Raw genomic sequence first — 229712 nt, forward strand, 5'->3', positions numbered from 1 at the left:
GCCGGCGATCAGATTGCGCTCGATCTGGCCGATCTGCTCCGGTGTCAGCGCCTTCAGGCGCTCCTCGGCCTGGGCAATACGTGACGGCGTATAGCTTGCCGCGCCGTTCTTGCGCTGCAAGACAAAGAGATCATAGGCAGCGAAGTCGATGGCGTCGAAGCGCAAGGCATAACCGGTCGTCGGCAGCCGGTAGGCCAGGTCGGTGCGAGTCCAGTCGACCACAGGCATGAAATTATAGCAGATCGTCTGGATTCCGGCCTTCGCGAGCGCGCGGATGCTGTCGCGATAATAGCCGGCATAGCGCTCGCGCTCCGGCGCGCCGATCTTGAAGGAATTGTGAACCGGAATGCTCTCGACGACCGACCAGGTCAACCCAGCCGCCTCGATGATGCGCTTGCGTTCGAGCACATCGGCCTCAGGCCAGGCCCTGCCATCATAGATATGGTGAAGCGCTGAAACCACGCCGGTGGCGCCAGCCTGTTTGACATGTTCAAGCGTCACCGGATCATCGGGACCGTACCAACGCCAACACTGTTCCATTGCCACTTCCTTTCTGCGAGAGACCGGCAACCTATTGTTTGACCACGATGAGTGTCAAACTAAGAGCCGGTTTCGATAGCAATGAAGGAGCTTCCGCAATGAAGGATTTTGACGGCAAGGTGGCATTGGTGACAGGAACGACCGGTATCGGCCTGGCAGCCGCCAAACGCCTGGCGGCTGGGGGCGCCGCGATCGTCGCCTGCGGGATCGACAGCGCGGCCAACGCCGCCATGCAGGAAAGCCTCGCCAAGTCCGGAGCCGATGCGCTGGTGCAAACGGTTGACGTCTCCGTTTCCGAGCAGGTTCGCGACGCGGTCGTGGCCGGCGTGGCGAAATTCGGCGGCATAGACGTCATCGTCAATTCGGCGGCGGTGCATCCCTACGGAACGGCGACGACAACCGACTGGGAAACGTGGAACCGCGCTATGACGGTCAATGTCGGCTCGATCTATCTGACCGCCCATTTCGGCATCCCGGAAATGATCAAGCGTGGCGGCGGCGCCATCGTCAACGTCGCTTCGGTGCAGGGCTTCGCCTGTCAGCAGAACGTTGCCGCCTATGCCACGACCAAGGGCGCCATTCATACGCTGACGCGTTCGCTGGCACTCGACTATGCCGCGTCCGGCATAAGGGTCAATTCGGTCAGCCCGGGCTCGATCCGCACACCGATCCTCGAAAAGGCCGCGCGTGGCGACGGCGGCAGCGATGCCGACGTGGAAGAGGCCTACAGGCGCTTCGGCGCGGCCCATCCGCTCGGCCGCATCGGGGAACCGGAGGAAGTGGCGGAACTCATCGCTTTCCTGTGCTCGTCGAAGGCCGGCTTCTGCACAGGCGCCGACTACAAGATAGATGGCGGCCTCACCGCCGGCATCGGCGTGAAGTAAGACCGTGAAGATCGATCTCGAGACCCAATCGGGAGTGGTGCATTAACGCAGCCAGTTCGGAACAATCTTTTTTGGCCGAAGTTTTACCCCTTGAAGGGACGAACTCTCCGAAGGAGATTTCCTATGAAACATGTTCTCATTACCAGCATGCTGGCGATCGGGCTAGGCTGCGGGACGGCGATGGCTCAGACGCAGCAGCCCGCCGATAGCCAATCAGGAGCGGACACAAATTGCGCTTCCGGCACGACCAACTGCCAGAAGGGCTCGAAGATGAAGGAGCAGGCACAGGGCACCAAGTCCCAGACTGATCAGCAGGTTCAGGACAAGACCAAGGCCAAGACAGAGGAGCAGGCCCAGGGCAAGGCCGGCACCACCACGGACCAGCAGGCCCAGGGCAAGACGAAGATCCAGACGGACCAGCAGGCGCAGGGCAAGGCTGGCACCAAGACCGACCAGCAGGCCCAGGACAAAACCAAGGTCCAGACCGACCAGCAGGCACAGGGTAAGTCTGGCACCAAGACCGACCAGCAGGCCCAGGACAAAACCAAGGTCCAGACCGACCAGCAGGCACAGGGTAAGGCCGGCACCACAACGGATCAGCAGGCTCAGGACAAGACAAAGGTCCAGACCGATCAGCAGGCACAGGGCAAGGCCGGCACCACCACCGATCAGCAGGCTCAGGACAAGACAAAGGTCCAGACCGATCAGCAGGCCCAAGGCAAGGCCTCCACGCAGGACAAGACCTCGACCGCTTCCATCAACAATGTGACGGTTGAACAGAAGACCCAGATCACTCATGTGATCAGGGAAACCAAGGTCGAGCCGGTCACGAACGTCGACTTCGACGTCTCCGTCGGCATCGAAGTTCCGCGGCACAAGGTCAGGCTGCATCGCTTGCCGGCTCGCATCGTGAAGATCGTTCCGGCCTACGAGGCGTACGAGTATTTCGTTCTCGCCGACGGCCGGATCGTGATCGTCGATCCGGATACATACAAAATCGTGCTGGTGCTGACCTAGGGCAATTCCAGGGAAAAGTGCGTAGCGGTTTTCCGTTCGGAATTGCGTAAAAACAAAGAGTTAGAGCACAGGATCGTTCAACCCGCCCCGCTGCACGCGGGTCGGGTTGAGCACTATGGCGAGATGATGCGGAACTTCCCGTGCAAACCTCTGCGCATGCTCAGGGATTGCGAGGCCGCAATGTCCTCAAGGTAATCGAGTAGCGGTGCTCGGCAAGCGGCGGGATGCTGTGCTCCCATTGCGACCGCGACGGCCCCGTCATGAGATAGGCCGATCTCGGCTCGACAGTGATGGTCCGACGCTCCCATTTAGACCCATTCTTGCGCCGAAGGCGAAAATCGCAGGGCGCCAGCAGCGAAACGCCCGCGACATCCTCGAAATGCGGCTTGTCGCGGTGCCAGCCGATACCGGCGCCGGGCCGGTACTCGTTGATCAAGACCTGCGCGAAGGTTTCGGCCGGCCGGCGCGCAAAAGCCGCGACCTTTTCGCGCAAGGGCAGCAGAAAATCAGGTATCGGCGGTGCCTCGACCACCTCGCGCCGGTCATAATCGTAGCGAAGGCCAAAACCGACGACACGCCGGTTTGCCAGATGGCCATGGAAGTCGAAGGCCTTGAAGGGCAGTGCCTCTAGATGATGGACGAGTTCGATTTCGTCCTGTGGCGTGATCAGTCCGGTCTGGTAGGCGAAACCCTCCGGCAGATCATCCTGAGCGGCACCGAAGAGATCGTGCTGGGCCACACGGCCGGCTGTTTTCGGTTTGAGCGGCGACATTTTGCCTAGATGGTGAAGGCCGGACCACAAGGCAATATGGGAACCGCGCTTGCCCGCCCTGGATACGTCCCAAAACCGGCGCAACGGAACCGCGGGAGGAGCGTGAAAGTTTAGCAACGGCGGTTCCGTCGGGGGCCGCCGGGCACGTTCTAGCCTTGGAGTGCCGGATGCCGCGCGTTGAAACCGGGGCCTGCTTTTGCGGGGCGATCGCCGCCACCATGGACGGTGAGCCTTTCTGGATATGCTACGATCACGATGACGATTGCCGACGGGCCATCGGCAGTCCACTCACCGTCTGGGTCGGGTATCGGCCGAGCCAATTCAATCTTTTGAGGGGGGCGCCAAAGGCCTTTTCCAAGACGCCGGGTGTTATCCGCACTTTCTGTCCCGACTGCGGGAGTGCGATAGGCTATAGCGACGAAGGGCTGCCGGACGAGCTTTATCTGACGATCGGATTCTTCGACAAACCCGAAGGGCTGCGGCCACAGGCCCATGCCTATTGGGATCTCAGGCTGCCTTGGGTCGACTTTGCCGACAAGCTGCCGCGCATCGATCGATATTCGAGGAAACGCGATGCGAAGTTCGGCAACCCAAGCGCCAGGTAGCAATGTCGGGTTGCGGCACGGAACCGCACCACGCCTGGCGGGTTATTTTGCTGAGCCGTCAGGTGCCAGCATGCCGTCGACCGTCATTCGAAACACGCAATACGATCCCGCGACCAGGATCCTCTCGGTCTGGTTCGTGCCGCACGGCAACCGCTATGACTATGAGAACGTCGCTCCGGCTACCTATGCGGCGTTCATGCGCGCTCCTTCGAAAGGCCGCTTCTTCAATAAATTCATCAAGGACCACCACAGGTACCGTCGCGTGGCGTGATGCCCGGCCCGTCACGCCTTCCTGTTCTCGTCGGCGCTCAACTCATCCGGCGCCGGTTCCCAACCAAAGACACTGCGGCCGCCAAGCAGATGCGACTGGTCGAATTCGCCGGCGACAATTTCCTTGAGGCTGGGACCCGTGACGTATCGCTCGACCTGCCGCGACTGATGGTCGAGCCGCCTCAGGGCGCCGATTTCCTCTTCGCGACCGAGCCTGGCCTTTTGCACGGCGGACTTCAGCACGCCGATCGTCTCGTCATAGACCTTGAGCGGTACAGGGAACGGATGCCTGTCCTTGCCGCCATGCGCCAGCGAAAAACGACCCGGGTCCGAAAATCGGCAAGGCGCGCCATGCACCACTTCGGCAACGAGAGCGAGTGCCCTCACCGTGCGGGCGCCTACGCCCGGAACCAGGAGAAGCTCGGCAAAATCGGCTGGACCTCGCTCGGCGGCGGCGGCCATGTTGCCATGAAGGCGATGCATCACGACGTCGCTTTCGCGGACGTCGTGATGAGCCGGCATGATCAAATGCGGCAGCAGGGGCTGCACCGGAGCCGGTGCCGTACCGGGCTCCAGCGCGGCGAACTCCCGAAGGATGCGGTCCGGCCCAAGATCCTGGAGGAGATCAAGCTGTCCCTGGCGCGAGGCTTCGGCGCGGCGGTCGGTCAGGTTGACGATCTCGCCCTGGTTGGCGCCTTCGATGGCAGCATGCGGCTGGTCGACAAAGCTCTTCAAACCTTCGGACAGCCAATGGTAGCGGCGCGCCACCTTGCTGTCGCCGTTCATGCCCTGCTGCACCACCACCCAGTCGCCGTCGTCGGTGACGATGAAGCCATGCAGATAGAGGTCGAACCCGTCCTGAACGGCGGCGCTGTCCACCTTGGCGACAAGCCGGCTGGCGGTCGCAAGGCGGGCTCCGTCGAAGCCGATGCGCTCACCAATGGCGGCAAGCTCGTGGGGGGTTTTGCGCGAATGCGCGCCACGGCCGCCGCAGACGTGGATGCCGAGTTCGCCCGACAGCGGCGTGAGGCCGCGTTTCAAGGCGCCGACGACGCTGGTGGTGATGCCGGACGAATGCCAATCCATGCCCATGACGGCGCCGAAGGACTGGAACCAGAACGGATGCGCCAGACGCCGCAGCAATTCGTTGCGGCCATAGTGATGGATGATCGCCTCGCACATGACGGCACCGAGACGCGTCATGCGGTCGCCCAGCCATTTCGGCACGCGTCCACCGTGAAGGGGAAGATCAGCACTGCCCGATCGTTGCGCCACGTTTGCCTGCTCCAATGTCCGCGATTGGGACAGATAAGCACTACAGACCCCGCAGGGAAGGCTGACGCTACACTGGCGTCAAGTCCAGTTCGAGAGAACCGTTTCCATCTCGACTGTCTCGACCTGCTGCGCGAAGCGCTGGTGATAGACGGTAAGCAGTGCGTCATGCGTTGCGTCGGAAGAGCTGCACAATGCGTCGGTGACGAGCACCACGCGATAGCCGAAATCGATGGCGCCGAGCACGGTGGCTAGGACGCATACATCGGTTTCGCCTCCCGTGACGACCAGCGTGTCGATCTCGCGTTCCATCAGAAAGGCCCTGAGGCGCCCTTCGAACCAGGGGGAATAGATGTGCTTGTCGATGACTGCCGCCGGCGGACAGTAAGCGGCGAGCGCCGGCAACAGTTCGATCATCTCCGGCCCGATATTGTCGATCGCCATCGAGGCCCAGCGCTCATAATAGCGCTTCCATGTACCAGCGCCTTGTCCCGGCCTTTGCGCAGGCAGGAAGCGCGTGAAAACCGTCTGTTCCGCACGCCTTTCGACCAACCTCTCAATTTGAGGCAAGACACGGGTTATCCAGGGTGTCGCCCAAGGCGACGGTTCGGCAAACAGCTTCTGCATATCCACACAGACATGCATGCACCGGTCGCCCAATGGGCCATAAGCCAAGCCTGGCATCGACATCAACGCATCTCCGACCGGCGGTGCGTTCTCATGACTTCCGGCACTGCCATCCGGATACGCAACGCCGCATGCGGGAACTCGTTCCTGAGCCGCCGGCAGGAACCGACGCGGGTGGCCGGCGTCTCCGCCGCGGTGAACGGAGGCGCTCGCATGAGACTGTCGGAGCTATGGGGCGGTCCTTTTCCAAGGCTGTGCCGAGAGCGGCACCGCGGCTCACCGGACCTTCCCGCTATCTCACCACACGCTTCTCGAGCTTGCGGGCCAGGGTGCGCCGATGCAGGCCAAGCCGGCGCGCCGTTTCGGAGATGTTGAAGCCGGTTTCGACCAGCGTTTCGTGGATGCGCTCCCACTCCAGGTTCTTGATCGAGGTGGGCCGGCTGGAAAGCGGTACGGAAACGTCACCATCGGCACGGCCGAAGGCGGCTTCGATGTCATCGGTGTTGGCGGGTTTGGCCAGGTAGTGGCTGGCGCCGAGCTTGATCGCCTCGACTGCCGTGGCGATGCTGGCAAACCCTGTCAGCACGACGATCCTGATCGACGCATCGCGGGCGCTGAGCAGCTTGACGCACTCCAGCCCGGAACCGCCGGCCCCAAGCTTGAGATCGACCACGGCATAAGCCGGAACGGATTTTTCGAGGGCGTCGAGCAAGGCTTCCCTGTCGTGGCAGACCATGACGTCGTAGTCGCGCTTTTCGAAGGAGCGCTTCAGCGTCTTGGCGAAGGTCGTGTCGTCCTCGACGATAAAGAGGGATCTATCAGGCCTCATGATCATCTCCGTCGGTCAACGCCGCGAGCGGCAGCGAAAGCGTAACACAGGCGCCCTGCTCCATGTTGCGCGCGGAAAAATCGCCTCCCAGTTTCCGGACCACATTCATGACAAGGAAAAGACCAAGACCGCCCCCTGGCCGTCCCTTGCTCGACATATAGGGCTGGCCAAGCGCTGCCAGAATAGTCTCGTCGAAACCCGGCCCGCGATCGCGCACGGCGATCACCAGCTTGTCGCCCTGCCGCTCGGCAGTGACGCCGACCCAAGCCTGCGACGCTTCCTGGGCGTTGTCGAATACGTTGAAGATGACCTGCTTCAGCGCCGTGTCGGACACGATCTGCTCGTCCGGGTCGAAATCGTTCGTGTATTCCAGCTTGAATGGCTGGCGACTGATGCGCCATTCCTCGACCAGATCGTCGAGGAAACCGCGAATGGTGGTGCGTATCGTTCCCTCGCCTCTGGCCTGGCCGGAAGACATCAGAATGCCGGACACGATGCGCTTGCAGCGCTCGATCTGCGCCCGCATTTCGGCCATGTCGGCCGCCAGTTCGCGGTTGCGTGCAAGGGTGCGCATCTGGCGCCAGTCGGACAGGATGACGGATATCGTGGCAAGCGGCGTACCCAGTTCGTGCGCGGCGCCGGAGGCCAGCAGGCCCATGCGCACGATGTGGTCCTCCTCGGCCGAGCGCTGGCGCAGGTCGGCGAGATAGGCATCACGTTCGCGCAGGTTGCGGTCGATGCGCGTCATGAAGATCACGATCAGGCCGGCGGCCAGCACGAAGCAGATGAACATGCCCCTGATATGCAGGGACAGGAGATCGCTGCCGCCATGATGCGGGATGGCGATCGGCTGGAAAAGGAAGATGAGGAAGACGAAGCAGGCCGACGCGGCTGCAACCAGGATCCAGGTAAACCTTGGGGTCAGCAGTGCCGCGCCGAGCGTGATCTGCAGAAGGTAGAGCGATACGAACGGATTGGACGCGCCGCCGCTCAGGTAAAGCTGCGTCGTCAGTGCCGCCATGTCGAAGATGAGCGCGACGAAGAGCTGGGTGTTGGTGATCGGCCTGATACCGCGCAGGACCAGCAGGCTGAAGATGTTGAGGCCAACCAGGAAAAGCACCACGCCGGCCATCTTCGCCAGCGGCAGCGGGATCTCGAACCAGTATTGCGTCGCCAGAATGGTGAGCACCTGACCCGCCACCGCCAGCCAACGCAGTTGTATGAGCAGGAACAGGTTCTTCCTGTTCGTTGCTTCGGGATTTGGTACCGCGCCATTGTTGGCGGCAAGGGACGCCGTCACCAGCGATTTGTCGCGGCGGAGCGCTTGCGTGGGAACGCTCATCTTGCTGGTCCTTGCCGCTGGGGGCGGCCGGTCATCGGCTTGGCCAGGGCGAGGGCAAGCATCGCAGCGAGCGTGAACCAGGTCAAAGCATAGATGAGGTGGCTGTTGCGGAAAGTCACGACGGTCAGCCCGCCGCGTGGCCAGCCGTCGATGCCGGATGCCTCAGCATCAACAAAATAGGGTGCGACTTCCGTCAGGCCGCGCGCGGTTGCGATGGCAGCGACATCCCGCGAATACCAGCGATTGCCCGTGGTGTCATTCTTGCGCAGGAAGCCACCGCCTGGCTCGCTCATGCGCAACAGTCCATCGATGATGACCGGCGCGGTTGAGCCGCCGCTCTCTTGTCCGAACTCGGCCTTGCGCTCCGGGGGAATGAAGCCGCGATTGACCAGCACGACGAAGCCACTGTCGGTTCGCATCGGCGTCAGCACCCAATAGCCGCCGCCAAGCTCCGTCACCGCCTGGACCAGCGTGTTGGCGCCGCCCAGGAAGCGTCCGGCCAATCGCACATGGCTGTATTCGTAGCGGGCCGCGGTGATGCCGTTCCAGCTCTCCGGGCTAGGCGCTTCGAAAACCGGGGCATGAATGCGTTGGTCGACACGGGCGATCAGGTCGAGCTTCCAGGCCCGCCTCTCCAACTGCCATATGCCGAGCCCGACAAACACCAGCACGCCGAGGAGCCCGAGCAGCACAAGGACAAGGCGCGATGCGGACGACCGGCCGGCGCCTTCTTGCGACGCGGGCCGCGGACCGATGCCCGTCGCCTCGGTGTCGGTTCTCCCAGAGCCCGCAACCGGGCTCATGGCATCTCGCGCATGTCGTGCAGCCCCGGCATCATGTTGGCGTTGAGATGATACATCACCCAGAGCGAGCCGGTCAGTACGATCACGACCAGGATCAGCGTGAAGATCAGCGCCAGCATCGACCATCCGCCTTCCGAGGTGGTGTTCATATGCAGGAAGAAGACCATGTGGACGACGATCTGCGCGACCGCGAAGGCCATGATGACGATGGCCATCGCCTGCTTGTCGTCGATGGCGCCGCTCATGACCAGCCAGAACGGGATGGCGGTCAGGATCACCGACAGGACGAAGCCGGTCAGATAGCTCCGGAACGATCCGTGTGCTGCTCCACCATGGGCGTGGCCGTGACCCTCGGCATGATCATGAGCGCTCATCGCAACATTCCCATCAAATAGACGAAGGTGAAGACGCCGATCCAGACGACGTCGAGGAAGTGCCAGAACATCGAGAGGCACATCAGCCGGCGGCGGTTCGCCTCGACGAGGCCAAATCTCGCGACCTGGGTCATCAGTGTCACCAGCCAGACGATGCCGAAGGTGACATGCAGGCCGTGCGTACCGACCAGGGTGAAGAAAGACGACAGGAAGGCGCTGCGCTGCGGTGTCGCGCCTTCATGGATCATGTGCGAGAATTCGTAGAGCTCGATCGACAGGAACGCCAGGCCGAACAGGCCGGTGACGGCGAGCCAGGCTTGCGTCGCCCCCACGCGACCCCTGTCCATGGTCAGCATGGCGAAGCCATAGGTGATCGAGGAGAAGAGCAGCATGGCGGTGTTGACCGCCACCAGATCGAGGTCGAACAGGTCCTTGGGTGCCGGCCCGGCCGCGTAGTTGCCGCCAAGCACGCCATAGGCGGCGAACAGCATCGCGAAGATCAGGCAGTCGCTCATGAGATAGAGCCAGAAACCGAGCATGGTGGAGCCGCCTTCGGCGTGCGCATGCTCCTCTTCCAGGTGAAACACCGGTTCGGTGCCGGCCGTGATTGCTGTCGATGCCATGCTCAAACCCCAGCCCCGAGGAGCGTCGTCCTCGCCTCTTCCGTCCGAGTGACTTCGGCTGCCGGAATGTGGAAGTCGCGGTGATAGTTGAAGGTGTGGCCGATCGCGGTGGCGATGAGGCAAACGAAGCTCAGCGCCGCCAGCCACCAGATGTACCAGATCAGGGCGAAGCCGAGCGCGACGCTGAAGGCGGCCAGGATGACACCGGTGCCGGTATTGCTGGGCATGTGGATCGGCTTGAAGCCGGCGAGCGGCCTGACGTAGCCGGCCTGCTTCATGTCAAACCAGGCATCGTTGTCGCGAATGACAGGTGTGAAGGCGAAATTGTAGGCAGGTGGCGGCGAGGAGGTCGACCATTCGAGCGTGCGGCCGTCCCATGGATCGCCGGTCGGATCGGCAAGCGCCTCGCGCCTGCGGATGGAGACGAAGATCTGGATCAGGAAGGCGGCGATGCCGCAGGCGATCAGCACCGCGCCGAAGGCGGCGATGACGAACCATATCTGCAGGGAGGGATCATCGAACACGCGCATGCGGCGTGTCACGCCCATCAGCCCGAGCACGTAGAGCGGCATGAAGGCGAACCAGAAGCCGACCACCCAGCACCAGAACGAGACCTTGCCCCAGAACGGGTCGAGCTTGAACCCGAAGGCCTTGGGCCACCAGTAGGCAATGCCGGCGAACAGCCCGAACAGCACGCCGCCGATGATGACGTTATGGAAGTGCGCGATCAGGAACAGGCTGTTGTGCAGCACGAAATCCGCCGGCGGCACGGCAAGCAGCACGCCGGTCATGCCGCCGACGGTGAAGGTGAGCATGAAGGCCACCGTCCACATCATCGGCAGTTCGAAGCGGATGCGGCCCCGGTACATTGTGAACAGCCAGTTGAAGATCTTCGCTCCCGTCGGGATCGAGATGATCATCGTCGTAATGCCGAAGAAGGAATTGACGCTGGCGCCGGAGCCCATGGTGAAGAAGTGGTGCAGCCAGACGAGATAGGACAGGATGGTGATGACCACTGTGGCATAGACCATCGAGGTGTAGCCGAACAGGCGCTTGCCGGAGAAGGTCGAGGTGACCTCGGAGAAGACGCCGAACAGCGGCAGGATGAGGATGTAGACTTCCGGGTGACCCCATATCCAGATGAGGTTGACATACATCATCGGATTGCCGCCGAAGTCATTGGTGAAGAAGTTGGTGCCGACATAGCGGTCGAGCGCCAGCAGCGAGAGCACCGCCGTCAGCACCGGGAAGGAGGCGACGATCAGCACGTTGGTGCAGAGCGACGTCCAGGTGAAGACGGGCATGCGCATCATCGTCATTCCGGGCGCTCGCATCTTGATGATGGTGCAGATCAGGTTGATGCCCGACAGCGTCGTGCCGACACCCGCCACCTGCAGCGCCCAGATATAATAGTCGACGCCGACGTCGGGACTGTAGCCGATGCCGGAAAGCGGCGGATAGGCGAGCCAGCCGGTGCGGGCGAATTCGCCGACGAACAGCGACGCCATGACGAGGATGGCGCCGCCGACCGTCATCCAGAAGGAGAAATTGTTGAGGAACGGAAAGGAGACGTCGCGGGCGCCGATCTGCAGCGGCACGACGAAATTCATCAACCCGGTTACGAAGGGCATCGCCACGAAGAAGATCATGATGACGCCATGGGCGGTGAAGATCTGGTCGTAGTGATGTGAGTTCAGGTAGCCCTCGGAGCCATTGAAGGCGATGGCCTGCTGGAGGCGCATCATGATGGCGTCCGAGAAGCCGCGCAGCAGCATGACCAGCCCCAGCACCATGTACATGATGCCAATCTTCTTGTGGTCGACGCTGGTGAACCATTCACGCCACAGGTAGCCCCACAGCTTGAAATAGGTGATGACGCCGAGAAGCGCGATGCCGCCGAGTGCCACCGCGGCGAAGGTGGCGACAACGATCGGCTCATGCAGCGGCAGCGAGTCCCAGTTGAGGCGGCCGAAAATGAATTTGGTCAGTGTATCGGGCATCGCAAGTCTCTCACAGTTCGCGCCGCAGCAGGCCGAGGGCCGGGGTATCGGCCTCCGCGCTGCGGCTGTCTGTCCCTGGCCGGAGCAGTCCCGCCCCGCGCAGCGGGGACAGGTTCTTCGCCGGCCAATAGGTCGGCCGGGCATCGCGCGACGCGCGCGAGACGGCAGCGGCCTCCTCCGCCGTGCAGATGCTGGCGACATAGGAGGGGTCGTTTCCGAACACCGCGCCGCGCCGCGCGAGCTTGTCATATTGCAGCGGCAAGGTGTTGCGCACACCCGCAAGGCCGAGACCGCCCTTGGCGTCGATCGACATCATCTCGTTCATGCACATCTTGCCGCGCTCGACGCACAGATTGAGGATGGCGCCATAGAGATCGGGATCGACGGAGGCGTAGTGGCGGACGGGTTCGTTCTCGCTCGGCTTTTCGAGTTCGAGATAACTGTCGCGGTTGAGAGCCGCGGATGCGGTCCTGGCCTGTGCCACCCACTGGCTGAAGGCATCATCGGATAGGCCGTGGAAGGCAAAGCGCATGCCCGAAAAGCCGGCGCCGCTATAATTGGCGGAGAAACCGCTATAGGTGCCTGGCCGGTTAATGACGGCGTGCAGCTTCGTCTCCATGCCCGGCATGGCATAGATCTGCCCGGCGAGGGCTGGAATGTAGAAGGAATTCATCACCGCCGAGGAGGTGATGCGGAAGTCGATCGGCTGGTTGACCGGCGCCGCCAGCTCGTTGACGGCAGCGATGCCGTAATCGGGATAGATGAACAGCCATTTCCAGTCGAGCGCCACGACCTCGACCCTGAGCGGCTTGTGCAACTGGGTGACGGGCTGGCCGGGTTCGATCCTGTCGATCCGGCGGTACGGGTCGAGCAAATGCGTGCCGAGCCAGGTCAGCGCGCCAAGGCATATAATGATGAGAAGCGGTGCTGCCCAGATCACCAGTTCGAGTTTCGTCGAATGATCCCAATCCGGCGCATAGGTCGCCGAGGCATTGGAGTGCCGGTAGCGCCAGGCGAAAAAGACAGTCAGCGCCATGACCGGAACGATGATGATCAGCATCAGCAAGGTCGAGACCACCAGCAGGTCGCGCTGCTGGGCCGCGACATCGCCTGCCGGCGCGAGCACGACCATATCGCAGCCGCTCAACAGCCCGGTCAGGGGAAACAGAAGCAAGGCCCCAAATCGTTTCATCAGATGCTGCCCTCGATGGACCGCCGCACGCGGAGGGATGTTGCGGTGCGGTATCAACAAAGGGCTACTGCCGGCAGCGGCGCGCTGACATTGGACAATTTGTCCAATGCCCAGCCGGGGTGGGTCTGGCACAGTGTGCCGCGCACAATGGAATCCCTGTGATTGGGTCCCAGATATTTCATTCCACGCGGTGGCGACGGACAAGATGGCTCAGACTTCGACTGCCGAAACAAACAGCGGGCTGATCGGCTCGGACCACGGCCAGGTCAGCGCGGGCGATATCGCGGTCGGCGTGATCGTGGGCAGGACGTCGGAATTCTTCGACTTCTTCGTCTATGCGATCGCGTCCGTCATCGTGTTCCCAAAGCTGGTGTTTCCGACGCACGACCCGCTCGTCGGAACGCTCTACTCCTTCGCCATTTTCGCACTGGCCTTCATCGCCCGTCCGTTCGGCTCCGTTCTGTTCATGGCCGTCGATCGCGCCTATGGCCGCGGGGCGAAATTGACGATCGCGCTGTTCCTGCTCGGCACCTCGACCGTCGCCATCGCGTTCCTTCCCGCCTATGGCGATATCGGCGCGCTTGCGATCTGGCTTCTGGCGCTGGCCCGCATCGGGCAAGGCGTGGCGCTCGGCGGAACCTGGGACGGACTTCCCTCGCTGCTGGCGCTGAACGCGCCTCAGAACCGGCGCGGCTTCTACGCCATGATCCCGCAACTCGGCGCGCCGATCGGCCTCATCGTGGCGAGTTCCCTCTTCGCTTTCTTCGTCGCCAACCTGTCGGCCGACGACTTCCTTGCCTGGGGCTGGCGCTATCCTTTCTTCGTCGCCTTCGCCATCAATGTCGTGGCCCTGTTTGCCAGGCTGCGCATTGTGGTGACGCCCGAATTTTCAAGATTGTACGAGAGCGGCGACCTGCAGCCGACGCGCATCAGGGATACGATCAGGGCCGAAGGCCGCAACGTCGTCATCGGCGCCTTCGCGCCGCTGGCGAGTTTCGCCCTGTTCCACATGGTGACGGTGTTTCCGCTCTCCTGGGTGTTCCTGTTCACCAATGAGGGGCCGGCGCGCTTCCTGACGATCGAGGCGGTGAGCGCGCTGTTCGGCATCGCGGCCATCGTCGCGTCGGGGCCACTGGCCGATCGTGTCGGACGCCGTGCGCTGCTCGGCGGTTCGGCGATCGCCATCGCGACGTTCAGCGGCTTTGCCCCGCAGCTCCTGGATGGCGGCACCGTCGGGGAGGCCCTGTTCATGGTGTTGGGCTTCATCCTGCTGGGGCTGAGTTTCGGGCAATCGTCGGGCGTCGTAGCATCGAGCTTTTCGCGACACTATCGCTATACCGGCTCGGCGATAACCTCGGATCTCGCATGGATGTTCGGCGCCGGCTTCGCGCCGCTCGCAGCCCTGCTTTTGGCCGGCAATTTCGGCCTCATCGCGGCGGGCGCCTACCTGCTCTCGGGCGCGGCCTGCACCTTGCTTGCCTTGTGGATCGACGGGCGGCGTTCGGTCGCGGATCGTCCGACCGACTGAACTCTATAAATGGCGGGAAGGGTCAGCGAGCGTCGCCGGAGCCGCTGCCCTCCCGGTCAGCGGAACATCGAGCCGCCATCCACGTCGAGCGCGGCGCCGTAGACGAAGCTCGCGGCGTCGGAGCAGAGGAACAGGATCGCTGCGCGGCAAGGTAAGGCTCGCCGAATACACCGGCGCCGTCACGCTCCTCCATGTCGAGCTGGACAGTGGTCAGACCTGCCTCGTCATCCACAATCAAGGACCGGCCACAATCAAGGACCGGCGCCCGAAACCGGCGCCGAGGTCGGCCTGTGGGCCGAACCCGGGCATCTGCACTTCTTCGGCCAGGAAGGGCGGGCGATCTGATCTGCCGCGCCCCGGCGTTCTATTCCGCCGCCAGTGCGGCGACTTCCCGCCGAAATGGCAATGCGTCGCCGATGTCAGGTTCGTCCAGCTCCCGGGCGAAGCGATGGCCGGCATAGGTTGCCCAGGCGATCGGCCCCGGTGCTTCGGCGTCGCCAATGACCTTGACCGAACGGATGCCGTTGTCGGCCCACTCGTTTTCCCGCGCCTTGAGCTCGCGCCAAACGGCGTCGTCCTGATTGCGTGACGTGACCAGGACGACGGCATCGGCCGCCAGATCCTGTTTAGCGCCGGTGTAGACGCAGGCCGTCACGACGCCACCTGAAGCGACACTCGTGACGGTCCTGTTGAGGACGATATCGACGCCGAGTTCAGCCAGGCGGCGGTGAATGGCCCCTTGCTCCAGCGTGTTGCGGGTCCAGTCCGAGACATAAGCCGATGGCGTCACCAGGGTCACCTTCGTTCCCCGAAGCGCCATCAGCTCGGCGAGAACGCCGCCCATGTAATAGTGGTCGTCGTCGAACAGCACGACCTTGCCGGCCGGAACCTTGCCGGCCATCAGATCGTCGGGTGAGTAGACCGGCATCGCGGCGTCGATCGGCATCGGCACGACATGGGCACGCGCGACGCCGTCGCGGCGCCAGGTCGATCCGGTGGCAATGGCGACGTTCTGGAAGCCGAACGAGAGGATGTCACCGGCCGACAGCCGGCTTTCGAAATAGATGTCGACATTGGGCATCTGGCTGAGCTGATACTGCCGATAGTCGCGCACCCTGCCCCAGGCCGACAGGCCTGGAAGTTTGCTTTCGCGCGCCACGCGTCCGCCAAGCTCGGTGCCCGCTTCCGCGATGGCCACTTTATAGCCGCGCAGGCCGAGCGCACGCGCGGCCTCCAGTCCGGCGGGCCCGGCGCCGACGATCAGCACGCTGTCGCTGTCGCCTTTCGCCTGCATGCGCTCAGGATGCCAGCCTTTGCGCCATTCCTCCATGAAGGTCGGGTTCTGCGTGCAGCGCGAGATCGACATGGTCATGTCGCCGGTGATGCAGATGTTGCAGCCAATGCATTCGCGGATGTCCTCGATACGCCCCTCCTCGACCTTCCTCGGCAGGAAGGGATCGGCGATCGACGGGCGCGCGCAGCCGATGAAATCGAGCGTGCCCGACCTGATCATCCTGACCATCACGTCGGGCGAAGTGAAGCGGCCGACGCCGACGACCGGCTTCGAGGTCAGCTTCTTGATGCCCGATACCAGGCTTTCCTGCGCCGCCTCGTCCTTGAAGCGTGACGGACCCGAGCAATCCTCCCAGGCGCCGTGCGCGAGATCCCAAAGATCGGGCAGTTCGGCATGCATCTCGATCATGTCGCGGACCTCCGAATTGGCGAAGCCGTGTTCACCGATCATCTCGTCCAGCGACAGCCTGAGCGTCAGGCCGCACGTGTCGCCGATCGCGTCGCGCCCTTCCCCGATCAGCTCGCGCATCAGCCGCGAACGGTTTTCCAGCGAGCCGCCATATTCGTCGCCGCGCTGGTTGGTGGCCGTCGACAGGAAATGCTGGATGATGCCGAAGCCATGCGCGCCATAGAGGCAGACAAGGTCGAAACCCGCCTGCTTGGCGCGTTTGAAGGCATTGCGGTGCCAGCGGCGCAAGTCGCGTATGTCCTCTCTGTCCATGGCGCGCGCCTGCACCGGATCATTGGTGAAGGTGCGGATCGGCAGGGCCGACGGCCCGCGCGGCACCTCCTTGGTGTAGAGGTTGGGACCGTTGATCCCGGAATAGGCGAGCTGGATGCCAGCCAGCGCGCCGTGCTCGTGCATGGCCTCGGCCATCTTGGCCAAAGCCGGAATGTCGGCATCGTCCCATAGCCGCAGTTCGATGAAGGGCGTGATCTCGGAGGTATGGTGCATCTCCGTCTGCTCGGTGAAGATCACGCCCCAGCCGCCTTCCGACTTGATGCGGCGCATCTCTGCCGCCGCCGATGGATCGCGATAGCCACCGCCATTGCAGTGCGGAACCTGATAGAAGCGGTTCTTGGCCGTCACCGGACCTATCTTCATCGGCTCGAACAGGATGTCGTAGCGTGGGTCGCGCATGTAGCTTCCTCCCTGCCGGCTCGGCACCGACGGTGCTGCCGAGACTACTCATAAGTTCGAGCCGGCGCGGGAAAACTACGGATTTCTTCTGTGCCGATTAGGACGCGCCTAATCGCGCGCGCCGGCGCAATTAGTCTGCGTTGAACCGGGGCTGAGCGAAATGCGACTTCAGAGCATCGGCGGCATGATGCTAGACAGCCAGAACCCGACCGAGAGACAGAAAATGGACAGCATCAGGATTCTCGAACGGCTGATCGCATTCCCCACGGTGAGCCGCGACTCGAACCTCGACCTGATCGGCTATGCGGCCGACTTGCTCGAAGCGAGCGGCGTTGCCTGCCAGATCGTCCACGGCGCGGACAGGCACAAGGCCAACCTCTTTGCCACCATTGGCCCGGCAGGCAGACCCGGTGTCATGCTGTCCGGCCACACCGACGTCGTTCCCGTGGACGGCCAGAACTGGACGCTGCCCCCATTCGAAATGACCGAGCGCGACGGCAAGCTCTATGGGCGCGGCGCGGCGGACATGAAGGGTTTTGTGGCCTCTGCGCTCGCCACCTGCATCAAGGCCTCCAGGATCGCGCTTCGGACGCCGTTGCATCTGGCGCTCTCCTGTGACGAGGAAGTCGGCTGCCTTGGCGTGCGCGACCTGATCGAAATGCTGAGTGCGGCGCCGCAGCGCCCGCTGCTGTGCATCGTCGGGGAGCCGACCAACATGCAGGTGGCGACCGGGCACAAGGGCAAGCTTGCCGCTCGCGCCGTCTGCAGGGGACGCGAAGGCCATTCGGCGCTCGCCCCGCTGGCGCTCAACGCGATCCACCTCGGGTGCGATTTCGTGCGCGCCTTGCGTGACGAACAGGAACGGCTGGCCCGCGACGGCGCCCGCGACGGCGACTACGACATTCCCTACACGACGGTTCATGTCGGCAAGATCGATGCCGGCGTCGCGCTCAATATCGTGCCCAACCTCTGCCACGTCGATTTCGAGATCCGCAACATTGCCGCCGACGACGCCGCCAGCATTCTCGACAGGCTGCGCGCCGCCGCGGTGCGCATTGCCGGGGACGCCGCTTCGATCGCGGCAGAGGCAGCGATCGACATCGAGATCACCAACACCTATCCGGGCCTCGACACGCCGGCCGCATCGGAGGCGGTGGCTTTCGTCAAGTCGCTGACCGGTGCCAACGACACGATGAAAGTCGCCTTCGGCACGGAGGGCGGATTGTTCAGCCGCGATCTCGGCACACCTGCCGTCGTCTGCGGGCCGGGCTCCATGGCGCAGGGCCACAAGCCCGACGAATTTGTCAGCGTCGAACAGCTGCGTCGTTGCGACGCGATGCTGGACAGATTGCTGGAACGGCTCACGGACGGCTGGCCGTGAGCCGCATGGCAGGCCTCACTTCACGATGCGCTCGGTACCGAAGACGCCCTGCTCGACGACGAAGCGGCGACAGTGGTCGATGAAGGCCTGCACCGTCAGCGTGCGATGCTCGGCGTTCGGCAGGGCAATTCCTATAGTCAGCGGCCGGAGGTCGCCCAACAAAGGCACAAAGACCAGCAATTTGCCGTCCGGCGACATGGTGTTGAGCGGCCGCATATTGGCGATGCCGTAGCCGAAGCCGTTGGCGACCATCGAGCGCATCACGGCGATGTCGCCGGTGCGCTCGACGATCTTGGGCCGCAGGCCCCTGGGCTGGAAAGCCGACAGGAAATATTCCCTGCTGTAGGGCAGGTCAAGCAGCACCATCGGCTCATCGACCAGTTCCTCGGGCGTGATACCTGCCTTCGCCGCCAGGCGATGCGCGGCCGGCAGCATGACATAGGCCGGCAACTGCATCAGCGGCTCGAAAGTCATGTCTTGCGACAGCTCCAGATCGTAGGTCAGCGCGGCGTCTATTTCGCCACGTTGGAGCATCTCGAACAATTGCCCCTGGTTGCGCTCGAATTGCCTGACGCGCACATCGGGATAGGCGTCCTCGAATTTCTTGCGCAGTGCCGGCAGCACGATCTGGGCGAAAGTGAGCAGGCAGCCGATCGCCAGCGGTCCGCGCACCTTTTCGGCGATATCCCCGGCAATGTCGTGCAGCGCATCCGCGTCGTTAAGCAGACGCGCTGCTTCCTTGAGGAACAGGCGCCCGCCCGCCGTCAGCGCCAGCGCGTGCGAATGCTTGCGCACGAAAAGCTGCACGCCGAACTCGGCTTCGAGCTGAGCGATCGACGCCGAGATCGATGGCGGCGAGACATTCACCTGCTCGGCCGCCTTGGCGATCGAACCCGCTTCGCCAACGGCGACGAAATATTCGAGTTGTCTCAGCGTGAAGCGAAGCGGCATGGCGGCTATGTTGCCGGTTTGCAGCCGGCGATCAAGTCGCGGCCGCTTCTCAATATTTTATCCAGGTAGTCTTCAGCGCGGTGTACTTGTCGAGCGCGTGCAGCGACAGGTCGCGCCCGAAGCCGGACTGCTTGAAACCGCCGAAGGGAGTCATCGGGCTCAGCGCATCGACGGTGTTCACGGAAACCGTGCCGACGCGCAGCCCTTCCGCGAGACGATGCGCCCGCGACAGGCTGTCGGTCCACAGAGATGCGGCCAGGCCGTAGACGCTGTCGTTGGCGATGCGAAGCGCCTCGTCTTCGGTGTCGAAGGCGATCACCGACAGGACCGGACCGAATATCTCGTCGCGCGCAAGCGGGTCGTCGGGCGAGACGTCGTCGAAGATCGTGGGCTGCACAAAACTGCCGCGCCCGTCGACGGTAACCCGGTCGCCGCCGGTCACCAGCCGTGCCGACTTCTTGCCGCCATCGACGAAACGCATGACGGTCGCCGCGTGGCGCGCGTCCACCATCGCACCCATCCTGGATGCAGGGTCGAGCGGATCGCCGGGCTGGGTCGCCGTCGCGCGCTGCGCCAGTTTCTCGACGAGCGTATCCTTGATGCCGCGCTCCACCAGAAGCCGGGAGTTGGCCGAGCATACCTGTCCCTGGTTGAAGAAGATGCTGAAGGCGGCCATGTCGGCTGCCGCGTCCAGATCACCGCAATCGGCGAACACCAGATTGGGGCTCTTGCCACCGGTCTCCAGCCAGACCTGCTTCATGTTCGACTGGCCGGAATATTGCAGGAACATCTTGCCGACAGCGGTCGATCCGGTGAAGGCAAGGCAATCGACGTCCATATGACGGCCAAGAGCCTGGCCGGCCGTCTCGCCGAGGCCGGGCACCACATTGAGCACGCCGGCGGGCAGCCCTGCCTCCATGGCAAGCTCGGCCAGCCTGAGCGCCGAGAAAGGCGACTGCTCGGCGGGTTTGAGCACCACCGAATTGCCCGCAGCCAGCGCGGGCGCGCATTTCCAGGTCGCCATGTCGAGCGGAAAGTTCCACGGCACGACGGCGCCCACGACCCCGAGCGGCTCGCGCCGTACCAAAGCAAGGTCGCCTCGGGCCGTCGGCGCCACCTCGTCATAGACCTTGTCTATCGCTTCGCCATACCACTGGAAGATCGCCGCCGACCCCGGCACGTCGACGGTCGCTGCGTCCTTGACCAGCTTGCCCATATCAAGAGATTCCAGCAGCGCGAGCTCCTGCAGGTTCTCGCGCAGCAATTCCGCCAGCCGCAGCAGCACCCGTTTGCGATGCTGAGGGGTCGCTCTCGACCAGACGCCGGCCTCAAAACTGCGACGTGCCGCGGCGACGGCAAGGTCGATGTCCTCTTCGCCGCAGGAAGCCACCTCAGCGAGCGTTGCTCCGGTGGCCGGATTGATGCTGGTAAATGTTCTGCCGGAACGCGCGGGCATTGCCTTGCCGTCGATGAACGCCCTGTCGCGAAAACGGATAGCCGAGGCTTTGCTGATCCAATCCTTATGACTGAGTTCGCTCATGCTGGCTCCAGATTGTCGAACTACTCATCACCGGGAACGCCGTAGCTTGGCGCACCGGACGGGTTGAGGGCGCGCGTGACATAAGCATCGAGCTGGGGCTTATAGATGTCCCACAGCATTGCCAGCTGCTCGACCGGACACCCTTCGGTCCAGTCGCAACGCAGGTCGGCGACCGGCCATGACACATCGCGTACCAGTTTCATACCGGCGGAGCGGACAGGCCCCGCCTCGCCGCCGGCCTCGAGCGCGGCTCGCATGGTGGCAATCAGCCGGTCTCCGAGATCGCCCTCGGAGGCGAGAAAGGCGTCCACCATGGCTTTCGGAACCCTATCGCTGGCAAGCAGGTTGCCGCCGCAGGCGACGTCCTCGCCGCGTGCCTCGCTCCAGATGCCAAGCGCTTTCGGTCCCGAATGGATCGCGCTGCCGCCGGCCTTGTCGACCGCCAGGACCTGCCGGTATTCGCTGAAAGCACCCGTGCGCTTCAGGATCGCGACGGCTTCGGCGGCGGAGGCGCCTCGCGCCATCAGCTCCAGCGCCCGTGGCCCGAGCGTCGGGTCCGTGACATTCTGGCTGGCAACGGCGCCGACGCCGGCCTGTGCATAGGCGCAGCGGGCCGCGACCGCGGGGGATGACGAGGATACCGCCACTCCGAACATGCCGGTGCGCCGGCACCGTGCGACGATGGAGAAGGTCATGGCGCTCAGTCCGGAATTACGGCCGTGCCGTCGATCTCGACCAGCCATTCCGGCCTTGCCAGGGCCGACACGACAAGGCCGGTCGAAACCGGATAGACGCCCTTGATGTATTCGCCCATCGTTCGGTAGACGGCTTCGCGATGGCGGACATCGGTGATGTAGACCACCACTTTCACCAGATGCTCCATGGTGCCGCCGCATTCCTCGATGAGCTGCTTGATATTCTGCATCACCTTGTGGGTCTGCTCGACCGGATCGTGGCTGGCGATATTCTTGGCGGTGTCGAGATCCTGCGGGCACTGCCCGCGCAGATAGATCGTCCGGCCACCCCGTGTGACGACCGCCTGGCACAGATCGTTGTCGAGCTTCTGCTCGGGATAAGTGTCCTTCGTATTGAAGGTGCGAATTCGGGTATGCTTCATCTTGATCTCCATCAGGTCGGGCTCGCGGCCGTCGCCAGCTTTGGTCAGGCGTCCACGGTCTCGCGCTTAGCGGCGTGATAAGCGAGATATTTGCGCTGCGTCGAAATACGGTCGGCCACGTGCTTGGCATCGTGCCATACGCCCCAGATGAAGCTCGATCCCCTGCGCGACTGCCAGGGGAGGCCCAGGAAATAGATCCCTGGCTCGGTCGAGACGCCGCGCTGGTGCCTCGGCCGGCCCTGCTCGTCAAAGGCATCGACCTTCAGCCAGCTGTAATCGACGGCAAAGCCCGTCGCCCAGATGATCGAACTTATCCCGGCTTCGGTCAGATCGAGCTCGAGGATCGGATTGGTCACGCAGTGCGGGTCAGGGCCGATCCGGCGGGCAGCGGGTTCTTCGGGAAGGTCGAGACCGTTGCGCGCGACATAGGCGTCGGCCTCGTCCAGCAATGCCATCAGATTGGCATCACCGCAGGCTATGTTTTTGGCAAGATCGGGCGCGAAGGTCATGGCACCGTCCTGGTACGCCCTCGTCATGCCGACGAGCGTAAGCCCCTGCGCCGCCAGACGGCGAAAATCGATCGTTTCTCCGCCCCGCGCGCCGCTCACCGCGATCGTGACATGCTCCGTGCCGGGTCCCGGAGTTTCGAGGTCCCATTTGCCGAGAACGCCCAGCCACCAGCAGAAGTCGCGGCCGCGATAGGCGCGCGGCGGGCGGTCGTGCGCGCCTACCGAGAGATAGACGCGTTTGCCAGCGCGCTGGAGTTCGTCCGCAATCTGGACGCCCGAGGATCCCGCGCCGACCACCAGCACCGCGCCTTTCGGCAACTGCGCGGGATTGCGGTAGGCGCTGGAGTGGATTTGCAGGATGCCGGCATCGGCAGGAACGACGGGCGGGATGACCGGGACCTGGAAAGGGCCGGTCGCCGCGACAACGCTGTTGGCCTCGATCACGCCATCGGACGTCTCGACACGGAATCCGGGCCGCCCTATGTTTCTTTGCACAAGCCTGACCTCGACGCCGCAGCGGACCGGCGCATTGATCTGCTTTGCGTAAGCGACAAAATAGTCGGCGACCTCTTCCTTGGAGGGAAAGCCATCGGGGCCTGTCACAGGAAATTCCATGCCCGGGAAGCGGTCGTGCCAGGCCGGGCCATTGGCAACCAGGGAGTCCCACCGCTGCGAGCGCCAGCGCTCGGCGATGCGGCCGCGTTCGAGAACGAGATGCGGCACCCCGCATTTGCCCAGGTGCTCGCTCATGGCCACCCCAGCCTGGCCGCCGCCAACGACAAGCGTGTCTATCGTCTCAACCGACATGCCCAGTCCTTTTCTGACCATCCGACAGCTCCCGCCGCACGCGATGAAACCGATTTCCGGCGGCCGGCAACGCAGCCCCGGGAGATCCATTTCTCCGTGTTCCGGACAGGCCGTGCGCCATCCGGTCGCCTCCCCATTGGCGCTCACAAGTAACAGCACGCGCCGGTGGGCGCCCATAACGAATCTCCGAAGTCACGCGTAACCATTTCCGAATTTCTCGTGCCGATGGACGCATCTACAGTTTCAGCGGCCGGATCCGCAGCGCCGCATGAGCTGGCCGCGAAGCCGGGCACGTGTCGGCACGGAATTGTTGCGGAACAGAACGCAGCCTCGCAGCGGTCCGTTCGGCAATGCCACGAGCCGGCATTCTCGAGGGGCTGGCATGAAGACTGAGAGCTATGATTACATTGTCGTCGGCGCCGGTTCGGCCGGATGCGTGGTGGCCAATCGGCTGAGCGCCGATCCGTCGGTCAGGGTGTGCCTGGTAGAGGCAGGCGGCAGCGACAACAGCCTGCGGGTAAGGATTCCGGCGGGCATTCTGTCGCTCTATGGCAACCCGAACTACGACTATTGTTTCGTCGGCGTGCCGCAGCCCCATCTCAACAACCGCCGCATTCCGGTCAATCGGGGCAAGGCGCTGGGCGGATCGAGTTCGATCAACTCGATGGTCTATATTCGCGGTGCCGCCCAGGACTATGACGCGTGGGCCGGGCTCGGCTGCACCGGCTGGGCTTACAGCGACGTGCTGCCGGTGTTCAGGAAGCTGGAGCGCAACCTGATCGCCCAGGACCCACGCTATCACGGCACGGAGGGCGAGCTCATGGTCGACAATCCGCGCGATCCGAACGTGCTTTCCGCCATGTTCGTCCTGGCCGGGAAAAATGCCGGCCTGCCCGCCAACGACGACTTCAACGCCGAGAGCCAGTTCGGTCTCGGCATCTACAACGTCACCCAGAACCGGGGCCAGCGCTTCAGCAGCTTTACCGCCTTCATGCGTCCGGTGCTCAATCGCGGGAACCTGACGCTGCTCAGTGCATGCGAGGTGGTCGACCTTGTCATCGCCGAAGGGCGCGCCACCGGCCTGCGGGTGCGCCACGACGGCGAGCAAAAAATACTCGCGGCTGGCCGCGAGATCGTGCTCTGTGCCGGGGCCATCAACTCGCCCAAGATCCTGATGGCATCCGGCATCGGCCCCGCGGACGAGCTGCGGCAGATCGGCATCACGCCGATTCTCGATCTGCCTGGTGTCGGCAAGAACCTGCAGGACCATGTCGACGGCATGATCACCGTGCGCTCCAGGAGCACCAGGACGCTCGGCCTGTCGTTTGCCAACCTGCCCCGCATTGCGGCAGCGCCTTTCCAGTATTTCGCGCGCCGCAAGGGAATCCTCACCACCAACTATGTCGAAGCCGGTGGCTTTGCCAAAACCAGGCACGCGAACGGCCTTCCCGATGTTCAGTTCCACTTCGTGCCGGGCTATCGCAGCCATCGCGGCAGGCTCATCGAATATGGCCACGGCTACGCCATTCACACCTGCGTTCTCAGGCCGAAAAGCGTTGGCGAGATCAGATTGTCACGGGACAGTTCTCGCCGTGACGTTCTCATCGACCACCGCTTCTTCGCCAACGAGGACGACGCCATGGTGCTTGTCGAAGGAATCAAGATCGCGCGCAGGATCCTGGCCGCATCCGAGTTCGATGCGGTGCGTGGCAAGGAAATGCTTCCGGGCAAGGATGTCAGCAGCGACGACGAGATCCTGGCCTATCTGCGCGCCGAAGCTCTGACCGTCTACCACCCCGTCGGGACCTGCAAGATGGGGACGGACGCTATGGCGGTCGCTGATCCGGCGACGCTGAAAGTGCGAGGCATGGACGGGCTCCGGGTCGCCGATGCGTCAGTCATGCCGAAGCTGATCGGCGGCAACACGAACGCGCCAAGCATGATGATCGGACAGAAGTGCTCGGAGATGATCCTGGGCTCGGCGTATCGCGGCGAAAGGTAACGATCCGCTCCGCCTTTCAACATCGTCGGCAGTTCAGCGTTGGCAACGCCGACCTGCCGACGACCGTTTGTGTTTCCTCGAGATTGCTCTCAATGATCCTCATCGATCTCGTCGTGCAAGAGGCCGAGGATGCGGCGCTTGAGGGCGATGAACTCGGGTTCGAGGATCACATCCATCGAACGCGGCCTTGGGATGTCGACCTTGATCTCGGCCTTGATCTTGCCGGGCCGGGCCGTCATCACCAAGACTCGATCGCCCAGGACCAGCGCCTCGTCTATATCGTGAGTAACGAACAGCACCGTCTTTTGCTGCCGCTCCCAGACGCGCAAAAGCAGTTTCTGCATGGTGCCGCGCGTCTGGCTGTCGAGGGCGCCGAAGGGCTCATCCATCAACAGAACGGCCGGATCGTTGGCAAGGGCGCGCGCGATCGCCACGCGCTGCTTCATGCCGCCGGAAAGCTGGGCGGGGTAGTGGTCGGCAAACGGCGCGAGGCCGACTTCGTCGAGATACTGGTCGACGATCTGCTTGCGCCGCCCCGCCGGCAGGCCTTTGCGCTTGGGTCCATACTCGATGTTGGCGCGCACGGTGAGCCAGGGAAACAAGGTGTAGCTCTGGAACACCATGCCTCTGTCTGGACCCGGTTCGATCACTTCCCTGCCATCGACCTTGATGCTGCCTGAAGTCGCGTCGTTGAGGCCGGCCGCAAGGTAGAGCAGGCTCGATTTGCCGCATCCCGAAGGGCCGACGATGACGCAGAATTCGTTCTTGGCCACCTTCAGCGACACATCGTCCAGCGCCAGCACGCCGTTGGCGTCGCCGTAACGCAATGTCACGTCCTCAACGGCCATCGTCGTGCCGGTCGAGCGCGGATCGCCGATCGTCGCGGCCGTGCCGGCCAGATCGTTCGCCTTGATGGTCTCGCTCATTGCTACCCTTGATCCGACTGCGGTTTGCGAGCTTGCGTTCAAAATCAGGATGCCCATGGCGCGACCCTGGCCCGGATGATGCGGAACGCCGTGTCGGTGATAAGGCCCAGAAGCCCGATCGCGGCGATTGCCATGAAGATCACATCGACCTGGAAGCCTCGCATCGCCTTCAGGCTGATATAGCCGAGGCCGCTCGACGCGGCGACGAGTTCGGCCACGACCAGATAGGTCCAGGCCCAGCCCATGGTGACGCGAAGCGTGTCGAGGATGGCTGGAAGCGCGGCCGGGAAAATGACGTGCCACACCGCTTCGCTGCGCTTGGTGCCCAAAGTGTAGGAGGCGTTGACCAGGTCCCTGGAGACGCTGCGCGCACAGTCGGAAATCATCACGAGCTGCTGGAAGAAGGTGCCGAAGAAGATGACCGCTATGCGCTGTTCGATACCGATGCCGATCCAAAGGATGAACAGGGGCACGAAGGAGGTCACAGGGAGGTAGCGGATGAAGTTGACCAAGGGCTCCAGCGGCGCCTGCACCACCCGATAGGTCCCCATCCACAGCCCCAGCGGCACCGAGATCAGCGAGGAGACGATGAAGCCCAGGATCACCACCTTGGCGCTGGTGAAAGTGTGGTAAAAAAGGCTGCCGTCCTGTGACATGCGATAGGTCGTCTGCAGCACGGTTCCGGGCGTCGGCAGGAACATGTTCGGCACGACGCGGCCATAGGACAGCAGCGCCCAGCCGCCGATCACGACCACCCACATCGCCAGCGCGAGTGCCGTTGCCGTGCTGGCGGGAATGTTGGCGAATGGGGTCGTCAGGCGTGTCCACGCCGTCCGCCTCTGTGCCATGGCATGGCCTCCGTTGATTTTCTGAAGCGAGAAGGCTCCGGCCTGTCGGTAAACCGGGGTCGGCCCAAGCGGACCGACCCCGGTTTCTCGAAGGCTCATTGTTCCCTGATGAAGTCGGTGTCGAGGATAGTTTTCGCGTCGATCGTCATCTTGAGCTTGCCAGCCTTGCCCCAGATGTCCTGCGCGAAATTCACCAACTCGGACGCCTCGCTCTTTTCCGGCGTACCGAAGAATTCCAGGTTGCGATCGCGATCGTAATAGCGCACGCCCTTGGCACCGGCGGCGAAATCCTCGGGTTTTTCGAGATAGCCGCCAATGCCCTTGGCCATGATCTCATAGGCCTTTTCCGGATTGGTCTTGATGTATTCAACCGCTTTGTAATAGCCCTTGACGAGGGCCTTTACGTCCTCGGGATGTTTTTCGATCAGATCGCATTTGAGGGCGATCACGTCCACGATCAAGCCAGGGGTGGTCGTGGAATCGATCAACACCTTTCCCTTGCCGCCCTTGCGGACCTCGGTGAGGTGCGGCTCCCACGTCACGGCGGCGGGAACCTGGCCGGCGATGAAGGCGGTCGCCGCGTCATCGGCGGTCATGTTGGTAATGGTAACGTCGTCCTCGGTCATGCCTTCCTTTTTCAGGAGCACGTTGAACCAGAATTCGGAAACGGAGCCCTCGTTCAAGGCCACCTGCTGGCCCTTCAGATCCTTGAGGGACTTGATGTCGGGCTGCGTGACGACGCCATCACCGCCGTGGCTGTCGTCGAGCGCAAGGACGTATTTGAAGCAGAGGTCGTCCGAGCGGTACTTCATCAGCTCGTCGACGGTGGAGGCGGCGCCATCGAGATCGCCGCCGGCGACCGCAGCCATGTAAAGCGCTGATTCTTCTATGACCTTCAGGTCGACGTCGACGCCGGCCTCCTTGAAGTAACCGAGGTCGCGGGCAAGAAACAGCGGCCCGTAACCTACCCAGGTCGTCATGCCGAGACGGATGGCGCCCGCATTGGCGGGAGCTGCAAGCCCCAGGCCCAGCAGGCCTGCGCCGACCGCGCCCATCAGGCAGTTTCGAAATGTCTTCATTGTCGTGGTTCCCCTATGGCTGTTGCCGGCATCGGCCTCATTCTCGCGGCCTATGCCGGTTGCGTTTCGGCAGCCGCTCTTGTTTGGGCGTCGCCTCCCAGCGAGCCTTGCGTGTTCTAAGGTTTGCAACAGAGCATCCGGGCCGGATCGCAAAAAGAAGTCTTTTTCTGCCCATTGCTTCGTCGAAACCGAAGCGGCTCGATAGCCGATCGGCGGCCTGGCTCTGGACCTGGCTGGCCATTTTCCGCAGGGTCGCCGACAGAAGCGGCCTCAATGCCGCAGCGCTGGAAAAGACAAGCGCCTCGTGCGCGAACCCGCTCCTGCGGAGGCACAGGAACCGACGAGAGCGGCCGACGTTTTCGCCAGATGAACGAAGCTGCCCGCACGGGATTGGAGAGCCCGCCGAAACGCAGGCTCATCGGACTGGAGCCAAGGTGGAACTGAACGGCGGATGTCTTTGCGGCCGGATTCGCTTCAACGTCACAAGCGAACCGAGAGTGCACTATTGCCATTGCGATATGTGCCGGCGCGCGACCGGCAGTGCATTTGCGGTCCTGGCGTGGGTGCCTTCGCCAGACCTGACCTGGGTCGACGCCACTCCCGCCTATCGCCGATCTTCGCCAATCGCCCAAAGGGGGTTCTGTCCTGCCTGCGGATCGCCGCTCAGCCTTGCCTATGACGTCTCGCCCGGGGAAATCGCGCTGCATGTCGGCACATTCGACGATCCAGCGCGGCTGGAGCCTCGCTACAATTACGGATCAGGGCAGCGGCTTGGCTGGGTCTGCTGCGGCGTGGACTTGCCGCACCGCGAAACCGAGGAACGCTGGTAGGCGCCTGAAAGCAACGCAGCTCGCTGGCGAAAAGGCGGAGATGGATGTGATGAGTATTTTCTATCGGGCGGCCAAGATTGCGGAGCAGGCGCATGCATCGCAGCATGACAAGACAGGAGGCCCCTATATCGACCATTGCCGTCGAGTGGTCGACGCCGTCGAAACGATAGATCAGAAAGTCGTCGCCTATCTGCACGACGTCCTGGAAAAAAGCGAAGGCTGGAGCCGGGCCAAGCTCGAAGAGGCGGGCTTTGGACCGACGATCGCCGCCGCGGTCGACGCCATGACACGCAGAGAAGGCGAGGACTATTTCGCATTCGTTCGCCGGGCCGCATCGAACCCATTGGCGCTGCCGGTAAAGCGGGCGGATCTGACCGACAATATCTGGCAATCACGGCAGATCGGAGCATCCACGGCCAAGTATGAAGAAGCATTGCGCATTCTTGACGACGAGTTCTCCAAGTGAATGCCGGGATGCTGGCGGCAATCGCGTCCTGGCATGCGACAGGCGCCACTGGACAATGCCTTTAGTCGCGCGATGCCAGAATACATGGATTACGGGAACCAACCCGTTTGGTAATTTTCGTACCAACGTTTTTAGTGACACGTTGGGTGGGTGGTTTTATGAATCCGACGATCGATCCCCGTCGGGCATGCCTTCCGGTGCGCAATGCCTGGCTGCCCTCGGATCGCTTCGAGACCAAGGTGACGCCCATGCGGGAATTGCCGAAAGACATCGACGCCGATGTGGTGATCGAAATCAGCAGATTGCTGGACGACAGCGCGCTTTTCGTGCCTGTCCGCGTTCATGAACTCACAGCAAGGGTAAGGCAGAAAGTGAAGACGGGGTTGCCGGATCGTTCGATCGAAGAGTTGATCGTGGAAATGGCTTCCTTGCGTCGATTGGCCATGGCCTTTGAACTGCCCGGATCGGAAAATGTGGTGCAAATTCCACAGCGACTCCCACGCTGACCGCATCAAGGTCACGCGCTCCACCCGGCGGTCAGAACAAGCGATGCCTCGAACACCTGGGCGCCCGCCTCATTGCGCACCTTGCCGGTATGTTGACCAGGTCGCGATCCGGCATTTCATCGCGAGCGACTTCCTGCGAAATGCGAATGGCTTCTGCCCTCACCTGTTCTCGCGATTCAAATGGCTGGCCGTCGTCGTTGGGTACGGGGCCATGGCCGTTATAGAGATCGAAATGACACCGTTTCATTTTCGGGGCAGCCTTGGACACTTCTAGCGTGCTAATACCCAGCGACACTGGTGGTTCCCGCTCCGGCGCTTGCGCCAGAATACGCGCAGGCTGCCGATGATAGGGTCCGCCATCTTCCGAAGGCCTAAGGTCCGGCTGCTATCCTTGCGTCCAGGACATCTGGCGATCGGCGTTTCAACCCCGATCGCCTTGAGGCCATGATGTTAGAGTCCCTCTATCTGCAACTCGGCCAGCACGACACTCTTTCGGACGTCGAGAAGGTCTTGCTGGCCGAAACGGTTGTTTTCGGACGCGAGTTCGAAAAGGGGCAAGATGTGGTCAAAGCGGGGTCCCGGCCAACCTATAGCACCATGCTGCTGGATGGCCTGGCGGCACGCTACAAGGTGCTCGAGGACGGCGGCCGGCAGTTCACGTCCTTGCAGGTGCCCGGCGACTTCGTCGATCTCCACGCCTTTTTGCTCAAGACCATGGATCACGGTATCGTCGCGCTGTCGCCTTGCCGGGTGATGTACGCGGACCACAACAAGCTGAAAGCCATTACGGAACAGGCCCCTCACCTGACCCGGCTGTTGTGGCTCGATACGCTGGTCGATGGGGCCATACATCGCGAATGGATCGTGGCAATGGGCCGCCGCTCCAGGACCTCGCATCTGGCCCATCTCATCTGCGAACTGTTCGTACGTCTGCAGGCGGTGAAACGCACCAGCGGCATGAGTTTCCATCTACCGTTGTCACAGACTGAAATGGCCGACGTGCTTGGGTTGTCGGTCGTGCACATGAACCGGGTGATCGGAGGCTTGAAGAAGATCAAGGTAATCACCTGGACGAACCATATGGTCACCATTTTGGACTGGGACCAGCTTGCCAGGCTTGCCGAGTTCGACCCTACCTATCTGAGCATCAACAACGAACCGAGATGAGCAGCCTTAAACTCAGTTATGAGGCGGATTGCTCCACCACAACTCAAGCGGCCCGCGTTACGAGCGGGCCTTGTCATTCCCTACGGGTGGATAGCGCCTGATTTGGCGGAAAGCCGGTCCAGCAGCTTGCGCGATTCCTCGATTACGCGCCGCGTGTCTTCAATATTCGAGCGAAGATCGGCAATCTGTGCCGCCGCCCTCCGTTGATATAGGCGCGCACTTTCATTGAGGAAGTAGTCAGGTTCCCACGGGTCCATCGCGATCAGGTCCGTTGCGCACCAGTTCGAACGTTACCTTCACCATAACGAGGGGTTTGCTAGCACCAGCACGGACATGCAGGGCAACCTCTCGGAAATTGCCTTCAGGCATCTGGTCCTTTGCTATTTCGAGCAACGCCTTTGCCGCCTCATCCTCAGCTGCCTCCAAGCTCGGAAGCTCGGTTCCTTCAGTGTCCGGGAAGGAGGTTCCGTTGTCGACTAGATCAAAATAATAGCGCGCCATCATCGCTAACAAGGCGGCGCGACCTTTGTTCCTCTCGACTTATCGCGAGTGCCGGGTAACGCATGCTTCGAATCCTCAGTATAGGTTACGCCGCCGATAACAGCGTGAGGATCAGTTTCACTACCGGGCTTCCTGCGCATACAATCCGATAACTACCGAGCTGCGGTCACGCGCCAGACCGTGTTTCCGACATCGTCCGCAATCAACAGCGCGCCCGCCTTGTCGACGGCAACGCCCACTGGCCGCCCATGTGCCTTGTTGTCATTGTCAAGGAAACCGGTGACGACGTCCTGAGGCTTACCGTCAGGATGACCTCCATTGAACGGTATGAAAACGACCTTATAGCCGTTGAAGCGCTTGCGGTTCCAACTGCCATGTTCGCCGACAAAGGCGCCATTCCGATAGAATTCGGGCAGGTTGGTGCCGGTGTAAAATGCCAGTCCCAGGGGCGCGACATGGGAACTCAGTGCATAGTCCGGAGGGATGGCCTTGGCGACCAGGTCCGGCCGCCGCGGCATCACCCGCGGATCGACATGCTGGCCATAGTAGCTGTAGGGCCAGCCATAAAACGCGCCGTCCTTGACCGAAGTCATGTAGTCGGGAACCAGATTGGGGCCGAGTTCGTCGCGCTCGTTGATGACGGCCCACAGCGCTCCGCTCTGCGGCTCCCAGCTCAAGCCGTTGGGATTGCGCAGCCCGCTTGCGAAAATGCGCGAACGGCCTGTCGCCCTGTCGACCTCCCAGATCGCGGCGCGATCCTTTTCCGCCTGGACGCCGTTCTCGGTGACGTTGCTGTTGGAGCCGACACCGACATAAAGCAGCGATCCGTCCGGACTGGCGACGAGAGACTTGGTCCAGTGATGATCGATCGGGCCGCCGGGCAGCGGCGTCAGCACGGTGCCTGGCGCGGTGATCTTGGTCTCGCCGGATGTGTAGGGATAACGCACGATCGCATCCGTGTTGGCGACGTAGAGATCGTTGCCGACCAGGGCTACGCCGAAGGGCGAATTGAGATGATCGAGGAAGACATCCTGCACGTCGGGCACGCCGTCGCCGTTCGTATCACGCAACAGCGTGATGCGGTTGCTTCCCTCGGTGCCGCCGCCCGACGTCGCCATGGACTCGATCCAGCCCATGATTAGGTCCTTCGGACGCTTGATCGCGGCGCCGGGCGGCGCCACGGACTCGACCACGAGAACGTCACCGTTCGGCAAGGTGTAGAGCGAGCGTGGATGCTTCAATCCCTTGGCGAATGCCTGGATCTGCAAACCCTTCGCGACCGTTGGTTTCTCGTCCTGCTTCCAGCCGACGACCGAAGCGACATGCATGGGCGGAACAAGATATTGCGTTGGTTCAGGCAGTGTCGGATTTGGCCCGACCTGGCCGCTTGGGTCCGGGTCGTCGTTGCTGCAGGCGGGCAATGCCAAAAGCGATCCGCACAACAGACCGAACCCAAGGGCACGCCGGATGTGAGTGTTCGAAACCTGCAGGGCGTTCATTCGAGCACCTCCACGCGGGTGCGGCCGGTGCTCCATTCCAGCAACCACACGAGAACCAAGACGATCACGGCCGCCGCGGAGAGGATGAGCCCTGTCGGCACGACCGACGTCCAGGCGTCACGGCTGTGCACCAGCGCGTTGAAGAACGACAGCACAAGCACCACCAGGCCGCCGAGCAGATAGGCTCCGTGCGTACGGAGAATTCGACGGGTGAAGAGATCGAAAAGCGCCGCAAGCACCGCAAGAGCGCCCATCACGAGGCCGGCAAACAGCAGCCATGCGGAAAAATCGGCCCACATCATCTCCGCCGTTCGCCAATAGGTGAGGTCGGTCAGCAGCGTGCCGATGAAACAGGCATTGGCGACCGCCATCGGTGTCCGATGGATCGGACGGCCGACGACCACCGGTATCGATCGCGAATTGGCCACGGATCTTCTCCGCCCCTGCTCCAGATGGCATCTGGGCTTCAAACAAACCTGAAGTTGAGATGTTCCGGGAACTGTTTGCGTTCAAGGACTTGTGATTGCCCTGACCAATGCCGATCGCTGTCGCCGGTGAATGGCGCGAAGCGCGGTGTGCTCCGGGAATTCAAGTTCGCAATGTCCGCAGCGCGAGTAACATTGCCGGGCAAGCGGTGGGACGCCAGTTCCATTCCGTGTGGGAGATGAGCAGGGCCCGTATCGCCTCCCGCCAGTGAGATTAGGTTCGGCTTCGTACGTTTCTTACCGAGCCTTGGCCCTTTATTGTCAGTCATTGGCAGATGACTAGATTAACCAGGCGGCATCCCCAAATCATGCCGCAGTGGCCGATGCGGGCTTAGGCAATGTGCCGTCACCGGCATCGTCGCGTCGGCCACTTCCGCGATCCTCGCCCAGCAATGTCGGCATGATGGCGGTCAGCTGGGCGGGCGGTCCTGCCTCGAAGGGTTCTTTGAACCGAGGTCCCCGACCAGCCGACGGTATTGCAGTTCGGGAGGGCCGTAAGATTCCCGTGCCAGCGCCACGAGACCTTTCCGATCCCGGATCGTGATTTCGCCGCGGCGGGCACGGATGTAGCCATGGCTCTCGATTGTCTGAAGCCCCACTGTAACCCCGGGGCGCCTGACGCCCAGCATGACGGAAAGGAATTCGTGGGTTATCATAAGCCTGTCGCCAACGGTCCGGTCGCTGCACATCAGAAGCCATCTCGCCAGCCTGACCTCCAGGCTGTGTCGCGCGTTGATCGATGCCGTGTAGCTGGTCTGGACGTGGAGATACTGGACGTAGCGCAACAGGAACGGCCGCAAGGTAGGGCTCTCTGCCAAGGCTTCGACGAACGGCGCGGCGCTCATCCGTATCGCTTCGCTCGTCGACTGGATGTAACAATCGAAGCTTGCCAGATCGTCGCCCATGATCAGCGCCGAACCGGTCATACCTTCGAAGCCGATTATTCCCACCTCCGATTCAGCCGTTCCCGCAGTCTTGGCGACGACCGATGCGATGCCACTCTCCAGGAAATAGACAGCTTCGATCTTTTGGCCTTCGATCTCCAACGGCGAGCGCAACTCTAGAAAAACACTTTCGAGATGCGGCCGCAGCCGCTCGAAATCGGCCACGCTCATTCGGCGCAACAACTCGCTCTTGGCCTGCAGAATCTTGGGATCCACGAGACGCTCTCCACTTGGGCAAGAGCACTGGGATCTCTCGGCCGGCCGCGCCCCTCGAACGAGGGGACGGTGGCAAAACATAAACTGTCCCACCCGGCCAGCACTAGGCAGGCGGCCGCGTCGGTATGAAACCGACAATAGCTGCTGTGGACAAATCGCAAGTTTTGTCGGCTATCCATCCTTCGCCAGAAGACGAGCTTCCCTGAGGATCGAAGAGCGGTCGAACCCTACCAGCAACACTATGTCACGGATCTGCTGTTCCGTAGCGCCCGATTCCCGGGCAAGTGTGCGCACGGCTTCGGCCGCCAGACCGGGGCGCTCAGGGTCTTTTGTCATGACATCCTAGCCTCGCGCTGGGGCAGGAGTGCGATGGTCGCTCCCAAGCGTCAACGCCCGGATCGTGCTGCTGACGACCTCTTTGTGTACGCCTTCGTACCGAACTTGGCGAATCAATTCGAAACACGCCGGCTCGGGTGATTCCGGCGCGCCTTGTTTTGTACTCGCCCAAAAGTCCTTGCAGATCATGGCTATGGCGCGTTCGGAACGCCGTGCCTGTTTGCCGCGTTTGAGCTTGGATCGCTTTCCATGCAGAGGTGAAACCCCATGTTCGATTGGCTGAAGCGCGGCGCGCCAGAACCGCGCAAGGGCATGCCCAGCCCCCGCCTCGACGAACAGGCTTTCAAGCGTCGCTATGGCGAACAGTTCAACGATCCGGCGTTCGAGCCCCTGGCTGCCGACATCGAGCGAATAACGGAGGTCGCCTGGCAGGCCTACAGGGATTCCAGGAAAAGCCCGCGGACCCGAAAGGCGGGCCGTGGCTTCGCCGATCCCGATTACGATCTGGCGGTCGATTGGCTCAAGGCCAGACAAGCAATCGAGCGCGCAAAGCGCATGAACGAGCTGGGCAAACGACGCCGGGTCCTGATCGTGAACGGATCGCCGCGCAGCGAGCACACCTGCCCCGGCGAGATGTCCAAATCCTATCGTTTTGTCGAAATCGCCCGGAAGATCTTCAAGGCCGGCGGCGCGGAAGTCGACATCCTGGATTTGTCCCGGCTGGCCGCCGAATACGGCCGCAAAATCTACCCTTGCAAGGCCTGCTTCTCCACCGCTGCCGCGCTTTGTCACTGGCCTTGCTCCTGCTATCCAAATCATTCGCTCGGCCAGACGCAGGACTGGATGAACGAGATCTATCCAATGTGGGTTGCCGCCCATGCGGTGATGATCATAACGCCTGTCCACTGGTATCAGGCCACCTCGCCGCTGAAGCTGATGATGGACCGTCTGGTATGCGCCGATGGCGGCAATCCCGATCCTAGTTCCACGCACGGCAAGGAGGCGCGGGAGGCGAAGGCGCTGGAACTCGAGGGATGGGACTATCCCCGGCACCTTGCCGGCCGGCTCTTCTCGGTAATCGTGCACGGCGATACCGAGGGAGCCGAAAACGTCCGGCGCTCTTTATCGGATTGGCTGAAATCGATCGAAATGGTCCCGGCGGGGCCGAAGGCCGAACTCGACCGCTACACCGGTTATTGGAAGCCATACGCTACCAGCCACAACGAGCTCGACGACGACATGGACCTGCAGGAAGAAGTCCGAAACGCGGCGCGTACGCTTCTGGCCGCTGCGGTCGCTCGGAAGGAGGGCACTTTCGTCGCCGCTGGACAGTCGCTGACCGATCCTCGGCAAAAATGATGTTCGACGGCTTTAGCCTGGAGATCGTCAAGCTTGCGGATGCGACATTGCGCGTGCGCCATGGTGGGGCTGGCCCACCAGTGTTGCTCCTGCATGGGCACCCGCGAACCCACACCACATGGCATCGCGTCGCGCCGATCCTGGCAAGACATCACACCGTCATTTGCCCGGACCTGCCGGGGTTCGGGCAATCGTCCGTCCCGGCCGATGCCTGGGAAAGCGCGGGATCTTCAAAGCGGGCAAAGGCCGGCATTTGCGTGGCTCTCATGCACAGGCTTGGTTTTGATCGTTTCGCCGTCGCCGGGCATGACCGTGGCGCCCTTACCGCGTTCAGGATGGCGATGGATCATCCTGCCAGTATTTCGCACCTTGTCGAAATCGATGGCATTCCGGTCCTTGAGCATCTGGAGCGTTGCGACAGCCACTTTGCGACAGAGTGGTGGCATTGGTTCTTCTTTGCCCAGCCAGACAAGCCCGAGCGCGCCATCAATGTCGATCCGCAGGCCTGGTATGGCGGATCGGCCGAGGCGATGGGCAGAGAAAACTTCGAGGACTATCAGGCGGCGATCAGCAGTCCGCATGTCGTGCATGGCATGCTGGAAGACTACCGGGCCGGGCTCACGATCGATCGCCGGCACGATGCGGAGGATCGCGCCCGAGGGCTCCGGGTCGAATGCCCAACGCTTGTCCTGTGGTCGCTGCGCGACGATCTTGAACGGCTCTATGGTGATGTGCTGGCGATCTGGCGCCCATGGGCCCGGCACCTGCAGGGCCGAGGCATCGACAGCGGCCACCATGTCGCCGAAGAAGCTCCGGAGCGGTTGGCAAAGGCGATTCTGGACTTCCTTGCTTGAACGGCTGGTTTGGTCTTGCGGGATGACACGCAGCGTTCATTCCCCCGGGAACAAATCTCGCTTTGGAAAATTGTGACGCCCAGGAGAATACCGGAAGCTCCGGGCCGGAAATATCGCCTTGTGACGGAGTTCTCATCGAGCAGGGGCTCGCCATACGGTTTGACAAGGCCGGCTAGACGGCGCCAGGGGCGATCGCGCCGGCAAGGATGTCGCTGCTTGCCGGGACAGGGGGCCACCATTGAACGCACCAAATAGGCTTGGGCCAAGGAGGTGTAAGATCGATCCCAATCTGTGGTTCGCCTTTCTCGGCACCGTGATCCTGTTGCAGATGCCGCCTGGGCCCGACAGCATGCTGGTCATGGCACGTGGCATCGGGCAAGGCCGTGGCGTGGCGTTGTTCACGGTCGTGGGAATGACATTGGGCGCAGGCATGGTGCAACTGCCGCTGATCGCCCTGGGTGTCTCCTCGCTCTTGCGTGCATCGCCATTGGCATTTGACACGCTCCGTTGGGCTGGAGCAGCCTATCTGGTCTGGTTGGGCATAAGTTTGCTCTCGGACACGAAAAGCGATCTGGATCTCGATTGCGTCGAGCGCGTCGGGCCGCTCGCCGCGATGCGGGAAGGTATGATAGCCAACCTCATCAATCCTTGGCCCATGACCTTCATGATCGCCTTCCTGCCTCAGTTCGTCGATCCGAACCGTGGCTCTGTCTGGTTCCAGATGCTGATGCTCGGCGCGACCCAGAAATTGACTGGCGTCTTGGTCCTAGGGACCTATGCGGTTGCTTCTGGTGTGCTCGGCGAATGGGTCATGCGTCGACCCCGCGTGAGACTTTGGCAACAACGGATAGCGGGCTGCTTCATTGTCGGCCTTGGCATTCGAATGGCCGTGGGCGGCGGGGCCGGCAAGTGAAGCCAAAGTCTCCTCCGCAGATCCAACGATGACAAGATCGAAGCAGGTTTCAGACTGGGCATGTTCAGCGAGCCGCGCAGCACGGAAGCCGGATCTCCTGATCGAGTTGGTTGAAACCGGCGGGGATGCCAAGGCAGAAGCGGGCGCTGCGCTTTATCGCTACAATGTGGCCAAGTCCGGCGTCGCGGATCGAATGCCGATCGGCGCCATAGTGCGAGATGCCTCGGGAAAGGTCGTTGGGGGTTTGTGGGGCAGGACTGAGCTTGGACTGTTGTTCCTGGACATGTTTTTCGTGGCTGAGGATGTTCGAGGAAAGTCGTATGGCAGCCGGCTCCTTTCAGCCGTTGAAACAGAGGCAAGAAAGCGTGGCTGCGCCCGCGCCGTGGTCGAGACCAGCAGCTTCCAAGCACCTGGCTTCTATGTTCGCCACGGATACGAGGAATTTGGCAGGGTTGAATTTGGCATTCCAGGCGCCGCGCGCATCTTCCTGCGAAAAGAGCTCTGAAGATTGGAGCGACAACCCTTTCGCGAGCTGGTGTATCGAAGGCAACGCTTCATTCGAAGCGCCCGCCGCAATCGTGGTTGCTGAAGTGGCGGAGCCCCCTGCCAATCGGTTGAAGCTCCCGCCTTGCCTTGCGAGAATCGCCCATCGTTGCGGTGGCTCCAGTATCCTCGGCTAGGATTTTTGTTCCGACGGGAGAGAGATCCGTTCCCGTAGGGACTGCTCCGTCGTGTCGGCCGCGGACTTGACGATTTCACCAATCTGGTCGGCCACCGTGCCTGCTTGTGTGTCCTGCCGTCCAGCTTCCTGCTTGATCGTCTCATAGGCGTCCGCGGCAACCTGCCTGGCCTGATCGAGGCCTTGCTCGAGCATGGTCTCCGAGGTGTTGCGAAGCTTCTCGCCATAGCCGCCCAGCTGCTCATCCTCCATTGCGGTATGGGGCAACATGGCGCCTATCGCGGCGCCGATGGCGAGACCGACCGCCGCAACGGCGAGGGGCTGATCGTTCAACAGCTCCTGTGCCGAGCGGCTGGCTTTCGCAGCCATGTCGCCAGCCGTCGATCCTGCGCTGGCGGCGTTGCTCGTCAGCCCTTCGGCGACGCCGCTTGCTGCGCCCGATATGGCTGCGCCAGCGCTGCTTGCGGCCGACGTGAGCGATTCAGCGGTTCCGGAGAGCGTGCTGCCCAAGCCGCCGCCCTCCGCCTCGTCATCCCCGCTGGGCGGGGTTGGCGCCGTATAGCCGGCCGGGCGACGGCTGCCGTTCGACGGACCGCTGCCCAGCATCAGCCAAGCCAGACCGGCGCCCACCATGGTCACGGGCAAGGGATTGTCCCTGACCTGCGTTCTCAGGTTGTTGAGCATTGCCGAACTCTCTCCTCCAGAGAAGATGCCGGTGAATTCGTCCAGCAATTGTCCCGGTGTCATTTTGCCTCGAATGGATTCGGCGGTCTCCACCACCCTGGCGCGCGCGGCCTCGGCCTCGCGTTCGAGTTCGGCTGCGGATTTCTCGGTCATCTCACTTGTTCCTTGATCACAGTCGCGTCGCGCCTGAGCTGTTCCTGGGTTCGGTCGGGAGTAAGTTCGGAAGGCGCCATGCTTGCCATGCCGGTGCGCAGCAGAATGACGCCAAGAATTGCCACCACCACGCCGACCAACAGGGAGGACCACCCGGCCCCCAGCCCTGCCCGCGTCAATGCGATGACCAGTGCCTGAAGCAGCACGAGCAGAGCCGCGAGCAGGCAGATGGCCCCGCCCAGCACCTCGGCGGCGCCAGCTCCCGTCTTGGTAAACTTTTCAGAGAGCTCCGCCCGCAGAAGCCTGGCTTCGGTTTGCACCAGCGTGGTGACGTTTTGCGCCAAGTCGGTCACCAGGGTCGCGAGGCTGGGATTATCTTGAGTGTTCATCTGTCTTGCTCCCCATACTGCGTGGCCAGATCGTCAACACCGCCGCCGAATCCTTGCGCCCCATCGGCCGACCAACCAGCAGCTTCGCCGGTCTGCGAATTTGCACCACCCGAGGCACTTCGAGATGCTTCGGGGCTTCTGGGCGGGGAAGCCTTGATGAACCGACCCAGCGCCAATCCGGCCAGTACAGACCCGGCAAGCAGGACACCGGGGTTTTGCCGGCCGAAAGACTGCACATCCTCAAGCACCTGGCCAAACGGCTTTTGTTTCAACGAGGAGGAAAGCCGCTCCAGCCCACCAGCGGCGTCCAGGGCAAATTTCGACGCGGTCCTTTCATCATTGTTGGCCAGATGCTCGCTGGCCGCGCGCAACGCGCCGCCCAACGCCGCCAAGCTCGATCCTATGTCGCGCTGCGCCTCCTCCGCCTTGTCCGAAATAACCTGCGTGGCTTCTGTCGCGTAGTCGCCAGCCTTGCGGGTCAGTCCGTCGCGAGCATCGTGAAGCAACTCGCTCGCGCGCTCTTTTTCCCGGCCAAGTCTGTCGGAGACGTCGCTTGTCGCCTTGTCGAAATCAGTGGGTTTACGGCCCTGGCCGTCATTACGTTGCATGGGTCACCTAGTGAAAACCGAGGAAGGAGAGGACCGCGAGCACGACAACGACGAGGCCGATAAGATAAATGACACCGTTCATGGCACGTTCCTCCTTAGCAGCCCAACTTCATGGACCCTGCGATGTTCCGTCGGCGAAGAGCTTTTTGCGATCCAAGAGCAATGCAGGAAGAACCGGTCCAGAGCGTCGCCAGTCCGTCATCGAGACGAGCTGCCCGGCCCGGGAGTTCCCCTCTGAGCACGAATACCTTCCAAGTGGATTCCACTGAGCCACCGCCGAAGTGCGCTTGAGAGAAATCGCTTGACCAGGATAGGATCCACCGTTCCCACCCGAATGGCAGGATCGCAATGACCCGCAACCCTATCGAGACGCTGTCCAGTCGCGCGCGGCGATGGGCAATCGGGTTGACCGAGCAGAAGAGCGTCACCGGCACGGACGGCGAGGCTGCCTTCGGCCCGTGGCTGGCGGCGGAACTCCGAGAGGAGACGGCATTTCAGAACGCGGAGGTCTGGACGATCGAGGTCGGACCTCAGGACGGCCGTCACTGCGTGGCGATGCTCCTGCGCGGCACTGGTCGCTCGACCGTGCTCTTGACCGGTCACTACGACACCGTCGGGACAAGCGACTACGGACAGTTGGAGCCTCTGGCCACTCGGCCCGACGCGTTGACAAAGGCGTTGCACGGTTCCCTCGTCGCCGCGAACGCTCCAGCCGCCATTCTGGCCCACCATGATTTCGCGGGCGGGGAGTTCCTTGCCGGACGCGGTCTTCTCGACATGAAGACGGGCCTTGCAGCCGGGCTGGCCGTATGCGCCGAATTTGCCGAAAGCGCAAAGCCGGCTGGAAATCTGCTTTTTATCGCAGTGCCGGACGAGGAGAACAATTCCGCCGGCGCCCGCAAGGCGGCGCAGATGCTGCCTGGACTCTGTAAAGAGCGCGACCTCGATTTGCTCGCGGTGATCAATCTCGATGCGATCGCGGATGATGGCGACGGCAGCAAGGGTCGCGTCATCGCTCTGGGAACCGTCGGCAAGCTGCTTCCGGCCGCCTGCGTGGTTGGTGTTCCCACACATAGCGGCTTTCCCTTGAATGGCCTCAATGCCGGCGCGATCGCCGCGGCAATCGCCGCGCGGATCGAATGGGCGCCCGAGCTCACCGACATGTGCGGCACCGAACCCGGCACCCCGCCCAGCCTGCTCGGGATTCGGGACGGAAAGACGGGGTATGATGTCACGACACCGCGGACCGCCCATGCCACTTTCAATGTGCTGAGTTATCGCCGGGCGCCCAGTGAGGTGCTCGACCGGTTCGACAGCCTATGCGCCGAAGCGGCCTCGCGTCTTTTACAGGAGCTCCGGCGGCGCGTCTCCGCTCAGCACGAAACAGGTCTGCTGGAGATGGTGCAATCGATCCCGGTCCATCGGTATGAGACTCTGCTGGTGCGTCTCGAAGAACCGGAGCGGATGCGGCTCGAAGCTGTTTCCGCTTCGATCGCCGCCGGCGACCAGCCCCTGCCCGAGAAGTGCCGATTGATAACCGAGCAGGCCTGGGAACTCAGCCGCTTGGCCGGACCAGCCATCGTAACGGGCTTCGGATCCATTCCCTATCTGCCGACGAACCTTTCCGCGCAGCCGGCAGCCGCCAGGCTGCGAGCCGCTGCCGTCGAGGTGGCCGACGAGGCAGCGGCTCGCTATGGCAGCGTGGTCACCTGCGCGGACTATTTCGCCGGGATTTCGGACATGAGCTTCTTTGGCGAAGCGGCCGAGTCCTCCCTCGACGTCGTCGCCCGCAACACACCAGCCTGGAAAGACAGCGTGCGCTGGCCCCTCACGCGAGCCCTGGCCAACATACCGACAATCAACATCGGTCCGTGGGGACGCGATTATCACACGCCGCTCGAACGATTGCATGTCGGCTATGCGTTCGACGTCCTGCCGCAGCTCATTCGCGATGTCTGCGCCAGGATCCTTCGGCCCGACGCGACCTGACAAGTACGAACGGCACAAAGCGGAAGCGGCCCCCATTTGGCCGCCGCCTTCGGCCTGCGACTATGACTATTCGGCTGCCTTCCTGTCGAACATCTGCTCGCTCTGCGCGCCAGAGCTTGGCCGTGGCGGCGAAAGCATTGGCTCCTCGCCCATCGGTGCGCCGGGCACCAGGGAGAACTCGCCCTTGCCGTCCATCGACGGGCCTTCGCTCCAGCGTCCCTGCGCCGGTGCTACACCTTCGATGAAACAGTTGATGAAGGCATAGGATACGTCCTGACGCTCTTTCTCCTGCGGGAAGGAATTGGGCACCGGCAGAGACGCGGTCAGGCCGCCCATGTCCTCGATCGCCGCCAGCCACTGCTGCTGATGCATGGTGTCGCGCGCAATGAGGAATGACAGCATGTCCTTCATTCCAGCATCGTTGGTCATGTTGTAGAGGCGGGTCGCAAGCACGCGTCCGCTTCCTTCCGCGGTTACGTTGGCGACCATATCGGCGGCAAGATTGCCGCTGGCATAAACATGCGAAGCATTGAAGGGAACACCGTTGGAGTTTTCCGGCAGGGCGGCGAGCCCAGTCGACAGGATATGACGGAAATTCATCCCGTTGAGGACAGAGCCGCCGACCGCATCGGACGACACGTCCTCCTGCAATGAAAGCGGTGCCCCTTCGAGATTGAGCGCGACCGCGGTCGCCAGCATCTCGATATGGGCGAGCTCCTCGGTGGCTGTGTTCAACAGCAGGTCGCGGTACTTGGCCGGTCCACGGCACCCCCACGCTTGAAAGAAATATTGCAAGGCGACACGGATTTCGCCTTCCACTCCGCCTATGGCCTGCTGTAAGGCGCGAGCAAAGATTGGGTTCGGCGTCTCGACTCGAACCGGGAACTGCAATTTCTTGTCGGTGTAATACATGGCTGACTCTCCGTTTGAAGTCAGCCGAACCTCAGCCCGGAAGCATTGTTCCGCCCGGGTAGGCGTTTAATTTGGAAAGAACTGGCAACGGATCGCCTCGTGTCAACGGAACTCAATTGCACGACGACGACAGCCGCTCCGGCCGGTCGAACGCAGTCGTGCCGGCCGGCAGACCAGGATCATGCAACCTTGGAAAACAGAGCCACGTCACATCGGGCCAAGCCGTAGCGCCACCGGTGGTCGGTCGCGGCAACCCGGCTTTGGTAAAACAGGGAAAGCTGGCTGCCTTCGATCATCACCGTTGAATGACCGTTCTCGCCCGGCTGGCCTGGTTCGAGTACCGGGCCTATGGACACGTAAGGTCCGGCAACCTCGTCAGCGATGGCAAAAAACACGCGCTGGCGATTCCCACGAAGGCCATTTGGAAGAAAGCAAGTGGCGTTCAGAAGCACGCGGCCATCCGGCAACTCGACCAGTTGGGCACCTTCTATGCCCCATTCATAGTCGGGGTCCTCTCTCGTATTGTGATGAGGGACATCAGCGTGATCGAGGATCTTGCCGATCCGCTTCCACGGCCCGAACCACGAGTCGGACTGGCTGCGTGCGAGATAGATGTCGGGCTGCGGCACCCTGTTGAATTTCGGCATGGCAGAGTAAACGAGATAGCGCTTGCCACCAATGACGGCCGGATGCGGATCGTAGATGCCATCCTCTTCCGTGTCGGGGATGGCGAGAATGGCCGGGCTGAGAACCACCCAATGGAAGCCGTCGTTGGAAACCGCATGCTCGCAGCGGCCCCCGGATTTCATGAACTCGGTCTGGATGAACATATGGAAGACGCCACTTTCGTGGATGACGCCCGGAGCCGCGACCCCGGTCCCGTTGATGGGAAGCTCGATCGCTTCGTGCTCGGTCCAAGGCCCATAGAGGTCGGGGGCCGTGGCGTGCAGGATCCTCCACGTCTCGGTCGTCACCGTCCCGCTTGAGCCGAACACATGCCACAGCCTGCCATCGAAGACGGGGCATGGGTCCTTGAGATCATCCACGCTTTGCGGATGGAACAGCGGAAACACGTTGGTATCGAAGTCGATCTTCATCTTAGCCCCGGAATTTGCCCTTGCCCCGGACCCGCCCAAGCTGCGGGCGAATCAAGTTGATGTCCGGCACATTTTATAGCCAGCAAGTTCAACGCAAATACGGCGAAGGCGGTTCTCCACCAGCAAACTTGGTCGCGGGCAGTTTCGATGACCCGCCATTTGAGACAGCCAGTCTGCCTCCGCGCAGCCGGCGCTTTGCATTCGTCCAATCCGAAGCGGCGACCGAGGCTCTCCGTTTCACCTTGGAACAACTCACCTACCCGAAAGTTAGGAGCTGAAACCGAAGTCTAGTTCCCCCTCATCCACGATTAACAAATGTTAGTCGCAACATAAACCACCGTCTATAAAAGGAATATCTCAATGGAAGCAGCCTTGGGCAGGGTAACCGTCAGTAAACAGGCTGGCAGGCAAAATCTACTGGTTTGCTTCTCTCATTTAAGGTGGAATTTCGTTCATCAACGCCCGCAGCATATCCTCACTCTCGCATCCATGCAGCAGAGGGTGGTCTACTTTGAAGAACCTGTCTTCGAAGAATTGCCGCAGCCGCTAATGCGGACGAGCGAGGCCTCGCCAAACATTCTGATTGTGACACCAGTGCTCCCGGTCGGCACGTCGGCCGCGAAAGCAGATGCCGTGCAGCGCAGATTTGTTCAGCAGACAATCGCGTCTATGCCGCACAGCCGGCTGATCGCCTGGTATTATACGCCAATGGCTCTCCGCTTCACGGAGTACCTTGAGCCTGACATATGTGTCTATGATTGCATGGACGAACTCTCGGCGTTCAAGAATGCGCCGCCTGAATTGAGGCAGATGGAAAAGGCGCTTCTGCACCGCGCCGATCTTGTTTTCACCGGCGGCCTGAGCTTGTTCGAGACCAAGCGCCACCTGCATCACGCGATCTATCCCTTTCCGAGCAGCATCGACGTGAACCACTTTCACAAGGCCAGGAAGCCGGGAAAAGACCCGGCCGATCAGGCCGGCATTCCTCACCCGAGGGTCGGCTATTTCGGCGTCATCGACGAGCGGCTGGACGTCGATCTCGTGGCCCAGGCGGCGGAGACCATGCCGGACGTGCATTTCGTCATGCTCGGCCCGGTGGTCAAGATCGACGCTGCAAGCCTGCCGCGCGCCGAGAACCTTCACTGGCTGGGCGGGAAAGCCTACCGCGATCTGCCCGACTACCTGCGCCATTGGGATGCCGGCTGGATGCCGTTCGCCCTCAATGAAGCGACCCGCTTCATCAGCCCGACCAAGACGCCGGAGTTCCTCGCGGCGGGGCTGCCGGTAGTCTCGACGGCGATCGTGGACGTGGTGCGCAGCTACGGCGCTGCCGGGCTGGTGGAAATCGCCGACAGCGACGATCTGGAAACCAAGCTCCGCTCGGCTCTTTCGCGACCGCGCCAGATGCTCCGGCAACAAGTCGACGCCTACCTTGCGGATACCTCCTGGGAGCGAACATGGAATGCCATGGCGGCTCACATCGAGCGCGCCCATGAACGCAAGAAAATCGTCCCTCTTCGCAGGAGCGCTTAGCCATGTTCGACTGGCTGGTCGTCGGGGCGGGTTTTGCCGGCAGCGTGCTTGCCGAAAGGATAGCCTCGCAGCGTCACGAAAGCGTCCTGCTGGTAGATCGTCGCGGCCATGTCGGCGGCAATGCGTATGATTGCTACAATGAAGCCGGCATCCTGATCCACCGCTACGGTCCGCACATCTTCCACACCAACAGCCAGGCGATCGTGGACTACCTGTCGCAGTTCACCGAGTGGCGGTCATACGAGCACAGGGTGTTGGCGGCGGTGGACGGGAAACTCGTTCCCATCCCGATTAATCTCGACACGATCAACAGCCTTTATGGACTGGAACTGACCTCGGCCCAGTTGGAGGAATTCTTCGCGTCGCGACGCGAGACTGTGGAGGACGTTCGCACGGCCGAGGATGTCGTTGTCAGCACGGTGGGCCGCGAGCTCTACGAAAAATTCTTCCGTGGCTACACCAGGAAGCAATGGGGCGTCGATCCCAGTCAACTGAGCAAGTCGGTGACGGCACGAGTGCCGACCAGGACCAACCGTGACGACCGCTATTTCAGCGACAGCTTCCAGAAAATGCCGGCCGGCGGATACACCAGGATGTTCGAAAGCATGCTCGACCATCCGAACATCAAGATCATGCTGCAGACCGATTTCCGCGAAATCCGTGAGAAGATTCCGTTCAGGCGGATGATCTATACCGGTCCAATCGACGAATATTTCGGGTGGCAGCTTGGGCATCTTCCCTATCGCTCGCTGCGTTTTGAGCACGTCACCCTGGACCGCGAGCAGTTTCAGCCGGTTGCCGTCGTCAATTATCCGCAGACGCAAGATTACACCCGCATCACGGAGTACAAACATCTGACCGGCCAGCAGAACGCGCGGACCAGCCTGACTTACGAATACCCGACGGATATCGGCGACCCGTACTACCCGGTGCCGCGAGCCGAAAACGAAGCCCTCTACAAGCGCTACGAAGCGCTCTCCGCAGCCTGTCCCGACGTGTGGTTTGTCGGCCGCCTGGCAACATACCGCTACTACAACATGGACCAGGTGGTCGGACAGGCTCTGGCCACTTTCGCTCGCATCCAGAAAAGTCTGCCGGAATGGGCGGGCACTGGAAGGACGTCCCTGGCCGGACTGGCGGCGAGTTCTCCCGCACATGGGAGCTGAATTAACCGCGGCAGAAAACAGAAGGAGAATTGCGATGGATACAAACTTCAACTCGGAGAGCCGTTCGATATTCATTGTTGGCTTGCGCAACGCCCATGCCATGGAGAACCAAGCGCTGTCGATCATGAAACCACAGGTCGAGCGTATCGAGAATTATCCTGAGGTGGCTGATCGCTTGCGCCGGCATATTCAAGAGACCGAGGGCCAGATCACTCGGCTCGAGACGGTCCTGGAGGGTCTCGATGAAGAGCACTCGACTCTCAAGGACACGGCCCTGTCGATGGTTGGCAGCATGGCTGCCATGGGACACTCGATGGCAGGCGACGAGATCATCAAGAACAGCCTAGCGAATTTCGCCTTCGAGAACTACGAGATCGCTGCCTACAATTCGCTCCTGGTGCTCGCCGAGGCCGGCGGCTTCCAGGATGCCGAAACGGTCCTCAAGCAAAATCTGAGCGAAGAGGAAGCGATGGCCGATTGGCTTAAGGAAAATCTGAGCGACGTGACCCTGCGGTACGCCAAGTTGCGCGCGGCGGGGGAGACCGCAAAAAGCTGATCCAACGGCCAGGGGCGGCATCCACAACGCCGCCCCCGCCTGGTTGCCGGCCGCTCCTTCAACGCGTCCGGTTTGGTGCGAACAGATCTTGCTGCCGAACCAGTTCGTCCGCGACGGGCTGGCGGAGACGTCGCGTGCCATCCGCCTGGATGACCGAAAACAATCCCACCTCCGCATGTCGGGAGTTATCCCACCCGGGGTAAGCGGTTATCGGATACAGGCAAATACCCTCGATCGGCGCTTCGAGTTTTATCGCCGCACGCACCTCGTCGCAGACATAGTGGAGCCAAGCCGCCCCGCCCGATCCCTCCGAGCCGGTTTCGGCAATGAACATCGGCTTGCCGTATCGATGAGCGACCTCGATCAGCATTTCCGACAGAGCACGGTACTCGTGGTGCCCCATCGGAATGGTCGGTCCATTTATGTACCATTGATTGTGTGGGTAGAAGTTCAGGCCCACGGCGTCGACAACATCCTCGCTGCCGCCCAACTCGGGTTCGACGCGGCCCAGCAACATGTCGTAGGCCTCGAACTGTCCCAGTCGGGCGTTTTCGGCGCGGCGCCGTTCGCCGCGGGTCCGGTCGCGGGGCGCGATGTGGATGAGCGGCTCGGCCCAGACAAATCCGCATGCCGGATCGACCTCCCGCATTGCGCGAACACCGGCGATGGCAGCCTTGACGAGGTGCCGCTTGAACCATCCCCGCTTGTTTGGCCCTACGCGCGGGAAATAGCCGACCTCGACGGCCCAGGCGAAGAAGGAGATTTCATTGATCGGACACAACAGAGGCGATGTTCCGGTTATCGAACGGTACACCCTCACGGCTTCCGCCGCGAACGAGGCATAGGCATCGATGAACTGGATGGACCCCTGATCGACATGATCCGGGGATCCATAATGGAAGATGTCCCAGATGACCTGGACCCCTGCCGATTGGGCTGCCTCGACCATAGGCATCCAACTTGACCAGTCATAGGTTCCAGGAGCGGTTTCGATCAGGTGCCAGCGTAGCCCATCGCGAATGGTGCGCAGGCCGAGTTCGGCGCAGGCCCGGTAATCGCCGAGGGCATGCAAATTATGCGAAGTCGCACGAATAAGGTCGAGGCGGACGCCATCCTTGCGCCGATGCGAGGAGCACTCAAAGCCCGCCATGAAAAAACTGGCAAAGCGCGAAGCTTTCGGAGCCGACTCACCCACTTCGTGCCCGTCCGTGCGTCCCACTTCGTCCATTCGAAGTCTCCTTTGGGCAGTCGGTTTCAAACTCGGCCGCCCTGTTCGGACCGCGAATTGCCTTGGCAAAACGCCGGATCCGATCAGGCAAGCCGCGTCCCATTGCTCAGCTCAGCTGACCCCTTATCCTGCCTGAGCGGGGTAAAGCCGAACCGCCTGGCCGAGCCTTTGTTCCGGTGGTCGACCAGCCGCGAGCTGGGTGGCGATTGGCGACATCAGGAACAAGGAGGCTCGAGCCAAGTTCGGGGCGATGTAGCACCGGCGTCGCTTAACTCGACCGGCTGCCCGGCAAACAACAGAGGCACGGGATCACATGACCGTTCAAATTCAACTTTCCGATATCGACCACGCCAGGCGCGAGGATCGTGGCGACGGTGCTTGGAGCATCGCACCGGATCTGGGTTATTTGCGGCTGGCAATCGTCAATGTCGTGTTCTTCGGCGCACCGGGCAGCGGAGACCGGAAATGGGTGCTGATCGATACCGGGTTGCCGACGTCCCGGAGCAGCATCCTTGCTGTGGCGGAGAAGCGCTTCGGGATTGACGCGCGGCCGGCTGCGATCATCTTGACGCACGGCCATTTCGACCATGTGGGAACGGTTCTGGACCTGGCGAATACGTGGGACGTGCCTGTCTTCGCGCACCCGCTCGAGCGCCCCTATTTGGACGGGACCACATCCTATCCGCCGCCGGACCCCTGGGTCGGGGGTGGCCTGATGGCGCTGCTCTCGCCGCTATTTCCACGCGGGCCGATCGATCTTGGCAACCGTCTGGAACTCTTGCCGGCCGACGGTTCGATCCCCGGAATGCCCGGATGGCAGTGGCTGCACACGCCAGGACACGCCCCGGGGCATATCTCGCTCTGGCGCGAGGAGGACCGCTCGCTGATCGTAGGGGACGCTTTCATCACCACGGGCCAGGAGTCGGTCTATGAGGTCGCCGTTCAGGATCTCGAGATGCACGGTCCGCCACGCTATTTCACGCCGGACTGGGATGCGGCGGAAAGATCGGTGAAGCGCCTGGCCGCGCTGAAGCCGCAGATGGTCATCAGTGGACATGGGGCGGCGGCGGCTGGCATGGGCATGCGTCAAGCTCTTGACAGCCTGGCTGATCGGTTCACGGAGTTTGCCGTGCCGCCGAAAATGAAATTCGTGCGCGAGCCGGCGACGGTTCCAAATAGCTGAGCCTGTCCGAGCGCAGCGCTCTGCTGCTGCTCTCAAGATTGTCAAAAACGCGCCGGCTTTGCCGCTCGGGCGGCCCAAGACGGACGGCGGCGGAACAAACGCCACGGGCGCCAGTTAGGGCGTTCGTTGGGCGGCAGGCGACACCGGGCGTATCTCGAATTCTGCGTCAGGGAAGACTTAGATGGAAAACGCGAAGAACGCGTGCCCTCACGACGCGTCCTCCCCGAGATGCGTGGCGCAGCCACTGTCATTGCCACCCACCTTCAAGCCGGCGCGTTCGCTGCTCTGGATACCCGCTGCCGCATTCTTGCCCGGCTGCGCGGGGGGCGTGCTCGACCCGCAAGGGCCAATTGGCGCGGGCAATCGCACGATCCTTTTGAACTCGCTGGCGGTGATGCTGGTGATCGTCATTCCGACGCTGATCGCACTGCTGGCCTTCGCCTGGAAGTTCCGCGCCTCCAACAGCAATGCCCGTTACGACCCGGAATTCACCTATTCAGGCCGGATCGAGTTGATCGTCTGGTCGATTCCGACGCTCACCATCCTCTTCCTTGGCGGACTGATCTATTACGGTTCCTATCACCTCGATCCGCGCAAACCGATCGCCTCGGCGCAGCCACCGCTCGACATCCAAGTGGTGGCGCTCGATTGGAAATGGCTGTTCCTCTATCCCGAGCAGGGTGTTGGAGCGGTCAACCAGCTGGTCATCCCGGCCGGCGTTCCCGTGCATTTCAAGCTGACCTCGGCCAGCGTGATGAACACGTTCTTCGTGCCTCAGCTTGGCAGCATGGTCTATGTCATGAACGGCATGCAGACCGAGTTGCATCTGCAGGCCGACCGCGAGGGCAGCTATTTCGGTCAGTCGGCGCATTTCAGCGGCGACGGCTTCTCGGACATGAATTTCAGCGTGACCGCGGTTTCGCCTGATGCGTTTACCCGCTGGACGTCATCGTTGCGTGGCGGCGGCGGCGTGCTCAACGCCGACGCTTACCGCGAGCTCGCCCGGCAAAGCACAAACCTGCCGCCGGCTTCGTTCGGCCACGTGCAGCCCGGGCTGTTCGAAGCGGTTGTTCAGCAGACGCTGCCGCCCGGCCCCGGCCCCGCTGAAAGTACCGGCAGCGGCGAGCCACAGGTCAGCCCGAAGGCGTTACGAGCGGCGGCCATGGCACACCACCAGCAGGCAGAAGGGGGAGAATGACGATGCTCGGCAAGCTCGATTGGTCGGCGATTCCGTTCGACCAACCTATCCCCCTCGGTGCGGCCTTCGCGGTGTTTCTCGCCGCGGCAGCGGTGCTCTGCTGGATAAGTCTCAAGGGATATTGGCCCTATCTGTGGAGCGAGTGGATAACTTCGGTCGACCACAAACGCATCGGCGTGATGTACATCGTGCTCGCGATGCTCATGCTTTTGCGTGGCTTCGTCGATGCCATCATGATGCGCACGCAGCAGGTGCTGGCCATCCACGGTCCAGGCTACCTTCCGCCCGAGCATTACGACCAGATCTTTTCGGCGCACGGCACGATCATGATCTTCTTCGCGGCAATGCCCTTCATCATCGGCCTGATGAATTTCGTCGTGCCGCTGCAGCTTGGCATCCGCGATGTCGCCTTTCCGACGCTCAACTCAGTCAGCTTCTGGTTGACGGCTACCGGAGCCCTGCTGGTCAACATCTCGCTTGTCATCGGCGAGTTCGCGCGCACCGGCTGGTTGCCCTATGCGCCCTTGTCGGAAACCACCTACTCGCCGGGCGTCGGTGTCGACTATTATCTGTGGTCGATCCAGATCTCCGGCGTCGGCACGCTGCTGACCGGGGTGAACCTGGTGACGACCATCCTCAAGATGCGTGCGCCGGGAATGGGGTACCTGCGCATGCCGATGTTCTGCTGGACATCGCTGGCATCCAACCTGCTGATCGTCGCGGCCTTCCCGATCCTAACCGCCACGCTCGCGATGCTGACGCTGGACCGCTATCTCGGCTTCCATTTCTTCACCAACGAAGCCGGCGGAAATCAGATGATGTTCGTCAACCTGATCTGGGCCTGGGGCCATCCCGAGGTCTACATCCTGGTGCTTCCAGCCTTCGGGATTTTTTCCGAGATCTTCTCGACCTTCTCGTCAAAGCCGCTGTTCGGATATCGTTCGATGGTCGCGGCGACGATGTTCATCTGCATCGTCTCGTTCATGGTCTGGCTGCACCATTTCTTCACCATGGGCGCCGGTGCCGACGTCAATGCCGCGTTTGGCATCGCCACCTCGGTCATCGCCGTCGGCACCGGCGTAAAAATCTACAATTGGCTCTTCACCATGTATGGCGGGCGCGTTCGCTTCGACACGCCCATGCTTTGGGCGCTGGCTTTCGTCACCACCTTCACCGTCGGCGGCATGACCGGCGTCCTGCTTGCCGTCCCGCCCGCCGACTTCGTGCTGCACAACTCGCTTTTCCTCGTGGCACATTTCCACAACGTCATCATCTCGGGCGTGCTGTTCGGCGCCTTCGCCGGCTTCACCTACTGGTTCCCCAAGGCATTCGGCTTCCGGTTGCACGAAGGTTGGGGGAAGGCGGCGTTTTGGGTCACCTTGGTCGGCTACATGCTGGTCTTCGTGCCCCTCTATATCGTCGGCCTGCTTGGCATGACGCGGCGCCTTCAGCACATCGACATGGATCTTTGGGCACCGTGGCTGGTGGTGGCCGCGTTCGGCGTGCTGGTGATGATCATCGGCGCCGCACTGCAGATCATGCAGCTGGTGGTTTCGATCCGGCATCGCGACAAGCTTCGCGACGAGACCGGCGACCCGTGGGACGGGCGTTCGCTTGAATGGTCGACATCCTCCCCTCCGCCCGCCTTTAACTTTGCGTGGCTGCCGCACGTCGAGAACGAAGAACCCTACTGGAGCATCAAGCAGCGGGGGATCGAGGAGCAGGGCGCGGAAACGGAGGCCGCGTACGAGCCTATCGAGATGCCGCGCAACAGCCCGACAGGCTTCGTCACCGCTTTTTTCAGCACGCTGATCGGCTTCGCGCTGATCTGGCATATTTGGTGGCTGGCGATCGTCGGCTTCATCGGCGCCTACGCCACCTTCGTCGTCTTCGCCTGGCGCGATCATGGCGACTACGAGATCCCCGCCGATGAGGTCGCGCGAATAGACCGAAACGGCCGAGCCGCGCGGCTTGCCTTCCTGCGCAGCTGGGAACGTCCGGTATGAGCGATCACGCCTTCACCAGCGACATCAGCGCCGACGGCCAGACACGCGACCAATACCGGGTCAATCGCACCGGCAGCCATGGTGCAAGATCCGCGACGGGCCACGGACAGGGCGGCCCAGCGTCGAAGTTCGTCACCGTTGCCTACGGGTTCTGGATCTTTCTGCTGTCCGACATCATCATGTTCTCGGCCTTCTTCGCCGCCTATGCCGTGCTCGCCAAGGCAACCGCCGACGGGCCGGCCGGCAAGGATCTGTTCGAGCCCACGCGCGTTGCGGTGCAAACGGGCCTTCTGCTCAGTTCGAGCTTCACCGGCGGCTTGGCAACGCTCGCGAGCCACCGCAGATCGATGGCTGCCACCCAGTTCTGGCTGCTGGTTACGGGCCTGCTCGGGGCAGCCTTCCTGCTCCTGGAGGTGCAGGAGTTCGCGGCGATGGCCGGCGAGCAGGCAGGCCCGTCTCGCAGCGCATTTCTTTCGGCCTTCTTTGCGCTCGTTGGTTGCCACGGGACCCACGTCGCCCTCGGCCTGCTCTGGCTCGGCACCATGATGGCGCAGCTGTGGGTCAAGGGTTTTCGGTCCGATATTTTGCGGCGGCTCCACTGCTTCGGGCTCTTCTGGCACGCGCTCGACATCATCTGGGTTGCCATCTTCACCCTGGTTTATCTGTTAGGAGCATCGCCATGACCGAGATCGGGGGCGAGAGCGGGACAGGCGAGACGCCAGACCGCCGCGATTCAGCACCGGGCGAGGAACGCATAACCGAGCACGAAATGGCGGGGGGCCTCTCTGGCTACCTGCTTGGCTTCGGCCTGGCCATCCTGCTGACGATCGCTTCGTTCCTGGCGGCTCAGACCAACCTGATCTACCAGCCGGCGGTAATTTCGGCCCTGGTGGTGCTCGCTGTCGCGCAGATGGGCGTGCATCTTGTCTTCTTTCTCCACCTGACGACCGGACGGGACAACACCAACAACGTCCTGGCCCTGGCCTTCGGCGTGCTGATCGTGGCGCTGGTGGTTCTGGGCTCAGTCTGGATCATGGCCCATCTGGATCAGAATATGGCTGCCATGACCGCCCATCAAGCCGGAGTGATGCCTTGAGCGAACCGCACGCCGGACACGGTATTAGCTGACTTTCGCTCGCCTCGTCACGCGTCTCAGGCGGGAACTTTGGTTCGGGCAGCAAGTTCGGACGCCATCGGAGACAACAGGCTCGCGGTAGATGGGCGCCCAGATCAATCACTTCGTCAAGGATATCCTCATCGAGGTCGCCGAAATGCTTCCGGCCGTGACTCAAAGGGAAAGAACGCCGGCTGACGAACTGCCCATCGAAGCGCCGGACTTTCCCCACGATCTGGAACCGGTGATCCGAGCGAACCCATCATGGGCGGCGCCGCGCCGGCCGGGCTGCACGCAAGGCACCGAGCACCGAGCGGACGGCATCGATACCTGAGCCGCGAGACTGGATCGGGGGCCTGAAAATCAGCCGGCCGTTGCGGAACTCGAAGCCCTGTGCGTTTTTAAAGCGCCATTTTGATGCCACCGGCTTCTTGCGGAAGGTAATCGCGATCCCTTCTGGTCCCACATCGACTTTGCTGATGCCCAGGTCCGCCGCGGCTATGCGCAACCTGGTCAGTTCCAGTAAATCCGCCACTTCGCCGGGCATGTCTCCAAAGCGGTCCTCAAGCTCTTCGCCGAATGCATCGAGGTCCGTCTCGGCAGCTAAACGAGACAGCCTCGCATAGAGGCTGACGCGCACCGTCGGCTCGTTGACGTAACTTTCGGGAAAGGCCCCTTTTCCGGCGCCGTTGATGTCGGCAAGCTGCTTGTCGGTATCGGCCCCTCCCGCAGCCAGCGAGACCGCCCGCTGCAGAAAATGTTGGTAAAGGCCTGCTCCGATCAGCTTCATGTGTCCGGCTTGATCTTCGCCGAAAAGGTCTCCTGCCCCGCGCAGGTCGAGGTCCCTTTGGCTGATCGCAAGGCCGGAGCCAAGCCGATCGAGCGCAATCATGGTCGAAAGTCGGGCTTTTGTGCCTTCGGCCAGTTCGATGCCAGGCTCGGTCAGAAGAAGAGCAATAGCCTGCACCGCCCCCCTTCCGACCCGGCCGCGAAGCTGGTGCAGCTGTGCCAGACCGAACCTGTCCGCTCGCCAGATCAGTATGGTGTTGGCCCGCGGCACGTCGAGGCCGCTCTCGATGATGTCAGTGCTCAACAAGACGTCGCCGTCACCGTTAGCGAACCCGACCATGATGTCGTCCAGTTGTCTCCCTTTCATTTCGCCGTGCGCCGTCTTGACCGCGAGTTCCGGCACCAGTCTGTTTAGCTGCAGGCGAACCGGATCGATGTCTTCGATGCGCGGAACCACCAGGAAGCTCTGTCCGCCCCGACGAAACTCGCGCAAAAGGGCGGCTCTTGCCGAAGCTGGATCGAAGGGCGCTAGGATGGTGCGAACGGGACGTCTTTTGGCGGGCGGAGAGTTGAGGACGCTGACCTCCTGGACGCCTGACATCGCCGATTGCAGCGTCCGCGGTATCGGCGTGGCGCTCATGCTCAGCGTATGAAGGCGGGGCGCCATGTTCCGCAGCGCCTGCTTCAGCTTGACACCGAACCGGTGCTCCTCGTCGATCACCAGCAGCCCGAGATTGGCGAAGCTGACGCTCTTGGCCGCCAGGGCCTGGGTACCCACAACCACCGCGACCTGACCGCTCCGCAGCCGCTCCTTCACCGCTCTCGCCTCCGCCGCTCCGACCATTCTCGAGAGGTGGGCGACGTCGAGGCCGGTTCCCGCAAATCTTCTGCTGAACGTCTCGTAGTGCTGACGTGCCAACACCGTTGTTGGCGCTATCACCGCCACCTGCTTCCCGCAGAGGGCCGCGGCGGCGCAGGCCCGCAGGGCCACCTCTGTCTTGCCGAAGCCGACGTCGCCGCAGACAAGGCGATTCATTGTTCTCCCCGACGACAGGTCGCCGAGCACGTCGCGGATGGCGGCAGCCTGGTCGGGAGTCTCGGTATAGGGAAACCGCGCCGCGAACCGGGCAAGGTCGGCGCGAGAGGGTTTTATGATCGCGGCAGGCTGGCTGGACCTGGCATTGGCAAGGTCCCTCAAGCGCTTGGCCAGCCTGTCGATATCGCGCAGCGCCGCCTTGCGTCGGTTGAGCCACCCATCGCTGTTCAAGCGATCCAGCGGCACTGCACCGGGTTCCGAGCCGTAGCGCCATATCCGCCCAAACTCACCGATCGGAACCAGCAAGGAAGCTCCGTCCTGATATTCCAGCCTGACGACATCCTGCTGCTGACCGGCCAACTCGACCTGTTCGACCGCCGCCAGCATGGCGAGGCCATGGTCCTCATGGACGACGACGTCGCCAATGCGCAACTCGGGTTCGAGTATGCTGGTGGCCGCGCTGCCGTTTGCTTTCAAGGCGTGGCCAAACAGGTCGGCCGCGGCCACCACCGCGATGCCAGATTGCTCGTCGACAAAGCCTTCGTCGAGAACGATCTCGGCCTTGAGAAGAGAGCCCCTTGGGGCCGAACGGATCCGCGGCCAGTCCGCCACTTCCCCCATTCGCCGACCAAGCTTCCGATCGAGCAGACGATCGGCTCGCTGCAGTTCGGAGGCCTCGCCCGCGAATGCCACGGTGACACCCGACCTTGTCTGCCTTTCCGCAAATTCGGCGAACCGATGCCCGGATCGCGCCTGCTGGAAGAATTTGGGAACTCGCGCGGCAGAAACGGCGAGACTCGTGCCGTGGCGTTTACGGACTGCGACGTCCCATTCTTGACGCGACAGGTAAAACTGTTCCGGCAAGGGTTTGGCGGGCGCGGCAACCTCCTGCCTTGCACCACGAGCATCTTCGATCAGGCCCAGGAAGCGGTCGAGCGGCGCGCCTTCGAGACCTTCCGCGATGGAGACACAGGCGCCGGATGCCACATCGAAGACCGACGGCATGCTGCCGTACAACGCGACGAGGCGTTCTTCCATCGACGTCTCGCGCATCGCTGCCAACTCAGGATGATCCCCCGTTGCGAAAATCAGCTCGGATGCTGGCCCAACCGTGACCGACTCGCGCGACTGTTCGCTAAGCTGGCTGATGGGGTCATAGGTCTTGAGTTCCCGGATGCAGCTATCTGTACCAATGACGACGCGAACCGGGTGATCGGCGCCAGCAGGGAATATGTCCATGAGGTCGCCCCGAAAGGCTATCTCGCCCGGTTCGTCGACCCTTTCGTCGACACCGTATCCAATCGCCTCTGCTCTCGTTCGGAAACCATCCGGGTCGAACTCTTGTCCGAGTTCCAGAATTGTAAAACCGCCAGCAATGACTGGTGCGGGCGGCACCCGCTGGAGAGTAGTCTCGATCGACAGAACCACGATGCGCGGACGTTTTGGCTCGCTCGCGATCTCACGCAGAGCGCGAAGCCTCCGCCCCATATTGGCGCGTGTCGGCCATACCCTGTCGTAAGGCAGGCAATCCCAGGACGGCAGGAAGATGACGTCCGCGCTCGGCAGAAACTGACGCAAAGCCGCAGCGGCCTCTTCGGCACTGCGTTCCGAGGCGGCTATATGGACAATATGCTTGTTTGGACCGCTCTCAAGGGAGTCGGCCAGCGCCGCCGCGATTGCGGCGGAAGGCGAGGCGCCCTGGTCTCTCGCGAGGTCCCCGTCATTCGACGGGTGATCCATTTCTTCGATGATTTCCGTCCGCGAAATGGGTCTGTTCACTGAGGTCTCACCTTGCCACCGTCGAGAACGTCAGTGGGACCACTCCGTTCCTGAGGCGCGGATTAAAGTGTTGCAGGCAGTGGCAGCGCGCGCGGTCTTGCGTTCTTATCTGGCGACGCGCCAAAGATGCGCCTCTCGATGAGCCGCTTCTGTTGGCAGCGGTGCCGTCGCGGACGATGGCCGTTTAGCGACCATCCTTCCAGATCTCCCCTATGCTTGAACGAACTTGTAGCGGGCGCTAGGTGTCAGTCTTGCCGACCAGCGGGCTAGAATGGCCGCCTTGCTCGGAGACCTGGCTAGAACCCGTATGGAAGTCAGAGAGGCCGCCGCCGTCCGCGCTCATAGAAGAGGCACCGTGGGCGTGTGGCTTCAGGAGCTTCGCTTCCCGGACCAAGGACGACCAATTGAGCCCTAGCAGGGCTATCAGTTCGCGGGCGTCTTTTTCGCTGACGCTGGTTTCCTTGATCAGGCGATCAATGAAAGCTGTCTTAGGCTCATCCATGGCGAACTCCCCGAAGAGTCCGACTAACCGCGAATGCCTACCCTACGTTCCGGCGGAGCTGCGTTAGGTATGAAAACGTACAAAGCCGTGGGTGCGTTTGTTCCATGGGCTGCGGTTTTGATCGCGCCTTTGGCAAACCAGGTTCTGCTCATTCGGATTTCACCGCCATCCGGAACTTTTGGCTGGGATAAAAGTTCGGTGGGCAACATCAGCTAGGTAGCCATTTTGTCCCCCTCTTCGTCCTCGGATGTACTTATCCGCAAGCTTCAGACCATCTCGGACATTCGAGAAGCCGAAATCGCGGTTTTGAAAAGCATACCGATTCAGGAGAAAGATTTTTCGGCCAACCACGACCTGGTGCGTGAGGGTGACCATCCTGTTTACTCGTTTGTCGTCCTGGATGGTTTGGTCGGGTCCACCAAATACACAAGCGAAGGAAAGCGACAGATCACGTCTTTCTTCGTGGCCGGGGACATTCCCGATCTGCACGGGCTGCATCTGTCGGTCATGGATTGTAATTTCTCGACCATGACGCCGGCCCGAGTGGGCTTCATGCGACACGATGTTCTCCGCAGCATCTGTGACCAGCACCCTCGCATCGCCACCGCTTTCTGGCGGTCGACGCTGATCGACGCCGCGATGTACAGGGAGTGGGTCACCAACGTTGGAAGACGTGAGGCTTACACCCGCATGGCTCACATTTTGTGCGAACTCATATTTCGCTTGCGGGCGGTGGGACGCATTCAAGATCACATTGCGGATATTCCCATAACCCAAGCCGCACTTGGCGACGCATTGGGTCTGTCAACGGTCCACGTCAACCGAATGCTTCAGGAACTACGACGTGAAGGCCTGATCGCCACCACGGGGTCGAGAATGCATGCAATCGACTGGCCCGGCCTCACTCACGCAGGGGATTTCGACACGACTTACCTGCATCAAAAGAACCCGGCAGATTAGTGGTGACGGAAGCTCTCCCATGGCACGATTTTTCTTTGACACCGGCGATCGCGATTTGGTCTTGCAGGATGAGATAGGTGTCGAATGCGCTGGCCTAGAAGAGGTGCGCCGAGTCGGATTCGAGGGCCTTATCGATCTTACGAGAGACGCATTGAAAAGCGTCGACGGCCAGAAATTGTTTGTCGAGGTGCGTGATGAAAATGGCGACAAGGTTCTGCGGCTAAGCCTCTCGCTTCAGATCAAATTGATGAGATGAATTCGGCCGATTTTCGCGCCATTATCGGATCAGCCCCCCACCCAACCAGCTTCAACATGGCCATCGGACTGCATCGAGCGAGAACTCTCGAAGGGCCGCGAGCCATAGGATCGCTCAGGGCTCGGTCATGGAGTGGATCCATCGATGCAAGCGGGTGGGCGGTTTAATCTATGTAAGTGCGCCTAGTCGGCGACCGGATTAAGTATCAGCCTGGAGCAAAACATGACAATTGTCGCTTCTTGGACCCTTCACCCCACCAGATCAGACCGACACGAAAGAGGTCCCATGTCCCTGGAGGATCGGTGTGATGGCTGACCACCGTCGCAAGCTCAACGCGTCCGATCCGGCGCTTGCGGAGCAGACACAGCCCGCTACCGACCCTGGCGGCTCGTCCTTGCCATGTTCTGGCGAACAGACGAACCTGGTCGACCTTGTTCCCGCATTGCGGGCATTCGCACGTTCGCTCAGCGGCAGCATCGACGAAGCTGACAATCTTGTCCGAGAAACACTGGTCAAAGGGATTGCAGATCTCGATGGTCTTGACGGAAGCCGGGTAAAGCCCTGGATCTTCGCCACCATGCGTAGGGCTTCCTTGGCCAGGCTTGAAGGCACAGCCCCCCAGCCTCGAGGACCGGCGAGCTGCTTGTCAGAACCTTTTGCCACGGACACACAGGAACAGATGGAAGCCGGCTCAAGGATAGCGCATGCCATTGACCTCCTGGCGGATCCGGAGCGGCAGGCGATCGTTCTGGTTTGCATGCTCGGACTGTCCTATGAAGACGCCGCCGACATCTGCGATTGCGACACAGCCACCATCAAAGGCCGGATACAGGATGCGAGGACAAGAATGGCTGTCCTGTCGGGTGTCCCGGCGGAAGCCACGCCTGAAATATCGAATTGATGGTGAGCAAAGCGCGGCAGTGTTCAACGCAAAAAATTCGGAATGCCTATCAGGCAGCCACGCATCACTTGCCCTGAGATAGCCTATAGCTCAACCGCCGGTTTGTTATCCATGACAGGGAACCATGAGGGGATCCGCCGAGTTCGACCCTCGGACAAGTTCGGGTTCCCAACATGGAAGAAATCGGCAAGGCGCAACAGAAGGCCATAGCCCGTCTCATACGTCAGTGGATTGCATCGGACGCCAGCCGTCGCCAGCTTCGCCAGTTGCTGGACCTACCGACCGATGCGGACATGCCGCGCGAGCATCGGTCGTTGCTCGACGAACTCGACCGAAAGCTCGACGAATAAATGCATGCTTGCCGAGACACGGACGCTCAGTCGTCATCTTCCCAGCGGCTGCCGGGACAGCTGTTCAAGCTCGTTCTCGTCCGTGATCCCGGCTTGGTAGTAAGCAAGGATGCGCGATGCGCGCCGTTCTCTCTCGGCTTCAGTCTCGTTCTTGAGATTGCTGCGTGCAAGGACACGGCTCAGTACGGCAAGTTCCGATGGGGTATAGGCATCCCTATGCATTTCATCCCGCCCATGCGCTGCAAGAAACCTACAATAAGGATTCTCCGGCGCGCCCTAACGCTGGTCGGGACAGAATGTTCCATGGATTTTCGTGGAAGGAGAAAAAGCTTATCAGCGCTAGATGTGAGTTTCTGGGGCTTGCCGAGCGTTTAAAAGCTGCGAAACGGCGGTTATGATTTGCGGCAGAAAGAAGGGCTTGGTGATCATAATGCTGTTGGGCACTCCTTCCGCTCCCCAGTGTACCGCGCTGTCGCCGCTCATATAGACAACTGGGATGGTCGAGTTGGACCTACGCAAATGCCGGGCGATCTCCCACCCGGATTGTCCCGGCCCCAAACGGGTGTCGGTGAGCACGGCCTTGAACCTGGTGGGATCGGGGTCGAAGGCCGCCAGCGCCTCGGCAGCATTTCGAACGCCGACGACCTGAAAGCCAGCCTCCTCCAAAGCTGACTCGAGGTCGAGCAGTATCATCGTCTCGTCTTCGACGATCAGAACAACGCCATCGCTCACCCGGGATATCCCCAAGTCGCCACCGCTACTACGATCTCGGCGTCAACTTGGTTCCATATGACACGCATCGGCCTGTTGTCACCGCGACCTCGCGGCGGAGTCATGAGAAGCCCGCCTCGGAAAGCCGAGACGGGCTGAAGCTGCTTCGACAGCCTCGAAGGCCAAGACAAGGGAGGATTGTAGGCCCGCGACCGAACCTTGAAGTGCAGCGAATGTTCCCCTGGATGTAGGCTCTTATTCGATTAGCCTCCGCGGCAGCCCGCCTCCAATGCGGGGCATTTCGTTTTTGCTCAAGATTTCTCCTGATCTCCAGAAGCTTGCTGGATTTCCGTCATCACCTGCCGGGGATCGACATTCTCGGCCAGTTGCGGCAGCTCCTGATCGGCCGGTGTGGAGACATTGAGGCGCTCCGTCAAAGCAGCCACCATTTCGATGAGCCTCGTGGTTTCGTGCTCGTTGAGAAGGCTGATCTGCAGATCCAGCTCCGCTCGGCGCTCGCTGTGTTCGGCCATCCTGTTTTGGTTGATCAGCACGAAGGTGGACAGGAAGATCGCCTCGACCGAAGCCACCATGGCCAGGATCACAAAAGTTGGGTCCCAAGCTGGGACGGCCGGTATCAGGCCAAGGTTCGCAAGGATCCAGGCGACCAGAATTGCGAGATGCAAATAGACAAAAGGCATGCTTCCCGCGAAGCGCGAAATGATGCCGGCAATTCGCACCTGAACGCCTTGGTGCTCCTCCTGTTGTCGCCTGTGGTCGACCAGAGCCTGTATGTTCTGCTGAAGGACGGACTGCATGTCGGCGGGATGCTGATCGTTCATCTTTGAAAGCCCGGTTTGGCCAATGTCATCCGAGCGTTGCTCATCGCCCGCCTGGCACGTCCGGCGAGGCTGCACCGCCTGAACTCGCGGGCTCATGGCCGCCGGTCTCTTCAGACGAGGAGTGCCGTCCTGCAATCGTGTCCACCATGGCGATCACCGCCCCCGGGGCGCTCTGATGAACCATATGGCCGGCGCCCTCAACGACGTCGAGGAGGGACCCACCGACCTCCGCATGCAGGCGTCGTGCCTCCCCCTCGGCGTCGAACAGCCGGTCTCCAGAACCCGCCAGGATGCCTGTCGGGACACCAATGTCCGTGTAGCTGGCCTTCGTCAGCAGGGCCGCCGCCAGCATCGATGCCGATTCCGAACACACCGCCCGCAGTTGGGAAGGGCGGCTGGCGATATCTTTTGCGAGAACGGCGAAGTCGGCAGCGACATCCGCTGGGTGGAAGATCTTCTGCATCGTCCAAGGCCAGGCAAGCCTCACAAGCACCGGCAGCAAGGTGTGGCGAAACGCGGTGCCGACGAATGGCAGAGCCGGGAGGGCGGCCAGCGCAAGATCAAGCCGCGGCGGCGGATAGTAATAGCCGGAGACCAGCACGACGCCGGCAACCGAACGAGAATGCCTGCGCGCCAATTCGAGGGCTACCCAAGCGCCCCACGAATGTCCAAGCACGATGTAGTTCTCGATACCCAGCCTGCCGGCGGCGGCATGTATGAGATCGGCTTGGTCGCGGGCAGACCACCGCCGGCCGCGCGACCGCGTGCTTCGCCCGAAGCCCGGCCGATCAAATGCGAGTACCCGATAGGTTTTTGCCGCCTGATCGAAGATGCCGCTCGACTTGAAATCCTGTGCCATGGATCCGTTTCCATGCAGCAGAATGAGCGGCATGCCGGTGCCGGCTTCGATAAAATGCAGGCGAAGACCGTCAACCTCCATGACATGGCCGTGCGCCCGGCCAACAAGCGCACGTTTGGCGCGGGCGTGATTGTACCCGGCAAGTGCCGATAATGCGGCGATGAGCAGCACGGTCGATAGCTTCGGTCCATCCCTGTCGAACGCCATGCCCATGCCTGCCAGCAACTGCCCTGCCCGGTGCCCTGCCTGCCCAAACCTTCGGAGTGGCGGCTTGTTCCGCTGGACAAAGACGACGCTTTGTAGCCGGCTCAAACGGCCTAGGCGGTAAGCTCTCTATGGGCATGGGACGCGGCGATGGCAGCTTGTCCAAACGCGACCGCAATCTGATTCAGCGCTTTCACAACGTCGCCGATGGCGTACATGCCGGCGACGGAAGTCTGCTGGTGCTCATCGACCGTGACGTAGCCCTCGGCGCAACATCTCGCGCCGACGGCCAGGGCGAGGTGCGAGCGCACCTTGCATCCCAAGGCCGCGTAGACTGCATCGAAGCGGCAGGTCGCTCCATCCTGCAAAATCGCCGCACAACCGTCAACAGCCGGGCTGAGCCTGTCGAGAGTGTGACGGATGACTATCCCTCTTTCGCCCGCCGCGCGACGCGTGCTGGTTGAAAAGTCCGATGCGTGGGTCCCCAGCATCGTTACGTGTGGTGTGAATCGGCTGAGGAAAATGGCCTCGTGCAAGGCGCTGTCACCCTGCCCCACGACCGCTATCTTCCGGTCGATCACCTCATATCCGTCGCACACCGGACAAAGCCGAACGACACCGGCCGCAATTGCCTCCGCCAAGCGGGGCAATTCGGGTGTCGTGTCGACAATCCCGGTCGACAGGAAAACCTTACGCGCGCGGATTGCGCCGATCGAGGTCTCAGCATCAAAGCCTCCCTCGCCAGCGGCCAGCGAAAACACCTGCCCCCGCATCAAGGTTGCTCCGTACAAGCTCGCGTGGCGGCCAAGCCGATCGAGAAGGTCGGGGCCAGTTATCCCTTCGGGAAAGCCCGGACAGTTATGGCTTTTCGGGATCAGAGCGGCACGGGGCTGGCCGGCATCGACCACCAGCACGCGATGGCGAAAACGGGCGAGATATTGGGCCGCAGTCAGTCCCGCTGGCCCGCCTCCGACGATCAGCACATCTTCAGCGTCGGCGAGCGGGTGACCGGCATGGCTTTCACCGCAGGTTTGCTCCATCAGCGGCGAACTATCTGGTTCGTTCGATGTTCCAGCACGACACGCGGAGAGACCGCATAAGCCCGGCCGGCTTCAGCCGCAGCCAGAGAGCTTCGATCTCGTTGTCACACCGGTCCTGCTCGGCGTCGAAACCTTCTTACCGCTTCGGGGTTAATCCTGACGGACGAGGTGAGCACCTGCGAAACACAACCGCTGACCTCGTCCTCAAACGACGTCGGGCGGCTGGCAGGCCATGAATGATATGAGTGAAGAGCTGAGGCCGCCGACAAAGGACGATGCCGAACTCGCTCAAACGGGGAGCGCCATTTTATGAATGGATGCCTCAAGGCTTCAGATGATCCGGGTCGCTACCTTTAACGTAAACGGCGTCAACGGTCGATTGCCGGTTCTGCTCAAATGGCTGGGTGAGACGCACTACGACATCATCTGTCTCCAGGAATTGAAAACATCGGACGAAAAGTTTCCTGCCGATGCCATCAGCAACGCCGGCTACGGGGCGATATGGCACGGACAGAAGTCGTACAACGGCGTAGCCATTCTCGCTCGGGGCAAGCAGCCGCATGAGCGTCGGCGCGGGTTGCCCGGTGACGCCGATGACACGCATAGCCGTTACATCGAGGCGGAGATCGACGGTCTCGTCGTTGGTTGCCTATACCTGCCCAACGGCAACCCGGCGCCTGGTCCGAAGTTCGACTATAAGCTCCGCTGGTTCGAGCGGCTGATCGACTACGGACGGCTCCTGATCAAGGACGCGCCCGCCAGCCTGCTTTGCGGCGACTACAACGTGGTGCCGGCGCCGATCGACGCCGCGGTTCCGGCACGATGGCTGGGCGACGCCGTCTACTTCCCGGAGAGCCGACAGGCTTACGCCGACCTGCTTGCCGATGGCTGGACCGACGCCGTCAGGCTGATCCGTCCCGAGAGAGGCGTCTATACCTACTGGAATTTTTCCTATCGGGGCGGTTACGACCGCAGTTCCGGCCTTCGCATGGACCATCTTCTCGTGAGCCCCTCGCTCACGAACAGGCTGGCCGGCGCGGGCGTGGATGAGACGGTACGGGGATGGGACAAGCCAAGCGATCACGCGCCAGCCTGGATCGAACTCGACTGGCCCCGGTGAACCGAGACATCGGGCTTCAGCCAGACCGCATGACGCCAGGTTCGTCCGCCTCTCTTAATCGTTGCGAATCCTCGGGGGCGGCGACCAGATCCTGGAATCCAAGTGTGACGACGAGATAACCCGCCTCGTCGTAGACTTTCGTCACCCAGTTGGTCGGGTCCGCGCCATCGATAATTCCGTCAAGCATGGCCTCCTTGGCTGCGCGCTTCGCCTCTTTGATGGCCTCATCCCGATCAGCCATGTCGGCGAAGATTGCAGGCTGGGACATGCCTTCGATAAACTCGAAGCGAAATTTCGGCATCGATCCCTCCTGTCGGTGGTGATAACGGATCGGCCATTGCTGGCAGGGTGACGGTCAACGCCACCGTTTCGAAAAGGATGCACCGATTGTGCGTGCCTGCACCGGAGGTCAGGCAGCGTTGCTGGCTTCCGTTTGCCAGTCGTCCTGCCAACGCGCGCGCACGGCAATCATCAGCATGGCCGATTCCGTGATCCCGGTCTGGAACAGCCTGATCAGCTCTCTCGCGATGGAGTGAGCCGCCGCGGTGTCCGGCAAAATGGCAAACTCCTGGCACATCGCGTCGAAGACCGCGCGAAGCGTGTCCAGGTCATTCGGGTAGAGGGTATCCGTGCGAATGGGTCGGTCAAGCATCAAGCGTCTCCAAACGAGCGAGAGTGCGATGGTCTCCCAAGCAGCGGAGCCCGTTACATGCCCGCTGACCTCTCGCTTATGCGGCACAGCGCACGACGTGTCGCTAACCTATGATGGACCGAGGCAAGTTCGCGCACAAAAGATCCAATTGCGTATAGCGACGCGGCTAGCGCCACGCCCAATGGAAGCTGCACGACCGTTGGAGCCGAGAGTGTTCTAAAGTTCAAGGCGACCAAAGGGACATCGTAGATGTTTCTTGCCGTTCAAGCCGCGTCTCGTCGTGTGTCACTCAAGGTGTTCGCGCGAACCGCCGGCCTGCCCGTCAAAGAAGCGTGCGGGCCGCAATGGAACTCTTGGCCGTCAACCGCATTATCCAGTCCGGGCAAAACGGGGGCGATATGGGGGGCACTTCAGGCGATCGTCAATCTGAGCTGCAGCGCTTCGAGCTGTTGGCGGCGCTGGGCGACCGGATTCGCGAGATTACTGATCCTGCCGAACTGGCCCACGCTGCCGCGGAACTGGTAGGGAGACATTTCGATGTCAGCCGAGCCGGATACGGCACGATCGATCTTGAGAAAGAAACCATCACGATCGAGAGGGATTGGAACGCGCCAGGCATCAAAAGCCTGGCTGGGACCCTGAATTTCAGGAACTACGGCTCGTATATCGAGGACTTGAAGCGGGGCGACACCGTTGTCTTCGAAAATGCCGAGACAGACCCGCGAACAAGGGATCATGCAGAGGCTCTCAAAGCCATCAGCGCCCAATCCGTCATCAACATGCCGGTTACCGAGCATGGCGGTTTGGTGGCGCTGCTATACCTGAACCACTCCGCGCCCAGACGCTGGGCCAAGGAGGAGGTTGCCCTTATTTCGGAAGTGGCGGACCGGACGCGTACCGCCATAGAGCGGCTTCGCGCTGAGCGAGCGCTGCGTGAGAACGCCGAACGCCTGGCTTTTCTCGACCGTCTTGGAAGGGAGATTGCCCTCGCGGCCGACGCCGACGCCGTCATGGCGATCACCACTCGTCTGTTGGGCGAACATCTTGCCGTCTCGATTTGCGCCTACGCCGACATGGAGCAGGACCGGGACCATTTCACCATCCGTGGCGACTGGAGCGCACCCGGCTCGCCCAGCATCAGAGGGTATTACAGTCTTACCGATTTTGGTCGCCTGGCGGTCACCAATCTCAGCGCCAATCGGCCGCTCATCATCAACAACAACCTCGAGGAAATTGCACCCGAGGAGGCAAAGACCTTTCAGGACATCGGCATAACGGCAACCATCTGCATGCCCTTGGTAAAACAGGGCCGGCTGACCGCCCTGATGGCCATTCACGACAAGCAGCCCCGCGTCTGGTCACAGCGCGAACTGTCCTTGCTGACGGAGGTGACGGAGCGGTCCTGGGCTCACATCGAGCGCGTTCGCTCGGAACAGGCGGCCCGGGCCAGTGAGGAGCGCCTCCGGCTCGCCACGGACGCAGCCGCTATCGGGACCTGGGACTACGATCCCGTCACCAAGGCGCTGCGGTGGGATGACCGGTGCAAAGCCCTTTTCGGCCTCCCGCCAGACGCGGAGGTAACATATGAAAGCGCGTTCCTGGCGGGTATTCACCCAGAAGATCGGGCCCGCGCCGACGAGGCCGTACGCCAGGCGCTCGCGCCGGGCACGTCTTCCCGCTACGACATCGAATATCGGACGGTCGGCTTGCACGACGGCAAGGAACGCTGGATTGCGGCAGCGGGCGAGTCGCTTTTCCAGTCAGGGCGCGCGGTCCGCTTCATTGGTACCGTCATGGATATCACCGCGCGAAAGCGGGTGGAGCATCAGCTTCAGATGATGAACGTCACCGCTGCCGCGGTAGCGGCCGAGCTCGACGTGGAGCGGATTGTTCAAACGGTAACTGATGCCGGCGTAGCGCTGTCGGGCGCACAATTCGGAGCTTTCTTCTACAATGTGATCGACGACAAGGGCGACAGCTACATGCTCTACGCCCTGTCGGGCACACCTCGCTCCGCGTTCGAAAATTTTCCAATGCCTCGCAACACGGCGGTGTTCGACCCCACTTTCCGCGGGACAAGCGTGGTGCGCTCCGACGACATCCTCGCCGACCCCCGCTACGGCAAGAACTGGCCCCGCAAGGGAATGCCGGAGGGCCATCTGCCAGTGCGTTCCTATCTTGCGGTACCGGTCGTCTCGCGTTCGGGAGAGGTGCTGGGCGGCCTCTTCTTTGGTCATGCAGAGATCGGCGTCTTCGCCGAACAGCAAGAGAAGGCCTTGCTGGGGCTTGCGGGCCATGCCGCGACGGCAATCGACAATTCTCGACTGTTCAAGGCGCTGCAGACGCTCAATGGCACCCTTGAACAACGTGTCATGGACGAAGTCGCCGAACGCACCAAAGCAGAAGAGCACCTGCGGCAGGCCCAGAAGATGGAAGCTGTCGGACAGCTTACCGGTGGCATCGCGCACGACTTCAACAATATGCTGGCTGTCATCATCGGCGGACTGAACCTTGTGCAGCGCAAGCTCAGAAACGGCGATACCAACGTCCACCAGTTCGTGACCGGCGCGATCGATGGAGCCCAACGTGCTGCAGAACTTACCAAGCGGCTGCTTGCCTTCTCCCGCCAGCAACCTCTGGCGCCCAAGCGCCTGAATCCAAATCGCCTCGTCTCGGATATGAGTGAATTGCTGAGCCGGACGCTTGGGGAGACAATCCAAATCGAGACCGTGCTCGCCGCGGGAATTTGGCATGTGGAAGTCGACGCAGGGCAGCTGGAAAGCGCGTTGCTCAACCTTTGCGTCAACGCGCGGGATGCCATGCCCGCTGGTGGAAGGCTGACCATCGAGACATCCAATGCCCATGTCGACGACCGGTATGCGAGAGAAAACGCAATACCCTCCGGCCAGTATGTGATGATAGCTGTCACGGACACCGGAACCGGCATGACTGCTGACGTGTTGGCCAGAGCCTTCGATCCGTTCTTCACCACAAAGGGGGTTGGCAAAGGCACCGGGCTGGGGCTCAGCCAGGTTTATGGATTTGTTCGCCAGTCCGGCGGCAGCGTCAAGATCTATTCCGAGCAGGGTATCGGAACCACTTTGAAAATCTATCTGCCGCGCTCGCACGGCGACGTGGTCGACAGCCCGGCCGAGTCCGTGGCGGGCGAGCACCCCGGCAGTGAGGACGAGATCATCATGGTTGTCGAGGATGAAGATCGCGTCCGGCTGATGGCTGCGGAGGCGCTGCGGGAACTGGGCTATTCCGTGTTGGAAATGCAAGGGCCGCGGGACGCGCTGGCGGCCGTCGCAAGCGGGCAAGTGCCGTCGCTTCTGTTCACTGACGTCGTCATGCCGGAGATGTCCGGCCGGGAACTGGTGGATCAGGTCAAGAGCATGCACCCGTCGCTAAAAGTGCTCTACACCACCGGCTACACACGAAACGCGATTGTCCACAACGGCACACTTGATTTTGGAACGGAGCTTTTGACCAAGCCCTACACGATTGACGAATTGGCAGAGAAGATCCGTAAGGTGCTGGATCGCAAGTGAATGGTCACTGCCCGAGGCACACCAAATCCTCTCTCCGCTTCAGTTGCTTTACGGGACACGGCGCTTGGGCGGAATTGATGCCTTCGGCAAGACAACTGCCGTACCGCAGAGGCTATTGGGGCTTCGTGCACCCAACGGTGAAACCTTTTCCCTACTCGCAGCTTGTTTGCGACACCGGAGGAAACGATCGTGTCAAGGCGAGATGGAGAAATGGGGGATCAACCGACCAAGAGGCGTCGTACACGTCCCTTGAAGGGCGAGGACGCGGAGGTCCGGCATGTCGTCGAAACGCATGACCTGTCGCCCGCTCAGGCAAGGGAGCTGGTACGTCGCCACGGCAACGATTGGCGCAAGATCGATGAGGCGGCGAAGTCATACAAGGACAGCACCTGACGGAAGCCTCCAGGTCTCTCGGGAAGACGCTAAATCCTGAAAAGCCTATTTACAGCAGCGGCTCATCCCGCCTGACAGGCTTGTTCGCGAGAGCCCGCGATTTCCAATTGAAAAAGAAGGCCACTGCCTCGGGGGAGTGCAGCGGGCGATCGGCTAGGAGTTGAGGGGACATCTCCACGCTGGGTAAACAACAGATCAACAGCGGATCGGTTCCAACGCTGCTCTCCGTTCATTCGCTTCGCAATACGCGCCCGTGGCAAGGAAACCCGACGCCTAATCTCTTTCCGTGCCTTGTTCATCATCAGAATGATCGATGAATTCCCCCTCTTGCAAGCTCATAACCGGGTATCAACCGTAAACCCAGGCAAGCCATGCTCCCGGCGTATTTGAATGCACCAGCGGCGGATCAGGACCATCACCAGGATTCTCGGCCCTCCCGCAGATGGATAGACGTCCCGGCCTACGCCCTGGATCAAGGTGGCCCGGCGCTGCGCCTTCATCAGAAGTTGGGCCCGGCATTTGCGGATGTCGGGATTGCCGATCAGCTCAAGAAAGTCACGGCCCAATATTCCGAAAAAGCCGCTGTGCATGACGGCGTGAATCAACTGTCGTACTTCGAGCTTGCAACTGCCGTCGAAGTCCTGTCCCGCCGGATCGCTGCCGTCGTTCCCGTGGGGCAGCCGATCGGAATTTATCAACCAAACTCCGTCTGGTACATCGTTGCTGTCCTGGCGAGCATGGCGGCGGGAAGGATTTCGGTTCCCCTCAACGCCCGGGACCCAATCGCCCGTGTCAACGAGATTGTCGGCGTCGCGCGGCTCCGCGCCATTCTTGGCGTTGGACACCGGCATGCGGGTTTACCCGAGGACATCCGGTGGATCGATGTGACTGCCAGCCCCGAGTCGACGGCGCCGCTGTCATCGACGCAATTGCCTGCCGTATCCGTCGATGCACCGGCGATGGTTCTTTACACGTCTGGCAGCACCGGATCTCCAAAGGGCATAGTCAACAGCCAGCGCAGCCTGCTCTGGCGGGTGCACCAATATGCCGATGCGTGTCACATCAATTCCGACGATGTCTTCCTCCCCTTGACCGGGCCGGCCACCATAGCCGGATGTCGAGAAATCCTGACTTCGGTCCTGTGCGGCGCCACTTTGCATATGGTCGACGTGGAAGCGATCGGCCTGCGTGCGGTTCGCGAGCGAATGCAGCAGGTTGGCGCGACGCTTACTTACCTCGTGCCCGCGCTGCTTCGCGCCCTCATGGCCAATGCCCCCGCCGATGCCTTCGGGTCGCTCAGGGTGGTCCGCGTCGGCGGCGAGAAAGTGCTTTGGACCGACATTGCCCTTTTGCGAAAGGCGATTCCTGCTCATTGCCTCGTACAGATCGGCTACTCGTCAACCGAGACGACCGGGTCACAATGGTTTCTGCCTCGCGTTCAACCAAAGAACCAAACGTCCGTGCCGGTCGGCCGGCTCTTGCCAGGAATAGCTTTTGCGATCGTCAACGAGGACGGTGACAGCGTACCGCGGGGCGGAAGCGGGGAACTCGTCATCAAGAGCCCCTACGTCTTGCTCGGCCACTGGGAAAACGGCACCGTCATCCCTGCCGAGGCGGATCCCGATGACCCAAGTCAACGGATATTCGCGACCGGCGATCTCGTCCAATTGGACAATCGGGGCCTGCTGAGGATCGTCGGCCGCAAGGGGCGGCAGATAAAGATCAACGGTCGGCGCATCGAGCCGGCCGAAGTCGAGAGGATCCTGCGCTCCGCCTCGTCAGTCGAGGATGCGGTGACGATCGTGACCGAGGCCAACGAACTGGTCGCTTTCGCGATCCCCAGGAATTCCGCCGGTCCGGCCTTCGCCGACGACCTTCGCCAGCTGCTTGCAAAGACGCTGCCGCCGCCACTGCGCCCGCTGCGGCTCCACAGGGTAGAGGACATTCCGCGCCTGGCAGGCGGAAAAATAGATGTGGCGAAACTCGGGAAAATGGATCTTCTGGCCAAGAAGCCTACCCAAGTTGCCGATCCACCGATTTCAGGCAGCGATCTCAAGGCCCATCAAGCAGTGCAGAATGCCTGGACCAGGGTCCTCAACACGCGGGCAGCCGTCGGGCGATGGGATGAAGCGGGAGGGGACTCGCTGAAGCTGCTCCACTGCGTCATGGAGATCGAGAACGAAATCGGCCAGGAACTGGATCTTGAGGCATTTACCGTCGGGATGAGCGCCGAAGCGATGGTCAGCGCGGTCGCGTCCGCACAAGCCGGCAATGCGCCCGATCATGTGCTGGAGCATGATCGGCCTTTTCTCTTTCTGTTTCCCGGCTCCGTGGGCTATGGGCCTAGTCTTGCAGCCTTCGCCTCAGCCATGGGCAAAGTCGCAACGGTCCGTCCGATAAGATATCCCAACCTCGCGACGATTCTCAGCGGCCAGAACGATCTTGCCGCCATGGTGGACGCCGCGCTTGAACAGATCAACCGCATCCAGCCGTCGGGCCATGTAAGGCTTCTCGGCCACTCGCTCGGCGGAGCCGTCGCATTCGAAGTTGCCGTGCGCCTGCTGAAGGAGGGAAGGTCCGTCAAGTTTGTCGGTATCCTCGACACCAGCCTGGCTGGCGAGCGGAGCCGTCCGTGGGAGACAATCACCCGCACCTTGCGTCGGGTCCGGTCCAACCGCATGTCACCCTATCGAATGGCCTGCCGTGTTTTGGCGAAGCTCACGGTCAAGGTCGGCCAGGAAGCTCGTCTTGCCCAAGCCATCGACCACTTTTCCCGAGGACAATTCAACGCAACCAGCTTCCGCATCAAGCTGGAGTTGCAGGAAGTCTTGCGTGCGCAGGCCTTCTTCCGTTGGTTGGAGCAGCCAAGAACGGTGCTCCCGATCACCGGAACGCTGTTCCGTTGCGCGCGACCGGGAATGCCTCTTGCCATCGGATGGGATCGGGTGTTCGCGGACCTGCAGGTCATCCCGATTGCCGGCAACCACATTGATCTGGTCGTCGAGCCTCACATCGGCGTCAATCGTCCGCTGATCGAGGAGGCGGTCGCTCGCACTTATTCGCCGGCCGAGTCTTCAACCATGAAAGGCAGCTTCGCGTGACTTCGCGGTTCGGCAAGGATGTTCTGGCACTGGATGCGGCCGCGGAGGTCGACCGCATCGTAGCATCCGTGCGCGAGCAGGTATTGGTCACGCTCCGCCGGCGCGGAGTGGTGGTCGGGCTCTCAGGCGGCATCGACAGTTCGGTGGTCGCGTCGTTGTGCGTGGCTGCCTTCGGCAAGGACAGGGTGCTCGGGATCTTCATGCCGGAGCGTGACTCGTCCGGGGACTCGCTGAGGCTGGGGCGCGTTATCGCCGGTCAGCTGGGCATCGACACCATCGCCGAGGACATTGCGCCGGCGCTCGACGCCATCGGTGCCTATAGCCGGCAGATAGAGGCCATTCGCACCGTTGTTCCGGACTACGGCGAAGGGTGGAAATGCAAGCTGGTGCTGACCTCGGTGCTGGAGAGCAAAGGCCTCAATATCACCCGTCTCACCGTTCAGGATCCCCAGGGGAAGATCGATACCGTGCGCCTGTCAGGAGCGGCCTATCTGCAGATAGTGGCCGCGACCAATTACAAGCAGCGCATTCGCAAGATGACTGAGTACTATCACGCGGACCGTCTCGGCTATGCGGTGGCGGGCACGCCTAACCGGCTCGAATATGATCAGGGTTTTTTCGTCAAGCAAGGCGACGGAATCGCTGACCTGATGCCGATCGTCCACCTCTACAAGACGCAGGTCTATCAACTGGCGGAATATCTCGGTGTGGACGGGGAGATCCGGCGCAGGCCGCCGACGACCGACACCTTCTCCATGGCGCAGAGCCAGGAGGAGTTCTACTTCGCCCTGCCCTATCATCAGACGGACCTATGCCTCTACGGCGTGAACCATGGCATCTGCGCCGATGAAGTCGCTGATGTTGCCGGGTTGTCACCAGACGAGGTCCAGAAGGTCTTCAAGGATATCGAAGCCAAGCGTCGAGCGGCGCGCTATCTGCACGCCCAGCCTTTGCCTTCGGTGCCAATGACGGTGGACTGACGGATGTGCGGGATCGCCGGAATTGTCGCGCTGAGCGCCACTGCCCCACCTCCTTCGCGGGAAGCGCTGTTGCGTATGGTGGGCGCGCTCGCACACCGCGGACCCGACGAGCGGGGGCTGTACCGCGACCGACGTGCGGGTTTGGCGCATGCCCGCCTGTCCGTGGTCGACCTGCTGCACGGCCAGCAGCCACTCGCCGACGTGAGCGGCCTGACATGGATCGTCTTCAACGGTGAAATCTTCAACTACGTCGAATTGCGCGACAAGTTGATCGCGCTTGGTCACCGCTTCCGCACGCGTAGCGACACGGAAGTCGTGCTCCATGCCTACCAGGCCTGGGGCCAGGCCGCCTTTGAACGGATGAATGGTCAATGGGCAGTCGCGATATGGGACTCTGCTGCCGGCCGCCTGATCCTGTCGCGTGACCGCTACGGCATCTGCCCGCTGTATTATTGCGAGCACGGCGGCCGCGTCTTCTTTGCAAGCGAAGTCAAAGCCATTTTCGCCGCGGAAACAGCGATTCCTCGCGCCTTTGATCCGGCAGGAATCGATCAGACGTTCACATTCTGGACGGTGATCCCGCCGCAGAGCGTCTTCGAAGGCGTCAAGGAACTGCAGCCTGGACATATCCGGCTCTATGAAGGTGGCGTGGCACGGGAGACGGCCTTCTGGGAGCCGCATTATCCCCGAATTTCCGCTTCCGACCCTGAATGGTTCACCGGCTCGTGCGATGATGCCGTCGAGGCGGTCCGCGGTGCGCTCGAAGCCGCGACGGCGCTGCGGATGGTGCAGGCCGACGTGCCGGTGGGCTGCTATTTGTCCGGTGGGCTAGACAGCTCGCTTGTCGCGGCGCTCGGGAGACGTTTCGCGGGGGAGCGCTTCCAGACATTCTCCTTGCGTTTTGCCGACGCCGAATACGACGAGACCTATTTCCAGCGTCTGGTTGCCGCCGCGACCGCGAGCGAGCACCACGAGGTGGTGATTTCCCGCCGCGACATTGCAGCGGTTTTTCCCGAGGTCGTCTACCACGCCGAGCGGCCAATCCTGAGGACGGCGCCGGCCCCGCTCTTCCTTCTGTCCAAGTTGGTCCGCGAGCGCGGCATCAAGGTTGTGCTGACAGGGGAAGGCGCCGACGAGATGTTCGCCGGCTACGACCTTTTCCGCGAAGGCAAGGTTCGCCGCTTCTGGGGGCGTCAACCTGCTTCGAGCCGGCGTGCGCGACTGCTTGAGCGACTCTACCCCTATCTGTCGCGCTCACCGGTGCACCAACAGGCCATGGCGCGACAGTTCTTCGGGCGCGATCTTGATGCCTGCGACAGGCCCGGCTTTGCACATGACACGCGCTGGCGCACCACGAGCGCCATCAAGCGCCTATTCTGCCCCGACATGCGCGGCGCCTCGCAGCACCGCAATGCGGTCTCCGAACTGCTCGCCCCTCTCCCCGCCGAATTTTCGCGATGGAGCTTCCTTGCCCAGGACCAGTATCTCGAAATCCGAACGCTGATGTCGGGCTACCTGCTCTCCTCGCAGGGCGACAGGATGCTGATGGCACACTCGGTCGAGGGACGCTTCCCCTACCTCGACGACGATGTCGTGGCGCTCGCGAATTCGCTTCCGGATGCTTACAAGCTGCGCATCCTCGACGAAAAGCACGTGCTCAAGCGAGTGGCGCAGCCGATCGTCCCACCGCAAGTCGTTGCCCGCACGAAGCAGCCCTACAGGGCGCCAAATGCGCTTAGTTTCGTTGGTCATGATGCACCAGATTACATTCGCGAAGCACTGTCGGACACGGCATTGCGCGCGGCAAACGTCTTCGATCCGAAATCGGTGGCTTTCCTGCTTGGAAAGTGCCGGTCCAGGGCCGGCGGCGGCGATCTCTCCAACTCCGACAACATGGCACTGGTCGGCGTGCTGTCGACCCAGCTTCTGCATCAGCAGTTCATCGCGAGCCGCCCGGGCGGAGCGGACAAAGCCGAGCTCAGGATCGACGTTGATCACGAACAGCGGGAAAGGGTCCTGGCATGATCCACGGCGCCGTACCACTCCTGCAGGACTACCTCATCCATTCCGCCGTCCGGCTTGGCGGCAAGATCGCGTTGGTGGCCGGCAAGCAACGTGTCACCTATGCGGAGATCGATGAGCGCTCCGACAGGATCGCGCATTTCCTGGCCGCGGCGGGCGTCGAGCGTGGCGACCGCGTCATGATCTTCGCCGACAATACGGTCGAAACCGTCGTCAGCTTCTGGGCGGTGCTCAAGGCGAACGCCGTGGTCTGCATCGTCAACCCGCTTACGAAAAGCGAGAAGCTTCATTACCTGCTCAACGATTGCCTGCCAGCGGCGCTGATCACGGACAGCCATCTACACTCGATATTCTGCCAACCGTCGCGCGACTGTCACTCGCTGCGGGCGGTGATTGTCTCTGGGACGATCAACGAGGCCGAGTTCAACCGATTGCCGCACGCCGTTCGCTGGGACACGATCGTCGACAGACCTTCTGTTGCGCCGCCGCGCAAATCGATCGACATCGATCTCGCGGCCATCGTCTACACCTCCGGATCCACCGGCGAACCCAAGGGGGTCATGTTGACGCACGGCAACATGACTGCCGCGTGCACATCGATCGCCTCCTACCTGGAACTGCGTGAAGATGAGGTGATCCTCAACGTCCTGCCCCTCGCCTTCGACTACGGGCTCTATCAAATGATCATGGCCTTTCGCACCGGCGCACGGCTCGTCCTCGAACGCTCCTTCGCTTTTCCGGCGCAGATCCTTCAGGTGATCAAGGACGAGCAGATCACAGGCTTTCCGGGCGTGCCCACGATCTTCGCGGCGCTTGCGGAGCTCAGATCGCTGAAGAGCAACGATTTCGCGAGCATCCGCTATGTCACCAATACCGCGGCCGCCCTGCCGCTCAAGCAGATTGCCATGCTCAGGGAGCTGTTTTCGGGCGCACGCATCTATTCCATGTACGGCCTCACCGAATGCAAACGCTGCAGCTATCTGCCGCCCGACGATCTCGGGCGAAAGCCCCTCAGCGTAGGCATTGCCATTCCCAACACAGAAGTGTGGATCGTCGACGAGAGTGGCAGGCGGGTCGGTCCGGGCGTCGTTGGCCAACTTGTAGTCCGCGGCGCAACGGTGATGAAAGGCTATTGGGGCAAGCCAGAGGCCACGGCAAGGAAGCTGAAGCCGGGGCCGCTGCCGGGCGAGCAGGTCCTCTACACGGGCGACTACTGCCGGATGGACGCTGAAGGCTATTTGTACTTCGTCGGCCGTGGTGACGAGATCATAAAATCACGAGGCGAAAAGGTCGCTCCCAAAGAGGTGGAAAGCGTGCTTATGGACGTCCCTGGGGTGAAGGAAGCCGCGGTCATCGGTGTCCCCGACGACCTCCTCGGGCAAGCGGTCAAAGCATTCGTCGTCATCGAGCAGGGAAGAATTGTCGGCGAAAGGCAGCTCCTGATGGAGTGCCGGAAACGGCTGGAGAATTTCATGGTGCCAAAGACCATCGTCATCGTGCCCAGCCTGCCGATGACCGATACCGGAAAACTCAAGAAAGCGGCCCTGTCGTAGATTGTTTCAGAAGCGCGATCGCAAGTCGCCTTTGCAACGGAGGATGGATTAGATGGATTCCATGATATCGGCCGCGGAAAGCGACGACATTCATATCAACCAGATCCGCAGCTTCCTGGCCTCGAATTTCTACATCGCGGACGTCAAGGCGCTATCCCTCACCGCATCATTGCTCGATCAGGGGATCGTCGACTCGACCGGAGTGCTCGAGGTGATCGGGTTCATCGAAGAGACTTTCGGCATCACAGTGGAAGACAGTGAACTCCTGCCGGAAAACCTCGATTCGATTCAAGGAATCGCGCGGTTCATCGTTCGCAAGAAGAAATGATCTGGCGCAAGAAGCAATGATCTGGACGGTCGGCCCGATACCGGCCGAACGCGGTCATGCCTGCCGCCTGGCCCCTGCCAGGACCACCCGCACTTCACCGGCATGGTTGGCGAAGGTGCGTATCTGCTCGTAGCCCTTGCTGCGCTCCAGAAGACTTATGACCTGGCGGTCCTGACCAAGCCCCACCTCGAACAGCAGGACGCCGCCTGGTCGGAGGTAGCGCAGCGCGTCCTTGACGACCCGCATATGAATGCTGAGCCCATAAGGACCGGCCGCGAATGCCTCTCGCGGCTCAAGCACGACCAGATGGCGGCGATCACCCTCGAGCCGCTTCTCCGAAATGTAGGGCGGATTGCAGACGATGGCATCAAGCGTGCCGTCGAGCTCCAGTCCGGACACGCCTTCGAACAAATCACCCTGATGCACTGAAATCCGGTCAGTCAAGCCATGATGAACGACATTTCGTCGCGCCGCGCCGATACAGCCGTCGGTAAGATCGCAGGCCCAAACTCGCACGGATTGGATATGGCTAGCGATCGCGCAGGCCAGGTTGCCGGCGCCACAGCACATGTCGACGACACGCGGCGCCGGCAGATCCATTGCGCGCAGAACATCTACGGCAATGGAGCCGAGCAGCTCTGTTTCCGGCCGCGGCACCAGCGCACCGGGCGCAACCAGGATCTCCATTCCCATGAAGGTGATGCTGCCTTTGTTGTAAGCGCCGGCGACGCTGATCTCTTCGCTCACGACCGTTCTCGCAACGACATCGAAGATATTGCCGCTGCCGGCGACGCCGGCAGGGATTGTCTATTGCACCGCCGCGCTTTCGAGCGCGCTGCTGAATCTGACCTCGATCGTATCACCCGGCGCCACCGCGGTATCCTGGTCGGCCGGCTGCTTGCGCCATTGCGCATCGACGGAGCGGATGATCGTCACCTGGGCCCGCACGGTTTCGCCGCCGATCGGCTGCGGCAAGGCGGATGCTCCCTGCGGCTGCAATTTCTGGCTGACCGCGTGCAGCCTTGCGGTGATGTCGGCAAGGCGCGCCTGTGTATCCCGCAACTCGTTCAACAAACCGGCACGCCTCTGGTTGTCATTGCGCTCGATCTGCCTTGCAAGATCATCCTGTTGGCGCCGAGCCCGCATGAGTTCGACCGAAGTTTCAAGCGCACGGCTCGAGGACAGAAGTACCGCGCGCCGGACATCGGCGAGCCGGTTGTTGGTCAGGTTGCCAGCCTTGAAGAGCTTGGTCACCTGCGCCAAATCCTCTTCATCGGCCTTGACTCCATCGGCTTCGTCCTGCTCGCGCTGGAGCAACGCCTGGACCTGGGTCGCTGCATCCTTGGCGCCCTTCTCCAGAAAGCTCTGCTCCTGCCCGAAATTGTCCAGCGAGAGCTTCAGCCCTTCTGCCTCGGCCTGCGCGATTTCGGTTGCGAGGGAAGAAGACAGCGGAAAGCCCTGGGGGGCCTTCATGTCGAAATCGGGCTGCTTTTGAAGTTCGGCACGTATGCGCGCACTGTGGAAATAGTCCTTGATGTATTCTCCCCAGATCGTCTCATAATCGCGCTGCAAGTCCGTTGGGTCCGGCCCAGCCTGGTTCGCCCGTGCACGCAAGAGGCTGAAGCCGCCGGCGACGGCTATCGCCTGCCGAACCGTCATGAGCGGACGAAAGGCTTGCTGCCCAGGAGCGAGCACTTCGCCAGTCACGTAGATCGGACGGTATTCAGCGATGGTCGCCGTCACGTCGCCGGGCCTGACGACCGCCACCTGCTCACGGCCGTCCGGCATGCGTATGTGGTAGATCTTGGTCGGCAGGATCGCCTGCAAGCGCGTCTGAAGTTCGGACGGAGTCAGGCCGGCGACAGGCACCGTGCCTGCCTCGGCGAGGACGATGGTGCCGTCCATCTGCACCACCGCACGCTGCGTCCGCTCGGGAAGCGAGGTGATTGCGACCTCGATGGTGTCTCCGGGCGAAATTCGATAGATCGTCGCATCCGCTGCCGCAGTCATTGGCAGGGCGCAAAGCATCGCAAGTGTCGCAAGGAAGAATCGGCTAAGGTTGACCATTCGCGACAATCTCCTTCTTGTCCTGGTTTTCGGGCCAGTCGACGCGGGTGACGAAGTCGTAAACCGGTCCACCGGCCACGCCCCAATTGCTGGACCAGATCACCTGTGTGCCGTCCGGCGAAGGTGACGCATGCGTCTCGCTCCAGTAGTCGAAGGGCGCGTTGCGGGTCTGCACGATGCGCCGAACTTCGCCGCTGCCGTCGATGCGCAACGCGATGACTTCCCGTGCATATGGTGCCCAGCCTGGATTGGCCGATATCTCTTCCGGGTTGCCGCCATAGGTCAGGAAGACCCAGCCGGGCCGCTTCAGAGCACGCGACGATGCATGCTCTGCTTCGCCGTATCCGGTCAGGGAGGTCACCTTCCCATCGGACAGTCTTCGCGTGATCACGTGATACTTGTCGGGGCCGGATTTGCTGATGCCAACATAGACCTCGCTGCCGTCGTCATCGAGCGTAAGGTCTCCGTGGCCGGGGCGGTGATGGTCCGTCCACCTCTGTCGCAAGGTGCCATCGGCACTGAAAATGGCCCTCTGCTCGGTGCCATCGGCCAGGTTTTGAAAGCAAAGGATGTTGGTGCCGAGCGGGGAGATGGTGCAGGAGCTGGTGGTTCCGGGAACCTGAGCGAGATCGATGTCCGGGAATTTGAACCGATCCGCGAGATCGAAGGCGAACACCACCGCTTTTCCATCCGCGCGGACAGCGCGGACGGCTATACGGTTGCCGTCACGGCTTGGATTGCCCTTCGACGGCCCGAACTGCAGATCGTGGTATTGAGCCGTGACGAAGACAACGTCTTCGTGGTTTGTCCTTGGCGCCCATGTCGAGATCTTCCGATCCTCAACGCAGATCATCACGTCTGCGTTTCGAGGATGCCATTCGCATTCACCGCCTTTGTCGCGGTGGAATAGCGGAGCATATGTCTTGCCGTCGAGGAAGCACAGCCCGTTGCAGCCATTGGCCAGCACGAGCAGGCTCTGGTCCGCATTCCAGGCTTGAGCGCTCGAATAGCGATGGCTGCAATATTTCGTCCCACACACGACACCTCCCCCAAGTGCGCCGGGTTTAGTGATGCGCATGAAATTCGTGCCGAATGCCGGATCTGTCGCGGGATGCAGATAATCTGGGAGATCCATCGGCATTGGCGCGACGAACGTCGTGGACATGCTGTTTCCCTGGCTGTCGGCCGCCCGCAGCAGGACGGCAAAGGCGATCAGGAGCAGTGCCAATGGAAATGGGTAAAACCTCATGTCATGTAGCTCATTTCGCGACGTACCCGACCTTCGCCGAGGCGCGCCCGCCACCAATCGATGGTTCTGGCCAAGCCGTGGCGCAAACTCGTTTGCGCAGTCCATCCGGTTTCGCGTTCGAGCCGTGATGAATCGGCCAGCAGAGCGCGAACCTCGGAGTTTTGCGGCCGCAATCGACTCTCGTCGCGGTGGACGGGCTTCTTGCAGTCGCTCAGCTCGCGCACGAGATCGAGCACGTCCGATATGGTCACGGCACGCTGGCTTCCAGCATTATAGGCATGGCCGAATTCGAGTGTGGCTGAACCCGCGCTCAGGAAGGCAGCCGCTGTGTCCTCGACGAAGGTCAGGTCGCGGACCGGGCTGGTATCTCCCACCATGATCGAAACACATTTTGGATCGAGCGCCTGCCGGATGATTGTCGGTATTATGGCTCGTTCGCTTTGTCGCGGCCCGAATGTATTGAACGGCCGGAGGATCACGACGGGCAGGTCGAACGATCTGGCATACGACTGCGCCATCATGTCGGCGCCGATCTTGGACGCCGAATATGGCGATTGTCCCTGAAGAGGATGGGACTCGCTGATCGGCATGCTGAGCGCCGTGCCGTAAACCTCACTGGTCGAGGTGTGAATGATCCGTTCCGTCTCCCATTGGCGGGCCGCTTCAAGGACATTCAGCGTCCCCATGATATTGGTTTCCACATAGGACTGGGCGGCCGCGTATGAGTACGGGATCGCGATAAGCGCAGCGAGATGAAACACGACGGCTTGGCCGCGCACGATCCGGTTCAGGAATGCACCGTCGCGTACATCGCCTCGAACGAGTTTCAGATGACCTCGGATGTCGTCTGGCAGATCATCCAGCCATCCATGACTGTCGAACGAATTATAGAGGGCCAATGCGGTCACCTCGGCACCGTTGCGGACGAGTGCCTCGGTCAGGTGCGATCCAATGAACCCATCCGCGCCAGTGACCAGAACTCTCTTGCCATTGTAGCTCATAACCAGGTGTTCCTTCTTTCACCTGAAGCGCTCCGGTTGCCGAGCGCGCACACAGAAACAGCCTTCAACGCCTGAGTAGCCCGACAGGCACCCAGCCGATTACCGCCAGAAAACCGAGGATCATCCACACAACATCCGAAGCGATGGTTCGTCGGGGATAATAGGAAAGATCGAACTTGGCTTTGATCGGAAACAGCGCCTCCCTGTAGAAGGACGACAGGTCTCCTGAGACCGGGTAGAGAGAGGCTTCGTGACGGAAAAGAACTTGCGTCGGGCCGACCAAGCCGGGTTTATATCTTAGAACCGCCTCGAAGCCGCCATGGAAGCAGTCAGCAAAGGCGAGGCTTTCCGGCCGTGGCCCGACGATGGCCATATCGCCTCTGAGCACATTCCAGAGTTGCGGCAATTCATCCAGTTTGGTGCTGGCCAAAATGCGCCCGATCTTCGTCAGCCGACGGTCGCCTATGCTGGTCAACGCAGGGCCCTGAGGATCACACAGAACCTCGAATTTGCGGAACTTATAGATGTGAAACATGCGCCCCCCTGCACCGATGCGAGGCTGCCGGAAGAGCACGGGGCGTCCGCCCTCGAGAAATAGCGCAAATGCAATCAGCAACATCAGCGGCGCGAAAACGATCGCGGCCAAGGATGCGGCCACGACATCCATCGCGCGTCTGCCAAAACCATGGCTCACGCCTGACACGACGGGCGGGTGTATGGATAGATCAAACGCGTTCATGCGGCGGTTCCCGCGTGGATGCCGCCGTTGAGCGCGGTCGCCAGGACGTCCACCACGGCTTCAACCGCGGGCGCGGTAATCTGAGGATGCAGCGGAATGGTCAACTCTCGTTCCGCGAAATCCTCGGTGCGCGGCAGTCGGGTACCCGGGTAAAGCTCACGGTAGAGGGTCATCTGATGAACGGGCGGGTAATGGACCGTGGTTTGTATGTCCTGCGCCCGCAGCTCATCGACGACATGCTGCCTATTGACGTAGCGCGGCAAGAGGATCGGCATGATGTGGTAAGCCGAGGCTCGCGGTTCTTCGAAGGGTATTGTGATTGCCGGGCAACGCAACGCGATAAGGCGCCGGTACAACACGACAAGAATGCGCCGTATCTCGTTCCACTCCTGCAGGTTCTGGAGTTGAACCAAGCCGATCGCGGCCCGCATTTCGTCCATTCGGTAGTTGAAGCCGAGCATGGTCACATCGTAATGCGCGGTGCGGCTGTTCAGTCGCTGGCGTGTTCCGGTGGTCATGCCGTGCGCGCGAGCCTGGCGAATCCTGTCCAGCAGTTGGGGGTCCCGGGCAATTACGGCCCCGCCCTCCGCCGTCGTCATGTTCTTGTTGCCGTAGAAGCTGAAGGCGGCGCCCGCACCAAAGGTGCCAACCGCTTTTAGGCCGGGAGCATGTGCCGCATCCTCGATGATCGAGAGCCCGCGTGCGCTGGCGAATGCTTGCCAGGCGTCCTTGTCGGCAAGATAGCCGGCGAAATGAACCAGGATCACGGCCCTGGTGCGAGGGCTGCAGCGTGCTTCTGCTTCTTTGAGCGACATCAGAGGGACGTCTGCCGATTCTATGTCGACAAAGACAGGAGTGGCGCCGACATAGAGCACTGCGTTCGCGGTAGCCACGAAGGTCAGCGAAGGAACCAGCACCTCGTCGCCCGGACCAATCCCCAATCCGTGAAGGATAAGATGAAGGGCTGCGGTGCAGGAACTAACCGCTACGCAGCCCTCTGCCTCGTGCATCAAGGCAAACGCCTCTTCGAAAGCCCGGACCCGTTCACCCATCGTCAGCCAACCGCTGTCGATCACTTTCGCCAAAGCCGCTTTTTCTGGCACTCCCAGGACCGGGGAACTTACCAAGAGCATCGTCACCTCCTCGATGATCCTCGCGCCTGGCCGTTACGCTGCCGCGGCGGCCACTTCGATGGACGCCGACTGCTCTTCCCAGGAAACTGTCTGCGCGTTCTGGAAGTCCTCGACGCGTCCGATGTCGAGCCAAAGACCTTCGTGCTTGTAGACATGCACGACGCGTCCGGCCTGGAGCATCTGCAGCATGAGGTCGTCGAACCCAAACGGTATCCCGGATGGGATGAAGTCGAGGACGTCCGGGTTCATGCAGTAGATGCCCATGCTTACCAGATGCGACAGCGCAGGCTTCTCGCGGAAGACCTGGACGGTGTTGTCAACCTCGTCGATCACACCGAAATCCATCTTGGTAAGCCGCAGCGAAGTCGCTATCGTGACGGAGTCCTTGTGCAGGCGGTGCGCTGCGGTAAACCGGCTGATGCTCAGGTCGGTCAGCACATCGCCGTTCAGGACAATGAACGGCTCATTCAATTCGTCTCTGATCAAGGAAAGCGGGCCGATCGTTCCGAGCGGTTCCATTTCCTGCGTGTAGCGGATCCTCAGATTCCACTGCGAGCCGTCACCGCACACGCTCCGGATCAGGTGCCCGAGATAGCCGGTGGTGACGTAGACGTCTTCGATTCCGCTACGCCGCAGCCATTTCAGCAGCAACTCGAGGACTGGCCGCGCGCCAATTGGCATCAGCGGCTTCGGCAAAACCGATGTAAATGGCCGAAGGCGCGTTCCCATGCCACCGCATTGAATTACCGCTTTCATTCGATCCTCCCTACGCACATGGCCAGAGTTGGCCTTGACGGCTGAAACTGCATCCGGAGCCAAGACGGCGAACCGCCTCGCGCAGCAGGGTTTCAGTTGTCCGAACCTGCGAGAGATTAGGGAGCCAACCGGGATACTGTCGTCGTGCGTTTGAATGGCACGGGCGAATTTCTCTGATCCCGGAACCGTAGGGACGAAACATATCCCGCGGACCTGACGGGCGTGGTCGAGACGCGCAACAGACCAAGGTCCCACTTGAATTGCGATTGAAGGTAAACATTTTCCTAAAACCGAGCTACATTAGCGTACGGTAATTAGCAGGACGGGGTTGTAGGACGTCGGGGTCCACCTTTCTGGACGTACCGGCGCTCCTGCAAGGCGCGGCCAGGTAGTGCGGGTTGTTTGTGCGTGGGGGTTTCTATGTACAAGATCGTCATAGCCGATGATCATGGCCTTTATCGACGTGGCTTGCGCATGGCGCTGACAGCCGGAATCCCTGGAGCCGAAATAATCGAGGCGACCTGTTTTGATGCCGTGGTTGGGCTCCTGGCCGAACACGAAACAATTGATCTTGCGATCTTGGACCTGAACATGCCCGGGCTGCTCACCCAGGAAGTGCTCGGCGACGTTCTCGCCGCCTATCCCAAAAGCAGGTTTGCGATTGTGTCAGGAAACGATTCACGATCGGAAATTTTGTTGGCCCTTTCAGTTGGCCTCCACGGCTACATCGTGAAGTCGCAGCCGGATGAGGAGGTGGTGCTGGCCGTCAAAGAGATCTTGTCAGGCCGCATCTATGTACCAGCCCTCCTGTCGCGAAGCTCTGGCGCAGCCGCGCCTCAGACGCATAGATCTCCCGTGGAGGCTTCGCACCAGGCCTTGGCCAGCCCAGGTTCTCTGGGAAGGCTCACGTCAAGGCAAAAGGACGTGCTCAAGCTTATGGCCGAAGGTTATTCGAACAAGGAGATCGCCCGCGATCTCGACATCGCCGAGGCCACGACGAAGATCCATGCCGCCGCAATCTTGCGTGAACTGGGAGTCCGAAACCGCACCGAGGTGGCTGTTTTGATGAGGACATGGCTTGGAACGATCTGAGTTAAGGCTGAATCTCGCCCTGGGATAGGCGTAGCTGATATCGCAACCCACCAGCCGACATTTCCAGTTTCGAAGAGTGACCGACCAAGGGCGTTCCATCGGCGCCAAGGACAATCGACCCAAAACCTTTCCGCAGGACAGGCTTGGCATTTCGGCCGCCTCGTTCGATCCAGTCGAACACGATGTCGCCGTCCGAGCCCTCGGGTGCGACGCCCCACCTTACCTCCACCTGGCCTTGGGAGTTCCCGAGCACCCCGTGCTTGACCGAATTTGTCGTGAGTTCGTGGACGACCATCGCGAAACTTTCGGCAGCCCCCCCGACGATTCTGACATGAGGCCCTGTGATCGTTGCTCTGTGTGCCTCGGCGTAGGGGCGAAGCGCATGTGCGACAATATCGCGGATCGTAGATGATAACTCTGCATTGTTGATCAACAGCAGGTGCGTGGATTCGAGCGCCCGAATTCGCTCTAAAAGATCTCCTCTGTACTTGGAAATATCCTGGTCTGAAGCAGGGATCATTTTCACGACAGCCGTGATCACGGCAAACAGATTACTGAGCCGGTGCCGCTGTTCAAGTATAAGCCGCTCCTGTCTTCTCACCGCGGCCCGCAACAGTGTTGTCTGCCGCCGCTCGGTAAGGTCAGCCGCGATCCCGAACCGCTGATGATAGCCATCGCGGATGTCCTCACGGCCGCGCAGGGCAATCCAGCGGAACTGTCCGTCCGACCGCCGAACTCGAACCTCTGCGTCGTAGTTGGCGGTTGCCGCGATGAATTCTGAATGGGCCCCGAGTTTTGGCCAGTCCGCCGTATGAATGATCGCCGACAGCTCGTCCAGAGGACGGGAAGCGGCTGGCGGCAAACCAAGAATTTCCCAAAATTGATCTGAACCGGAGACAATTCTCTCCTTGTAGTCCACGCGCCATGTGCCAAGCCTTCCGGCGAGCAGCGCAAGGTCCAGCCATTCCTTTTGGCTCAAGAGCGCTTCGCTTGCAGCCCTGCGTTCAGTGATATCCTCGAAGACGACAAATATGCCCATCGGCAGTTGTTTCTCCGGACCAGACCAAGAGAGGGTCACGCGAGCCCAGAAAACAGTGCCATCCTTCCTTCTCAAGCGCATTTCCAAGCCAAACGACGGCGCCTCCGCGCTTAGACCACGTCCAAGCCTGGCGAACAGATCGCGTTCGTCAGGATGAACGAGCGTTTCGATATGCTGGCCGACGAGCTCTTCCTGTGCGTAGCCGGACATACTGCACATGCACATGTTGACCTGCAGCAGCTCACCACGGTCATTTGCGGTCGCAAATCCCAAGGCGGCCCGCTCGAAAGCCCAGCGATATCGCGCTTCGGTCGTCTCGATGGCGGTAAGCCTGTTCTCGGCGACATCGAGCGCGCTCCTCAACTCCTGCCTTGAACGATGGAAAAGAAAGGCGATCATCCCGCCGGACAAGGCGAGGAGAATGGCCCCGGAAAGATCATCTCCGACCAACTGACCGTTCGCCGCCAGGCGAACTGCCAAGCCGACAGCCACCATGGCAAACGTGGCAGCCATCGCAGGCCAGCGGTCCTCCAGGAAGGCGATGATGACAATCGCCGGCACACATTCCAGAAAGGCCGCACTGCCACCACCTGTCAGCGACGATTCCATCTCGATAAAAAGGGTAGCCAGCAGGACGGCCGACGAAACCAGATGTTGTCGTAGCCTGTCCGACAGTACGGGACCGCCTATCCGCAATCTCATCCTGACTACCTACAACTTTTGGCTTAGCCAATGCGGCTTAGAGCCTTTGGTTATCGGACCTAGTGCTGCTGCTCGCTTTCGCGCGCCGAAATGTCAGCCTATCAGAATCATCAGAAGAAAGTTCCAACACTTAGCCCATGCGCTGGCGCCGATCTGACAGCGAAACCGGAAAGTGGTGACGACAATGAACCTGGTCGAACGGCCGAGAAGTACTGTTTTCCAAGTGCAACGTGCGATGGCGGCCATGGGGCCTGGCAGCAGGCCGTCTCCCTTGCGCCATGCCCAAAGCTCCGACCGGCAGGTTGAAAGGCCTGCTGCCGCCACCGAAGGTGACCAACCGGCGCTGCATTCTTTCCCGGGTATGCTTGATCGCCTTGGCTACGGATGTCTCGTGCTCAGCGAAACCAGGAAAGTCCTCAAGTGGAACGCCACCGCGCGCGTCATTCTCAGCGGTTATGGCAGCCAGGTGAACAACGCCGACGGCCTTTCGGGAGCGCTCAGAAGCCTGATCGCGAACGTGCCGTGCCACCTCAACCCCGGATCGTTTGCATGGATTGTGATCCGCAGCAGCGGAGATCGCCCCGTTGTCATCAACGAGCGCGGCCTCTTCGCAGCCGACAACACGATCGTCGTCGCCCTGTTGGACCGAGAGACGAAATCGGCGCCCAACCCTCAAACCCTGCAGCGAATGTTCGGTTTGACCGGAGCCGAGACACATCTGGCGGTGCGGTTGGCAAAGGGCTACACCCCGTTGGAAATCGCTGAAAGTTGTGCGCTCAGCCGGACGACCATCCGAACCCAGCTCGCATCACTGTTCGCCAAAACTGAAACCAGGCGTCAGGCAGAATTGGTCACCCTTCTCGCACGCGTCTCGGTGTTGCCCTAGTTCCCTGAACATCCGGGGATGATCGTGTCCAGCCTTGTGGCCACCGCAGGGGCGGCCGTCGTGAGTCCGTGCCCCATAAATCGGTTCGGCGCGTGCCGCGTCCCGTGCACGGCCTTGAACGGGTCAGCTCCATCACTGTCTTCGGGTATACCATGGCCCTAGGACCGGGCGGATCCTGAACAGGTATTCCACGAGGTACTGGCTTGCGATCTTCATCACTGATGGGCGAAGAATTTGCAGCGTGTCGCGGATAGTCACGGGCAAGGACTGGTGATGAAATCTGGCGGGTACGCGTGCAACCCGCAATGCTCGCAAGAGGCTCTCGGGGTCAGGAAGATTCCTTCTGTTTTCGAGCAGCTGCCAATTAAGCTGCTTAACCGCAAGCGTAACTTCGTCCACTTCCGTGTAGCTCTTCGATGTGGTGATGCTCGGATGGTTGGTCGCGTCGTAAAAAATCAGACCCTCATTAATCGCAACCATGTCTCCGTGACCGGCTAGGTCCACGAAGAACAGTTGGTCGACGCCGGCGGGGATCGATTTGTGTGCACGCATTCGGCATCCAGCCTGAAGAACCTTGCTGTTGATCAACAGTGTCGAGGGAATGATGCCGAGGCTCCTCGTCGTCCGGACAAGGTAAAGATCCCTGAGGCATTGCTGGCTCGAATAGACTGAAACGCGGTTTTGCTCCGATGGCGTCGAGCGGAGCATGATCCTGCCGTCTTCCACGATATTGGCCGCACAGGTCATGAATGCGGCCGAGGGATGCTCCTTGGACACCTCGGCAAATCGCTTGAGCGCGCCGGGCGCGAGCCAGTCGTCGTCATGCAGCAACTTGATCCAGGTGCCGGTGCAAGCCAGCATGGCATTGTTGGTATTCTCGACCTGGCCTCGCCCCCTGCCGTTCTCGACAATCCGGATGCGACCGTCGGCACGCGCATAGTCGTCGACGATCCTCCAGGACAGCCCTCCTTGCCCCTCGTCGTCGCTAACCACCAGTTCCCAATTCGCAAAATCCTGCTGGAGGATGCTGTCGATTGTCCTTCGAATGGTATCTGGCCTGCGAAAGGTCGGGATGGCCACTGAAATGAACGGCCGCAGTGTCACCAACTCCGCCGACCCCTCATCTTGCGAAGGTCCGACCCCTGTTGGCAGGGCTGCGGAAGGAAGGGCGTCGCGACTGTCCATCTGCGTCATGTTATCTTTCCTCCAAGGCGATGCACCGGCTGCGAGGCGACGTCTCGTCCGGTTGAACACTTTGCTTCAACAGATAGAGAGAGGCTGCCGTCTTGATGAAGAAGCCCCCGGCGCCGCCGGCAGCCATGAGATAAATGACAGTGAGAGGTTCCCAGCCAGCTCTGGCGCCGGCTAGAAGCGGACCAAACACGAGCACCGTCCTTACGGCATCGACGACCAGGCGCACCTCCTGCCGTCGCAGGAGAGCCGGCACATCCTGAAGCGGCGTCGACAAAGCTTGCACCGCGCCCATGAACGCCAGCGCCGTCATGATTTCGGCGGCGGGCAGCCATGGCCGTCCCAATAGGGGTACGACGAGCTGCGGTGCGGCGAGGCCAAGAGCCAGAATGGGTAGTGAAGTGAGCCCGCCGGCAAGGATCAGCAGGCCTCGTGCGAGGCCGAGCAGATGCCTGCGGCCGCCGCCCTTATTGGCTTCGGCGACAAAGACATTGCTGAGCGGCGTGGCAATGAGGGTGACGGGGCCGGTGACGAGCCGCGACGCGACGCCCAGATAGCCAGCATAGGCGGTCCCGAACATCGAGCCGACGAGTATCGCCGGAAGGTTGTTGATGGCGAAACTTGCGACCGTTGCCGGGATGTCGAACAGTGGAAATTTGTATTCGCGCCTGGCCTTTTCAAAGACCGTTTGCCACGGCGCGCGGGCAATACCGCACACGTCCTCCCAGCGGAAAATCCGAACGCCAAGGAACCCAATGAAGATGAATTGGCTGAGAATGTGAGCGTGCACCATCGCCTCTCCTCCGAGATGGACGATGCCGAACATCAGTTGCAACAACGCCATCGTCGCGGGCAAGATCAAGCGGCCGAGCGCGAAGTCGCGCAGCAGGCCGGCACGCAGGCTCCAGCAATTCATGGTCTCCACAAGACCTGCGCCTGCCATGCCGATCGGGACCAGCCACACAAGGTCAACAGCGCGGACCGGAACGGTGCTCGACAACATAACCCCCGCCGTCAAGGCAAGAACGCCGGTTGCCGACACGGCCAAAAGAATGAGCTTAACCGTGACGTATGCCTGCGCGTCGCTCTTGACGCCGTACAGCGAAGCCTCAAAGCGCAGTGCCGCGACCGCCCCCAGTATGTTCACGGTCGAAAGATAGATCGTGAACAAGCCGAAATCAGCAGGAGAATAGAGCCTGGCCAACACCGGAATGGTCGCGACAAGAATGAGCTGACCGGCAATCGCCATGGCCGACACGCCACCGGCCGCTCGAAGGACCTTGCCGATCGGGCTTTGAGGAAGTCGGATCATGGCGAGCCTTGCTTACGGCCGGTGCCGGTCGAATTCATGAGATCCTCTCGCGCAAAAGATCGGCACTGTCGCCAAACCGATACCTGCCGTACCGGGTGAGGTTCACTCGGGTAAGGACGCTCGCCACCGGAACCGAGAGCGTTCCGTCGCTCAGGAGCTGCTCCACCACCCCGCGCGCGACATGCCGCGAGGTTCTTGCCCAGCGAACGGTAACGAGAACCGCGTCCGCCCAGCTCTTGAGGAACATGGCTTCTGGCCCAGCCAGCCCCGATGGCCCGTTTATGATGACGAGGCTGTACGCCGAGTGCAAATCTTCCCTGCACTTGGCGGTGTCGACACGCGCCAGGAGAGCCAAAAGATCTTCTGCAGGTGCCATGGTCGTCAGGTCGATGCCAATTTCGGGAATGCTGGCGACCGCGTCATCCAAGGTACAACGACTGCTGATGTAATCCGCGAAGGAATGACGAGCCTTGGGTCCGTTGAACTGGCGCAGAAACTCGGGCGTAAGTTGGGAGCCCGCCCGCTGGAGATCCACCAGAAGAACACGATTGCCCAGTCGGGTGGCCGCCAAGGCCAGGCCCCACGCAAGCTCGGTCGCTCCGTCAGCCCGGACGCTTGGCGTGAGCAGGATCGTGTGCGGAGCACGACCCCTTGCCTGATTTGGCGCGGCCGCGACCAGCAGCGACGTCACCGCACGGCTGTAGGCCGACTTGGGCTGGCCCAAAACCAGGTCACGCAACTGTTTGGCGTGCATCCTGCCCGGTTCGGGCACGAGCCCCACGCACGGTATCCTGAGCACGGCTTCCGCCTCCGCTTCACCGCGCAAGGTGCGATCGAAGCGATTTCGCATGAGAACCAAAACGGCGCCAAGGAGGCCGAACGCAATCATTCCCGGTGGAACCAAAAAAACCGGCGGCAATGTCTGCGGAATTGTCGGCGGCCATGCAACGGAAAGGACCGAGACCCCGGCGGACGGAGCTCCGATGCGCCGCTTCAGGTCCTGCTGGCGGCCGAGAAGTTCGTTGTAGCGTTGCGTCAAGAGGCTGACTTGAGGTTCGAGCGCCCGCAAACCGGCGAGCCGGCTGGCCGTGTCGGCCGCGACCGCATCGAGCACACGCATTCGATTTCCCAGAGCCTCGACCTGGGCACGATAGATGTCCGCTTCAGCGACGATATCAGCGATTACCTTTTCGATCGCGACGGAAAAGGCATTGGCCAGATCCTTGTCCGCTGGCGCCCTGGCCACGCGAGCCGAAAGGTCGGCCAACTCCTGCGTGCCGGCGGCCTCGGCCAGGGTCGCGGCCGGCGCGCCCTGCTTTCGAAGCTCCTGGATACGCTGGAGCCGGGACTCCAGCGCCGCCAGATCCGCTTTGGACATCGATATCTGTTGGCTGAGATCCGCCCTCTCCCCGGCCACCTTGTCAGCCGAGCCTTGATCGACCGCGCCATGGCTCAGCCGATACTCCTCGAGCCGATTGGACGCATCCACCAGTTCATTCTGCAGTTTGGGCAAACTGGCGACGACGGCGTCAAGTTCCTGCATGTTCGACGCCTGACTTTTCTGCGCGAGATCGTCGACATAGATCTTGGTGAATGTATTGGCCACCAGCGCCGCGCGCGCCGGGTCATCGTCCGAGAAGCCGACGGAAATGACCCGGGACCGGAGCTCTTGTCCGACCCTTACCCCTTTGCGCAGCGCTTTCATCTCGGCGGCCTCTGCTGCTTGCGGCGCATTGGTGGATACAACATCCCGCGGCCAAAGGCGCTTCAGCAGATCGCCAGCGAAAGAGTGCGATGTCGGCGGATCGGCGGCCGTTGGCCCCTGGCTGGAGCTTCCCTTCCCGGCTTGCGGTTGTGCGGTCGCGTTGGCCGGGCTCGGTTGACGCAGCGCTGCGGCGACTCGACGAAGGTGACTCTCCGACGAGAGCATCGTGATGTGGTCGTCAATGCTTGAATCGATCATGTCCTGCGCTGAGCCCGGGCTGGCGGGAAGGGCCGCCCTGGCAGGAGCGTCTATGATAAGCTGACTGGTGGCTTCGTACATGGTAGGGCGGGTTATTCCCGCCAAGGCCGCCAAGATGCCGCCGACAACCGCGAAGAGCAGAATGATCCATTTCCTGCTCGCCAATGTCACCAGCAGTTGGCGAGACGGGGTTGCTGAATTCGGGGCGCTTCTGGGAGGCCGTACGCGGGCCCTGCTTTCAGGAGCCGGGGCAGCCACCGGGGTGGCTCGTGGCAATTCAATTCGGCTGACTGCGGAACCCGCCATTTCATACTCCTGCCAGATCGAGTTCACGGGATGAGTTCGATGCCGACGCCTGCCGCTTGGCCTCGTTGCACCAGGCTTGAAACATCAGCACCGACCACAGTTCACGGGAGCGGTCCTGTCCTGCAACGTGATCGCGCCAGCAGGCGTCCACCTTTGTGCTGTCCAGCAAGCCTTCGCCCTGGTTGCGAACATCGGACAGAATATCGGTGGCCCAGTTGCGCAACGGGCCCCGCAGCCAAGCCGCGATCGGCACGTCGAAGCCCTGCTTCGGCCGGTCGACCAGCCGTTGCGGAAGATAACGACACAGCACATTTCGAAGGATCCACTTGCCTCTGCCGTTGCGAACCTTCATGGCAGCCGGAAGGCGCCAAGCGAATTCGACGGCGCGGTGGTCCAGCAGGGGACAACGCGCCTCGAGGCTGTTGGCCATGCTGGCTCGATCCAGTTTGACGAGAATGTCACCAGCGAGGTAGCCGGACATGTCGTCGTACAGGAGGCGAGACAACAGCCCGTCGAGCCGCGGTGCAGAGACTATGGATGCAGGAGTCTCGTGCCGGGTGAGGTTTTCGGCCGATGATCCCGTCAGCCGCCTGTGCAGCTCGTCTTCATCCTTCGCGGCGAGAAGCCAGGCGAAGCGAGTGAGCCGATCGCTGCGCAGCGCATGCCGCACATGCGACGGAAGTGGCAGGTTGCCAATGAAATCGTGACGAGCCGCCCTGGACAGCATCCCTGCGCCGGCCGCCACCGTTCGTCGTGCACTTGCGGGTAGACCTTGGTACCGTTTCAGCCGGTCCGCCATGAAGTGGCGGCCATAGCCTGCAAAGCACTCGTCTCCGCCGTCCCCCGACAGCGCCACGGTCACGTGCTGGCGGGCCAGCCGCGCCACCAGCAGAGTCGGTATCTGCGATTCGTCGGCGAATGGCTCATCCCACACCGTTGGCAGTTCGGGGATCACGTCACGCGCGGCGGCGGCCGAAAGGTGTAGTTCCGTGTGGTCGGTGCCCAGATGGCGCGCTACCTCGGCGGCGTAAGGGGCCTCGTCAAAGCCGCTCTCCGCGAAGGCGATGGTGAAAGTGCGCACGGGATTTGGAGATTGAGCCTGCATCAAGGCCGCAACGGTAGAGCTGTCGACGCCGCCCGACAGGAAACCGCCCAACGGAACGTCGGCGATCATGCGCTCGCGAACGGCAAGCCGGAGCAGATGATCCAGTTCATTGGTCAGATCGTCGTCACTACCGGCGATCTGTTGTTCTCGCCCGTTCTTGGCGACTTCGGCCAGCGACCACCAGCGACTTGCGCCCTGCGAAAGGGAGGCGGCCCCGCGCCCCTCCGCCACAGTCGCGGCCGTGAGGGTCAGGACCGAGCCGGGTGGCAGCTTGAAGACACCTCGCCAAATGCAACTCTGATCCGGGACCCACCCCTTGGAAAGCATTGCAGTGGCGGCATCCAGATCGATCTCCGGAGAGTAGCCTGAAAAGCGGCTGATTGCTTTCAGTTCGGAAGCAAAGACCAGCGCATGCCTGGCTGAAGCGATGTAGAGGGGCTTTTTGCCCAGTCGATCCCGCGCGAGATGGAGGGTCCTCGTCTTCAGGTCCCACAAGGCGAACGCGAACATGCCAGCAAAACGCTGGAGTGCGGCCTCGAGGCCCCAGCTCTCGATCGCACACAACATGACTTCCGTGTCGCTGGTGCCGCGGAAATGGTGGCCGACGCCTTCAAGCTCGAGACGCAGGTCACGGAAATTATATATCTCGCCGTTGAAGGTGATCGCATACCGACCGCTTGTGGACAGCATGGGCTGTTGCCCCGTTTCCGACAGATCGACGATCGCCAGCCGCCTGTGGCCTAAGGCAATGCCTGCTTCGCGATCCGTCCAGAGTCCTTCGCCATCCGGACCGCGGTGACGAAGCGCCATCATCATTTGCCCGATCTGATCGAGCGACTTGGGGTCGGCAGCATTGGACGCGAGAAGTATCCCGGCTATCCCGCACATCACATCACCTCTGAAGGCTCAAGCTCGCGCCGGAAAACGCTTGGCGGTCCCGCGACGAGGCAGAAGGTCAATGCAAACCACACGATCGGATGACGAATGATGAGGTGCGGTATGCTGAACACGGCTGCGGACGCCACGAGCACCAAAAGCGCGTCGTAGCGAGCGCGCCAGGCGGACATGGCCGCCGATCCAACGATCCACAGCAAGGCGATGACGGCGACCAGCCCGCCCTGCAGATAGAGGTCGAGAACCGTATTGTGCGCTTCGAACGGCCGCTCCAGAAATTGCATGTCGGCCGTCGGCGGGCGCTCCAGGTGGGGGCCAGGACCGAGGCCGAGCGATGCCGATTGCAGCCCCTTCTGAAGCGCCTCATCCCACAGATAAACCCGAAGCTCGAATGTTTCAGCCGTGGCCTCGCCGCCTCCGTCCTTGGTGAGGCTCTTGGCAAAATTCGCCGCAAAGCTTTCCTCGCTAAGAAGATAGGGGGTCATCGCTATCACCAAGGGGACAGCGCCGACCATCAGCAGAAGTGCGATCTGCCTGGGCAGGCTGGTTCGATTGCCATCGGATGCCAACCATGCCTTCAACCGCAACCCGAGGAAGGCGACGCCGCTTACAATCGTGGTGTAGAGATAGGCATCGCTCCTGGTCAGGCGGCCGACAAAAAAGATGAACACGAGGCTTGAGAGCGCAAGGACCTGACCCCACCGATTGCGAGTAGTGGTTGCAAGGTGCAGCGCCAGCGGACCAAGAAGCGCGCAATAGAGCGCGAGCTGGTTCGGGTTTTCAGACCAGCCGCGGAAGCGGTCCCAATACCAGGGATCGACGCCGGGCTGATGGAGCCAACCCCACGCGATGGCGAGTTGGATGGCAAATATCGCGTCGGCGAACGCGATCGCCCACCAACCGCTGCGTCGAAGACGACGCCCCGCGTCCGGCTCAACACTCGCCAGGCAAGTGATGCTGGCCAACAGCACGTAGGCCATTGTGTCGTGCAACAACCCTGTCGGGTAAAGCAGGGTGGTCAAGTAGCCGACGATCGTGCCGATCCCCAATGCGAGAGAAAGGAGCAGCCAAAAAGTCGCGAGTTGCGCGAAGGCTGGTGTCGCTTCGACGCGCCCGCCGACCAACATTCGTCCGGCCGACAGCATGATCCAAAGCGCCAGGAGCAGTTCGCCATAGCCGAATGGCATGCCGGGGACGGAGAGCTGCGACGCGGCTGACAGGATGACACCGCCGGCAAGCAACGCGTCGCGCATCATTGCCGCGCCCCGTCCAACCGGCGGTTCGCAATGCCGCTCTCCAGAGGCGATGGAGCAAGCAAGCCGCGAGATTTGGTCCTGAGATTGCTCTTATAGACATCGCAGTACTGGTCGACGATGCCCGGCAGGGCAAAACGCTCCCTGACAAGCGAGGCGGAGCGCTGCCCCATGGCCGCTCCCAAGGTGCGGTCCGACAGTATGTCGACTATCCGGTCCGCAAGGGCGCGAGCATCGCGCGGCGTGATCAGATAACCGTTCCACCCATCTTCGACGACGTCGCTGCAACCGGGCATTCGCGATGCGACTATCGGCAATCCAGCGAGTCCGGCTTCCAGCAAGACGCGCGGAACGCCCTCGCGATATTGCGTTGGGAAGGCGAACAAATCAGCCATGCCAAGCAGACTGGGGACATCATGCCGTTTGCCCAGCACGGTTACCTGAGAAGCAAATCGTTGGATTTCGGACTTTTCGACGGCGAATGGTCCTTCCGATTCCCGTGGGCCAACGAGCACGAAACGCGCATGAGGTCTTTTGGAGAGAACGTGCGGAATCGCCTCGAGAAGGGTCGGAATGCCCTTAAGGCGGGTGAGCCGGCCGACAAAAATGACGATCTCGGCCGATTCCAGTCCGAATTCCCGCCGCATTGCCGCTGGTGATGAGGCAAGACGTCTTGCCACCGCGAATGCATTGACGTCGATGCCCGACCCCTGAATAAGGCGTCCGCTGCCGCGTGGGATCAGCCGATAGCGCTCAAAAAAGGCTTGGTCGTCGCGATTTTGGAAAACCGTGGCAGCAGTCCAGAAGGAAGCAACCCACTGCAGACCGCAGAAGGCGGGCCGCATGGCCAAGGCTCGCGGCTCCAGCGATGAGAAGGTCCAGCCCAAGCCGTTGATCGTGCGGACGACCGGGACTTCTCCCCGCACCGCCAGCGGGGTTAGCAAATTGGGTTTCGTATCGAAGCTTTGGACGATGTCGGGGCGGAGTTCCCGCAACAACCTTCGCAATGTCCTGATCGTCCCGGCTTTGCCGCTGCCATTGGCAAAGCGATTGAACTCGTAGCGGCGGTGCGGAATGCCGTGCCGTAAAAACAGAGCTTCATCGCCGGTCGAGACCGCGGTGACCCGAAAACCCCGCTCACGGAGTTCCATCAGAAACGAGATCCTCAGGGCGTGATCCTCGCCGCCGATGCAGACCAGGTGCGGGTTCATCGTGCCGCTCCCGAAATCCAGCGGGCCTTCGGCTCCCATAAGCGGCTCGAACTTGGATCGTTTCCCATGGCCCGATTTCGTTGCGATTTACACCAGCAATTCAGGCTACGGGCAGGGCTGGCCGTTGTCCTCGTCCGTTCGAATGACGCAACTAGGCCATGCTTGCGTGCCAACGGCGCAAGGATCAGACCGCGGGCTGGACTGTTTGGATCGAGACGCCGTGCGCTATGGGATCAGCCGCGCGAATGCGCATTCATCGCGAACGGGTGATCGGACTATCAAGATTGCTCGTTGGGGTGGGTTGAGGTCGATCCGAGAACGTATATTCATAGGCTCGGCGGCGGCCGTCTTGCTCGAATACCCGGATCCAGCGGGCCTCGGAAGCACGAAGCGTGATTTCCCGGTTTGTCGCGAGCTTGGCTGCTCGAAACGGAGTTGGTGCGACTACCTTGTGGGTCACCACGACTTGGCCGGCGAAAATCTCCTCGACTTCGTAGCTTGGCACGTCATCCATCCCCTGCGCGATGGCACCAAACCACGATCAAGGCAGAATGTTCCCGCAATGCCTCGGACGGCAGCCGTTTTTAGCCCAAAAAGCGGCGTGCGCGCTCAACTCGACGGCGAGCGGAGAAGCCTACCGGCAGGAGCGCTCAGCTCCTGCCGGAAGCACAACCGCGTGCGTCAAACCACGAAAAAGGAGCTCGCGCCAATTGAGAGATGCGGAGCAACGGTCGCAAACTGCGTCTGAGCATGGCCGCCGATACCGTCACTGTCGAAAGAGAGCGCGCCGGTCGAACTGTTATAGATGACGTGGTCGCTTCCATCATGCGCACCTTTGCCGATGTGGAAGTTCGCGGCCGAAAGGGCGCCCTGCTGGAGTCCGGTGAATACGCTGTGATCAAGTTGGATCTTGTCCTGGGAAACCTTGAAGTCGGTTATCTTGTCGATATTTCCAGAGCCAAGCGCGGTGTTGAACACGAAGACGTCCTTGCCGCCAAAGCCCGTCAGCGTATCGGAACCACCCCCGCCATTGATCTTGTTGGCGCCGGCATTTCCTTGGATCGTCTGGGCAAACTCGTTGCCGGTCAGGTTGATTTGCCCCGTTCCCGAAGCCTGCGTGGTCGCAAGTTTCTCGACGGATGAGCCCGCCGAGAGAGCATAGCTCACCGAGGCGAACACCGCGTCCTTGCCGTTGCCTGGCTGCTCCACCACCTTGTCATGCACATTGTCGACAAAATAGGTGTCGTTGCCGCCATAGCCTTTCATTGTATCGGCGCCGCCTCGACCATCGATCTTGTTGGCGCCGTAATTGCCATTGATCGCCTGGCCGAACTCGTTGCCCGTCAAGTTGATCGTATGTGTGCCGCCCGTCTTGTCGGTCGAGAGTTGCTCGACATGCGAACCAGCAGACAATGCGTAGCTGACCGAGGCGACCACCTTGTCGAAGCCGCCGCCTGATGCCTCCATCACCTTATCATGTGCATTGTTGACATAGTAAACGTCGTCCCCGCTGGTCGAATGAAATACGTCCGCGCCAGGGCCGCCATGGAAGATGTGATGGGTCGACTGCGTGGGATCGGGGACAGTCGGCGTGGTGGGCGTAGGCGTTGTCGGCTCGGAACTCGGAGGCGGTGTCGAAGGACTAGGGCTGGCGAGGTTGTGCTGGCGAAAAACGGCCTGCAACTCAGGGGAGTTCTCCAGGGCGGTGTCGCCGTTCTGAGAACCCCAGGCATACGCATAGTCGAAGGCTGGGGACGGAACCAGCTTTGCCCAGTGATCGATCATCGTTTGCATTTGGGTCGACGTCGGCATGACGTGCTTGCCGCCGGTGTCCGTCTGCCAACCGCCGCCGCCAAATGTCTGATATACAGGAACGATCTTGTCAGCCGGAATGCCTGATTTCACGGCCGCGGCCACGGCTCTGTCGATCATGTTGTAGTCGACGCTGCTTATCCCCGTGCGAACCGGGTATGGGTCCAGTCCATAGTAGTCGATCCCGGTGTTGGCGGGATTATAGGTGTTGGAAAAGTCCGGGTTGGTGGACGACCCCATATTCATCATGGTGATGAAGGTCTTGGCGCCCGGGAAATGGGAATGGATCCAGTCGGATTCAGCCTTCAAATTTGCCGCACTCGCGTAGGTGCCCCATCTGCCGGTAGGATCCGGCTCGTCCATCAGGAAAAATCCAAACACTTTTGGATTGTTGAGGAAGGGCGTGACTTTTTCGATGAACGACGAGGTTACCCCGTCATGAGCGCTTAGATAGACAAGCCCCTTCATTCCGCTGGGCAGTTCATTGACCTGCGAAAGATACTGAACGTCCGCCAGGTTAAATCCGGCGCCCGCAACTTCGGCAGCCGAACCGCCTGATGCATAATGGAGAGTCGCCATGCGTTTTCCTTCTTGTTTGGCAACACCCCGCCCTGGATGGGGGTTAGACCGAAAGCTACATTAGATGAAAATCACATACCAACATCTTTGAACGAAGTTTTTGATCGCTGTGGGGATGGCCACATCAACGGGTCGGTGCAATTTACTGTAAAGTCAGTGGCTTGCAGCGAAATCTGCGGGTTTTCCACTGACGACCGCATGCACAGTTCTCCACTGTTTTCACAGGCACCCCTCTCCCCACCCCGACTCCCGGCCACGATTTCGCTTCATTTTGCATAAAGTTCGCCATATGTTAGCGAGCCATCATGTCCGGGGGCGCATGTGATATGGTGGAATCAGAAAGGTTACCCATCGGATGAACAAAGAAAGACACGCGACAACGTCGCGTCATAGCAATAAGCTATGAATAAAGAGCCACAAATCGCCTCTCCGCTACGCTCCGCAATACTAGACTGCCTGCCCGGAATAGCTGGCATCGGACTCTTTTCCGCAATGATAAACATCCTTGCGTTGACCGGATCCGTTTACATGCTGCAGGTCTATGATCGCGTCCTGCCGTCGCAAAGCGTCCCGACCTTGGTCGGGTTTACCATCGGAATGCTGGGCCTCTATGCGGCCTACGGTCTGCTCGATTTCGTGCGGCTTCGCCTGCTGGTCCGAATCGCCAGTCGATTCTACTGCAGTTTGCAGCAGAGAACATTCGCGATTTCGTTGCTTCTCCCGCTCAGGGCCGGTCGAGAAGCGGACCGGGTGCTTCCGTTGCGGGACCTCGATCAATTGCGCGGATTCCTTTCGGGAACGGGGCCGACGGTTCTTTTCGACGCGCCGTGGATCCCGTTTTATCTGCTCATTATCTACATGTTGCATCCGTCGCTCGGCGTGCTTGCGACCCTCGGCTCCGTCGCCGTCGTCGTGCTGACCATCGTGGCTGAGATCATCAGCCGCCGCCCTGCGGCGCTGGCGTCCGAAGCGATCCTGACACAGCGCGCGCTTGCTGATTCCGGCCGTCGGAATGCCGAGGTGGTCCACGCCATGGGCCTCTCCGAACGGCTGGCGGGACGCTGGGGCGAAGTCACTCACGCTTATCTCTCCTATCAGGAGCGGCTCTCCGACATCGTGGGTGGAATCAGCTCGCTGTCGAAGGCGCTTAGGATGGTGCTGCAATCTTCGGTGCTAGGGCTCGGCGCGTATCTCGTCATCGGAGGCGAAGCATCCCCTGGCGTGATCATCGCGTCGTCGATATTGCTGGGTCGCGCGCTAGCCCCGGTCGATGCGGCGATTGCGAACTGGCGGGGTTTCCTATCCACCCGGCAGAGCTACTTCCAGTTGAAAGCGGCGCTCCGTGCGTTCGAGAGTCCAATCGAATCCATGAAGTTGCCGCCGCCAGAAGCCCGCCTGGCGGTCGATAGTTTGGCGGTAGCGCCTCCGGGTACACCCAGGCCGACGCTCATCGATGTAAGCTTCCAGCTTTCGAGCGGCGCGGGAATGGCGGTTATCGGCCCAAGCGGCTCGGGAAAGACAACATTGGTTCGCGCGCTGGTGGGAGTTTGGAGTCCTCTGCACGGCACGGTACGGCTGGACGGGGCCTCTCTCGACCAGTGGGACGCGCAACGGCTCGGCGCCCACATTGGCTATCTGCCGCAGGATGTTGAACTGTTCGACGGGACGGTGGCGGACAATATTTCGAGATTTGGCGGCAAGAGCGACCCCCAGGGCGTGCTCGCCGCGGCGAAAGCCGCGGGCGTCCACTCGATGATCATGCATCTGCCGGCAGGTTTCCAGACGCGCATCGGCGAGGGAGGCAGAGCGCTGTCGGCAGGCCAGAGGCAGCTTATCGGCCTTGCCCGGGCGCTCTACGGCAACCCGTTCCTGGTCGTGCTGGACGAGCCAAACTCAAATCTCGACGTTGAAGGTGACGCCGCCCTGGCCGGAGCCATCATGGCCGTCCGCCAGCGTGGGGGTATTGTGATCGTTGTTGCACACAGGCCATCTGCCCTCACCAACATCGATCAGGTCATGGTCCTGGCGGATGGCAGGCTGCGCACCTTCGGCTCGCGCGAGGAAGTGCTTGCCGGCATGCGGCGGCCGCCCTCGCCTGCCGCGCAACGTCCATCTTCGATCGCGCCCATCCACTCGGGAGTGACCGGACATGCGTGACATCTTGCCCCGCGTGCTTGCGTTCATGCCGACACTTGCCCGGTTCGGAACTCGAGATCAGCCCGCCGAAACCGACTTGCCCAAGGTGCCAGACAGCATCCTTGCGCCAGGGACCCTTTGGCCAAGCATGACGCTGGGGCTCGTTGTGACTGGCCTGCTGGTGGTCGGCGGCGGAGCATGGCTTGGCTTGACCAAGATAGCCGGCGCCGTGATCGCGCCCGCCACGGTGGTGGTCGAAAGCAACATCAAGAAGGTCCAGCACCAGACCGGCGGCACGATCGGCGGCATCTTTGCGCAAGACGGCGACCATGTTCGGGCCGGTGACATATTGGTCCGGCTGGACGGCACGCTGCCACGGGCCAATCTGCAGATCATCAGCGAAGATCTTGATCGCACCACGGTGCGGCTTGCGCGACTGGAGGCCGAACGCGGCGGTTTGCGTGAAATGCAGCTTCCAGCCGGCCTTGAGGCCGGGATGCCAAAGCCGGAGCTGGCCGCCCTTGTCAGCGGCGAGCGCGCTCTGTTCGAAACCCGTGCCTCGGCATTGGCCGGGCAGAAGGCGCTCTTGTCGAGCCAAACAAAGCAACTCGAGCGTCAGATCGATGGCCTGAAGGCGCAGCAGGTTGCAGCCGATGAATCAGCGGCGCTGCTGAGCACTGACCTTACGGATGTCGATGCCCTCTATTCGAAGAAACTGGTGTCCAAAGAGAGGATTAGCAACGTCAGACTGGATGCGACGCGTGCCAAGGGCGAGTCGGGACGACTGGCAGCCGCGGTAGCAGAGGCACAGGCCAAGATCAGCGAGATCGAGTTGCAAATCCTGCAGCTCGACGAGCAACGGCGAAGCGATGTGACCGGTGAACTGCGCGAGACTGAAGCCAAGCGCACCGAACTCAACGAACGCAAGATCGTGGCGCAAGACGAACTGACCAAAACCGAGATCCGCGCTCCGCAATCCGGCACAGTTCAGCAGTCGTCCGTTCACACTGTCGGCGGCGTGGTCGCCCCGGGCGAACTGCTGATGACGATCGTTCCCGAGGCCGACAACCTTGTCGTGGACGCGTTGATCCCTCCTTCCCGCATAGACGACGTCAACCCGGGACAGAGCGTTTCGATCCGGTTTCCAGCTTTCGATGCCGGGACTACCCCTGTTTGCAACGGCTCCGTCAAGTACATCTCGGCGGACCTGATCAAAGATCCGCAACGCCAGCTTTCGTACTTTTCGGCCCGTATTAAGGTCGACAGTCAGTCGGAGTGCTTGAAGGAAGCCAGGCAACTCAGACCGGGCATGCCAGCGGAAGTTCACATCCGCACGGATGAACGCAATGTCTGGTCGTATATGCTGAAACCTCTCACGGACCAGATTTCCAGGGCTTTCCGCTAAGCAGGCCTGGAATTCGCATGCCGGGTCCAGCCCGAGAGCCATGGGCTGGACATATCATGCGTCCGCAGGATGCCGGTTTCGCGGCGCAACCTATAATGCCTTCTGATGAAGGTACTGGTCACCGGCGCTGCCGGCTTCATAGGCTATCATGTCGCCAGGCGGCTCCTGGAGCGCGGTGACGAGGTTGTCGGCATCGACAGCATCAACGATTACTACGACCCGCAAATCAAGCAGGCGCGGCTGCGGCTCCTGGACGAGGCGAGCCGCAAGACCAATGCCGGCTATCATTTCATCCACGGCGATCTCGCCGACAGGGGCGTGGTCGACGGCTGCTTTGCCGACCATGGCTTCGACCGGGTGATCCATCTCGCCGCCCAGGCCGGCGTGCGCTACAGCCTGGAAAATCCGCGCGCCTATGTCGAGAGCAACATTATCGCCTACACCAACATGCTCGAGGCCTGCCGCGGCAGCCGTGTCGGGCACCTGACCTATGCCAGCACCTCGAGCGTCTACGGCGCCAACACCGACATGCCGTTTTCCGAGCATCGGCCGGCCGACCATCCGCTGCAGTTCTACGCCGCCACCAAGCGTGCCAACGAACTGATGGCGCACAGCTACAGCCACCTGTTTGGCCTGCCGACCACGGGGCTACGCTTCTTCACTGTGTACGGTCCCTGGGGCCGCCCTGACATGGCGCTGTTCCTGTTCACCAGGAACATCCTGGCCGGTGAGCCGATCAAGCTGTTCAACAACGGCAACCACACGCGCGACTTCACCTATGTCGAGGACATCGCCGAGGGCGTGATCCGTGCCAGCGACAGCCCCGCCGCGGCCAACCCGGCCTGGGATTCCGGCCGTCCGGATCCGGCGACCAGCAGCGCGCCCTGGCGAATCTTCAACATCGGCAACAACAATCCGGTGAAGCTGACCGCCTATGTCGAGGCGCTGGAAAACGCGCTCGGCCGCAAGGCGGTGATCGAGCTGCTGCCGCTGCAGGCCGGCGACGTGCCCGACACCTTCGCCGACACTTCGGCGCTGCAGGCGGCGGTCGGCTATCGCCCCCGCACCTCCGTCACCGAGGGGGTGGGGCGGTTCGTCGAGTGGTACCAGGATTTCTACAGCTGACGGGTCGGGTTCGCGAGGCCCGGGCCGCAGCCGACTGTTTAAGAGCGGGGCGTGGTTTTGCGGGTCGAGCCATCACTTACTGATGCGCCGGAACACCGCGAAAGTTGCGGTGCGCGAGAGCAAGGGGCGCAGCATCGAAGGCGATGCAATCAGGAAAGGACCCGCTATTGGAAAAACCTTCTCCAATAGTTTCGACCGGTTATGGGGAGAGTGCTAGTGGTACCGTTGGCTGGGATCGAACCAGCGACCTCCGGATCCACAATCCGGCGCTCTAACCATCTGAGCTACAACGGCACGTCTTAACGTTAGTAGCAGGATCGGGGTGGAAGGTTCACTCTCCGCGATCCGCTCTTTCGTTCGGCGATGCGTCCTTACGGGCTTATGAATTCTAATTCAAGGCTTTTGCAAAGCAAAGGCCACTTCCCTACAGCGGCACCCCTTTCGCCGGGCAAAGAAAAAGGCCGGCGGGAGGAGGTGCCGGCCTTTTCCTGTTACGAGCCAGCGGGAGGAGGTGCTGGCTGGTCACCCCGAAGAGCAGAGGGAGGAGGTTCCACTCGCCGGGTATTCGCTCGGTCGCCACTGTCTCACATCTATTTGTCCGACAAAATGCGACCTTTTGTTGCATCCGCGGACGATGCGTACTTGTTAGGCGGCCTTGATTTCCTTGATCGCCTTCTCGAAGGCGGTCTTGATCGGCTTCGAGACGTCCTCGGCCGCCTTGGAGGCAACGGCCTGGAAGTCCTTGGCTTGCTCGACGGTCAGTTCGACGCGCTTACGCAGGAACGCGGTCTGCAACTCGATGACTTCCGACAGCGACTTCGCGCCGATCAGGGCTTCGAGATGCGAGAAGCCGGCCTCGGCGTTGGCGCGCAGCGCGGTGATGGTCTTGAGCGACAGGTCGCTGGAAACAGCCTTGGCGGTTTCGTAGGTCGACTCCAGGGCCTTCTGGGTTTCCTCGGCACCGGTCTTGAGCTTGGCGTAGGCCTCCTTCGACTGCTCAACGCCCTTTTCGGCGAAAGCGCGCATCTGGTCGGTGGCCTTGGAAGCGTCGAAGCTCGGGAATTCAACGTTTTCGATCGTCTCGGCGGTCTTGGTCCTGGACATTTTCCATCCTTTTCAGCGGCAGCGGCTTTGACAGAAAGCCGTCTCGTTCATGTATGATGGCAATATAAAGGCAAATCTTGTGCATTGCAATATCTTTGTTGCAGTGCACAAAAAAATGTTTTCGGCCGTTAACCAAACGGCCAAAATTCAGCCTTTGCACGTTCTGGCTTGTGGACCTTCGTGGCTGCGGCTTTTATTAACAAAGCGTTAACTGCAAATTCGCCGCTCCGTGAGGGTTCGCCAAGCGCATGCCGTCCGAATATTCCTTCCTCGACGTCGCCGTGCTTGACGCGGTCCGCCAGCGGTTTGCCGCCGGCGACGCAATCGCGATCCTGTCGGTGGACCTCGAGCAGGTGATCTGGGCCAACGGGCCGGGCGCCGCCATGTTCGGCTATCCCGACATCGAAGCGATCATTGGGGTCTCGGCGCGGCTGCCGCTGGCCGCACGCCGCCAGATCATGGCGACCAGTGGTTTTCCCCAGATCGGCGTCGATCGATCGATTACCGTGCGCCTGGCGACCGGCATGACCAGTCGCGCCGTCGGCTTTCTTGCCAGTGCCGTGACGCTACCCGACGGCGAGAATGCCATCATGCTGGCGGTGCCGGCCGCGCAGACCGGCTCGCGCAGTGCCGCCGAGATCGCCGGCCGGGCAATCAGCGGCTTTACCGAAGACGGCCATTTCATCGCCTTCATCGATGCCAAGGGCAATGTCGAGGCCGCCTCGGAGGGATTTTCGGCGCTCGGCATCCAGCCCGCGACACTGGCGGCCCTGGTGGCAGACGTCGCGGCCGAGGGCGAGCGCATCGTCAAGCGCCTCGTTCCGGGCGGCAGGACCTCCTACCCCGCCGGTCTCGCCCGGCTGACGCCGGAGCGGCATCTGCTGGTGGTGATAGACGAGGACCAACTCGAGGACAGCGCGGCTCCGGCAGACGGTTCGCCCGCGACCACGGAAAGCCCTGCCGAGGAGGTTGGCGTTCGGATGGTGGGAACCGCCGCGACAGAGGCGAGCGAGCAGTTGCCCGTCGCTGCCGCGACCGAGCACGAACACGTCCCTTCCGAACCCATGGCTGGCGAGATGCCGGAGCCGACAGCGCGGGAAATCGAGGAGCCGGCCGGGCCGACACCCGCTGCCGCCGACAATGATCAGCCGGCGGCCGGCACGCCGGGGCAGCACGATCATTGGTATTTCAATGCCGGAGAAGACGACGCGCCAGCCGCGCCGGAACCGAAACGCGTGGCAGAGGCGGTCGGCACCGAAGCTGCGGCGCACAGCGTAAAGCAAGACGAGGCCACCTCGCCCGTAGCCCCGACCGCGACCGTGGTCACCCGGACGATAGACCGCTCGGCCGCACCGCGGCGTTTTGTCTGGCGGACCGACGCCGAGGGTAAGTTCAGCGCCCTGTCGCCGGAATTCGCCGATATCGTCGGCCATCCGGCCGCCGACGTGATCGGCCGGCGCTTCCGAGATGTGGCGGCGGCCTTCGGCCTTGATGCATCCGGCGAGATCTCCGGCCTGCTGGAGCGGCGCGACACCTGGTCCGGCCGCTCGGTGCTGTGGCCGGTCGTCGGTACCGACCTAAAGATCCCTGTCGACCTGGCGGCATTGCCTGTCTATGGGCGCGGCCGCGCCTTCGAAGGCTTTCGCGGCTTCGGCGTCGCGCGAAGCGGGGATGCGGTCGTCGATCCGGAAGCGATCGGCATGGCCCTGGTGCCCAATGGCGAGATGCCGGCGGCACCCAAGCCGAAAACCGTGGAGACAATGCCGGAAGATCCAAAGGCCGAAGAACCAAAGGCATCGGATCCGTTCAAGGGCGAAGTGCCGGCGCTGACCATCGTCCCGAAACCGGAGCGGCGCTTTGCCGACAAGGTCATCCGGTTGGCCGAACACCGGCAGCCGGCCAACGACAAGGGGCTGTCCTCGCTGGAACGCAGCGCATTCCGCGAGATCGGCGAGCGGCTGAAAAAAGACAGTTCCACGGCAGAGCCGCCGGCGGCAGCCGAGCCGGCAAGGCAGGCGGAACAAGGTGCCGGAATAGGGTCTTTGCCCGGGCCGCACGACGCGGCCAAGCCGGAGGCCGATGCGAAGCCGCGGGCGGATATCGCCGACCCGAATGCCGGACCAGCAGGCTCGAGCCAGGAACCGGCGAGCGGCCCGGCGCATGAGATGGCAGCGCCCGATGCGGAAGACGAGCCGGATGCGGGCGAATTTTTCCCAAGCGATGCCGAGGATCAGAGGGATCTGGCGCGGCTCGACGGTGCGCAACCGGACCAGGCCGAACAACAGGCGCCGGCCTCCGGATCCCCGCCGCCGGAGGCCTCGGGCTCCCTGCTCGACTATGCCGCCGACGACAGCGACAAAGAGGCGGCGACGGCCGAGGATGGCGAGGCGGCGGCGCAGGCAGAACCTGCCCAGGCATCGGCCGATGACGACAGCATGACGTCAGACGATTTTCGCGACGCCGAGGATGACGAGGATTGGGCCGGCGACGCAGCAACTGCATCCGGCGATCAAGCGATTGCGGCCACCGGCGGAACCGGTGGCACGCATCATGCGGCCGAGACGCGCATCCAGCCGCCACGCCTGCACGTACCGCCGCTCAAGACCGAAGGGTTCATGCCGTCGGCTTTTTCCGTCGGCACAGAAAACAAGACTCCCGATACATCGCTGCTCGGCAAGCTGCCGGTGCCGCTGATCATCCATTCGGGCGACCAGTTGCACTATGCCAACGAGGAATTCCTCGACATGACCGGGTACGCGACGCTGGAGGACCTCGAGGATGCGGGCGGCCTCGGCGCCTTGTTTGCCGATCCCTATGCCGATGACGGCGCTTCCGACGGCAGCGACCGGGCATTGCGGCTGAAGACCCGCGACGGGCAGGAATTCCCGATCGACGCTATCCTGCGCTCCGTGCCCTGGCGCGACGGCAAGGCCCTGATGCTGGTCGTTCGCCGTTCCGGCGAGGATGATGCGCCTGTGGCCCTGCACGCGATCGGCGAGGAGCCGACGCAGCCCGACATTTCCGAGCTCAAGGCACGCATCGCCGAGATGCGCACCATCATCGACACAGCCACCGACGGGGTCGTGCTGATCGGCAGCGACGGCACCATCCGCTCGATCAGCCGCCCGGCCGAGGCGCTGTTCGGTTTCGACAGCGACGAGGTGACCGGCAAGCCGTTCGCCTCGCTGTTTGCCATCGAGAGCCAGCGCGCGGCGCGCGACTATCTCACCGGCCTGTCGGAGCCTGGTGTGGCGAGCGTCTTGAATGACGGCCGCGAGGTGATCGGCCGCGAAGCACAGGGACGCTTCATCCCGCTGTTCATGACCATCGGCCGGTTGCCCAACGACAGCGGCTTCTGTGCCGTGGTGCGCGACATCACGCAGTGGAAGCGAGCCGAAGAGGATCTCACCCAGGCGCGCGCGGTGGCCGAACGCGCCTCCTCGCAGAAGACAGATTTCCTCGCCCGCATCAGCCATGAGATCCGCACGCCGCTCAACGCCATCATCGGCTTTTCCGAACTGATGGTCGACGAGAAGTTCGGGCCGGTGGCCAATGACCGCTACCGCGATTATCTGCGCGACATCAACCGCTCGGGCAACCACGTGCTCGACCTGGTCAACGACCTCCTGGATATCTCGAAGATCGAGGCCGGCCAGCAGGAAATGGCTTATGAGGCGGTGTCGCTCAACGATACGCTGGCCGAAACCGTGGCGATGATGCAGCCCCAGGCCAACCGCGAACGCGTCATCATCCGTTCCAGCTTCGCCTCGCGGCTGCCGGAAGTGGTGGCCGACCTGCGCAGCGTGCGCCAGATCGCGCTCAACATCCTGTCCAACGCCGTGCGCTATACCCAGGCCGGCGGCCAGGTGATCGTCTCGACCGCCTACGAGACCTCGGGCGACGTCGTCATGCGGGTCCGTGACACCGGCATCGGCATGAGCCAGGCCGAGATCGAGCAGGCGCTGAAGCCGTTCAAGCAGATCAATGCGCTGAAGCGTGGGCGCGGCGACGGCACCGGCCTTGGCCTGCCGCTGACCAAGGCGATGGTGGAAGCCAACCGCGCCCGCTTCACCATCAATTCGACGCCCGGCGAAGGCACGCTGGTCGAGGTTGCGTTCCCCTCGACCCGGGTGCTCGCGGAATAGCAAGCCAAGAAAAAAGGCGCCCGGTAAGGACGCCTTAGGAAATTGGATTGCTGTCACAACGGGGCTTGAGCTGAATTCAGATCCTCGGGGCTGAGGAACGGGATTTCTCCCTCAAGTTACGTGCGACTATCGACGCCGGGCCTTAACAAGTCCTTACCGGGTCGCCAAAAAATTTACGAATGTGTACCACTCGTGAAATCTAGGTAAATTCGGGCGACATATTTCGTTAACCATGCCGGTCGCGTTCACTGCGCGAGCTGCGGCAAGTCGCGGAACAGCTCCAGCGCTTCCGGGTTGGCCAGCGCTTCCTTGTTCTTGATGGCGCGGCCGTGGACCACGTCGCGCACCGCAAGCTCGGTGATCTTGCCCGACTTGGTGCGGGGGATGTCGGAGACGGCGACGATCCTGGCCGGAACATGGCGTGGGCTGGCGCCGCTGCGGATCTTGGCCCGGATGCGCTTTTCGAGATCGTCGTCGAGCTTGACGCCGGCGGCAAGCCGCACGAACAGCACGACGCGCACATCATTGTCGAAATCCTGGCCGATGCACAGCGCCTCCAGGATTTCCGGCATCTGCTCGACCTGGTTGTAGATCTCGGCCGTGCCGATGCGCACACCGCCGGGGTTGAGCGTCGCGTCGGAGCGGCCATGGATGACCATGCCGCCATGATCGGTCCATTCGGCGAAATCGCCATGGCACCAGACATTGTCGAAACGCTCGAAATAGGCCGCCTGGTATTTCCTGCCGTCGGGATCGTTCCAGAAGCCGATCGGCATGGACGGGAAAGCCCTGGTGCACACCAGTTCCCCCTTCTCCTGCCGGACCGGCTTGCCGTCATCGTCCCAGACGTCGACGGCGAGGCCGAGGCCCGGCCCCTGGATCTCGCCGGTCCAGACCGGCTGGGTCGGCACGCCGAGCACGAAGCACGAGACGATATCGGTGCCGCCGGAAACCGAGGCAAGGTGCACGTCCTTCTTGATGCCATCATAGACGAATCGGAAATCCTCGGGCGAAAGCGGCGATCCGGTAGAGGATATGGCGCGTATCGTCGACAGGTCATGGCTGCGGATCGGCTTGAGGCCGGCCTTGCGCACGGAATCGATGAACTTGGCCGAGGTGCCGAAAAAGGTCATCTTCTCAGCGTCGGCGAAATCGAACAGCACATTGCCGTCGGGATAGAAGGGAGAACCGTCGTAGAGCAGCAACGTGGCGCCGGAAGCGAGGCCCGAAACCAGCCAGTTCCACATCATCCAGCCGCAGGTGGTGAAATAGAAGAAGCGATCGCCATCGCCGAGGCCGGCATGCAACCGGTGTTCCTTGACATGCTGAATGAGCGTGCCGCCGGCCGAATGGACGATGCATTTGGGAACGCCGGTGGTACCGGACGAAAACAGGATGTAGAGCGGATGCGAAAACGGCAACCGCTCGAAGGTGACGGGCCTGACGGCAAAGGGCGACAGGGCCTCTTCCATCGCCACCGCCTTGTCGATGGTATCAGCCACGTCAGCGGAGGTGCCGAGATAGTCGACGAGCAGGACTTTGCGGACGCCGCCGAGCCTGGCCGCGACCGCCTTGACCTTGTCGGCGACCTCGATCGCCTTGCCATTATACCAATAGCCGTCCGGCGCGATGAAAATGACGGGTTCGATCTGGCCGAACCGATCGAGCACGCCCTGCTCGCCGAAATCGGGAGAACAGGATGACCACACCGCCCCGATCGAGGCCGCCGCCAGCATGGCGGCGACGGCTTCGGGCATGTTGGGCATCATCGCCGCTATACGGTCACCCTTCTTCACCTTGAGCGACAGGAAAAGCTGCTGCAGGCGCGAGACCAGGCCATGCAGTTCATTCCACGACAGCCGCCTCTCGACCTTGTCCTCGCCGCGAAAGACGATGGCCTCGCCGGCGCCGGTCTTTCTCAGAAGGTTTTCGGCGAAATTCAAAGACGCGTCCGGAAAGAAAGAGGCGCCGGGCATCTTCTCGCCGTCGAGCAGCAGTCGTTCACCCTTGTCGCCTTCAAGACCGCAGAAATCCCAGACGAGCCCCCAGAACGCCTCCCGGTTCTCGACCGACCAGCGGTGGAGGTCGGCATAGGACGAAAATAGACTACCGGTACTCGCTGCCGCGGCCTTCATGAAAGCGGTCAATGGCGAGGCATCAATCTGGTCTTGCGTCGGGGTCCAGAGCGGTAGTTCGCCAGCCATGATCGATCCTCCCACGGTCGCCATCGCTTATGCATATCGCTGCGCGGCAGAGCAAGATTTTGTTGGGTCGATGCGGTCAGGTGTGCGCAAATGCCATCGCCGGGCCATAAAGACTTGAAATGCGTCGGCCCTAAGTCGTAGTGACGACAGGGGTTATACCCGTCGGACGCTCGTTTTTGTCGGAATGGAAGCATACGGGGCTATATGCCATCATCCTTGATCCGCCGCGGAGTATGGGCGATCGGCGCTGCTGCGATCGTCATCGCTCTGGTGGTCGCGGCCCTGCCGCTGATCGCCTCGACGCGGATCGTGCGTGACCGCATCGCGTGGGAATTGAGCGCCTGGAGTGGCTTTCGGGTTGCCATCGAGGGGTCGCCACGAATCGAGGTCTGGCCGAATTTCCGCGCGATCCTGACCGATGTGACGCTGTCAAAATGGACCGACGGCGATGCGCCGCCGGTCGTCGAAGCCGAACGGGTCGAGGTCGACCTCTCGGCCATGGCGGCATTGCAGGGCGATGTGGTGTTTTCCACGGCACGGCTGGTGCGGCCGACGATCCGGGTCCAGCGCACGGCGGACGGTCTGTTCCTGCCCACGGCGCCGACCGGCGGGCGCATCGCGCGCTCCATCGATGCGGCCCGTGGCCTGGTCAACGCCGACCCCGCCAAGCCCGACCTCGACAAGCTGCCGGCCGACACGTTCGGCACTGTGGAGTTCAGGGACGGCCGCATGGTGGCGTCCGTCAACGGCAAGGATGAAGAGATCCTGAGCAGTCTTAGCGGCCAGGCCAACTGGGCGGCGATGAACAGCAATGCAACACTGTCCGCGACCGGGATCTGGCGTGGCGAAAGCGTGACCGTGGATGCTGCCTCGCCGAGGCCGCTGGTGCTGTTTGCCGGGGGCATGGCGCCGCTGACCCTGTCCTTCAAGGCGGCGCCGGCCACCTTCTCCTTCGACGGCACGGCCAGCATGTCCGAAAACGCCTATTTCGACGGCCAGGTGAAATTCGCGGCACCTTCGCTGCGCCGCGTACTGGAATGGTCGCAGGCGGGCATCGCGCCGAGCGCCGCGATCGGCTCGGTCAGCATTTCGAGCAAGGTCACGGCATCGGCCGGACGCGTCAAGTTCGAGAACACGGCGCTGGCGCTGGACAACAATCCGGGCATGGGTGCGCTGGACGTGTCGCTTGGCGAGGCACAGCCGGTGATCTCGGGCACGCTTGCCTTCGACACGCTCGACCTCAGGTCGTTTCTATCCGCCTTCACGTCGCTGGGACCGGCGAGCAGCGGCGAACCAGGTCAGATCGACACGAGTTTCGCCGACCGGGTCAACCTCGATCTCAGGCTGTCGGCGGCGCATGCGACCGCAGGGAGCATCCAGCTTGCCGATGTCGCAGCCACCGCGCAGGTCAAGGATGGCCTTTCCGTCTTCGACATCTCCGACGCCTCCGCCTTCGGCGGCAACATCCAGACCAGCCTTCGTTTCGACCGCAAGCCCGAGGGCACCCAGGTCGAGATCCGGCTGCTGGCCTCCGATGTCGATGGCGGGGCGTTCGGCACCGCGGCCGGGATGACCCGGCTGGTGCCGGTCGGCACGGGCACCGTCTCGGTCATCCTCAAGGGACCAGGAAGGACCTGGGATTCGGTTTTTGAGAACGCCGACGGCTCTGTCTCGGCGACCTTTGGCCCTGGCGCGCTCAGCAAGTTCAACCTGCCGGCCTTTCTCAAGCATACCGAACAAGGCGGCTTCTTCGCGCTCGACGATGTCTCGGACGGGACGCTGCCCATCGATGGCGCCGAAGTGAAGGCAACCATTTCGCGAGGCGTGGCCAGACTGGACAAGGCCGAGGCCAATTCGGCGAAATACAAGATCTGGCTTTCCGGCATCGCATCCTACGCAGGACGCGGACTGGCGCTGTCGGGCGGTGTCATCCAGCCGGATCAGCCAGCAACGCAGAAGAGCGGCCAGCAGGGGCCCAACCAGTCGTCGTTTTTCGTCGGCGGAACCTGGAGCACGCCGTTCATTTCACCCATCAGCCGCGGCGTTTCGGGCGAATAAGGCCCGGCCCTCAGTTGAAACGCTTCTAACCGCGTTGCGCGGCCCGCTCGTCAAGCTGCCGCTGCACCTCGCGCCGCTTATTGGCGACGGAAGCGATGATGACGCCAACCGTGACGATCGCGATCAGAAGGGTGCAGGCGGCATTGATCTCCGGCGTCACACCGAGGCGGACCTGGCTGTAGATCTTCATCGGCAGCGTGGTGGCGCCAGGGCCCGAAGCAAAGCTGGCGATGACCAGGTCGTCCAGTGACAGCGTGAAGGCCAGCATCCAGCCGGACACGATCGCCGGCAGAATGACTGGCAGGGTGATCTGGAAAAAGGTCTTCACAGGTGGCGCGCCAAGATCCATGGCGGCTTCTTCCAGCGAGCGATCGAAGCTGACAAGCCGCGACTGCACGACAACAGCGACAAAGCACATCGTGAAGGTGATATGCGCGAGGATCACGGTCGTCATGCCGCGATCCATGCCGATGGCGACAAACAGCAGGAGCAGCGACAGGCCGGTAATGACGTCAGGCATGACCAATGGTGCGAAGATCATGCCGGAGAACAGGACCCTGCCCCGGAAGCGTGTGTAGCGGGTCAGCGCCAGGGCCCCCATTGTGCCGAGAACGGTCGCCACGGTCGCTGAAATCAGACCGACGCGGATGGTCACCCATGCGGCGTCCATCAGGCCCTGATTGTGGAACAGCGATACGTACCATTTGGTGGAAAAGCCGCCCCAGACGGTGACGAGCTTGGACTCGTTGAAGGAAAAGACGACGAGCAGCACGATCGGCAAATAGAGAAAGGCAAAACCGAGCGTGATCGAGGTGATGTTGAAGCGGCTCCAGGTGGTGTTCATTTGTCCTGCTCCTGCGCGCGGGCCTGGGCATGCTGGAACAACACGATCGGTACGATCAGCAGCAGCAGCAGGATGACGGCAACGGCCGACGACACCGGCCAGTCACGATTGGCGAAAAACTCGTTCCACAGCGTCTTGCCGATCATCAGCGTCTGCGAGCCGCCGAGCAAATCGGGGATGACGAACTCGCCGACGGCCGGGATGAACACCAGCAGGCAGCCGGCTATGACGCCGGGCAGCGACAGCGGAAAAGTGATCTTCCAGAAGGCTGACGTCGGCGGGCAGCCGAGGTCCTTGGCTGCCTCGATCAGCGAATAGTCCATTTTTTCCAGCGACGAATAAAGCGGCAGCACCATGAACGGCAGGTAGGAATAGACGATGCCTATGAAGATGGCCGTGTAGGTGTTGAGGATCACCAGCGGCTGGTTGATGATGTGCAGCGACAAGAGCAGCTGGTTGAGCAGGCCCTCGGGCTTGAGAATGCCGATCCAGGCATAGACGCGGATCAGGAACGACGTCCAGAACGGCAGGATGACCAGCATCAGCAATGTCGGGCGGATTGTCGCCGGAGCGCGCGCCATGCCATAGGCGATGGGATAGCCAACCAGCAGGGTCAGCACCGTCGAGATGGCAGCGATGACCACGCTGGTGAGATAGGCCTTGAAATAGAGTGCGTCCTGCGTCAGCCAGACATAATTGTCGATGTTGAGGTCTCGAAAGCCGGCGAAGAAACCGGAAACGCCGTCCCTGAAATCGAGCACCGGCGTATAGGGTGGCATGGCGATAGCCGTCTGCGACAACGAGATCTTGAAGACGATGACAAAGGGGACAAGAAAGAAGAACAGCAGCCAGAGATAGGGAACGATGATGACGAGCCGGCTGACGAAGCCGGCACCGAGCCGCGTCAGGAACGGATTGGCGGCGGTCGGTGGCGCGGCGGCATCGGTAACGGCGATGTTGGACATGGCCGTCCCCTACCGTGCCAGCACGACGCCGGCGTCGGGCCGGAAAGACACCCAGGCACGGTCGTTCCAGGTCAGTGGATCCTCGGTCACACGGGCCGCGTTCAAGGCGCTTGCCCGCACGATCTGCCCGTCGTCCAGCCTGACGTGATAGACAGTCATGTCGCCGAGATAGGCGATGTCGTAAACCTCACCTTCCAGCGCGTTGACGGCATCGGCCGGCTTCTTAGACGAGACCCTGATCTTCTCCGGCCTGACGGCGAAGACGATATCCGCATTGGCCTTCGCAGCCGCGCCACCGTTCTCGACGACGATCTGAGCCCCGCTTGGACCTGTAATGCGGGTCGTGTTGGCCGCCTGTTCGGCAACCTTGCCCTCGAACATGTTCACGTTGCCGACGAAATGGGCGACGAAGCGCGACGTCGGGGCTTCATAGACTTCCGGCGGCGTCGCCACCTGCATGACTTCGCCCTTGTCCATGATGGCGATGCGATCGGCCATCGTCATCGCCTCTTCCTGATCATGGGTGACGACGACGAAGGTGAGACCAAGCTCCTGCTGCAGATCCATCAGTTCGAACTGGGTTTCCTCGCGCAGTTTCTTGTCGAGCGCGCCGAGCGGCTCGTCGAGCAGCAGCACCTTCGGTCGCTTGGCTACCGAGCGGGCAAGCGCGACGCGCTGGCGCTGGCCGCCGGAAAGCTGGTGCGGCTTGCGCTTGGCGAACTGCTCGAGCTTGACCAGCTTCAGCATGTCGGCGACGCGTTTTTCGATATCCGGCTTCGGCATGCCTTCCTGTTTGAGACCGAAGGCGATGTTCTTCTCGACGGTCATATGCGGGAACAAGGCATAAGACTGGAACATCATGTTGACCGGCCGGCGATAGGGCGGAATGCCGCGCAGATCCTGGCCGTCGAGCAGGATGCGCCCGGCCGTCGGCTCCTCGAAGCCGGCAAGCATCCTGAGCAGCGTCGACTTTCCGCAACCCGATGCGCCAAGCAGAGCGAAGAATTCACGCTCGAAAATGGTCAGCGACAGATTGTTGACGGCGGTAAAGTCACCAAACTTCTTGGTGACATTGTCGAACTGGATATATGGCTTGGCGTTCGGGTCGTTCCATGGCGCGAAGTCCCTGCGGATGCTGCCAAGCGATTTCATATCCCCACTCCGTGCTTTTTTATTCCCCAAAAGAAATCGACCCCGGCAGTTGGCTGCCGGGGTCGCGCCGGATTGCCTACTGGCCGGTGACGATCTTGGTCCAGCTGCGCGTGACGATGCGCTGGGTCTTGGGATCGTAAGGCTGGGTGGTATAGAGCTTCTGCAAGGTCGCGGCGTCCGGATAGACCGACGGATCGTCGAGCAGCGCCTTGTCCACGAATTGCTGCGATGCCTTGTTGCCGTTGGCATAAAGGACATAGTTCGACGACTTGGCGATCACTTCCGGCGTCATCATGTAGTTGATGAATTCAAGCGCCTCGGCGACGTGCGGCGCGTCGGCGGGGATCGCCATCTGATCGAACCACATCTGGGCGCCTTCCTTCGGCACGGAATAGCCGATTTCCACGCCTTGCTTGGCCTCGACCGCGCGGTTGCGAGCCTGGAACACGTCACCCGACCAGCCGACCGCCAGGCAGATATCGCCATTGGCAAGTGCGTTGATGTATTCGGACGAGTGGAACTTCCTGATATAGGGACGGACCTTGAGAAGAGCTTCCTCGGCCTTGGCGATATCGTCGGGCGACGTGCTGTTGGGGTCGAGACCGAGGTACTTCAGCGCCGCCGGCAGGATGTCGGATGGAGAATCCAGCACATAGACGCCGCAATCCTTCAATTTGGCCAGGCTATCGGGGTTGAAGAAGGTATCCCAGCTGTCGATCTTGTCGGTGCCGAGCGCTGCCTGCACTTTCTTGGTGTTGTAGCCGATGCCGACCGTGCCCCACATGTAATTGACCGAGTATTCGTTGCCGGGATCGTATTTGGCGGTGCGCTCCGTAACCGTGTCCCACATGTTGGAGAGGTTCGGCAGCTTCGACTTGTCGAGTTTCTGGAACACACCGGCCTGGATCTGGCGGGCCAGGAAATTGCCGCTCGGCACGACGACGTCGTAGCCGCTGCCGCCGGCGAGCAGCTTGGTTTCGAGGATCTCGTTGGAATCGAACGTATCGTAAACGACCTTGATGCCAGTTTTCTTGGTGAAATCATCGATGATCGAACTGTCGATGTAATCCGACCAGTTGAAGACGTTGACGACGCGGTCCGCGGCGTGACCGGCGGGCGTCAAAAGCGCCAGAAATACCGAGGTTGCCGAAAGCCAGAGTGCTTTGCGGATCATGCTATTCTCCTTTGGTGAGTGTTCCATTGCCGGCGCGTCGCGACATGCTCGCGCGGCCGGGCATTTGCTTTAGACTGTTGAACTTTCCAGAGGTCGACGGCCGCCATTCGGCACGCCGCCGACGGCCGCCCGCACGGTCGGGGCGGGAAGGAATTGCGATGCCGTCAGAAGCTTTCGCCGCCGTGCGGTCAGAGATACTAGAATGTGGTCCGGTCTCGATCGGGCCGCCGGGGAGACTTGGCAAGATACGCCTGTCTTGTTGTTGCCGTGTTCCCAGCCTGCCCGGGCGGAAGCGACATTGTCAATGGGCAAAGCTTCGGCGCCCGCATCAATTAGGCGAAGGCACTCCGGTGACCCCAGCCCGCTGAGGCCGCGCCTGGCGCTTGAATTCGAGCCCAATATGGACAAGCAGCGCCGTGACCACCACCGCGCCGCCGACGATGGTGCGCCCGGACGGCACCTCGGAATGGATGAGCCAGACCCATATCGGCCCCAGGATCGGCTCGAACGTGCCGAGCAACGCCGCGATAGCCGCCGGGATCAAGCGCGCGCCAGTGGCGAAGAAAGCAAGACCAAGGCCGAGATTGACCACGCCGAAGACGAAGAGGAAGCCCATGTCGCCGACCGACACCGCGAACGTCGAGGCCTGCGAGGCAGCGAAGCCCGCCGCAAGGATCGTGCCGAGACACGTCGCCGGCGTCATGCGCACGCTGGAGAAGCGCCGGGTGATGACGGTGGCGATCGAGAACATGAACGCGATCAGCAGCGCCAGTCCATCGCCTATGGGCGAGACGGCGCCGTCAACAGATTCAGACACCATGATGGCGACGCCGGCGATGACGGCGACGATTGCTATCCAGGTCGCGACGGTTACCTTTTCGCGGAACAGCGCCCAGGCAAACAGGGCCGCCAGAAGCGGCACGCCGGCTTGCATCAAAAGAATATTGGCGACGGTGGTATAGGCAAGCGCCACCACGAACGAGGTCGACGCAATGGCGAAGCAGAACCCCACCGCAATGCCTGGCAGGCCCATGTCGCGGAATGATTTCAGCATGCCGCGCCAGCCGTCACGCCAGACCATGAAGCAAAGCAGGAAGACGGCAGCCCACGCGGAGCGCCAGAATATCACGGTCCAGCTGTCGCCGACCGTGATGAACCGGGCGATGGTGCCGCCGAAACTCCACATCAGCGCCGACAGGAACACCAGAAGGAAGCCGATGCGCTCCTCGCGCAGCGGGATGGCCGCGGACGTGGCGATCTGCCTTGATGTGGTGTCGGTCATGGGCGCGACTGTCGAGATTTTGAGGACGGCACGATGCGCAGGAGACGACAAGAACGTACCCTGTTCGCGTACCGCAAAGGCATTGGCGAGGCGTGATCCAGTGCAGTGTTCCGTTTGGCGCACTGCCGGCACCCTACCGGCGCGCCCGACAACAGTCAGCAGCGCTTGGGCGACGCCTACGACGTGCGCTTGTTGCCGCGAATGAAGCGCCAGACTCCGGCCAAGGGAACCAGCAAGATCAAACCGAATTTCTTCAGCGCAATGAGCGCCACGGCCAGAAGGCCCGCCTTCGCCGCCAATTTTCCCGCTATGAGGCCACCAATGCCAACTGCCGCAACTGTATCGGAGCCGGGTATGAAATCAGTGTATTTCTTGCCGGTATTGAAGGCGGCGAGGCCAAGGACTTCGTCCAGGCTTTGCCTTATCTCCGGCAATTGCTCCACCGTAGCGATATAACTCATCACAAAAACGCCCTCCTTACCCAGAAAACGGACGTCGTAGTTGAGCGTGTGGACGGTATCGTCTCCGAATTGCAGTTCCTTTGCCCAGTGCAAACGCTTGTTGACCGAGTCGTAGACTGGCGGCGAGGCCCAGCCGATCAAGGTAATGGGAGGAAAGCCATCCTTTGCCCTTTGATCGTTGCCTGACAATGTGTCCGCCTGCATGGTGCGCAGCAACTCGCCGTAGTCGATGGATGCGGCGTCGCCATCATCGACATAGCCTATCTTCTCCCATCGCAACTCTATGCCCCAATTGCCATCGGCAATGGGATCATATTTGGCCGGAAAGATCATGCCGACCGAATCGGCAGCGGAACTGGCAGGATTGCCCCAGGCTTCTGTCAAAACAGAGGCAGTGTCTTTCTTGTTAAGAAAATAGAACTTATCGCCGAGGGTCAGGTGTACACCTTCGGCAAGGTCCACCGTGCCGATCTTCGGCTCGATTTTGTCCAGGAAAGCCTTGCCGTCGTCATTGTACCCTTGGTAAGATTTAAAAAAATCCGAGGATCTTTCCGCCTGAGCGGGCCAGACCGAAAGGGCAAGGCCCAAACCAAGCCAAAGAGCTATCCGGCTCATCAATCCCCCCGATCGCTGCACAGATTGTCGTTGATATCTTAACAGCAATGCTTAATCAATATTGCATCCGCTATATTTAGCGTGACGGCTTATTGTCTTCCTGAGTAGGAAGCAGTCAGTCTTCTTCTTCGCGCGGCAAGTCACCACGACATCACTGGAAGTCGAAGGCACTCAGGCCGGTGACCATCTCGTCGAGGCCGAGCGGTCGCGTCACCGGCGGCTCTGCGCGCGCCAGGCAGCCGGCGCGCTCGCAAAGCCGGCAGGCGGGGCCGACAGGCGTCGCCGCGACGGTGCCCGCCCCCATCTTCGCGCCGGTCGCCGCGCCAGGCAGCACCGTGCCATAGACGATCTCGTCGCGAAAGCCGATGTCGCAGCCGAGCAGCAGTGCCGTGCGGCGCGGTCGTTCGGAGAACGCGCCTTGCGGCCCCTCCAGCGTGCGGGCGATGCACAGGAACTCGGCGCCATCGGGCATTTCCACCGCCTCGACGAATATCTGGCCCGGCTGAGTGAAGGCGACATGCACGGGAAGCTTGGGACAGCCACCGCCGAAGCGGCTTTGCGGAAAGCCCTGGCTGCCGGCCTTGCGGAAGCGGTTTCCCGCATTGTCGATCTCCAGCATGAAGAAGGGCACGCCGGAAGCACCTGGCCGCTGCAGCATGGTCAGCCGGTTTGCCGCCTGCTCGAAGGAAACGCCGAAGCGCGAGCGCAGGACATCAATGTCGTAGCGTGAGCGAACGGCCGCCGCGTGAAAGGGCTGATAGGGCATCATCAGCGCATGGGCGGCGTAGCGGCCGAGTTCGAAGCGGGCAAGGCGGCGCGCCTCGTCCGTGGTCAGCCTCAGTGCCTGGATCTCACCGGCGACCGCAACCGACATGCGGATCAGGCAGGCCTCCATCGCGACTTCACGCAACTGGTCGAACGGCGACAGACGCTCGGACAGGAACAGGCGCTGCGAGTGGCGGTCGTAGCGGCGGCGCCAGTTCGGCATGGTGGCGACCGGCAGAACCTTGACCACGATGCCGTATTCGCGCTTCAGCCATGCCTTCAAGGCGCCAAACAGGTCGTCGCCGGGATCGAGCACCGACGTAAACGCCTCGGCCTCTTCCTCGAGCGAGACGAAATGGTTCGGTCGCCGCTCGAAAATCTCGCGCACCTCGTCGATCGGCAGGCGGGCGCCAGAGAGGGCGGTCGCCCGGCCCTCGCGGGCCAGAAGCTCGTTGAGATCGGACAGCCGCTCGGCTTGCTCGCGATAGGCGCGGAACAGTTTTATCACCGCGGCGGAGGCGTTGGGCGCCGCCTCGGCAAACTCGATCAATTCCTGGTCTCCCGGCAATTCGCCGACCAGCAGCGGATCGGTGAACACCTCCTTGAGGGCAGCGACCGATCCCCTTGCCTCGCCCTGAAGCTCATGCGGATCGACTTTGTAGACGGAGGCGAGCTTCAGGATCAATTGCACCGTCAGCGGCCGCTGGTTGCGCTCGATCAGGTTGAGGTAGGACGGCGAGATGCCGAGCCCCTCGGCCATCGCCGTCTGGGTCAGGCCCTTGGCGCCACGGATGCGGCGGATGCGCGGCCCAGCGAAAATCTTCTGGTCAGCCATCGCCAATTCTTGACAGGAGTTTACACGCCGCCAGCTGCATCCCGCCTCTCTTCGCTTTACAGGATTGACAAATTTACAGTGCCTTGCTGTCAAACACAACACAGATTTTCCGTTATATCCACTCGGTTCTGCTGATTTTTCTAGCTCATGCGGCGCCAAAATGTAAATTCAGTCACATAGAAGCGGCCCGAGAATTGGCTGTGCAGAAATCTTCGGAGTGACCAATGACTGATTTTTACAACCTCGTCCCCTCGGCGCCTGAAGGTCGCTTCGACGGCATTGAACGTCCCTATTCGCCGGAGGACGTGAAGCGGCTGCGCGGTTCGGTGCAGATTCGTCAGAGCCTTGCCGAAATGGGCGCCAACCGGCTGTGGAAACTCATCCACGAGGAGGACTTCGTCAACGCGCTCGGCGCCATGTCCGGCAACCAGGCGATGCAGCAGGTGCGCGCCGGGCTGAAGGCGATCTACCTGTCGGGCTGGCAGGTCGCTGCCGACGCAAACACCGCCTCGGCGATGTATCCGGACCAGTCGCTCTATCCGGCCAATGCGGCGCCCGAACTGGTCAAGCGCATCAACCGCACGCTGCAGCGCGCCGACCAGATCGAAACCTCCGAAGGCAAGGGGCTTTCTGTGGAGACCTGGTTCGCACCGATCGTTGCCGACGCGGAAGCCGGCTTCGGCGGTCCGCTCAACGCCTTCGAGATCATGAAGGCGTTCATCGAGGCCGGTGCCGCTGGCGTCCATTACGAGGACCAGTTGGCGTCGGAGAAGAAGTGCGGCCATCTCGGCGGCAAGGTGCTGATCCCGACCGCGGCGCATATCCGCAACCTCAACGCGGCGCGGCTCGCGGCCGACGTGATGGCCACGCCCACCTTGGTCGTGGCACGCACGGACGCGGAAGCTGCAAAGCTGCTGACCTCCGATATCGATGAACGCGACCAGCCCTTCGTCGACTATGATGCCGGCCGCACGGTGGAAGGCTTCTACCAGGTCCGGAACGGCATCGAGCCTTGCATCGCGCGGGCCATTGCCTATGCGCCGCACGCCGACCTGATCTGGTGCGAGACCTCGAAGCCCGACCTGGCGCAGGCCAAGAAATTCGCCGAGGGGGTGCGCAGGCACCATCCAGGCAAGCTGCTCGCCTACAATTGCTCGCCGTCGTTCAACTGGAAGAAGAATCTCGACGACGCGACGATCGCCAAGTTCCAGAGGGAACTGGGCGCCATGGGCTACAAGTTCCAATTCATCACGCTGGCCGGCTTCCACCAGCTCAACTACGGCATGTTCGAACTCGCCCGCGGCTACAAGGCGCGGCAGATGGCGGCCTATTCCGAGTTGCAGGAAGCGGAATTCGCGGCGGAAGCCAATGGCTATACCGCGACCAAGCACCAGCGCGAGGTCGGCACCGGCTATTTCGACGCGGTCTCTATGGCGATCACCGGCGGCCGGTCGTCGACCACGGCCATGCATGAATCGACCGAGCACGCGCAGTTCAAGCCGGCCGCGGAATAGCGACCAGGAAATACAGAGGAAACGCCCAACAGGGCCTCAGACACAGGAGAAGACCAATGGCATCGATAAGCCGCGTCAAGGAACGGGCCGAAGAGCAATCGACCACGATGAGCGTCGACCAGCAGGCGACAATCCGCATGCTGGCCAACGACCTGCACAGGCTCAACCAATCGGTGATGAAGGCGGTCGAGGCGGGCGTCTCGGTGGAGCTCGTGCGCTCCGCGAGGCACCATGGCGGCGACGGCAATTGGGGCGACCTGCTGATCCCGGTCATCGTTACACAACAAAGCCATGGCTGACCCGGAAGCGCTACAACCGGCCATTTGCCCGCGCCGCGTATGCGTAGGTGAATTTTATTTTCACGCAACCAAGCTATGGACAGGGCAGTACAGTACTGTTGCTTGAATCCACTGTGTGGGAGACGGTTTCAGAAGTCTTTTATTTCAACTTGACATAGGGTGCGATCTCACGCCAATTGTCCGCAGATTCAACTCTGCATTGAAATAGGGGCAAGATTCTTGACCGACTTGGGTGCCTAGTGAGTGACGAGGGGGAGAGTACAAAACATCTGAATCGGGTGACCCGGGGTTCAAACATTGAGACGATCCGAGATCCTTCGCGGGTGCTTGTTGTCGGGAAGTCGCCGATCAATCGCGTCGTGGTGTCTAAAATCGTCGAGCGTTCCGGGCTCAAACCAATCTCGGAATCGCCTGAAATGGCGGTGAAGACCTTACGTTCGCTTATCCCCGGGGCGGTTGTCCTCGATGGTGGCCCCGACAACAAAGACTGCGACACGCTGATGTCCAGTATCGACACGTTGCGGCGAGCCGCGGGCAAGGCACTTCCTCCCGTGATCCTGCTTTCAACCAAGAATGGCACGCCCGAGAGCCTGGGCCTGGCGCATGTTGTCGACGCGGTGGTGGCCAAGCCGATCACGCCCGAACGGCTGCAACCGGTCATCGATCGCCTGACCGGCCGCTAAAACGATTCCAAAAGGCGAAAACCGTTTTTCCATCCAGAATTGCGCGAAAAAAGCAGTCGGAGGTCTACGATCAAACTCTGTTCCTGATGCTTTCGACAAGCGCGGGCAATTGGCTGAGATCCGATATCTGGCGGAAACGCGGCTCGGCGACCGGCGCCTCCACATGTTCGAGCACCCAGGTCAATTCGTGCGGCACATGGACACCCCAGCCGCCGGCCTCGATGGCGGGCACCACGTCCGACTTCAGCGAATTGCCGACCATCATGCTCCTTGCCGGGCCTTCGCCATGGCGGTTGAAAAGGCGCGCATAGGTCGCGGCGGTCTTGTCGCTGACGATCTCGACGGCGTCGAACAACTCGCCCAGCCCGGAGCCAGCCAGCTTGCGCTCCTGATCGAACAGATCGCCCTTGGTGATCAGCACGAGGCGGAAGGTGCCGGCGAGCTTCTCGACCGTCTCGCGTGCATGCGGCAAGGGCTCGATCGGATGGCCCAGCATCTCGCGGCCGGCGTCGAGAATCTCCGATATGACGGAAGCCGGCACGCGCCCGTCGGTGACCTCTATCGCCGTCTCGATCATCGAGAGCGTAAATCCCTTGATGCCGAAACCGTAGATCGCGAGATTGCGCCTCTCGGCTTCCAACAGTCGAGCCGAGATCTGCTCGCCCTCGCCATGATCGGCCAGCATGGCGGCAAAGCGCTTTTCCGTCATGCGGAAGAACCGTTCGTTCTGCCAAAGCGTGTCGTCGGCGTCGAAGCCGATCGTGGTCAGTTCGCTGCTGGGTCTCATCGCCGGCTTCTCGAGTGCGGGAAGACGCCAAACCTATGCCGACCGGCAACCGGTTTTCAACCCGCAACGGCAAATGCCCGCGGCGGCTCCCCTTCCCTTCGGTCGCACGGCACGGCTATACTTGAAAATCCGCAACCCAATCTGGTGAATGATGCCGCCTGCAAAAAAGGAAGTCCGTCCGTCGAGCCGCGGAGGACGGGCGCGCACGCCTGCCTTCGTGAAAAACCTGCGAGGTGTGAAGAACTGGAAGGAAGTCAGCGATTGGCTGGAATGGCGCGGCATCGAGGATATCGAATGCATCACGCCTGATCAGGCCGGCGTGGCGCGCGGCAAGATGATGCCGTCGAAGAAATTCACTTCCAACACCTCACTGGCGCTGCCTTCGGCGGTCTTCATGACGACGATTTCCGGCGGCTATCCGGAGGACGGTAACGGCTTTCACTATCCGGAAGACGACGGCGACCTCAAGCTGATGCCGGACCTGTCGACATTGACCGTGGTTCCCTGGGAAGAAGACCCGACGGCCGCCGTCATCTGCGACCTCGTCCACCAGGACGGCCGCTCGGTCGAGTTCACGCCGCGCAATGTGCTGAAGCGCGTGCTGGCGGCCTATGACAAGCTTGGGCTGAAGCCGGTCGTGGCACCCGAAATCGAGTTCTACCTCGTGCGCAAGAATCCGGACCCGGACTATCCCCTGACCCCGCCTGTCGGCCGCTCGGGGCGCGCGATCGGCGGCGGCGCCGGCTATTCGATCGCCGGCGTCAACGAGTTCGACGAACTGATCGACGACATCTACCATTTCTCCGAAAGCCAGGGCCTGGAGATCGACACGCTCATCCACGAAGAGGGCGCCGGCCAGCTCGAGATCAATCTGCGCCACGGCGACCCGATCGAGCTCGCCGACCAAGTGTTCATGTTCAAGCGCACCATTCGTGAAGCCGCGCTCAAGCATGAGATCTACGCGACCTTCATGGCCAAGCCGATTCAGGGCCAGCCGGGCTCCGCCATGCATATCCATCAGTCGATCGTCGACAAGAAGACGGGCAGGAACATCTTTTCGGCCGAGGATGGTTCGGAGACCGAGGATTTCTTCCATTTCATCGGCGGCATGCAGAAGCACGTGCCGAATGCGCTGGTTATGTTCGCGCCCTACGTCAATTCCTACCGGCGGCTGACGCAGGCGGCCTCTGCCCCGGTCAACAACAAATGGGGCTACGACAACCGCACCACGGCTTTCCGCGTGCCGCGTTCCGATCCAGCGGCGCGGCGCGTTGAAAACCGCATCCCGTCCTCCGATGCCAATCCCTATCTGGCGCTGGCGGCTTCGCTTGCCTGCGGGCTGATCGGCATCACCAGGAAGATCAAGGCCGAGCCTCCCGTGCTGACCACCGCCAACGCGCACGAGATCGACCTGCCGCGCAGCCTGCTCGAAGCCGTCGACCTGTTCGAAGGCGACGAGGAACTCTGCGCACTGCTGGGCAAGTCCTTCGCCGCCACCTATGCGGCGATCAAGCGGGCGGAATTCGAAACGTTCATGGAAGTGATCAGTCCGTGGGAGCGGGAATATCTGCTGCTGAATGTGTGATCGTGAGTGAGTAGTGAGTAGTTGGTAGCGACTACTCACTACTCACTACTCACTACCCGAACTCCCTCGAGTCTTCGCTCATCATGAACTACCAATCCCCCATTTCCCCCGGCCGGTCCTGGTATGAGGACACGGCCGGGCCGCGGCCCGAATATCCAGCGCTCGACGGTGATCGGACCTGCGACGTCGTTATTATCGGCGGCGGCTTTACCGGCCTGTCGGCAGCGACGCACTTGGCCAAGGCCGGTACCAGCGTCGTCCTGATCGAAGCATATCGTTTTGGCGACGGCGCTTCGGGGCGCAATGGCGGCCAGCTCGGCACCGGGCAGCGTGCCTGGGCCGAGGACCTGGAGACCGAATACGGTCTGTCCCGCGCCAGGGCGCTGTTCGATCTCGCCGAAGAGGCGAAAGCGCATCTGCTCGACTTCGCCGCCCTCAACCAGATCGATATCGACTACATGCCGGGCCAGCTCTCGGTCGCGCACAAGCCGCGCTATGTCGACGACTACAAGGCGCATGCCGAAATCATGGCCGGCCGCTTCTCGTACCCGCACATCTCCTTCATGGATGCGAAGGAGACGGCGGATCGGCTGGGGTCGAGCGCTTATTTCGGCGGCACGCGCGACACCGGCACCGGCCATATCCATCCGATGAAGCTGGTGATCGGCACGGCGCGGGCGGCGGCACAAGCTGGCGCCCACTTGTTCGAATGTACGCCATCGACCGCCATCGTCTCGGCAGGCGGCAAGGTCAGGGTCTCCACGCCAAGAGGGACGATCTCGGCGCAAAAATGCCTGATCGCGGTCAACGCCTATGGCGGCACGCTCGAGCCGGTGAGTGCCGCGCACATCATGCCGATCGGATCCTTCATCGGTGCGACCGTGCCGTTGGGGTCGGATTCGAACGTGTTGCCGGGGGGCGAATCGGTCGACGATTCCCGCTTCGTCGTGCGCTATTTCCGCAAATCCAGGGATGGACGGCTGCTGTTCGGCGGACGCGAGGTCTATGGCGTCAACGATCCCAAAGATATCCACATCCACATTCGCCGTCAGATCGCGGAGCTCTATCCGGCGCTCAGCGATGTCGAGATCACCCATGGCTGGGGCGGCTATGTCGGCATCACGGTGCCGAGGAAGCCATTCGTGCGCGAAGTGATGCCGAATGTGATCTCGGCCGGCGGCTATTCCGGTCACGGCGTCATGCTGTCGAACTTCTTCGGCAAGCTCTATGCCGAGACCATCACCGGCAACCGCGACCGGCTGAAGCTGATCGAGGACTTGAAAATCCCGCCATTTCCTGGCGGCCGCCGGTTCCGGGCGCCGCTGCTTTTCCTTGCGCTCAACTGGTTTGCGCTGCGGGACAGGATCTAATGCGTCGCGAGGAACGACATGCACAACAAGATCCAAGTGCGTTGTGGAGACTTTTCGACACGACGTGCTTAGGCTGCGATCGGATCGCCGCTATCCCTGCGATCACGAACTCATGTAATATTGTAATATCCATGTAATATTTGTTGCCCGGGCAACACATTGCGGAATTGCGGGCAAAAGCGCAGAATCCTTGGTAAGGGCGTACTGACGCCACAATCGCGGGCGAAAGGTCCGCATCTGGGCGATTGTTCGGGGATTGTTGCGGGCCCGCCCGCGTTTGGGACCGATGCTGATCGAACGCGTGACTTGCGATATTTGATCGAAAGAACACCGGCCCGCTTATGGAGGTGGCAAGAGTGAGAGAGCCCTTCAGTTTCGGTGCTCCGGAACGTCGGCGCTTCGCCATGCAGTTCGGCTATGACATGCGCCCGTCATTCTGGCAGGGAGTCCGTTCGAACTCGCACCTGGTTATCGCGGCAATAGGCACCGCGGCACTGCTTGGCGTTGCCGCAGTGGCGCTCTGGCTGGCGTTGCCGACCGGCGAGAGGCAAGCAGCCGCCAGTCCCGAGCAGAGCATTCCGACCATTCCGGTGAAGACGACGAAAGTTCCCTCCTCGGGGACGACGGTGACGGTGGCGGCCGTGACGCCGCAGGCGGAGCGCAAGTCCAGCCAGGTGTCACCGACCAAGGCAGCGGCGGCGGTGGACATACCAGCGCTTGCCGCCAATGATCCCCGCTGGACAGGGGCGCAGCCGAAGGCTGCCGCGGCAACTGATCCCGATCAAACGGCGGCTCCCAGCCAAGTAGCCAAGCAGCCCGAGCCGGCGCCTGACAAAACAGCGGCGGCATTCGCGCAATCGTCTACCGATACCGATGCCACCGACGAGCTTGCCAAGGTCGCCGCGCCGAGCCCGCCTGCCAATAGCAGCAATCCCGATGGCGCGCAGACCGCCGCCATTCCGGAGACGCAGCCGCAAGCACCGGACCAAAAACCCGCGAATGCACAAGGCGAGGACAACGCAGCCAAGGCGAAGCCGCGCAAGGTGGCGGCGACGGGCAACGGCCGTATTCTCAGAGCTGTGACCATGCGCAGTGCTCCGAAGAAGGGGGCCACCCCCATCGGTACGATCCCTGCCCGGACCTCGGTGCAACTGATGGGCTGCAAGCAGTGGTGCGAGATCGTCTACAACGGCAAGCACGGCTGGGTGTACAAGAGCTACGTCAAGCCCGGCACGTAATATCCGACGATCGCCGCGTTCAGATGCAGCGCCCGCCATCGACCTCCAGCGCGACCCCGGTGATGAAAGCGGCCTCGTCCGAGGCCAGCCATAGAGCCGCGTTGGCGATATCGAGCGGGGTCGACAGCCGCCCGAGCGGGATCGAGGCGCGGAATGCCTCGCGGATCTCGGGCGTGTCGGCGCCCATGAATTTTTCAAGCATCCCGGTCTCGCCGGCGACCGGGCAAAGGCAGTTGACGCGAATGTTCCTGGGCGCGAGTTCCACCGCCATCGACTTGGTGGCGGTGATCGCCCAACCCTTCGAGGCATTGTACCAGGTGAGGCCGGGCCGCGGCCGCAATCCTGCGGTAGACGCCGTGGTCAAGATGACACCGCCGCCTTGCCGCTCCATGATCGGCACAACCGCAAGGGCGGCGTGATAGATCGCCTTCATGTTGACTGATGTGATCAGGTCGAAGGTTTCCTCGTCGACTTTGAGCATGTCGCCATTGCGATGGGTGAACCCGGCATTGTTGACCATGATGTCGACACGGCCGAAGGCGCTTTTGGCGGCATAGACCATCTCGTCGAACTCGGAGCGCAACGAAACGTCGGTCTGCGTCCAGATTGCCGCCTCGCCGATCTCATCGGCGACGCGTTTCGCACCCTTGGCGTTGAGATCGGCGACAACGACCCTGGCGCCCTCTTCCGCGAAGCGCTTGGCCATGCCTTCGCCGAAGCCCGATGCCGCACCGGTGATAATGGCGACCTTGTTTTCCAGACGCATGCTTTTCCCGCTCATGGACTTCCTCGATATCACTGCACAGCTTGCACAAGGGCTGGCGACCGATGCGATCGATGCCGCAAGGATGGCGCGCCGATTTCTCCCTTAGCTTTCGTCACATTCACGTTCTATGCTGCAACTGCGAAAGCTTCCGGAGTCTTCGTTCACCGACAAGCCTCCCGGCGGCGCCAGTGTCAAGCGCACACGTGGACCGACGCAAAATCCAGCGGTTGGTCCTTGATGTGACACCATGGCACTGGAAAATTTAAATCGATTAGAATATATCAGCCGCGTACTTGCGACCGGCGTCAAAGCGGACAGACCATGACCAGCCAGATCATCCCCGTCGACCCTTTCGACTTTATCATTTTCGGTGGTACCGGCGACCTGTCGGAACGCAAGCTGCTGCCGTCGCTCTACTATCGCCAGCGCGACCATCAATTCTCCGAGCCGACGCGCATCATTGGCACATCGCGCTCGAAAATGAGCGACGAGGAGTTCCAGGCTTTCGCCAAGCAGGCGATTTCGGACCATGTCAAGCCGGCCGATATCGATGCCAAGGAGTTGAAGACCTTCCTCGCCCGGCTTTCCTACGTCCCGGCCGATGCAACGAGCGGCGCCGGCTTCGACAAGCTGAAAAAGGCGATCGGCGAAAGCGACCACATCCGCGCCTTTTACCTGGCCGTGGCGCCGGCGCTGTTCGGCGACATCTCGCACAAGCTCAAAGAGCACAATCTGATCACGCCGAATTCGCGCATCGTGCTGGAGAAGCCGATCGGCCGCGATCTTGCCTCGGCGCAGGCGCTCAATGACCTGGTCGGCGACGACTTCCACGAAAGCCAGATTTTCCGCATCGATCATTATCTCGGCAAGGAGACGGTGCAGAACCTGATGGCGCTGCGCTTTGCCAATGCGCTGTACGAGCCGCTGTGGAATTCCGCCCACATCGACCACGTGCAGATCACCGTCGCCGAGACCGTGGGTCTGGAAGACCGCGTCACCTACTACGACAAGGCCGGTGCGCTGCGCGACATGGTGCAGAACCACATGCTGCAGCTGCTTTGCCTCGTCGCCATGGAAGCGCCCTCGTCGATGGACGCCGACGCGGTGCGCGACGAGAAGCTCAAGGTGCTGCGGGCGCTGAAGCGCATCAACGGCAACGAGGCGCCGAAGCACACCGTGCGCGGCCAGTACCGCGCCGGCGCCTCGGCCGGGGGACCGGTGAAAGGCTATGTCGAGGAACTCGGCAAGGACAGCAACACCGAGACCTTCGTCGCCATCAAGGCCGAGATCGGCACCTGGCGCTGGGCCGGCGTTCCGTTCTACCTCAGGACCGGAAAGCGGCTAGCGACCCGGGTTTCGGAAATCGTCATCGAGTTCAAGCCGATCCCGCATTCGATCTTCGGCGACAGCGGCGCGGGGCCGATCTTTGCCAACCAGCTGGTCATCCGGCTGCAGCCGGACGAAGGCGTCAAGCAGTTCATCATGATCAAGGACCCAGGCCCGGGCGGCATGCGGCTGCGCCAGATCTCGCTCGACATGAGTTTCGCGCAGTCTTTCGACGGCCGCGCGCCCGACGCCTATGAACGGCTGATCATGGATGTCATCCGCGGCAACCAGACGCTGTTCATGCGCCGCGACGAGGTGGAAGCCGCCTGGAAGTGGATCGACCCGATCCAGAATGCCTGGGAAGGCGCCAAGCAGGAAGCGCAGGGCTATACGGCAGGCACATGGGGGCCGTCGGCCTCGATAGCACTGATCGAACGTGACGGGCGGACATGGCACGAGAGCAATTGAACAGCGCCAGCTACAACTGGAACGCTTTTCCCGACCGTCCGCAACTGGCCTCGGCGCTGGCTGGCCGCGTCGCCGATACCCTGACCAAGGCGATCGCCGGGCGCGGCACGGCACTGCTGGCGGTCTCCGGCGGCACGACACCAGCAAAGTTCTTTGCCGCGCTCTCCGCGGCGCCGATCGCCTGGGATAAGGTGATCGTGACGCTGGTCGACGAACGTTTCGTGCCGGCCTCCTCGCCGCGATCCAATGCCGGGCTGGTTGCCGCCAACCTGCTGCAGAACGCGGCCAAGGCGGCCCGCTTCGTTCCGCTCTACCACGAGGCGGTCGGCATCGAGGATGCCGCGGCATCCGACGATGCGGCCCTGCGATCCCTGCCCTGGCCGCTCGATGTCGTGATCCTCGGCATGGGGCCTGACGGCCATACCGCCTCCTTCTTTCCCGACGCCGACGATCTGCCGAAGCTGCTCGACCCCGCCTCGGACAGGATCATCCTGCCGGTTCACGCCGCAAGTGCGGGTGAGCCTCGGCTGACCCTGACCCTGGCGCGGATCATCGACGCCGGTTTCATCGCGCTGCACATCGAGGGCGAGGACAAGCGCACCGCCTTCGACGGCGCGGTCGCGTCCGGGCCGCGAAAGCCGATCCGTGCCGTGCTCGACGCATCGCCCAAGCCCGTGGAGGTTTTCTGGGCGCCCTGATTTCAAGTTTACAAGTGGTCCCGGCAACGGCGGGAGGATGTTTCCGGGACCTCGCCTGAAAGGACCTGATCCCATGACCGCAAGACGAGACATCGAAGCCATCACCGAACGGATACGCCAGCGCTCCAAACCGGGCCGGGAGCGCTACCTCAGCCGTATCGCCGAAGCGTCGAACCAGACCGCCAACCGGTCGGTGCTGTCCTGCGGCAACCTTGCCCATGGCTTCGCGGTCTGCAGCCCCTCGGAAAAGCTGGCGCTCGGCGCCGACAAGGTGCCCAATCTCGGCATCATCACCTCTTACAACGACATGCTGTCGGCGCATCAGCCCTTCGAGACCTTCCCTGCCCTGATCAAGGAGGCCGCGCGCGAGGCGGGCGGCATCGCCCAGGTCGCGGGCGGCGTGCCGGCGATGTGCGATGGCGTGACCCAAGGCCAGCCCGGCATGGAGCTGTCGCTGTTTTCGCGCGACGTGATCGCCATGGCAGCCGCGATCGGCCTGTCGCACAACATGTTCGACGCCGCCGTCTATCTCGGCGTCTGCGACAAGATCGTCCCGGGTCTGGTGATCGCCGCACTAACCTTCGGCCATCTGCCGGCGGTGTTCATTCCTGCCGGCCCGATGACGACAGGCCTGCCCAACGATGAGAAGGCCAAGGTCCGCCAGCTCTATGCCGAGGGCAAGGCAGGACGCGCCGAACTCCTGGAAGCCGAGTCCAAGTCGTATCACGGGCCGGGCACCTGCACCTTCTACGGGACGGCGAACTCCAACCAGATGCTGATGGAGATCATGGGCCTGCACACGCCGGGCGCGTCCTTCGTCAACCCCGGCACGCCCCTGCGCGACGCCTTGACCCGCGAAGCGACGAAACGGGCACTGGCGATCACCGCGCTCGGCAACGCCTATACGCCGGTCGGGCGGATGATCGACGAACGTTCGTTCGTCAATGGCGTCGTCGGCCTGCATGCCACCGGCGGCTCGACCAACCACACCATCCACCTGATCGCCATGGCCGCCGCCGCCGGCATCGCGCTGACCTGGCAGGATATTTCCGACCTCTCGGAAGCCGTGCCTCTGTTGGCACGGGTCTATCCGAACGGACTTGCCGACGTGAACCATTTCCATGCCGCGGGCGGGCTCGGCTTCCTGATTCGCGAACTGCTCGACGAAGGCGTCCTGCACGAGGATGTGCAGACGGTGTGGGGCGAAGGCCTGCGGCCCTATGCGGTCGAGGCAAAGCTCGGCGCCGACGGCGGTGTGCTGCGCGAGGCTTCGCCACGCGCAAGCGGCGACGAAAAGGTGCTGGCGCCGTTCAACAAGGCTTTCCAGGCGACGGGCGGCCTGAAGGTGCTGGCGGGCAATCTCGGTCACGCCGTCATCAAGACATCGGCCGTCAAACCGGAGCGGCGTGTCATCGAGGCGCCGGCCAAGGTGTTCGACAGCCAGCAGGGACTGAACGACGCCTTCAAGGCGGGCACACTCACCGGCGACTTCATCGCCGTCATCCGCTTCCAGGGTCCGAAGGCCAACGGCATGCCGGAATTGCACAAGCTGACCACCGTGCTCGGCATCCTGCAGGATCGCGGCCAGCGCGTCGCGCTGGTCACCGACGGGCGCATGTCGGGCGCCTCCGGCAAGGTGCCGGCGGCAATCCATGTGACGCCGGAAGCGGTCGAGGACGGGCCGATCGCGCGGATCCATGACGGCGACATCATCCGCCTCGACGCCGATGCCGGCACGCTGGAAGTGCTGGTGCCAGGCACCGAATTCGCCTTGCGCCGCACGGCCGAAGTCGATCTCATCGGCAATGAATTCGGCTTCGGACGCGAGTTGTTCGCCGGCTTCCGCCAATTGGTGGGCCGCGCCGATCACGGCGCCAGCGCGTTCGGCACTGCCTGACGCATTCTGTCCGGCATGAAAAAGGGCGGCACGTGGCCGCCCTTTTTGCGGTCGAAATCGCAATCCTCATTGCACCGTCAGTTCAACCCGCTCTCCGGCCTTCACGGTCACGGCGCCTTCCTTCTTGCTGTTGTCCGACTTCTCCGAAACCACGGCGTAATCGCCGGCCGCTATCGCGGCCTGATACTTCTCGTCATAGGCATAGCCGATCGACTTGCGATTGCCATTGATGTCCTTCTTCGTCTCGAAGATCTCGATCTTGGAGGTGCCAGGCGCCGTGATTGCCAGCACGCCGGCATTCATGGCGACCTTGAGGTCCTGGAACTCGCCGACCTTGACGCTGAAAGGCTGTTCCACGACGGCGAGATCGACCGTCGCGATCAGCACATAGTCATCGGGCGGCAGATCGAACTTGCTGTCGGGGCCATAGGCATAGGTGACCTCGTCGCGGGTGCCATCGATCTTCTTCTTGGCCTTGAGCACCTTGAAGCCGGTGCCTGAACTGTCAGCCTTGTCGCCGCCGGCCACATAGTATGCGTTGGCAACGACATGGCCGACGCCGACGATGATGTCCTTGTCGATCACCCTGCCCGCGGCAAGCAGGATCGTTTCGGTGACCACGCCCTGTCCGATCGTGACGGTCACTTTCTCGTCGCCGGCCGGCAACACGACTTTCGTGTCTCCATAATAGGTCGGAGGGTTGTCGACGCCCGGATAGGCGATCACGACAGCCGCCCCGCTGGCCACATCGGCACCTTGGCTCGGACGCGGATGCAGGATGAGTGTGCCGGCATTCAAGGTGAACAGCGGCTTGTAGACCTGGCCCGCCTCGATCTTGATCTTCTGCTCCGTCTTGCCCTCACCGTCGCGCGCGACGACGATGTAGTCGCCCGGTTCCAGATTGGCTTTGTAGTCGCCGTATTCGGTGGTGACGTTGTCGCCGCGCGTGCCGTCCGATTTGGCCTTGTAGACTTCCCAGGCATTGCCGTCGGTGACAGGATCGCCGCCCTCGGCCAGCACCACGGTCGGCATGAAATTGAACTCGGGCTTCGCCGGCTCGGGCGCTGGTGCCGGAGCGGGGGCCGGTGCTGGCTCGGGCGCCGGTGCCGCGACGGTCTCGACCAGCGCCTCCTGCAAAGCCTTCTCGTCGGAAGCCTGGATGTATTTGCCGCCGGTATTGTCCGCGAGGCAGGCAATCTGCTTGCCTTCATCGGCGGTCAGGCCGAAACCGACGACGTCGGCGGTGAAATCGACGCCGGATGCCTTCAGCTCCTTACCCAGCGCGCAAGGGTCGCCGCCGCACGTTTCGAGCCCATCGGTGATAAGAACGACAGTTGCCTTGTCCTCGGTGTATTTCAGCGCTTCGGCCGCCTGCTTGACGGCTGCCGTCAGCGGCGTCTTGCCGAGGAACTTCATGCTGTCGGCGGCTGCCGAGATGGCGCTTGCCGAGCCCGCCTGGGGCGGCACGATCAGTTGGATGTCGTCGCAGCTGCCTTTTTCGCGATGGCCATAGGCCATGAAGCCGATCTCGTCGTCGGCGGGAACCGATTGAAGCACGGTCCTCAGCGATTCGCGGGCGATTTCCAGCTTGGGCTTTCCGTCGATCTGCGCCCACATCGATCCCGACGCGTCGAGGATGATGATGACCTTGTTGGCGGCAAAGCCGAATGTCGTCGTCGACAAAAGGAGGATCGCCGCAGCGACGCTCCGCGCAAGTATCGCCATCGAAATCTCCTGAGTTAGCCACCCCGTCCGCTGGCCGAAGCTATTTGAGCGCGTGCAGGGACACAAGCCACCGCTATCAGCGATAGCTCGCATAGGCCCGTGCGTACCCAATTCAGTATGTCGTGCGGCGCTCTTCCGAGGGCGGGCGGCCAAACTGCAGCCGATAGCTCTGGGCAAAATAGGAATGCGAGGTGAAGCCCGTCGCGATCGCCACGTCGAGGATAGGCATGTTGGTCTGGCGCAGCAATTCGCGCGCGCGCTCCAGCCGCAGCCGCATGTAGTAGCGCCCCGGCGTGACGTTGAGATGGCGCAGAAACAGCCGCTCCACCTGGCGCACCGAGAGGCCCGCCGACTTGGCGAGCTGTACCGCCGACAGCGGCTCGTCGAGATGGTCGGCCATCAATTCGACGATGCGTCGCAACTTCTCCGACTTGCCGGTGAGGTCACGCTCCGGCCCGACGCGCTGGCGGTCTCCGGCGGAGCGGATGCGCTCGTGCTGGAACTGGTTGGCGACGCCATTGGCGAGGTTGGAGCCGAAATCGCCACGCACGATCTCCAGCATCAGATCGATCGAGGTGGTGCCGCCGGCGCAGGTGTAGCGTTTGCGGTCGATCTCGAAGACGTTGCCCGTGCAGTTGATGTCGGGAAAGCGCTCGACGAAGCCGGCGCGGTTTTCCCAATGGATGGTGCAGCGATAGCCTTCGAGCTGGCCGGCCTCGGCCAGCAGGTAGGATCCGACCGACAAGGCACCAAGCGCGTTGCCGCGCCGGCCCCAGCTGCGCAAGGCGGCCAGAACCTTGCTCTTGCCCGGAAATTCCGTCGTCAAGCCGACCGAGACGAAGAGAATATCGACCGGCGGCAGGTCGGCGACGGCGTAGTCGATCTTAAGCGGCAGGCCGTTGGAAGCCATCACCGGGTCACCATCGGCCGACACAGTTGTCCAGCCGTAGAAGTCACGGCCAAGCAGGCGGTTCGCCGACCGGAAGGTATCGATCGCAGCGGCCAGCGAGAACATGGAAAACTTGTCAACCAGCAGGAAGGCGAACTGCCGGCCGCCTTGAACGGGATCATTCGTGACCGGCCGTTCCGGGGAAATAGTGGGGTTCGGCAAAGCTGCGGCTTTCAGGGTCAACCCGGGCTCAGAAGGAAGGCCGCTTCAATCCGGCCGCAAGGTAGGCCGAAGCTAACGTATTGGCCATCAACATGGCAATGGTCATCGGCCCGACACCGCCGGGCACCGGAGTGATCGCGCCGGCCGCCCTGGCCGCTTCGGCATAGGCGACATCGCCGACGAGACGCGACTTGCCCTCGCCTTTCTCGGGCGCCGGAATGCGGTTGATGCCGACATCGATGACGGTGGCGCCAGGCCTGACCCAGTCACCCCTGATCATTTCCGGCCTGCCGACAGCGGCGACCAGGATGTCGGCCGTGCGGGCAAGCGCCGGCAGGTCCTTGGTGCGGCTATGCGCGATGGTGACGGTGCAGTTGGCGGCAAGCAGCAGATTGGCCATCGGCTTGCCGACGATGTTGGAGCGGCCGACGACAACGGCGTTGAGGCCGGACAGATCCTTGCCGCGCACGCGCTCGATCAAAAGCATCGAGCCGGCGGGCGTGCAGGGAACGAAGGCCGTGTCGAGTTCACCGGTGCCGAGCTTGCCGACATTGATGAAATGGAAGCCGTCGACGTCCTTGTGCGGCGCGATCGCCTGGATGATCTTGCCGGCATCGACATGGGCGGGCAGCGGAAGCTGGACCAGGATGCCGTTGATTTCAGGATCGGCGTTGAGTTCGGCGATGAGCTTGAGCAGCGCCTCTTGGGACGTTTCCGCCGGCAGCGTGTGCTGAAGCGAATGAAAGCCGCATTCCTTGGCGGTACGGGATTTGGAGGCGACATAGACCTGGCTCGCCGGATCCTCGCCGACGATGACGACGGCCAGGCCTGGCTTGGCCTGGCCCTTGGCGACCAGCTCGGCGGTCAGCGCCTTGACCGTCCGCACCACGTCTTCGGCAACGCTTTTTCCGTCAATCACTTCGGCCATGCCACCCTCAACATCGTTCCGCCCAACGCCGCTTCGAGAACATAATGCCGCGGCGCAGGCAATCTGCAGCGCGGCATTGTCACGAAAATACAAGCTCGCAATCCCGTCAAAGCGCCTTCCCATGCCGTTTACGCGAAACCGGCACGGTTTTGTTCGGCCTCCGCAGCCTATCTGATGGTTCAGAAGTAGCGGCGGCGGGTGCGGTTTTCCGTGAGTTCGCGGACCGCTTCGCGGAATTCGCGCAGGCTGGCGCGAATCTCTTCGACCGATGCTTGTTCGCCACCCTTCTCGACCGGGGTCGGCCCCGCGGGCGGGGTGGCCGGTGGCTCCGCCGGAGCGGGCGGCGGCGGATACGGCATCTGCGCCGCATAAGGTCCCGCCGAGCTTTGCGTGGAGGGATGGCCCGCTTGCGACCAGGGCTGCGCCTGGGGGTAGCCCAACGGCTGTGCATAGGGAGAGGACGGAAACGGGGGAGCCGGGTACGTTGCCTGTTGCGGCATCAGGGGCGAGCGCGAGGGCAAGGTCATCCGCTGCCCATACCCCGCATCGGGGCCCGGCTGGAAGGGTGACTGCGAATAATCCAGGCCGGCCGCCTGCCGAGGCCCGAAACCGGACTCCGGATGACCAGGAAATAGCGGAGCGTTGACAGGCCGTCCGTTGTCGGCGAAGGCGGGTAGGCCGAACCCGCTGGAGATGTCCACGTCGGCTTCGGCCGACGGCTTGCGGGACATGGTCTTGCGCAGTCTCGACATGAGTGCACCGATCCTCCCGGAGCTTTCGGCGGGGGTGGCCTCGGTCCGCGGGGCCGGTGGCGGTGGTGCGGGCGGCGGCCGCACAGGCGCTGCCGGCATCGGCGGCTCTGGCGGAGGCTCCGCCCGGAATGCCTGCTCCTCGCGAGGCGCTCTCTGGTCAGCCAACTTGCGTTCGTCCACCTTGCGCTCGCGGCGTGAGCGCGCGCTTGCCGTCTCGCGCAGGCTGTCATAGGTGCCACGCAGGGCACCGAGGCCAACGCCGGCGGCAAGGCCAAGCAGCAGGCCGGCCAGCGCCACCAAGGCTCGTGAGGGTCCATTTGGCTCGAGTGGGGCCTGGGCGGGAGTGATCACATTGATGTTGGTCGTGTTGATGCCCGTCTGTTCACCAGTCTCCTTGGCGCGCAGGAGATATTGTTCGTAGACGGAACGCTTGGCTGTGGCCTCGCGCTCCAGTTCCCGCAGGGCAACCAGGTCGCTGTTGACGTCGCCGCTTTGGACCTTTGCCTGGGCCAGCCGGGAAGCGAGATCCTGTTCGAGCTGAACCGCGCGCTTCAAGTCGACCTGCAGCGAAGAGGCGATGCGGCGCAGTTCGGCCGCGATGCGCTCGCGCGCGCCGGCGATCTGGGCGTCGAGGGCCTGGAGTTCTGGATGCCGCGGTCCCAGCCGGACCGCGGCACGATCGGCCTCCTGCTTCAGCGTTGCATATTGCGAGCGCAGATCGCTCATGGTGTTGGAGTTGATCTCTTCAGGCAACGTGCCGGTCAGAACGGAATTGACGTCCAGCGAACGCGCCGACGCCGCCCGGGCATTGAGTTCCAGCGTGCGGGCGCGGGCGACCGAGAGCTGCTCGTTGAGCTTGAGCATTTGATCGTCGCTGATCAGATGGCCTTGCGCGTCGACCAGGCCATGCGTGGTCCTGAAATCCTCGACCTTGCGCTCGGCCGCCTCGACCCCCTTGCGCAGATCGTCGAGCTTGGACGTCAATTCGTTCGTCGCGCGTCCGGCCATGTCGGACTGGTATTTGGCGGCTTCCTGCTGGAAGACGGTCCTCGTCGTATTGGCAATGAGCGCCGACTTGTCGCCGTTCTGGGTTACGGCGCTGACGGAAATGACAAAAGTCTTGCCGCTGCGTTCGACCGACAGGCTCTTGGCCAGATTGCCGACAGCCAGAGCCTGGCGGCGAACCTCATCGACGCCGCCAGGCCCATCGTTGCGCGACACGATCGAGCGGATGAGCGACATGACGCCGAGGCCGCCGGAGCCCTGGCCATTGAATTCCGGATCGTTGACGAGGTTGAGATTCTTGACGACCTGATCGAGAACGGTGCCCGAGGTGAGCATCTTGATCCGGGTTTCGACGACGGCCAGCGCGGCATCGGGCTGGCCTACCGGTTGGGTGAGATCGCGGTCGGAGAGCTTCAGGTCGCCCGGCTCGATGATCAGTTCGGTCGTGGCTTCGTATTTCTTCGGCATCGACAAGGCGATGGCAACGCCAAGTCCAGCGCCCAGTATCGTGGTCGCAACGATCAGCAGCTTCGACCTGGCAACGCCGCGAACGACCAGCATCGGATCGATCAGCGGCTTCCATTGCTGACTGTCGGCCCCGCCATTGGAGGACGGGTCGGCTCCGCCCGTAGCGCGGGACCCGATTGCATCGTGGGCGCCACCCGTGCCCGAAGGTTCCTCGGGGGCGGGCCTTGCTTGCGGCATGTCGGGTGGCAAATCGCCGGTGCCGGTTTCCCCCCGCGAACGCCAGGCGCCCTCGGATACAAACGGCTGCTCCTCGTCCAGGCGAGACCGTTCGGCGTTATCGGCTGCCGACCGAGGCGGGCTCGCCTTCGTCTCGCGACGGGAACGAGCCAGGCGATGGCGCGTGGCGGCATCCTCGCGCCATGAGGGGTCCGCGCGGTCTCCTATCGACACCAGCGAAGCATCGTCCTCGCCACGCACGGCTTCGCCAAGCGCCAGCAAGGAGCGCTCGCGCTTCCAGTCTTCACGGTTTTCCCTGTCGACCATGTCGTGGAGCTTTACTCTTGGCCGCTTGGCAGCGGCGGTCGGCCATTCGTTAAGTCACGCTAAACAGGCATAGGAAACAAAAGGTTAATTTTCGAAAGAGGACGGCAAGAATTCACGCCATGGTTGCAACAATTTTCAACACAGCTGAAAGCTTCAGAACGGCGCGTTAAACTTTCCAGCCTATGCATTTTCCTCGACGTATGACTGAGGCCAGCGACATACCGCAAAGGCGGACCTTCGCGCGGATCGGCACCTTGATAGCCGAACGGCGGGGGCTGGTGCGCGACTATTTTTCGGCGATCAGCGGCGCCGGCGGGCGATTGGTGTTTTCACTCGCCTATTTCATCGCGCTCGCCAATACGCTGTCGATCGCGGAGTTCGGCATGTTCGCCACCGCCTCGGCGGCCGGCGTCATGCTGTCGAGGCTTCTCGCCTTCGGTTTCATTTCGGCACTCTACCGCACCGCCACCATCCGCCCCAATCTGATCGGCACGTTCACGGCGGGTTTCCTGCTGCTCGGCGCCGTCTCGCTGCCGCTTTTGGCCGTGGCCTCGTTCGGCGTCTACCTGATCTTCTTTGCCGGCACCGTGCCGCTGTCGGTATTCACGGCCATCGTTTTTGCCGAGGCGCTGCTGTGGCGGCCGGTAGAAGTGGCGCTGATCGTCAACAACGGGCTGGGCAAATTCGGCCGTGCAGCCGTGCTGGCGATCCTGGCCACCGCACTGCGGGCGCTTGGCGCGGTGTTGTTCATGGTCTCGCCACAGCATGGCATTTGGATATGGTCGTGGTTCTACATAGGGGCCAACGCCGCCTCGCTGCTTTTGGCTTTTGGCTGGTTCTATCCACGCCAGCGGCTGCGGCTGCGCATCGAACTCTATCTGCGGCGGCTCGCCGATTCCATCTATGTGGCCGGCGCCGAGGTGTTGTTCTACCTGCAATCGGAATTCGACAAGCTGCTGGTGCTGGCGATCGGCGGCCCGCATTTGGCCGGCATCTATGCCATCATCATGCGGCTCGTCGACCTGACGGCGATCCCCATCCGTACCTTCTCCATGATGCTCGTGCAGCGCATGATGCGCGCGCCGGAGCTGCTGTCGCGCCTTGCGATAAAGAGCGGCATCGAGGGCGGCGTGTTCCTCGTTTCAACGCTGGCGCTGGCAGCGCTTGGTATCGTGCTGCATTTCTTTCCCAACGCGCTCGGCAGGAATGTTTCCGAGGCCTCACCCCTGGTGGCGCTGGCGATCTGTGTGCCTGGACTGCGCAATCTGGTCGAATACCAGGCCGAGCTTCTTTTCGCGCGCGGCCAGACGCTGGTGCGAGCGCTCAATCTCGGCCTGCTCGCCGCCCTCAAGGCGCTGCTGCTGATCTATGTGCTGACCACCATTTCCGAAACATCTGATCTGGTGCTGTCGCTCAACATCGTCTTCCTGCTGCTCTACCTCGCGTCCATGCTGCTGACCTATTCGGCGCTGCGCAGACCGGCCAAGGCAATCTAGGACAATCAGCGATCAAGCCCGATCAGGCGTCGGACCCGGCCTATATCGGTGCCGATAAAGGACTGCATGCCGATTGCCACCTGCTCTGGCGCCATGCTGGCAACGAAGCGGCGGAACTCGTCGTCCGACAGCGCCTCGCCCGTCCAGTGGACGCGGCAGAATTCTTCCGAACCGTGGAAGTGGCCGGCTCCGTCCAGCAGATCGTCGACATAGCGTCCGTAGATCATGCATTCGGAGAATTTGCGCGCCGAGCCGATGACCTCGACCCAGTCGCGGCCATGGACCTTTTCGATCCGGCCGCACATGGCAAGCACCGTGTCGCGGCGCCAGGCGATCAGCGTCGAGATATAATCATGGACCGATGTCCGGGACGAATCGATGCCAAGTGCCGTTCCGGCATTGCGCGACCACAAGCGATGCTCGTCATGGCCGTCATCGGCGAGCACGCCATCCCGGCGAAACAAACGCGCCTTGCCATCGCGCCAGAAGGCACCGCAATCGAACGCCTTCAGGAAAGCGACGTCGGAATCGCAGAAGATCAGCACGTCTTCCCCTGCGTGCGCCGATATGGCGATGCGGCGCAGCTGCTGCACGTGCCAGCCACGCAGCGGCTGGGTCTTCAGGCTGAGCCAGACGCGGCGGCGAAACAGGCTGAGCGGATCGTCGAAGGCGCGCAGCCAGTGCGGCAGGAGATCCCGCTCATCGACGATCGAACGGCGGCTGGTCTCCAACTGGCGGAAAAGCGGAAGGTCGCGATGTTCCACCAGAATGTAGTGGTGCGCGGCGCCCGAGACATGCCGGTCAAGCGTTTCGCACAGCAGTCGGCAGCGTTCGAAATCCGGGGCGTAGCTTGCCGTCACAACCGCTGCCGTCGGCGTGTTCGGCAACAGGCGTGGGCCGGCCAGCGGGTCTGGGACGAACCGCTTGTTCAACGAAACTCTCCGGGAGCATCTGCGACGGCTTCGGCGCCGCGCGCCCATTTCTGCTTGACGACCCGCCACAGGAACAGGGGGTTGCCGACCACGTAGCGGCGCCAGAGCCGGCCGGGCTCGACCGCCAGACGGAACAGCCATTCCAACCGCAGGCGGCGCATCCACAGCGGTGCGCGCGGCACCGAGCCGCTCAGGAAATCGAGCAGCGCGCCGACCGCGATCGGCAGCGTGCAATGGCGTTCGTCGATGTGACGTTCAATCCACAATTCCTGGCGCGGCACGCCCATCGCGACCAGCAGCATATCAGGCCGTAGCTTTGCGATCCGGTCGATGATCTCCGGCTCCTGCGCGGGGGAGAAATAACCGTCGTGAATGACCACGAAGTTGTGCTGTACGGCAAGCGCCGCCAGCTTCACGGACGCCGCCTCGGCGTTGACACGGGTCGCTCCGAGCAGCCCCACCGTCAGCGGCCTCTTGCAAGCCTGCAGGAAGGCCGGCACGAAATCGGTGCCGTTGAGATTGTCGGGAAACGGCGCGCCGTAGAGAAGCTTCGCGGCGAGATCGACGCCAATGCCGTCCGGCAGGATGAGGAAATCGTCGAGCGCCTCGGCGAACACCGGGTCGGTGTGGGCGATATTGGCATTGTGGGCGTTGAGGAAACTGACCTTGGTGAAGCGCCGCTCGGCGATCAATCGGTTCAGCAAGGCAATCGCATCGTCCCAGCGGATCGCCAGCACCGGGATGCCGAGGATTGCCTTCAGGCTGTCAAAGCCGAACGCGGCGCGGGCGGCGTGCATGTTCATGCAAACACCTCCTCCCGCACGGCGCCGATTTTTTCGAGACCGACACCAACCGCGGCGTCGAGCGCCTTGACCTGCCGGCCATGGAAGGTGCTGCCATCGACATCGTTGATGTCGGCCGCGGCTGCCTCCAGGGCCTTGGCGAAGCCGGCCGGATCGTCGGTGACGACGCAATTGTCGGGGCGATGGTCGATGCCGCGCAGCGACCGGCTGGTGGCCACCGAGGGCAGGCCAAGCTCGAAGGTCTCGATGGTCTTCAGCTGCACGCCGCTGCCTGCGGTGCTGATCAGCGGGATGACGGCCGCGCCGCGCACGAAAGCCCTGGCATCCGCGACACGGCCGACAAACTCGACGCCCGGATGCGCGGAGGTGACGCCGGAAGGCATGTGACCCGCTATGCGGATGCGGAAACCAGGCCGCAGATGCGGCACCACCTTGCCCAGGAACCAGTCGAGGCCGATGCGGTTCGGCTGCCAGGTCCAGGTGCCGATCAGGGCCGCGTCACAGTCGATCGCGCGCCGGCCGTTCCGGACTGGCGCCGTGGCGCAGGTCACCAGCGGCAGCACCGCCGAACGATCATCCGAGGCGACGCCAAGTGCCCCGCGATCCTCCTCGGCCAACGTGAAGACAAAACGCGCGCGGCGGCAGAGGCGCTCTTCGACCAGTTTGAGCAGCCTTGCCTCGCGCCGAAACAGCAGGCGCTGGAAAATGCCGGCGGAGGCAACGGCGTTCTCCCGCGCCGAGAGATGCTCGACATTGTGGGCGACGAAAATCGAGGGCCGGTCTTCGAAGACCCGTTCGAAAGCGCCGGCGAACTGCACGGAATTCAGCACATAGCCATCGAACGGACCGGCTCGTTCGAGGGCGGCCTGAACATCGTGGCTGGACACCGCACGCAACTTGACCGACGCGAAGGTCAGGCCTGAAAACATCGCCTTGCCGACCCAGACAAGCTTTTGCAGCGGCGAAGCACTTTCGGTGCGCACGTCGACCGCCCCCAGCACCACGGTATTTTCGGGATCGGCCGCGGCTTTTCCGGGCCAGGTGAAGCCGATGACCGTGACGCGCGCGCCGGCGCGCCGCAGGGCGGCGATAATCGCGGCGTTGGCTATCTCGTAGCCCGAGGCGAGAGCACCGTCGGGCACGATCGATGTGGCGAACAGCAGATGCATCTTACCTATCCTGTGGTGTAGCCGGTAGCAAAGCGCGGTGAACCCTTGATTAAACGAGCACGATCAACGCCCCAAAACCCATGTCTGGCGGGCCTCTCCGTGCAAGGTGATTAACGAAACCTTATCATCGTGGTGGTACCAGAACGCGACTCACGACGCGGCTGGACACGGATGATCCCTTTGCCATTGGACGGTTCGGTATCGATCGCGGGACGGTCTCGCCTGCTCGACGTGGAGGCCGTCGAAGCGATCGTCACCTTGCCGACGTTCAAGCGGCAGCAGCAAGTGCTGGAGACACTGGCGTCGCTTCGCGCGCAGCAAACCGACAGGCGCTTTGCCGTCATCCTCATCGAAAACGAGGCCGAGGCGCGGGAGGGCGCCAAGGCGGTGCTGCCGCTGTTCGAGCGCGGCGAGATACCGGGCATGGTCATCATCGCGCATGAGCGCGGCAATTGCAGCGCCTACAATGCCGGCTGGCAGACGGCGATCCTGCAGTTCCCGAACTTCAAGCATCTTCTGGTCATCGACGATGACGAGACCGCCGATCCGCAATGGCTGGAGCGGATGTGCCACGCCGCCGAAACGCTCGCCGCCGACATCGTCGGCGGCCCGCAGGTGCCCGTTTTTGCCGATCCTGCCCATGCCAAATGGGCCGAGCATCCCGTCTTCGCACCCCCCTACCGGGAGACGGGACGGGTGCCCGCGCTCTATTCGTCCGGCAATCTTCTGGTCGGGCGCAACGTGCTGACCGCGATGGGGCCGCCCTTCCTCGATCTCAGATTCAATTTCATGGGCGGCGGCGATTCCGACTTTCTCAGCCGGTCGGCGCAACGCGGCTTCGTGCTGGGCTGGTGCGCCGAAGCCAAGGTGCGGGAGACCGTTCCGGCCCGGCGCGTCGAGACCGACTGGATCCGCGCCCGCAGCCTACGCAACGGTGTCATCTCGACACTGGTGGAAAAGAAGAGGCGCGCCGGCATGCCGTTCGCCGGCGCCAAGGTATTCGCCAGGAGCCTGGCGCTGCTTGCCGCCTCGCCGCTTCGCGGCATCATGCGGCTGGCGCGCACGGGATCCCCGGCGGCCGCCATCTACCCCGTCCATGTGGCGCTGGGCCGCGTGCTGGCCGAATTCGGATATGCCAATGAGCAATACCGCCAGCCTGAGAAGAACTGAGCGCGCGCCGCTCAGCGCCGCGTTCACGCGCGGTGGCGTGGCGACCGCGATCGCCGCGCTGCTGTTCACCGTCATCATGGTGTCCTTCCGCCCGTTCCAGCCGGCCGGCGCCGAACTCACCGGCGAAGGGGGCGACATCGTCAATCAGCTCGGCTTCGGCTCGCTCGGCGGGATTTCGATCTTCGCGCTGATGGCCTTCGCCGATCCGCGCGTCGTGCGCTCGCTGCTCAGCCCGTCCTGGATACTGATGCTGGGCTTCTTCTTCCTGTCGGTGGTGCTGGCGACCGATCCGCCCTCGGCAATGCGCGCGGCGTCCTTCACCATGATCGGCATCCTGACGATGGCGACGATTCTGGCGCTACCCCGCGACGCCGAGTCCTTCTCCAGGGTCATCATCTTCACCGCGGTTGTGGTCATGGGCCTGTCCTATCTCGGCCTGATCGTCTTTCCGCACGAGGCGATGCACACGGCTGACTCGCAGGAGCCCGAACATGCCGGCCTGTGGCGCGGGGTGTTCACCCACAAGAACATCGCCGGCCCGATCATGGCCTGCTTCAGCTTCGCCGGGCTTTATCTCTACCGACGCGGCCAGCGCTGGTGGGGCGCGGGTATCTTCTGCGCGGCGATGATCTTCATGCTGCACACCGGCTCCAAGACCACCGCCGGGCTGGTGCCGTTCTCGATCCTGATCGTGATGTTTCCGAGTCTGATGGGCATGCGGCTCGGTACGCCGATCCTGTTCATGCTGGCGATCATCGCCACGGCGGTCGGCACGCTGGGCATCGTCTTCCTGCCGCCGGTGAAGCATCTGGCGGCCATCTACTTCCCCGACCTCACCTATACCGGCCGGACGACACTGTGGGAGTTCGCCGGCTCGATGCTGGCGAAGAAGCCGTGGACCGGCTACGGTTATGAGAGCTTCTGGGGCACGCCGCTGCTGCTCAACCAGGACCAACCCTTCGATCGCCCGTGGGACATCAGGACCATCGTGCACGGCCATGACGGCTATCTCGACATCGCGGTGCTGATGGGCATCCCTGCCCTTTGCGTGGCGGTCTACACCTTCCTCATCGCACCATTGCGCGACTATATGCGCATTCCGCCGCGCAAGGAGAACATCTATCTCGGCGATTTCTTCATGATGGTGGTGCTGTTCACCGCACTCAACGCCTTTCTCGAGAGCTTCTTCTTCCATCGCGGTGATCCGGTCTGGCTGTTCTTCGTGCTCGGCGTGCTGGGCCTCAGGCAAGTGTCGTTGCGGCCGATCGCGGTGCGCACGCCTGTTCAGCGGTCCTGAGAGGGCTTCCCCACCGACCCGCGAGCGTCTATGTCATGGCCTTTCCTCGGAGGGCTCTCGATGACGATCAGGCTTGTTCTCGCCGGTTGCGGCAATATGGGTTACGCCATGCTCTCGGGCTGGCTGAAGTCCGGCAAGCTTGCACCCTCGGCGGTTTTAGTGGTCGAGCCCAATGCCGAGCTGCGCGATCGCGCAGTGGCGCTTGGCTGCGGCTCGGCAGCGGATGCCGGGGCCATTCCGGCGGATGCCGTGCCCGATCTGGTCGTCATCGCGGTGAAACCTCAGGTGATCCGCGACGTCACCGCCGCGTACAAGCGCTTCGGCGATGGACGCACCACTTTCGTCAGCATTGCCGCCGGCACGCCGTCCGCCACCTTCGAGGACATCCTCGGCAACCGCGCCCCCGTTGTGCGGTGCATGCCCAACACGCCGGCGGCCATCGGCAAGGGCATGATGGTGGTGTTTTCCAATCCCTTGGTTTCCGCCGACGCCAAGCGCTTCGTCGCCGACCTTCTGTCGGCCAGCGGCGAAGTGGCCACTATCGACGATGAGGGCCTTATGGATGCGGTGACCGCCGTGTCCGGATCGGGTCCGGCCTATATCTTCCATTTCATCGAAGCGCTGACGGTGGCCGCAGAGAAGGCCGGCCTGCCGGCGGCGACCGCCAGGCTGCTCGCCATGCAGACCGTCTACGGCGCGGCCTCGCTCGCCGCCGAAAGCCGCGAGGACCCGGCTATGCTGCGCAAGCAGGTGACCAGCCCCAACGGCACAACGGCGGCGGCGCTTGGCGTGCTGATGGGCGATGACCGGTTGACCAATCTCCTTACGCAAGCGGTGGAAGCGGCGCGGCTGCGGTCGATCGAACTAGGGAAATAGAGCAGACTCCCTAGGCCAGATCGGTATGCGAGAAGTCGTTGCCTTTGTAGAGCAGAGCAGAGCCGCGGCCCTTTGCGCAAGCATAGGACAGGCAATCGGCCAGGTTGAGTTGGGCGGGATGCCCGCGTCCTTTTCCATAGTCTGAAAAAGCTTGGACCGCGAGCTTGGCGTCGCCGGCGTCGATGGGAACGATTTCGATTTCGGCCTCGCGCAGAAAAGCCTCTATCGCCACTTCAGCGACGAGCGGCTCGACGGCCAGCATAGTTGAAAGCCGCATAGCCGCTTCGAGCACCACCAGCGCGGAAGTAATCCTGCGAGGTGCTACCGCGATGCGGTTGCTCCACTCGCCAGCATCTCCTTCTCCCGAAAGAATTGCGACGACCACCGAGGTGTCGACAAACATCAGGAGTGGCCCCACATCTCATCGATCTCATCCTTGTGTACGGGCCGGCCGCCCTGGCCAGCTCTGGCTTTGAGTTCATCGGCGATGGCAGCCAGCCGCTGCGCCAACGGAGCGCGTCCACTTTCCCGTTTCAGTTCGGACTCAAGAGCTTCGATCACCGCCTCGGTCATCGAAATCTTGCGTTTGGCGGCGAGCCGCTGTGCCAGTTCACGTGCACGCGGGTCCCTGATCTGGAGGTTCATTGGTCGATCCTCGGCGTCATCTGCCATTACAATATAGCGCATCTGTCATGACAGCGCCACAACGGGCTTGTTTCCGTACAGCATCTCGTCCTGCAGGCGGCGCAGCGCGAACAGACTGGTCGTCCGGTCTGACGCTGCATTGTCGGTGGTCAGCAGTGCACCTTTCCTGACCGGCTTCAGCACCTTGCCGCCCTCAAGCAGGCCGACCGGCACGGCGCGCTGGGAACGCGCGTCGCCGACGGTCATGGTCCAGGAGCGATAGCAAGTCTCGCCGATCGCATCGAAGGTCTCGCCGGCGGCGAGATCGCGCTTGGCGACGGCGCAGACCTCGGCAACCGGCCGCGGCAGCGGCACCATGTCGGGCTTGCCGAACAGCATGATGCGAGCGGCGGTCAGCGGCACCTCCAGTGAGGTCAGATGGTAGGGCCGGAACAGGCTGTAGTAGGGACCGCGGCCGATATGCAGGTCGTCCATGCGTTCGATGATGCGCGGATGCGTCGCCTCGACGATGACGAAGACACCGGGCGCCACACCCTTGCCGATGGTGTAGTCGACGACGCCTTTTTTCAGCAGGAGGCCACCATCCTCGCGCGGGATCAGCACCTTGACGAGGTCATCGCGGTCGGCCTTGGGACCATGCATGCCGGGCACGTCAGGCACCAGCCCGGTGGCGTTGGCGATGGCGCACATCTCGACCATGGTCTTGGAGCCGTCGACGAACTCGACCAGCATGCGCGGGTTCATGTTGCGGCGGGTCGCTTCCTCGCGATAGTCGTCAGGCACGGCATCGTGGTTGAGCGGGTTGTTCTTGCCCTTGCCAGCCGAGACGATGGTAAGGCCGAGTGCGGACGCGAACTCGATCAGTTCCATGCAGCTCGACGGCTCGTCGCCGGCGCCGACCGAATAAACCACGCCAAGCCGGTCGGCCTGCTGCTTGAGGTAACAGCCGATGGTGACGTCGGCCTCGACATTCATCATCACCAGGTGCTTGCCGTGCTCCATCGCCATCAGGTCGAAATCGGCGGCGACGCCCGGCTTGCCGGTGGCGTCGATGACGACATCGATCAGTGGGTTGGTGACCAGCATCTCGTTCGAGGTGATGGCTATTTTTCCAACCTCGATCGCCGCGGTGACTTTCGACGCGGTGTCGGCTTCGACCGCCATCGCCTCGTCACCGTAGGCGATGCGGATGGCGTCACGCGCGGTGTGCGGGCGCCGGGTCGAGACGGCGCAAACCGCAATGCCGGGCATCAGCATGCCTTGCGTGACGAGGTCAGTGCCCATTTCGCCGGAGCCGATGATGCCGATGCGCACCGGGCGGCCCTCGGCGGCACGTCTGGCGAGATCGCGGGCAAGCCCGGTCAAGGCGACATTGGTCATGCGGGATGTCCACAGCTTCTTGGTCTGGACGCGAATTAGCAGGGACCATTCCCCTGTGCCAACAAAACCGCTCGCGACCGGCGATTTCCAACGAAAATGACCCGTGACAAGCGTCGTCGCCTTGGCCGATTGGCCCAAAGGCTTGCCAATTGACATTGTTGCGAACAGTCTCAATAAAACATTCGTTTGCCAACAAAGGCAAATGTTCATCGAGACAACCGCTCGGAGGGGCACTCGTCTCGCGGCATCTGGGGAGTGCCTTTGCGCTAAGGTGGCGGCAGAGGCTGAGAGAAAGGAGCACCGCGAAGCTTTAGGCTCGGGGCTCCAGGGGAGGAAGAATGGATACTCTACTCGCTGGCCTCAAGGGGGCCATCGACACGCTCGGCGCGACAATCCTGCTGCCGATCGTCATTTTCATCATTGCCGTGGTTTTGGGCGCCAAGGTCAGCAAGGCCTTTCGCGCCGCCGTCACCATCGGGGTCGCCTTCATCGGTATCAACCTTGTGCTTGGCCTGATGTTCACGTCGATCGGCGACGTCGCCAAGGCCATCGTCACCAACACCGGCATTCATCGCGACATTATCGACGTCGGCTGGCCCTCGGCGGCCGCCATCGCCTTTGGCTCCTCGGTCGGGCTTTGGGTCATCCCGGTCGGCATCCTGGTCAACATCGTGCTGTTGCTGACGCGCATGACGCGCACGCTCAATGTCGACGTCTGGAATTTCTGGCATTTCGCCTTCGTCGGCTCGCTCGTCGTCGCCGCCACCGACAATCTGGCCTACGGCATTGCCATCGCGGCCCTGGTTGCGGCGCTGTCGCTGCTGTTCGCCGATTGGTCGGCGCGCGCGGTGCAGCAATTCTACGGCGTTCCCGGCATTTCGGTGCCGCATCTCGCCTCGGCGCAAATCCTGCCGATCGCCATCATCCTGAACTGGATCATGGACCGCATTCCCGGCATCAACCGCATCAACATCAACACCGAAACCATCGAGCGCCGCTTCGGCGTGTTCGGCGAACCGGTCGTGCTCGGCCTGATCATCGGCCTCGTGCTCGGCGCCATCGCCTTCTACAATGCCGGCGATCCCGGCACGGTGCTGGCCAAGGTGCTGGGCACCGGAATGACACTTGCCGCGGTTATGCTGCTGCTGCCGCGCATGGTGAAGATCCTGATGGAGGGCCTGATCCCGGTTTCCGACGCGGCGCAGGAGTTCGTGCGCAAGCGCACCGGCGATCGCGAGCTTCTCGTCGGCCTCGATTCGGCGATCCTGATCGGCCATCCCGCCGCGATCTCGTCGTCGCTGATCCTGGTGCCGATCGCGATCATCCTGTCGGTGATCCTGCCAGGCAACCGCGTCATCCTGTTCGCCGATCTGGCGGTCATCCCGTTCATCGTCGCCATGACCGCGCCGCTGGTCAAGGGCAATGTGTTCCGCATGGTGGTGATCGGCACGGTGACCTTGGCGATCGGCTTCTATGTCGCCAACGCCCTGGCGCCGCTGTTCACCAGTGCGGCCGTCGCGTCGGGCTTCAAACTGCCGGCGGATGCTTTGCAGATCACCTCGGTGGTCGACGGCTTCCTGTGGGTGCCCTATGTGATCATCGAGGCGATCCAGGGACTTGGGCTCATCGGCATCATCGTGATCGCCGTGGTCATCGCGGCGCTGTTCGTGCTCTATCGCCGCAATCCGCTCGGCTGGGAACGGGCGGCGGGCGCCGAGGACGAGCCGGCCGAAGGCACGGCCTGAACGCAAGCGTGCCTTCATCTGAAACGATCGTGCGCCTTCGCCGGGCGCACGATTTATCGACGGAGCAAGAAATGTCCGACGCCCTCATGCAGCTTCTGGATCCCGAAGCGATCGTGCTCGGGTCGGACGCGTCGACCAATGAGGAGATCATCCGCGTCCTGGCGGGACGGCTCGAGGCCCTTGGCTATGTCAAGAGCTCCTATGCCGACGCGGTCGTGCGCCGCGAAATGACCATCCCGACAGGATTGCCGCTGGAACGCGCCGACAATGTCGCGGTGCCCCACACCGATCCCGAGCATGTGCTGAAGCCCGGCATCGCAATGGGCACGCTGAGAAAGCCGGTGATCTTCGCCAATATGGAAGACCCCGACGAGAAGCTGCCGGTGGGTTTCGTCTTCCTGCTTGCCATCAATGACAAGGACAAGCAGATTGAAGCGCTGCAGTCCGTCATGGCAACGATCCAGAATCCAGATGCATTGGACGGCTTGAGGTCGGCCAGGACGCTTGACGACGTGCGCACCGTGCTCGGCTGCTAATCAAGGGAAAGCAAAGATGGCCAGACAGAAGACAATTCTCTTTGCCTGCGGCACCGGCATCGCCACCTCGACGGCGGTCAACGTCGCCGTTACCGAGGCGATGAAGATGCGCGGCCTTACCTTCAACGCGCAGCAGGCCAAGGCAACCGAAGTGCCGAGGCTCGCCGATAGCGTCGACTTCATCGTCGCCACCACGCCGATCTCGGCTTCGGTGACCAAGCCGGTCATCAAGGGCCTCGCCTTCCTCACCGGCATCGGCAAGGACAAGGTGCTCGACGAGATCGAGGCGCAACTGCGCAAGTAGGTCGCGGACAATGCGGCTTTCGGTGGGCTTGGCTCAGACCACCCTGACGTAACTCGTCATGCCCGATTTCTGGTGCTCGATGATGTGGCAATGCAGCAGCCAGTCGCCGGGATTGTCGGCGACGAAGCCAAGGCTCACCTTCTCGTTGGGCTGGATGAGATAGGTGTCTGAAATCAACGGCCGCACCGGCCGCGTCGAGGATGACAAAACCTTGAAGCTCATGCCGTGCAAATGCATCGGATGCGATTGCGGCGTCAGGTTCTCCATGTCGATGACATAGCTCCTGCCGAGCTTCAGCTCGGCGAGCGGCGCGGTTGGATCGGGCGTATCGCCCGGCCACGGCACCTTGTTGATCGCCCAGAAACTGTAGCCGAGCGAACCGCAGATGCTGTCGCTCGGGACGTTCTCCGCCGTGGCGCTGAGCGACAGGGAGATATGCTGGGCCGAGCCGAGATCCACTTCCGCCACCGGATTCACTTCCAGCGGCGCAACGTCGCGAACGTCCCGCTTGAGCGAGTTGCCCGTCGCGCGCAGCGTCGCCAGCACCTTGGGCTTGGTGCCCCTGACGTCCCGCAGGCTGACGATCGCGCCCTCATCGTCGGGCATGCGGATGGCGAGTTCCATGCGCTGCCCCGGTCCAAGCAGCAAGGCATCGGGCGCAAAGCGCTCCGGCACCGGATTGCCGTCCAGCGCCATCACCATCGCTTCGGCGCCGTCGACGCGAAAGGCATAGATGCGGGTGACATCGGTAATGGCGATGCGCAGCCGCACCAGCCCGCCGGCAGGCGCGTCGTATTGCGGCTGATCGAGCCAGTTGGCCGTACGCACCGTGCCGTAGGTGCCGGTTCTCGCCGCATCGCGCGGCCGGAACTGGTCGATGAACTGGCCGTCGTCGCCAAGGCGCCAGTCGCGCAGGTTGAGGACAAACTCGGCGTCGAATTTCGGATCGTTCGGGTTTTCAACCACGATCACGCCGGTCAGGCCGTGCCCCATCTGCTCCAGCGTGTTGCAGTGCGGGTGATACCAGAAGGTGCCGGCATCGGGCGGCGTGAAGGCATAGTCGAAATGATCGCCGGTGTAGACGTAAGGCTGCACCAGGAAGGGCACGCCATCCATCTTGTTCGGCAGGCGAATACCGTGCCAGTGGATGGTCGTCGGATCGTCGATGGCATTGTCGAGGCGCGCGGCAAAGGGTTCGCCTTTTTTCATCCTGAGCACCGGCGGCATTCCCGCTTTGCCGTAAGTCAGCACATTGTTGGTCTGGCCGACATCCATCAGCTTCGCCTGGATTTTCGCCGTCCGCAGCACCACCGGCTCAGGCGCGGACGCCGCCCAGCCGCCAATCCTGCCCATGGCGGCAAGCCCGAGCCCGCTCGCACCGGCAACGGCGGCAGTTTTCAGCAGTCCGCGGCGTGTAAATACGGTCATGTCGCACTCCAACGGAAAAGCTGACTGCTCTTCGCAACTTTGCCGTCATAGCCGGACACGCATGCCTTGCCAACGGCCCGGTCGCGGCCGCCCTCCTCCTGTCAGTGCAATGAGGCCAGCAGAGCTGGACCCATTCCGGTCGATGGCGGCTGGTCGGTGGCCTTGCGGCGAGTCTATGCCTGATCCACGCTTTCCAGGAAGCGGGCGAAGATCGGGTTGAAGCGGTCGGGAGAATCCCAGAACGGCGCATGGCCCGATTTGTCGAGCAGATGCGCCTTGCCTTCCCACAGGTTGGAGAACTTGACCGCTGAGACAAAATCGGTGTTCACGAAAGGCTCGTCGATGCCATTGAGAACGGCGATCGGAGGCGTCTTGCCGGCGACGATCTCGCGCTGGTTGCGGCCTGTGCCGGCGGCGAATTTCTCGAACATCAGGCGCCGCGCCCGCCCGTCGGTGCGCGCCACCGTGTCGAGGAGGAACGGTTCGAACGGTTCCCCGCAAGTGCTGCGCGCATAGGCCTCGACATCAGCGGCGGTGAAGGCCTCTTGTCCGGCAAGGTGCATATGCGGACTCGACTTGAAGCCGTTGCCGACCTCCTCGGGCGCTACCGGCGGACTGCCCGATATCATCAGGCCAAGCAGGCCAGGATAACGGTCGATCATCTCCAGCCCGATATGACCGCCGAGCGACCAGCCGAAGACGATGCCCTTGTCGATACCGAGCAGGCCGAGCACTTCGGTCATCGCATCGGCATAGCCTTCCATACTGTAGGAGCGGTCCGGATCGATCGCATTGCCGGAAGCGCCGTGGCCCGGCAGATCGGGGGCGATCATGTGGTAGCGCTCGCCCAGCGGGCTCTCGAGCTGGTTGCGGAAAACGGCACCGGAAGACGAATTGCCATGAATCAGCAGGACGGCGGTGCCTTTGCCGCCGGTCTCGCGAACGGCGATCCTGCCGTGACTGGTTTCAAGGGTCTTCTGCGCGATCGTCATCTTTGGCTCCGTCTGGAATCGCTCTGTTTCGAAGCAGTTGCACAACAAAGCGCCGCCGCCTCCCCTAGCCCTGCCATAACATTTTCCCGGTCTCGTGCCGTTGAAAAATCCTTTTCAAATAACATCAATTGTGCGTAGATTGTCAATTATCCAACTCCCGATGAACGGGAGGAGAACAGGGAACGGCACGATGAAATCCAAATTCGCAGGCAACAGACTCCGCCATATGCTGATGACCACGGCCCTGATCGCGGCGTTTGCCACGGCAAGCGCCCCCGCTTTCGCCGATGTCGTCAAGATCGGCCTGCTGGCGCCGATCACGGGCCCTGCCGCGGCGGACGGCCAGGAATTCCAGCGCGGCGTGCAGATGGCAATCGATGAGGCGAATGCCGCCGGCGGCGTTGCCGGTAGCACATTCGAACTGGTGGTCGGCGACGTCAAGGATCAGTCCGCCGGCAACGTCACCAGCGCGGTCGAGCGCCTGCTTGGCGATCCCGGCGTGCAATTCATGCTCACCGGCTACGCCAGCCTGACGAATTTCGAGATCGACAACATGGCCGAGGCCGAGATGCCCTACATGCTGGCGGCCACCTCGCAGCAGACCAGGGACATCATCGCGCCGAGTCCAGACAAGTACATGTGCTGTTGGTCGCTAACGCCGTCCTTCGACGCCTACAACACCGACGTCACCTTGTTCGTCGAGAAACTCGCGGCCGACGGCAAGATCACATTGCCGACCAAGAAGGTCGCCATCATCTCCTCCGACAACGCCTATTCGAAGACCATCTCGGAGGGCATGAAGAAGACTTTCAAGGAGAAGGGCTGGACTATCAGCGTCGATGAGATCGTGCCCTTCGGCGAAGTCACCGACTGGCGTTCGATCCTGGCCAAGGTGCGCGAGAATGTTCCCGATGTCGTCATCAACACCGATTATCTGCCGGGCAATTCGGCGTCTTTCCTGAACCAGTTCCTCGAACAGCCGACCAAGAGCCTTGTCTTCCTGCAATATGCGCCGAGTGTTCCGGAATTCGTCGAACTCACCGGCAAGAAGTCGAATGGCGTCATCTACAATCTCCTCGGCGGGGCGCTGACGACGCCGAAGAACCCGCGCGCCGATGAGGTGGCGGCCAAGTTCAAGGCCAAATATGGCGTCGAGAGCGGCACCTATGGCGTCGGCCTCTATGAAATGACCAACGTCTATTTCGACGCGGTCAAGAAAGTCGGCGGCGCATCCGACCACGCCGCGATCATGAAGGCGCTGTCGGAGACCGACAAGCAGGTCGCCGAGGGCCGGCTGAAATTCGATTCCGCCACGCATCTCGCCACGCAGGGCGACGACTATATCCCGATCACCTTCTTTCAGATCTGGGACGGCCAGCGCACGCTGATCTCGCCGGAAAAATACGCCACCGGTGCCTTCAAGCCGCAGCCCTGGATGCAGTGAGGCATGGCCCTGCTTGAACTGGACGACGTATCGAAGGCCTTCGGTTCGCTGAAGGCCGTCGATGGCGTGTCGTTCAAGGTCGAGGCCGGCGAGATCTTTGGCATCGCCGGCCCGAACGGCAGCGGCAAGAGCACGCTGTTCAACATCATCACCGGCATCCCGTTCGGGCCGGACAGAGGCCACATCCGCTTTGACGGGACCGCGATCAACGGCAAGTCTGGACATGCCATCGCGCGCCTCGGCCTTGCCCGCACCTTTCAGCGCGAAACCAGCTTCGACGGCCTGACCGTATTCGAGAACGCGCTGATCGGCGCCAGCTACGGCAGAAAGGAGAAAGCTGCAGCGGCAGCCGCCCGCGAGGCGGCCGCAGAGGCACTGGAGTTTGTCGGCTTGGGTTCAGTGTCCTTCGGGCGGCTGGCCGGCGAGCTTTCCGTCTTCGAGCGCAAATGCCTGATGCTTGCCACCGCGATCGCCATGCAGCCACGTATGCTGTTGCTCGACGAACCGGCATCGAGCTTGACCAAGCCCGAGATCGAGACGTCGATCGGTTTGATCCGCCGCACCGCCGAACGCGGCATCACCATCCTCCTGATCGAGCATGTGCTGACCTTCCTGATGAGCCTGTCGCAGCATCTGCTGGTGCTTAACAATGGCCGCGTGCTCGCCGCTGGCGAGCCGGCAAGCGTGATCGCCGACCAGCGCGTCATCGAGGCCTATCTCGGAACCCGGAGGGCGGTGGCGTGACTCCCATCCTCACCGTCGAAAGCGTCACCGCCGGCTATGGCCGCGTCACCGTGCTGCACGACATTTCGCTGGAAGCTGGCCGCTTCGGCAATGTCGGCCTGTTCGGACCCAACGGCCATGGCAAGACGACCCTGTTGCGCACCGTCTCCGGCCTGCTGCGGCCGAAGAACGGCCGCATCCAGTTCGACGGGCAAGACATAGCAGGCCTCAGCGCCCGCGCCATCGTCAGCGCCGGCCTGATCCACGTGCCGCAAGGCAACCGGCTGTTTCCCGACCTCTCCATCGCCGACTGCATGGCGCTTGGCGCCTATTCGCCGCGCGCCCGTCCGCATGAGGCGGAGAACCGCGAGAAGGTGATCAAACTGTTCCCGAAACTGGCGGAACGCTGGCGCCAGCGCGTGCGCACGCTGTCGGGCGGCGAGCGCCAGATGGTGTCGATCGGCACGGCGCTGATGAGCCATCCGCGCCTCCTGATCCTCGACGAGCCGACGCTTGGGCTGGCGCCCAAGATCAAGGACGAACTCTGCGCCTCCGTCATGGACATTTCGCGCGGCGGGGTGCCGCTGATCGTCGTCGAGCAGGATATCGAGTTCCTGCTGGAACTGACGCAGCAACTCTACCTCGTCAACCACGGCGCGGTGGCGACCGAGATCAAGCCGGGCGAGAGCCTCGACCACGGCGAGATCATGTCGATGTATTTTGGCCACTAGGAATCTGGTATGAGCGCATTGGCGGAAATCCTGTTCGGCGGCCTGTTCCAAGGTTCGCTCTACGCCATGATGGCGGTCGGGCTCGCTTTGGTCTGGACGACGATCGGCGTGTTCAACTTCAGCCATGGCGTGTTCATGATGCTGGGCGCCTATGTCGCCTGGCAATTGGTGGAACTCGGCCTGCCGGCGGGGGTGGCCTTTCCCATCGCCGTGGTCGTCATGGCCGGCGCCGGCTGGATCCTGCAGGCAAGCGTCGTGCGGCCGCTGATCGGCCGGCCCAACATCGTGCTGGTCGTCGTCATCACCACGCTTGCCGCCGGATCGCTGATCGAGAACGGAGCGCTCACCATCTGGGGGCCGCGCTCCAAGCAGATCCCGGCGCTGGTGGACGGCAACGCCACCATCGGCGGCGTCGGCGTTTCGCTGCACCAGATCGCCATCATCGTCATCACGCCGCTGATCCTGGCGGCGTTGTGGATGTTCCTCAACCGTTCGCGCCTCGGGCTGGCATTGCGTGCGGTCGCGCAGAACGAGGACGCCAGCCATCTGGTCGGCCTGAATGTCACCGCGCTCTACGGGCTGGCCTTCGCCATCGCCGCTTCGCTGGCGGGGCTCGCCGGCATCTTCATGGGCGGCTATCGCTTCATGTCGCCCGTGATGGGCTCAGACCCGCTGCTCAAGGCGCTGATCGTCGTCGTCTTCGGCGGCATATCGAGCATATCGGGACCGATCTTCGCCGCCTATCTGATCGGCTTTTTCGAGGCCGCCTGCAGCTATTATTTCGGCCTCTACTGGACGCCGGCATTGCTGTTCGGCGTGCTGATCCTGACCCTGATGGTACGTCCCGAGGGCATTTTCGCCAGCCGCTCGCGAGGCCTCGCATGACCGACACGACCTCGCCGATCACCCAGATCCGGACAGCGGCGGCAACCCCGATCGCACCTGGCCGCACGCCGTGGAAGCACGAAGCCATCGGATTCGTGCTCGGCTTGGCCGTGCTGGCGCTGCTGCCGCTCGTCTTCGGCGACACCTATGCCCGCCACATCCTGATCATGGCCTTTATCTACGCCATCGTGGCGTCGAATTGGGACCTCAGCCTCGGCTATGGCGGCGTCTTCAATTTCGGTCATCTGGCGCTCTTCGGCATCGGCGTCTACGCCTACAGCCTGCTGACCAAGCTGGCCGGGCTCGATCCGTGGATCGCGCTGTTTGCCAGCGGCATCATCGCCACGCTTGCCGCGATCGTGGTGACCATCCCGATCCTGCGCCTGAAGGGCATCTATATCATCCTGGTCACCTTCGGCTTCGCGCAATTGGTCATGCAAGTGATCCTCAGCCAGTCCGACATCACCGGCGGCACGCAAGGGATCGTGCGTATCCCCGGCCTCTACTGGTTCGACCACAATATGGTCCGCGACGCCAAATTCGCCTATTTCTATATCGCGCTGGCGCTGCTGGTGGCGAGCACGCTGTTCCTGCGTGTGTTCGTGCGCTCGCGCGCCGGCGCCAGCATCGTGGCGCTGCGCGACAATGAGGAATACGCCGTCAGCCGCGGTGTCTCGATCGTGCGCCAGCGCATGCTGACGCTTGCGGCAAGCGCCTTCTTTACCGGCATCGCCGGGGCCTTCTATGCCGCCTACCAGCGCAACGCCTCGATCGACGTGTTCGGCATGAGCCTGGCGACCATCATCCTGTCGATGGTGCTGCTGGGCGGCACCAGCACCATCTACGGCGCCATCGTCGCCTCTTTCGTGCTGACGGTTTTCGCCGAGTGGATGGCTGATTTCGGCGCATGGCGCCCAATGATCACGGCGGTTCTGATCATCGGCGTGATGCTGGCCTATCCCAGCGGACTGGCCGGCATGATCAAAGCGGCTTGGGGTGCCGTCGCCGGGCGGATCAACCGCCCGGCGTGACCACCTGAAAAGCAAGCTTCTCAGCGCACGCCGCACCAGTCGATGACGGATGCCGCGATCACCTTGGCGGTCTCGACCACCGATTCCACTTCGACATATTCGTTGGCGCCATGGAAGCCGTCGCCCGACGGACCGAAAATGACACCGTCGACACCGGCGCCAGCATAGTGCGCTGCATCACACACGGCGACGAAGCCGCTTGTCTGAGGCGCCTTGCCGATCGCCGCCTTGCGTTTCATCAGCGACGTCACCAACGGATGGTCGACCGGCGTGTTCATCGGCGGGAAATGCAGCCCGCCGAGCTCCCACTGGATGGCAGGCGGGTTGTCGCGCAACCAGGCGTCGGTTTGCGCGAAATGATGGACGAACGCTTCGAAGTCGCGGCGGTATTCGGCTGAATTCTCATCCGGCAGAAACTTCATGTCGAGATCGAGCACGGCAACATCGGGGATGATGGCCGGGTTGGTCATCACCGTCGGCAGGCCGTGTTCGCCAAGGCCCGTTCCGCCATGCATGACACCGATGTTGATCGTGTTCATGCCGACCGGCAGCAGCGGATGGGACTTTGCCCGTGTCCGGTCGAGCTCGTATTGGCGGACGGCGGCAATGAACCGCGCCGCGATCTCGATGGCGTTGACACCCGGCTTCAGCCGGTCCTTGTCGTGCCGTTGCGGGTAGATTTCGTTGTAACGCAGCGCCGAATGCGCGTTGCGGCCACGGATCGTCACCCGCGCCCATTCGAGCCCGCCCTCGACCGGGAGGACATCGCCCCAGGTCGGCTCGGCGACAAGCACCGCCTTGGCGATTTTGCCCTTCTTGACCGCATCCATGGCGCCGAAGCCACCGGCCTCCTCGTCGACGACGGAGTGGACGGCCAACCGGCCTTGCAGTGTGATGCCCGCCTTGCGGATCGCGTGCGCGGCGGCGACGCAAGCCGCGACGCCGCCCTTCATGTCGACCGCACCCCGGCCATAGAGCCGGCCATTCGTGATCTCACCGCCGAACGGATCGACCGACCAGTCCTTCATCTCGCCGACCGGCACGACATCGATATGCCCACACAGGATCAGGCTGCGCTCCTCGTTTCCAGCCCATTCGCCGACCAGATTGGGCCGGCCGGGCAAGGCGTCCCACTGTTCGGTCTTGAAGCCATCGTGCTTGAGGATCGGCTCCAGCAGAGCCTGGACATCCGCCTCGCGGTTGATCGCCGGATTGGCCTCGAATTTGGGATTGACCGAAGGGATGCGGACCATGTCGCGGACAAGCCCGATCAGCCAGTCGCGGTCTCTCTCGATTTCAGCCTGCACGGCATCGATGATCGTCTGGGCGTCAGCCATGGTTATTCCTTCCTCGCACCGCCGCGCCGGGCGCATCGATGCTATTTCCTGGTGGTTCTTGGTTTGGCGGTTTCGTTGTCGGACGGCGACAAGGCGGCATCGAGAGTGACGGCATTGGCGCTGCGGATCTTCTCGATGTCCTCGATGCGCTTGCGCACCCCGGCGCCATGGCCTTCCAGCGCATGGGCGAAAACGGTCTCCATCTGGGCCACGGCGGTCGCCAGCGTGTCGAAGGGCGAGTTGGCGTCGATCGCCGCGACCATCGTCAGGTCGGCGATGTCAGCGATCGGCGACAGCCATACATCGGTGAACAGCAGGAGGGAGACGCCGCGTTCCTTCGCCTGCCGCGCAAAGCTAACCACGTCCGACTGGTAGCGCCGATAGTCGAACACGACGAGAAGGTCGCGCTTGCCGAGGTCGATCAGCAAGTCGAAATCCGCCGGGCTCAACGAGCCGATGTCGCGCACGCCGGAGCGGAACTGCAGGAGATAGCCGGCGAGCATGGAGGCGATGTGGCGGCTGAAGCGGCCGCCCAGCAGGACGACCTGGCCCTTGGTCTCGAGCAGCAAATTGACAGCGCGTGTATAGGCCTGCAGGGGGACCGCCGTGCGCGTGCGCTCCAGACTGTCGGAAACCGAATGGAAGTAGGCCAGTGCCGTGCCCTCGCTGGAGCCGCCGGGACGCTTGGCCTCCATCATCAGCAACGGCGAATGCAGTCTTGATTCGACTTCCGTCAGCAGCCGCGCCTGGAAATCGGCAAAGCCGACATATCCGAGCTTGGTCATCAGGCGGGTCACGCTCGGGTCGCTGACTCCGGCGCGTCGCGCCAGCCGGGTCGCCGTTCCCAGCCCCGACATCGGATAATCGGCGAGCAGGACCTGAACGATCTTTTCTTCCGCCGACGTGAAAGCCAAGGTGGTGTTGGCCAACTCTTCGCGGATCGACATGGTCATCGCCTCTCGCCAACGGAAAGACGATTATCTTACAATTTCATACAAGATTGTCAAATTTGGAAAATATCTTACAGACTTGCGCGTCGACCTATCTGAATCTGGCGATGGGCAGGAATTTCACAGCGGAGCCGGTGAAGCGGCGGTGATCGGACGTCTGTCCTCGTGGCTGGAAGCCATCGAGATAGACCTGCTCCGGCGCCGTGCGGATGAAATTGGCGGCAATGACGGTCGCCGCTGTCGAGCCGGTTCCGGTGATGCGGCGCCCGGTCTCAACCGATTGGCCGGTCGGCGCCGCTGGCAGAATGACGGCGGTGGCTTCGGGATCGAGACGTGGCTGGACACGGTCGGCCTTGGGGCTGGTCCTGACACGATCTTCAGGTTTCGATGCAGGGACTGCAATCCGCTGTCCAGCCAGCGAATCGAGGCTGTCATCGACGTGATGCGTGGCCAGCAAGGCACCGATTGCATCGGCGGATTTGGCCGCCTCCGGTTGACGCGCGGGGCCCGTCTGGTCTTGCGGTCGCCATGTCGGGACAGGGATGTTGAGCGCCAGCATGTCCGGACCGGCAATCGCGGGGGCGGCATTCATCCTGGCCACGGGATTTTCGGCACCGGTCGCCGCCGGTTCAACCCGCGCGGTGGATGCGCTGCTGGCTACGCCGAACGGCACGGCTTGCGGGGTTGGAATGGTGGCGGCGAACCCGGTGCGCGGTGCGAAAGCGGGTATCGGCACCGTGCCGGGCGGCATCGCCATGACGATCGCTTCAGGCGTCTTTGCAGACGTTTCTTCGGCCGGATCGGCGGGGTCGACCTGAACGTCCGCCCGCTGGGCTGCCTCCGGCGCCACGATAGCAATGCCCTGGCCAGCCGTCTTGGAGTCGCCAGGCATCTTGGGATCACCGGCCGTTTTAGGTTCAACTGACTTGGTCGGCTTGCGTGGCGCAGGCGCCGCTTCCGCGGCATCGTCCGCTTCATCCGCGCCGCGCCCGCCCAAAAGCGTCGCCAGCAGGCCGCGCGCTGGCCTGCGTTGGCCGCGGTCGGCGCTGGCCAGTTCGATGTTGGGCGTGCCGGCGGCCTTGCGTGACTCGTAGGCGGCAAACGCCTGCTCGTAGCCAGGCAACGGTTTGCCGTCGCTCGGCACATGCAGCGTGTTGCCGTTCGGGAAGACCCTGGCGAGTTCCAGGCGGCTGATGCCAGGCCAATGCCGCACATTGCCGACATCCATATGAATGAACGGCGAACCGGAGGTCGGATAATAGCCGACGCCGCCGCCCTGCATCTTCAGGCCGATGTCGCGCAACTTCTTCAGCGGTACGTCCGGCAGGAAGAAGTCCATGGCGCGGCCAACCATGTGCTGGCTTTCGCGGGCCACGCCCTTCGAACGACCGCGCAGCATGGCGTTGGTCGCCGGCGAGCGATAGGCGCTGACCACATGGATATAGGCCGTCGAGCCGCTGGCGCGGTAAGCCTGCCAGACCAGGTCGAGCAGGCGCGGGTCCATCCTGGTCGGCTCGTTGCGGCGCCAGTCGCGCAGCATGAAGTTGATCTTCTTCAGGCCCGCCTGATCGTAGCGCCCATCGCGCTTGAAGACGATCTCGGCCTTCTCGCCCGTATGGAGATGCTGAATCCGCAAGGTGCGCGTCTCGGCGAACGCATCGGTGACACACATGCAAAGCAACGCCATCGCAATGGCCGGCAACCATGTCCAACGACGGGAAGCGCCTAGCGGGTTTTGTTCGCTTTCAATCCCATTCATGCCTTGCACATCGTTCCTGTGTCAGGCGATTTGACGTCTTCGCTCAGATGAGGAGCTTTCGTTCAGCACTATCCCCGGCCATGACTTGAGCAGCCGGACAGGCAGCCGACCGACAACCCGTCATGTCGAAGAACAGCATCTTGGTTAACGAATCGTGTCATGCCGAGCATGCGTTCGACCGATGAGGGCACGCCACCGGCAAGCGCCATAGGCCTGTTCACATTGCCGGCAGCCATCGATTGGTGATGAAATTGTGCTGCCGCGCCTTGTCGGTCGGCCTCGCGGGGACGCCGACCGCGGTGCTCCCCGCCGGAATATTCCTGGTGACAACGGCGCCCGCGCCGATAAGCGAGCGGCTGCCGATCGTGACCTCCTCTACGATGCACACGTTTGGGCCGATATAGACCTCGTCCCCTATCGACGCGGATTTGCCGAGCGTCGCCCCGATCGTCACATACTGGGATATGTTGCAGTTGTTGCCGATCGTTGCCGTATGATGGACCACGCACGGGCCGCCATGGCCTATGTAGAAGCCATGGCCGATGCTGGTCTCCACGGGGATTTGTATGCCGAATTTCCTCATCTTCAGCGAGAGGAAGAGACGGGCTATCCGGCACACGACGGAATTGTCCGACTGCGCGATCCGGTGCCAGACCATGTAGTTGAAGCCCCGATTCGGGAGGTACTGCCGGCACAAGTCACGATGTCGATGCTGCGCGTATAGCGATACAGATCGCTCTTGATGGCCTCGAATATCTGCATTATGGCCTCGGCACCCATGCCCGGAATGGGAACGGGCACTAGATCATCCCGGTAGCGCAAAGGAAACAAACGCCGTGGGCAATCCACGGATTCCAGCGCATGCCGTGACTTCATCGCCTGTCCGTGCCGGAAAGACGGTGTCACAGGCGTTGTTTGCAGGGTGTCTGGTGCTGCGAGAGAGGATTGAACTCTCGACCTCTCCCTTACCAAGGGAGTGCTCTACCACTGAGCTACCGCAGCCGCTGATGGCGGGGCTTCTGCCATATCGAACCGGCAAGCGCAAGGCCAAGAACAACGCTTCTGTGAATGGTTTTGCCGGATAGCTTTTATTGACATGGCGGCGCCACAATGTTGGCTATCGCTGAAAGCGGGTTGGCCGGGCGCCAGCCGTGGCGGGACAATGAACGACAAGACAAATCCACCGAAGAACAGCGGAACAACCCGCAAGAACCGGCTCGCCGAGCAGTTGCGGGCCAACCTGCAGAAGCGCAAGGCGCAGTCGCGCTCGCGCCGGACAGGCGAGGCCGACCAGCGGCCCGACGGGCTCGGCGCGGCCAAGGAAATGAAGAAAGATTAACTCAAATCGGCCACTCTCAGGCCGGGGTGGGCGAAATCCTATTTCTTGAACCAAATTGGTCAATGGTCTAGACGGGCCGATACTCAAACGATTGAACCGGCCCTTTTCTGGCCGAGAGGGACAGTCTCCAATGGATCGCATCAGAATTGTCGGCGGCAACAAGCTTGCCGGAAGCATTCCGATCTCGGGCGCGAAAAACGCCGCCCTGCCGCTGATGATCGCCTCGCTTCTGACCGACGACACGCTGACACTGGAAAACGTGCCGCATCTGGCCGATGTCGAGCAGTTGATCCGCATCCTCGGCAATCATGGCGTCGACTATTCGGTCAATGGCCGCCGTGAGAAGCAGAATGAGGGCTATTCGCGCACCATCAACTTCTCCGCCCGCAACATCGTCGACACGACGGCGCCTTACGAACTGGTGTCGAAAATGCGCGCCTCGTTCTGGGTGATCGGCCCGCTGCTGGCCCGCATGGGCGAGGCCAAGGTGTCGCTGCCCGGCGGCTGCGCCATCGGCACGCGCCCGGTTGATCTGTTCCTCGAAGGCCTGCAGGCGCTGGGCGCCGACATTGATGTCGATACCGGCTACGTCATCGCCAAGACCCGGAACGGCCGCCTTGTCGGCAACCGCTATGTCTTCCCGAAAGTCTCGGTCGGCGCCACCCATGTGCTGATGATGGCGGCGTCGCTGGCCAAGGGCGAGACGGTGCTTGAAAACGCCGCCTGCGAGCCGGAGATCGTCAATCTCGCCGAATGCCTGAACGCGATGGGCGCCAGGATTTCCGGCGCCGGCACGCCGACCATCACCATCGACGGCGTCGAAGCCCTGTCGGGCGCGCGCGTGCGTGTCATCCCCGACCGCATCGAGACCGGCACCTATGCCATGGCGGTGGCGATGACCGGCGGCGACGTCGTGCTGGAAGGCGCACGGCCGGAGCTGCTGCAGACGGCGCTCGACGTGATTTCCCAGACGGGTGCGGAGATCACCCAGACCAATTCCGGCATCCGCGTGAAGCGCAATGGCGCCGGCATTTCACCCGTCGACGTGACGACGGCCCCCTTCCCGGCCTTCCCGACCGATCTGCAGGCGCAGTTCATGGGCCTGATGACCATGGCCAAGGGCAAATCGCGCATCACCGAGACGATCTTCGAAAACCGCTTCATGCACGTCCAGGAACTGGCTCGGCTCGGCGCCCACATCACGCTCTCGGGGCAGACGGCGATCGTCGACGGCGTGGCGAAGCTGAAGGGCGCGCCAGTCATGGCGACCGACCTTCGCGCTTCCGTCTCGCTGGTCATCGCCGGCCTGGCGGCCGAAGGCGAAACCACGGTCAACCGTGTCTATCATCTCGACCGCGGTTTCGAGCGGCTGGAGGAAAAGCTGTCCAACTGCGGCGCGGTGATCGAACGTATTTCCGCCTGACGGTCGGACAGCAGCAGCTTCTGGCAAAGGGCGGCTCATAGCGCTGCCGCCCGTCTGCCCGCAGCGCAAACCCGAGGCAATGCCTCGGGCGGACGTCGTGGGGTGGTTGCACCGACCGGAAAGACCGCCTAACAGAGGCTGAAACCAACCTGTAGGTCGAAAATCCGGATGACCGCCCTCAAGCTTATCGCGCTCGACGACCAGGATCTGAGCATCGTCTCGGCCCATCTCCAGGACGCCGTGATGAAGGTCTCGGACCTCGAATTCCTGCCCAAGGCCAAACGCTTCGTCCTGACCATGAACCGTTTCGTGTGGGAGGCCAAATCCGGCCTGTTTCGCCAGCACAACGAACGACGGCAGACCGTGCTGCATTTCGACCGGGTGCTGGGCGCCAAGACCAACGGCATCGCCCGCGACAAGCCCGCCGAAATTCTTTCCTTGCTGGCGATCAGCTTTATCGAGATCAGCAAGCCCGCGGGCATCGTCGAACTGATCTTTTCGGGCGGCGGCACGATCATGCTCGATGTCGAATGCATCGAGGCCCGCCTTGCCGATATTGGCGGTGCGTGGGAAGCCACGTCGCGCCCCATCCACAGGGCTTGAGCATACGATGGCCATCACGCTTGCCCAGTCCGACACCGATTTCGAGCAGCGTTTCGCCGCGTTTCTCACGACCAAGCGCGAGGTGTCGGCCGACGTCGACGCCGTGGTGCGAGACATCATCGCGCGCGTGCGTGCCGAGGGCGATGCGGCACTGATCGACTACACGCGGAAATTCGGCGGAGGCGACCTCGCCAAGCTCGGCATTGCCGTCTCGGCGGAAGACATCGCCGGCGCCTATGCCGAGGCCGATCCGGCCACGGTCGAGGCGCTGAAATTCGCACGCGACCGCATCCGGTCCCATCACGAGCGGCAAAAGCCCCAGGACGAACGCTACACGGATCCCGTCGGCGTCGAGCTCGGCTCGCGTTGGACGGCGGTCGAAGCGGTCGGGCTCTATGTGCCGGGCGGCACGGCAAGCTATCCGAGCTCGGTGCTGATGAACGCCGTGCCGGCCAAGGTAGCCGGCGTCGAGCGCATCGTCATGGTCGTGCCGGCACCGCACGGCGTCGTCAACCCGCTGGTGCTGGTGGCGGCGGATATATCGGGCGTCTCCGAAATCTACCGCGTCGGCGGCGCGCAAGCGATCGCGGCACTTGCCTATGGTACGCAGACGATAAAGCCCGTCGCCAAGATCGTCGGTCCAGGCAATGCCTATGTCGCCGCAGCCAAGCGGCAGGTGTTCGGCACGGTCGGCATCGACATGATCGCCGGCCCTTCCGAAGTGCTCGTCGTGGCGGACAGCGACAACGATCCGGACTGGATCGCCGCCGATCTGCTCGCCCAGGCCGAACATGACGTGTCGGCGCAGTCGATCCTGATCACCGACGACCCAGCATTCGGCAAGGCGGTCGAACGGGCGGTCGAACGCCAGCTGCGGAGCCTGCCGCGCGCGGAAACGGCGGCCCAGAGCTGGCGCGATTTCGGCGCCGTCATCGTGGTTCCGACGGTCGAGGCCGCGCTGCCGCTGGTCGACCGCATCGCCGCCGAACATGTCGAGCTGGCCATCGAGGATGCCGAAGGCTTCCTGGCGAAGATGCGCAACGCGGGCGCGGTTTTTCTCGGCCGCCACACGCCCGAGGTCATCGGCGACTATGTCGGCGGCTCCAACCACGTGCTGCCGACGGCGCGCTCGGCGCGCTTCTCGTCCGGCCTGTCCGTGCTCGACTTCGTCAAGCGCACCTCGGTCCTCAAACTCGGACCGGAGCAGTTGCGCGTGCTGGCACCGGCGGCGATCGCACTCGCGCAGGCGGAAGGGCTTGACGCGCATGGCCGCTCTGTCGCCATACGGCTGAACATGTAGGCCAGTATGACGGGCTCCGGTCAAACCCGCGCAAAACTGATCGATGTCGAACTCGATGAGTCGATCGGCCGTTCGACGCCCGATGTCGAGCATGAGCGGGCGGTGGCGATCTTCGACCTGATCGAGGAGAATAGTTTTCAGCCTGTCAACGACAGCGGTGCGGGTCCCTACCGGCTGAAGCTGTCGCTGGCCGAGTCCCGCCTGGTCTTTGCCGTGGCACGCGAGGACGGCACCGCCGTCGTCACCCACATCCTGTCGCTGACGCCGCTCAGGCGCATCGTCAAGGATTACTACATGATCTGCGAGAGCTATTACGACGCCATCCGCTCCTCGACGCCGAGCCATATCGAGGCGATCGACATGGGCCGCCGTGGCCTGCACAATGAGGGCTCGCAGACGCTGATGGATCGGCTCTCCGGCAAGATCGACATCGACTTCGACACGGCGCGACGGCTGTTCACGCTGGTCTGCGTGCTGCACTGGCGGGGCTGATCCTGGCCCCCGGCGCCCTGCCCCGCTCGGTTCTGTTCCTGTGCGGCATGAATGCCGTGCGCTCGCCGATGGCCGAGCAGCTGGCGCGCCGGATGCTGCCCGCCACCGTCTTCGTCGCCTCGGCCGGCGTGCGCGCCGGCGAGCGCGACCCGTTCGTCGATGCCGTGCTTGCCGAGGACGGGCTGTCGCTTGGTGAGCGTCATCCAAGGACGCTGAACGATCTCGAGGACGACTATTTCGACCTGATCGTGACACTGGCGCCGGAGGCCCACCATGCCGCGCTCGAACTCACGCGCTCGCTTGCCGTCGAGGTGGAATACTGGCCGACGCCGGATCCGACCGATGCCGGCGGCACGCGCGAACACATCATGGCCAGCTATCGCGACGTGCGCGAGCGGCTGAAAGCCCGGATCTACAGCCGGTTCACCGTTCCGAGGCCTGGCGATTAAGCGTGTTCACAAGCGACAGATTATCATATAGGTTCCGCCGAAATTCCAGCCGGGGCGCTGGAACTGCCATCCAAGCAAAGGTATCGAATGCCGAAGGAAGAAGTCCTCGAGTTTCCGGGTATCGTCACGGAATTGTTGCCCAACGCGATGTTCAGGGTGAAGCTCGAAAACGAACACGAGATCATCGCCCATACCGCCGGCCGCATGCGCAAGAACCGCATCCGCGTGCTGACCGGCGACAAGGTTCTGGTCGAGATGACGCCATACGACCTGACCAAGGGCCGCATCACCTACCGCTTCAAGTAAGATCAAGACCCGGCCGGTAAAGCGATGAGCATTTTGCAAAAGCTGGTGCTTGCCTCGGGTTCGCCGCGCCGCATCGAACTCCTGCAGCAGGCCGGCATCGAGCCGGACCGCATCCTGCCAGCCGATATCGACGAAACGCCGCTGCGTGCCGAGCATCCGCGCTCGCTGGCCAAACGGCTGTCGAAGGAAAAGGCCGAGAAGGCGTTCGCGTCGCTGAAGTCCGAGACGGACCATGCGCCGAGCTTCGTGCTGGCGGCCGACACGGTGGTCGCCGTCGGGCGGCGCATCCTGCCCAAGGCCGAGACGCTGGATGACGCCGCCAACTGCCTCGGGCTGTTGTCCGGACGTTCGCACCGGGTCTATTCCGGCATCTGCCTGATCACGCCGGGCGGCAAACTGCGCCAGCGACTGGTCGAGACGCGGGTGCGTTTCAAGCGGCTGCCGCGCGAGGAGATCGACGCCTATGTCGCGTCCGGCGAATGGCGCGGAAAGGCCGGCGGCTATGCCGTGCAAGGATTGGCCGGCGCCTTCGTCGTCAAGCTCGTCGGCTCCTACACCAACATTGTCGGCCTGCCGCTCTACGAGACGGTGGCGCTGCTGTCGGGCGAAGGTTTCAAGACGCATCAAAACTGGTTGTCTGCGCGACCATGAGCCTCGACGACAAGGTCACGCCCCTGCGGCCCAAGCGCCCGTGCCCGGAATGCGGCAAGCCATCGGCGCGCGAGACCTATCCATTCTGCTCGACGCGCTGCAAGGACATCGACCTCAACCGCTGGCTGAAGGGTGCCTATGTCATCTCGGCCCGCGACGACGAGGAAGAACCGGACGCCGACGAGCCGAAGTAGACGAGCGCCGGTCAGGCGGCTTCGTTCTTGCGTTTGACGCGCGCCCAGGCCGGCAGCCAGTCGCCATGTGCGGCCAGGAGATCGTCGACCAGTGACCAGATCTGGTCGAGATCGAGTTCGGCCGCGGTGTGCGGATCCATCATCGCCGCGTGATAGATGTGTTCGCGGTTTTCGCTCATCAGCGCCCGCACCGTCAGTTCCTGCACGTTGATGTTGGTGCGGATCAGCGCCGTCAATTGCGGCGGCAGGTCGCCTATATAGGTCGGCTGGATGCCGGACGCATCGACCAGGCACGGCGCCTCGGCGGCGCAATCACGCGGCAGCGAGGTGATGCAGCCATTGTTGCGCACATTGCCGTAGATCACCGACGGTTCGCCGGTCCAGACCGAATTCATGATCGAGGAGGCATATTCCTTGGACTCCTCGACCTCGATGCGCTGGGCCGAGCGGTAGGCCTGCGCCTGGTCCTTCCAACGCTCGATCTGCTCGACGCAGCGCTTGGGGTATTCATCGAGCGGAATGCCGTATTTCTCGATCAAATCGGGGCGGCCGTCCTTGATGAAATAGGGCGTGTATTCGGCGAAATGCTCCGAGCTCTCGGTGACGAAATAGCCCAGCCGCGTCAGCATCTCATAGCGCACCTTGTTCGGACAGCGCGGATTCCAGCCGGGTTTCGGCGCGCGGCCTTCGCGATAGGCCCGCACGAGATCGGGATAGAGGTCGCGATAGGATCCGTCCGGCTGGCGATGCTCGAACTGCAGGTAGAAGGCCATGTGGTTGATGCCGGCCGAGCGGTAGCGGATCTCGTCATAGGGAAGGTCGAGATCGTGTGCCAGCTCCATCGCCGTCCCTTGCACCGAATGGCACAGCCCGACCTGCCTGATCTCGGGATATTTCTCCGAGATCGCCCAGGTGTTGATCGCCATCGGGTTGACATATTGCAGCATGATGGCCCGCGGGCAGACGGCAAGCATGTCCTCGCAGATCTTCCACAGATGCGGCACGGTCCTGAGGCCGCGCATGATGCCGCCGACGCCGAGCGTGTCGGCGATGGTCTGGCGCAGGCCATATGTCTTCGGCACCTCGAAATCCGTGACGGTGCAGGGCTCATAGCCGCCGATCTGGAAGGCGACGACGACGAAATCGGCGTCCGCCAGCGCCTTGCGCTGGTCCGTGTAGGTCTCGGCCATCGCCTTGACGCCGAGTGTGGCGATCAGTTTGTTGACGACGACGGCGCTTTCTTCCAGCCGCTGCGGATTGATGTCCATCAGCGCGATCGTGGCGCCCGAAAGTGCCGGGCGCTGCAGCACGTCGCCGACGATGTTCTTCATGAACACCGTCGAGCCGGCGCCGATGAAAGTGATCCTGGGATGTCTTGCCACGTTAACCTCCGGCATCTGTTCAGGCCACGTCGAAAGCGGCCCTGACGAGCCGTTCGGTGTAGGCGGTCTTGGGATTGGTGAGGACCTGGTCGACGGGTCCCTGCTCGACGATCTTGCCGTGCTGCATGACGATGACGCGGTGGCACAGCGCGCGCACCACCTTGAGGTCGTGCGAGATGAAGAGATAGCTCAGGCCGCGCTCGTCCTGCAGCTTGCGTAGCAGGTCGATGATCTGCGCCTGGACGGAGAGATCCAGCGCCGATGTCGGCTCGTCGAGCAGGATGAATTCGGGTTCGAGCGCGATGGCCCGGGCGATGGCGATGCGCTGCCGCTGGCCGCCGGAAAATTCATGCGGAAACCGCGACAGGATATCGCCCGGCATGCCCGCGCTGACCAGCGCCTCGCGCACCCGCTCGACCCGCTCGCGGCGCGTTGCGCCGATGCCGTTGACGACCAGCCCTTCCTCGATGATCTGGCCGATCGTCATGCGTGGGTTAAGCGAGGAGAACGGGTCCTGGAAGACGATCTGCATGCGCGACCGCAGCGGCCGCATCTGCGTTCGCGACAGGCCATGGATCGGCTGGCCATCGAAGCGGATCTCACCGCGTTTCGCTTCGGTCAGCCGGAGCAGCGCCTGGCCGAACGTGGTCTTGCCGGAGCCGGATTCGCCGACCAGCCCAAGCGTCTCATGGCGGCAAAGCTTGAGGTCGAGGTCGTCGACCGCGACCAGTTCACGCCAGTCCGGCTTCAAGAACGTGCCGTGGCGCAGCATGAAGCAGACGCGCACGCCATTCGCTTCGAGGATGGTGCCACAGCCCTCGGGCAACGGTTGCGGCCGTCCTCTTGGTTCGGAAGCAAGCAATCGCCTGGTGTAGGGATGCCGCGGATCGGCGAACAAGCGTTCAGTGACGTTGTGCTCGCACATTTCGCCATGCTGCATCACATAGACGTAGTCGGAAAACTTGCGCACCACGGTGAGGTCGTGGGTGATCAGGATCACCGCCATCCGCAGCTCTTTCTGCAGATTCCGGATCAGGTTGAGGATCTGCGCCTGCACCGTGACGTCGAGCGCGGTCGTCGGCTCATCGGCGATCAGCACGTCCGGATCGTTGGCGAGCGCCATGGCGATCATCACGCGCTGCCGTTGCCCACCCGAGAGCTGGTGCGGATATTGCTTGAGCCGCGCCTCGGGCTCGGGAATCTGCACATGCCGCAGCAGTTCGAGAGCGCGCGCCCAGGCTTGTTTGCGGCTCACCTTGCGATGCACCCGGATCGCTTCGACGATCTGGCTGCCGACCGTGTAAATCGGGTTGAGCGAGCTCATCGGCTCCTGGAAGATCATCGAGATGCGGTTGCCGCGCAGCTTGCGCCGGGCGCTCTCGGGGAATTTCAGAATGTCCTGTCCGTCATAACAGACGCTCGATTTCGGTGACACCGTTGCGCGGCGCGACAGCAGGCCCATGACGGTGCGCGCCGTCACCGACTTGCCGGAACCGGATTCGCCGACGATCGCGATCGTCTCGCCGCGATAGAGCTGGAACGAGATGTCCTTGACCGCCTCGACGGTACCGTGCTCGACCTTGAAGGCGACCTCGATGTTGCGGGCGTCGATGACGGGCTCTCCCTGGCGCCCATCATGATCGAGGCGAAAGGCTGGTGCGAAGGGCTCGGCGAGTACGACGGTCATTCCTGTCCCCTCAATACGGATCGACGGCATCGCGCAGGCCGTCGCCGAGCGCGTTGAAGGCGAAGACGGTGACCAGCACGAAACCGACCGGCGACAGGATCCAGGGATAGGTACCGATGACGGAATAGGTCGCGGTGTCCTGAAGCATCAGCCCCCAGGAGATCAGGGGCGGCTTGACGGCAAAACCGAGGAAACCGAGGAAGGATTCGAGCAGCACAACCGTCGGGATGGCCAGCGTCACGGCGACGATCACGTGGCTCATCACATTGGGGAAGATGTGCTGCAGGATGATGCGCCGGTCGGTGGAGCCGACCGCCATGGCGGCGCGCACATATTCGATGCGCGCCAGCGCCAGTGTCTTGCCGCGCACCTCGCGCGACATCTGCGCCCAGCCCAACGCCGACATGACGATGATGACAAAGCCGAGGAACACATTGGTCGGCGCGGTGACAGGGATCAGCGTCGTCAGCGCCAGATAGAGCGGCAGTTGTGGGAAGGCGAGCACCAGTTCGACGAAGCGCTGCATCCAGACGTCGAACCGGCCGCCGAAATAGCCCGACACCATGCCGACAGTGGTACCGATGACCGTGATGATGAAGACCACCGTCAGCGCGATCATCAGCGAGACACGCGAACCATGGATGGCGCGCGACAGCACGTCCCGGCCGAATTTGTCGGTGCCGAGGAAATGCACCGGCTGGCCGTCCGTCGAGGCGAACAAGTGCCGGTTCGCCGGGATCAGCCCGAAGAGCTTGTAGGGCGCGCCCTCGACGAAGAAGCCAAGCAGCCTCGGGTGGTCGTAGTCGGGGCCGACGATGGGCTGGAAGGTGACCGGATCGAGATCGGCCGAATCGGCCAGCGCATAGACCCTAGGCCGCGCGACGAAATTACCATCCTTGTCGTGGAAGGACGGCAGCTGCGGCGGGGCGAAGCCGACATCGGTCGCCTTCGGATCCATCGGGGCCAGGAATTCGGCGAACACGGCCATCACCAGCAGTAGCACGACCAGCCAAAGCCCAGCCATCCCGGTCCAGGAGCGCTTCAGCCGGCGCCAGACAAGCGCCATGTAGCTCTCATTGCCGCGTGCGGGCGCTACTGTGGCTCGCTCGGCCGGCAGTGGCGGTGGTGAAGGCTCTCGCGCCAGCATCTAGCCCTCCCCGAACTGGCGCACGCGCGGATCGAGCAGGACGAGCAGCATGTCGGCGATGATGTTGCCGACGATCAGCGTCGCCGACAGCACCATCATGAAGGTGGCTGTGACATAGACGTCGCCGACCGCCATCGAACCGACGATCGCCGGGCCGACGGTCGGCAGCGCGAAGATGATCGCCGTCTCGATCTCGCCCGTCAGCATGTATGGCAGCACCACGCCCTGGTACATGACGAGCGGATGCAAGGCATTGGGCACGGCGTGGCGCATGACGACGGCACTGCCGGTCAGGCCCTTGGCTCTCGCCGTCTCGACATATTGCGCGTTGAGCGTGTCGAGCAGATTGCCGCGCATGACGCGCATATTGTAGGCGAGGCCGCCGAAGGTGGCGATCGCCACCACCGGCCAGACATGCTTGACCAGGTCGACGAATTTGGCCCACGACCATGGCGCGCCGCCATATTGCGGCGAGAAGAATGAGCCGATTTCCGACACGTTGAACTGGAAGACCAGGAGATAGACGATGATCAGCGCCATCAGGAAGCGCGGCACCGTCATGCCGAGGAAGGCGATGGCCGACAGCGTGGAATCGATCCAGGTGTATTGCCGGGTCGCGGCCCATATGCCGAAAGTGATGCCGAGCACCGAGGCGAGCAGATGGCAGACCAGCGCGAGCAGCAGCGTGCGCGGCAGGCGCTCGCCGACGACCTCGGCCACCGGCTTGTTGTAATAGAGGCTGTAGCCGAAATCGCCGCGGGTGACGACGCCGCCGATCCAGTTGAGATACTGGACGGGCAGCGGCTTATCGAGGCCGTGTTCGACGCGATAGGCCTGGGCCTGTGCGTCGGCCTCCGCGAAGGAGGCTCCGCCCTGGTTGATCAGCTGCGAGCGGATGTAATCGGCATAATCGCCAGGCGGCGCCTGGATGATGGCAAAGGTGACGAGACTCAAAATAGCGAGAACCGGGATTGCCGACGCTATGCGCATGAGCAGGAATCGCAGCATGGACGGTCCGCTTCCTCATCTCGCCGGACGCTTCCCTGGAGGGGCGTTCGGAGGGTTGGTTTGTCCCGGCCGCGCCATCGACGCGGCCGGGTGTCTCTCAGTCAGGGAGGGTAAACTTGCATCGGCCCTTAAACTTACATCGGGCCCTTGTCTCCAGGCTTGCCGGGAAGCTCTTCGGGGAACAATTCGTATTTCGCCTGTTTGTCGGCCGCGACGAAGACCCGTTCGCGGATGATCGAATCCTCGGCCCAGTTGAACATGAAGATCGGCGTGCCCTGCGGGATGTTGGAGAAGCGCTTGTTGACGATCAAGGCGCCGGGATATTCCGTCAGGCCGACATTGTAGACGTGCTCGGTCGAGATCTTCTGGAAGTCCCGCATCAGACTGGCGCGCTGGTTGTTATCCGCCGACGAGACGAACTTGTTGACGATGTCGACGAGGTCCTTCTCGAAAGGCATCAGGTCGACCTCGCCGCTTTCCGGCGCGCGGTGATCCCAGCTGGTCTTGGGGCCGACCGGAGCGAGTTGCACGGTGTTCTGCACCACGGAGGTCAGCTCCTGCTCATTGCGCCGGATCAGCCAGTCGAAGCGGCCTGAATATTGCGTTGCATCGCGCTGGGTGCCGTTAAGCCCGTTGAGCACGATCCGGAGGCCAAGCTTCTCCATCTGCGCGACCACGCCTTCGGCGAGGCTCTTGTCGGTCGTGTAGTCGTTGTTGACCAGCATCACGATTTCGACGTTCTTGCCGCCGGCGGTCGCGGCCGGAAAGTTGACGATGCCGTCGCCGTCTGTGTCCTTCAGACCGGCCTTGGCGAGTTCGGCCTTGGCACCCTCGAGGTCGAAAGGATAGTAGACGGTGGACTTGCGGTCATAAAAGCTGGTGCCCGAGGAAAGGCCGCCTGGATAGATGGCGGTGAACGGCCCCTTGACGAGGGAATCGCCCAGCGCCTTGCGATCAAGCGCCATGGTGACGGCCTTGCGGAAATCCTCGTTGCGGTTCAGTTCGCGGATCGCCTGGCCGCGCTCGTCCGGGTTGCCCCAGCCATTGGCGGAGAAGTTCAGGCGCAGATTGTAGCCGATCAGCCGCGGGCCGAAGGCAAGGCGCGCCGGCGCGTTCGCCTCCGCCGCGCGCTTCAGCGAGGCGACGAAGTTTTCCGGCTGCTCGAGGTTGGAGAAGTCGCCGGCGCCGGCGACCGCCTGAACGTCGCGGTCGGCCCAGGTCGACAGTTTGTAATGCAGCTCGTTGAGATAGGGCAGCTGGTTGCCCTTCTCGTCCACCTTCCAATAGTAGGGATTGCGGCGCATGACGATGATGTCGTCGGCCCGATATTCGACCGGCACCCAGGCGCCCATGACAGGCATGTTCATATATTCCGGCGGGAAGGCGTTCTTGAACTGGTCGTAGGTGTTCTTCGAATATTTCGGGTGCTGCGGCTTCAAGATATGCGCGGGACCGGGGCAGAAGGTGCCATAGGCCATTGCGTAGAGGTGCTGTTTCGGGAAGGCGTCCTTGAAGGTCCACTCGACGGTGTAGTCGTCGATCTTCTTCAGCGTCGTGCCGACGCCGAAGGTTTCCTGGGTGGCGCCATTGAGCGGCGAGACGTTGGGATCCATGACCTCGTCGTCCCAGTAGAACATGACGTCGTCGGCGTTGAATGGCACGCCGTCCGACCATTTGGCGCCTTCGACGAGATGCATGGTCAGCTTGTGGCCATCGGCTGACCAATCCCAGCTTTTGGCGAGATTGGGCAGCGGCTCGGTGTCCTTCGCCTCGACCTGGAACAGCGGCGCGGTGCGCGTCAGGCACTCGGAAAGGCCGATGTCGATGCCGCCCCACCCTTGGGTCTGGCCGGCGCCGTAGTTCCAGCCTTCGGGCCGGCCGCCGATGACATGGCGCATCGTATCGCCGTAGACGCCGACACCGTCCGGCATGTTGGCGGTCTTGAAGACAAGCGGCTCCTTCGGCAGCCGATCTTTCACCGGCGGCAGCTTGCCGGCCTTGACGTATTTCTCCGTGACCCAATCGGGCTCGTGATAGTCGGGCAGCGCCTTGAACTCCAGGATGGAGTCGCGCGGCACGTACTTGATCTTGCCCTCGGCCGGAAACGTCGCCGGAACCGGTGGGACGGTCGGCTCGGAAGCGAAAGCGTTGAGCGCCGGAACGGAGACGCTCAGCGCCAGTCCGGCGGCAATGCCAATGCTGCGTAGGTTCCTCATTGTCTCCTCCCTCGTATTCAGACGTTTGCTGCTGCTCGTATTTGGCCTGGACGGCAGGCTGCGGTGGATCCGCCTCCCGTGGATCCGCCGCCGCGCCCGGTTCTCAGACGGCCTGTTTCAGCGCGGCCTTTCGGCGCGCAGTTCCTCGATCGAGCGCACGCTTCGCCGCGCGGCACCGGCCCATTCCCGCGTCTTGACCGTGGATTTCGACAGCCTCTCCTTGGCTGCCGGAACCGCATGGGCATATTGCGGCAGCCATTGCGCCTGGGCGACGACCATTTCGTCGACCATCTGCCAGACCTCCTCCGGCGTCGACACCGCGCCGACCAGCGGATCATGCAGCACGGCAAGCTTCAGAAGATCGATGTCGCCAGATATGGCCGCGTGGACCGATATGCGCTGGACGTTGATCGAAGCCATGCAAGTAGCGGCACAGGCTTCCGGCAACGTGATGCCGGCGGCCATGTTGATGCCGAAACGATCGACGAAACCGGGTGACTCGATGATGGCGTCCCGTGGCAGATTGGTGATCACGCCGTCATTCCTGACGTTGAAGTGGCCACGATAGACGCGGTTGGTTTCCAGCGCCTCCAATATGTGGCTCGCATGCTCATTCGAGCGCCTTGATGCGTCGATCGGTTTCGACGCCGCTTCGAGGAATTGCGGATATTCGGTCTCGAACCAGTTGCGGGTTTCCGTGGAATAGCGGAGGTAGCCGCCGGTCTCGCCATGGATCCAGTCGGACATGTCGATCCAGCGCGTGATCTCGTCGGGGCGCTTGCGGTACCAAGGCAGATATTCGGAGAGATGGCCGTTGCTTTCGGTCGAATAGACGCCGAAGCGCTTGAGCACATCGATGCGCAGCTTTTCCTGCTGGGAATAGACCGGATGTGCCTCGAAGGCGGCAATTAGCTCATCCCTATCAATCTTGCGGCCGTTCAGCCGCAAATCGATGAACCAGGTCTGGTGGTTGATGCCGGAACAGACATAGTCGAGTTCCCGCGGCGATTTCGCGCCCAGCACCTCGGCGATCTGTTCGGCTCCGTGCTGGACGCCATGGCAGAGACCGACCGTGTCGACCTTGCCGTATTCGATCGCCGCCCAGGTGTTCATCGCCATCGGGTTGGCATAGTTGAGGAATTTGGCGTTGGTATCGGCGACTTCGCGGATGTCCTTGCAGAAATCCAGGATCACCGGAATGTTGCGCTGACCGTAGAGAATACCGCCGGCGCAGATCGTGTCGCCGACGCATTGGTCGATGCCGTATCTCAAGGGAATGCGGATATCATCGGCATAAGCTTCGAGGCCGCCGACCCGCACGCAGCTTATGATGTAGCGCGCGCCCTCGAGCGCCTTGCGGCGGTCGGTCGTCGCGGTCACCCTCGTTGGCAGATTGTTCGCCTCGACGATCCTGTCGAGGATCGCCTTGATCATCGCGAGATTGTGCTCGCTGATGTCGGTCAGCGCGAATTCGATGTCCTTGAATTCCGGCACGCACAATATGTCGGTGAACAGCTTCTTCGTGAAACCGACGCTGCCGGCGCCGATAATAGCGATTTTGAAACTCATCACCTTCACCTCGGTCCAATCGAATGCTAGGCAAGGAGCAGCAAGGGAAGAAAGATGGCCACACGCCTTTGGGCGCATGCCATTCAAGCCGGAATCCGGCTTTTCTCTCCTCCCGCCCGCTCCTCGTTCGCAGGCTATTCGCGTTCTTCGAGGCGCGATTATGCGCTTATTCGCGGGCGCGGCCAGAGAAGGATTATGCTTTCAGGGGTAATTTTGTGCTGCGGGATTTAATCGCCAACGGAGAGTCAATGCGGACCGTCTCGCTGCCGCGCGGCCGCCAGCGCCTGCATGCCATGCCGACGAGCACGGGCTATGAGGTGCGCGAGGACGTGACCTATGACTGGGACGGGCGAAAGCGCGGTCAGACACCGTTCACCGTCCTGCAGCATACGATCGGCGGTACCGGCCGGTTGCGCTACGAAAACCGCGATTACCGCCTGCAGACGAACGACACGCTGCTGGTGCTGGTGCCGCACAACCACCGCTACTGGCTGGCCAGGGGCGAGCGCTGGGAATATTTCTGGATCTCGATGAACGGCGAGGAGGCGTTGCGCGTCCACAAGTCGATCCTCGACGTGTCGGGACCGGTCTTTCGGCTGCAGCCGGCGACGATCGATCATCTTGCCGATTGCAGTCTGCGTCTTATCAAAGGGGCCGCTTCTCCAGGCGCTGCTTCGGCGATCGCCTACGAGGCGGCGATGGCGCTCTACGACGATGTGTTCGGCTCGCACGCCTTTGCCGAAAAACAGAGTGCCATGCAGCCGGTCATCGATCATATCAACGCCAATCTCGACAAAGCCCTGCCGGTGGCGGACCTTGTCCAGATCAGCGGACTGAGCCGGGCTCATTTCTCACGCTGCTTCGCCGAGAGCGAAGGCCTGCCGCCCGCCGAGTTCGTGCTGCAGCAGCGGCTGCAGCGGGCGGCGAAATTGCTGACCAAGGCCGATTTCCTGCCGGTGAAGGAAGTGGCCATCCTGTGCGGGTTCGAGGATGCGAATTATTTTTCGAAGGTCTTTCGCCGCCTCTACGGCACGACGCCCAGCCAGTTCCGCACCACCGGCATGTATGCCAGCTTGCGAACGCCGGCCAGGCGCGGCGCCAAGGTGTCGGACGACGAGACCTGACGCCGCTTGAGACCTAATCAGGCCGCGTGCAGGCTGCCGCCGTCCAGCCACTCGAGTTCGGCCGGCGAAAGCGCGATGTCCAGCGCCCGCAGGCTGTCGTCCAGTTCGCCCAGCGTGCGCGGCCCGATCAACGGGACCGATGGGAAAGGCTGGTTGAGGACATAGGCCAGCGCAATATGGATCGGGCTCTTGCGCAGCCTGGCGGCGAGTTCGATCGCCCGGTCGCGGCGGCCGAAATTGCGCTCGGAGTACCAGACCCGCACCAGTTCCTCGCTGTCCAGCCTGTCGCGCCCGGCGCGGTCGGTGAAGAAGCCGCGTCCCTGGCTCGACCAGGCGAAATTCGGCATCTGCCTGGATGTCAGCCAGGCTTTCCAGTCGTCGGTGGAGGAGGTGATGCAGCCGGCCCAGATCGGCTCCAGCATTTCGGCCAGCGAAAAATTGTTGGAGAGCGCGCCGGGCTTCTGCTTGCCAGTGCGCTCGGCATAGGCAATGGCCTCGTCCATGCGCTGCATCGTCCAGTTGGAGCCGCCGAAGGGACCGCGAATGCGCCCGGCCTTGACCTCCGCGTCCATGGCGTCGACGAACTCGCCGACCGGCACGTCCGGATTGTCGCGATGCATGAAATACATGTCGACATGGTCGGTCTGCAGACGGTCGAGCGACTGGGCAAGCTGCTTTGCGATCACGTCGGGATAGCAGAGCGGCGAGTGCGCGCCCTTGGCGATGATCACCGACTGCTCGCGCACGCCACGGTTTCTCAGCCATTGGCCGAGCAGCGTCTCGGTGTAGCCGCCGCCATAGACGTAGCCGGTGTCGAACAGATTGCCGCCGGCCTCGAAAAAGGCATCGAGCAGGATAGACCCGGAGGAGAAGGTGCGGAAATCCTCGAAGCCGAGCGCCACCACGGAGGTCGGTTTCGGCAGGCCCGGAATGGTGCGCTTGCCGATCGCGGTGCCGCCGGGCCGCAGAGGTCGGCCGGAGATGGTGTTGGTGCGCAGGGAGGCCTTCTCGATCTCGTACTCCAGCCCCACCGCCGCGCGCCATCTGTCTAGCACGCGCAAGGTGCCGAGGCTGTCGGCCCAGCCCATGCCCGGCCAAGCGAATTCCTGTCGCCCGGCGCGGATCGCCTCGCCGGCGGCATCGACCTCGAAGGAATAGACATGGCGCTTCTCGTTGACGCTGATGGTCTCTTGCGCGCCGTCGGAGCCGATCACGTCGATCCGACCGAGACCGACATCGCGGTCGCCGCCGGCGAACCAGAAGTCCGGCACCTCGATGCGGCCCTTGGTGCCGAAGATGCGCAGGACGTTGTCCTGGTTCAGCGAGATACTGCAGGAAACCTCGGCGACGATGCCACCGGGGAAATGCAGGACAGCGGAGGCCCATTCGTCGACGCCGGACTGGCCAAGGTGGGCGCCGCCCACCACCTTGTCGGGTTCGGCGAATGGCTTTCCCGCGGCAGCGCCGGCAATGAGGCGCACCATCGACACGGGATAGCCGCCGACGTCGAGGATGCCGCCGCCGGCGAGGTCGTTGGCGTAGAGCCGGTGCTCCGGCATGAAATCAGGCATGGCGAAGCCGAAGCTCGACTTGATCATCCTGATCTCGCCGATGACGCCGGACTTGACCAGGCCTACCAGCTGCAGCGTCTGCGGATGCAGCCGGTACATGAAGGCTTCGCCGAGAAAGGTGCCAGCCTTGCGCGCCGCATGCATCATGGCGTCTGCCTCGAAGGCGGTCAGCCCGAGCGGCTTTTCGCAAAGCACATGTTTTCCGGCTTCCGCCGCCCGGATCGCCCATTGCGCGTGGCCGGGATGCGGGACCGCGATATAGATCGCGTCGATTTCCGGATCGGCGAAAAGAGCGTCATAACCGTCGAGGATGCGGGCGCCGGGAAAGCTCTCGGCCAGACCCGGCTTGCCGGGGTTACGCGCGCCGATGGCGACCAGTTTCCCGGTGCGCGAACCGGCGACGCCGCCGGCAAAGGCCTTGGCGATGCCGCCCGGCCCAAGAATCCCCCAGCGAATGGGCGTTGATGCAGTCATGTCATTCTCCTTGCGGGCTTGGAAAGGGGCGGCCGGTCAGCGCAGCCGCAGCCCCTTTTCGTCGAACAGGTAGGATTTGCGGATGGAAACGGTGACCTCCGAGGTGTCGGGAACCTTTGCCGCGTCGCGCTGGATCACCACATCCTCGCCATGGGTCGTTCGGGCATAGAGAAAGCTCGTGCCGCCGAGGTGCTCGACCACGTCGATGGCGGCGGTGAGGTCGGCGTCGCCTTCACCGGCGCTGCCAAAATGTTCCGGCCGCACGCCGACGATGACTTTGCTACCCAGTTCAGGCCCTGCGCATTTCAACGGTTGCGTGATGCGGGTCTTCTCCTCGCCCGCCAGCTCGACCACGACCCCTTTTTCATCACGCCCGACAATATGGGCCTTGATGAAATTCATCTTCGGCGAACCGACAAAGCCGGCCACGAACATATTGTCGGGATCGTCATAGAGTTCCAGCGGCCGGCCGATCTGCTCGATATGGCCGGCGCGCAGCACGACGATCCGGTCGGCCAGCGTCATCGCCTCGGTCTGGTCGTGGGTGACATAGACCATGGTGGCGCCGAGTTCCTTGTGCAGCCTTGAAATCTCGACCCGCATCTGGACACGCAGTTCGGCATCGAGATTGGAGAGCGGCTCGTCGAACAGGAACACTTGCGGCTCGCGCACGATGGCGCGACCGATGGCGACACGCTGGCGCTGGCCACCGGAAAGTTTCTTCGGACGGCGGTCCATCAATTCGCTGATGCGCAGTATCTCGGCCGCGCGCTTCACCCGCCGCTCGGTATCGGCCTTGGGGTTGCCGGTCATGCGCAGCCCGAAGGAGAGGTTCTGCTCGACGTTCATATGCGGATAGAGCGCGTAGGACTGGAACACCATGGCGATGCCGCGGTCGGTCGGCTCGACATCGTTGACCACCTTGCCGCCGATGGCGATCTCGCCGCCGCTGATTTCCTCCAGCCCGGCGATCATCCTGAGCAGCGTGGACTTGCCGCAGCCCGACGGGCCGACGAAGACGACAAACTCGCCATCGGCGATGTCGATGTTGGCACCGTGGACGACTTCGAACGCGCCGAAGCGCTTGGCGACATTGGTGAGCGTGACGGTTGCCATTCTGCCCCTTACTTGACCGCGCCGGCGGCGATGCCGGCGATGAAATGACGCTGCAGGAGCACGAAGACGATGAGCATCGGCACGGTCAGCATGACCGCGCCCGCCATGATGCCGCCCCACGACACTTTGGTCAGGCCGATCAGCGTGCCAAGCGCCACGGGTGCTGTCATCGAACCCGGCTGGCTGTTGATCAGAAGTGGCCACAGATAATTATTCCAGGAGGCGAGGAACAGGATGATGCAGAGCGCCGCCAGCATCGGCCGCGCCAGCGGCAAGGCGATGAAGACGAAGATCCGCCACTCCTTGACGCCCTCGACGCGGGCCGCATCGAACAGATCGTCCGGCATCATCGAAAAACTCTGGCGCATGAACAGCACGCCCAGCGAATTGAACAGCGGCGGCACGATCAGCGCCACCCAGGTGTTGGCAAGCTTGAAGTCGCGCGCCACCATGATGAATTGCGGGATCAGCACCACCGCATAGGGCAGCGTGATGGTGCCCAGGATGATGGCCACGACCACGCTTTTGCCGAAGAACTGGTAGCGGGCCAGCGCCCAGCCGGCCATCGAGGTCAACAGCACCGACAAGACGGTGTAGGTCACCGCCACGCAAACGGAAATGACGATGGCGCCGACGAAGTCTGTGTCGCGCTGCAGATTGTTGAAATTGTCGACGAAATTGCCGCGCGGCAACAGTTCGATGCCCGGGCTGAATATGCCGTTGTCGGGCATGGTCGAGAACACCACCATCATCCACAGCGGAAACAACCAGATCAGCGCCAGCGGCGTCAAGAAGAGGTGCAGTGCGATGCTTCGTTTCAGTCTTGCCGACGAGAGCGAACTCATTTCGGTTCCCTCGTCAGCCATAGCTGCACCAGCGTGATGGCGATCGCCAGCCCGGCCATGGTGTAGGCGACGGCAGAGGCATAGCCGAAATTGAGCGAGCGGAAGCCCTGGCGGTAAAGCAGCAGACCGAGCGTCTCGGTGCCGCCGCCCGGCCCGCCGCGCTCGGTGATCAGGAACGGCTCGGTGAACAATTGCATGGTGCCGATGATCGACAGCACCGCGCAGAAGACGATGACCGGCTTCAACAGCGGCAGGGTGATGTAGAAGAATTGCTTGAGCTTGCTCACCCGGTCGAGCGTCGCTGCCTCGTAGACATCCTCGGGAATGGACTGCATGCCGGCCAGCAGGATGATGGCGTTGTAGCCGGCCCAGCGCCAGGTGACCGCGATCATGATCAGAGCCATGGCCGGCGTGACATTGGAAAACCAGTCGACCTTGGGCAGGCCGATGCTGTTCAGCAGCTTGTTGACGATCCCGAAATCGAGGCTGAACATCAGCCGGAACACCGCCGAATAAGCGACCTCGCCGACCACCACGGGGGCGAAGAAGGCGAAGCGGTAGAGGCCGCGGGCCTTGAGCAGCGGCGAATTCAGAAGCACCGCCATCACCATGGCCAGCGCGATCATCACCGGAACCTGGATGACAAGGATGAGCAGCGTGTTCTTCAGCGCGTTGAAGAAGGCGGGGTCGCCGACCAGCCGGCCCCAGTTGAAGCCGGGCGCGAAGCGCCACGGCACGGTGCGCGTCGCCTGGAACGAGATCAGGAACGAGGAGATGATCGGCCACACCCAGAAGATGGCGAAGATCAGGAGATAGGGCGTAAGGAAGCGATAGGCCGTGGCATTGCGGTCGCGCATCTTTTGTCCTCCTTCATCCCTGGTGTTGAAAGCAAGCGTGCAAGCGGCGGGTCCAGGACGGCATAGCTGCCGTCCCGGACCCCGTCCTGGGAGGTCAGGACTTGACAGGCAGCCCAGTCGCCGAGGCGATCTGGCTGGCGGCATCGTCGAGTGCCGCCTTGGCGTCAGGATATCCGCCGGCGAGATATTTGGTCTGCACGGCGCGCACGATGATCTCGGCATCGCTCTGGAACTGCGTACCGCGGCTCGGAACGACCTTGGGCAAGGTGCCCAGAATATCCTTCCACACCGCCTGGCCGCCCCAGTAGGGCTGGCCCTGGCTGACATAAGGGTCGTTCAGGGCCGAGACCAGCGATGGGACGAGGCCGAACTCCTTCAGCATGGTGATCTGGCCTTCATTGGTGCCGAGCGTGTATTTCAAATACTCGTAGGCCGCTTCCTTGTTCTTAGACGCCGAGGTGATGGCGAGCGACGAACCGCCGAGATTGGCGGCGTGCGGCCCGTCCGCGGTCAGGCTCGGCATCAGGTAGACGCCCCATTTGCCGTTTTCGCCGGCCGATTCGGTGCGGATGGTGCCTTCGTACCAGCCGCCATAGACCTGGGTGGCGACGGTTCCGGCGGTGTTGTTGGTGATCTTGGTGCCCCAGTCGGCCGACGAGACGATGCCCGCGTCCTTCATCTCCTTGACCTTGGTCATGGCGTCGACGCATTTGGGCTGGTTGACCGTGATCGACTGGCCGTCCTCGGCGAAATAGGCGCAGCCCTGTTCGTTGGAGATCATGCGGAAGAATTCACTGTCGCCGTTGAAATCGGCATTGGTCATCGAGACCCCTGGATTGGCGGCCTGGATCTTCTTGCCGGCGGCGATGAAATCGTCCCAGGTCTTGATCGATGCCGGATCGACGCCAGCCTTTTCATAGAAGTCGCGGCGATAGAAGGCGGCGACCGGGCCGGAATCCCACGGCATGGCATAGGCCTTGTCGCCGACTTCGAGTTCGGTACGCTTGAAATCGGGGAATTTCTTCTGGTCTTCCGCTGTGTAGCCCAACGTGTGCAGGTCGACGAAACAGTCGGGGAACTGGCTCCAGTAATTCTCGGCCTCGCCGTTCTCGATGGTCACGATATCGGGCAGGCCGACGCCGCCGGCCGCGCACCCGGCGATCGACTTGTCATAGGTCGGCTGGTTGCCGAGATCCTGGACCGTGACCTTGATGTCGGGATGGACCTTGTTGAAACCGGCAACCGTTGCCTTCAGCGACGAGGCGGCGATGTTCCAGCTCCAGATGGTGATTTCGCCGGATTGCGCGAAGGCCGGGGCTGAGCCCAAGGCAAGCGCGAGCGCGGCGCAGGACAGTGTGATGCGCATTGAAATCCTCCCATTTCATTTGCTCTCTCTGCGAGCCTGGCTAGACTAGGCACCGGCAAAGGCCTGTCCCGGACAAAGGGAATACGAAATTGGCGGAAAGTAAGATGCCCGAACGGCCGTTTTACCAGCCTGGTGCCAGCAGTGTGGAAGGCCTGCCGCTGCTGTTGCAGATGTTCCACACCAATCCGCTGGTGATGCTGAAGCCGCATTGGCATGCCCAGGTAGAGGTGAATTTCATCGTCCGCGGCTCCGTCCACTACCGCATGAACGAGCACGAAATCTCGCTCTCGGCCGGCGAGATGTGCCTGTTCTGGGGCGGCCTGCCGCACCAGATGGACGATTTGAGCGACGACGCCGTCTATGCCGGCGCGCACCTGCCGCTGGTGCATTTCTTCCGGCTGCACCTGCCGGCGGATATACGCCACCGGCTGATGACGGGTGCGACGCTGGTGACAAGCGCCACCGATCAATCCGACAATGACAATTTCGCCCGCTGGAACCGCTACGCCCGTTCGGGCGACCCGGCCAAGACCGAGCATGCCGTCAACGAACTCCTGCTGCGGCTGGAGCGGGTGCGGTTCGAGCCCTATCGGCTGGTGCCGGAAAACGCCGCCGGGCAGGAGGCGGGCAGCCCCTTCGACCAGCAGTCCTCACGCAATGTCGGGCGCATGTGCGATTTCATCGCCGAAAATTTCCTCTACGACATCGATTGCATGAACATAGCGGCCGCCGCCGATATCCACCCCAAATACGCCATGAGCCTGTTCAAGAAATCAACCGGCATGACGCTCAACGAATACGTCAACCTGTTGCGGCTGAGCTACGCGCAGGCGCTTCTGATGCATCAGGACGCCAATGTGCTGCGGGTCGCCATGGACTCGGGCTTCGGCTCGCTCAGCGCCTTCAACAAATCCTTCCGCAAGCTGGCCGGCATGACCCCATCCGACTTCCGCAAGGGGCTGCCAAGCGCCAGATAGGCGGGCGCACGGCATGGAAACCGACCCATCGGGCGACATTTCTTTTCCTGCGGGAAATCCACACCTGGGCGCTGGACAGGCCGGATTCCCATGCTATAACCCACGCGCTTTCAAGGGGCGCCCACGGTGCCTTCATGAAATCCGGAGCGCGAGTTTTCGTTAGCCGGAACAGGCCCAGATAGCTCAGTTGGTAGAGCAGCGGACTGAAAATCCGCGTGTCGGTGGTTCGAATCCGCCTCTGGGCACCATCATTTTAAAAATCCAAGCGCTTATGGCGTGACCACCTGATCGCTGTCATCGCATGCGCCTGTTGCACGGGCGTTCGCATGTCGTCGCTTAGGTTTTCTTGTCGCCATCGGGATTTGGTGCCGGTGCCTCTCGCACGTCTCGTGGTGGCGGATCGACATGCTCAGGCTCTGGCGGTGCTTCCTTGTCCGGCCGACGGACGGGTGGCTGCGGGCCGGGCTTCGGCCGTGGTTCTTGGATCTTGGCTGGCATATCCAGTTAACCGCAACCACAGGCTCTTGTTCCCTTGTGTCTTAAAGAACCGGGAGGCCGAAGCCTTCTGTCGGCTTGGTGCGGGTGCCCGCCCTGTCACAAAGATCGATGGACGGAACGACTTTGCCTTCGCCGGGCTTGTGGAGGATTCAATTTGCTTGGTGATCCCATAACCCTAGGGCAAACTCCCTGCCGGGGCTGCAGGAGGTGAAATGAGAGCACGCGCAGCAACGCTTGGGGATCTCGAGGATGTCTTCCATGGCCTGTCGAAGCGGATGTCGGACGAGTACGCGGCGGCCGGCAAGGACAGCAAGATCGCCTACGACAATCTGATGATGAATTTGAAGGAAGGCCGCGCGCACGCGCTTGTCGAGGGCGAGAAGGCCGTGGCGATCATCGCCTGGCATGAAAACAGCGACGCCGCCGATACGCTGTTCGCCGCGCGGGAGGATTTCTTCCGCGGCTCGACCGTCCGTTTCTGCAAGCGGCATATCAGGCATATCCAGGCGCTTGCCGGCAACCTTCCAATCCACTCGCGCAGTTGGCTCCAAGGGCCCGACGTCGCCAGGTGGTTCGGCATTATCGGCTATGTCGAGCGCGGCCAGGAAAACGGCGCAAAGCTGTTCGAACTCCCGCCTGCGCGCTGAATAGAAATTCTACCGCACCGCGAACGCCGCCTGCACCGCCCGGTTGACCGTCACCGGCAGGATCGACATGTGGTTTTCGCCGGCATGGAGTTCGAAGCTTGCCCGCAGGCCCGGGAGCGCGTCGAGGCGTTCCGCCATCGCCCTGGCGAATTCGTCGGTAAGGATGAGCTTTTTCTGCGCCAGGCGCTTTTCCTCGTCTTCCGCGCCGACCTGGAACGGCGCCAGCTTTTCGGTCTCATACTCTCCGGCCGACAGGATTACGTCGGCTTTCAGGCCGTCGGGAACAGCGGCTTCGAACCTTTCGAGAAAGCGGTCGATAACGCGATCTTCCCAATAGATGGCAGGGCTGGCCGCAATGAAGGTGCTGAATGAGAGCGGGCGGGTAAACAGGGCGTAGAGCGCGAACAGGCCACCGAAAGAGTGGCCGTAAAGTGCCTGGCGGCTCTCGTCGATCCTGGACCGGCTGGCGACCCACGGCTTCAGCTCGGCTTCGATGAAGGCCAGAAAATCCCCCGCCCCGCCGGTCCTGACTTCCGGCGTGCCCTCGTAGAAGGGCGGATAGGTCCTGCCCGGCGGGGGTCCCAGATCCCATGAGCGGCGCAGCGGGTCATAGGCGCCGTCGACGGGGTAGCCGATGGCGACGATGACGCCCCAGCCGACATTGGTGCCGGCGGGATAGAAGGCCTGCGCGCGCATCGCGTCGACCGCCGTGCCGATAACGGCGTTGCCGTCGGTCATGTAGAGCACCGGCCAGCCGGCCTCGGGCATTGGCCCCGATGGCACATGGATGAAGACCCGCCAGGGATCGCCGCCGCCTTTGCCAACGAAGTCGTGGACGGTGGTGTCGGCAATCAAGGCAGGCGTCGCCATCGGCTTGGATATCTCCACGGGACAAGGCTCAGCGGCGGCGCAAGAGCCACATCAGGACGGGGCCGCCGATCAGCGTCGCGACCAGGCCGGCCGGGATCTGACGCGGGAAGATGGCGGTGCGGCCGATCCAGTCGGCACAGACCATGATCAGCGCGCCGGCAAGCATCGCGCCGATCGCTTGCGGCAGCGCACGCGACAGACCAAAGCGCCACGCCAGGTGCGGCGCCATAAGGCCGATGAAAGTCAGCGGCCCGACGACCAGGGTCGAGGCGGCGGTGAGTGCTGCCATCATCAAAAGCACCAGCAGCCGTGTTGCCTTGAGGTTGACCCCGAGGCTTTGCACCGCGGCGGAGCCGAGCGGCAGCATGTCCAGCCAGCGCAGGAAGAATGGTGCGAGCAGGAACAGGCATAAGGCAAACGTCAAGGTCAGAAGCGCCGAGCCGGCGTCGACGCCGTAGGTCGAGCCGGTGAGCCAATTGAGCAAAAGCATGGCGCGCGGATCGCCCGTGGCGGTGAGCACCAGGATCAGCGCGTCGAACAGGGCCGTCAAGGCGACACCGGCAAGCAGCAGCCGCTCCGGCGCATAGGCGGCACGGCGGCCGATCGCCAGCGTCACCAGAAGGGCGGCGAAGGCGCCGATCGTGGCGGCCAGGGTCTGTACCGGGCGGCTGGCATCGGCGAGCGCGAACAGCGCCACCATCATGCCGAGCGCAGCACCGGCGCTGATGCCGAGCACTTCGGGGCTGGCCATCGGATTGCCGGTCAGCCGCTGCATCATCAGCCCGGCCAGCGCCAGCATGGCGCCGGCGGCAAGTGCCGCGGACACTCGAGGCAGCCGCCAGGACAGCAAGGGCCGCAGCTGATCGCCGGACGCGAATGTCCAGCCATCGGTGCCCGGCGCGTAGAGCAGCGCCAGCACGAGCAGCAAAAGCAGGAGGCCGCCGATCGCCGCCAGCACAAGGCCGGGCCTTTTCGTTCTGGGCAAGCGCTCGGCGGTGAGTGCCGGTGCTTCCGCGCCAAGCGCGAGGCGCGGCAGAAGCCACAGAAGCAGAGGCGCGCCGAGAAGCGCCGTCATCGCGCCGGTCGGCAGCAGGTCGCCCTGTGGCCCGGTCGCGACCTGCACTCCCTGGTCCGCGGCCCACAGCAGTGCCGCGCCGATCAGCGGCGCCATCACCAGTTGCTGGCCGAGCCGGCGGGCGCCGCCGATGCGCGCGAGCGTGGCGGCGGCAAGGCCGACGAAGCCGATGACGCCGACGGCGGCAACGACGAAGGCGATCAGGGCGACCGCCGCCGCCAGTCCGGTGAAGCGATAGGCACCGAGCGGGACGCCGAGGCTGCGCGCGCCTTCGTCGTCGAGGCCAAGCAGAGTCAGCGGCCGCACCATGAGGCCGATCGCCAGCGCGGCACCGCCAAGGCGCGGCAAGAGCCACCGCGTCACCGACCAGTCCTGCTGGCCGAGCGAACCGGCGCCCCAGAGGAACAGGCTGGCCAGCCATTCATGCCGAAGCACCACAAACGCAGCACCGATGGCGCCGGCATAAAGGCTGACGACCAGCCCGGCCAACACGACCGAAAGCGGCGACAGGCCCTTGTGCCAGGAGAGCGCCAGGACCGCCGCAAGGGCAGTGAAGGCGCCGGCAAGCGCCACCCATTCGCGGCCGAAGGCAAGCAGCGACGGCGCCAGAAGCGTCGCCAGCGCCAGCGCCAGATAGGCGCCGGCCGAGACGCCGACGGTTTCGGGCGAGGCGAGCGGATTGCGCAAAACCTGCTGCAGCACCGTCCCGGCCAGTCCGAGGGCCGCACCGCAGAGAAGGCTGACGGCGAGCCGGGGCAGGAAAGCGTAGTGGACGAGCACCTGCCTGATATCCTCGACATCGGGGCTTGCGAGCGCCCCCAGCCAGAGTGCCGGCGGCAATTGCACGCTCATGTTGGAGAGGGTCGCGGCGCCGGCCGCGCAGAGAAGCACGACGCAAAGCAGGATCGCGCCCAGGGGATATCCGCCTGGTATGCGAGGCGACGGGGTGCGACCGCGGACGAGGACGGCATTGTCGGGCAAGATCGCTTCCTGCTCAACCACGGGCGGTCTCCGCCGTCAGCGCCGCGGCCAGCAGGCGGGCAAAACGGCTCGCCGAGGGCAGCGTGCCGAACATCAGCACCGCAGGCAGGCGCATGATCGAGCCGTTGCGCACGAACGGCATGGCATTCCAGACCGGGCTCTCGGTCAGCGTTCCGCCCGCCCCTTCGGGCAAGGGTTCGAGATAGGCAAGGCGCGCATCATCAGACGTTGCCAGCCCGTCGATGCCGACAGTTGCAAATCCCCAGTAATTGGTCTCTTCGGCCCAGGCGTTGCGGATGCCGATGCGGTCGAACACCGCCTGAAACAGGCTTTTTTCGCCATAGACGCGCACATTGCGCGGATCGAGGAAGCTGACGACATAGATCGGCCGCGCCGAAAGCGGTTCCAGCTGCTGCTTGATGGTCGAAAAATGCGCCTCCGTCGCCGCTATCAGCGCCTCGCCTTCCCTTTCCTTGCCGACAAGCCCGGCCAATTGCCGGGTCGCCTCGATGGCGCGCTGATAGGGCTGACCGTCGGGCGTATAGATGCCGATCGTCGTCACCGGTGCCACGCGCTCGAGCAGCGGCTTGATGCCGTCGAGATAAGGGATGGAGAGGATGATGTCGGGACGAAGCTGTTGCAGGAATTCGAGATTGGGCTCCAGGATCGTGCCGATGTCGGCGACTTGGGGCGGCAGCGGCGGCTCGACCACCCACCTTTCCCAGACCTCACGGTCGGCGATAGCGACCGGCGTGATGCCGAGCATGAGCAAGGTCTCCGCCAAGCCGTCATCGAGGCAGACGATGCGCGGCGGGCTGGCCGCGGCTGGCGTCACGACGCCGGTGAACGGCAGAGTGAACAGCGCGAGCGCGTGGCGACGCGTGATCCGGACGCGCGGACGATTGACCTCTCCTGGCCGGGGTTGATGATCTGTATTCAACTTGGCTTGCCTGTTGCCCGGGGCCCTGGTCTCCGGCGACCAATCCGAGTTGACTATTAAACAGGATATTCTTAGTCAAGTTTTAAGACGAGGCCGGCGGCGACAAACCCCAAGAAGGCAGGTGACGCGATCCGGCAACAGCTCCTAAAATCCGTCAGCAAACTATCCCCGAAAAGGGGCCGGAGGCGGTGCCGGGCGCATCCGCCACAGCGTGATCGGGTTGCGCTCGGCAGGCGTTGATGGTTTGTTGCCGGTCAGCGGAGATCAAGTGATGCGAGAATCCATGGGTCAAGACGAATACGGGTCGGCGAACCCCTTCGATCCGGACGACCTGCCGAATTTGAACGCGATCGGACCAGGGATCGGCAATAACGACTTCGAGAAGTACGCGGTCGCCGTGATCATCGTGTTCGGCGCCCTGATCATCGGCGGCTTGATGGCCGCGTCGATGACTTTCGGCCACCGCAACGGGTTCCTGTTCGCGCTGGGCGGTGCCACGTCGGCCTGGATATCGGGAAACGCGCTGCTGCTCGACCGGCCACGCATCTATGCGCTGTTCGTCGGCATCGCCGCCTTGATGCTGATCGCGTCGACCATCACGCTGGTGACCTGACGGCTCCCGGGCCATGAGGCGGAGGCCGGTCCCGAAAGGCGGAATCCGGCCTCATGCGGAAAGCAACGGTCTTGCGGCCTATCAATATCCGAGCGCTTCGCCGGCTGCCGCGCGGCTGTCGATGGCGCCATTGTAGCGCGCGCCGCCGCCCTTCTCGATTTCCGCCAGGCTCTTGCCGCCGACGAGAATGCCCGCCGCCTGGCCCCAGCTCTGGTCACTGAGATCAAGGCGATAGCCCATCCCGGCCAGCAGTCTTTCTGTATCCGGCGAAAGGCCGAACGGCTCGACATAGACGGTATCGGGCAGCCATTGGTGATGAATGCGCGGCGCGTCGATCGCCTCCTGGATGTTCATGCCGTGGTCGATCACGTTGACGATGGCTTCCAGCGTGATGGTGATGATGCGCGAGCCGCCTGGGCTGCCGATGACCATGAACGGCTTGCCATCCTTGGCCACCACGGTCGGGCTCATCGAGGACAGCGGCGTCTTCTTCGGCTGGATGGCATTGGCCTCGCCCTGGACGAGGCCATAGAGGTTGGGCACGCCGGGTTTCTGGGTGAAGTCGTCCATCTCGTTGTTGAGCAGGATGCCGGTGCCGTCGGCGACCACGCCGGCACCGAACGAACCGTTGAGCGTGTAGGTGACCGCGACCGCGTTGCCGTCCTTGTCGATGATCGAATAATGCGTCGTCTCCTTCGACTCGCCGAAGCCCTTCGGCATCAGATCCTGCGACACGCCGGCGCGGAACGGATCGATCTTGTCGCGGATGTCCTTGGCATAGGCTTTGTCCAGCAGCCTGGAGACGGGATTGTCGACGAAATCGGGATCGCCGAGCGCGGAGTTGCGGTCGACATAGGCGTGGCGCATCGCCTCGACCATGACGTGGACGGTCTCGGCCGAGCCGGCGCCGAGATAGGACAGCGGATAGCCTTCCAGCACGTTGAGGATTTCGCAGATGATGACACCGCCTGAGCTCGGCGGCGGCGAAGAGATGATCTCGTAGCCGCGATAGGAGCAGGTGACGGGCTTCAACTCGCGCACCGCGTATTGTTCGAAATCGCCCTTGGCCAGGATACCGCCCTTGGCGCCGCTCGCCTTGACGATGGCGTCGGCGATGGCGCCCTTGTAAAAGGCATCGGGACCTCTCTCGGAAATGGCCGAGAGCGACGCGGCAAGGTCGGGCTGAACCAGCTTCTCGCCGACGCCATAGGGCTTGCCATCGGTTTTGAGGAAGGCCGCCGCCGCCGCTGGGTCCTTCGCCAACCTTTCGGCGCTGCCGGCGAACGAAGCCGCATCGCCCTGGTTGAGGACGAACCCATCTCTGGCATAGGCGATCGCCGGCGCCATCAGGTCCTGCCTGGACAAGGTGCCATATTTCTGGCGCGCCATCTCGAAACCAGCCACCGAGCCTGGTACGCCGACCGCGAGATAGCCGTCCAGGCTAGCGCCCTTCACCGGGTTGCCGTCCTTGTCGAGATACATGGTCTTGGTCGCGGCAAGCGGCGCCCGCTCGCGGAAATCAAGGAAGGTCGATTTGCCGTCCTTGAAGCGGATGGTCATGAAGCCACCGCCGCCGATATTGCCGGCATTGGGATAGACGACGGCCAAGGCATAGCCGACGGCGACAGCCGCATCGACGGCATTGCCGCCCTTTTTCAACACCTCGACGCCGACTTCGGAAGCCAGATGCTGGGCCGTGACGACCATGCCGTTCTCGCCCTTGGCCGGTGCTGGCGACGCGGCGAAAGCCGATGGCGAAAAGGTGAAGGCGATGGAAAGACCGAGGGCGATCAATGTCCTACGGGTGAGATGCATGGCGGGTTCTCCAAGTGATGCTTGCCTAGAAGAGCTACTTGGAGCGATCGAGTCCATCTTCAATGAAGACATTCACGGGTTGGTGACTGCTCGCTTGTGGTGGAGATGCAGGGCAGAGGAGGCGTGAAGGATCGCCAACTTTCGGACGTCGGCGCGACAGCGTCCCCTCTGTCCTGCCGGACATCTCCCCCGCAAAGGGGAAGATCGGCTCTACCTCAAACGATCCCGCCGGAACCACCTGCGACGGCTGGCCGCTCCGCCGCGATCTTGGCGCGATAGCCCGCCGCCCGGTATGCGGCGACCGGATCGATGGCGCCACCTGTCTTCAGCCGTGCCATGGCAAGGATCGGCTCGACATCGGTTCGGTAGGCCGCCTTCAGCGTCTGCGTCGCCATCAGCGCGTCATTGCCGTCCTGGAACCCTTCAAGCGCCTTTCGGTCGACCAGCAGCGCCTGCGCGTAGGCGCGCTGCACCTCGACCGCCGACAGCATCAGGCTTTCGATCGGATCGGTGACGTTGTGGCTCTGGTCGAGCATATGGGCGGGGTCGAACCCCTCGGGGCCTGACAGCTCGGCATCGACCAATTCGTTGAAAACCAGGAACAGCCGATAGGGGTCGATCGACCCGGCATCGAGGTCGTCGTCGCCATATTTCGAATCGTTGAAGTGGAAGCCGCCGAGTTTTTTGAACTGAATCAGCCGTGAGACGATCATCTCGATGTTGACGTTGGGCGCATGATGGCCGAGGTCGACCAGGCAGAAGGCCTTGTCGCCGAGCTCCCTTGATATGATGTAGTTGGTGCCCCAGTCCTGCACGACGGTGGAGTAAAAGGCAGGTTCATACATCTTGTGTTCGGTGAACAGCTTCCAGTCGTCCGGCAGCCCGGCATAGATCTCCTTCATCGCGTCGAGATAGCGCTCGAACGCCTTGGCGAAATTGACTTGGCCGGGGAAGTTGGAGCCGTCGCCGATCCACACCGTCAGCGCCTTCGACCCAAGCGTCTTGCCGATCTCGATGCATTCGAGATTGTGCTCGACCGCCTGACGACGCGTGTCGGCGTCGGCATGCGACAGCGAACCGAATTTGTAGGAAAGCGTCTGGTCCTTCGCGTCCGAAAAGGTGTTGGAGTTCATCGCATCGAAGCCAAGCCCGAAGCGGGAGGCCGCCTGCTTCAGCCGGTTCGGATCGGCCTTGTCCCAAGGAATGTGCAGCGACACGGTCGGCGTCGCCTGCGTCAACTGCTGGATGACGGCGCAATCCTCGATCTTGTCGAAGATGTCGCGCGGCTCACCGGCGCCGGGAAAGCGGGCGAAGCGGGTGCCGCCGGTGCCGACGCCCCAGGACGGGATCGCGACCGCGAAGTTTTCCACCTTGTCGCGGATAGAGTCGATGGCGATGCCGCGTCGGTCGAGGCGCTCGCCGAGCGAGGCATAGTCACGCTCGAGGTCAATCTTGCGCGCGGCGTTACTGCTGGCGACGATGTCGGCGGAGATGATGGATTCGGACACTGCTGTTCCTCCCAGAATGCATTCGGTCGGCGGCGCCCCTCATCCGCCTGCCGGAAACTTCTCCCCGTATAGCGACGGGAGAGAAGGGGCCAGCGTGAGCGCCAGCGAGCGGCTACCGCGTAAAGCTCTGTGCGTTGCCGGCGTCGACGTTGATGATGTTGCCTGTCGACTTGGCCGACATGTCGGAGGCGAGGAAATAGATCGCCTCGGCGATGTCTTCCGGGAAGACGGAGCGCTTCAGCATCGAACGCGAGCGGTAGTGCTCTTCCAGATCGTCGGTCGACATCTTGTAGGCGGCGGCACGCTGTTCCTTCCACTCGCCGGTCCAGATCTTCGAGCCGCGCAGCACCGCATCCGGGTTGACGACATTGACCCTGATCTGGGCTTCCGCGCCCTCCAGCGCCAGGCAGCGGGCGAGATGAATTTCGGCGGCCTTGGCGGTGCAGTAGGCGGCGGCGTTGGGCGATGCCGCCAGGCCATTCTTGGAGGCGACAAAGACGACGTTGCCGCCGATCTTCTGTACCCGGAACAGCCGGAATGCTTCCCTGGAGACCAGGAAATAGCCTGTGGACAGGATGTCCATGTTCTTGTTCCACAGCGCCAGGGTCGTCTCCTCGATCGGCGCCGACGATGCCAAGCCGGCATTCGATACCAGAATGTCGATGCCGCCGAACTCGACGGCCGTCTCGGCGAAGCCGGCGACGACCTGGTCCTCCGAGGTGACGTTGATGAGAACTGGGCGGACGAAATCCCTGCCATAGGCTTTTGCCAGTTCCTCGTTGGCGCCGGCGAGTGCCGCCTCGTCGATATCGGCCAGCACGACGCAGGCGCCTTCGCGCAGCAGGCGGTTGGCCGTGGCGCGGCCGATGCCGCCGGCGCCGCCGGTGACCAGCGCGACCTGGCCGGCGAGAGACTTCGGCTTCGGCATGCGCTGCAGCTTCAAATCCTCGAGCAGCCAATACTCGATGTCAAAGGCCTCCTGCGCCGGCAGGCCGACATAGGACGAGACGGTCGACGCACCGCGCATGACGTTGATGGCGTTGACGTAGAATTCGCCCGAGATGCGCGCTGTCGCCTTGTCGCCGGCGAAGGTGAACATGCCGACGCCGGGCATCAGATAGACCACCGCGTTGGGGTCGCGGATAGCAGGCGAGTCCGCATGCTTGCAGCTGTCGTAGTAGGCTTGGTAGCCGACACGATATTCGGCAATGTCGTCGGCGAGGCGCGCGATGACGGCGTCGACATCCGGCCTTGCGGGATCGAATTCGATCACCAGCGGACGGATCTTGGTGCGCAGGAAGTGGTCCGGGCACGAGGTGCCGAGTGCGGCCAGTGGGCGCAAATCCCTGGAGTTGACGAATTCGAGCACGGCGGGCGAGTCATCGAAGTGGCCAAGCTTGTGGCTCTTTTCCGAGATCAGGCCGCGAATCCTGGGCATCAGCTTGGCGGCAATCGCTCGGCGGGCAGCGGCATCGAGCGACTTCACCACCTCCCCACCGAAGATCGCCACGCCTTCGGAGCGGCGCTCGAACCACTCTATCGCCTGGTTGATCACCGAAATCGTCGTTTCGTAGCACTCCTTCGGCGTATCGCCCCAGGTGAACAGGCCGTGGCTTTCGAGGATGACGCCCTTGGCGGTGGGGTGTTCGAGGCAGAATTTCTCCAGCCACAGGCCGAGTTCGAAGCCCGGCCGCTTCCAGGGCAGCCAGCCAATGGCATCGCCGAATATCTCCTTCGTCAGCACCCTGGAATCCTTGGCGGCGGCGATGGCGATGATGGCATCGGGATGCATGTGGTCGACAAAAGGCTTTGGCACATAGGCGTGCAGCGGCGTGTCGATCGAGGCCGCGCGCGGATTGAGGTTGAAGGTGCAGTGGGGAAGATAGCCCACCATCTCGTCCTCGTGCTCGACGCCGCGATAAAGCCCCTTCAGCGCCCGCAGCTTGTCCATGTAGAGCGTTGCGAAGCCATCAAGCTTGATCGAGGCGCTGTCGCCGCCCGACCCCTTCACCCACAGCACTTCCACATCCTGGCCGGTGAGCGGATCCTTCTGCCATATCTTCGAGGAGGTGTTGCCGCCGCCATAATTGGTGACGCGCTTGTCGGAGCCGAGCGTGTTCGAGCGATAGACCAGCAGCTCGGGCTCGCTCATCCCCTTCGCCTTCGCGTCGTCCCACAGATTGGCGAGGCGCGAGCCGGAGCGCTTGTCGAGCATAGTAATCCTCCCTTTGGAGCGCGCACCATGCGCTCCTTTTTCGCTCGGGAATGTCTACGCAAGAGGCGAGCTTGTCAATCACAAACGATCAATATCAATCATATTGCACTGCACAATGAAATTATATGATCGGAAATGATTGACACTGCTCGGTTTGGGTGCCTAGATGCTCAGGCAGGGAGGAACCATGCACGAAAAAGAGCGCCACAGGATTATTCTGTCCGCCGTCCAGGAAAAACCTGTGGTGACGGTGCAGGAAATGGTCGACCTGACGGAATCGTCCGAGGCGACGATCCGGCGCGACATCGCGGCTCTCCATGTCCAGAAGCGCCTGCGCCGTGTGCGCGGCGGTGCTGAAGCAATATCGCCGCCGCAGTTCATCGGGCTGGCCGGCCGGCCCTTCTCCGTCAACGAAACGCTCAACGCGGCGCAGAAGCGGGCGATCGCTCGTGAAGCGGTCGAGTTGTGCAAGGACGGCGAGCCGATCATCATCAATGGCGGTACCACCACCTTCCAGATGGTGCATTTCCTGACCGGCCTCCGCATGCCGATCTTCACCAATTCGTTCCCGATCGCCGAGCACCTGCTCAAGCACTCCAAGAACACGGTCATGCTGTCGGGTGGCACCATCTACCGCGAGCAGAACATCATCCTGTCGCCCTTCGACAATGACGTGACGCGCAATTTCTACGCACGCCGCATGTTCATGGGCGCTCAGGGACTGGGGCCTCTCGGCCTGATGGAAGGCGATCCACTGCTGATCCAGGCGGAGCAGAAGCTGATCGACCAGGCCGACGAGTTGGTGGTGCTGGTCGATTCCTCGAAATTCCGCAAACGCTCCAGCCTGATCCTGTGCGGTCTTTCGCGCATTGCCACCGTCATCACCGACGACGGCATCGAGGACCGCGAGGCAAAGATGCTGGAAGCCGCGGGGGTGACGTTGATCGTCGCCCGCAAGTCGACAAAAGAAGAATCTTCACTGCAGGCCTGAGACACCTCACGCCCGCAGCGGCGATGGAATGCAACGCTCAAGGGAGGAAATTCGATGAGCTTCTTGAAGAAATTGATGGTGACGGCGGCCTTCTCGGCCGCCATGTTCGTGAATGCCGCCTACGCGGAAAACGTCAAGATCGCGCTGGTGGTGAAGTCCCTCGGCAACGGCTTCTTCGATGCCGCCAACAAGGGCGCGCAAGAGGCGGCCAAGGAACTCGGCGACGTCGACATCATCTACACCGGCCCGACCAAGGCGACCGCCGAGGCGCAGATCGAAGTGGTCAATTCGCTGATCGCGCAGAAGGTCAACGCCATCGCGATTTCAGCCAATGACGCCGACGCTCTGGTGCCGGTGCTGAAGAAGGCGATGGAGCGCGGCATCACCGTCATCTCCTGGGATTCGGGCGTCGCCAAGGAAGGCCGCCAGCTTCACCTCAATCCGTCCGACACCGGCCTGATCGGCGAGACCATCATCAAGCTCGCCGCCGACTATCTGCCGGAAGGCGGCGATGTCGCCATCCTGTCGGCTTCCTCGACCGCGACCAACCAGAATTCCTGGATCGAAGCTGCCAAGAAGGTGCTGCCGGAGAAGTTCCCCAAGATCAAGCTGGTCGCCACCGTCTATGGCGATGACGATTCGGCCAAGAGCACGGACGAGGCCAAGGGCCTGTTGAAGTCCTATCCGAACCTCAAGGCGATCATCGCGCCGACCACCGTCGGCGTCGTCGCCGCCGCCCAGGTCGTCACCGACGAGAACCTGATCGGCAAGGTCAATGTCACCGGCCTTGCGCTGCCGTCGGAGTTCAAGAAGTTCATCGACAACGGCGCCAGCCAGGCGGTTGCGCTGTGGAACCCGATCGACCTCGGCTACTCCGCCGTTTACCTCGCCCACGACCTGGCGGTGAAGAAGGAAGAGGCCAAGCCGGGTGCGACGCTGTCGATCGGCCGCGTCGGCAAGGTGACCCTCGACGACACCAACTCGGCCGCGATGGCTCCGCCCTTCCAGTTCGACAAGAGCAACATCGAGAAGTTCTCCAAGATCTATTGATCTCGGAGCTTTCAAGCTGGCGCGGCGGGACTCACATCCCGCCGCGACTTCAAACGGACCTAGTTTCAGGGCTTGATACGGATATGGACACGACGGCCCGACATAGCGAGACTGACGAGCGGCTTCCGGCCTCCGCTCCGCGCCTGGCACTGTCCGGCATCTCCAAGAGCTTCCCCGGTGTCCGTGCCCTGCACAATGTCAGCCTGTCGCTCTATCCCGGCCAGGTGACCGCGCTGATCGGCGAGAATGGCGCCGGCAAGTCGACGCTGGTCAAGATCATGACCGGCATCTACCAGCCCGATGCCGGCACGATCAGCATCGACGGCCAGGCCGTCGCGCTGCCCAGCGCGCACGCCGCCTTCGGCCACGGCGTCACCGCCATCCATCAGGAAACCGTGCTGTTCGACGATCTCAGCGTCGCCGAAAACATCTTCCTCGGCCATGCGCCGCGCACGCGCTTCGGCACCATCGACTGGCGCACGATGCGCAAGAATGCGCGCGAAGTGCTCGACACCATGCATGCCGGTCATATCGATGCCGATGCGCGGCTCAGGGATCTCGGCATCGCCAACAAGCATCTCGTCGCCGTCGCGCGCGCCATGTCGATCGACTCCCAGATCGTCATCATGGACGAGCCGACCGCAGCCCTTTCGATGAAGGAGATCGAGGAACTTTTCCTTTTGATCGAATTCCTCAAGGAGCAGGGCAAGGCGATCCTGTTCATCAGCCACAAGTTCGACGAGATCTATCGCATTGCCGATCGCTACACGGTGTTCCGCGACGGCGAGATGGTCGGCGAGGGCCTGATCAGGGATGCCGGCCAGAGCCAGATCGTGCGCATGATGGTCGGCCGTTCGGTCGACCACATCTTTCCGCAGCGCAAGGCCGAGATCGGCGCGCCGGTGCTTTCCGTTTCCGGCCTGTCGCATCCGACCGAGTTCAGGGATATCGGCTTCGAACTGCACAAGGGCGAGATTCTTGGCTTCTATGGCCTGGTCGGCGCCGGGCGCAGCGAGGTGATGCAGGCGATTTCAGGCATTACCCGCATAAGCGCCGGCACGATCACGCTGGATGGCAAGGCGATCGCGCCGAAATCGGCCGCGGATTCGATCGAGGCCGGCATCGTCTACGTCCCGGAAGAACGCGGCAAGCAGGGCGTGGTTATCGGCCTGCCGATCTTCCAGAATGTTTCGCTGCCATCGCTCGCCCGCACCTCCAAATCAGGCATGCTGCGGCTGGCGGAGGAGTTTTCGCTGGCCCGTTCCTACACGGAACGGCTCGACCTCAGGGCCTCCTCGCTCAGCCAGGATGTCGGCACGCTATCGGGCGGCAACCAGCAGAAGGTGGTCATCGCCAAATGGCTGGCGACGTCGCCCAAGGTGATCATCCTGGACGAGCCGACCAAGGGCATCGATATCGGCTCCAAGGCCGCCGTGCACAGCTTCATGGCCGAACTGGTGGCGCAGGGCCTGTCGGTGATCATGGTGTCGTCCGAACTGCCTGAAATTCTCGGCATGTCCGATCGGGTCGTCGTCATGCGCGAGGGCCTTGTCGCGGCGGTCTACGACAACAAGGGACTGGATGCCGAGACGCTGGTCAGGACAGCAGCAGGGATCGCGGCATGAAAGCTTTCCTCAAATACCGCGAAATCTGGCTGCTCGCGGCCATCGTCGTCTTGATCGGGCTGATCTCGACGCGCTTCCCCGCCTTTGCCGACCCCGGCAATCTGCGCCAGGTGTTCAACGACACCTCGATCCTGATGATCCTGGCGCTCGGCCAGATGGTCGTCATCCTGACGCGCTCGATCGACCTGTCGATGGCGTCGAACCTCTGTTTCACCGGAATGGTGGTGGCGATGCTGAACGCCGCGCACCCGGCGATCCCGATCCCGCTGCTGATCGTCATCGCGCTCGCAGTCGGGCTGGTGCTCGGCGCCATCAACGGCCTTTTGGTGTGGCGTCTGAACATCCCCTCGATCGTGGTGACGCTGGGCACGCTCACCATCTATCGCGGCGCCACTTTCGTCCTGTCCGGCGGCGCCTGGGTCAACGCCGACAGGATGAGCCCGGATTTCATCGGCTTCCAGCGCGCTGCTTTCCTCGGCATTCCGGTTCTGTCCTGGATCGCCATCCTGGTGATCGCGCTGTTCTTCGTGCTGATGACGCGCACCGCGCTCGGCCGCTCGATCTATGCCATCGGCGTCAATCCGACGGCATCCGTCTATACCGGCATCGATGTCGGGCGGACCAAATTCATCGTCTTCTGCATCTCAGGCATGACCGGTGGCCTCTGCGGTTATCTCTGGATCTCGCGCTATGTGATCGCCTCGGTCGAGGTCGCCAATGGCTATGAGTTGAACATCATCGCCGCCTGCGTCATCGGCGGCATCTCGATCGCCGGCGGCATCGGCTCGGTCGGCGGCGCCGTGCTCGGCGCGCTGTTCCTCGGCATCATCTCCAACGCTTTGCCGGTCATCAACATCTCGCCCTTCTGGCAGATGGCGATTTCGGGCAGCGCCATCATCCTGGCGGTCGTGCTCAACGCGCGCGGCGAACGCCAGCAAGGCCGCATCATCCTCAAGAAAGTGGAAGCGGTGACATGACCGACGTCCCCGCCCCGCGCCACATTCCCGACCGGCTCGACAAGCCGCTCTCTTCGGCGATCTTTTCCTGGGAAGCGCTGCTGGTCGTGGTGGCCATCGCCATCTTTGCCATCAACAGTTTCGCCTCACCCTATTTCCTCGATCCGTATTCGCTGTCCGATCTCACCTTCAATTTCACCGAGAAGGGCCTGATCGCGTTCGCCATGGCGCTGCTGATCATTTCGGGCGAGATCGACCTGTCGGTGGCCGCCATCATCGCGCTCGCCTCGACCATGATGGGCATGGCGGTGCAGGCCGGCGCCGACACGCCGACGCTGGTGGCGATCGGCGTCGTCGTCGGGCTCGGCTGCGGCGCCTTCAACGGACTGCTGGTCACGCGCCTCGGCCTGCCTTCCATCGTCGTCACCATCGGCACGATGAGCCTGTTTCGCGGCATCGCCTTCATCACTCTCGGCGACCAGGCCTACAAGGGCTATCCCGAAAGCTTCGCCTTCTTCGGCCAGGGTTATGTCTGGTGGGTGGTGTCGTTCGAACTGGTGCTCTTCCTCATCGCCGCGGTGGTCTACTGGTTCCTGCTGCACCGCACGAGTTTCGGCCGCCGGGTCTTCGCGATCGGCAACAATCCGGTCGCGGCGCAGTTTTCCGGCGTACGCGTCGGCCGCATAAAATTCATCCTGTTTTGCCTGACCGGCCTGATGTCGGGCATCGCCTCGGTGCTGATCACGGCTCGGCTCGGCTCGACGCGTCCGTCGATCGCGCAGGGCTATGAGCTGGAGGTCATCACCATGGTGGTGCTCGGCGGCGTCAGCATCCTCGGCGGCGCCGGCAGCATCGTCGGCGTGGTGCTTGCCGCCCTGATCATGGGGCTGGTGACCTTCGGCCTCGGCCTGCTCAACGTGCCCGGCATCGTCATGTCGATCTTCATCGGCCTGCTGTTGATCATCGTCATTGCGCTGCCGATCGTCTGGCGGCGGCTGCGCGGGGGACGCCTGGCCTGATGCCCGAGAAATACGCATTCAAGATGATGCTTAAACCCGGCATGAAGGCCGAGTACAAAAAGCGCCACGATGAAATCTGGCCGTCGCTGGTCGCGTTGCTGAAGCAGGCCGGCATCTCCGACTACTCCATCCATCTCGACGAAGAGACGAGCATCCTGTTCGGCGTGCTGTGGCGGCGCGATGATCACGGCATGGACGATCTGCCTAAGCATCCGGTGATGCAGCGCTGGTGGGCTGAAATGGCCGACATCATGGAGGCGAAACCGGATAACGAGCCGGTGGCGGTGCCGCTGGAAATGATGTTCCATATGGAATGAGCGCGGTCCGCCACATCGCCGTCATCGACATCGGCAAGACCAATGCCAAGGTGGCGCTGGTCGATCTCGCCACATTGAGGGAGGTGATGCTGCGCCGGGTGGCGAACGCGCCGGTGCGACAAGCGCCCTACCCGCATCATGATGTCGGAGCGCTATGGGCGTTCATCCTCGACAGCCTTGCCGACCTCAATCGCGAACAGCGCATCGACGCAGTTTCGATCACCACGCATGGCGCGACCGGCGTGCTGGTCGATGCCACGGGCGAGCTGGTGCTGCCTGTCCTCGATTATGAATACGATGGGCCCGATGAGCTGGCGTCCGACTATGACGCGATCCGCCCGCCCTTCTCCGAGACCGGCACGCCGCGCCTGCCGCTCGGCCTCAATCTCGGCGCGCAATTCTTCTGGCAGCAGCAAAGTTTCCCGACGGAGTTCGCCAGGGCCGCCGCGATGCTGATGTACCCGCAATACTGGGCGCTGCGCCTGACCGGCGTGGCCGCCAACGAGGTCACCTCGCTCGGCTGCCACACCGATTTGTGGAACCCCTGGACGGGGGATTTTTCGGCGCTGGTCGATCGCCTGGGCTGGCGCGAGCTGATGGCGCCGGTGCGGCCGGCCAGGGACCGGCTTGGCTCGATCCTGCCCGCGCTTGCGGAGCGGACCGGGCTCGATCCACAAACCCCGGTCTTTTGCGGCCTGCACGATTCCAACGCCTCGCTGCTGCCCCACCTCCTGTCAGATGCGCCGCCCTTCTGCGTGGTCTCGACCGGCACCTGGGTGGTGTCGATGGCGGTCGGCGGCAAGACGGTGGCGCTCGATCCGGCAAGGGATACGCTGGTCAATGTCAATGCGCTCGGCGACCCCGTGCCCTCGGCGCGGTTCATGGGTGGCCGCGAATTCTCGCTGCTGACCGAGGGCTCGGCGCAGAGCTGGAGCGACAGCGATGTCACCGCGGTGCTGGCGCGCAAGACATTGCTTTTGCCTTCGATCCAGCAAGGCTCGGGGCCGTTTCCGCATCACACCGCCGCATGGCGCAAGGGCGAGGCGATCCCTCCCGGCCAACGCTTTGCCGCCATCTCCTTCTACCTGGCGCTGATGACGGCGACCTGCCTCGACCTCGTCGGCGGCGATGGCCCGACGACCGTCGAGGGGCCTTTCGCGCGCAATCAATTGTTCACGCGGATGCTCGCCGCGAGCACTGGCCGCGCCGTCATCGCATCGGAAGCCGCTACCGGCACCAGCATCGGGGCCGCCCTGCTTGCATCGGACCAGCGCGCGGCGCATGGCAAAGGTCAAACACTGGAGCCGCCGGCCGATCCGGCCTGGGCGGAATATATCAGCGCGTGGCGGGCGGCCGTCGAGGCTATTGGCTGATCAGAGAATTCGCTTGCCGAAGGCCGACATGACGAAGTTGACCGCGTCGCTACCGATCCTGGGCTCCAGATCGGTACTCAGGCCGGAGACATCCATCGACAGCAGCCCGCCGGAAAGCGCGATCGCCTCCATCGCCTGATGCGTCTCGCGGACGGTGAGGCCGCCGGAGCCAGCCGCCCAGCCGGCGAATTCGGTCGCCGTGGGCGAATAACTGACATGAAACCCTTGCGTGCCCGAGGTGGCGATACGGATTGCCTCGTGCATCAGGTCGCGCATGCCCATGGCGTCGATATCGGTCATCGTGAAGGCCGAGACGCGCGAATCCTTCAGGACCCGCACTTCCGCAGGGTCGGCATGGCGCAGTCCGATGATGACGACGTTTTCCGGCGACAGCTGCGGCTGCAGCGCGCCGGCCTTGTGGTCGAGGCCAAGCGAGCGCGCCAGTACCGACGCCTCCGGCAGGTCGATGCCATCTTCGTCCTCCGGCATCAGCGCGGCGATGGAATCGATCCAGATCAGGCCGAAGGAGTGGGTCGCGCGGGCCGTTGCGGTCAGCGCCTTGTGCGCGATGCGACGATCGGCGCCGGCGGCGAACCGGATCAGGCCCGAGGGCGGTCGATCGACATCGGCCAGTTCGACGACGTCGAAATTCATCGCCTCCAGCCGGGCGCCGGTTGCTTCGCGCGCGAGGATGCGAGCCGCTTCCGCTTCGGCCGAGATCGACACCATCTTGCGGCCGGAGAAATCCGCGACATCGTGCATCGGTGCTTTTTCGACATATTCCGAGGTCATCGCCAGAAGCATGGCGCCGTAGCTCATGCGGAAGGCGACGCGGTCACCAACGGCGAGCGGCGGGTCGGCATCCTGCACATCGAGCAGCAGATGGTCACTGGAGGCGCCGAGCACCCTTATCCCCTTGGCGATCGGCGTCAGTCCCTCGACCAGTACGTCCTCGCGGCCGATATTGGCGATGGCGCGCAGCCTGTCGCCTTCGTCGGGAAAGACTGGCTGGTTGCCGAAGGCGTCGTAGCCGGAGGTGCCGATCGGCCGCGACGGCTTGAGCTTGACCTCGATGACGTCGCTGGTCAGCCGGCAGGCATCGGGTTCGAGTTCCGCCCATGGGACATCGCGGAAGGTCTCGACACCGCCCTGCAGGATCGCCTCGCCGATGCGCAAATTGTTGATGCCGGCCGGCAATTTGCCTTCGAGCAGCAGCGGCAGCGACGACGACGCGCCGCCGGAGATGAAGTCCAGGCTTTTCCCGGACAGGCGTTCGGTCTTGTAGGCATGAGCGACGAGCTGGCCGAGATTTTCCTCCGTCGGCATGATGGCGCCGAAGCAACCGAGATTGGTGCCGATGCCGGCGATGCGCACGCCCTTCATGTCGAGAATCCGCTCGACAGTGGGGATGAGGTCGTTCGGCCAGATGCCTTCGCGGAGGTCGCCGAGATCGATCATCAGCATGATGTCGTGGACGCGGCCCATACGCTCGGCGATGCGCGAGATCTCGCGGATGATCGTCAGCTCCGACTGCAGGCTGACGTCGACGGTGCGCACCACCTCCTCGACGCGCGCCATCGGCGGGCTGCGCAACAGCATGATCGGCGCGCTGATACCGCTGTCGCGCAGCCGGCGGATGTTTTCGAAACGCGACTCGGCGATCCCGGAGACGCCGCCGCGCAGCATGGCGCGTGCCACTTGCGGCATGCCGCAAGTGCCCTTGGTGACGCCGAAAACCTTGATGCCCGAAAGCGCGCAGCGGTCCACAACGGTGCGGGCGTTGCGCTCGATGCGGCCAAGGTCGATGGCGACTTGCGGTCCCGACATCCTATCCCCTGTAGACCAGGCCTTGCGGGTCGATCTCCGGCTTGCGGCCGGCGATGAGGTCGGCGAGAAATTTTCCCGAGCCGCACGCCATGGTCCAGCCGACATGGCCGTGGCCGGTGTCGAGGTAAAGGTTGCGGTATTTCGCCTGGCCGATGACCGGCACCGAGTTCGGCATCATCGGCCGCAAACCTGCCCATAGCTCGGCCTTCCTCTCGTCGAAAGCACCGGGGAACAGGTCCTTGCCGGTTCTGAACATGGTGGCGAAGTCGCTGGGTTTGTGGGTGCGGTCGAAGCCGGTGAATTCGGCGGTCGAAGCCAACCGCAATCGATTGCCGAGGCGCGAATAGGCCATCAGCTGATCCTCGTCGGCGCCGCCCATGGTCGGGCCTTTGCTCTCATCCTCCAGCGGAATCGTCGCGGTATAGCCCTTCACCGGATAGACCGGCAGGTCGATGCCGTAGCGCCGGCCGAGCAGGCCGCTCTCCGGCCCCATCGATATGACCACCGCATCGCCGGCGATCGGTCCGGACGAGGTCATCACGGCGCGCACCCGGTCGCCTTCGATGTCGAGGCCCTCGACCGTCGTCCCATAAAGGAATCTCACGCCGAGCTTTTCGGCGGCATAGGCAGCGAGGTTTTCCACGAACTGCCGGGAATCACCGGTCTGGTCGATCGGCGAGTAGACACCGCCGGCGATCTTTTGCTTCACCCCGGCAAGACCTGGTTCAAGCTCGACCAGCCGGTCGCGGCCGACGATCTCGATGGGCAGGCCATGCTCGGCCAGATAGCGGTAATTGTCGGTGCCGGTGTCGAGACTGTGCTGCGAGCGGAAGAAGTAGAGGATGCCCTTCTTGCGCTCGTCATAGTGGATGCCGGTACCGGCGGATATGGCGTTGATGCAGTCGCGCGAATAGAGCGCCAGCCGCAGCTTGACCCGGCTGTTGGCCCGCAGGCGGGCCACCGTGCACTGGCGCAGGAAGCGCAGGCTCCAGGCGAGGAAATAGGGATCGAAGCGCAGCCGCACCTTGATGCCGAGATCATGATTGTAGAGCCCGCGCAGGAACGTCTTGAGTGCCGCCGGCGAGGCCCAGGCGGTGGCGTCACCTGGAGACACCAGCCCGGCATTCGACTGGCTGGTGCCTCGCGCCGGCGCCGCATGACGCTCGATCACGGTGACCTCGTGACCGTCGGCGGCCAGATAGTAGGCTGCCGCCGTACCGACGACGCCGGCTCCAAGCACCGTTATCTTCATGCCATCCCCCAAAGCTCATTGCGGCACCGCGCCTCCACGCTGTGTCGCGAACACTTGCATAGCGCGTCGCCGCGCGCCTTGCGAGCCCTGGGCTTGTGAGCCCCTGGGGAAAGCGCGCTCAGCCCCGCGCGGAGTTCTTGCTGGTCAGGATGCGTTCCCAGGACAGCGCGTCGTTGACGATCTGGTCGAGATCGTCGCGCCGCGGGGTCCAGCCCAGTTCCGACCGGGCGAGATCGGAATTCGCAACCACCGCCGCGGCATCCCCGGGACGCCGGTCGCCCATCCTGACCTCGAAATCATGGCCGAAGGCGCGCCGCACGCTTTCGATCACCTCGAGCACCGAATAACCGTGGCTGTAGCCGCAATTGGCGACGAGGCTGGCGCCCCCGGCGCGCAGCCGCTGCAAAGCCAGGCGATGCGCGGCGGCCAGATCGCTGACGTGGATATAGTCGCGCATGCAGGTGCCGTCCGGCGTCGGATAGTCGGTACCGAAGACCTGCATGAAGGGTCGCTTGCCGAGCGCGGTCTCGCAGGCGACCTTGATCAGATGGGTGGCGCCCGGAGTGGACTGGCCGGTGCGGCCCTTCGGGTCGGCGCCGGCGACGTTGAAATAGCGCAGCGCCGTGTAGCGGATGTCGTGCGCAAGGCCCGCGTCGCGCAGCATCCACTCGCTCATCAGCTTGGACAGGCCATAGGGTGATTCCGGCGCCAGGCGGGCATCCTCGCGCACCGGCTCCAGCCCGGCGCCGCCATAGACGGCGGCTGTCGAGGAGAAGATGAAATTCGGCACGCCTTCGCGGACCGCGGTTTCGATCAGCGTGCGGGTCTTCGAGGTGTTGTTCTCGTAGTAGGCGAGCGGATCGGCTACCGATTCCGGCACCACGATGGAGCCGGCGAAATGGATGATGGCATCGACATGATTGTCCTTGATAATCCCGCCGACCAATTCCTTATCGGCGACATCGCCGACAATCAGCTTTGCCTCCGGCGCCACTGCCCATTCGAAGCCGGTGGAAAGGCGGTCGAGAACGACCACGCTTTCGCCTGCATCCAGCAATTCCCAGACCATATGGCTGCCGATATAGCCGGCGCCGCCTGTCACCAAAACCGTCATCCCAAGTCCTCGCTTACCCAAGATTTATCGGAAACTGTCTCAACAACCGCCTTACTGGAAAGCCCGGCGCATGACCATTAGAACGAGAGGTAACCGGCGTTCACTTGATGTGGCATCATGCGGAAACAAAAGTGATCCACTGAGCGTGTCGTGAAGTGGAATAGGCCACGATCCGTCAACGTTAGGAACAGGTGTGGGGCGTGGCATTTTGACCAAAATGGCCCGGTGGACGGCCAAAAGGCCAATGATTATGATGCCGCGCAAAATTGGGAAGTCGACATGAACTATCAGCGGTTTTTCGAGGAAGCGATCGATCAGCTCCATGCCGAGCGTCGCTACCGCGTCTTCGCCGACCTGGAGCGTATCGCGGGCAAGTTTCCGCGCGCCGTCTGGCGTTCCAACGGCCGCGCCGAGGAAATCACCGTCTGGTGTTCCAACGACTATCTCGGCATGGGCCAGCATCCTGACGTGATCGCCGCATTCCAGAACGCGGCCGGCAAGATGGGATCGGGCGCCGGCGGCACCCGCAACATTTCCGGCACGTCCAACCCGCTGGTCGAGCTCGAGCATGAGCTGGCCGACCTGCACGGCAAGGAAGCCGCCTTGGTCTTCACCTCCGGCTTCGTCTCCAACGAGGCCTCGATCTCGACCATAGCGCGGCTTTTGCCCAATTGCCTGATCATCTCGGACGAACTGAACCATGCCTCGATGATCGAAGGCGTGCGGCGCTCGGGCGCCGAGAAAAAGATCTTCCGCCACAATGACGTCGCGCATCTGGAAAGCCTGCTGCAGACCGCGGGGCGCGAACGCGCCAAGCTGATCGTCTTCGAAAGCGTCTATTCGATGGATGGCGACATCGCGCCGATCAAGGAGATCGTCGAACTCGCCGAACGCTACAACGCCATGACCTATATCGACGAGGTCCATGCCGTCGGCATGTACGGACCGCGCGGCGGCGGCATCACCGAGCGCGAAGGCCTGGCCGACCGCATCGACATCATCGAAGGCACGCTGGCCAAGGCGTTCGGCACGCTGGGCGGTTACATCACCGGCACCAGCGCCGTCATCGACGCGGTGCGCTCCTACGCGCCGGGCTTCATCTTCACCACGGCGCTGCCGCCGGCGATCGCCGCGGCGGCCACCACCTCGATCCGTCACCTGAAGCGCTCGCAGGCCGAGCGCGACGCCCAGCAGCAGCAGGCGAGCCGAACCAAGCAGATCCTGTCGGCGGCCGGTCTGCCGGTGATGGAGTCGCCGACACATATCGTGCCGGTGCTGGTTGGCGATCCTGAACTCTGCAAGATGGCGAGCGACCGCCTGCTCGGCGTCCACGGCATCTACATCCAGCCGATCAACTACCCGACGGTGCCACGCGGTACCGAACGGCTGCGTATCACGCCGACGCCGTTCCATTCCGACGCGCTGATCGCCGAACTGCAGGACGCGCTGGTCGAAACCTGGGACGCGCTCGGCATCCCCTACGGTTCGGCGGGACGGCCCTCAGTGACCAAGAGCGACCGCATCATTCCACTGCTGGTGCCCAAGTCGGGCGGCTGAAGTCCGTTTGAAACTCTACTCCGACGGCCAGCTGACGCGGCTTTCAATTCGGGCTTCGTCAGAGTTCAGACAGTCTTCATCCACCTTGCCAGCCGGTTTGCCGCATCCTCGAGCTGGTCGAGGCGGCGGTGGAAGCACAGCCGCAGGAACGCTTCGCCACCGGGCCCGAAGGCGGTGCCGGGCGCCAGGCCGACATTGGCCTTGTCGACGATTTCGAAAGCGGCTGCCCGCGAGTCCGTGACGCCGTCGACGGTGAAGAACAGGTAGAAGGCGCCCTGCGGGACGGTGAAGCGCGCCTTGCCGGTTTCGCCCAGAATGCCGCAGACCAGGTCGCGCGCTTGCCTCGCCCGCTCCACCTGTTCGGCGACGAAGGCATCGCCCTCGTCGAGCGCCGCGACCGCGCCGCGCTGCATGAACTGGGCGACGCCCGAGTTCGAATACTGGATCAGGTTCTCGAACACCTGCTGCAGGCTTGGATGCGTCTTGATCCAGCCGACGCGCCAGCCGGTCATCGCCCAGTTCTTGGAGAAACTGTTGACGAAAAGGATGCGGTCTTCCGCCTCCGCGATGTCGAGGAAGGACGGCGCGCGGCCGTGACCATAGTGGAACAGCGAATAGATCTCGTCGGCGATGATCCACAGGCCCTTGGCGCGGGCGAGATCGAGGATCGCCCGCAAGGTCTCGTGATCGGCGGTCCAGCCGGTCGGATTGGACGGCGTGTTGATGAACAACGCCTTCGTGCGCGGTGTGACCGCCGCCGCTATTTTCTCGACGTCGCATGACCAGCCATTTCCGGAATGGTCGAGTGTGACCGGCACCGGAACGGCACCCGCGATGGCGGCGGCGGCGTCGAAATTCGGCCAGGCGGGCGACAGGTAGATCACCTCGTCGCCGGCTCCCGCAAGCGCATCGAGCGCCAGCTGGATGGCATGCATGCCGGAGCCGGTAACGATGAATTGCTCCTCGGCGAAGGTCTTGGCGAAGTGCCTTTCGTAGTAGCGTGCCAGCGCCTGCCTGAGATCGGGAATGCCCCTCTGCCAGGTGTAGAACGTCTCACCGCCGGCCAGCGCCTTCGACGCCGCATCGGTGATGAAGGACGGCGTCGGCAGGTCGCCCTCGCCGGCCCAAAGCGGGATCAGGCCTTCGCGCAATCTGCCATAGTTGACGACGGCGACGATACCGCTTTCGGGCGCGGCCAGGGCCTCGGGGCGCAGGGTCTGGATCAAGGTCATGGGCAGGTCCATTGTCTCGGGGCGTTCGGAGGTGCTGTTTACCAGATGCGAAAACAGAAAACCCCGGCCGCGAACGACCGGGGTTTTGGTCCAGAAGAACCCTATCCGTCTATCGCCTGGCCAGCAGATCGCGGATTTCGGTCAAAAGCTGCACATCGGCCGGCGGTGGCGCGGCCGCTGGCGCGGGCTTTTCCCTTTCCAGGCGCCTGCGCATGTTGTTCACGGCCTTGACCATGAGGAAGATGATGAAGGCTAGGATGATGAAATTCAGCACCACGGTGATGAAGCTGCCATAGGCAAAAACAGCACCTTGCTTTTTGGCTTCCGCCAGCGAGGTGGCGTTGACGGCCGAGGAAAGCCCAAAGAAGTAGTTGTTGAAGTCCAAGCCGCCGAAGATCGCTCCGACGATCGGCATGATGATGTCGTTGACCAGGGAATCGACGATCTTGCCGAAGGCAGCGCCGATGATGACGCCGACGGCCAAGTCCATCACATTGCCCTTGGAAATGAATTCCTGGAATTCTTTCAGCATTCGACCCTCCTTATCATGGCGGGCCGCGCAGCCGTCCCATCCCGGAAGCACCGCCCCGGCGACACCATAACAAAAACCTCAAGTTGCAACATGGGCAAAAAGGAGAAAACAACCGGTTTCGCCTTACCCTGCGTTACCTCTTTGAAATCAGGTGCCCAAAGCCGTGATGGACTTGACGCCCAAGCTGTGATTGCGTCTGACCCGGCCAGGTGAAAATCGGCACAGGGAGGATCTTGCCGGCGTGCAGGGCTTGTTCATCGTCATCATCGCGATCGCCTATGTGACGCTGCTGTTCGCCATCGCCAGCCTGGGCGACCGCCGATCGGCCTTGTCAGGGCCCAGCAGGGCGCGACCTTTCATCTATGCGCTCAGTCTTGCCATTTACTGCACGTCCTGGACCTTCTTCGGCTCGGTCGGCCTTTCCTCCGAACGCGGCCTCGAGTTCCTCGGCATTTATACCGGCCCGGTGCTGGTGTTCGTGTTCGGCTTTCCCTTGCTCAACCGCATCGTGCGGCTGGCCAAGACCGAGAAGATCACTTCGGTCGCCGACTTCCTCGGCGCCCGCTACGGCAAGAGCTTCACCGTGGCCGCGATCGCCACGCTGATCGCCACGATCGGCGCCGTGCCCTATATCGCGCTGCAATTGAAGGCGATCTCCGGCTCGGTCAGCCTGATGGTCGAGCATTATACGGGCTCGCCGCCATCCTTCGATCCGTTTGTCAGCGACATCTCGCTGGTCGTCGCCATGCTGCTTGCGCTGTTCGCGGTCCTGTTCGGCACGCGCCATGCCGATGCCACCGAACACCAGGATGGGCTGGTGCTGGCGGTGGCGGTCGAGACCGTGGTCAAGCTCGCCGCCTTCCTGGCCATCGGCCTGATGGTCACCTTCCTGATCTTCGGCGGCCCCGGCGACATGTTCGACCGGCTGGCCGAGAATGGCCAGGTGCGGCAGGCAATGGGCTATTCGACATCGCTGGCCACCTGGCTGGTGCTGACGTGCCTGAGCGGCTTCGCCATCATCCTTTTGCCGCGGCAGTTCTACGTCACCATCGTCGAGAACCGCAGCGAGGCCGAACTGCGCACCGCGACCTGGGTGTTCCCGCTGTATCTCGTGGCGATCAACCTGTTCGTGCTGCCGATCGCCTTTGCCGGCCTGACGCTGGTCGGCGCGAGGACGAGCAGCGACCTTTACGTGCTGTCGCTGCCGCTGTTCAGCGGCCACGATTTCCTGGCCATGGCCGCCTTCATCGGCGGCTTGTCGGCGGCAACCGCCATGGTCATCGTGGAGAGCGTGGCGCTGTCGATCATGATCTCCAACGACCTGATCATCCCGCTGTTCGTGCGCCGGCTGTTGCGGACGACCACCTCGGAGAACGAGGATTGGTCGACGCTCATCCTCAATGTGCGGCGGGCGTCGATCTTCATCCTTTTGTTCATCGCCTTTCTCTATTATCGCGAGAGCACCAACAGCGCCCGGCTGTCCTCGATCGGCCTGATGTCCTTCGCCGCGATCGCGCAGTTCGCCCCTGCCCTGGTTGGTGGGCTGATCTGGCGCGGCGCCAATGGCCGGGGTGCGGCACTCGGCATGGTCGCCGGCATCCTGGTCTGGGGCTATACGCTGCTGGTCCCGTCGCTCGTCGCGCCCGATACAGGCATCATCGTCCACGGACTGTTCGGCTTCGAGGCACTGCGGCCGCAGGCACTGTTCGGCACCGTCGCCGAGCCGCTGAACCACGGCGTGCTGTGGAGCCTTTCGGTCAACGCGCTGTTTTTCGTCTTCGGGTCACTGTCGCGCGCGTCGGTACCGCTGGAGCGCATCCAGGCATCGATCTTCGTGCCGCGCGAAGCCGGACCGATGCCGAGCCTGCGCCGCTTCCGCACCGCCATCACCGTCAACGACCTCAAGGATACGATCGCACGCTATCTCGGCGTCGAACGAACCGAGCGGTCGTTTCAATCCTTCGAGAAGAGCAATGGTACCTCGCTGCATGGCAACGAGCAGGCCAGCATGGACGTCATCCGCTTTTCCGAGCAGCTTTTGGCCAGCGCCGTCGGCTCCTCCTCGGCACGGTTGATCCTGTCGCTGCTGTTCCGGCGCCACGACCGCGAATCCCGCGACGCCTTCCGCCTGCTCGACGACGCCACGGAAGCGCTGCAGCACAACCGCGACCTGCTGCAGATCGCGCTGGACCAGATGGAGCAAGGCATTACCGTCTTCGACCGCGATTTCCGGCTGATCTGCTGGAACCGCCAATACCGGGCGCTGTTCGACCTGCCCGACGAGATGGGCCAGGTCGGCGTTTCGCTCGACCAGATCCTTCGCGATCTGGCCGAACGCGGCGACATTCCCGCCGACCAGCGCGTGACGATGCTCAACCGGCTGACCAGCTTCGTCAGCCCCTGGCAGATGGAGCTGAAGACCAGCGGCCGCATCCTCGAACTGCGCTCCAACCCGATGCCTGACGGCGGCATCGTCGCCACCTATGCCGACATTTCCGGCCGCGTCGAACAGGATCTCGCGCTGAAAAGCGCCAATGAATCACTGGAGCAGCGCGTCAAGACCCGCACCATCGAACTGACTGGGGTCAACGAGGAATTGACCCGGGTCAACGAGGAACTGGCGCAGGCCCAGATGCTCGCCGAGGAGGCCAATCTCGGCAAGACGCGCTTCCTTGCCGCCGCCGGTCACGACATCCTGCAGCCCTTGAACGCCGCCCGGCTCTATTGCTCCTCGCTGATCGAGAAGGCCGGCAAGGGTCCGGCCGGCAAGGCGGCCATCAACATCGAATCCTCGCTGGAATCGGTCGAGACCATTCTCGGCGCCGTGCTCGACATTTCGCGCCTCGATGCCGGCGCCATGAAGCCGGACGATACCGCCTTCAACCTCGACGGCCTGCTCAGCCAGATCGGCAATGATTTTCGACCGATGGCCGCAGCAAAGAAGCTCGAGCTGACCATCATTGCATCCTCACTGACCGTGATGACGGACCGCAACCTGTTGCGCCGCCTGATCCAGAACCTGGTTTCCAATGCCATCAAGTACACCCGCCAGGGCCGCATCCTGGTCGGCGTGCGGCGGCGCGGCGAACTGGCGGAGATCCAGATCATCGACACCGGCATTGGCATCGCCGGTGACAAGCTGAACACTGTCTTCCATGAGTTTACCCGACTGGACGAAGGCGCACGCGAAGCAGAAGGTCTTGGTCTTGGCCTGTCCATCGTCGACCGTATCGCCAGGGTGTTGCGGCTTGAGATCCGTATCTTCTCCAACCCGGGCAAGGGCACGCGCTTTTCCGTCATCCTGCCCGTGGCGGCCGCGCAGGTGCCGCGACGCGAGGTCGAGACCAGGGCGCCGGCCCGCGCGGCGGCTTCGCTCTCCGGCCTGCATGTGCTGTGCATCGACAATGACATCCGTATCCTCGAGGGCATGCGGCTGCTGCTCGAGGGCTGGGGCTGCAATGTCGCTACGGTGACCGGCTCGGAGGATCTGGAGAGGGCCGCGATCGACCGTCCGGACATCGTGCTTGCCGACTACCATCTCGACCGCGAAACCGGTCTCGATATCATTATCAGGCTGCGAGCCACCCACGGCGACGACCTGCCGGCCGTGCTGGTCACGGCCGACCGTTCCAACGAGGTACGAGCAGCCGCGGCAGGCCTCGACATCCCGATGATCAACAAGCCGTTGAAGCCGGCGGTGCTGCGTTCGATGATGGCCAGGTTCAGGCCGATGGTGCGGGCGGCGGAGTGACATCGAAGCGCCTGAATCAGGCCTGGTGCTCCAGGGCTTCGAGATAGGCGCAGAACATGTCGGCGAGCGCATCGGAACAGGTCGATGCGGCGAGCCGAAGTTAAAAGTTCCGACTGAGCCAAGCAGCCGGCACTCAGCCCGCCGGCTGCAGCGGGTCGCTGCCTATCTTGGACAGCAGGATCACCGCCTGGGTGCGACTGTCGACGCCGAGCTTTTGCAATATGGCCGAGACATGCGCCTTGATCGTCGCCTCGGAGACGCCGAGTTCATAAGCGATCTGCTTGTTGAGCAGACCCTCGGCCAGCATGCCGAGCACGCGGGTCTGCTGCGGGGTCAACGTCTGCAATCGTTTGATCAGGTCCGATATTTCGGGATCGCGTTCGACGCCGAGATCGACGCCGACAGGTGCCGCGATATCGCCGGCAAGCACCGACTGCACGGCGCCGCGGATTTCCTCCATGCTGGCCGACTTGGAGATGAAACCGGAGGCGCCGAGATCGAGCGCACGCCGTATGGTCGCCGGGTCGTCATGCGCCGACACCACGACCAGCGGCACCGCAGGATGGATACCGCGCAACGAGATCAGGCCGGAGAGGCCGCTGGCGCCGGGCATCGACAGGTCGAGCAGCACCAGATCGACATCTTCATTGGCCACGACCAGCGCCTTGGCGCTTTCGAAATCACCGGCCTCATGGATGGCGGCGACATTGCCGATGCCGGCAAGCGCCTCGCGCAGCGCGCCGCGAAACAGCGGATGATCGTCGGCGATCACGAAAGAATAGCCTGACGGCAAATGTCCCTCCCCGAATCCCCGATTTACCGCTTTTTGCGGGATCAGTTGGACGATTATGAGGGGCTGCGCACTGTTTTCAAGCGGCAAAGCCAGCGCGCCGCGTTTTCCCTCGTCTATGGCGCTCAGGTCTTCTGCGAGTTGGGCCGGGCGCCGTCGCCGCTGTCCTTGTCCATATCCTTGACGATGCCCATGAAGCTCTTCAGGAAGCGCTCCATGTAGCTCATCGTCGTGTTGAAATCCTCCTCGCTCGGCAGTTTCGATTCGAGACGGGCGGAGAGCGAATTCTCCAGCTTGGTGACGCGCTCGTCCATCGCCTTCATCGAGGCCTGCAAGCGATCGACCTCGTCCTGGTAGGCGGCGCGTTCGTCGGCCGCCATCTTGCAGACGAGCTGGCCCGAACGCTCCTCGCAGATCGACATCGCGCCGGTCTGCGTATCCATGCGGATATAGCCGGTGGCCGACTTTTCCAGCCGGTAGCGGTCCGTTTCTTCCGAATAAGCTGAAGCCGCGACCAGCGAAACGAGCGCGGCGGGGATCAAAATGTGCTGCAGACGCATGTTGTCCTCCATGGCCAAGGCCTCAAATATCGCATGTTTGCGCCGGAAATGGGGAAGACCCTTGGCGTGGCCTTCCCCGCGCGACTGGTTCGGATTATAGCGCAACCATGTCACAGATTATCTACAAGATAACTCCGCAAGCGCCTTGGCGCGAGGCCGAAGCCAAAGGCCGCTTCGCCGGAGCGCCGATCGACACCGCCGACGGCTTCATCCATTTTTCGACGGCGGCGCAGGCCAGGGAAACCGCGGCAAAGCATTTCCAGGGCCAGACCGACCTTCTGCTGGTCGCCGTCGACGGAAACCGCCTGGGTGATGCGCTGAAATACGAAATATCGCGCGGCGGCGCGCTGTTTCCGCACCTCTACGGCGTGCTTGACCTGAAAGCGGTGCTCTGGGTCAAGCCGCTGCCGCTTGGGGCCGACGGTACCCACCAGTTCCCAACCCTGGAGGGGCAATGAGCGTGCTCGACCGGATCGGCCAGAAACTGCTGTTCACCTTCGATCCGGAAACCGCGCATGGCTTGTCGATCGCGGCACTGCGCTGCGGCCTGCCGGGCGGTGCGCGGACGGTACGCGATACGAGGCTGAAGGTCAGCCTTTGCGGTCTCGATTTCCCGAACCCACTTGGCATGGCGGCTGGCTACGACAAGAACGCCGAAGTACCCGACGCGCTGCTTGGCCTCGGCTTTGGCTTTGCCGAAGTCGGCACGGTGACGCCGCTGCCGCAGGCCGGCAACCCGAAGCCGCGCATCTTCCGGCTGACATCGGATGAAGCTGTCATCAACCGGCTGGGCTTCAACAATGAGGGCCATGCGGCCGCCGAAAAAAGGCTTGTGGCGCGGTTGGGGCGCGGCGGCATCGTCGGCGTCAACATTGGTGCCAACAAGGACAGCACCGACCGCGTCGGCGACTATGAGAGCGGCGTTTCCCGCTTTGCTCCTTATGCCAGCTATCTCACCGTCAACATTTCCTCGCCCAATACACCAGGCCTGCGCACCATGCAGGCGCGCGAGCAGCTCGGCGAATTATTGTCCCGGGTCAGGGCCGCGCGCACTGCAGCGTCCGCGCAGCCGCCGATCTTCCTCAAGATCGCGCCTGACCTGGTCGAGGCCGAGCTGGAGGATATCGCCGCCGAGGTCATCGAAAAGCAGATCGACGGCATCATCGTTTCCAACACAACCATTTCCCGCCCGGCGCTGCGCAGCGAGGATGCCGCGCGGGAGACAGGCGGGCTTTCGGGAAAGCCGCTATTCGAGCGCTCGACCATCGTGCTGGCCAGGATGCGCAAGCTGCTCGGGCCCGAAATGGCCATCATCGGTGTCGGCGGTGTCAACTCAATGGAGACGGCTCTGGAAAAGATCCGCGCCGGCGCCGATCTCGTCCAGCTCTACACCGGCATGATCTATGGCGGACCGGCGCTGCCGGGCCGGATCGTCGCCGGAATGGCACGTTTTGCCGAGACGGAAAAACTCAGGTCGATGCGCGAGTTGCGCGACAGCCATCTCGACCGATGGGCGTCGAAGCCGCTCAGCTGAACGCGGTTTGCATCCGCAGCCGCAGAATTGTCAGCAGGCTCAATCCACGCACCAGCAGAAAGACGTGCAGCGCCGCCCACAGGCCGTGATTGCCGAAGGCGGGCGCCAGCGTGATCAGCGCGGCGGCAAAGGCGAGGAATGACAAGAGCATCATGTTGCGCATGTCGCGCGACCAGGTCGCGCCGATGAAAACACCATCCATCTGGAAGGCGAGCACACCGCTCAGCGCGGTGAACGCGGCCCAAGGCAGGTATGTGTCGGCCACGGCGCGGACCTGCTGCGACGTCGTTACGACGGCAATCAGGTTGGTGCCGGCCATGAGCAGCACCAGCGTCGCGGCACCGGCCAGACCAAGGCCCCAGAACAGGGTCAGCCGCACCGCCTGCCGGAAGGGCTGTTCGGAGCGCGCGCCGACGGCGCGGCCGGCGAGTTGTTCGGCGGCGGTGGCGAAACCGTCGAGGAAATAGCCGGCGACGAGAAAGAAGTTCATCAGCACCGCATTGGCGGCCAGCGTCACCGTGCCGAACTGCGCGCCCTGGCGGGTGAACAGCGCGAAGGCGGCGAGCAGCGAGAACGAGCGGATCATGATGTCGCGGTTGAGCGACAGCATGCGCAGGAAGGCGCCCATATCGAGCAGGCGCTGCCGAGGCAGGGGCGGGGTGGATCGGAACCGGCGAACCACGATCGCGAGACCAAGCAGCATGGCGAGGAATTCGCCGGTGACGGTTGCCCAGGCGACGCCGGAAACACCCCAGCCGAGCTCAAGGCCGAGCAGGAAGCACAGCGCGATGTTGGTGCCGTTCAGCACCAGTTGGAGGATTAAGCCGAGCCCGCCCTCGCCGCGCCCCAGCACGTAGCCGAGGATGGCGTAGTTGATCAGCGAGAACGGGGCGGCAAGCAGCCTGATCCTGATGTAGACACCCATCGCGTCGCTGACGCGTGGCCCGGCGTCCATGAACCACCGGCCGCCAACGGCGATGAGCGGTGAAAGCGCTGCCAGCACGACACCGGCAACGACCGCGATCAGCACGGCGCGCCAGAACACCGCCTGTTCCTCCAGCGCGTCTCCACGCCCGAAAGCCTGGGCGACGAGGCCGGTGGTACCCGAGCGCAGAAAATTGAAGGTGGTGAAGACGACGTCGAAAGCCAGCGCGCCGGCGGCCAGGCCGCCAAGCAAGGCGGCGTCACCGAACTGGCCGACAACAGCCGTATCGACGAGGCCAAGCAGCGGCGTCGTCAGATAGGCAAGCGTCATCGGCACGGCGATGGCAAGCACCGACCGGTTGGTGACGGAAAACGCCCTGGCTTCGGTTGGGATGGCGCCCTTGTCCAAAGGATTGCTGCCTTGCTGATTTGCGGCTTGATCGGGGAACCGATGTGCCCCATTTTCCGGCCGCCGCGCAATCGCCCTTCCGCGGCGGCCAACCGAAATCCCGCTCTGGCGCGAAACCGTCCGATCCAGTTCATGCCCCTGCAGATCGTCCACCATCCCGACTACGACGCCGGCTTCGCGACCAGCCATCGCTTTCCGATGAGCAAATATCCGCTGCTGATGGAGGCCTTGCGAGCACGCGGCCTGGCCGGAGCCGGGGCGCTCAACACAGCCGAACCCGCGCCTGCGTCGTGGCTTAAGCTCGCCCATGCGGCAGATTATGTCGAGCAGGTTCTCGGTTGTTCGGTCCCGGAAAAAATCGAGCGCGAGATCGGCTTTCCGGTCGGCCCGCGCGTCTCGTTGCGCGCGCAGCTTGCCGCCGGTGGCACGGTGGCGGCGGCGCGGCTTGCCCTGCGTCACGGCATCGCCTGCAACACCGCCGGCGGCAGCCATCACGCGCGGCGCGCGCAAGGCGCCGGCTTCTGCACTTTCAACGACGTCGCCGTCGCCTCGCTGGTGCTGCTTGAGGAGGGCGCGGCACACAGTATCCTGGTGGTCGATCTCGACGTGCACCAGGGCGACGGCACGGCGGATATTCTGGGCGACGAGCCGCGCGCCTTTACCTTCTCCATGCATGGCGAGCGCAACTACCCCGCGCGCAAGATCGCCTCCGACCTCGACGTCGCCCTGCCCGACGGCACGGGCGACGCCGCCTATGTCGAAAGGCTCGATACCATCCTGCTGGAGCTGTCGGCCCAGGCGCGTTGGGACATCGTCTTCTACAATGCCGGCGTCGACGTCCATGCCGAGGACCGGCTCGGCAGGCTGTCGCTTTCCGACAAAGGCCTGCGCGCCCGCGACAAGATGGTCATCGGCCATTTCCGGGCGCTCGGCATTCCCGTCTGCGGTGTCATCGGCGGCGGCTATTCCACCGATGTGCCGGCACTTGCCGCGCGCCACGCCATCCTGTTCGAGGTCGCATCGGATTATGCCTGAAGGTCACTTCCGGTAGTTGGCGATCCTGAGCAGGATGAAGGCTGGCACGACGATCGCGGCACCGAGCAGGATGTAGCCGAGGAAACGGTCGATGGCGTGGAAGCCGAGATTCCATAGATCAATGAAGAACTTCTGGATGCCGTAGAACACGTCCATCGGCGACCAACCGAAAGCGTTCATGACCAGGCCGACGAGAAAGGATACCACTAGCAGCTTCAGAATAATCCTGAGCGGCGAGTCGCCGAGAAAGCGCGTCAGTGCGGACAAGGCCGTCTCCCGATTGAGATGCCCCGACTCATGGGCACGGCGCAGAGATACGTGCTTGGCGGCCATCCATCAAGCCGCCAGGGGCCGGTGCGGGGGAATTGATAAGCCGCGGCAGATGTTGGGCGCCATCGGGAGGGCGCTCTGCTCTGCCGCAGCTGGTGAAAGCCGGATCCTGGCGGGCTCATGGCGCGGTGCCCGCATCCGCATGGAACTGCCGGTTCGTTCGTGACACGTGCCATCGGCGCCGCCAAAAGCGTGGCGGCCGCGCGACCCCGGCTTACCTGTTTTCTGTTTTCTAACCAATTGCCGCTATTGCCATTCCAAAGCGGGAGCCAGGCTTTGGTGGGAACGGGAAAAATCGGCGCGCACCGCGCACCCATATTGTCGGTCGTCGTGCCTTGCTACAATGAGCGCGACGGCGTGGCGGAGCTTCATCGACGCGTCAGCGCGGCATGCCTCGAGCAAAGCCTCTCCTACGAGGTCGTGCTCGTCATCGATGGAGCGACCGACGGAACCCGTGAGGCCGTTTTCGAACTGGCCGAAAAAGACGACCATGTGGTCGCCATCGACCTTGCCCGCAACTACGGCCATCAGATCGCCTTGAGCGCCGGGCTGGAATTCTGCCGCGGCCAACGCATCCTCATTCTCGACGCCGACCTTCAGGATCCGCCCGAACTGCTTGGCGCGATGATGGCGAAGATGGATGAAGGCTTCGACGTGGTCTACGGCCAAAGGGTAAAACGGGAGGGCGAAAGCTGGTTCAAGCTGGCCTCCGCCTCGATGTTCTACCGCCTGCTCGGCCGGATGGTCGATGTCGAGATCGCGCCGGACTCCGGAGATTTCCGGCTGATGAGCCGGCGCGCGCTGGACCATCTGATCGCGATGCCCGAACGCTACAGGTTTATTCGCGGCATGGTGAGCTGGATCGGGCTGAGGCAGGCCGCCTTTCCCTATGAACGGCAGCGGCGCTTTGCCGGCGCAACGCACTACCCGCTGAAGAAGATGGTTCTTCTGGCGGTCGACGCCATGACCAGCTTTTCGATCGTGCCTTTGCGCTTCGCTTCGCTGCTGGGCATGATGTTCGGCCTGCTCGGCCTGGTCGTGCTTGGCTATACGCTGTTCGAATGGTCTATCGGCAATGTTCTGCCGGGCTGGACGAGCCTTGCCGCGATCATGCTTATCCTGGGCAGCGTCCAGCTTCTGGTGCTGGGCATTTTCGGCGAGTATCTCGGCCGCATGTACATGGAGACGAAGCGGCGACCGCTTTATTTCGTCAGCGAAATCGTTTCACGAAGCCAGGCGGCGGCCGAGGACCAGGACCTGCCGGTCCACCGCCTCCAGGAAATAGTGAAACGGGCGGCGCGTCGTTGAGGTAGGGTCGACCGTGGGTAACGGGCACGCCATGGGCGGGATATGGTCGGCTGTTCCGGCCGGCTTTTCGCGGATGCTGCGGTTTGGCGCGGTCGGGCTGCTCAACACGGCGCTGGGCTATTGTCTTATCCTGGCCGGGCTGAAGCTGGGCCTTGGCGACATCGCCGCCAACATGACCGGCTATGCCGGCGGCCTTGTCCTTGGCTTCTTCCTCAACCGCCGCTGGACCTTCGGCCGCGCGGGCGGTTTTCGCTCCGGCACGGCCGTGCGGTATGCGCTTGCCTTCGTTGTGGCTTATACCGCAAACCTGACGATAGTGGTCGCCGCCATGTCCGCCGGCATCGTCGAAAATCCGTTTGTCCACCTGGCGGGAAACTGCCTCTACTCGGTCCTCTTCTATCTCGGCTCGGCCCGTTTCGTCTTCGTCGGCGCGGCAAAGGACACTGTCTTGGTCGCGATCGACATGAAATCCCCTGGAGCGGCGACATGAACAAGGTCGAGGCAATCGTTCCAGTGTTCTCGCCGCTCGAGGACGCACAGCGCGCCAGGCTGATATTCTGCCTGATCGGCGCCGGTGTCATGGCGACGGTTCTGGCAACCTTTGCCAGCGCAACCCTGCAGGACCCCGACAGCTGGTGGCATGTCAAGGTGGGGCTGGATTTCCTGGCAAACGGAACGCTTCCGACCGTCGACACCTATTCCTACACCTTTGCCGGCCAACCGTGGATCGCCAAGGAATGGCTAGGGCAGGTTCTGCTGGCCCTTGCCTACAGCGCGGGTGGCTGGAACGGCGTGGTCACGCTGATCATCGGCACGATCTGTCTCGCGGTCTTCCTGTCGGGATGGTTCCTCAGCGCGCACCTGAAACCGGTCCTGGCCGTAGCGCTGGCATTCGTCGCGGCGTTCCTGATCAGCCCGATCTATACGGCGCGCCCGCACGTCTTCACCTTGCCGATCATCGTCGTCTGGACGACGATGCTGTTTCGTGCCGCGCAGGACGAGAAGGCGCCGCCGCTCTGGCTGCTCGGCCTGGTCGTATTGTGGGCGAACCTGCATGCCACGTTCACCCTGAGCTTCATCATCGCCGGCTTCGCCGGCCTCGATCTCCTGGCGCGCACCGGCCTGTCGAAACCCGCACTTTTGGCGAAGTGGGTGGCGTTTGGCCTGCTCTGTCCGTTGGTCAGCCTGATACACCCTTATGGCGTGCAGGCCATCCTGGCCACGCTCACCGTCGCCTATGGCAATGAGGCGGTGCCGCTGATCCTGGAGTGGCGGCCGTTCAATGCCCAGGAACAGGTCCTCCAGGAAGCCGCGATACTGCTGGCCTTTTTCGGGCTTCTGACATCGAGGCTACGGATCGGCTGGGCGAAGGCGTTGTTCATCGTCTTCACCTTGCACGTCTACCTTTCGCATCTGCGGTTCGTCTATCTGTTCTTCCTGCTTGTTCCCCTGGTGGTCGCGGTCGAGGTCGCGCGCCAATATCCCGCCTTGTCCGCAGGCGCCTGGCTGAAAGAAGAGCGCGACGGACTGGAAAAATTCTTCGCCAGCCGGTTCCATCTGCTCCGCGGCGCGACGGCGGTGTCGCTGGTCGTTGCGATGCTTGCGCTCAACAACGCCGCCTACCAGGTCGCGCCGAGCCCAAAGACATCAGCCAGCGGCGCCCTTGCGTTCGCCAGGGATCACCACCTCGCAGGCAATGTGCTGAATTCCTACAATTTCGGCGGCACATTGATTTTCCACGACATCAAGACCTATGTCGACGGCAGGACGGACCAGCTGTTCCTGGGCGGGTTCACGAAAGCGGATGAGGCGACGGGGCAGACCGGCGGAAAACCACTGCTCGAGGCGCAGTTGAAGAAATACGCCATCGGCTGGGCACTGCTTACAGCCGCGGATACCCGCATCCCCTTCTTCGCCGAGTTGGGCTGGAAGCGGGCCTATGCCGATGACCATGCCGTGATCTACCTGCCGGCAACCTGACCGGCCGCTTCCAAACCGGCTGCGCCGGCGTCCAAAGCATGGCGTTCCGGCTTGACACTCATGTTGCAGTGCAGCAAAATCGTTTCGCAGAGGAGAGCCTGTGAACCCCACGGCGTCACGATTTTTCGCACAACCAAGGCATCGTCGCATGAGCGGCGTGGCATGCTTCGCACGAGATCGGCGGGCCGCGAGCCGCGGACTGTCCGAATGAACTACAGGCGCGACATCGACGGCCTGCGGGCCGTTGCCGTGCTGCCCGTGGTGCTCTTTCATTTTGGCGTGTCCGCCATCCCAGGGGGATTCACCGGCGTCGATATTTTCTTTGTCATATCGGGCTATCTGATCAGCGGCAGCTTGCTGGATGATCTCGAGCGCGGCCAGTTTTCGATAGGCCGCTTCTACTGGCGCCGCGCACGGCGCATCCTGCCGGCGCTGACCTTCGTCATCCTGCTTGCAAGCATCGCGGCATGGTTCATCCTCCTGCCGTCGGACCTGCACGAGTTCAGCCTCAGCGTGATCGCTGCCTCGACCTTCTGGTCGAACATCTATTTCTGGAAGACGACGAACTATTTTTCGATCGACGCCGAACTGCGGCCGCTGCTGCACACATGGTCGCTTTCGGTCGAGGAACAGTACTACATCTTCGCGCCGATCCTGGTTTATCTGATCTATCGCTATGCCTCGAAGCGCTGGCTGACGATACTTCTGCCCATCACCATCGGCAGTTTTGCCCTGGCGGTGATGGCGACCACGCTGGCGCCGACCGCCGGCTTCTACCTGCTGCCGACACGCATCTGGGAACTGGCGCTGGGCGCCATGCTGATGCTGAAAAGGCCGCCGCCACTTGCCAGCCGGCCGGC

At 62.6% G+C, this 229712-nt stretch carries 200 protein-coding genes, 3 tRNA genes and 3 pseudogenes (2 of these 206 cut by a window edge); 95 read left to right on the forward strand and 111 right to left on the reverse strand.

Annotated elements, in window-relative coordinates; translation table 11 throughout:
* On the reverse strand, nt 1–540 hold the 5' portion of the coding sequence (gene uxuA, locus LB516_RS00255; protein ID WP_140660852.1) for a mannonate dehydratase. It extends 645 nt beyond the left edge of the window; the window shows 540 of its 1185 coding nt (coding positions 1–540); its start codon is at nt 538–540; its stop codon lies beyond the left edge, outside the window.
* Between the two features lie 98 nt (nt 541–638).
* Between uxuA and LB516_RS00260 the strand changes: the two genes are divergently transcribed.
* Entirely contained in the window at nt 639–1424 is a 786-nt protein-coding gene (locus LB516_RS00260) for an SDR family NAD(P)-dependent oxidoreductase (RefSeq protein WP_140614593.1), read from the forward strand.
* 123 nt (nt 1425–1547) lie between these two features.
* Nucleotides 1548–2441 (forward strand): DUF1236 domain-containing protein, encoded by an 894-nt coding sequence (locus LB516_RS00265; protein WP_015316475.1) that lies wholly within the window; start codon nt 1548–1550, stop codon nt 2439–2441.
* 160 nt (nt 2442–2601) lie between these two features.
* Here LB516_RS00265 and LB516_RS00270 read toward each other — a convergent pair whose 3' ends face one another.
* The gene (locus tag LB516_RS00270) at nt 2602–3213 is read right to left on the reverse strand and encodes an alpha-ketoglutarate-dependent dioxygenase AlkB (protein WP_015316474.1); all 612 of its coding nucleotides are present in this window, start codon (nt 3211–3213) and stop codon (nt 2602–2604) included.
* A 167-nt stretch (nt 3214–3380) separates the two neighbouring features.
* Here LB516_RS00270 and LB516_RS00275 point away from each other — a divergent pair, with 167 nt between their 5' ends.
* The gene (locus tag LB516_RS00275) at nt 3381–3818 is read left to right on the forward strand and encodes a GFA family protein (protein ID WP_224718702.1); all 438 of its coding nucleotides are present in this window, start codon (nt 3381–3383) and stop codon (nt 3816–3818) included.
* A gap of 70 nt (nt 3819–3888) precedes the next feature.
* The gene (locus tag LB516_RS00280) at nt 3889–4089 is read left to right on the forward strand and encodes a KTSC domain-containing protein (RefSeq protein ID WP_140725660.1); all 201 of its coding nucleotides are present in this window, start codon (nt 3889–3891) and stop codon (nt 4087–4089) included.
* Nucleotides 4090–4100: 11 nt separating this feature from the next.
* On the opposite strand, the gene LB516_RS00285 is transcribed toward LB516_RS00280, so the two are convergent.
* The 9 genes from LB516_RS00285 to cyoA (LB516_RS00325) form a co-directional block, all read right to left on the reverse strand.
* Nucleotides 4101–5363, reverse strand: a complete 1263-nt coding sequence (locus LB516_RS00285; protein ID WP_015316471.1) for a DUF763 domain-containing protein — start codon at nt 5361–5363, stop codon at nt 4101–4103.
* A gap of 78 nt (nt 5364–5441) precedes the next feature.
* Nucleotides 5442–6050, reverse strand: coding sequence for a cysteine hydrolase family protein (locus LB516_RS00290; RefSeq protein ID WP_015316470.1), 609 nt, complete (start codon nt 6048–6050; stop codon nt 5442–5444).
* Nucleotides 6051–6279: 229 nt separating this feature from the next.
* Nucleotides 6280–6816 (reverse strand): response regulator transcription factor, encoded by a 537-nt coding sequence (locus tag LB516_RS00295; RefSeq protein ID WP_224718703.1) that lies wholly within the window; start codon nt 6814–6816, stop codon nt 6280–6282.
* A complete protein-coding gene (locus LB516_RS00300) occupies nt 6806–8158 on the reverse strand; it encodes an ATP-binding protein (RefSeq protein WP_140793971.1) in 1353 nt (450 codons plus the stop codon). The genes LB516_RS00295 and LB516_RS00300 overlap by 11 nt, the downstream gene beginning before the upstream one ends.
* On the reverse strand, nt 8155–8961 hold the full coding sequence (locus tag LB516_RS00305; RefSeq protein WP_224718704.1) for an SURF1 family protein: 807 nt from the start codon (nt 8959–8961) through the stop codon (nt 8155–8157). The genes LB516_RS00300 and LB516_RS00305 overlap by 4 nt, the downstream gene beginning before the upstream one ends.
* On the reverse strand, nt 8958–9335 hold the full coding sequence (gene cyoD, locus LB516_RS00310; protein ID WP_224718705.1) for a cytochrome o ubiquinol oxidase subunit IV: 378 nt from the start codon (nt 9333–9335) through the stop codon (nt 8958–8960). The genes LB516_RS00305 and cyoD (LB516_RS00310) overlap by 4 nt, the downstream gene beginning before the upstream one ends.
* Entirely contained in the window at nt 9332–9958 is a 627-nt protein-coding gene (cyoC, locus tag LB516_RS00315; protein WP_140660844.1) for a cytochrome o ubiquinol oxidase subunit III, read from the reverse strand. The genes cyoD (LB516_RS00310) and cyoC overlap by 4 nt, the downstream gene beginning before the upstream one ends.
* Nucleotides 9959–9960: 2 nt before the next feature.
* Nucleotides 9961–11958: a cytochrome o ubiquinol oxidase subunit I gene (cyoB, locus tag LB516_RS00320; protein WP_224718706.1), complete on the reverse strand. Its 1998-nt coding sequence runs from the start codon at nt 11956–11958 to the stop codon at nt 9961–9963.
* Nucleotides 11959–11968: 10 nt separating this feature from the next.
* Nucleotides 11969–13150: a ubiquinol oxidase subunit II gene (gene cyoA, locus LB516_RS00325; protein ID WP_140715587.1), complete on the reverse strand. Its 1182-nt coding sequence runs from the start codon at nt 13148–13150 to the stop codon at nt 11969–11971.
* Between the two features lie 205 nt (nt 13151–13355).
* On the opposite strand from cyoA (LB516_RS00325), the gene LB516_RS00330 reads away from it, so the two are divergent.
* Nucleotides 13356–14678: an MFS transporter gene (locus LB516_RS00330; protein ID WP_140715589.1), complete on the forward strand. Its 1323-nt coding sequence runs from the start codon at nt 13356–13358 to the stop codon at nt 14676–14678.
* Between the two features lie 56 nt (nt 14679–14734).
* Here the strand turns inward: LB516_RS00330 and LB516_RS28990 are convergent.
* Nucleotides 14735–14821 (reverse strand): annotated as a pseudogene (locus LB516_RS28990) (SDR family NAD(P)-dependent oxidoreductase); the annotation flags it as partial.
* Here LB516_RS28990 and LB516_RS29085 point away from each other — a divergent pair.
* Nucleotides 14818–14868 (forward strand): annotated as a pseudogene (locus LB516_RS29085) (hypothetical protein); the annotation flags it as partial. The pseudogenes LB516_RS28990 and LB516_RS29085 overlap by 4 nt on opposite strands.
* A 174-nt stretch (nt 14869–15042) precedes the next feature.
* Here the strand turns inward: LB516_RS29085 and LB516_RS00340 are convergent.
* Nucleotides 15043–17112 (reverse strand): FAD-dependent oxidoreductase, encoded by a 2070-nt coding sequence (locus LB516_RS00340; RefSeq protein WP_224718707.1) that lies wholly within the window; start codon nt 17110–17112, stop codon nt 15043–15045.
* A gap of 223 nt (nt 17113–17335) precedes the next feature.
* Between LB516_RS00340 and argE the strand changes: the two genes are divergently transcribed.
* Nucleotides 17336–18493 (forward strand): acetylornithine deacetylase, encoded by a 1158-nt coding sequence (gene argE, locus LB516_RS00345; RefSeq protein ID WP_224718921.1) that lies wholly within the window; start codon nt 17336–17338, stop codon nt 18491–18493.
* Nucleotides 18494–18508: 15 nt separating this feature from the next.
* Here the strand turns inward: argE and LB516_RS00350 are convergent, their stop codons facing one another.
* The 5 genes from LB516_RS00350 to LB516_RS00370 are packed head-to-tail and all read right to left on the reverse strand — an operon-like array spanning nt 18509 to nt 23417.
* Entirely contained in the window at nt 18509–19444 is a 936-nt protein-coding gene (locus tag LB516_RS00350; RefSeq protein WP_015316459.1) for a LysR family transcriptional regulator, read from the reverse strand.
* A 49-nt stretch (nt 19445–19493) separates the two neighbouring features.
* On the reverse strand, nt 19494–20984 hold the full coding sequence (locus LB516_RS00355; protein ID WP_015316458.1) for an aldehyde dehydrogenase: 1491 nt from the start codon (nt 20982–20984) through the stop codon (nt 19494–19496).
* Between the two features lie 20 nt (nt 20985–21004).
* Nucleotides 21005–21679: a DUF1028 domain-containing protein gene (locus LB516_RS00360; protein WP_224718708.1), complete on the reverse strand. Its 675-nt coding sequence runs from the start codon at nt 21677–21679 to the stop codon at nt 21005–21007.
* A 5-nt stretch (nt 21680–21684) separates the two neighbouring features.
* Nucleotides 21685–22101 (reverse strand): RidA family protein, encoded by a 417-nt coding sequence (locus LB516_RS00365; protein WP_015316456.1) that lies wholly within the window; start codon nt 22099–22101, stop codon nt 21685–21687.
* A 44-nt stretch (nt 22102–22145) separates the two neighbouring features.
* Entirely contained in the window at nt 22146–23417 is a 1272-nt protein-coding gene (locus tag LB516_RS00370) for a flavin-containing monooxygenase (protein WP_224718922.1), read from the reverse strand.
* Nucleotides 23418–23799: 382 nt separating this feature from the next.
* Here LB516_RS00370 and LB516_RS00375 point away from each other — a divergent pair, with 382 nt between their 5' ends.
* Complete coding sequence (locus tag LB516_RS00375) at nt 23800–25419, forward strand: GMC family oxidoreductase (protein WP_224718709.1); 1620 nt, start codon at nt 23800–23802, stop codon at nt 25417–25419.
* Nucleotides 25420–25508: 89 nt separating this feature from the next.
* Here LB516_RS00375 and LB516_RS00380 read toward each other — a convergent pair whose 3' ends face one another.
* The 3 genes from LB516_RS00380 to LB516_RS00390 form a co-directional block, all read right to left on the reverse strand.
* Nucleotides 25509–26267, reverse strand: coding sequence for an ABC transporter ATP-binding protein (locus LB516_RS00380; RefSeq protein WP_167331150.1), 759 nt, complete (start codon nt 26265–26267; stop codon nt 25509–25511).
* A gap of 122 nt (nt 26268–26389) precedes the next feature.
* Nucleotides 26390–27193, reverse strand: a complete 804-nt coding sequence (locus LB516_RS00385; protein WP_015316451.1) for an ABC transporter permease — start codon at nt 27191–27193, stop codon at nt 26390–26392.
* Nucleotides 27194–27288: 95 nt separating this feature from the next.
* A complete protein-coding gene (locus LB516_RS00390) occupies nt 27289–28272 on the reverse strand; it encodes an ABC transporter substrate-binding protein (protein ID WP_015316450.1) in 984 nt (327 codons plus the stop codon).
* A gap of 518 nt (nt 28273–28790) precedes the next feature.
* Between LB516_RS00390 and LB516_RS00395 the strand changes: the two genes are divergently transcribed.
* The 3 genes from LB516_RS00395 to LB516_RS00405 all read left to right on the forward strand — a co-directional run bounded on the left by LB516_RS00395 (nt 28791) and on the right by LB516_RS00405 (nt 30074).
* Entirely contained in the window at nt 28791–29102 is a 312-nt protein-coding gene (locus LB516_RS00395; RefSeq protein WP_140615389.1) for a GFA family protein, read from the forward strand.
* Between the two features lie 49 nt (nt 29103–29151).
* Entirely contained in the window at nt 29152–29568 is a 417-nt protein-coding gene (locus LB516_RS00400; RefSeq protein WP_224718710.1) for an HD domain-containing protein, read from the forward strand.
* Between the two features lie 158 nt (nt 29569–29726).
* A complete protein-coding gene (locus LB516_RS00405) occupies nt 29727–30074 on the forward strand; it encodes a hypothetical protein (RefSeq protein ID WP_224718711.1) in 348 nt (115 codons plus the stop codon).
* Between the two features lie 31 nt (nt 30075–30105).
* Here the strand turns inward: LB516_RS00405 and LB516_RS29090 are convergent, their stop codons facing one another.
* On the reverse strand, nt 30106–30321 hold the full coding sequence (locus tag LB516_RS29090) for a DUF6894 family protein (protein ID WP_411969376.1): 216 nt from the start codon (nt 30319–30321) through the stop codon (nt 30106–30108).
* Nucleotides 30322–30521: 200 nt separating this feature from the next.
* Between LB516_RS29090 and LB516_RS00410 the strand changes: the two genes are divergently transcribed.
* Entirely contained in the window at nt 30522–31241 is a 720-nt protein-coding gene (locus LB516_RS00410) for a Crp/Fnr family transcriptional regulator (RefSeq protein ID WP_140790257.1), read from the forward strand.
* A gap of 237 nt (nt 31242–31478) precedes the next feature.
* Here the strand turns inward: LB516_RS00410 and LB516_RS00415 are convergent, their stop codons facing one another.
* The 5 genes from LB516_RS00415 to LB516_RS00435 form a co-directional block, all read right to left on the reverse strand.
* Nucleotides 31479–31742 (reverse strand): DUF6894 family protein, encoded by a 264-nt coding sequence (locus tag LB516_RS00415; protein WP_041163723.1) that lies wholly within the window; start codon nt 31740–31742, stop codon nt 31479–31481.
* Between the two features lie 152 nt (nt 31743–31894).
* Entirely contained in the window at nt 31895–33241 is a 1347-nt protein-coding gene (locus tag LB516_RS00420; protein ID WP_224718712.1) for a PQQ-dependent sugar dehydrogenase, read from the reverse strand.
* Entirely contained in the window at nt 33238–33669 is a 432-nt protein-coding gene (locus tag LB516_RS00425) for a DUF2231 domain-containing protein (protein ID WP_140715599.1), read from the reverse strand. The genes LB516_RS00420 and LB516_RS00425 overlap by 4 nt, the downstream gene beginning before the upstream one ends.
* 467 nt (nt 33670–34136) lie before the next feature.
* Nucleotides 34137–34886: a Crp/Fnr family transcriptional regulator gene (locus tag LB516_RS00430; protein ID WP_140660831.1), complete on the reverse strand. Its 750-nt coding sequence runs from the start codon at nt 34884–34886 to the stop codon at nt 34137–34139.
* 171 nt (nt 34887–35057) lie between these two features.
* Nucleotides 35058–35222 (reverse strand): hypothetical protein, encoded by a 165-nt coding sequence (locus LB516_RS00435; RefSeq protein WP_015316440.1) that lies wholly within the window; start codon nt 35220–35222, stop codon nt 35058–35060.
* Between the two features lie 267 nt (nt 35223–35489).
* Between LB516_RS00435 and LB516_RS00440 the strand changes: the two genes are divergently transcribed.
* The 4 genes from LB516_RS00440 to LB516_RS00455 all read left to right on the forward strand — a co-directional run bounded on the left by LB516_RS00440 (nt 35490) and on the right by LB516_RS00455 (nt 38853).
* Entirely contained in the window at nt 35490–36581 is a 1092-nt protein-coding gene (locus tag LB516_RS00440) for a flavodoxin family protein (RefSeq protein WP_224718713.1), read from the forward strand.
* Nucleotides 36581–37435, forward strand: a complete 855-nt coding sequence (locus LB516_RS00445; protein ID WP_224718923.1) for an alpha/beta fold hydrolase — start codon at nt 36581–36583, stop codon at nt 37433–37435. The genes LB516_RS00440 and LB516_RS00445 overlap by 1 nt, the downstream gene beginning before the upstream one ends.
* A gap of 238 nt (nt 37436–37673) precedes the next feature.
* Nucleotides 37674–38348, forward strand: coding sequence for a LysE family translocator (locus tag LB516_RS00450; RefSeq protein ID WP_224598636.1), 675 nt, complete (start codon nt 37674–37676; stop codon nt 38346–38348).
* Nucleotides 38349–38376: 28 nt separating this feature from the next.
* A complete protein-coding gene (locus LB516_RS00455; RefSeq protein WP_141906372.1) occupies nt 38377–38853 on the forward strand; it encodes a GNAT family N-acetyltransferase in 477 nt (158 codons plus the stop codon).
* A 171-nt stretch (nt 38854–39024) separates the two neighbouring features.
* Here the strand turns inward: LB516_RS00455 and LB516_RS00460 are convergent, their stop codons facing one another.
* Genes LB516_RS00460 through LB516_RS00470 form a run of 3 tightly spaced genes read right to left on the reverse strand, consistent with a single transcriptional unit; the run spans nt 39025 to nt 40861 of the window.
* The gene (locus LB516_RS00460; protein WP_224718714.1) at nt 39025–39864 is read right to left on the reverse strand and encodes a hypothetical protein; all 840 of its coding nucleotides are present in this window, start codon (nt 39862–39864) and stop codon (nt 39025–39027) included.
* Nucleotides 39861–40253, reverse strand: a complete 393-nt coding sequence (locus LB516_RS00465) for a phage holin family protein (protein WP_015316434.1) — start codon at nt 40251–40253, stop codon at nt 39861–39863. The genes LB516_RS00460 and LB516_RS00465 overlap by 4 nt, the downstream gene beginning before the upstream one ends.
* Nucleotides 40250–40861, reverse strand: coding sequence for a hypothetical protein (locus LB516_RS00470; RefSeq protein ID WP_140790239.1), 612 nt, complete (start codon nt 40859–40861; stop codon nt 40250–40252). The genes LB516_RS00465 and LB516_RS00470 overlap by 4 nt, the downstream gene beginning before the upstream one ends.
* A 348-nt stretch (nt 40862–41209) precedes the next feature.
* Here LB516_RS00470 and LB516_RS00475 point away from each other — a divergent pair, with 348 nt between their 5' ends.
* Complete coding sequence (locus LB516_RS00475; protein ID WP_224718715.1) at nt 41210–42850, forward strand: M20/M25/M40 family metallo-hydrolase; 1641 nt, start codon at nt 41210–41212, stop codon at nt 42848–42850.
* Between the two features lie 66 nt (nt 42851–42916).
* On the opposite strand, the gene LB516_RS00480 is transcribed toward LB516_RS00475, so the two are convergent.
* Complete coding sequence (locus LB516_RS00480; protein WP_015316430.1) at nt 42917–43762, reverse strand: manganese catalase family protein; 846 nt, start codon at nt 43760–43762, stop codon at nt 42917–42919.
* A gap of 179 nt (nt 43763–43941) precedes the next feature.
* Complete coding sequence (locus tag LB516_RS00485; RefSeq protein ID WP_181166253.1) at nt 43942–44859, reverse strand: hypothetical protein; 918 nt, start codon at nt 44857–44859, stop codon at nt 43942–43944.
* Nucleotides 44860–45219: 360 nt separating this feature from the next.
* Here LB516_RS00485 and LB516_RS00490 point away from each other — a divergent pair, with 360 nt between their 5' ends.
* The 3 genes from LB516_RS00490 to LB516_RS00500 are packed head-to-tail and all read left to right on the forward strand — an operon-like array spanning nt 45220 to nt 48114.
* Nucleotides 45220–46392: a glycosyltransferase gene (locus tag LB516_RS00490; protein WP_224718716.1), complete on the forward strand. Its 1173-nt coding sequence runs from the start codon at nt 45220–45222 to the stop codon at nt 46390–46392.
* A 2-nt stretch (nt 46393–46394) separates the two neighbouring features.
* Nucleotides 46395–47558, forward strand: a complete 1164-nt coding sequence (glf, locus tag LB516_RS00495; protein WP_224718717.1) for a UDP-galactopyranose mutase — start codon at nt 46395–46397, stop codon at nt 47556–47558.
* 34 nt (nt 47559–47592) lie between these two features.
* Nucleotides 47593–48114 carry a ferritin-like domain-containing protein gene (locus LB516_RS00500; protein ID WP_015316426.1) on the forward strand — a complete coding sequence of 174 codons (522 nt, stop codon included), beginning with the start codon at nt 47593–47595 and terminating at the stop codon, nt 48112–48114.
* Nucleotides 48115–48172: 58 nt separating this feature from the next.
* On the opposite strand, the gene LB516_RS00505 is transcribed toward LB516_RS00500, so the two are convergent.
* Nucleotides 48173–49342, reverse strand: coding sequence for a beta-glucosidase (locus LB516_RS00505; RefSeq protein WP_181171001.1), 1170 nt, complete (start codon nt 49340–49342; stop codon nt 48173–48175).
* A gap of 313 nt (nt 49343–49655) precedes the next feature.
* Here LB516_RS00505 and LB516_RS00510 point away from each other — a divergent pair, with 313 nt between their 5' ends.
* From LB516_RS00510 to cyoD (LB516_RS00530), 5 genes are all read left to right on the forward strand, one after another.
* Nucleotides 49656–50525 (forward strand): MBL fold metallo-hydrolase, encoded by an 870-nt coding sequence (locus LB516_RS00510; protein WP_015316424.1) that lies wholly within the window; start codon nt 49656–49658, stop codon nt 50523–50525.
* A gap of 250 nt (nt 50526–50775) precedes the next feature.
* Nucleotides 50776–51723, forward strand: coding sequence for a ubiquinol oxidase subunit II (gene cyoA / locus LB516_RS00515; RefSeq protein WP_224718718.1), 948 nt, complete (start codon nt 50776–50778; stop codon nt 51721–51723).
* A 2-nt stretch (nt 51724–51725) separates the two neighbouring features.
* Entirely contained in the window at nt 51726–53729 is a 2004-nt protein-coding gene (gene cyoB, locus LB516_RS00520) for a cytochrome o ubiquinol oxidase subunit I (protein ID WP_224718924.1), read from the forward strand.
* Nucleotides 53726–54412 (forward strand): cytochrome (ubi)quinol oxidase subunit III, encoded by a 687-nt coding sequence (locus tag LB516_RS00525; RefSeq protein ID WP_140715610.1) that lies wholly within the window; start codon nt 53726–53728, stop codon nt 54410–54412. The genes cyoB (LB516_RS00520) and LB516_RS00525 overlap by 4 nt, the downstream gene beginning before the upstream one ends.
* Nucleotides 54409–54825, forward strand: coding sequence for a cytochrome o ubiquinol oxidase subunit IV (cyoD, locus tag LB516_RS00530; RefSeq protein WP_015316420.1), 417 nt, complete (start codon nt 54409–54411; stop codon nt 54823–54825). The genes LB516_RS00525 and cyoD (LB516_RS00530) overlap by 4 nt, the downstream gene beginning before the upstream one ends.
* 280 nt (nt 54826–55105) lie before the next feature.
* On the opposite strand, the gene LB516_RS00535 is transcribed toward cyoD (LB516_RS00530), so the two are convergent.
* Together LB516_RS00535 and LB516_RS00540 are read right to left on the reverse strand one after the other, a co-directional pair.
* Complete coding sequence (locus tag LB516_RS00535) at nt 55106–58447, reverse strand: DEAD/DEAH box helicase (RefSeq protein WP_224718719.1); 3342 nt, start codon at nt 58445–58447, stop codon at nt 55106–55108.
* A 238-nt stretch (nt 58448–58685) separates the two neighbouring features.
* Nucleotides 58686–58949, reverse strand: a complete 264-nt coding sequence (locus LB516_RS00540) for a hypothetical protein (RefSeq protein WP_181174623.1) — start codon at nt 58947–58949, stop codon at nt 58686–58688.
* Between the two features lie 225 nt (nt 58950–59174).
* Between LB516_RS00540 and LB516_RS00545 the strand changes: the two genes are divergently transcribed.
* The 4 genes from LB516_RS00545 (at nt 59175) to LB516_RS00560 (ending at nt 61416) form a co-directional block, all read left to right on the forward strand.
* Entirely contained in the window at nt 59175–59909 is a 735-nt protein-coding gene (locus tag LB516_RS00545) for a Crp/Fnr family transcriptional regulator (protein WP_015316416.1), read from the forward strand.
* Between the two features lie 19 nt (nt 59910–59928).
* Nucleotides 59929–60165: a DUF6894 family protein gene (locus tag LB516_RS00550; protein WP_015316415.1), complete on the forward strand. Its 237-nt coding sequence runs from the start codon at nt 59929–59931 to the stop codon at nt 60163–60165.
* Between the two features lie 307 nt (nt 60166–60472).
* Entirely contained in the window at nt 60473–61066 is a 594-nt protein-coding gene (locus LB516_RS00555) for a sigma factor-like helix-turn-helix DNA-binding protein (RefSeq protein ID WP_224718720.1), read from the forward strand.
* Nucleotides 61067–61239: 173 nt separating this feature from the next.
* Entirely contained in the window at nt 61240–61416 is a 177-nt protein-coding gene (locus tag LB516_RS00560; protein WP_157163632.1) for a hypothetical protein, read from the forward strand.
* Nucleotides 61417–61755: 339 nt separating this feature from the next.
* Here LB516_RS00560 and LB516_RS00570 read toward each other — a convergent pair whose 3' ends face one another.
* The 4 genes from LB516_RS00570 to LB516_RS00585 form a co-directional block, all read right to left on the reverse strand.
* The gene (locus LB516_RS00570) at nt 61756–62148 is read right to left on the reverse strand and encodes a response regulator (protein ID WP_224718721.1); all 393 of its coding nucleotides are present in this window, start codon (nt 62146–62148) and stop codon (nt 61756–61758) included.
* Between the two features lie 290 nt (nt 62149–62438).
* Nucleotides 62439–62969, reverse strand: coding sequence for a DUF1003 domain-containing protein (locus tag LB516_RS00575; RefSeq protein ID WP_140725922.1), 531 nt, complete (start codon nt 62967–62969; stop codon nt 62439–62441).
* Nucleotides 62970–63009: 40 nt separating this feature from the next.
* Nucleotides 63010–64035 (reverse strand): alpha/beta fold hydrolase, encoded by a 1026-nt coding sequence (locus LB516_RS00580; protein ID WP_140660816.1) that lies wholly within the window; start codon nt 64033–64035, stop codon nt 63010–63012.
* 110 nt (nt 64036–64145) lie between these two features.
* The gene (locus tag LB516_RS00585) at nt 64146–65072 is read right to left on the reverse strand and encodes an NAD(P)/FAD-dependent oxidoreductase (RefSeq protein WP_224643891.1); all 927 of its coding nucleotides are present in this window, start codon (nt 65070–65072) and stop codon (nt 64146–64148) included.
* 334 nt (nt 65073–65406) lie between these two features.
* On the opposite strand from LB516_RS00585, the gene xth reads away from it, so the two are divergent.
* Nucleotides 65407–66192: an exodeoxyribonuclease III gene (gene xth, locus LB516_RS00590; RefSeq protein WP_140715894.1), complete on the forward strand. Its 786-nt coding sequence runs from the start codon at nt 65407–65409 to the stop codon at nt 66190–66192.
* Nucleotides 66193–66208: 16 nt separating this feature from the next.
* On the opposite strand, the gene LB516_RS00595 is transcribed toward xth, so the two are convergent.
* The gene (locus LB516_RS00595) at nt 66209–66493 is read right to left on the reverse strand and encodes a DUF6894 family protein (protein WP_140614627.1); all 285 of its coding nucleotides are present in this window, start codon (nt 66491–66493) and stop codon (nt 66209–66211) included.
* A 108-nt stretch (nt 66494–66601) separates the two neighbouring features.
* Nucleotides 66602–66844 carry a hypothetical protein gene (locus LB516_RS00600; protein WP_015316406.1) on the reverse strand — a complete coding sequence of 81 codons (243 nt, stop codon included), beginning with the start codon at nt 66842–66844 and terminating at the stop codon, nt 66602–66604.
* 344 nt (nt 66845–67188) lie between these two features.
* Between LB516_RS00600 and LB516_RS00605 the strand changes: the two genes are divergently transcribed.
* From LB516_RS00605 to LB516_RS00635, 7 genes are all read left to right on the forward strand, one after another.
* Nucleotides 67189–70395 carry a GAF domain-containing protein gene (locus tag LB516_RS00605; protein WP_411969370.1) on the forward strand — a complete coding sequence of 1069 codons (3207 nt, stop codon included), beginning with the start codon at nt 67189–67191 and terminating at the stop codon, nt 70393–70395.
* A gap of 249 nt (nt 70396–70644) precedes the next feature.
* The gene (locus LB516_RS00610; RefSeq protein WP_167331116.1) at nt 70645–70788 is read left to right on the forward strand and encodes a hypothetical protein; all 144 of its coding nucleotides are present in this window, start codon (nt 70645–70647) and stop codon (nt 70786–70788) included.
* A 371-nt stretch (nt 70789–71159) separates the two neighbouring features.
* Complete coding sequence (locus LB516_RS00615; protein WP_224718722.1) at nt 71160–73889, forward strand: non-ribosomal peptide synthetase; 2730 nt, start codon at nt 71160–71162, stop codon at nt 73887–73889.
* Nucleotides 73886–74869, forward strand: a complete 984-nt coding sequence (gene nadE, locus LB516_RS00620; RefSeq protein ID WP_015316402.1) for an NAD(+) synthase — start codon at nt 73886–73888, stop codon at nt 74867–74869. The genes LB516_RS00615 and nadE overlap by 4 nt, the downstream gene beginning before the upstream one ends.
* A gap of 3 nt (nt 74870–74872) precedes the next feature.
* Nucleotides 74873–76894, forward strand: a complete 2022-nt coding sequence (asnB, locus tag LB516_RS00625; RefSeq protein ID WP_224718723.1) for an asparagine synthase (glutamine-hydrolyzing) — start codon at nt 74873–74875, stop codon at nt 76892–76894.
* Nucleotides 76891–78444: a class I adenylate-forming enzyme family protein gene (locus LB516_RS00630; RefSeq protein WP_015316400.1), complete on the forward strand. Its 1554-nt coding sequence runs from the start codon at nt 76891–76893 to the stop codon at nt 78442–78444. The genes asnB (LB516_RS00625) and LB516_RS00630 overlap by 4 nt, the downstream gene beginning before the upstream one ends.
* Before the next feature lie 52 nt (nt 78445–78496).
* Nucleotides 78497–78772: an acyl carrier protein gene (locus tag LB516_RS00635; RefSeq protein ID WP_015316399.1), complete on the forward strand. Its 276-nt coding sequence runs from the start codon at nt 78497–78499 to the stop codon at nt 78770–78772.
* 54 nt (nt 78773–78826) lie between these two features.
* On the opposite strand, the gene LB516_RS00640 is transcribed toward LB516_RS00635, so the two are convergent.
* The 7 genes from LB516_RS00640 to LB516_RS00670 all read right to left on the reverse strand — a co-directional run bounded on the left by LB516_RS00640 (nt 78827) and on the right by LB516_RS00670 (nt 85717).
* Nucleotides 78827–79519 (reverse strand): N5-glutamine methyltransferase family protein, encoded by a 693-nt coding sequence (locus tag LB516_RS00640; RefSeq protein WP_015316398.1) that lies wholly within the window; start codon nt 79517–79519, stop codon nt 78827–78829.
* A gap of 60 nt (nt 79520–79579) precedes the next feature.
* Nucleotides 79580–80782, reverse strand: a complete 1203-nt coding sequence (locus LB516_RS00645) for a polysaccharide biosynthesis/export family protein (protein WP_224683145.1) — start codon at nt 80780–80782, stop codon at nt 79580–79582.
* A 43-nt stretch (nt 80783–80825) separates the two neighbouring features.
* A complete protein-coding gene (locus LB516_RS00650; RefSeq protein WP_224718724.1) occupies nt 80826–82088 on the reverse strand; it encodes a hypothetical protein in 1263 nt (420 codons plus the stop codon).
* On the reverse strand, nt 82085–83089 hold the full coding sequence (locus LB516_RS00655; protein WP_224718725.1) for an SDR family NAD(P)-dependent oxidoreductase: 1005 nt from the start codon (nt 83087–83089) through the stop codon (nt 82085–82087). The genes LB516_RS00650 and LB516_RS00655 overlap by 4 nt, the downstream gene beginning before the upstream one ends.
* Before the next feature lie 64 nt (nt 83090–83153).
* Nucleotides 83154–83828: a sugar transferase gene (locus LB516_RS00660; RefSeq protein ID WP_140614635.1), complete on the reverse strand. Its 675-nt coding sequence runs from the start codon at nt 83826–83828 to the stop codon at nt 83154–83156.
* On the reverse strand, nt 83825–84961 hold the full coding sequence (locus LB516_RS00665) for a DegT/DnrJ/EryC1/StrS family aminotransferase (RefSeq protein ID WP_224718726.1): 1137 nt from the start codon (nt 84959–84961) through the stop codon (nt 83825–83827). Before LB516_RS00665 ends, LB516_RS00660 begins: the two co-directional genes overlap by 4 nt.
* Before the next feature lie 33 nt (nt 84962–84994).
* A complete protein-coding gene (locus tag LB516_RS00670) occupies nt 84995–85717 on the reverse strand; it encodes an NDP-sugar synthase (RefSeq protein WP_015316392.1) in 723 nt (240 codons plus the stop codon).
* Nucleotides 85718–86137: 420 nt separating this feature from the next.
* On the opposite strand from LB516_RS00670, the gene LB516_RS00675 reads away from it, so the two are divergent.
* On the forward strand, nt 86138–86809 hold the full coding sequence (locus tag LB516_RS00675; RefSeq protein WP_015316391.1) for a LuxR C-terminal-related transcriptional regulator: 672 nt from the start codon (nt 86138–86140) through the stop codon (nt 86807–86809).
* 1 nt (nt 86810) lies between these two features.
* Here LB516_RS00675 and LB516_RS00680 read toward each other — a convergent pair whose 3' ends face one another.
* Nucleotides 86811–88550 (reverse strand): PAS domain S-box protein, encoded by a 1740-nt coding sequence (locus tag LB516_RS00680; RefSeq protein WP_224623121.1) that lies wholly within the window; start codon nt 88548–88550, stop codon nt 86811–86813.
* 184 nt (nt 88551–88734) lie between these two features.
* On the opposite strand from LB516_RS00680, the gene LB516_RS00685 reads away from it, so the two are divergent.
* Nucleotides 88735–89436 carry a helix-turn-helix transcriptional regulator gene (locus tag LB516_RS00685; protein WP_224623123.1) on the forward strand — a complete coding sequence of 234 codons (702 nt, stop codon included), beginning with the start codon at nt 88735–88737 and terminating at the stop codon, nt 89434–89436.
* Nucleotides 89437–89568: 132 nt separating this feature from the next.
* Here LB516_RS00685 and LB516_RS00690 read toward each other — a convergent pair whose 3' ends face one another.
* From LB516_RS00690 to LB516_RS00720, 7 genes are all read right to left on the reverse strand, one after another.
* Nucleotides 89569–90630 (reverse strand): glycosyltransferase family 2 protein, encoded by a 1062-nt coding sequence (locus tag LB516_RS00690; RefSeq protein ID WP_015316388.1) that lies wholly within the window; start codon nt 90628–90630, stop codon nt 89569–89571.
* A 1-nt stretch (nt 90631) separates the two neighbouring features.
* Nucleotides 90632–91939, reverse strand: a complete 1308-nt coding sequence (locus LB516_RS00695; protein ID WP_015316387.1) for a lipopolysaccharide biosynthesis protein — start codon at nt 91937–91939, stop codon at nt 90632–90634.
* Nucleotides 91940–91973: 34 nt separating this feature from the next.
* Entirely contained in the window at nt 91974–94208 is a 2235-nt protein-coding gene (locus tag LB516_RS00700; RefSeq protein WP_411969371.1) for a GumC family protein, read from the reverse strand.
* Nucleotide 94209: 1 nt separating this feature from the next.
* Entirely contained in the window at nt 94210–96201 is a 1992-nt protein-coding gene (gene asnB / locus LB516_RS00705; RefSeq protein ID WP_224718728.1) for an asparagine synthase (glutamine-hydrolyzing), read from the reverse strand.
* Nucleotides 96201–97463: an O-antigen ligase family protein gene (locus tag LB516_RS00710; RefSeq protein ID WP_224718729.1), complete on the reverse strand. Its 1263-nt coding sequence runs from the start codon at nt 97461–97463 to the stop codon at nt 96201–96203. The genes asnB (LB516_RS00705) and LB516_RS00710 overlap by 1 nt, the downstream gene beginning before the upstream one ends.
* Entirely contained in the window at nt 97460–98671 is a 1212-nt protein-coding gene (locus tag LB516_RS00715) for a glycosyltransferase (protein WP_224718730.1), read from the reverse strand. Before LB516_RS00715 ends, LB516_RS00710 begins: the two co-directional genes overlap by 4 nt.
* 681 nt (nt 98672–99352) lie before the next feature.
* Nucleotides 99353–101062 carry a calcium-binding protein gene (locus LB516_RS00720; protein ID WP_140660802.1) on the reverse strand — a complete coding sequence of 570 codons (1710 nt, stop codon included), beginning with the start codon at nt 101060–101062 and terminating at the stop codon, nt 99353–99355.
* 402 nt (nt 101063–101464) lie between these two features.
* Here LB516_RS00720 and LB516_RS00725 point away from each other — a divergent pair, with 402 nt between their 5' ends.
* From LB516_RS00725 to LB516_RS00735, 3 genes are all read left to right on the forward strand, one after another.
* Nucleotides 101465–103219, forward strand: a complete 1755-nt coding sequence (locus LB516_RS00725) for a type I secretion system permease/ATPase (RefSeq protein ID WP_224718731.1) — start codon at nt 101465–101467, stop codon at nt 103217–103219.
* Nucleotides 103212–104603 (forward strand): HlyD family type I secretion periplasmic adaptor subunit, encoded by a 1392-nt coding sequence (locus LB516_RS00730; protein WP_015316380.1) that lies wholly within the window; start codon nt 103212–103214, stop codon nt 104601–104603. Before LB516_RS00725 ends, LB516_RS00730 begins: the two co-directional genes overlap by 8 nt.
* A 105-nt stretch (nt 104604–104708) precedes the next feature.
* Nucleotides 104709–105728: an NAD-dependent epimerase gene (locus LB516_RS00735; RefSeq protein WP_224718732.1), complete on the forward strand. Its 1020-nt coding sequence runs from the start codon at nt 104709–104711 to the stop codon at nt 105726–105728.
* A gap of 217 nt (nt 105729–105945) precedes the next feature.
* Here the strand turns inward: LB516_RS00735 and LB516_RS00740 are convergent.
* Both LB516_RS00740 and LB516_RS00745 read right to left on the reverse strand, forming a co-directional pair.
* A tRNA-His gene (locus tag LB516_RS00740) sits at nt 105946–106022 on the reverse strand.
* Nucleotides 106023–106373: 351 nt separating this feature from the next.
* Nucleotides 106374–106832, reverse strand: a complete 459-nt coding sequence (locus tag LB516_RS00745; protein ID WP_015316319.1) for a phasin — start codon at nt 106830–106832, stop codon at nt 106374–106376.
* Nucleotides 106833–107080: 248 nt separating this feature from the next.
* On the opposite strand from LB516_RS00745, the gene LB516_RS28800 reads away from it, so the two are divergent.
* A complete protein-coding gene (locus LB516_RS28800) occupies nt 107081–110977 on the forward strand; it encodes a PAS domain S-box protein (protein WP_263492349.1) in 3897 nt (1298 codons plus the stop codon).
* Between the two features lie 245 nt (nt 110978–111222).
* Here the strand turns inward: LB516_RS28800 and LB516_RS00765 are convergent, their stop codons facing one another.
* Complete coding sequence (locus LB516_RS00765) at nt 111223–113181, reverse strand: acetoacetate--CoA ligase (RefSeq protein WP_224718733.1); 1959 nt, start codon at nt 113179–113181, stop codon at nt 111223–111225.
* A 204-nt stretch (nt 113182–113385) separates the two neighbouring features.
* Between LB516_RS00765 and LB516_RS00770 the strand changes: the two genes are divergently transcribed.
* Nucleotides 113386–115239, forward strand: coding sequence for an AsmA-like C-terminal region-containing protein (locus LB516_RS00770; protein WP_140614648.1), 1854 nt, complete (start codon nt 113386–113388; stop codon nt 115237–115239).
* 25 nt (nt 115240–115264) lie between these two features.
* On the opposite strand, the gene LB516_RS00775 is transcribed toward LB516_RS00770, so the two are convergent.
* From LB516_RS00775 to LB516_RS00805, 7 genes are all read right to left on the reverse strand, one after another.
* Nucleotides 115265–116083: an ABC transporter permease gene (locus LB516_RS00775; RefSeq protein ID WP_015316315.1), complete on the reverse strand. Its 819-nt coding sequence runs from the start codon at nt 116081–116083 to the stop codon at nt 115265–115267.
* Nucleotides 116080–117048 carry an ABC transporter permease subunit gene (locus LB516_RS00780; protein WP_224683152.1) on the reverse strand — a complete coding sequence of 323 codons (969 nt, stop codon included), beginning with the start codon at nt 117046–117048 and terminating at the stop codon, nt 116080–116082. The genes LB516_RS00775 and LB516_RS00780 overlap by 4 nt, the downstream gene beginning before the upstream one ends.
* 9 nt (nt 117049–117057) lie before the next feature.
* Nucleotides 117058–118200, reverse strand: coding sequence for an ABC transporter ATP-binding protein (locus LB516_RS00785; protein WP_015316313.1), 1143 nt, complete (start codon nt 118198–118200; stop codon nt 117058–117060).
* Between the two features lie 76 nt (nt 118201–118276).
* A complete protein-coding gene (locus LB516_RS00790) occupies nt 118277–119374 on the reverse strand; it encodes a polyamine ABC transporter substrate-binding protein (RefSeq protein ID WP_023772832.1) in 1098 nt (365 codons plus the stop codon).
* A gap of 328 nt (nt 119375–119702) precedes the next feature.
* Nucleotides 119703–120656, reverse strand: coding sequence for a DMT family transporter (locus LB516_RS00795; RefSeq protein ID WP_015316311.1), 954 nt, complete (start codon nt 120654–120656; stop codon nt 119703–119705).
* A gap of 176 nt (nt 120657–120832) precedes the next feature.
* A complete protein-coding gene (locus tag LB516_RS00800) occupies nt 120833–121732 on the reverse strand; it encodes a DUF2167 domain-containing protein (protein ID WP_015316310.1) in 900 nt (299 codons plus the stop codon).
* 151 nt (nt 121733–121883) lie between these two features.
* Nucleotides 121884–123332, reverse strand: coding sequence for a short-chain fatty acyl-CoA regulator family protein (locus LB516_RS00805; RefSeq protein ID WP_224531385.1), 1449 nt, complete (start codon nt 123330–123332; stop codon nt 121884–121886).
* A gap of 224 nt (nt 123333–123556) precedes the next feature.
* Here LB516_RS00805 and aceA point away from each other — a divergent pair, with 224 nt between their 5' ends.
* From aceA to LB516_RS00820, 3 genes are all read left to right on the forward strand, one after another.
* Nucleotides 123557–124846, forward strand: coding sequence for an isocitrate lyase (aceA, locus tag LB516_RS00810; protein WP_023772829.1), 1290 nt, complete (start codon nt 123557–123559; stop codon nt 124844–124846).
* Between the two features lie 56 nt (nt 124847–124902).
* On the forward strand, nt 124903–125145 hold the full coding sequence (locus tag LB516_RS00815) for a hypothetical protein (protein WP_006202762.1): 243 nt from the start codon (nt 124903–124905) through the stop codon (nt 125143–125145).
* 239 nt (nt 125146–125384) lie between these two features.
* A complete protein-coding gene (locus LB516_RS00820; RefSeq protein ID WP_015316307.1) occupies nt 125385–125828 on the forward strand; it encodes a response regulator in 444 nt (147 codons plus the stop codon).
* 70 nt (nt 125829–125898) lie between these two features.
* Here LB516_RS00820 and LB516_RS00825 read toward each other — a convergent pair whose 3' ends face one another.
* The gene (locus tag LB516_RS00825) at nt 125899–126615 is read right to left on the reverse strand and encodes an HAD family hydrolase (protein ID WP_224718734.1); all 717 of its coding nucleotides are present in this window, start codon (nt 126613–126615) and stop codon (nt 125899–125901) included.
* Between the two features lie 148 nt (nt 126616–126763).
* On the opposite strand from LB516_RS00825, the gene LB516_RS00830 reads away from it, so the two are divergent.
* From LB516_RS00830 to LB516_RS00840, 3 genes are all read left to right on the forward strand, one after another.
* Nucleotides 126764–128200, forward strand: coding sequence for a glutamine synthetase family protein (locus LB516_RS00830; protein ID WP_015316305.1), 1437 nt, complete (start codon nt 126764–126766; stop codon nt 128198–128200).
* A gap of 83 nt (nt 128201–128283) precedes the next feature.
* Nucleotides 128284–129570, forward strand: a complete 1287-nt coding sequence (locus LB516_RS00835; RefSeq protein ID WP_224718735.1) for an NAD(P)/FAD-dependent oxidoreductase — start codon at nt 128284–128286, stop codon at nt 129568–129570.
* Nucleotides 129571–129926: 356 nt separating this feature from the next.
* Nucleotides 129927–130808: an SH3 domain-containing protein gene (locus LB516_RS00840; protein WP_015316302.1), complete on the forward strand. Its 882-nt coding sequence runs from the start codon at nt 129927–129929 to the stop codon at nt 130806–130808.
* A gap of 19 nt (nt 130809–130827) precedes the next feature.
* Here the strand turns inward: LB516_RS00840 and LB516_RS00845 are convergent, their stop codons facing one another.
* Nucleotides 130828–131574: an SDR family oxidoreductase gene (locus LB516_RS00845; RefSeq protein ID WP_041163342.1), complete on the reverse strand. Its 747-nt coding sequence runs from the start codon at nt 131572–131574 to the stop codon at nt 130828–130830.
* 321 nt (nt 131575–131895) lie between these two features.
* On the opposite strand from LB516_RS00845, the gene zwf reads away from it, so the two are divergent.
* The 3 genes from zwf (at nt 131896) to edd (ending at nt 135963) form a co-directional block, all read left to right on the forward strand.
* Nucleotides 131896–133368: a glucose-6-phosphate dehydrogenase gene (gene zwf, locus LB516_RS00850; RefSeq protein WP_015316300.1), complete on the forward strand. Its 1473-nt coding sequence runs from the start codon at nt 131896–131898 to the stop codon at nt 133366–133368.
* Complete coding sequence (gene pgl, locus LB516_RS00855; protein ID WP_224718736.1) at nt 133350–134066, forward strand: 6-phosphogluconolactonase; 717 nt, start codon at nt 133350–133352, stop codon at nt 134064–134066. The genes zwf and pgl overlap by 19 nt, the downstream gene beginning before the upstream one ends.
* 73 nt (nt 134067–134139) lie before the next feature.
* Nucleotides 134140–135963 (forward strand): phosphogluconate dehydratase, encoded by a 1824-nt coding sequence (gene edd, locus LB516_RS00860; RefSeq protein WP_224718737.1) that lies wholly within the window; start codon nt 134140–134142, stop codon nt 135961–135963.
* Nucleotides 135964–136029: 66 nt separating this feature from the next.
* On the opposite strand, the gene LB516_RS00865 is transcribed toward edd, so the two are convergent.
* The 4 genes from LB516_RS00865 to LB516_RS00880 form a co-directional block, all read right to left on the reverse strand.
* A complete protein-coding gene (locus LB516_RS00865) occupies nt 136030–137688 on the reverse strand; it encodes a vWA domain-containing protein (protein WP_224718738.1) in 1659 nt (552 codons plus the stop codon).
* Nucleotides 137689–137800: 112 nt separating this feature from the next.
* On the reverse strand, nt 137801–138799 hold the full coding sequence (locus LB516_RS00870; protein WP_032922464.1) for a GlxA family transcriptional regulator: 999 nt from the start codon (nt 138797–138799) through the stop codon (nt 137801–137803).
* A gap of 28 nt (nt 138800–138827) precedes the next feature.
* Nucleotides 138828–139727, reverse strand: coding sequence for a bifunctional methylenetetrahydrofolate dehydrogenase/methenyltetrahydrofolate cyclohydrolase FolD (folD, locus tag LB516_RS00875; RefSeq protein ID WP_224718739.1), 900 nt, complete (start codon nt 139725–139727; stop codon nt 138828–138830).
* A gap of 179 nt (nt 139728–139906) precedes the next feature.
* Entirely contained in the window at nt 139907–142495 is a 2589-nt protein-coding gene (locus LB516_RS00880; protein WP_224718740.1) for a GumC family protein, read from the reverse strand.
* Nucleotides 142496–142695: 200 nt separating this feature from the next.
* On the opposite strand from LB516_RS00880, the gene LB516_RS00885 reads away from it, so the two are divergent.
* The gene (locus LB516_RS00885) at nt 142696–143991 is read left to right on the forward strand and encodes a lipopolysaccharide biosynthesis protein (protein ID WP_224718741.1); all 1296 of its coding nucleotides are present in this window, start codon (nt 142696–142698) and stop codon (nt 143989–143991) included.
* 5 nt (nt 143992–143996) lie between these two features.
* Here the strand turns inward: LB516_RS00885 and LB516_RS00890 are convergent, their stop codons facing one another.
* Genes LB516_RS00890 through LB516_RS00900 form a run of 3 tightly spaced genes read right to left on the reverse strand, consistent with a single transcriptional unit; the run spans nt 143997 to nt 146895 of the window.
* The gene (locus tag LB516_RS00890; RefSeq protein WP_224718742.1) at nt 143997–144923 is read right to left on the reverse strand and encodes a DUF6492 family protein; all 927 of its coding nucleotides are present in this window, start codon (nt 144921–144923) and stop codon (nt 143997–143999) included.
* Nucleotides 144920–145726 (reverse strand): WecB/TagA/CpsF family glycosyltransferase, encoded by an 807-nt coding sequence (locus LB516_RS00895; protein ID WP_224643016.1) that lies wholly within the window; start codon nt 145724–145726, stop codon nt 144920–144922. Before LB516_RS00895 ends, LB516_RS00890 begins: the two co-directional genes overlap by 4 nt.
* Nucleotides 145723–146895, reverse strand: a complete 1173-nt coding sequence (locus tag LB516_RS00900) for a glycosyltransferase family 4 protein (RefSeq protein WP_224718743.1) — start codon at nt 146893–146895, stop codon at nt 145723–145725. Before LB516_RS00900 ends, LB516_RS00895 begins: the two co-directional genes overlap by 4 nt.
* Nucleotides 146896–147066: 171 nt before the next feature.
* On the opposite strand from LB516_RS00900, the gene LB516_RS00905 reads away from it, so the two are divergent.
* From LB516_RS00905 to proC, 3 genes are read left to right on the forward strand one after another with little or no spacing between them, the layout of a single operon-like run.
* On the forward strand, nt 147067–148065 hold the full coding sequence (locus tag LB516_RS00905; protein ID WP_224718744.1) for a glycosyltransferase family 2 protein: 999 nt from the start codon (nt 147067–147069) through the stop codon (nt 148063–148065).
* Entirely contained in the window at nt 148034–149362 is a 1329-nt protein-coding gene (locus LB516_RS00910) for an O-antigen ligase family protein (RefSeq protein ID WP_140660781.1), read from the forward strand. The genes LB516_RS00905 and LB516_RS00910 overlap by 32 nt, the downstream gene beginning before the upstream one ends.
* A 60-nt stretch (nt 149363–149422) precedes the next feature.
* A complete protein-coding gene (gene proC / locus LB516_RS00915) occupies nt 149423–150238 on the forward strand; it encodes a pyrroline-5-carboxylate reductase (protein WP_015316287.1) in 816 nt (271 codons plus the stop codon).
* Nucleotides 150239–150248: 10 nt separating this feature from the next.
* Here proC and LB516_RS00920 read toward each other — a convergent pair whose 3' ends face one another.
* From LB516_RS00920 to LB516_RS00930, 3 genes are read right to left on the reverse strand one after another with little or no spacing between them, the layout of a single operon-like run.
* Entirely contained in the window at nt 150249–150641 is a 393-nt protein-coding gene (locus LB516_RS00920) for a type II toxin-antitoxin system VapC family toxin (RefSeq protein ID WP_015316286.1), read from the reverse strand.
* Complete coding sequence (locus LB516_RS00925) at nt 150641–150883, reverse strand: type II toxin-antitoxin system VapB family antitoxin (RefSeq protein WP_015316285.1); 243 nt, start codon at nt 150881–150883, stop codon at nt 150641–150643. The genes LB516_RS00920 and LB516_RS00925 overlap by 1 nt, the downstream gene beginning before the upstream one ends.
* A 45-nt stretch (nt 150884–150928) precedes the next feature.
* Complete coding sequence (locus LB516_RS00930; RefSeq protein WP_224718745.1) at nt 150929–152263, reverse strand: NAD(P)H-dependent oxidoreductase; 1335 nt, start codon at nt 152261–152263, stop codon at nt 150929–150931.
* A gap of 338 nt (nt 152264–152601) precedes the next feature.
* Here LB516_RS00930 and LB516_RS00935 point away from each other — a divergent pair, with 338 nt between their 5' ends.
* From LB516_RS00935 to LB516_RS00945, 3 genes are all read left to right on the forward strand, one after another.
* Nucleotides 152602–154008 carry a PTS galactitol transporter subunit IIC gene (locus tag LB516_RS00935; protein WP_015316283.1) on the forward strand — a complete coding sequence of 469 codons (1407 nt, stop codon included), beginning with the start codon at nt 152602–152604 and terminating at the stop codon, nt 154006–154008.
* 71 nt (nt 154009–154079) lie between these two features.
* Complete coding sequence (locus tag LB516_RS00940; RefSeq protein ID WP_140725834.1) at nt 154080–154544, forward strand: PTS sugar transporter subunit IIA; 465 nt, start codon at nt 154080–154082, stop codon at nt 154542–154544.
* A 16-nt stretch (nt 154545–154560) separates the two neighbouring features.
* A complete protein-coding gene (locus LB516_RS00945; protein ID WP_140790452.1) occupies nt 154561–154848 on the forward strand; it encodes a PTS sugar transporter subunit IIB in 288 nt (95 codons plus the stop codon).
* A gap of 33 nt (nt 154849–154881) precedes the next feature.
* Here LB516_RS00945 and LB516_RS00950 read toward each other — a convergent pair whose 3' ends face one another.
* Together LB516_RS00950 and LB516_RS00955 are read right to left on the reverse strand one after the other, a co-directional pair.
* Nucleotides 154882–156276, reverse strand: coding sequence for a multicopper oxidase family protein (locus tag LB516_RS00950; RefSeq protein WP_224643012.1), 1395 nt, complete (start codon nt 156274–156276; stop codon nt 154882–154884).
* 173 nt (nt 156277–156449) lie between these two features.
* Nucleotides 156450–157268, reverse strand: coding sequence for an alpha/beta fold hydrolase (locus tag LB516_RS00955; RefSeq protein ID WP_224718746.1), 819 nt, complete (start codon nt 157266–157268; stop codon nt 156450–156452).
* A gap of 190 nt (nt 157269–157458) precedes the next feature.
* On the opposite strand from LB516_RS00955, the gene LB516_RS00960 reads away from it, so the two are divergent.
* The 5 genes from LB516_RS00960 to LB516_RS00980 are packed head-to-tail and all read left to right on the forward strand — an operon-like array spanning nt 157459 to nt 162082.
* Complete coding sequence (locus tag LB516_RS00960; RefSeq protein ID WP_224718747.1) at nt 157459–158712, forward strand: ABC transporter substrate-binding protein; 1254 nt, start codon at nt 157459–157461, stop codon at nt 158710–158712.
* 3 nt (nt 158713–158715) lie between these two features.
* Nucleotides 158716–159456 (forward strand): ABC transporter ATP-binding protein, encoded by a 741-nt coding sequence (locus tag LB516_RS00965; protein WP_140614675.1) that lies wholly within the window; start codon nt 158716–158718, stop codon nt 159454–159456.
* Nucleotides 159453–160166, forward strand: a complete 714-nt coding sequence (locus LB516_RS00970; RefSeq protein ID WP_015316276.1) for an ABC transporter ATP-binding protein — start codon at nt 159453–159455, stop codon at nt 160164–160166. The genes LB516_RS00965 and LB516_RS00970 overlap by 4 nt, the downstream gene beginning before the upstream one ends.
* 9 nt (nt 160167–160175) lie before the next feature.
* Entirely contained in the window at nt 160176–161051 is an 876-nt protein-coding gene (locus tag LB516_RS00975; RefSeq protein ID WP_224718748.1) for a branched-chain amino acid ABC transporter permease, read from the forward strand.
* Nucleotides 161048–162082 carry a branched-chain amino acid ABC transporter permease gene (locus LB516_RS00980; RefSeq protein ID WP_015316274.1) on the forward strand — a complete coding sequence of 345 codons (1035 nt, stop codon included), beginning with the start codon at nt 161048–161050 and terminating at the stop codon, nt 162080–162082. The genes LB516_RS00975 and LB516_RS00980 overlap by 4 nt, the downstream gene beginning before the upstream one ends.
* 20 nt (nt 162083–162102) lie before the next feature.
* Here the strand turns inward: LB516_RS00980 and LB516_RS00985 are convergent, their stop codons facing one another.
* The 5 genes from LB516_RS00985 to LB516_RS01005 all read right to left on the reverse strand — a co-directional run bounded on the left by LB516_RS00985 (nt 162103) and on the right by LB516_RS01005 (nt 167130).
* Nucleotides 162103–163419, reverse strand: a complete 1317-nt coding sequence (locus LB516_RS00985) for a M20 family metallopeptidase (protein ID WP_224718749.1) — start codon at nt 163417–163419, stop codon at nt 162103–162105.
* 41 nt (nt 163420–163460) lie between these two features.
* Nucleotides 163461–164366 carry a MurR/RpiR family transcriptional regulator gene (locus tag LB516_RS00990; protein ID WP_224718750.1) on the reverse strand — a complete coding sequence of 302 codons (906 nt, stop codon included), beginning with the start codon at nt 164364–164366 and terminating at the stop codon, nt 163461–163463.
* A gap of 94 nt (nt 164367–164460) precedes the next feature.
* Entirely contained in the window at nt 164461–166128 is a 1668-nt protein-coding gene (locus LB516_RS00995; protein ID WP_224718751.1) for a DUF882 domain-containing protein, read from the reverse strand.
* A 217-nt stretch (nt 166129–166345) separates the two neighbouring features.
* Complete coding sequence (locus LB516_RS01000; protein ID WP_224718752.1) at nt 166346–166786, reverse strand: serine O-acetyltransferase; 441 nt, start codon at nt 166784–166786, stop codon at nt 166346–166348.
* A 269-nt stretch (nt 166787–167055) separates the two neighbouring features.
* Nucleotides 167056–167130: transfer RNA gene (locus tag LB516_RS01005), tRNA-Thr, on the reverse strand.
* Nucleotides 167131–167290: 160 nt separating this feature from the next.
* Here LB516_RS01005 and LB516_RS01010 point away from each other — a divergent pair.
* The 9 genes from LB516_RS01010 to yacG all read left to right on the forward strand — a co-directional run bounded on the left by LB516_RS01010 (nt 167291) and on the right by yacG (nt 172885).
* Nucleotides 167291–167467, forward strand: coding sequence for a hypothetical protein (locus LB516_RS01010; protein WP_015316270.1), 177 nt, complete (start codon nt 167291–167293; stop codon nt 167465–167467).
* 130 nt (nt 167468–167597) lie between these two features.
* A complete protein-coding gene (murA, locus tag LB516_RS01015) occupies nt 167598–168890 on the forward strand; it encodes a UDP-N-acetylglucosamine 1-carboxyvinyltransferase (RefSeq protein WP_015316269.1) in 1293 nt (430 codons plus the stop codon).
* 168 nt (nt 168891–169058) lie between these two features.
* Nucleotides 169059–169493, forward strand: coding sequence for a DUF2948 family protein (locus LB516_RS01020; RefSeq protein WP_224718753.1), 435 nt, complete (start codon nt 169059–169061; stop codon nt 169491–169493).
* Between the two features lie 7 nt (nt 169494–169500).
* On the forward strand, nt 169501–170793 hold the full coding sequence (gene hisD / locus LB516_RS01025) for a histidinol dehydrogenase (protein WP_224718754.1): 1293 nt from the start codon (nt 169501–169503) through the stop codon (nt 170791–170793).
* A 6-nt stretch (nt 170794–170799) separates the two neighbouring features.
* A complete protein-coding gene (locus tag LB516_RS01030) occupies nt 170800–171285 on the forward strand; it encodes a UPF0262 family protein (RefSeq protein WP_015316266.1) in 486 nt (161 codons plus the stop codon).
* Entirely contained in the window at nt 171273–171734 is a 462-nt protein-coding gene (locus tag LB516_RS01035; protein ID WP_140614683.1) for a low molecular weight phosphatase family protein, read from the forward strand. The genes LB516_RS01030 and LB516_RS01035 overlap by 13 nt, the downstream gene beginning before the upstream one ends.
* An 87-nt stretch (nt 171735–171821) precedes the next feature.
* Complete coding sequence (gene infA, locus LB516_RS01040) at nt 171822–172040, forward strand: translation initiation factor IF-1 (RefSeq protein WP_006329283.1); 219 nt, start codon at nt 171822–171824, stop codon at nt 172038–172040.
* Between the two features lie 24 nt (nt 172041–172064).
* Nucleotides 172065–172691, forward strand: coding sequence for a Maf-like protein (locus tag LB516_RS01045; protein WP_015316264.1), 627 nt, complete (start codon nt 172065–172067; stop codon nt 172689–172691).
* On the forward strand, nt 172688–172885 hold the full coding sequence (gene yacG, locus LB516_RS01050; protein WP_023772777.1) for a DNA gyrase inhibitor YacG: 198 nt from the start codon (nt 172688–172690) through the stop codon (nt 172883–172885). Before LB516_RS01045 ends, yacG begins: the two co-directional genes overlap by 4 nt.
* 11 nt (nt 172886–172896) lie before the next feature.
* Here the strand turns inward: yacG and LB516_RS01055 are convergent, their stop codons facing one another.
* From LB516_RS01055 to LB516_RS01080, 6 genes and pseudogenes are all read right to left on the reverse strand, one after another.
* Nucleotides 172897–174267 (reverse strand): alpha-glucosidase/alpha-galactosidase, encoded by a 1371-nt coding sequence (locus tag LB516_RS01055; RefSeq protein ID WP_224718755.1) that lies wholly within the window; start codon nt 174265–174267, stop codon nt 172897–172899.
* A gap of 19 nt (nt 174268–174286) precedes the next feature.
* Nucleotides 174287–175954, reverse strand: coding sequence for an ABC transporter ATP-binding protein (locus LB516_RS01060; protein ID WP_224718756.1), 1668 nt, complete (start codon nt 175952–175954; stop codon nt 174287–174289).
* 10 nt (nt 175955–175964) lie between these two features.
* Nucleotides 175965–177101, reverse strand: a complete 1137-nt coding sequence (locus tag LB516_RS01065) for an ABC transporter permease (RefSeq protein ID WP_015316260.1) — start codon at nt 177099–177101, stop codon at nt 175965–175967.
* The gene (locus tag LB516_RS01070; protein WP_224642776.1) at nt 177102–178109 is read right to left on the reverse strand and encodes an ABC transporter permease; all 1008 of its coding nucleotides are present in this window, start codon (nt 178107–178109) and stop codon (nt 177102–177104) included. It lies immediately after the preceding gene.
* A 134-nt stretch (nt 178110–178243) separates the two neighbouring features.
* Complete coding sequence (locus LB516_RS01075) at nt 178244–180325, reverse strand: ABC transporter substrate-binding protein (RefSeq protein WP_224718757.1); 2082 nt, start codon at nt 180323–180325, stop codon at nt 178244–178246.
* Between the two features lie 103 nt (nt 180326–180428).
* Nucleotides 180429–181894 (reverse strand): annotated as a pseudogene (locus LB516_RS01080) (alpha-glucosidase/alpha-galactosidase).
* 248 nt (nt 181895–182142) lie between these two features.
* Here LB516_RS01080 and LB516_RS01085 point away from each other — a divergent pair.
* The gene (locus LB516_RS01085) at nt 182143–183018 is read left to right on the forward strand and encodes an AraC family transcriptional regulator (protein WP_140614689.1); all 876 of its coding nucleotides are present in this window, start codon (nt 182143–182145) and stop codon (nt 183016–183018) included.
* A gap of 17 nt (nt 183019–183035) precedes the next feature.
* Here LB516_RS01085 and LB516_RS01090 read toward each other — a convergent pair whose 3' ends face one another.
* The 5 genes from LB516_RS01090 to LB516_RS01110 all read right to left on the reverse strand — a co-directional run bounded on the left by LB516_RS01090 (nt 183036) and on the right by LB516_RS01110 (nt 189247).
* Entirely contained in the window at nt 183036–185063 is a 2028-nt protein-coding gene (locus LB516_RS01090) for an aldo/keto reductase (protein ID WP_224718759.1), read from the reverse strand.
* Between the two features lie 36 nt (nt 185064–185099).
* Nucleotides 185100–186179 carry an ABC transporter ATP-binding protein gene (locus tag LB516_RS01095; RefSeq protein ID WP_224718760.1) on the reverse strand — a complete coding sequence of 360 codons (1080 nt, stop codon included), beginning with the start codon at nt 186177–186179 and terminating at the stop codon, nt 185100–185102.
* 8 nt (nt 186180–186187) lie between these two features.
* Nucleotides 186188–187024, reverse strand: a complete 837-nt coding sequence (locus LB516_RS01100) for a carbohydrate ABC transporter permease (RefSeq protein WP_224683175.1) — start codon at nt 187022–187024, stop codon at nt 186188–186190.
* Nucleotides 187021–187881 carry a carbohydrate ABC transporter permease gene (locus LB516_RS01105; protein WP_140715879.1) on the reverse strand — a complete coding sequence of 287 codons (861 nt, stop codon included), beginning with the start codon at nt 187879–187881 and terminating at the stop codon, nt 187021–187023. The genes LB516_RS01100 and LB516_RS01105 overlap by 4 nt, the downstream gene beginning before the upstream one ends.
* 94 nt (nt 187882–187975) lie before the next feature.
* On the reverse strand, nt 187976–189247 hold the full coding sequence (locus tag LB516_RS01110) for an ABC transporter substrate-binding protein (protein WP_140660714.1): 1272 nt from the start codon (nt 189245–189247) through the stop codon (nt 187976–187978).
* Between the two features lie 104 nt (nt 189248–189351).
* Here LB516_RS01110 and LB516_RS01115 point away from each other — a divergent pair, with 104 nt between their 5' ends.
* From LB516_RS01115 to LB516_RS01125, 3 genes are all read left to right on the forward strand, one after another.
* The gene (locus LB516_RS01115) at nt 189352–190224 is read left to right on the forward strand and encodes a helix-turn-helix domain-containing protein (protein ID WP_140614694.1); all 873 of its coding nucleotides are present in this window, start codon (nt 189352–189354) and stop codon (nt 190222–190224) included.
* Nucleotides 190225–190396: 172 nt separating this feature from the next.
* Nucleotides 190397–190472 (forward strand) — tRNA-Phe (locus LB516_RS01120).
* 462 nt (nt 190473–190934) lie between these two features.
* Nucleotides 190935–191369: a hypothetical protein gene (locus LB516_RS01125; protein ID WP_015319225.1), complete on the forward strand. Its 435-nt coding sequence runs from the start codon at nt 190935–190937 to the stop codon at nt 191367–191369.
* Nucleotides 191370–191378: 9 nt separating this feature from the next.
* Here LB516_RS01125 and LB516_RS01130 read toward each other — a convergent pair whose 3' ends face one another.
* From LB516_RS01130 to LB516_RS01140, 3 genes are read right to left on the reverse strand one after another with little or no spacing between them, the layout of a single operon-like run.
* Nucleotides 191379–192239: an alpha/beta hydrolase gene (locus tag LB516_RS01130; RefSeq protein WP_224718761.1), complete on the reverse strand. Its 861-nt coding sequence runs from the start codon at nt 192237–192239 to the stop codon at nt 191379–191381.
* Between the two features lie 28 nt (nt 192240–192267).
* Nucleotides 192268–194316, reverse strand: a complete 2049-nt coding sequence (gene fhuB, locus LB516_RS01135) for a Fe(3+)-hydroxamate ABC transporter permease FhuB (protein WP_224718762.1) — start codon at nt 194314–194316, stop codon at nt 192268–192270.
* Nucleotides 194309–195235, reverse strand: coding sequence for an ABC transporter substrate-binding protein (locus LB516_RS01140; RefSeq protein WP_224718763.1), 927 nt, complete (start codon nt 195233–195235; stop codon nt 194309–194311). Before LB516_RS01140 ends, fhuB begins: the two co-directional genes overlap by 8 nt.
* A gap of 271 nt (nt 195236–195506) precedes the next feature.
* Here LB516_RS01140 and LB516_RS01145 point away from each other — a divergent pair, with 271 nt between their 5' ends.
* The gene (locus tag LB516_RS01145) at nt 195507–195848 is read left to right on the forward strand and encodes a hypothetical protein (RefSeq protein WP_015319229.1); all 342 of its coding nucleotides are present in this window, start codon (nt 195507–195509) and stop codon (nt 195846–195848) included.
* Between the two features lie 81 nt (nt 195849–195929).
* On the opposite strand, the gene ggt is transcribed toward LB516_RS01145, so the two are convergent.
* From ggt to LB516_RS01160, 3 genes are all read right to left on the reverse strand, one after another.
* Nucleotides 195930–197663: a gamma-glutamyltransferase gene (gene ggt / locus LB516_RS01150; protein ID WP_140614714.1), complete on the reverse strand. Its 1734-nt coding sequence runs from the start codon at nt 197661–197663 to the stop codon at nt 195930–195932.
* 215 nt (nt 197664–197878) lie between these two features.
* Complete coding sequence (gene rhaI, locus LB516_RS01155; RefSeq protein WP_140821292.1) at nt 197879–199171, reverse strand: L-rhamnose catabolism isomerase; 1293 nt, start codon at nt 199169–199171, stop codon at nt 197879–197881.
* Nucleotides 199172–199283: 112 nt separating this feature from the next.
* Nucleotides 199284–201386, reverse strand: a complete 2103-nt coding sequence (locus tag LB516_RS01160; RefSeq protein ID WP_224718764.1) for a bifunctional rhamnulose-1-phosphate aldolase/short-chain dehydrogenase — start codon at nt 201384–201386, stop codon at nt 199284–199286.
* A gap of 187 nt (nt 201387–201573) precedes the next feature.
* Here LB516_RS01160 and LB516_RS01165 point away from each other — a divergent pair, with 187 nt between their 5' ends.
* The 7 genes from LB516_RS01165 (at nt 201574) to LB516_RS01195 (ending at nt 208717) form a co-directional block, all read left to right on the forward strand.
* Nucleotides 201574–202377, forward strand: a complete 804-nt coding sequence (locus LB516_RS01165) for a DeoR/GlpR family DNA-binding transcription regulator (protein WP_140614716.1) — start codon at nt 201574–201576, stop codon at nt 202375–202377.
* A gap of 54 nt (nt 202378–202431) precedes the next feature.
* On the forward strand, nt 202432–203427 hold the full coding sequence (gene rhaS, locus LB516_RS01170; RefSeq protein WP_015319234.1) for a rhamnose ABC transporter substrate-binding protein: 996 nt from the start codon (nt 202432–202434) through the stop codon (nt 203425–203427).
* Between the two features lie 83 nt (nt 203428–203510).
* Nucleotides 203511–205052 carry a sugar ABC transporter ATP-binding protein gene (locus LB516_RS01175; protein WP_224718765.1) on the forward strand — a complete coding sequence of 514 codons (1542 nt, stop codon included), beginning with the start codon at nt 203511–203513 and terminating at the stop codon, nt 205050–205052.
* A complete protein-coding gene (locus LB516_RS01180) occupies nt 205049–206029 on the forward strand; it encodes an ABC transporter permease (protein ID WP_224718766.1) in 981 nt (326 codons plus the stop codon). The genes LB516_RS01175 and LB516_RS01180 overlap by 4 nt, the downstream gene beginning before the upstream one ends.
* Nucleotides 206026–207027, forward strand: coding sequence for an ABC transporter permease (locus LB516_RS01185; RefSeq protein WP_224718767.1), 1002 nt, complete (start codon nt 206026–206028; stop codon nt 207025–207027). The genes LB516_RS01180 and LB516_RS01185 overlap by 4 nt, the downstream gene beginning before the upstream one ends.
* Nucleotides 207027–207344, forward strand: coding sequence for an L-rhamnose mutarotase (gene rhaM, locus LB516_RS01190; protein WP_224718768.1), 318 nt, complete (start codon nt 207027–207029; stop codon nt 207342–207344). The genes LB516_RS01185 and rhaM overlap by 1 nt, the downstream gene beginning before the upstream one ends.
* On the forward strand, nt 207341–208717 hold the full coding sequence (locus LB516_RS01195) for an FGGY-family carbohydrate kinase (protein WP_224718769.1): 1377 nt from the start codon (nt 207341–207343) through the stop codon (nt 208715–208717). Before rhaM ends, LB516_RS01195 begins: the two co-directional genes overlap by 4 nt.
* Here the strand turns inward: LB516_RS01195 and LB516_RS01200 are convergent, their stop codons facing one another.
* The 3 genes from LB516_RS01200 to galE form a co-directional block, all read right to left on the reverse strand.
* On the reverse strand, nt 208718–210544 hold the full coding sequence (locus LB516_RS01200) for an alanine racemase (protein ID WP_224718770.1): 1827 nt from the start codon (nt 210542–210544) through the stop codon (nt 208718–208720).
* A 1-nt stretch (nt 210545) separates the two neighbouring features.
* Nucleotides 210546–211796, reverse strand: a complete 1251-nt coding sequence (locus LB516_RS01205; protein WP_224718771.1) for a D-amino acid dehydrogenase — start codon at nt 211794–211796, stop codon at nt 210546–210548.
* A gap of 118 nt (nt 211797–211914) precedes the next feature.
* The gene (gene galE, locus LB516_RS01210) at nt 211915–212910 is read right to left on the reverse strand and encodes a UDP-glucose 4-epimerase GalE (protein ID WP_140878221.1); all 996 of its coding nucleotides are present in this window, start codon (nt 212908–212910) and stop codon (nt 211915–211917) included.
* 279 nt (nt 212911–213189) lie between these two features.
* Here galE and hemA point away from each other — a divergent pair, with 279 nt between their 5' ends.
* Entirely contained in the window at nt 213190–214467 is a 1278-nt protein-coding gene (hemA, locus tag LB516_RS01215) for a 5-aminolevulinate synthase (protein WP_140787201.1), read from the forward strand.
* 65 nt (nt 214468–214532) lie between these two features.
* Here hemA and LB516_RS01220 read toward each other — a convergent pair whose 3' ends face one another.
* Together LB516_RS01220 and mscL are read right to left on the reverse strand one after the other, a co-directional pair.
* Complete coding sequence (locus tag LB516_RS01220; protein ID WP_224718772.1) at nt 214533–215699, reverse strand: pyridoxal phosphate-dependent aminotransferase; 1167 nt, start codon at nt 215697–215699, stop codon at nt 214533–214535.
* A gap of 109 nt (nt 215700–215808) precedes the next feature.
* Nucleotides 215809–216231, reverse strand: a complete 423-nt coding sequence (gene mscL, locus LB516_RS01225) for a large conductance mechanosensitive channel protein MscL (protein WP_015319245.1) — start codon at nt 216229–216231, stop codon at nt 215809–215811.
* Nucleotides 216232–216472: 241 nt separating this feature from the next.
* Between mscL and LB516_RS01230 the strand changes: the two genes are divergently transcribed.
* Nucleotides 216473–219982: a NahK/ErcS family hybrid sensor histidine kinase/response regulator gene (locus tag LB516_RS01230; protein WP_224718773.1), complete on the forward strand. Its 3510-nt coding sequence runs from the start codon at nt 216473–216475 to the stop codon at nt 219980–219982.
* Nucleotides 219983–220115: 133 nt separating this feature from the next.
* Here the strand turns inward: LB516_RS01230 and LB516_RS01235 are convergent, their stop codons facing one another.
* Together LB516_RS01235 and LB516_RS01240 are read right to left on the reverse strand one after the other, a co-directional pair.
* Nucleotides 220116–220775 (reverse strand): response regulator transcription factor, encoded by a 660-nt coding sequence (locus LB516_RS01235; protein ID WP_015319247.1) that lies wholly within the window; start codon nt 220773–220775, stop codon nt 220116–220118.
* Nucleotides 220776–220897: 122 nt separating this feature from the next.
* Entirely contained in the window at nt 220898–221332 is a 435-nt protein-coding gene (locus tag LB516_RS01240) for a hypothetical protein (RefSeq protein ID WP_015319249.1), read from the reverse strand.
* 107 nt (nt 221333–221439) lie between these two features.
* Here LB516_RS01240 and LB516_RS01245 point away from each other — a divergent pair, with 107 nt between their 5' ends.
* Nucleotides 221440–221790 (forward strand): DUF952 domain-containing protein, encoded by a 351-nt coding sequence (locus LB516_RS01245; protein ID WP_224588050.1) that lies wholly within the window; start codon nt 221440–221442, stop codon nt 221788–221790.
* Complete coding sequence (locus tag LB516_RS01250; protein WP_224588048.1) at nt 221787–222866, forward strand: quinone-dependent dihydroorotate dehydrogenase; 1080 nt, start codon at nt 221787–221789, stop codon at nt 222864–222866. The genes LB516_RS01245 and LB516_RS01250 overlap by 4 nt, the downstream gene beginning before the upstream one ends.
* Here LB516_RS01250 and LB516_RS01255 read toward each other — a convergent pair.
* A complete protein-coding gene (locus LB516_RS01255) occupies nt 222859–224199 on the reverse strand; it encodes an MATE family efflux transporter (RefSeq protein ID WP_140614730.1) in 1341 nt (446 codons plus the stop codon). The genes LB516_RS01250 and LB516_RS01255 overlap by 8 nt on opposite strands.
* Before the next feature lie 132 nt (nt 224200–224331).
* On the opposite strand from LB516_RS01255, the gene LB516_RS01260 reads away from it, so the two are divergent.
* On the forward strand, nt 224332–225234 hold the full coding sequence (locus tag LB516_RS01260; protein ID WP_224588046.1) for a histone deacetylase: 903 nt from the start codon (nt 224332–224334) through the stop codon (nt 225232–225234).
* A 3-nt stretch (nt 225235–225237) separates the two neighbouring features.
* On the opposite strand, the gene LB516_RS01265 is transcribed toward LB516_RS01260, so the two are convergent.
* On the reverse strand, nt 225238–225501 hold the full coding sequence (locus LB516_RS01265; protein ID WP_023770995.1) for a DUF6460 domain-containing protein: 264 nt from the start codon (nt 225499–225501) through the stop codon (nt 225238–225240).
* Nucleotides 225502–225843: 342 nt separating this feature from the next.
* On the opposite strand from LB516_RS01265, the gene LB516_RS01270 reads away from it, so the two are divergent.
* From LB516_RS01270 to LB516_RS01285, 4 genes are all read left to right on the forward strand, one after another.
* Nucleotides 225844–226872 carry a glycosyltransferase family 2 protein gene (locus LB516_RS01270; RefSeq protein ID WP_224588045.1) on the forward strand — a complete coding sequence of 343 codons (1029 nt, stop codon included), beginning with the start codon at nt 225844–225846 and terminating at the stop codon, nt 226870–226872.
* Between the two features lie 13 nt (nt 226873–226885).
* Nucleotides 226886–227362, forward strand: a complete 477-nt coding sequence (locus LB516_RS01275; RefSeq protein ID WP_224588043.1) for a GtrA family protein — start codon at nt 226886–226888, stop codon at nt 227360–227362.
* On the forward strand, nt 227359–228852 hold the full coding sequence (locus LB516_RS01280; protein ID WP_140878234.1) for a hypothetical protein: 1494 nt from the start codon (nt 227359–227361) through the stop codon (nt 228850–228852). Before LB516_RS01275 ends, LB516_RS01280 begins: the two co-directional genes overlap by 4 nt.
* A gap of 207 nt (nt 228853–229059) precedes the next feature.
* A protein-coding gene (locus LB516_RS01285) for an acyltransferase family protein (protein WP_140660689.1) crosses the window boundary here: on the forward strand, nt 229060–229712 show its start. Its footprint extends 1279 nt past the window's final position; 653 of the gene's 1932 nt are visible here — the first part of the coding sequence; its start codon is at nt 229060–229062; the stop codon falls past the right edge of the window.

The organism is Mesorhizobium sp. CO1-1-7 (genome assembly GCF_020164885.1).
Classification (GTDB): Bacteria; Pseudomonadota; Alphaproteobacteria; order Rhizobiales; family Rhizobiaceae; genus Mesorhizobium; species Mesorhizobium australicum.

Bases quoted from the DNA above. Each gene is read 5' to 3' on its own strand.
- LB516_RS00260 (WP_140614593.1), top strand. From the start codon at position 639: ATGAAGGATTTTGACGGCAAGGTGGCATTGGTGACAGGAACGACCGGT.
- LB516_RS00265 (WP_015316475.1), top strand. From the start codon at position 1,548: ATGAAACATGTTCTCATTACCAGCATGCTGGCGATCGGGCTAGGCTGC.
- LB516_RS00270 (WP_015316474.1), bottom strand. From the start codon at position 3,213: ATGTCGCCGCTCAAACCGAAAACAGCCGGCCGTGTGGCCCAGCACGAT.
- LB516_RS00275 (WP_224718702.1), top strand. From the start codon at position 3,381: ATGCCGCGCGTTGAAACCGGGGCCTGCTTTTGCGGGGCGATCGCCGCC.
- LB516_RS00280 (WP_140725660.1), top strand. From the start codon at position 3,889: ATGCCGTCGACCGTCATTCGAAACACGCAATACGATCCCGCGACCAGG.
- LB516_RS00290 (WP_015316470.1), bottom strand. From the start codon at position 6,050: ATGTCGATGCCAGGCTTGGCTTATGGCCCATTGGGCGACCGGTGCATG.
- LB516_RS00295 (WP_224718703.1), bottom strand. From the start codon at position 6,816: ATGAGGCCTGATAGATCCCTCTTTATCGTCGAGGACGACACGACCTTC.
- LB516_RS00300 (WP_140793971.1), bottom strand. From the start codon at position 8,158: ATGAGCGTTCCCACGCAAGCGCTCCGCCGCGACAAATCGCTGGTGACG.
- LB516_RS00305 (WP_224718704.1), bottom strand. From the start codon at position 8,961: ATGAGCCCGGTTGCGGGCTCTGGGAGAACCGACACCGAGGCGACGGGC.
- cyoD (WP_224718705.1), bottom strand. From the start codon at position 9,335: ATGAGCGCTCATGATCATGCCGAGGGTCACGGCCACGCCCATGGTGGA.
- cyoC (WP_140660844.1), bottom strand. From the start codon at position 9,958: ATGGCATCGACAGCAATCACGGCCGGCACCGAACCGGTGTTTCACCTG.
- cyoB (WP_224718706.1), bottom strand. From the start codon at position 11,958: ATGCCCGATACACTGACCAAATTCATTTTCGGCCGCCTCAACTGGGAC.
- cyoA (WP_140715587.1), bottom strand. From the start codon at position 13,150: ATGAAACGATTTGGGGCCTTGCTTCTGTTTCCCCTGACCGGGCTGTTG.
- LB516_RS00330 (WP_140715589.1), top strand. From the start codon at position 13,356: ATGGCTCAGACTTCGACTGCCGAAACAAACAGCGGGCTGATCGGCTCG.
- LB516_RS00340 (WP_224718707.1), bottom strand. From the start codon at position 17,112: ATGCGCGACCCACGCTACGACATCCTGTTCGAGCCGATGAAGATAGGT.
- argE (WP_224718921.1), top strand. From the start codon at position 17,336: ATGGACAGCATCAGGATTCTCGAACGGCTGATCGCATTCCCCACGGTG.
- LB516_RS00350 (WP_015316459.1), bottom strand. From the start codon at position 19,444: ATGCCGCTTCGCTTCACGCTGAGACAACTCGAATATTTCGTCGCCGTT.
- LB516_RS00355 (WP_015316458.1), bottom strand. From the start codon at position 20,984: ATGAGCGAACTCAGTCATAAGGATTGGATCAGCAAAGCCTCGGCTATC.
- LB516_RS00360 (WP_224718708.1), bottom strand. From the start codon at position 21,679: ATGACCTTCTCCATCGTCGCACGGTGCCGGCGCACCGGCATGTTCGGA.
- LB516_RS00365 (WP_015316456.1), bottom strand. From the start codon at position 22,101: ATGAAGCATACCCGAATTCGCACCTTCAATACGAAGGACACTTATCCC.
- LB516_RS00370 (WP_224718922.1), bottom strand. From the start codon at position 23,417: ATGTCGGTTGAGACGATAGACACGCTTGTCGTTGGCGGCGGCCAGGCT.
- LB516_RS00375 (WP_224718709.1), top strand. From the start codon at position 23,800: ATGAAGACTGAGAGCTATGATTACATTGTCGTCGGCGCCGGTTCGGCC.
- LB516_RS00380 (WP_167331150.1), bottom strand. From the start codon at position 26,267: ATGGCCGTTGAGGACGTGACATTGCGTTACGGCGACGCCAACGGCGTG.
- LB516_RS00385 (WP_015316451.1), bottom strand. From the start codon at position 27,193: ATGGCACAGAGGCGGACGGCGTGGACACGCCTGACGACCCCATTCGCC.
- LB516_RS00390 (WP_015316450.1), bottom strand. From the start codon at position 28,272: ATGAAGACATTTCGAAACTGCCTGATGGGCGCGGTCGGCGCAGGCCTG.
- LB516_RS00395 (WP_140615389.1), top strand. From the start codon at position 28,791: ATGTGCCGGCGCGCGACCGGCAGTGCATTTGCGGTCCTGGCGTGGGTG.
- LB516_RS00400 (WP_224718710.1), top strand. From the start codon at position 29,152: ATGAGTATTTTCTATCGGGCGGCCAAGATTGCGGAGCAGGCGCATGCA.
- LB516_RS00405 (WP_224718711.1), top strand. From the start codon at position 29,727: ATGAATCCGACGATCGATCCCCGTCGGGCATGCCTTCCGGTGCGCAAT.
- LB516_RS29090 (WP_411969376.1), bottom strand. From the start codon at position 30,321: ATGAAACGGTGTCATTTCGATCTCTATAACGGCCATGGCCCCGTACCC.
- LB516_RS00410 (WP_140790257.1), top strand. From the start codon at position 30,522: ATGTTAGAGTCCCTCTATCTGCAACTCGGCCAGCACGACACTCTTTCG.
- LB516_RS00415 (WP_041163723.1), bottom strand. From the start codon at position 31,742: ATGGCGCGCTATTATTTTGATCTAGTCGACAACGGAACCTCCTTCCCG.
- LB516_RS00420 (WP_224718712.1), bottom strand. From the start codon at position 33,241: ATGAACGCCCTGCAGGTTTCGAACACTCACATCCGGCGTGCCCTTGGG.
- LB516_RS00435 (WP_015316440.1), bottom strand. From the start codon at position 35,222: ATGACAAAAGACCCTGAGCGCCCCGGTCTGGCGGCCGAAGCCGTGCGC.
- LB516_RS00440 (WP_224718713.1), top strand. From the start codon at position 35,490: ATGTTCGATTGGCTGAAGCGCGGCGCGCCAGAACCGCGCAAGGGCATG.
- LB516_RS00445 (WP_224718923.1), top strand. From the start codon at position 36,581: ATGTTCGACGGCTTTAGCCTGGAGATCGTCAAGCTTGCGGATGCGACA.
- LB516_RS00455 (WP_141906372.1), top strand. From the start codon at position 38,377: ATGACAAGATCGAAGCAGGTTTCAGACTGGGCATGTTCAGCGAGCCGC.
- LB516_RS00460 (WP_224718714.1), bottom strand. From the start codon at position 39,864: ATGACCGAGAAATCCGCAGCCGAACTCGAACGCGAGGCCGAGGCCGCG.
- LB516_RS00465 (WP_015316434.1), bottom strand. From the start codon at position 40,253: ATGAACACTCAAGATAATCCCAGCCTCGCGACCCTGGTGACCGACTTG.
- LB516_RS00470 (WP_140790239.1), bottom strand. From the start codon at position 40,861: ATGCAACGTAATGACGGCCAGGGCCGTAAACCCACTGATTTCGACAAG.
- LB516_RS00475 (WP_224718715.1), top strand. From the start codon at position 41,210: ATGACCCGCAACCCTATCGAGACGCTGTCCAGTCGCGCGCGGCGATGG.
- LB516_RS00480 (WP_015316430.1), bottom strand. From the start codon at position 43,762: ATGTATTACACCGACAAGAAATTGCAGTTCCCGGTTCGAGTCGAGACG.
- LB516_RS00485 (WP_181166253.1), bottom strand. From the start codon at position 44,859: ATGAAGATCGACTTCGATACCAACGTGTTTCCGCTGTTCCATCCGCAA.
- LB516_RS00490 (WP_224718716.1), top strand. From the start codon at position 45,220: ATGGAAGCAGCCTTGGGCAGGGTAACCGTCAGTAAACAGGCTGGCAGG.
- glf (WP_224718717.1), top strand. From the start codon at position 46,395: ATGTTCGACTGGCTGGTCGTCGGGGCGGGTTTTGCCGGCAGCGTGCTT.
- LB516_RS00500 (WP_015316426.1), top strand. From the start codon at position 47,593: ATGGATACAAACTTCAACTCGGAGAGCCGTTCGATATTCATTGTTGGC.
- LB516_RS00505 (WP_181171001.1), bottom strand. From the start codon at position 49,342: ATGGACGAAGTGGGACGCACGGACGGGCACGAAGTGGGTGAGTCGGCT.
- LB516_RS00510 (WP_015316424.1), top strand. From the start codon at position 49,656: ATGACCGTTCAAATTCAACTTTCCGATATCGACCACGCCAGGCGCGAG.
- cyoB (WP_224718924.1), top strand. From the start codon at position 51,726: ATGCTCGGCAAGCTCGATTGGTCGGCGATTCCGTTCGACCAACCTATC.
- LB516_RS00525 (WP_140715610.1), top strand. From the start codon at position 53,726: ATGAGCGATCACGCCTTCACCAGCGACATCAGCGCCGACGGCCAGACA.
- cyoD (WP_015316420.1), top strand. From the start codon at position 54,409: ATGACCGAGATCGGGGGCGAGAGCGGGACAGGCGAGACGCCAGACCGC.
- LB516_RS00540 (WP_181174623.1), bottom strand. From the start codon at position 58,949: ATGGATGAGCCTAAGACAGCTTTCATTGATCGCCTGATCAAGGAAACC.
- LB516_RS00550 (WP_015316415.1), top strand. From the start codon at position 59,929: ATGGCACGATTTTTCTTTGACACCGGCGATCGCGATTTGGTCTTGCAG.
- LB516_RS00555 (WP_224718720.1), top strand. From the start codon at position 60,473: ATGGCTGACCACCGTCGCAAGCTCAACGCGTCCGATCCGGCGCTTGCG.
- LB516_RS00560 (WP_157163632.1), top strand. From the start codon at position 61,240: ATGGAAGAAATCGGCAAGGCGCAACAGAAGGCCATAGCCCGTCTCATA.
- LB516_RS00575 (WP_140725922.1), bottom strand. From the start codon at position 62,969: ATGAACGATCAGCATCCCGCCGACATGCAGTCCGTCCTTCAGCAGAAC.
- LB516_RS00580 (WP_140660816.1), bottom strand. From the start codon at position 64,035: ATGGCGTTCGACAGGGATGGACCGAAGCTATCGACCGTGCTGCTCATC.
- LB516_RS00585 (WP_224643891.1), bottom strand. From the start codon at position 65,072: ATGGAGCAAACCTGCGGTGAAAGCCATGCCGGTCACCCGCTCGCCGAC.
- xth (WP_140715894.1), top strand. From the start codon at position 65,407: ATGATCCGGGTCGCTACCTTTAACGTAAACGGCGTCAACGGTCGATTG.
- LB516_RS00595 (WP_140614627.1), bottom strand. From the start codon at position 66,493: ATGCCGAAATTTCGCTTCGAGTTTATCGAAGGCATGTCCCAGCCTGCA.
- LB516_RS00600 (WP_015316406.1), bottom strand. From the start codon at position 66,844: ATGCTTGACCGACCCATTCGCACGGATACCCTCTACCCGAATGACCTG.
- LB516_RS00605 (WP_411969370.1), top strand. From the start codon at position 67,189: ATGGAACTCTTGGCCGTCAACCGCATTATCCAGTCCGGGCAAAACGGG.
- LB516_RS00615 (WP_224718722.1), top strand. From the start codon at position 71,160: ATGCTCCCGGCGTATTTGAATGCACCAGCGGCGGATCAGGACCATCAC.
- asnB (WP_224718723.1), top strand. From the start codon at position 74,873: ATGTGCGGGATCGCCGGAATTGTCGCGCTGAGCGCCACTGCCCCACCT.
- LB516_RS00630 (WP_015316400.1), top strand. From the start codon at position 76,891: ATGATCCACGGCGCCGTACCACTCCTGCAGGACTACCTCATCCATTCC.
- LB516_RS00635 (WP_015316399.1), top strand. From the start codon at position 78,497: ATGGATTCCATGATATCGGCCGCGGAAAGCGACGACATTCATATCAAC.
- LB516_RS00645 (WP_224683145.1), bottom strand. From the start codon at position 80,782: ATGACTGCGGCAGCGGATGCGACGATCTATCGAATTTCGCCCGGAGAC.
- LB516_RS00650 (WP_224718724.1), bottom strand. From the start codon at position 82,088: ATGAGGTTTTACCCATTTCCATTGGCACTGCTCCTGATCGCCTTTGCC.
- LB516_RS00655 (WP_224718725.1), bottom strand. From the start codon at position 83,089: ATGAGCTACAATGGCAAGAGAGTTCTGGTCACTGGCGCGGATGGGTTC.
- LB516_RS00660 (WP_140614635.1), bottom strand. From the start codon at position 83,828: ATGAACGCGTTTGATCTATCCATACACCCGCCCGTCGTGTCAGGCGTG.
- LB516_RS00665 (WP_224718726.1), bottom strand. From the start codon at position 84,961: ATGCTCTTGGTAAGTTCCCCGGTCCTGGGAGTGCCAGAAAAAGCGGCT.
- LB516_RS00670 (WP_015316392.1), bottom strand. From the start codon at position 85,717: ATGAAAGCGGTAATTCAATGCGGTGGCATGGGAACGCGCCTTCGGCCA.
- LB516_RS00675 (WP_015316391.1), top strand. From the start codon at position 86,138: ATGTACAAGATCGTCATAGCCGATGATCATGGCCTTTATCGACGTGGC.
- LB516_RS00680 (WP_224623121.1), bottom strand. From the start codon at position 88,550: ATGAGATTGCGGATAGGCGGTCCCGTACTGTCGGACAGGCTACGACAA.
- LB516_RS00685 (WP_224623123.1), top strand. From the start codon at position 88,735: ATGAACCTGGTCGAACGGCCGAGAAGTACTGTTTTCCAAGTGCAACGT.
- LB516_RS00690 (WP_015316388.1), bottom strand. From the start codon at position 90,630: ATGACGCAGATGGACAGTCGCGACGCCCTTCCTTCCGCAGCCCTGCCA.
- LB516_RS00695 (WP_015316387.1), bottom strand. From the start codon at position 91,939: ATGATCCGACTTCCTCAAAGCCCGATCGGCAAGGTCCTTCGAGCGGCC.
- LB516_RS00700 (WP_411969371.1), bottom strand. From the start codon at position 94,208: ATGGCGGGTTCCGCAGTCAGCCGAATTGAATTGCCACGAGCCACCCCG.
- asnB (WP_224718728.1), bottom strand. From the start codon at position 96,201: ATGTGCGGGATAGCCGGGATACTTCTCGCGTCCAATGCTGCCGACCCC.
- LB516_RS00710 (WP_224718729.1), bottom strand. From the start codon at position 97,463: ATGATGCGCGACGCGTTGCTTGCCGGCGGTGTCATCCTGTCAGCCGCG.
- LB516_RS00715 (WP_224718730.1), bottom strand. From the start codon at position 98,671: ATGAACCCGCACCTGGTCTGCATCGGCGGCGAGGATCACGCCCTGAGG.
- LB516_RS00720 (WP_140660802.1), bottom strand. From the start codon at position 101,062: ATGGCGACTCTCCATTATGCATCAGGCGGTTCGGCTGCCGAAGTTGCG.
- LB516_RS00725 (WP_224718731.1), top strand. From the start codon at position 101,465: ATGAATAAAGAGCCACAAATCGCCTCTCCGCTACGCTCCGCAATACTA.
- LB516_RS00730 (WP_015316380.1), top strand. From the start codon at position 103,212: ATGCGTGACATCTTGCCCCGCGTGCTTGCGTTCATGCCGACACTTGCC.
- LB516_RS00735 (WP_224718732.1), top strand. From the start codon at position 104,709: ATGAAGGTACTGGTCACCGGCGCTGCCGGCTTCATAGGCTATCATGTC.
- LB516_RS00745 (WP_015316319.1), bottom strand. From the start codon at position 106,832: ATGTCCAGGACCAAGACCGCCGAGACGATCGAAAACGTTGAATTCCCG.
- LB516_RS28800 (WP_263492349.1), top strand. From the start codon at position 107,081: ATGCCGTCCGAATATTCCTTCCTCGACGTCGCCGTGCTTGACGCGGTC.
- LB516_RS00765 (WP_224718733.1), bottom strand. From the start codon at position 113,181: ATGGCTGGCGAACTACCGCTCTGGACCCCGACGCAAGACCAGATTGAT.
- LB516_RS00770 (WP_140614648.1), top strand. From the start codon at position 113,386: ATGCCATCATCCTTGATCCGCCGCGGAGTATGGGCGATCGGCGCTGCT.
- LB516_RS00775 (WP_015316315.1), bottom strand. From the start codon at position 116,083: ATGAACACCACCTGGAGCCGCTTCAACATCACCTCGATCACGCTCGGT.
- LB516_RS00780 (WP_224683152.1), bottom strand. From the start codon at position 117,048: ATGTCCAACATCGCCGTTACCGATGCCGCCGCGCCACCGACCGCCGCC.
- LB516_RS00785 (WP_015316313.1), bottom strand. From the start codon at position 118,200: ATGAAATCGCTTGGCAGCATCCGCAGGGACTTCGCGCCATGGAACGAC.
- LB516_RS00790 (WP_023772832.1), bottom strand. From the start codon at position 119,374: ATGATCCGCAAAGCACTCTGGCTTTCGGCAACCTCGGTATTTCTGGCG.
- LB516_RS00795 (WP_015316311.1), bottom strand. From the start codon at position 120,656: ATGACCGACACCACATCAAGGCAGATCGCCACGTCCGCGGCCATCCCG.
- LB516_RS00800 (WP_015316310.1), bottom strand. From the start codon at position 121,732: ATGAGCCGGATAGCTCTTTGGCTTGGTTTGGGCCTTGCCCTTTCGGTC.
- LB516_RS00805 (WP_224531385.1), bottom strand. From the start codon at position 123,332: ATGGCTGACCAGAAGATTTTCGCTGGGCCGCGCATCCGCCGCATCCGT.
- aceA (WP_023772829.1), top strand. From the start codon at position 123,557: ATGACTGATTTTTACAACCTCGTCCCCTCGGCGCCTGAAGGTCGCTTC.
- LB516_RS00815 (WP_006202762.1), top strand. From the start codon at position 124,903: ATGGCATCGATAAGCCGCGTCAAGGAACGGGCCGAAGAGCAATCGACC.
- LB516_RS00825 (WP_224718734.1), bottom strand. From the start codon at position 126,615: ATGAGACCCAGCAGCGAACTGACCACGATCGGCTTCGACGCCGACGAC.
- LB516_RS00830 (WP_015316305.1), top strand. From the start codon at position 126,764: ATGATGCCGCCTGCAAAAAAGGAAGTCCGTCCGTCGAGCCGCGGAGGA.
- LB516_RS00835 (WP_224718735.1), top strand. From the start codon at position 128,284: ATGAACTACCAATCCCCCATTTCCCCCGGCCGGTCCTGGTATGAGGAC.
- LB516_RS00845 (WP_041163342.1), bottom strand. From the start codon at position 131,574: ATGCGTCTGGAAAACAAGGTCGCCATTATCACCGGTGCGGCATCGGGC.
- zwf (WP_015316300.1), top strand. From the start codon at position 131,896: ATGACCAGCCAGATCATCCCCGTCGACCCTTTCGACTTTATCATTTTC.
- pgl (WP_224718736.1), top strand. From the start codon at position 133,350: ATGGCACGAGAGCAATTGAACAGCGCCAGCTACAACTGGAACGCTTTT.
- edd (WP_224718737.1), top strand. From the start codon at position 134,140: ATGACCGCAAGACGAGACATCGAAGCCATCACCGAACGGATACGCCAG.
- LB516_RS00865 (WP_224718738.1), bottom strand. From the start codon at position 137,688: ATGGCGATACTTGCGCGGAGCGTCGCTGCGGCGATCCTCCTTTTGTCG.
- folD (WP_224718739.1), bottom strand. From the start codon at position 139,727: ATGGCCGAAGTGATTGACGGAAAAAGCGTTGCCGAAGACGTGGTGCGG.
- LB516_RS00880 (WP_224718740.1), bottom strand. From the start codon at position 142,495: ATGGTCGACAGGGAAAACCGTGAAGACTGGAAGCGCGAGCGCTCCTTG.
- LB516_RS00885 (WP_224718741.1), top strand. From the start codon at position 142,696: ATGACTGAGGCCAGCGACATACCGCAAAGGCGGACCTTCGCGCGGATC.
- LB516_RS00895 (WP_224643016.1), bottom strand. From the start codon at position 145,726: ATGAACATGCACGCCGCCCGCGCCGCGTTCGGCTTTGACAGCCTGAAG.
- LB516_RS00900 (WP_224718743.1), bottom strand. From the start codon at position 146,895: ATGCATCTGCTGTTCGCCACATCGATCGTGCCCGACGGTGCTCTCGCC.
- LB516_RS00905 (WP_224718744.1), top strand. From the start codon at position 147,067: ATGATCCCTTTGCCATTGGACGGTTCGGTATCGATCGCGGGACGGTCT.
- LB516_RS00910 (WP_140660781.1), top strand. From the start codon at position 148,034: ATGAGCAATACCGCCAGCCTGAGAAGAACTGAGCGCGCGCCGCTCAGC.
- proC (WP_015316287.1), top strand. From the start codon at position 149,423: ATGACGATCAGGCTTGTTCTCGCCGGTTGCGGCAATATGGGTTACGCC.
- LB516_RS00920 (WP_015316286.1), bottom strand. From the start codon at position 150,641: ATGTTTGTCGACACCTCGGTGGTCGTCGCAATTCTTTCGGGAGAAGGA.
- LB516_RS00925 (WP_015316285.1), bottom strand. From the start codon at position 150,883: ATGAACCTCCAGATCAGGGACCCGCGTGCACGTGAACTGGCACAGCGG.
- LB516_RS00930 (WP_224718745.1), bottom strand. From the start codon at position 152,263: ATGACCAATGTCGCCTTGACCGGGCTTGCCCGCGATCTCGCCAGACGT.
- LB516_RS00935 (WP_015316283.1), top strand. From the start codon at position 152,602: ATGGATACTCTACTCGCTGGCCTCAAGGGGGCCATCGACACGCTCGGC.
- LB516_RS00940 (WP_140725834.1), top strand. From the start codon at position 154,080: ATGTCCGACGCCCTCATGCAGCTTCTGGATCCCGAAGCGATCGTGCTC.
- LB516_RS00945 (WP_140790452.1), top strand. From the start codon at position 154,561: ATGGCCAGACAGAAGACAATTCTCTTTGCCTGCGGCACCGGCATCGCC.
- LB516_RS00950 (WP_224643012.1), bottom strand. From the start codon at position 156,276: ATGACCGTATTTACACGCCGCGGACTGCTGAAAACTGCCGCCGTTGCC.
- LB516_RS00955 (WP_224718746.1), bottom strand. From the start codon at position 157,268: ATGACGATCGCGCAGAAGACCCTTGAAACCAGTCACGGCAGGATCGCC.
- LB516_RS00960 (WP_224718747.1), top strand. From the start codon at position 157,459: ATGAAATCCAAATTCGCAGGCAACAGACTCCGCCATATGCTGATGACC.
- LB516_RS00965 (WP_140614675.1), top strand. From the start codon at position 158,716: ATGGCCCTGCTTGAACTGGACGACGTATCGAAGGCCTTCGGTTCGCTG.
- LB516_RS00975 (WP_224718748.1), top strand. From the start codon at position 160,176: ATGAGCGCATTGGCGGAAATCCTGTTCGGCGGCCTGTTCCAAGGTTCG.
- LB516_RS00980 (WP_015316274.1), top strand. From the start codon at position 161,048: ATGACCGACACGACCTCGCCGATCACCCAGATCCGGACAGCGGCGGCA.
- LB516_RS00985 (WP_224718749.1), bottom strand. From the start codon at position 163,419: ATGGCTGACGCCCAGACGATCATCGATGCCGTGCAGGCTGAAATCGAG.
- LB516_RS00990 (WP_224718750.1), bottom strand. From the start codon at position 164,366: ATGTCGATCCGCGAAGAGTTGGCCAACACCACCTTGGCTTTCACGTCG.
- LB516_RS00995 (WP_224718751.1), bottom strand. From the start codon at position 166,128: ATGAATGGGATTGAAAGCGAACAAAACCCGCTAGGCGCTTCCCGTCGT.
- LB516_RS01000 (WP_224718752.1), bottom strand. From the start codon at position 166,786: ATGGTCTGGCACCGGATCGCGCAGTCGGACAATTCCGTCGTGTGCCGG.
- LB516_RS01010 (WP_015316270.1), top strand. From the start codon at position 167,291: ATGAACGACAAGACAAATCCACCGAAGAACAGCGGAACAACCCGCAAG.
- murA (WP_015316269.1), top strand. From the start codon at position 167,598: ATGGATCGCATCAGAATTGTCGGCGGCAACAAGCTTGCCGGAAGCATT.
- LB516_RS01020 (WP_224718753.1), top strand. From the start codon at position 169,059: ATGACCGCCCTCAAGCTTATCGCGCTCGACGACCAGGATCTGAGCATC.
- hisD (WP_224718754.1), top strand. From the start codon at position 169,501: ATGGCCATCACGCTTGCCCAGTCCGACACCGATTTCGAGCAGCGTTTC.
- LB516_RS01030 (WP_015316266.1), top strand. From the start codon at position 170,800: ATGACGGGCTCCGGTCAAACCCGCGCAAAACTGATCGATGTCGAACTC.
- infA (WP_006329283.1), top strand. From the start codon at position 171,822: ATGCCGAAGGAAGAAGTCCTCGAGTTTCCGGGTATCGTCACGGAATTG.
- LB516_RS01045 (WP_015316264.1), top strand. From the start codon at position 172,065: ATGAGCATTTTGCAAAAGCTGGTGCTTGCCTCGGGTTCGCCGCGCCGC.
- yacG (WP_023772777.1), top strand. From the start codon at position 172,688: ATGAGCCTCGACGACAAGGTCACGCCCCTGCGGCCCAAGCGCCCGTGC.
- LB516_RS01060 (WP_224718756.1), bottom strand. From the start codon at position 175,954: ATGACCGTCGTACTCGCCGAGCCCTTCGCACCAGCCTTTCGCCTCGAT.
- LB516_RS01065 (WP_015316260.1), bottom strand. From the start codon at position 177,101: ATGCTGGCGCGAGAGCCTTCACCACCGCCACTGCCGGCCGAGCGAGCC.
- LB516_RS01070 (WP_224642776.1), bottom strand. From the start codon at position 178,109: ATGCTGCGATTCCTGCTCATGCGCATAGCGTCGGCAATCCCGGTTCTC.
- LB516_RS01075 (WP_224718757.1), bottom strand. From the start codon at position 180,325: ATGAGGAACCTACGCAGCATTGGCATTGCCGCCGGACTGGCGCTGAGC.
- LB516_RS01085 (WP_140614689.1), top strand. From the start codon at position 182,143: ATGCGGACCGTCTCGCTGCCGCGCGGCCGCCAGCGCCTGCATGCCATG.
- LB516_RS01090 (WP_224718759.1), bottom strand. From the start codon at position 185,063: ATGACTGCATCAACGCCCATTCGCTGGGGGATTCTTGGGCCGGGCGGC.
- LB516_RS01095 (WP_224718760.1), bottom strand. From the start codon at position 186,179: ATGGCAACCGTCACGCTCACCAATGTCGCCAAGCGCTTCGGCGCGTTC.
- LB516_RS01100 (WP_224683175.1), bottom strand. From the start codon at position 187,024: ATGAGTTCGCTCTCGTCGGCAAGACTGAAACGAAGCATCGCACTGCAC.
- LB516_RS01105 (WP_140715879.1), bottom strand. From the start codon at position 187,881: ATGCGCGACCGCAATGCCACGGCCTATCGCTTCCTTACGCCCTATCTC.
- LB516_RS01110 (WP_140660714.1), bottom strand. From the start codon at position 189,247: ATGCGCATCACACTGTCCTGCGCCGCGCTCGCGCTTGCCTTGGGCTCA.
- LB516_RS01115 (WP_140614694.1), top strand. From the start codon at position 189,352: ATGCCCGAACGGCCGTTTTACCAGCCTGGTGCCAGCAGTGTGGAAGGC.
- LB516_RS01125 (WP_015319225.1), top strand. From the start codon at position 190,935: ATGAGAGCACGCGCAGCAACGCTTGGGGATCTCGAGGATGTCTTCCAT.
- LB516_RS01130 (WP_224718761.1), bottom strand. From the start codon at position 192,239: ATGGCGACGCCTGCCTTGATTGCCGACACCACCGTCCACGACTTCGTT.
- LB516_RS01145 (WP_015319229.1), top strand. From the start codon at position 195,507: ATGCGAGAATCCATGGGTCAAGACGAATACGGGTCGGCGAACCCCTTC.
- ggt (WP_140614714.1), bottom strand. From the start codon at position 197,663: ATGCATCTCACCCGTAGGACATTGATCGCCCTCGGTCTTTCCATCGCC.
- LB516_RS01160 (WP_224718764.1), bottom strand. From the start codon at position 201,386: ATGCTCGACAAGCGCTCCGGCTCGCGCCTCGCCAATCTGTGGGACGAC.
- LB516_RS01165 (WP_140614716.1), top strand. From the start codon at position 201,574: ATGCACGAAAAAGAGCGCCACAGGATTATTCTGTCCGCCGTCCAGGAA.
- rhaS (WP_015319234.1), top strand. From the start codon at position 202,432: ATGAGCTTCTTGAAGAAATTGATGGTGACGGCGGCCTTCTCGGCCGCC.
- LB516_RS01175 (WP_224718765.1), top strand. From the start codon at position 203,511: ATGGACACGACGGCCCGACATAGCGAGACTGACGAGCGGCTTCCGGCC.
- LB516_RS01180 (WP_224718766.1), top strand. From the start codon at position 205,049: ATGAAAGCTTTCCTCAAATACCGCGAAATCTGGCTGCTCGCGGCCATC.
- LB516_RS01185 (WP_224718767.1), top strand. From the start codon at position 206,026: ATGACCGACGTCCCCGCCCCGCGCCACATTCCCGACCGGCTCGACAAG.
- rhaM (WP_224718768.1), top strand. From the start codon at position 207,027: ATGCCCGAGAAATACGCATTCAAGATGATGCTTAAACCCGGCATGAAG.
- LB516_RS01195 (WP_224718769.1), top strand. From the start codon at position 207,341: ATGAGCGCGGTCCGCCACATCGCCGTCATCGACATCGGCAAGACCAAT.
- LB516_RS01200 (WP_224718770.1), bottom strand. From the start codon at position 210,544: ATGTCGGGACCGCAAGTCGCCATCGACCTTGGCCGCATCGAGCGCAAC.
- LB516_RS01205 (WP_224718771.1), bottom strand. From the start codon at position 211,796: ATGAAGATAACGGTGCTTGGAGCCGGCGTCGTCGGTACGGCGGCAGCC.
- galE (WP_140878221.1), bottom strand. From the start codon at position 212,910: ATGACGGTTTTGGTGACAGGCGGCGCCGGCTATATCGGCAGCCATATG.
- hemA (WP_140787201.1), top strand. From the start codon at position 213,190: ATGAACTATCAGCGGTTTTTCGAGGAAGCGATCGATCAGCTCCATGCC.
- LB516_RS01220 (WP_224718772.1), bottom strand. From the start codon at position 215,699: ATGACCTTGATCCAGACCCTGCGCCCCGAGGCCCTGGCCGCGCCCGAA.
- mscL (WP_015319245.1), bottom strand. From the start codon at position 216,231: ATGCTGAAAGAATTCCAGGAATTCATTTCCAAGGGCAATGTGATGGAC.
- LB516_RS01240 (WP_015319249.1), bottom strand. From the start codon at position 221,332: ATGCGTCTGCAGCACATTTTGATCCCCGCCGCGCTCGTTTCGCTGGTC.
- LB516_RS01245 (WP_224588050.1), top strand. From the start codon at position 221,440: ATGTCACAGATTATCTACAAGATAACTCCGCAAGCGCCTTGGCGCGAG.
- LB516_RS01250 (WP_224588048.1), top strand. From the start codon at position 221,787: ATGAGCGTGCTCGACCGGATCGGCCAGAAACTGCTGTTCACCTTCGAT.
- LB516_RS01260 (WP_224588046.1), top strand. From the start codon at position 224,332: ATGCCCCTGCAGATCGTCCACCATCCCGACTACGACGCCGGCTTCGCG.
- LB516_RS01280 (WP_140878234.1), top strand. From the start codon at position 227,359: ATGAACAAGGTCGAGGCAATCGTTCCAGTGTTCTCGCCGCTCGAGGAC.